Source organism: Bradyrhizobium rifense (assembly GCF_008123425.1).
In the GTDB taxonomy this organism is placed as follows: Bacteria; Pseudomonadota; Alphaproteobacteria; order Rhizobiales; family Xanthobacteraceae; genus Bradyrhizobium; species Bradyrhizobium rifense.
This window is the reverse complement of record NZ_VSSS01000001.1, coordinates 1-166,978: the sequence shown is the minus strand read 5'-3', so window position 1 is coordinate 166,978 and position 166,978 is coordinate 1. Positions and strand designations below refer to the sequence as shown.

Below are 166,978 nucleotides of genomic sequence, written 5' to 3'. Positions count from 1 at the left end.
CCCTAGGGCGTTCGCCGGGACGACACTGAATGTGGGGCCGCAACGCTGCCCCTCACTGGCTCGCCCACACGATCCTCGCGATCCACGCGACATCACCCGCCGCCATCGCCCGCTCTCCTTGCGTCGCATCGAGCGGCTGCAATTCAATCGCCTTCGCTGTACGGCGCTTGAGCGCGGCGAGCGTCACTTCGCCCGCTTTCGTCTTCACCACCACGCGGTCGCCCTTGCGGATCGGGGCGCCAGGCGAGACCAGGATGACATCGCCGTCGCGATAGGCAGGTGCCAACGCATCGCCGGAAATCTCTAGCGCAAAGGCATGGTTGTCCTCGGCGGTCGGCAGCGCGATCTCGCTCCAGCCCTTGCCGGATGGAATGCCGGATTCGTCGAACGCGCCGCTCACACCGGCCTGCGCGAAGCCGAGCAACGGCACGGCGCGGCCGTCGCCGGTATCGTCGCCGATCAGCCTGGCGAAAATGTCGATCGACGACTCCGCGGCCGCCAGTGCCTTTGCGATCGATTCGGTCGAGGGCCAGCGCTCGCGGCCGTCGGAGGTGACGCGTTTGGACTTGTTGAAGGTGGTGGGGTCGAGCCCGGCCCGCTTGGCAAGGCCGGACGACGACAGTCCGGCGCGCGCGGCCAGCCGGTCCAGCGCGGCCCAGATCTGGTCGTGGGTCAGCATCCTCTGCGCTTTGGCCTGTTTGACCATGGAAGGTCCAGCCCGTCGCAACTCAGGAAAACTGTCCTCAAATCAACCGGTTTTCCGTTTTTCGCGCAAGGGGTGGCGAGGAAAGCGTTTTCAAGCGAAGTGGGTACCGGTTCGCGTCAAGAAAACGCGTCGAAACAAGAATTTAGAGCCCCGTTCCGATGAAATCGGAACGGAATAGGCTCTAACTCTTGAGTTCAGGGAAGGCGGCCTTTACGGTCGCGCCGGGTTTTAAGACCCGCAAGAGACGAAAAACCCCAAGAGACTCAAAGGGCTCCGCTAGCGGTGGTCAAGATCTACAAAATCTGTCCGGCCTCGGCCTGGCGCGAGGCGGAACGGCAGGGCGTGTACAGTGGCAGCGCGGATGACGCGCGCGACGGATTCATCCATTTCTCGACCGCCGCCCAGGTTCCCGAGACCCTGCGCAAGCACTATTTCGGCCAGCGCGCGCTGTTCCTGGTCGAGGTCGACGGCGCCGCGCTCGGCCGCGAACTGCGCTGGGAACGCTCGCGCAATGAGGAGCTGTTTCCGCATCTCTATGGCGAGCTCGATCTCGGCGCGGTGCTTTCGGTGATGAACCTCAACATGCGCTCCGATGGCGGCCACGACACCCCGGAGCTTGCCCCGTGATCCGCGCTTTCGATGCATTCTCGCTGCCGGTGTTGCGCTGGCTCGATCCGGAGGACGCGCACCGGCTTGCGATCCAGGGCCTGCGCTTCTTGCCGCCGGTGAAGCCGCGCACCGACGATCCAAAACTCGCGGTGCGCGCGTTCGGGCTCAATTTTCCCAACCCGATCGGCATGGCTGCGGGCTTCGACAAGAGCGCGGAAGTGCCGGATGCGCTGCTGCGGCTCGGCTTCGGCTTCGTCGAGATCGGCTCGGTGACGCCGAAGCCGCAGGCCGGCAATCCGCGGCCGCGGCTGTTTCGGCTCGAGCGCGACGAAGCGGTCATCAACCGCATGGGCTTCAACAATGACGGTGCCGAGGTCGCGCTGCGCCGGCTGGCCGCCCGCGCGCAGCACGGCGGCATCGTCGGCGTCAATGTCGGCGCCAACAAGGATTCGCCGGATCGTGTCGGCGACTACGTCAAGCTGATCGAGACCTTTGCGCCGGTCGCGAGCTATTTCACCGTCAACGTTTCCTCGCCCAACACGCCGGGCCTGCGCAATCTGCAGGAGGGCGCGCTGCTCGACGATCTCCTCGGCCGCGTGATCGAAGCGCGTGAGCGGGTGCGGCAGAAGGCCGGCGACACGCCGGTGCTGCTGAAGATCGCGCCTGATCTGAGCCTCGCCCAGCTCGACGACGTCGTGCAGGTCGCGCGCTCACGCAAGGTCGACGGCATGATCGTGTCGAACACGACGATCGCGCGGCCGAGCACGCTGCGCGAGGAGATGCGGTCGAAGGAGCAGGGCGGCCTGTCCGGCCGGCCGCTGTTTCGCCTGTCGACGCGCATGGTCGCGGAGACCTATGTCCGCGTCGAGGGCGCATTCCCGCTGATCGGTGTCGGTGGCATCGACTCCGGCGGCGCCGCGCTGACGAAAATTCGCGCCGGGGCGAGCCTTGTTCAGCTCTATTCGTCGCTGGTCTACAAGGGTCTCGGCCTCGTCGACGAGATCAAGCGCGATCTGACTTCGACGCTGTTGCGCACGGGCCGGGATTCGCTGTCGGAGATCGTCGGCGCAGATGCGGCGACGCTGACCGCGGAAGACTGGCCGGGGATGTAGCCGAGGCTGCGTAGCCCGGATGGAGCGAAGCGCAATCCGGGATTCTATCCACTCGCACGAAGACCCCGGATTTCGCTTCGCTCCATCCCGGCTACGACTCTTCTAAGATTTCGGGAACGTTGCTCTGTACTGCGCCGGATACCGCGCGCCCTGCAATCCGCCACGCGCGACGTAGAACGCGATTAGCGCGCACCACAGCCCGGCATTGCCGTACGATTGCAGCGCCCACCACACGCCTGCGAAGATCGCGAGCGAGGCCAGCATCAGGTTTCGCATCTCGCGCGCCCAGGTGGCGCCGACATAGATGCCGTCGAAGCCGAAGGCGAACACGCCGGGGACCGGCGCCAGCACGATGAACGGCAGGAATTCGCGCGCGGCGCGGCGGACGTCCTCGCTCGCGGTCATGAAGTTGATCAGGTTCGGCCCGAACAGCGCGAACAGCACCGCGACGACGATGGCGAAGCCGAGGCCCCACAGCAGTACCAGCCGGGTCGAATCCGCAAATCCCCTGGCGTCGCGGGCGCCAAAGGTGCGGCCGCAGAGCTGTTGGGCGGCGTTGGCGAGGCCGTCGAGGAAGAAGGCGCTGACCAGCAGGAAATTGTTGAGCACGGAGTTCGCGGCCAGCGTCACGTCGCCGGCGCGCGCGCCCTTGGCGGTGAAGAACAGGAACACGGTGATCAGCGCCGCGGTGCGGATCATGATGTCGGAGTTGACCGCCAGCAGCCTCATCAGTTTTGTGCGGTCGAACAGCGTCGCGCGGGGAACGGCAAAGCCGCCATGCGCATAGCGCCGGCAGACGATGACGCCGAGCAAGAAACCGATGCCCTCCGACAGCAGCGCGGCGATCGCCGCACCGGCGATGCCGGTGTCGTAGACCAGCACCAGCAAAATCGTCGCCGCCATGTTGATGAGGTTGATGACGACCTGGAGCGCGAGCGCCGGATTGGCGCGGGCCTGTCCCACCAGCCAGCCGAGGATGACGTAGTTGGCGAAGGCGAACGGCGACGACCAGATCCGGATCATGAAATAGGTCTTTGCGGCGCGCGTCACGCCCGCGCTGCCGCCCATCAAATCGAACAGCGCACCGGCCAGCGGCAATTGCAGCGCGATCAGCGCGGCGCCGATCAGGCCGGCGACGATGAAGCCGCGCACCAGGATCACGGTCTGCTCGCGCGTCTCGCCGGCGCCGAGCGCCTGCGCGGTGAAGGCGAGCGTGCTCATGCGCAGGAAGCCGAACAGCCAGAACAGGCAGTCGAAGATGACGGAGGCCATCGCGACGCCGCCGAGCAGCGCGGCATCGTCGAGCCGGCCGATCGCGGTGGTCGAGACCACGCCGATCAGCGGCGTGGTGAGGTTCGCGACCATCGCAGGACCGGCGATGGCGAAGACCTGGCGGGAGCCGACTTTGGGATGAACGGGCGCGTGCATGTCAGTTGCGTGTATCTGACCATTGCGCCGAATGCACCATCGCGGCCGGCATGGCGTGCTTGCGCCGGCCGCGCATTTCCGTGGGCCTTAGCGCCGCGGCGAACCGAACAAGCGCGACAGCAGCCAGATCGGGATCACGATAACAGCGCCGAGCAGGAAGTAGCGCCACAGCCAGTTCACGGCATCGAAGCCGAGATCCCACAGTCGCTGGAACAGCAGACGAATGCTGATGAGAATATTCCAGGGATCGAAGCCGATCGCTGCCAGCACGACGCCGACCAGGATCGAGAGCATGATCAGGCGAAACGCGACCGCCAGCGGCGAGCCGCCGAGAAAGCGGTTCAGCCCATCGCTGCGGCCGGCCGGCAAATCTCTGACGTCGTGGGCCATCTCAAACTCCTTGGGCGGATTCGCCCGGATTATAGGTCACGGCGAGGCACATGGGGAACCCGCATCGGGCCGTCAATCAGCTTACCGCATTTTAATTCGGACAGGGCGGTAAGATGGATTTGGTGGAGTCGGTCGTGCCGCGGGCTCAACCTCTCCCGCTTGCGGGAGAGGTCGCGCCGAAGGCGCGGGTGAGGGCTCTCACCTCAGGGGGAATCCCAATGCGGAGACACCCTCTCCCCGACCCTCTCCCGCAAGCGGGAGAGGGAGCGACTAACGTCGTGGCCGTCATCGAGTCGTCAAGCCTCGACCTCCGCCGCTTCCGCTTTCAGCATTTTTTCCAGCGTTTCCAGCCGGTCGGCCTCCCGCGGCGGCTTGTCCCAGCGGAGCCGGCTGATGCGGGGAAAGCGCATCGCGACGCCGGATTTGTGTCGCGGCGAGCGCTGCAGCCCCTCGAAGGCCACCTCCAGCACCAGCCCCTTGTCGCCCTCGTGCACGACGTGGCGGACGGGGCCGAACTTTTCGGTGGTGTTGCGGCGGACGAAGCGGTCGATCTGCAACAGCTCCTCGTCGGTGAAGCCGAAATAGGCTTTGCCGACCGGCACCAGCTCCTCGCCGTTCTCGGTCCCGGTCCAGACACCGAAGGTGTAGTCGGAATAATAGGACGAGCGCTTGCCGTGGCCGCGCTGGGCATACATCAGCACGGCGTCGATGATGTGCGGATCGCGCTTCCACTTCCACCACTGTCCCTTCGGCCGTCCCGGCAGATAAGGCGCATCGCGTCGCTTCAGCATCACGCCCTCGACGGCGTCGGCATCCTCGCCCGCGCCGGCGCTCGCGGGATCGGCGCGCGCGGCGGTCAGCGCCTCCCAGCTCGCGAAGGGAATGGTGGGCGAGAGATCGACGCGGGGATCGCTAAGTTTCTCGATGAAGGTCTCGAGCCGCTCGCGCCGCTCCGCGAACGGCAGCTCGCGCAGGTCGTTCTCGTCATCGCCAAGCAGATCATAGGCGCGCAAATGAATCGGAAACTCCTTGATCAGCTTTGGCGAGACGGCCTTGCGGTTGAGCCGCTGCTGCAGGACGTTGAAGCTTTGCACGCGGCCCTCGCGCAGGATCAGCAGCTCGCCGTCGATCGCGCCGGGCAGGCTCAGCGACGGCACCAGGTCCGGAAAGCTTCCCGTGATGTCCTCGCCGGTGCGTGAATAAAGCCGCGCTGTGATTTGGCCGCGATCGTCGCGGCCGGCGACAGCCTGCACGCGGATGCCGTCCCATTTCCACTCGGCGACGTAGTCGGCGGCATCGAGGTTTTGGAAATCGCTGTCCTCGATCGCATGCGCCAGCATCACTGGGCGGAACGGCGCGGGATCGCGATTGACCGGCTTCTCGGCGCGGCCTTCCAGCCAGGCGAACAGGTCGAGATAGGGCGGGGAGAGACCCGGCCAGATCAGCTCGACCTCATGCGGGTCCTTGTCGCCAAGCGCTGCAGCCGCGGTCTTCGCCAGCCGCGCGGAGATGCCGATGCGCAACGCGCCGGTGACGAGCTTGAGCAGCGCCCAGCGGCCGGTCTCGTCGAGCTCGTCGAGCCAGCGTTCGAGCTGTTTTGGCAGCTCGGTCTTGCCGAGGGTGCGGAGCGTGGTGACGACCTCGGTGAGGGTCGGGGGCGGCGGGTTGTTGTGGGCGGCCATCGCCGACTTCGGCCACATCAGCGCCACCGTTTCCGAGAGATCGCCGACGTAATCATACGACAACCCGAACAGCACCTCATCCGTGCGCGACGCAATCAAATCGCGGATCAGCGCCGGCTTGGCGTGCTTGAAACTCAGCGCGCCAGTCAGCGCGGCCAGCGCGTAGCCGCGGTCGGGATCGCCGATCTCGCGAAAGTAACCGGTGAGCAGCCGCAGTTTGTTATTGCGGCCGGGCTCGTAGGCGAGGCGGTCCAGGAGTTCGGCGAAGCGGTTCATGCTTCGGCCTCGTTTGGAACCGGCGGCTCGCTCTCCTCCTCCTCGCCATAGCCGACCAGATCGAGCGGCTGTGCGCGCAGGCCTTGCGACTTGCACCAATGCACCAGCGCGTCTTCCTGGCCGTGGGTGACCCAGATCTCGCCGGCGCCGGTAGCAGTGATCGTCGCGGTGAGGCCGTCCCAATCGGCGTGGTCGGAGATCACCAGCGGCAATTCGACGCCACCCTGTCGCGCGCGGGCGCGCACGCGCATCCAGCCCGAGGCGAAGGCGGTGACGGGGTCGGGAAAGCGCCGCGCCCAGATATCAGATGTCGCCGACGGCGGTGCGAGCGTGATGGTGCCGGCCAGCGCCGCCTTCTTCATGCCGGCCGCCGGCCGCAACTCGCCGAGTTCGATGCCGCGGCTCTGGTAGTAGGACGTGATCTTCTCCATCGCGCCGTGCAGATAGATCGGCGCGTCATAGCCGGCGAGGCGCAGCAGCGCGATCACGCGCTGCGCCTTGCCGAGCGAATAGGCCCCGACGAGATGGGCGCGCTCGGGAAACAAAGCGACGGAGGCCAGCAGCTTCTTCACCTCAAGGGCCGCATCGCCATGGCGAAACACCGGCAGGCCAAACGTCGCCTCGGTGATGAAGACGTCGCAGGGCACCAGCTCGAACGGTACGCAGGTCGGGTCGGGCGCGTCCTTGTAGTCGCCGGAGGCGACGATGCAGGTGTCTTTGCAGGTGACGGCGATCTGCGCCGAGCCCAGTACATGGCCGGCCGGGTGAAACTTGACCTTGACGTCGCCGAGCCGGATTTCCTCGCCATAGCTGATGACCTGCGTCGAGCCGGCAAAATTGTCGCCATAGCGCAGCCGCATCATGTCCAGTGTTTCCTGCGTCGCCAGCACCGCGCCATGGCCGGCGCGGGCATGGTCGGAATGGCCGTGGGTGATCACGGCCCGGTCGACCGGGCGGACAGGATCGATATGGAAGCCGCCGGGCTTGCAGCACAGGCCGTCAGTAGTTGGCAGCAGGATGTCTTGCGGGCGCATGCCTGATATATAGGTCGCTCCACCGCATCTTCGAGTCACCACCCGCTTCGCTTCCTGGTTCCCAATGCCGCTCCGCCTGTTTCTGACCTCCGGCGATCTCATGGCCGACCGCCGTTTCGAGTTCGCGCGCGACCTCCAGCTCAAGGGCGATCTGCCCGCCGCCGCCGATCTCATCGAACAGGCGATCGAGCTCGCCCCCAATTTCACCTCGGCCTGGTTCACGCTCGGCGAAATCCGTCAGCAGCTCGGCGAGCGCGACAAGGCCATCGCAGCATTTCGTAAAGCGCGCGAGTCCGATCCCGGCGACCAGCACGGCGCCCATTTGCATCTGATACGCCTCGGGGACGAGCGATTGTCCGAGATGCCAAAGGCCTATGTGCAGGCGCTGTTCGATCAATACGCGCCGCGCTTCGAGCACGTGCTGATCAACGATCTCGGCTATCGCGCGCCCAGCCTGATCTTCAAGGCGGTGGTGGCCGCGCGCGTCGCGGCCAAGAAGCCTGCGTTTTTCAAGCGCACCATCGATCTCGGCTGCGGCACCGGGCTTGCGGCGGCGGCCTTCGCAAAGCAGGTCGATTATTTCATCGGCATCGATCTTTCGCCCGGCATGATCAAGGAGGCGCGCGCCACCGAGCTCTACGCCGAGCTCGAAGTCGCCGACATGATCGAAGGCCTGCGTACGAAGAGCGATGCGAGCGCGAACCTCGTCGTCGCCGCGGATGCGTTCGTCTATCTCTCCGATCTTGCGCCGGTGCTGACGGAGGCCAGGCGCGTGCTTGCGACCGGCGGCGTGCTCGCCTTCACGCTGGAGACGCATGACGGCAGCGGGATCGTTCTCGGCGAAGGCCTGCGCTATGCCCATTCCACGGAATTTGTGCGCAGCGCGATTGCGAAAGCCGGACTCAAGCTGCTGACGCTGGAGCCTGCCTCGCCGCGCATCGAGAACAACGAGCCGGTGCGCGGCCTCGTCGTCGTTGCCGAGAAAACTTGAGTCTAGGCGCTAGCCATACTGCGATTTAGGCGTCATTGCGTCGCAAAGCGACGAACTTCCTACTTGCGAGCCGTGCGGCGAAGCCAGCACAATGCGCGCACCAGGGAGAGAAACAACAATGACCAAAAATCCATCGCGGCGCGATGTCAGCGCCGCCGCGCTCGCCACCGTTGCCGCATCCGTTCTGCCCGCGCCTTTCGTCTGGGCCGCGGAGAAGAAATACGATTCGGGCGCCAGCGACACCGAGATCAAGATCGGACAGACCGTGCCGCATTCCGGTCCCGGCTCGCTCTATGGCGTGCTCGGGCGCATCGGCGAGGCCTATTTCCAGATGCTGAACGAGAAGGGCGGCATCAACGGGCGCAAGATCAAGTTTCTCACCATGGACGACGCCTACAGCGCGCCGAAATGCGTCGAGGCGACGCGGCGGCTCGTCGAGCAGGAAGAGGTGCTCGCGCTCTACGGCTCGCTCGGCACCGCGCCGCAGACCGCCGTGCACAAATACCTGAACTCGAAGGGCGTGCCGCAGCTGCTGCTCAACACCGGCGCATCGAAGTGGAATAACCCGAAAGAGTTCAAATGGACGATGGCGGGCCTGCCGCTCTACCCGACCGAGGCGCGCATCCTGGCGCGACACGTCGTCGCCGTGAAGCCGAACGCCAAGATCGGTATCCTCTACCAGAACGACGATTTCGGCCGCGACTTCCTTGGGCCCTTCAAGAAAGTGCTGGCCGACGCCGGCGGCACCGCATCGGTGATCATGGAGCAGACCTACGATCTCACCGATCCCACCGTCGATTCCCAGCTCATCAATCTCTCGAAATCGGGCGCGGATGTTTTCTACAACATCACCACCGGCAAGGCGACGTCGCAGTCGATCCGCAAAGTGGCCGAGCTCGGCTGGAAGCCGTTGCAGCTGTTGTCGGCCGGCTCGACCGGCCGCTCCATCCTCAATGCCGCGGGCCTGGAGAACGCCGCCGGCATCGTCGCCATCCGCTACAACAAGGAGGTCGGCCTGCCGAAATGGGAGAAGGACCCGGACGTGATGGCGTTCGAGGAGCTGCGCAAGAAGTACACGCCGGCGATCGATCAGGACAACACCATCGCCTTTGCCGGCTACGGCCAGGCCGTGACCATGGGCGAGATCCTGCGCCGTTGCGGTGACGAGCTCACCCGCGCCAATGTGCTGAAGCAGGCCTCCACGCTGAAAGGCTTCCACTCGCCCTATTTCCTCGACGGCGTCACCTACGACTACACGCCCGACGACTACACGCCGATGAAGACGCTGTTCATCTCGATCTTCAGCGGCAAGGATTGGGATATCTCGGACAAGCCGATGTCGGAGTAGGGGCTTCCCACCCCTCGACGAACCCACCGGCACGGCTTACCTGTGATGCCGTGCCGCCCCGCATCCTCAAAATCCCGGCCGAACCGGCCGCGCTGCTGCCCGACCGCTTCCAGGCGTGGTTTTCGGCCCGCGGCTGGTCGCCGCGCGAGCATCAGCTTGCGCTGCTGGAGAAGGCGCGCGAGGACCGTTCGGCTCTGCTGATCGCACCGACCGGCGCCGGCAAGACGCTGGCGGGATTTCTGCCGACGCTGGTGGAGCTGAGTGCCGCACCGACCTCTGCCGCGAAGTCCGTCGTCTCGACCGGCCGCGCTGTGCAACGCAGCGCCGGTCTCCACACGCTCTACATCTCGCCGCTGAAAGCGCTCGCCGTCGATATCGCGCGCAATCTGGAGCGGCCCGTCGCCGAGATGGGTCTGCCGATCAAGATCGAGACCCGCACCGGCGACACGCCGGTGTCACGGCGCCAGCGGCAGCGGCGCTATCCGCCGGACATTCTGCTGACGACGCCGGAGCAGCTCGCGCTGCTGCTCTCCTCCGATGACGCGCCGTTCCTGTTCTCCTCCCTAAAACGTATCGTGCTCGACGAGCTGCATGCGCTGGTGACGTCCAAGCGCGGCGATCTGCTCTCGCTCGGGCTGGCGCGGTTATGGCGATTGGCGCCGCAAATGCGCGCGATCGGCCTGTCGGCGACGGTGGCCGAGCCGGAATCGCTGGCCCGCTTCCTGGTGCCGCAACCGAAGGACAAAGCCTACTCCGCCGACATCGTCATCGCCGGCGGCGCGGCGCCGCCGCAGGTCGAGATGCTCGACACGCGCGAGCGGCTGCCCTGGGCCGGTCACAGCGCGCGCCACGCGCTTCCCGAAATCTACCAGCTGATCAAGGCGAACAAGACCACGCTGGTCTTCGTCAACACCCGCAGCCAGGCCGAGATGCTGTTCCAGAACCTCTGGAGCATGAACGACGACAACCTCGCCATCGCCTTGCATCACGGCTCGCTCGACGTCGCGCAACGCCGCAAGGTCGAGGACGCCATGTCGGCAGGGAAATTGCGCGGCGTGGTCTGCACCTCCTCGCTCGATCTCGGTGTCGACTGGGGCGACGTCGATCTCGTCGTCAATATCGGCGCGCCCAAGGGCTCTTCGCGCCTGATGCAGCGGATCGGCCGCGCCAACCATCGCCTCGACGAAGCCTCGCGCGCGGTGCTGGTGCCGGCCAATCGTTTCGAGGTGCTGGAATGCCGCGTCGCCATCGACGCCATCGCCGAGAATGCGCAGGACACGCCGCCCTTGCGCATCGGCGCGCTCGACGTGCTGGCCCAGCACGTGCTCGGCTGCGCCTGCGGCGAGCCCTTCTTGAGTGACGATCTCTACGACGAGGTGCGGACCGCCGCGCCCTACGCCGATCTCACGCGGCAGGATTTCGACGACGTCGTCGACTTCGTCGCCTCCGGCGGCTACGCGCTGAAGAGCTATGAGCGCTTCGCGCGCATCAAGCAGGACAAGCAGGGCCGCTGGCGCGTCGCCAATCCAAAGGTGCGTCAGAGCTACCGCATGAATGTCGGCACCATCGTCGAGGATGACATGCTGAAGGTGCGGCTGGTGCGCTCGCGCGGCGGCGGTTCCGGCGCGACCGGCGTGATCGCGCGCGGCGGCCGATTGCTCGGCGAGATCGAGGAGGCCTTCATCGAGGGCCTGAGTCCCGGCGACACCTTCGTGTTCAGCGGCGAAGTCGTTCGCTACGAGACCCTGGTCGAGGACCAGGTCTATGTCTCGCGCGCGCATGACAAGGACCCCAAGGTGCCGTCCTATATGGGCGGCAAGTTTCCGCTCTCGACCTATCTCGCCGAGCGCGTCCGCCGTCTGCTCGACGACGGGCGCGCGTGGAAGGGCTTGCCGGATCAGGTGCGCGACTGGCTGTTGCTGCAAAAGGATGTCTCGCGCGTGCCCGCGGTGCGCGAGCTGCTGGTGGAAAGCTTTCCGCGCGCCAACAAGCATTACATCGTCTGCTACCCCTTCGAGGGACGCCTCGCGCACCAGACCCTCGGCATGCTGCTGACACGCCGCCTGGAGCGTGCCCGCGCCCGGCCGCTCGGCTTCGTTGCCAATGAATATGCGGTCGCGATCTGGGGGCTCGGCGACTTGTCCTTGATGATCCGGAACGGCAAGCTCGATCTCAACGCCCTGTTCGACCCTGACATGCTCGGCGACGATCTCGAGGCCTGGCTCGCGGAATCCGCGCTGATGAAGCGCACGTTCCGCAATTGCGCGATCATCTCCGGCCTGATCGCGCGCCGCCACACCGGCGAAGAAAAGAGCCGCCGCCAGGTGCTGTTCTCGACCGACCTCGTCTACGACGTGCTGCGCAAGCACCAGGCCGATCACGTGCTGCTGCGTGCCGCGCGTGCGGACGCCGCCACCGGCCTGCTCGATCTGCGCCGTCTCGGCGGCATGCTCGAGCGCATCCAGGGCCGCATCACGCACCGGGAACTCGACCACGTCTCTCCGCTCGCCGTCCCCGTGATGCTGGAAATCGGCCGCGAGTCAGTTTATGGCGAAGCTGGTGACGAGCTGCTGGCGGAAGCCGCCGACGAGCTGGTCAAAGAGGCGATGGGATAAGAGCAGGTTTTGACGTGACGACTGGCGCGCTGGTTTCAGAGGATGTCGAGGACATGCGCGTTTCCAGGGTCACCATCTCCGATGTGACTTTTACGGCCGATCTATCCGGCGCGCTGTTCTGGGACGAGCAGCGCCTGCTGGTCGTTTCCGATCTTCACCTGGAAAAAGGTTCCAGCTTCGCCACGCGCGGTGTGCTGCTGCCGCCCTACGACACGCTGGCCACGCTCAGCCGGCTCGCTGCTGTCATCTCCCGCCATGATCCAAAAATCGTCATCGCACTCGGCGACAGTTTTCACGATCGCGCCGCGCATGAGCGTCTCTCGGCGGATGATCGCGACGCCGTCGCAGCGCTCCAGACCGGCCGCGACTGGATCTGGATCTCCGGCAATCATGATCCCATGCTGCCGCGCGATCTCGGCGGCACCGTTGCCGATGAAGTCGCGATCGGCCCGATCACGTTCCGCCACGAGCCGACCGGCGCGCATGGCGAGATCGCCGGCCATCTCCATCCCAAGGCACGCGTTTCCGCGCGCGGTCGTTCGATGGAGCGGCGTTGTTTCGCCAGCGACGGCATGCGTGCCGTCATGCCCGCCTTCGGCGCCTATGCCGGCGGCCTCAGCATCCGCAACGCGGCGTTCGCAAAGATCTTTCCGATGAACGGTTTTGTCGCGCATCTCCTCGGCGACCGCCGCGTCCACGCGATCGCGGCGTCAAGGTGTTACTAGGCCGCGCTCTCGTAGGGTGGGCAAAGCGTAGCGTGCCCACCACCTGCAACATTCGGTTAGGGATGGTGGGCACGGCGCTTTGCGCCTTTGCCCACCCTACGATACCTTCCGTGTGGCAACGGCAAACGATCGCAGCGACTACGCCGCCTTCGCCTGCACGTTCTCGCAAAATTCCGCGAGCCGATCCGCAAGCCGCAACGTCGCGGAGCTCGCGTTTGGCGCGGCCATCAGCGCCACCTCGGTGCGGTTGATCGGCGCAAAGCCGTCCTTCGCCGTCAGCACGCGATGGTCGGCCTGGATCGACATCTCCGACAGAATGCTCAAGCCCATGCCGGCGGCGACCGCGGCCTGGATGCCGGCGAGGCTCGATGACGAATAGGACATGTGCCAGGCGCGGCCGGCGCTTTCCAGCGCATGGATCGCGCCGGCGCGGTAGAGGCAGCCGAGCGGAAAGCCGATCAGCGGCACCGACGGTGCGTTGAAATCGACCGGATGATTCTTGCTGGTGACCCAGTGCACCTCCTCCGGCCACACCGCGATCGCGCCCTTCGCGCCGGCCTCGCGCTTGAACAGCGCAAGGTCGAGCTCGCCGCGTTCGAGGTCGCGGGACAGATTCTTGCTCTGGTCGGCGCGCACATCGAGGCGCAGGTTCGGATGCGAGCGTGAGAACGCGCCCAGCAGCTTTGCCAGCCGATACGCGGCAAAATCCTCGGGGATGCCGAGCCGGATCGCGCCTTCGCCTTCGTCGCGCAGCACATCGCGCGCTTCTTCTGCGAGCGACAGTAGCCGCCGTGCATAGGAGAGCAGGCGTTCGCCCGCTTCAGTCGGGCGCACGTCCTTGCCGTCACGGTGCAGCAGCACCTGGCCGACATCCTCCTCCAGCCGCTTGATCTGCTGGCTGACGGTCGATTGCGTGCGATGGACGCGCTCGCTCGCGCGGGTAAAGCCGCCGGCCTCGACCACCGAGACGAAGCTGCGCAAAAGCTCCAGATCGAGCATGGGCGCCTCCATTCGAAAATCCACTGATCGCGAGTTAATCATTTAATTTCCAAATAGCAAGCCGGCTCAATAGATCGAGGGCTCAGGAGAATGCCCCCAATGTCCCTCGCCCCCTCGATGTCCGTCCCCCGCAGCCGCTTCAACATTTTGCCGCTCGCCATCGGCGTGTTTTGTCTGCTCTGGAGCTATGCCTTCGTCGCCGGCAAGATCGGTGTCACCCATTGTCCGCCGCTGATCCTGCTCGCCGCGCGGTTCTCGCTCGCCGGCATTTTGATCCTCGGTGCCACGGTGATCCGCGGCGACTGGTCGTTGTCATGGCGCGATGCGTTGATTTTTGCCGTGCTCGGCATCGCCAACAACGCGCTCTATCTCGGGCTCGGCTACACCGGCCTGCAATCGGTCTCCGCCGGCCTCGGCGGCCTGATCGTCTCGGCCAACCCGGTGTTCACGGCCGCGCTCGCCGCACTTTTGCTCGGCGAGGGCATGACCTGGCGCAAGGCGAGCGGCCTGCTGCTCGGCACCATCGGCGTCACCCTGATCGTCTGGCACCGCCTCTCGGTCGGCACCGACAACCTGCACGGCATCCTCTTTACGCTGGCCTCGCTCGCTTCCATCGTCGTCGGCACCATCCTGTTCAAGCTGCTCGCGCCCAAGGGGTCCCTGTGGATCGGCAATGGCGTGCAAAATCTCGCGGCCGGCATCGTGCTGACGCCGGTCGCGCTGACCTTTGCGGACGTTCACGCGATCGATGTCACCCCAGGCCTGATCGGCGCCTTCGCCTTCCTCGTGCTCGGCGGCTCGATCCTGGCCTACTGGCTCTGGTTTCATCTCCTGAAAGTGTGTGGCGCGACCGCTGCCAGCGCCTATCATTTCCTGATGCCGCCGCTCGGCATGCTGTTCGCGTATCTCGTGCTCGGCGAACACGTCGAAGCGCGTGACCTGCTGGGGATCATTCCGGTGGCGCTCGGCATTTACCTGGTGACGCGCCCCGCAAAGCCCGTCGTGTAAGAGGAGTTCCCCTCATGCCTGTTTCCATCACCCTGATCGGCGGGCCCACCGCGCTGATCGAGATCGACGGCTTTCGCCTGCTCACCGATCCCACCTTCGACGCACCCGGCGCCTATCAGTTGCCGCATGTGAAGCTGGAGAAGACCATCGGTCCCGCGGTGAAGGCCGATGCGATCGGCCCCATCGATGCGGTGCTGCTCAGCCACGACCAGCATTCGGACAATCTCGACAATTCCGGCCGCGACTATCTGCTCAAAGCGCCGCGCGCGCTGACGACGGAGGCGGGCGCAAAACGTCTCGGCGGCCATGTCGAGGGCCTGGCGCCCTGGGCGACCGCGCATCTGAAGGACGACGACGGCAACACGCTGACCATCACCGCGACGCCGGCGCGCCACGGCCCGGCCGGCATCGAGCCGCTGTCGGGCGACGTCATCGGCTTCGTGGTGCAATCGAGCCGGAAGGATACAGGCGCGGTCTATATCAGCGGCGACACCACCTGGTTCGACGGCGTCGCCGAGGTTGCGCGCCGCTTCAAATGCGGCGTGGTGCTGCCGTTCGCGGGTGCCGCGCAAACGCGCGGACCGTTCCATCTCACCATGGACACCAACGACACCATCGAGACCGCGCGCGCCTTCCCCGACGCGATGATCGTGCCGCTGCATACCGAAGGCTGGGCGCATTTCCGCCAGAACAGCGAGGATTTGCGCAAGACGTTTGACGTACTCGGGTTCGGGACACGGTTGCGGTTGCTGGAGCCCGGCGTGCCGACGGTGGTTGAGGCGCCGTAGCTGCTGCAGCCGTCATTGCGAGCGAAGCGAAGCAATCCAGTCTGCCGCCGTGGAGGGATTCTGGATTGCTTCGCTGCGCTCGCAATGACGGAGGGTGTGGTCAATCCTTCCTGAACACAATCGACGCCATCCATCCCGTCATCAGCGCCATCGCCGCCGTGACGAGGCCATAGACCAGCCCGTTCTGCCGCGCGGTGTTGGCCACGAACTGCTCGAACCCGACCTTGACGATCTCGAACGCGGTCTCGGTCTTGCCGATGAAGGCGCCATTCGCGAACAGCTTGATTTCGACCTCATAGGTGCCGATCGGGACCTCGGCCGGCAGCGGGATGCCGGTGCGGAACAGCGTCGGCGTCAGGAACGTCACCGCGCTCGCATCCTCGCGATAGAGCCCGCGCTGGGTGCGCAGGCGGATGAACGCGGAGCGGAACGCATCGTTCGGCACCACGTCGGCGTAGTCGCCGCCGACGCGCTGGGTCAGCAACACATTGTTCAGCCCGATCTGCTGCCGCCGCGCGATCTCGGGCGAGGTGATGCGGTCGAACGGGCGATTGGCGAACAGCGCCAGATAGCTCGGCACCTGCAGAAACTGCCGGTAGTCGGTGTTGATCCAGATGCCGAAGGTGCGCTCCTTGCGCCGCGTCACCATGTCGGCGCGCGGGCCCATCACGGTGACCACGAGGTCGTAGGCCGTGCGGTCGGCGGGCGTGGCGGCGTCCTTCTCCACCGACCCGAACAGCACCAGCTCCTCGCCGGAATAGTTTGGTGTCACCGTGACGCGATGGTTGGAGACCGACACGATCAGCCGCTCGGCCCGCGCGGACCCGCCGAGCAGCAGAAAGAAGAGAGCCGCAGCGAGCGCGCGCATCATCCGCTCACCCCCAGCTCACGGATGGTGAAGAGGTCTTCGGGCCGGATCACCAGCTCGACCGCGAAGCGGACGCCGACCGAAAGAATCAAAAGGCCCAGCAACAGCCGCAGCTGCTCGCCGCGGATCTTCTGGCCGGCGCGGGCGCCGAATTGTGCTCCGGTGACGCCGCCGACCATCAGGATCAGCGCCAGCACGGCGTCGACGAGGTGATTGGTCACCGCGTGCAGCATGGTCGCGAACAGCATGGTGACGAGCGTCAGCACCATCGAGGTCCCGACCACCGTCGAGGTCGGCACCCTCAGGATATAGATCATGATCGGCACCAGGATGAAGCCGCCGCCGATGCCCATGACCGCGCCGATGAAGCCGATCACGATGCCGATGATCACCACGGGGATCACCGAGAGATAGATCTTGGAGCGCTTGAACCGCATTTTCAGCGGCAAGCCGTGAATCCAGTTGTGCGTCCGCCGTGGCGGCACGGCGCCGCGCCGGGTCCGCATCAATGCGCGCAGGCCTTCGGAGAACATCAGGCTGCCGACCGTGGTGAGCAGCACCACGTAAGAAAGCGCGATCATCAGATCGAGCTGGCCGAGCGCGCGGAGCTGCGTGAAGGTCCACACACCCAGCGCCGTTCCGGTCACGCCGCCGCACAACAATACGCTGGCGAGCGCCGGATCGATCGCGCGCCGCCGCCAATAGGTCAGCGCCCCGGAAAACGACGAGGCCGCGATATGGCTCGCGACGGAGGCAACCGCGACCGCCGGCGTGATGCCGATGAAGATCAGCAGCGGCGTCATCAGGAAGCCGCCGCCGATCCCGAACATGCCGGAGACAAAGCCGACGGCCGCGCCCATCGCCAGCACCAGGAACACGTTGACCGGAAGATCGGCGATCGGAAGGTAGAGCTGCATCGGACCCACGCTCCGGCGAGACGGATCGATTTCGCGGAGCGCTCGCAGGAAGGGCATGCCGCGCCCTTCATTAGCGGAATTCGGCGCGGGCCGGGACCGGGAAATTTGCGCGTGGTGAATGAGCGGGGGCTCGGATCACCTCTCCCGGAGGGAGAGGTCGGAACGCACCGAATTCGATCTCATTGCTCTCAATGCGCGGCCGACGCCGACTTCTTCGTCGCCACCGGCTTCGGCGCCGGCTTCGTGCTCGCCTGCGAGCCACCATCCCAGCCGCCGGCGGGCGCCTGGACGTTGACGGCGTCGTCGGGCTGCGGCTCGGCGCTGAAAGTCTGGATCGCGAGCTTGGCAGCGGCGAGCGATTGCGGATCGAGGCGCTTGGCGACGTCGTCGCGCTTGGTCGCCGCGTCCGCGTCGCCCTGTGCGGCCGCGAGGGTGAACCATTTGTAGGACTCGGCGAGGTTCTGTTCGACGCCGATGCCGCGGGCATAGAGGATGCCGAGGTTGAACTGACTGTCGGCGACGCCGCGGTCGGCCGCTTTTCGGAACCACTGCGCTGCGCTCTTGTAGTTGGCGCCGCGTCCGCCGCCGTCGGCGTCGAGCACCGCGAGATTGTGCATCGCCTTGGCGTTGCCGCGCTCGGCGGCCTGCGTGTAGTAGTGGCGGGCGATGTCGGCGTCCTTCTTCACGCCCAGGCCCTTTTCGTAGAGCGTGCCGAGGCGGAAGGTTGCGGGCACCACGCCGGCCTGTGCCGCGCGATCGTACCACTTCGCCGCTTCGTCGTAGTTCGCGGCCACGCCCTTGCCCTCGGCAAAGCGCACGCCGATCTCGTAGGCCGCGGTCGCATCGCCCTTCATCGCGGCGGCGCGCAGGTTCGGGCCGCCGATGCCGTCAGGCAGCTTCTCGCTCGGCGGCACCTGGACGACGCCGATCCGCGCGCGGCCCGGGCCCGACAGTGCGCCGGTGACGTCGCTGGAGGGCGCGGGTGGCGCCACGGCGGGAGCGGGCGGAATTTCGACCGAGGCCGTTCCACTGGGGTTCGTTGCAGCCGGCGCGGCATTGTTTTGGGACTGCTTGCCGATCGGCGTCGGCGAGGTCATCGACGGCGTGACCTGCTCGGGCGCGGCGGGCTTGATCTCGACCGGCGGCGGGGCCTGTGGCGCGGGCTCGCTGGAATTCTCCATCGCCTGCGGTGGCGGCTGCGTGCTGCCGCCTTCGAGCAGGTTCATCGCCATCTTGAAGGTGCCGAGCACGATCACGACCACGCTCGCGCCGACCAGCAGCGAGCGGATCTTCGAGGTGATGGTCGAGGCGCCTTGCTGTGCCTGACCCTGCCCTTGGCCCTTGTCCTTGACGCGGGCCGCGATCGCGGCCTTGACGCCGCGGGCGGGCTTCTCCGGCGGCTGCGCGGCGGCAGCTTGCGCGGCGCGGCGCGCGGCCGCGATGAAGCTCGACGACGACACCGGCTCCTTCGGAGCAGCGGGGATTTCGCTGATCGCGCTCTCGGACGCGGCAATGCGTTCGGACGGCGTGGCGGGGCGGCCGTTCGGACGCGTGCCGGGCTCGAGCGGATGATCCGGCGGCAGTTCGGGCGCGATCGCGGCGCGGGCGGGCGCCGTGTGGGGCTCGAGGATCTCGCTGATCGCGCGCGGCGGAACCGGCGCCATCGGCACCGGCGGGGGTGCGGCGGGCGCGGCAGCATGGAATTCACGCGGCGCGGCGACGAAGGTGGAGTGTGGATGTTGCGCGGCGGCGGGATTCTGCAGCTCGGGCTTCGGATCGTATTTCGGCTGCTGGGGCTGTTGCTGCTCGCGCGCCATCGGCGCCGGCTCAGCCGGTGCCGTCATCTGCAAGGGCGCAGCCATCGGCATCGGCGCGGGGGCCGGCGGCGCGGTACGCACTGCGCGCAGATCGCCCTCGATCATCGAGAGACGATCGACGACATGGCCGAGCGTGTTGTGCACGGCCTCCAGCGAATCCTGTGTGCTGCGGTTGGTTTCGGCATGGCTGTAGCGGATGTCGGACAGCTCGCGCTTGACGAGGTCGACCATTCCGGAATCGGGAGCCGGCGCCGAGCTTCGGCTCTCTGCGAGCGCGGAATAGGTCGCCTGCTGCCGCTCGAGGTGCCGCAGGATGTCGTGCAGCCCGTCCTCGACACGGCTCAAATTGCCGCCGCGCGGATCGGAATTGCTCTCGATCCGCTCCAGCAGATAGGAGACCCTCTGCTCGAGATGCGCGAAGGTCGAGGCCGAATCGTTGCCGACCGACATGCGGTCGAAACGGTCGGACAGCGCGCGGATTGCGGCTTCCAGATGTTCGGTGCTCTCGGCCGGTTGCGGCCGCTCGCGCGTTTCCAGCGCAGCGGTGAGGGCGGCGATGCGCTGCTCCAGCACGGCAAAGCTGTCGCCGCGGTCCGAGGAGCGATTGACCTGGTCGACCTTGGACGACAGCAGCTGCACGTCCTCGGAGAGCCGTGCCAGCGCTTCGTTGGAGGCGACGTTCGAGACGATGCTGCGCAATGCCGAAATCGCGCCTTCGAGCTGGCGCACGGTCGAGGGGTCGTCATTGGCGCGCAGGATCAGATCAAGCTTGGCGCCGAGATTGCGGATCGCCTCGTCATAGCCGGTGAGCTGCTCGGCCGGCGTCAGCGTGCGCAGCACCTGCTTGATGTCGGCGAGCGCGCGCTCGATGCCTGAGAGCACCTGGCCGTCGGTGCCGTTGGAACGGGTTTCGTCGATGCGACGGTGCAGCGAGCGGATCTCGTTCTCGATCGATTCGATCGCGCGGCGCGGCATCGCCTCGGTGATGGCATTGCGGATCTCGGCGAGCTCGGCGCGGAAGCCGTTGATTGCCTGCTCGGTATTGTCGGGACGCTGCAGCGACTCGATCTGGCTCGTGATCTTGAGCAGATGGCGTTCGAGCGACGAGAAATCCGGCCCCGGCTGCGGTGGCGGCGGAGCATAGGCAGGCGCAGGCGGCGCCATCGGTGGAGCATAGGGAGCGGCCGAGGGCGCGATCGACGGCGCGGCGCGCGGCGGCAGCTGACGCGGCGCAAAGCCGTCGAGCTCGCTCTGCCGTGCGGTGATCTCGGCAACCGCGACGTCGAACGACGCGGGGCTCAGGGGAGGTGAGCTGCGATAGACCTGCGCGGCGGCGCGCTCGACCGCATCGGCCTGGCGCTGGCGCGTCTCGACCGGCGCCGGTCGCGGCGGCTGGGGCTGCTGCGCTTGAGGCTGAGGGGGCCGCGAGATTTGCGACAGCCGCGCATCGAGCCGCGAGATCGCGTCGTTGAGCTGGCGGGCGACCCCCTGCTCGCGCGAAACTTCCTGGCGCGGCGCGGCGGGCTTTGAAATTCGTTCGATCTGCTGGGTGATCGCGTCGAGCCGCTGATGGATGTCGGCGACTTCGCGGCTCTCCTGACTCGGTGCCTGGATTGGCATCTGCTGAGCACGCGGATCGGGACGCTGATCCTGACGTGGGTCGTAAGGCCCGCGAAAGTTCGACGGGGCAGTCTCGCCGAGCGTGGAGTTCAGCCAATCGTTGAGTGACATGCCGGCGCGACGCGCAGCAGCTTCGGCCCGCTCCCTGACGGATGGATCGATACCGTCCACACTCCACGATACGCGCGAATTCATGACTCTGTCCGGTTCCGACTCCGGCGCCCCACCCGGCGCCTCCAGTCTCCCCACGCGCGCCGGTTGTTAAGACAATCGGATTTGGCGCAGGTCGTCTGCCTCGAAAACCGACTTTTTCCTGTTACGGTAAATAACGGGTTAAGGAATGCGTCGCCGGTGTCTTAAAGTTGGGCGGCGGGAACCTTGTTGCCGCGGACTCGGTGCACCTCTCCCCCTTGCGGGAGAGGTCGGCGCATAGCGCCGGGTGAGGGTTCTCTCCTCTTGGGGGCTCTTGATTGTGGATACACCCTCTCCCCAACCCTCTCCCGCAAGCGGGAGAGGGAGCGCACCATCGGCGCATCTACCGACAAAAATTTCGCCGCAAGCCCGATCGACCCGTCTCAGGGATAGCGAGCGTCGCGTTCGGCGTTCTGCCTGAGCCGATTGTTGCTGACATGAAATGGTTGCTCGTGGCCGCGCTCGCGGCCGGACTGGCGTCGCCCGCCTTTGCCGCTGATGCCCCGGCGGCAAAGCCCGTGGTCAAGGCGCCTGTGCCTGCGGGCTTCAACTGGACCAGTTGCTATGTCGGCGTCCAGGGCGGCGGCTCCTGGGGCAAGAGCGAGCACGTCGCGCGCGCCGGCGATGCCGTCGGTCCGACCATAACAGGCACCTTCAACCTCACCGGCGGCGTCGCGGGCGGAGCTTTCGGCTGCGATTTCCAGATCGAGAAGACTGTGCTCGGCTTCGAGAACGACGCGTCATGGACCAACCAGCGCGGCTCCGTGCCTGATATGCCGCCCTTCAACGGCGCGGCGACGAGCCGCACGCGAGAAAAGTGGATCGACATGTTCCGCGGCCGCGTCGGCTACGCGCTCGATCGGTTTCTGATCTACGGGACCGCCGGCATCGCCTTTGCCGGCACCGATGTCACCGTCTCCAATCCGGCGGGGCAGGTCACGGACTCCAAGACCCGCGCCGGCCTCGCGGCCGGACTCGGCGGCGAATGGGCGGCGTGGACCGATAGCTGGGGCGCGGTGAGCTTCAAGCTCGAATACATTCACGCCGATTTCGGCAGCAAGCGATATGTCGATCCGGCCGTCCCGATTGGCGCATTCACCGTGATCACGCGCGATGTCAGGCTGACTGACGATATCGTCCGCGCCGGCGTGAATGTGCGCTTCAACTGGGACAGCCCCGTCGTCACAAAAGACTAAAGCGGGTCGCCTAACCCTTGCCTAACCCTTGCCTTCGCGCTTGCCGTCGTCCAGCGGTACCACCGTGCCCTTGCCGCTCATCGCCGACAGCGCATCAAGCGCTTCCTCGCAGAAATCGGCCACCATCTGCTCGTGCCGCGCGCCGAGGCGGAGCAGCAGCAGATTGCCGAGGTCGAGCACGCCTGAGGCCGTCCCTTCGGGAAAACGCTTCTTCAGGATCCGCTCGTAATTCTCGTGCCGGTCGCGGTGATGCTCCAGGCGGTCCATCAGATCGGTGCGGATAGGCTCGATGTCGATGCTGTCCAGCGCATGCAGCCGGATCAGCAGGTCGTCCTTGATCGAGGGAGGGGTGCTCGGTCGCGCGGCCCAGTGCCGCAGCGCTGTTCGTCCTTCCGGAGTGAGGGTATAGATGAGTTTATTGGGCTTGCCGGACTGGACGACCTCACGGCCCTGGATGTAGCCGCGGTCGCGCAGCTTGGAGAGCTCGCGATAGATCTGCTGGTGGTCGGCCTTCCAGAAAAAGCCGATCGAAGAGTCGAACGTCTTGGCGAGCTCGTAACCCGTCATCGGACGTTCCGTCAGGCATGCGAGGATCGCGTCGCCCAGCGCCATGTGACCTGCCTCCCTGTGACCTTAACCAAGCAGCTTGACTTTATGCGTATCGACGCATATGCGTCAATGTGCATATGGGGTGGTCCAAGGTCGGGGCTCCAAACCGACCAGAAAACCCAGCGGAATCAACCTCCTTGCTACTGTGCATGGGGTTGTTTTCGAGTTTTTGCCAAGGCCTTTGATTCAAGACCTTTGATTCAAGGCCTTTGATCCACGGGAGGGACCTGACAATGACCGGCCTCGACTCCTGGTACGCCTTCATGAAGTCCCATGATGCGAAAGCGCTCTGGGACCTGCTCCATCCTGACGCCGTGTTCGAAAGCCCCGTCGTGCATTCCCCGCAGCGCGGGCGCGACATCACCTTCAAATATCTCGCCAGCGCCGAGAAGGTGCTCGGCGGTCCCGGCTTCAGCTATGTCGGCGAGTGGACCAGCGCTGACGGTGCCGTGCTCGAATTCAAGACGATCATCGACGGCATCGAGGTCAACGGCGTCGACATCATCACCTTCGATGCCAAGGGACGAATCACAAATTTCAAGGTGATGGTGCGTCCGCTCAAGGCCATCAACATGCTGCACCGCCTGATGGCGGAGCAGCTCGCCGCCGCTCAATCATAATTCAGCATCATCACTTCAAGGCTTGCCGGGAGACCACCATGCCGATCTACAAAGCCCCCGTCGAAGACGTGAACTTCCTGCTCAACGACGTCTTCCAGATCGACCGCTACGACAATCTCGCCGGCTTCTCCGATGCATCGAGCGACGTGCGCGAAGCAATCCTGGGCGAAGCCGCAAAGCTCTCTGAAGAGGTGCTCCAGCCGCTCAATCGCGTCGGCGATCTCGAAGGCTGCAAGCGCGCCGACGACGGCAGCGTCACCACGCCCAAGGGTTTTAAGGACGCGTTCAAGCAGGTCGTTGAAGGCGGTTGGCTCGGCCTGTCGGCGCCGACCGAGTTCGGCGGCCAGGGCCTGCCGGTGGCGCTGAGCCAGGCGGTCAACGAATTCCAGATCTCCGCCAACATGGCGTTCTCGATGTATGGCGGCCTCACCATGGGCGCGACCGCCGCGCTGATCGTTCATGGCACGCCGGAGCAGAAGCAGACCTACGTGCCGAAGATGGTCGCCGGCGAATGGACCGGCACCATGAACCTGACCGAGCCGCATTGCGGCACCGATCTCGGCATGCTCCGCACCAAGGCGGTGCGCCAGGCGGATGGCAGCTTCAAGATCACGGGCACCAAGATCTTCATCTCGGCCGGCGAGCATGACCTCGCCCCCAACATCATCCACCTCGTGCTCGCCCGCGTCGAGGGCGCACCCGCCGGCATCAAGGGCGTGTCGCTGTTCGTGGTGCCGAAATTCCTGGTGAATGCCGATGGTTCGGTGGGGCAGCGCAATGGCGTCGTCTGTGGCTCGATCGAGCACAAGATGGGCATCCACGGCAATTCGACCTGCGTGATGAACTACGACAGCGCCACCGGCTGGCTGATCGGCGAAGAGAACAAGGGCATGCAGGGCATGTTCGTGATGATGAACGAGGCCCGCCTCGGCGTCGCGGTGCAGGGTCTCGCGCAGTCCGAGGTCGCCTACCAGAACGCGGTCGCCTACGCGCGCGAGCGTATCCAGGGCCGTTCGCTCACCGGCGTGAAGGCGCCGGACAAGCCGGCCGATCCGATCATCGTGCATCCCGATGTCCGCCGCACGCTGCTCTCGATCCGCGCCTTCAACGAGGCCGCACGCGCCTTCGTGATGTGGACCGCGCTGAAGAGCGACGTCGCGCATCGCTCCGAAGATCCCAAGGACCGTCAGGCCGCTGACGATCACATGGGCCTGATGACGCCCGTGCTGAAAGGCTTCCTCACCGACTACGGCTTTGCCAACGCGGTGCAGGCGCAGCAGATGTATGGCGGCCACGGCTACATCGCCGAGCAGGGCATGGAGCAGTTCGTGCGCGATGCCCGCATCGCGATGATCTATGAAGGCGCCAACGGCATCCAGGCGCTCGACCTCGTCGGCCGCAAGCTGCCGCGCGACGGCGGCCGTGCCATCATGGCATTCTTCGGCGAGGTCATGGCCTTCGCCAAGGAGAACGGCAGCGACGAGGGGCTGAAGCCTTTCATCACCCCGCTGTCGGCCTCGCTCGGCCATCTCCAGCAGGCCACGACCTGGCTGATGCAGAACGCGATGGCGAAGCCGGACAATGCCGGTGCCGCCGCAACGGATTACCTGCATCTCTTCGGCTTCGTCGCGCTCGGCTACATGTGGGCGAAGATGGCCAAGGTCACGCAGGCCAAGATTGCCGCCAGCGGGGCGACGCCCTATCTCTCGACCAAGCTCGTGACCGGCCGCTTCTTCATGGAGCGGATGCTGCCGGAGACCGCGGCCAATCTCGCGCGCATCCAGTCCGGTTGCGCCACCATCATGGAACTGCCGGCGGAAGCGTTCTGAGCCTGCTTCCGCGTCATCAAAATTCGAACAACAGATCAGGAGGGCGTCATGCCTGAGGCATTCATCTACGATCACGTCCGCACCCCCCGCGGCCGCGGCAAGGCGGACGGCGCGCTGCACGAAGTCACCGCGCTGGCGCTCGCCACCGTACCGTTGAAGGCGCTGAAGGACCGCAACAATCTGCCGGAAGATTCCGTCGATGACGTCGTGCTCGGCGTGGTCGATCCGGTCGGCGAAGCCGGCTCCGACATCGCGCGCTTCGCGGCGCTGAAGGCGGGTCTCGGCGAGGCCGTCCCCGGCGTTCAGATCAGCCGCTTCTGCGCCTCCGGCCTCGACGCCGTGAATTTTGCCGCAGCCCAGGTGATGAGCGGCCAGCATGAGCTCGTGATCGGCGGCGGCGCCGAATCGATGAGCCGCGTCGGCATCGGCGCCTCCGGCGGTGCCTGGCCGATGGATCCGTCGATGGCGGTGCCGGCTTACTTCATGCCGCAGGGCGTTTCGGCTGACCTGATCGCCACCAAATACGGCTTCTCGCGCGACGACGTCGATGCCTATGCCGTGCAGAGCCAGCAGCGCGCCGGCAAGGCCTGGGATGAAGGCCGCTTCAACAAGTCGGTGGTGCCGGTGAAGGACATCAACGGCCTCACCATCCTCGCCAAGGACGAGCATATGCGTCCCTCGACGACGATGCAGTCGCTGGCGCAGCTGCAGCCGTCGTTCACGATGATGGCGCAGATGGGTGGCTTCGACGGCGTCGCGGTACAGTCGCACCCGGAGATCGAGCGCGTCAACTACGTGCACCACGCCGGCAACTCCTCGGGCATCGTCGATGGCGCCGGTGCGGTGCTGCTCGGCAGCAAGGAGGCGGGCGCGAAGTACGGCCTCAAGCCGCGCGCAAAAATCCGCGCATTTGCCAACGTCGGCTCCGAGCCGGCGATGATGCTGACGGGTCCGGTCGACGTCACCGAAAAGCTGTTCGCACGTTCCGGCATGAAGAAGTCGGATATCGACCTGTTCGAACTCAACGAGGCCTTTGCCTCGGTGGTGTTGCGCTACATCCAGGCCTTCGACATCGACAACGCCAAGATCAACGTCAACGGCGGTGCCATCGCGCTCGGTCATCCGCTCGGCGCCACCGGCGCGATGATCCTGGGCACCGTGCTCGACGAGCTCGAGCGCACCAACAAGTCCACCGCCCTGGTTACGCTGTGCATCGGCGGCGGCATGGGCACCGCGACCATCATCGAGCGCGTCTAAGGGTAGGGGAGCAACCAACATGGCTTACAAGAACTTCAAGGTTGAGACCGATTCCGACGGCATCGCGCTCGTCACCTGGGACATCCCGGATCGTTCGATGAACGTGCTCGACGAGACCTCGACCAGCGAGCTCGATGCGATCGTCAAGGCGACCACGGCTGATGCCGCGGTGAAGGGCGTCGTTATCACCTCCGCGAAGGAGGCGTTCTGCGCCGGCGCCGATTTGTCGATGCTCGAAGGCCTGAACCGGGCTTACGCCAAGGTTTTCAAGGAGCAGGGTGAGACCGCGGCGAACCAGATGCTGTTCGACCAGAGCCGGGGCTTCTCGCAGGTGCTGCGCTCGATCGAGACCTCCGGCAAGCCGTGGGCGGCCGCGATCAATGGCCTCGCGCTCGGCGGCGGATTCGAGATTACGCTGTGCTGCCACTATCGCGTGGCGGCCGAGAATCCCAAGACGCGCCTCGGCCTGCCCGAGGTCAAGGTCGGCCTGTTCCCCGGCGCCGGCGGCACGCAACGCGTGCCGCGCCTGGTACCGCCGCAGGACGCGATGACGATTCTGCTCAAGGGCGACCCGGTCACGCTCGACAAGGCCAAGCAGCTCAATCTGATCCACGCGATCGTGCCGGCTGCCGATCTCGTCAAGGCGGCGAAGGACTGGATCAAGGGCGGCGGCAAGGCTGTCGCGCCCTGGGACGAGAAGGGTTTCAAGCTGCCCGGCGGCCCGGTATTCTCCAAGGCCGGCATGATGATGTTCCCGGCCGGCAACGCGATCTATCGCCGCGAGACCTACGACAACTATCCGGCCGCGCGCGCGATCATGAGCTGCGTCTATGAAGGCTTGCAGCTGCCGATCGACGCGGCACTGCGCGTCGAGTCGCGCTACTTCACCTCGGTGCTGCGCTCGAAGGAAGCGGCTGCGATGATCCGCAGCCTGTTCCTCTCGATGCAGGAGCTCAACAAGGGCGCGCGCCGTCCGCAGGGCGTGCCCGCGACCAAGGTGAAGAAGATCGCCGTGATCGGCGCCGGCTTCATGGGTGCGAGCGTCGGTTACGTCTCGGCCCGTGCCGGTCTCGACGTCGTGCTGATCGATCGCGACCAGGAGAGTGCCGACAAGGGCAAGGCGCATGCGCAAAAGTTGATCGAAGAGCAGATCAAGAAGGGCCGCGCCAAGCCGACCGACGCCGAGGCGCTGCTCGCGCGCATCACGCCGACCGCGGACTATGCCGCGTTGAAGGACGTCGACCTCGTCATCGAGGCCGTGTTCGAGGACCGCAAGGTCAAGGCGGAGACTTTTGCCAAGGCGCAGGAGTATCTCAAGCCCGACGTGATCTTCGCGTCGAATACCTCGACGTTGCCGATCACCTCGCTGGCTGAGGGCTTCAAGGACCAGGGCAAGTTCGTCGGCATCCACTTCTTCTCGCCGGTCGAGAAGATGATGCTGGTCGAGATCATCAAGGGCAAGAACACCGGTGATGTCGCGCTGGCGACCGCGCTCGACTACGTCCGGCAGATCGGCAAGACGCCGATCGTGGTCAACGACAGCCGCGGCTTCTTCGCCAATCGCTGCGTCGGCCGCTACGTCGCCGAAGGCAACGAGATGTTCCTCGAAGGCGTGCCGCCCGCGATGATCGAGAATTGCGCCAAGATGGCCGGCATGCCGGTCGGCCCACTCTCGCTGTCTGACGAAGTCGCGCTCGACCTCGGCCTCAAGATCATGAAGGCGACCGAAGCCGATCTCGGCCCCAACGCCATCAACCCCGATCAGAAGAAGCTGATGGTTGAACTGGTCGAGAAGCAGGGCCGCCTCGGCCGCAAGAACAAGAAGGGCTTCTATGATTATCCTGAGGGCAAGGGTCAGAAGAGCCTGTGGCCGGGCCTGTCCGCGCTGCAGCCGAAGCAGCTCGATCCCGACACGCTCGACATCGAGGAGTTGAAGCAGCGCTTCCTGGTCGTGCAGGCGGTGGAAGCCGCGCGCACAGTCGAGGATCACGTCATCACGGATCCGCGCGAAGCCGATGTCGGCTCGATCCTCGGCTTCGGCTTCGCGCCGTTCACCGGCGGCACGCTGTCCTATATCGACTTTATGGGCACGAAGAAGTTCGTCGAGCTCTGCCACAAGCTCGAGGCGAAATACGGCTCGCGCTTCACGCCGCCGAAGCTTCTCGAAGAGATGGCCGCGAAGGGTGAAACGTTCTACGGCCGCTTCGCGCCAAAGAAGGCAGCTGCTGCCTAATCGATCGCGTTCGCTTGAAACGAGAAGGCCGGATCGTGGATCCGGCCTTTTTGTTTTCCAGCGACATCATCACGGTTACGTCAGATTAGTTCCCAGGTTGTGGAACCGGTCACAAAATCCCGGTAGGAACCGTGCCAGAGTCCCGCTGCCACACTGTCGCGCAATTGTCATAAGCGCGTCAAAGCGGCGCCGTTCTTTTGCTCGGCCTTGGCATCACTCTTGCTAACCAGTCGGGTGATGAACCTGTTGGGACACTTGCCGCTCCATCGGCAAGTTGAAGACGAAATAAGAAAGTGTCCTTGATGAACTCTTTGGTGCTGCGGAAGACCGCGCTCGGTCGCGATGTCTCCGCGAAAATTGCTGTTACGCCTGCGCTCGGCCGCATTCTGCCGGTGCAAAGGCCGGCGCGTCTGCGCCGCAGGGGGCCCGTGCTTTGGGCGGCGTTGGCGTTATTTGTGCTCGCGGCGGATTTTCTGCTCGCCTCTCTCGCCTGGCTCGCCGTCGACTTCGTCATGCGGTGAGACGTCCCGCGCGTAACGCAGATAGGTTGTCGCGAAGTAGGCGAGCTGGGAGGCGGCAAGACAGATGGCAATGACGGTCACGCCCGCCATCATTCCGAAGTCGTAAACGCGAAGAATGATCGCCGCGAAAATTGCGATAAAGGGCGAAAGCACGACCAGCGCCCAGATCCTGAAAGCACAGCCTGTCGCTATTCCCGCCAATGCGCTTGCAGCGATCAGGACGATGGCAATCGTCAAGTTCAACCCCGATGCGAGTCCGAAAATTCTTCAATCAATTACGTCAAGCTCGCCCGCTTTGCGGGTACTGACAAGACAGCACCACTTACATTCCACGAACAGTAGTTCATAAGTCTAATAAGAGGTAATCCGGCGAAGGGGTTTCGCGCCGGTGTCGGCTTACAGCCCAATAGGAAAGGCCGGATCGTTGATCCGGCCTTTGGCTTGCTGAGCATTGCGAGCGTTCACGCGGCCTGCACCAGCCCTTCCTTCTTCAAGGCCTCCTGCACCTTCGGCCGTGCCGCGACGCGGGCCTTGTAGGCGGTGAGGTTTGGCATTGCCGAGAGGTCCAACTTCATCCGGTCGGCCCAGGTCAGCATCGTGAAGAGATAGCCGTCAGCGACCGAGAACTGCTTGCCCATCAGGTAGTCGCGGCCGACGAGCTCGCTGTCGATGTGCTTCAGCTTGCCCATGACGCGGTCCTTGAAGAACGCCTTGGCGTCGTCATTCAGCGCCGGTGCGAACAGCGGGCCAAAGCTCTTGTGCACCTCGGAGGTGAGGAAGTTCAGCCATTCGAGCAGCTTGTAGCGCTCGGAACTGTCGCGCGCAGGAGCCAGCGCCCTGGCCGGGGCCTTGTCGGCGATCATCTGGACAATGACCGGACCTTCGGTCACGATCTCGCCACTGTCGAGGCCCAGCGCGGGGACCTGACCCTTTGGATTCACCTTCAGATAGTCGTCCCCATTCTCGAGCTTCTTGGCCCGGAGATCGACCTTGACCAGCTCATAGGGCAGGTCGGCCTCCAGGAGCGCGATATGGGGGGACAGCGAGCAGGCGCCGGGCGAGTAATACAGTTTCATGGAATTTCCTCCTCTTGACGCTTGGTTGGGGCGAAAGAACGCCTACATGCGCCTGCATGCAATAGTCAAGATTGATGCAGGTGCATCGAGTGGGGTAAGAAGCGGGCGACCAGTTTGAGCGGGACCATGAAACGCAAACCATCGACCGAGGCAACCAGTGCCTGGATCCGCCTGATGCGGGTGCAGAGCCGTGTGCTCGACTGCGTCGAGCAGGACCTGAAGAAGGCCGGGTTCCCGCCACTGGCATGGTACGACGCGCTGCTCGAATTGTCGCGCGCGCCGAGCGGAGAGCTGCGCCCGGTGGAACTCGAGCGGCAGATGCTGATCCCGCAATACTCCACCTCGCGCCTGATCGACCGCCTGGTCGATGAGGGGCTCGCCTCCCGGCGCGAATGCAAGATCGACAAACGCGGCCAGTTCGTCGAGATCACCGAGGCTGGCCGCGAGCTGCAGAAGCGGATGTGGGGCGCCTATTCGGCTGCGATCGAGAAATATGTCGGCTCGAAACTGTCCGATGCCGATGCCGTCAAGCTCAGTGGTCTGCTCGACCGCCTGGGCTGCGCGTGCGGCGAGATGAAACTGCCGCCCGTCGTCAACGTCAACGAAACCTCGCCGTCGCGATGACCGCGCGGCAAACCAGCACGTCCGCGCGCCCCGGTGGGTTCGCGGACCATCCCGTCACCCGCGCGCATTCGATCGAAGCGCTTCTGATTAGAGTTTGATATGGCGCGAGACCAGATCGATATGACGCCGCTGCAATCGCGCGACGAGCTCGTTGCGTGGTTTGAGGAAGGCTGCAAGGACCCGTCCGAGTTCCGCATGGGCACCGAGCACGAGAAGACGCCGTTCACGCTCGAAGGCCACCGTCCAGTGCCCTATGAGGGCGCGCGCGGCATCGGGGCACTGCTCGAAGGCATGAAGCTCCTGCTCGGCTGGGAGCCGATCATGGAGAAGGGCAACATCATCGGTCTCTACGACGTCACCGGCGGCGGCGCGATCTCGCTCGAGCCCGGCGGACAGTTTGAGCTCTCCGGCGCGCCGGTCGAGAACGTGCACCAGACCCAGAGCGAGCTGATGGCGCATCTGGCGCAGGTGCGCGAGATCGCGACCCCGCTCGGCATCGGCTTCCTCGGGCTCGGCATGACGCCGTCCTGGTCGCGCGCCGACATCCCGGTGATGCCCAAGGGCCGCTACAAGATCATGACCAATTACATGCCGAAGGTCGGCCAATACGGCCTCGACATGATGTACCGGACTTGCACCGTGCAGACCAATCTCGATTTCTCGTCCGAAGCCGACATGGTCAAGAAGCTGCGCGTCTCGCTGGCGCTGCAGCCGGTGGCGACCGCTTTGTTCGCCAACTCGCCGTTCACCGAAGGCAAGCCGAACGGCTTCCTGTCCTTCCGCTCCGAGATCTGGCGCGACACCGACAATGCGCGTTCGGGCATGATGCCGTGGGCGTTCGAGGATGGCATGGGTTTCGAGCGCTATGTCGACTACGCGCTCGACGTGCCCATGTATTTCGTCAAGCGCGGCGACGACTATATCGACGTGTCGGGCTCCTCATTCCGCGCCTTCTTCGACGGCCGCAACAACAATCTGCCCGGCGAGCGTCCCACCCTGTCGGACTGGGCCAACCATCTCTCGACGATCTTCCCGGAAGTGCGGCTCAAGCGCTACCTCGAGATGCGCGGCTCCGATGGCGGCCCGTGGGGCCGTCTGCCGGCGCTGTCGGCGTTCTGGGCCGGGCTGCTCTATGACGACGTATCGCTCGACGCCGCCTGGGATCTGGTGAAGCACTGGACCGCGCCCGAGCGTCAGGCGCTCCGCGACGACGTGCCGCGCTTCGGCTTCAAGGCGCGGATCAAGGACCGCTATCTGTTCGAGATCGCCAAGGAATGCCTCGTTCTGGCACATGCGGGCCTGCGTCGCCGCGGCCGCATCGACGCGATCGGCCGCGACGAGACCCGGCATCTGGAGCCGCTCGACCGCATCATCGATTCCGGCCGGACCCCGGCCGAAGAGATGCTCGAGAAGTTCAACGGCGCCTGGAAGGGCTCGGTGGAACCGGCCTACGCGGAATACGCGTTCTAGAGCCATCTCCGTCTTGCTCTAGGCAAATAGGCCAACGACCAGGTTTTAGGCCGTTCATCGCCCATACAGGTTTGCGGCGATCAAATGACCGGCTGAAAAACCTGAGCGCCGTCAATAACTCGAAAGCTGTTCCGATGGGGAAGCGCCGCCTGCCTGGGGCCGTCATGGCCAAGGCCCTGGCCAGCGTCGTGGCTTGCGTCACGCTGCTGTCGCTCGCGTTTGCGAGCGGGCCTGCGCGCGCCCAGACGGCGTTCGACCGGCCCGGCGGGGATTATTTCAACACGCCGGTCACGTCAGGTGATCCCGAGGACTGCGCGTTGCTCTGCGAGCGCGATCGCAAATGCCGGTCGTGGAGCTTCAGCTATCCCGACATCGACGGCGCTGCCGCAGTGTGCTGGCTCAAGAATACCGTGCCGCCGCGGGTGCCGGGTAGTTGCTGTATCTCCGGCGTGCGCGGCGCCGGCGTGATCGAGCCGCGTGTCGAGGGCGTGGAGACCTCGATCGACCGCCCCGGCGGCGATTTGCGTAATTTCGACCTCAAGGAAGGCGAAGGCGAGGACATCTGCAAGGCCGCCTGCACCGCCGACAACAAATGCCGCGCCTTCACCTATGCCCGTCCCGGCTACACCGGCCGGGAAGCGCGCTGCTTCCTGAAAAAGGACATCAAGCCGCCGCGGCGGAAGGCGGGGTTCACGTCGGGTGTGGTGAGGTAGGCAAGGTGCCGTAGCGGTGGGCAAAGGCGCGAAGCGCCGTGCCCACCGTCTTTCGCAATCGCGACGAGAAGTGGTGGGCACGCTACGCTTTGCCCACCCTACGAGAGCTCACTCCGCGGCAATCACCGTAAGCTCCGGCCACAACGCTTTCCATCGCGCCGCCTTCGCGGTGTAATTTGCTGCGGAGAAATTCGGGCCCGGATTGGGCCGCACGATCAATCTCTCGACGTCGTCGAACCCATGCGGCGCGTAGACCTCGTGACCATCGCCCGAGCGCCTCACGCCCACTTGCGTGTTTTGCGTGAGGAAGCGGTCGATGCCGTCAGCCGCGCGCCTCAAGGGCGGATAGGGCAGGCCATGCTTGCCAGGATACCACAGATGCACGCGCGCCTGGTTGCGGGTCTCGATCTTGACGCCGAGGTGCCCGAGTCGCGCATGCACGTCCCGGATCACTGCATCCTCCGCGCCCCACGAGGTATCCGGATCGAAATAGAACACGTCGTAATCGGCGATACCGTGATCGATGGCACGGCCGGTGAGGACATTCCACACCGTCTGCACCAGGCATCCCGAGACCAGCCACGCATCCGGCAGGGCGAGGCGCTGGAGCTCGTCGAGGATTGCGACGTTGACCGGGTTCTTCAGCGCCAGCGCGAGAAAGCGGTCCTCATTCATCGCGTGCGTCACGCGCCCTCGCGCGCATCATAGTCCGCTCGCGCAACCTTCGATGCCAGCGCGCGCCAACGCCGCCGGAGAAACGGTTCGACGATCGCGCGCCTGGCCTTGGACAGGCGGATCAGCACGATCGGATAGTCGGCGTAGTGATCGGTGAAATAGAAGATTTTCGGCTGGCTCGCGACCAGCATCGCGCGCTCGTCGATCGGGACATCCGGCATCACCAGGCTGTCGCCATCCTCTTTCAGGCGCGCCAGCATCTTCTTGCGCACTTTCAGCGCCGGCGTGCCGTAGGAGGTGCCGTCCTCGACCTCCGGCCACGTCAGCGCAAATTTTCTGACGTCGTCGAAGGTCATGAGGATCAGCTCAGTGCACGGCGGTGAAGAACCGCGCGAGGCGGAAGCCGGAGAGCCAGGTCCACACCGGCTGGCCGCGCATGCCGAGATCCCAGGAGCCGAGTACGGCATCGGCGCGGCCGACGAGATTGTCGACCGGCAGCAGGCCGACGCCGCCGGAGCGCAGCGGCACGCGGCTGTCGGCGGAGTTGTCTCGGTTATCGCCGAGCACGAACAGATGTCCGGCCGGCACCGTCACTTCCTGCGTGTTGTCGAGCGGACCGTTGTCGCGCATCTTGAAGATCAGGTGCTTGACGCCGTTCGGCAGCGTCTCGACATAGCGGTAGGCGGGCTCGCTGCCGCCATTGTCGTCCTCGGCGGCACCAACGCCATCCGGCTTCAATTCGGCGGGACGGTCATTGATGAAGAGCTGACCCTGTCGCATCTGGATGCGATCGCCGGGCAGGCCCACCACGCGCTTGACCCAGGCCTGCGAGCGGTCGCCGGGCCAGCGGAACACCACGACATCGCCTGCCTTCGGCGTTTCCGCGAAGACGCGGCCGGTTTCCGGCAAATTGATCTGGATCGGCAGCGACGAGGTGCCGTAGCCATAGGGGAATTTCGAAGCGAGCAGGGCATCGCCGATCAACAGCGTCGGCTCCATCGAGCCCGATGGCACGTAGAACGGTTCGGCCAGCGCGCCCTTGGCGATGAAGACGGCGGCAACGATGCCGGCGAGCTGCACCAGCTGACCGCCCCAACCGCTGCTCTTCCGCTTGGTGCTGACAGTTATTTTCTCAACGCTCATGCGCCCGTTCCACCCACCGTAATGCGTTCCATCAGCAGCGACGGCTGGCCGACGCCGACCGGCACGCCCTGGCCATTCTTGCCGCAGGTGCCGATGCCGGTATCCAGCGCGAGATCGTTGCCGATCATGCGGATGCGATGCAGGTCGGTCGGCCCGTTGCCGATCAGCATGGCGCCCTTCAGCGGCGCGCCGATCTTGCCGTTCTCGATCTTGTAGGCCTCGGTGCACTGGAAGACGTATTTGCCCGAGGTGATGTCGACCTGTCCGCCGCCGAAATTCGCGGCAAACACGCCGTTCTTCACCGACGCGAGAATCTCGGCCGGGTCGCGGTCGCCCGCGAGCATGTAGGTGTTGGTCATGCGTGGCATCGGCACATGGGCATAGCCCTGGCGGCGGCCGTTGCCGGTCGGCTTCATGTTCATCAACCGCGCGTTCTGGCGGTCCTGCATGTAGCCGACCAGGATGCCGTCCTCGATCAGCACGGTGCGATTGGTCGGCGTGCCCTCGTCGTCGATCGACAGCGAGCCGCGGCGCGAGGCAATGGTGCCGTCATCGACCACGGTGACGCCCTTGGCTGCGACCTGCTGGCCCATCAGGCCGGCAAAGGCCGACGTCTTCTTGCGGTTGAAGTCGCCTTCGAGGCCATGACCGACCGCTTCATGCAGCATCACGCCGGGCCAGCCGGCGCCGAGCACGACGTCCATCTCGCCGGCAGGGGCGGGAATCGATTCCAGATTGACCAGCGCCTCGCGCAACGCGCCATCGGCGGCGTCGCGCCAGTTCTTGCTCTCGATGAATTCGGCATAGCCGGCGCGGCCGCCATAACCCTTGCTGCCGCTCTCCTGGCGGTCGCCCTGGCCGGCGACGACGGAGACGTTGACGCGCACCAGCGGACGGATGTCGCGATAGCTCTCGCCGTCGGGCCGCAGGATCTCGACGACCTGCCAGGTCGCACCCAGGCTGACGCTGACCTGCCGCACCCGCGGATCCTTGTCGCGCAGATAAGCGTCGATTTCGGCGAGCAGCTTGACCTTGGTCTCGAAGCCCGGCGCGTCCAGCGGGTTGTCGTCACTATAAAGCCGCACGTTGGTATGCGCCGGCGGGGCGGCAAAGCTGCCGGAATAGCCGCCGCGGACGGCCGCGACTGCGTCGGCTGCGCGAATCAGCGCCGGCAGCGACACGTCCGAGGAATGCGCATAGCCGACCGCATCGTCCTTGACCGCGCGCAGGCCAAACCCTTGCGAGGTGTCATAGGTCGCCTGCTTCAGCCGCCCATTGTCGAACATCAGCGCTTCGGTCTGGCTGTATTCCAGGAACAATTCGCCGTCGTCGGCACCGGCAAGGCCACGCGCGAGCTCGTGGCGAACCTGGTCGCGGTCGAGATTGGCGCGGTCGAGCAGGGAGGCTGTGGCAGGATTGGTCATGCGTCCGTCCATTATCCGATGATGTGAGGCAAGATAATGGTTTCCCGGTTATTCCGCGAGGGGCGGGCCGTCACATTACGGAAACGATAGGTGCGCCTTCCCCTTAAGCCGGCCTTCAAAATTTCAGTCTATTTGGATGCCTCATCCGGACTGACGTCGCGAGAGCCTCGGCATGTGGAATTCCCTGCTGGCATTGCTGGATCAGTATCATGGCCTGATCATCGGCTTCGCCGTTCTCGCGCTGGTCCTGCCCGCAAATCTGCTCATCTATCGGCGCAACTGGACATCCTATCCGACGCGGGAGGCCTATCTCGCAGCCCATCCCGGCTGCGACACCGTGGACGGCATCGTTTGCGCGAAATGCCGCCAGAAGGCGGCGAGCATGGCGGTGCCCCATGCCGGGCGCCTTTATCGCTGCACCTGGTGTGACACGGAGCTTTATCGCGTGGACAGAGCGTGAGGGCAGCCTACGGCAGCTTGTCGTAGCCCTCGCCGAGCCCGTTCAGGCTGAGCGGGAAGCCGATGCCTTCCTCGGGCGTCTCGAAGATGATGAAGGTCGCGGTCTTGGCGCTGCGGAGCTGGCCGAGCAGCTTGTCGTCCATGACGACCTCGGCGACGCAGCCATTCGGCAGGCAGCGGACGAAGCCGGCGCGGCCGACGTCCTGGTTGTCGAGCTTCAGCCCGAGGCCGGAGGGCAGCAGCACGCCCAAGGGGGCGACCACGCGCATCAGGCGGCTCTTCTGGTCGGCGGTCTTGAGCACGATCACGGTGAGGCCGGCGTTGGAGCGGTCTTCCGCCACCACGCTCTGGATCAGGGCGCATTGCTCGGCCTGGGCGCCCGGCGGGGTGTCGCAGCGGATCTGCCAGTCGCCATGGACGGACCGCACCGCGCCCTGCGCATGGGCGAGGTCCGGCAATGCAAGGAGAAGGGCGGCGGCCAGCAGGCAGATCAGCGCCTTGAGGCCATCAGCCGGCCTTGCCATGCATCTCGAAAGCCCCATCGGGGTCGGTCCCTCTGCTCGCCTGGGTCGCTCGCGCTGGTGGACTGATACGGCAATGACGGCGTCTTGAAGGCAATTCCCAAGCAAATCCCGCGCCGCCTTGGCCCGCCGTCGCCGGCACGAATCAGGTTCCTGCGCAACTGTCCGTCAGTGCCTACCGCGGGCAATTCAGCTGTCAAGCGGCGGCCTCCCGGGAAACGGTATTTTTGTCTGATGTTGCTGGGAAATATCTTGCGGGTGATGGCAGGCAGACCGAGCCGAAGACTGCATTGCGATAGATCAAGAATTATGGTTTGAGAGGCTTGATTTCGGCGTTTGAGCGATCTGGCCCCAATTCCTCTTAGAGGTATTCTTGCGCGGCGGTTTGTCGGACGGGCGGGTCGAATAAGCATTTCCCGGAAATAGGGCAATGCACTCGGGGTGATTTCGTAAGGGGAGCGCGAGCGGCATGAGGATGTCGAAGAGTCGGGTGGGCCGGCATTTGCTGGGATTGGCCACCATCGCCTTGGTGGCGGCTGGCGTCACGCTGGCGACGGGCGGCGCGGCATTTGCCGAGCTCGGGCAGCCGGAGCCGTGGGAATGGCACCTGCAGGCCTCCGGGTCTCCGGTGATGGACAACATCGTCTGGTTCCACGACTTCTTGTCCGTCCTGATCATCGTCATCACGCTGTTCGTGCTGGCGCTGCTCGTGGTCGTGGTGGTGAAGTTCAATTCGAAGGCCAATCCGGTGCCGTCGCGGACCACCCACAACACGGTGATCGAGGTGGTGTGGACGCTGGTACCGGTGCTGATCCTGGTCGGCATCGCGGTGCCGTCGTTCCGCCTGCTGTTCCTCGAGCTCGACGTGCCGAAGGCGGATCTGACCATCAAGGCCACCGGCAAGCAGTGGTACTGGTCCTACGCCTATCCTGATAACGGCAAGTTCGAGTTCGACTCGCTGATGGCCCAGGACAAGCAGCCCCGGCTGCTCGGCGTCGACAACGAGTTGGTGGTGCCGGTCAACAAGGTGATTCGCGTTCAGGTCACCGGCGCCGACGTCATTCACGCCTTCGCGCTGCCGGCCTTCGGCGTCAAGATCGACGCCATTCCGGGCCGCCTGAACGAGACCTGGTTCAAGGCCACCAAGACCGGCATGTTCTACGGCCAGTGCTCGGAGCTCTGCGGCAAGGACCACGCCTTCATGCCGATCGCTATTCGCGTGGTGAGCGACCAGGAGTTTGCCTCCTGGGTTGAAACGGCGAAAAAGAAATATGCGAGCGGCGGCACCAGCACTTTCGCCTCCGCGGCCAGCCCGGCGCAGTAAGCGCCGGGTGACGGCTTGAGGGACTGAAAGCGACATAAAGGGCGGGACCTCCAAAGGTCCGAATGGGACGCAAGGCAGGATTTGACAATGGCAACGAGCGCAGCGGCACACGGCGATCACGCGCAAGACCACGGACATGACCACGAGCACGCCCATCCGACCGGATGGCGGCGCTACGTCTATTCGACCAATCACAAGGACATCGGCACGATGTACCTGATCTTCGCGGTCATCGCCGGCATCATCGGTGCCGCGATGTCGATCGCGATCCGTGCCGAGTTGATGTATCCGGGCGTGCAGATATTCCACGAAACGCACACCTATAACGTGTTCGTGACCTCGCACGGCCTGATCATGATCTTCTTCATGGTCATGCCCGCGATGATCGGCGGCTTCGGCAACTGGTTCGTGCCGCTGATGATCGGTGCGCCTGACATGGCGTTCCCGCGCATGAACAACATCTCGTTCTGGCTGCTGCCGGCCTCGTTCGGTCTGCTGCTGATGTCGACCTTTGTCGAGGGTGAGCCGGGCGCGAACGGTGTCGGCGCCGGCTGGACCATGTATGCGCCGCTGTCGAGCTCCGGCCATCCGGGCCCGGCCGTCGACTTCGCGATCCTCTCGCTCCATCTGGCGGGCGCTTCGTCGATCCTCGGTGCCATCAACTTCATCACCACCATCTTCAACATGCGCGCGCCGGGCATGACCCTGCACAAGATGCCGCTGTTCGTGTGGTCGATCCTGGTGACGGTGTTCCTGCTGCTGCTGTCGCTGCCGGTGCTTGCCGGTGCGATCACCATGCTGCTGACTGACCGCAACTTCGGCACCAGCTTCTTCTCGCCTGACGGCGGCGGCGATCCCGTGCTGTTCCAGCATCTGTTCTGGTTCTTCGGCCACCCCGAAGTGTACATCCTGATCCTGCCCGGCTTCGGCATGATCAGCCAGATCGTCTCGACTTTCTCGCGCAAGCCCGTGTTCGGCTATCTCGGCATGGCCTACGCCATGGTCGCGATCGGCGGCATCGGCTTCGTGGTGTGGGCGCATCACATGTACACGGTCGGCATGTCGTCGGCGACGCAGGCCTATTTCGTCGCCGCCACGATGGTGATCGCGGTTCCGACCGGCGTGAAGATCTTCTCCTGGATCGCCACGATGTGGGGCGGCTCGATTGATTTTCGCGCGCCGATGATCTGGGCGGTGGGCTTCATCTTCCTGTTCACGGTCGGTGGCGTCACTGGCGTCGTGCTGGCGAATGCCGGCGTCGACCGCGTGCTCCAGGAGACCTACTACGTCGTCGCCCACTTCCACTACGTGCTGTCGCTCGGCGCGGTGTTCGCGATCTTCGCCGGCTGGTACTACTGGTTCCCGAAGATGTCGGGCTACATGTACAACGAGACGCTGGCCAAGGCGCACTTCTGGTTCACCTTCGTCGGCGTCAACCTGGTGTTCTTCCCGCAGCACTTCCTCGGCCTGTCGGGCATGCCGCGCCGCTATGTCGACTATCCGGATGCGTTCGCCGGCTGGAACCTGATCTCGTCGATCGGCTCCTACATCTCCGGCTTCGGCGTCTTGATCTTCCTCTACTGCGTGCTCGACGCCTTCATGAAGAAGGTCCCTGCGGGTGACAATCCCTGGGGTGCGGGCGCCACCACGCTGGAGTGGACGCTGCCCTCTCCGCCGCCCTTCCACCAGTTCGAAGTGCTGCCCCGCGTGCAGTAATCGTAACTCCCGCGGCGCCCGTAACGGGCGCCGCGGCTCTATAACGAAGCGAGTTGAATTAGTGTCCGTCCTCGACCAGAACGCCATCGATATCAATCCCCGCATCTCCGAGGCGGAGGTCGGCGACTATCTCGCGCTGCTGAAGCCGCGGGTGATGTCGCTCGTGATCTTCACCGCACTGGTCGGGATGGCGATGGCGCCGGGGCACTTCCACTGGGTGCTCGCGATCACCTCACTGCTCTGCATCGCGGTCGGCGCCGGCGCCTCCGGCGCGCTCAACATGGCGCTCGAGGGCGACATCGACGCCAAGATGTCGCGCACGGCGAACCGCCCGATCCCGCGCGGCCGCATCACCCGGCCCGAGGCGATGACGTTCGGCATGACGCTCGCCTTCTTCTCGGTGATGACGCTCGGCATCCTCGTCAACTGGATCGCGGGCGCGCTGCTCGCCTTCACCATCTTCTTTTACGTCGTGATCTACACGATGGGCCTGAAGCGCAGGACCGCGCAGAACATCGTGATCGGCGGCGCCGCCGGCGCGCTGCCGCCGGTGGTGGCCTGGGCTTCCGTCACCGGGACGGTCGACGTCGAGCCGCTGCTGCTGTTTGCCATCATCTTCTTCTGGACGCCGCCGCACTTCTGGGCGCTGGCGCTGTTCCGCTCCGACGACTATGCCCGCGCCGGCATTCCGATGCTGCCCAACGTCGCCGGCCCCGACGCGACCCGTCTCCAGATCCTGCTCTACACCATCGTGCTGATCGCAGTGGCTGCCGCGCCCTGGGCGCTCGGCTATTTCGATGCCATCTACGGCGTCACCTCGCTGGTGCTCGGCGCCGGCATGCTGGTGCTCGCCATCAACGTCTATATCCGCCGCGAACGCAGCCAGTCGCTGCGCGCGACGCGAAAACTGTTTGCCTTCTCGATCCTGTACCTGTTCGCGCTGTTTGCGACCTTGCTGGCCGAGGTCGTGTACCGCGCGGTTGCTCCGATGGTCGGGGGCGCATGAGGCTGGGATGGCTGACAAACCCGAGCCAGATGGAATCGTCCTCACCGAGGCGCAGCAGAAGAGCCGTCGTCAGCGCTCGATCGCGATCGCGCTTGCGCTCGGTGTTCTCGTCATCCTGTTTTTCGCCGTCACCATGGTCAAGGGACCGGCGGTTCTAGTTCGGCCAATGTGAGAGAGATGGATCGAGAGCCGACCATATCGCAGGACGTGACCCCAAAGGCGGTGCGCCGTGGTTTGGGTCGCGACGCGTTGGTCGCTTCGATCTGCGGCGGCGTGGTCGCGCTGATGGTCGGCGCGTCCTATGCGGCGGTGCCGTTCTACAACTGGTTCTGCCGCGCCACCGGCTTCAACGGCACGACCCAGGTCGCGACCTCGGCGCCTGCGACCGGCCCGATCGCACGCAAGATCGCGGTGCGCTTCGATTCCAACGTCGCGCCCGGTCTGCCCTGGAAGTTCGAGCCTGAGCAGACCGAGGTCGAGGTCAATATCGGTCAGGTCACCACGATCTACTACACCGTGACCAACCAGGCCGCGCGCACCACCTCCGGGCAAGCCGCCTACAATGTCGCGCCGCTGACGGTCGGATCCTATTTCCAGAAGATCAACTGCTTCTGCTTCACCGAGCAGACCATGGCGCCCGGCGAGAAGCGCGAGATGCCCGTGGTGTTCTACGTCGATCCGTCGATCGTCGACGACCACGACAATGACGGGCTCGGCACCATCACGCTGTCCTACACGTTCTATCCGGTGAAGGATCCAGTGGTGAAGCCGCTCGCATCCGGGGATGACGACAAACGCAAGGGAAATCTCCAGCCGCCGGGTTGACGCTCAGGGTTGGAATAAGGGGATAAGTGCCGGACAGGCACGGGATTGAGGAGAGAGACCGCAATGGCTACCGCGCAAGGCAAGCATCACGACTACCACTTGGTCGATCCCTCTCCGTGGCCGGTGGTCGGCTCCATCTCGGCCTTCATCATGGCGGTCGGCGCGATCACCTGGATGCACCACATGGTCTCTGCCGCGCCGATCATCTTCGGTATCGGCACCGTCGGCGTGCTCTACACCATGGCGAGCTGGTGGGGCGATGTGATCAAGGAAGCCCAGTACAAGGGCGACCATACCCGGGTCGTACAGATCAGCCATCGCTACGGCATGATCCTGTTCATCGCCTCCGAGGTGATGTTCTTCGTTGCGTGGTTCTGGGCCTATTTTAACGCTGCGCTGTTTCCGGCCGATGCCGTTCACGCCACCCGTGACGCCGTGTTCGGCTGTGGTCTCGGCACCGCCGCCGGCGCCTGCTCGGTGCCGGGCACCTGGCCGCCGCATGGCATCGAGACCTTCGATCCCTGGCATCTGCCGCTGCTGAACACGCTGATCCTGCTCACCTCCGGCACCACAGTCACCTGGGCACATCACGCGCTGCTCGAGAACGACCGCCAGGGCCTGAAGTACGGCCTGATCCTCACCGTCCTCCTGGGCGCGACCTTCACCTGCGTGCAGGCCTATGAGTACAGCCACGCGGCGTTCTCGTTCGGCGGCAACGTCTACGGTGCGACCTTCTTCATGGCGACCGGCTTCCACGGTTTCCACGTGCTGGTCGGCACCATCTTCCTGCTGGTCTGCCTGTTCCGCGCCTATGCCGGCCACTTCACGCCGACGCAGCATCTCGGCTTCGAGTTCGCCGCCTGGTACTGGCACTTCGTCGACGTGGTGTGGCTGTTCCTGTTCCTGTGCATCTATGTCTGGGGACACGGCGCCGAGGCCATGGCTCACGGCGCGCACTGAGCCGCGTCCAATCGATCTGGAGAGGGCGGCCGCAGGGCCGCCCTTTCGCTTTCCATCGGCCGGGGGCCTCGGCTCAAACTGTGATAGGCTTGCGCGTCATGAACGAAACCGCCGGCACGCCTGAGATCCAGCCCACCGTCCTGCAGAGCGCACTGCGCGGGCTCGCCTGCAAATGCCCGCGCTGCGGCGAGGGCAAGCTCTATGCGGGCTTCCTGACGCTCGCACCATCCTGTAACCGTTGCGGCCTCGACTACGCCTTCATCGATGCCGGTGACGGTCCGGCGATCTTCATCATCATGCTGGCCGGCGCGATCGTGGTCGGCTGCGCGCTCGTCGTCGAGGTCAAATATCAGCCGCCGTACTGGCTGCATGCAGTGCTGTGGCTGCCGCTGATCCTAGCAACCACGCTTCTGCCATTACGCTCCATGAAATCGCTGCTGATCGCGCTGCAATTCCACCACAAGGCAGCACCTGGCCGGCTGGTCGACCGCGCGAAATGAACGAAGCCGCACGCAAGCCCCGCGTGGCCGGCTTCACGCTGTTCACGCTTCTGCTGACCGCGGTCTTCGTTGCACTCGGTGTCTGGCAATTGCAGCGCCGTACCGCCAAGCACGAGCTGATCGCCGCACTCACGGAGCGTCTCGCGGCCGCACCCGTCGCGCTGCCGCCGCCAGCGCAATGGGCCGCGCTGACGCCAGCGCGCGACGAATTTCGCCGCGTCAGCTTCACCGCAGCCTATGCGGCTGCGCCGGATGCGATGGTCTATTCGTCCGGCTCAGCCGTGCGCAAGGATGCCTCCGGCCCCGGCACCTGGGCCTTCCTGCCGGCGCGTCTTCCGAGCGGTGAGATCGTGGTGATCGATGCGGGCTTCGTCGAGAACACGATGCAGGAGCGCAGCGTCGAGGATCGCGCGGTGAAGAAGCTCGTCACCGGCGGCCCGGTCGCGCTCACCGGCTATCTGCGCTTTCCGGAAGCACCGGGATGGCTGACGCCGGCCGAGAACCGGGACAAGCGACTGTGGTTCGTGCGCGATCATCTGGCGATCGCTAGCGCGCTTGGCTGGGGCGCGGTCGCGCCGTTCTACGTCGACCTCGAGCAGCCGGCGCCCGAGAACAACATTCCACGTCCGGGGCCGCTGGACGTGAATTTGAAAGACGATCATCTGCAATACGCGATCACCTGGTTCGCGCTTGCAGGCGCGGTGCTGATTGCATTTGCGGTCTGGGTGCGTGGACGACGGCAGAGCGAAACGAATCCGTAAGTTCCCGGAAGGAACCCGGTATCGCCCGGTCTTTATTATTCAGCGCATATTCACGAGGGTGATCTTAAGCCGCCTCTGAATTTTTTCCGCGGCAAACAGGATTGCTGGCGTGCGCGATTTCGATCAGATGGGACTTGTTGTCGATTGGGTAGATGCCTGCCGCAAGGGTGACCTCGCGACGCTGCTCGACCTCTATGCCGACGATGCCGAGCTGCAGTGCACGTGCAACGGCAGGCATCTCTATCGCGGCCGGCGCGAGCTCGAAACCTATTGGGGACCGAAACTCAGCGCCTTCTCCTCGGCGGGCTTCGGCCTGGAGGAAATCCATCCCGCGCAGAACGGCATCGATCTCGAATATTCCGTCGCGGGCGCACTGCGCATCCGCGCCTCGTTTCGCTTCAGCGCGGAAGGCAAGATATACAGCACGCTGTGCGAGCCGGCGCAGCAGCGTCCGCACGATTGCGGCGCGTGCTAACTGGTGATCGCGTCGCGGACTTCGCCAAGCGGCAGGCGGCAGCGCACATAGGTTCGTTCGTCCGCCCGCAGCAGTGACAGCGATCCGCTGAGTGCGCGCACCCGTTCATGCATGCCGGTCAAGCCGCGGCCGAAGACATTGTCGGCGGGAAAGCCGCTGCCATCGTCCGAGATTTCGACCGCGAGGACATCGCCGGCAATCGCCGTCTCCACATGGGCGTTGCGCGCTCCGGCGTGGCGCAGCACGTTGGTCAATGCCTCCTGGGTCACGCGGTAGACGGTCTGGGCCAGCGGCCCTTCGAGCTCGTTGAGATCAGGATCGATCGTCGCAGTAAGGCCGATATGCGGCGCCTGCTTGCGAAAATTCCGCAGCAGCGTCTGCACGCTGGCCTCGAGTCCCAATTCCTCGATGTAGAGCGGCCGCAGCCGGTCGAGGATGCGGCGGTTGGTCTGCTGCAGCGCCTCGACCGATCGCATTACCTCCTGCACGGAGTTGCCGAGATTTCCCGTTTGCGGGGAGGCTTCGCTCAGCGCGATCGTGCCGGCGCGGATGCTGAACAGCAGCGGCCCAAGCTCGTCGTGCAGCTCGCGGGCGAGATCGCGCCGCTCATTGTCCTGCAGCGACACCAGGCGATGCAACAGGTCACGATTGTCCTGGCTCAATTGCACGAGTGTCGTTGCCAGCGCGTTGGCTTCCTCGCAGCTCTGCCGGATTTCCGGCGGGCCGGCGACCGGAATCGGCGTCGCATAATCGCCGCGCCGGATACGGGTGAGGCCCGCGCCGAGATCTTGCAGCGGACGCAGGGCCGAGCCTGCGAACGCGTAGGCAATGACCGCGGTCAGTCCCGCCAGCGCGACGACGAAGCCGGCGAGCGCCAGGAAGCCCGCCCATGTCTCAAACAGCGCAGCCGACAGATCGGGCGAGAACACGATGTCGCCGACGTGTTCCCCGCCGATGGTAACGGGGAATGCGATATGCAGGTCAGGGATGGTGAGGAGATCGATGAACCATCTCGGCGGGCTATGCGGACCCTGCAGAGGCCTCGGCGCAAACGGGGGAGAACCAGCTTCCGCGGAATGGAACTGGATATCCGACGATGCGTCCAGCATCCGGACAAAGTCGTCGAGAGTCCTGCGCGGATTCTCGGACGACCGCAGGACGCTGTTCAGGGCCTCGGCGACCGCCCGGGTCGATCGCTGTGCCGGCTCGTTCTCTTCGGCGAGCTGGCCGGTTGTGAAAACGTGCAGGAGAATGCCGCCCATCAGCAGAGCTGCGATGAACATTACGCCGAGCGGAAGAAACAGCTGGGTTCTGAAGGAGGGGCGGTGCCACATTAGGTCAATTCTAACGCGCATTGGCGGGATTTTCTCTTTCCATTTGTTCCCGCCGGTCTATGAGTCCAGAAAACAAGAGAGCGCGCGATGCAAGATACCGCCAAGCCGGCGACCAGGGTCCTGATCGTCGACGATCATCCCGTGGTGCTGTCCGGTTGCCGCACCCTTTTCGCATCCGACCATTCGATTCGGATCGACGAGGCGACCGACGCGAAATCAGGCCATCGTGCCTATGTCAGCAAGCGGCCCGACGTGACCGTGATCGACATCAGCCTGCCCGATGTTTCCGGCTTCGAGCTGATGCGCCGGATCCGCAAGGACGATCCGGACGCCAAGATCATCATGTTCAGCATGAACGACGATCCGGCCTTTGTGGTGCGCGCGGTGGAGCTGGGTGCGCAGGGCTACGTCTCCAAGGGTGACGATCCCCGGATCCTGCTCAAGGCCGTGCGCAAGGTGGTCGCGGGCGACAATTTCATCTCGCCGCAGCTCGCGGAGGCCGTGACGTTTTCGGGTGCCGCGATCAAGGCCAATCCGGCCTCGCAGATGACGCCCCGGGAGCTGGAAATTCTCCGCCTGCTCGGGCGTGGCAACAAGATCGTCGAGGTCGCCGAGGCGCTCGGCATCTCCTACAAGACCGTCGCCAACACCACGTCCCTGCTCAAGCAGAAGCTGGGGGCCAAAAACCACTCCGACCTGATCCGGATCGCGGTGGAAATCGGGATGAACTGACACCGTCAGGGACCGAACCGGTTGCTCCAGGATGCAGCCGGTTCGGCCGACGGATCGGTATCGCCATGCATCCGGGCAATGGTGGACAACGGCTGACACCTTCCGGCGACACAATGGGCCGGCGAGGCGTTCGTTCCTTGTCCGGTGCATCTATTCGGGAAAAAGGGGCAATAGGACCGGGCGCCGAGCAGCCTGATCGTTGGCCCCGCCGGGGCACATCGGGAAAAACAGGAACATTCGGCGTTGCGCGCCGTTTTTCTTCTTGACGATTTCGTGACGGGCGACGAAAGCTCGCTCAACGACTTTTGGGGCCGATGCCCCGACGCGGAAACCGGGTCTGCACACATCAACGACAGACCTTCCAAGAGAGGGGCTGCGGCATCGCCGCAGCCCTTTTTCGTTGGGCATGGTGCGGCCCCGCAAAACACTCTATGGTGCCGGAAGCCTCTGGCTATCAACTAGGAACATCGTGAAATCAAAGGCTTAAGGCCCGCATTCAGGTCGGGTCGGCCTTTGGAGGGCAGTTTGACTCGTTATATTTCGACCCGGGGCGAGGCCCCTGAGCTTGGCTTCTGCGACGTGATGCTGACCGGGCTTGCCCGCGACGGCGGCCTTTATGTGCCAGTGACTTGGCCGCAGCTTTCGGTCGAGACCATCGCCGGCTTCTTCGGCCGCCCCTATTGGGAGGTCGCGGTCGACGTCATCCGTCCCTTCGTCGGCGGCGAGATTTCCGACGCAGACCTCGGCCGCATGGCGAACGAGGCCTATGCCACCTTCCGTCATCCCGCCGTGGTGCCGCTGCGCCAGATGTCGCCGCATCAATTCGTGCTGGAGCTGTTCCACGGTCCGACGCTCGCCTTCAAGGACGTGGCGATGCAGCTGATCTCGCGGCTGATGGACCATGTGCTGGCCAAGCGCGGCCAGCGCACCACCATTGTGGTCGCGACCTCCGGCGACACCGGCGGCGCCGCGGTCGAGGCTTTCGCGGGTCTGGAGAATGTCGATCTCATCGTGCTGTTTCCGCACGGCCGCATCTCCGAGGTGCAGCGGCGGATGATGACGACGACCGGTGCCGCCAATGTCCATGCGCTCGCCATCGAGGGCAATTTCGACGACTGCCAGGCGCTCGTGAAGGGGATGTTCAACAACCATCGCTTCCGCGATGCGACCTCGCTGTCCGGCGTCAACTCCATCAACTGGGCCCGTATCGTCGCGCAGGTGGTCTACTACTTCACCTCCGCAGTCGCCGCCGGCGCACCGGCGCGCGCGGTGGATTTCATCGTGCCGACCGGAAATTTCGGCGATATTTTTGCAGGCTACGTCGCCAAGCGCATGGGTCTTCCCGTGCGGACCTTGCGTATCGCCGCCAACGTCAATGACATCCTCGCCCGCACGCTCAAGACCGGCATCTACGAGGTGCGCGAGGTGCACGCCACCGCCTCGCCGTCGATGGACATCCAGATCTCCTCGAATTTCGAGCGGCTGCTGTTCGAAGCCGGCAAGCGCGATGCGGCCGGCCTGCGCCGGCTGATGGATTCGCTGAAACAGTCGGGCCGCTTTGTCCTGCCCGACGCCACGCTCGCTGCGATTCGCGAAGAATTCGACGCCGGTCGCGCCGACGAGACCGAGACTGCGGCTGCGATCCGCGCCGCCTGGCGCGAGGCCGGCGAGCTCGTCGATCCCCACACCGCCGTGGCGCTCGCGGTTGCCGATCGCGATACCACCGACACGACCGTTCCCAACATCGTGCTCTCGACCGCACATCCCGCCAAATTCCCCGACGCCGTGGATGCGGCCTGTGGCCAGCGGCCGCAACTGCCGGCCTGGCTCGATGGTCTCATGACCAAATCCGAACATATGAAGGTCATGAAGAACGATCAGAGCGAGGTGGAGCGGTTCGTGCTGTCGGTCAGCCGTGCCGCAAAACAGGGAGTTGCCGGATGAGCGTCGAGATCTCCAAGCTTGCCTCCGGCCTGACCGTCGTCACCGACAACATGCCTCACCTCGAGACCGCCGCGCTCGGCGTCTGGGCCGGCGTCGGCGGCCGCGATGAGAAGCCGAACGAGCATGGCATCTCACACCTGCTCGAGCACATGGCGTTCAAGGGCACGACCGGGCGCTCCTCGCGCGAGATCGTCGAGGAGATCGAGGCGGTCGGCGGCGACCTCAATGCCGGCACCTCGACCGAGACCACGTCCTATTATGCCCGCGTGATGAAGGCCGACGTGCCGCTCGCGCTCGACGTGCTTGCCGACATCCTCGCCAATCCCGCCTTCGAGCCCGAAGAGCTCGAGCGCGAGAAGAACGTCATCGTGCAGGAGATCGGCGCGGCCCAGGACACGCCCGACGACGTCGTGTTCGAGCATCTCAACGAGCTCTGCTATCCCGACCAGCCGATGGGCCGCTCGCTGCTCGGCACTGCCAAGACCCTGCGCGCCTTCAACCGCGACTCGCTGCGCGACTATCTCTCGACGCATTACCGCGGGCCCGACATGGTGGTCGCGGCAGCGGGCGCCGTCGATCACATGCAGGTCGTCGCCGAGGTCGAGAAGCGCTTTGCCAGTTTTGACGCGACGCCGGGGCCGAAGCCGCAGGCAGCTCAGTTCGGCAAGGGCGGCGCCAAGGTCGTGCATCGCGAGCTGGAGCAGGCGCATCTAACGCTGGCGCTGGAAGGCGTGCCGCAGACGGATTTGTCGCTGTTCTCGCTCCAGGTCTTCACCAACATCCTCGGCGGCGGAATGTCGTCGCGGCTGTTCCAGGAAGTCCGAGAGAAGCGCGGCCTCTGCTACTCGATCTACTCGTTCCACGCGCCCTATACCGACACCGGCTTCTTCGGCCTCTACACCGGCACCGATCCCGCCGACGCGCCGGAGATGATGGAAGTCGTGGTCGACATCATGAATGATTCGGTCGAGACCCTGACCGAGGCCGAGATTGCGCGGGCCAAGGCGCAGATGAAGGCGGGCCTGCTGATGGCGCTGGAGAGCTGCTCCTCGCGCGCCGAGCAGCTCGCCCGGCACGTGCTGGCCTATGGCCGGCCGCAGACGGCGCAGGAGCTGGTGGCCCGGATCGACGCCGTCAGCGTCGAATCGACCCGCGATGCGGCGCGTGCACTGCTTTCGCGCAGCCGCCCTGCGGTAGTCGCATTGGGTAGCGGCAGGGGTCTGGACACGGCGGTGTCTTTTGCGGAAGGATTGACGAAGGCGCGCGCCAAGGCGCGGCTGCATTAGGAGCCGCGCAGGGCGACCCGCCCCGGGAAGCATCACCATGGCCCTCTTTCGCCTGCCATCCAGTGGACCTGCTGCTCTCGCCCCCCGCGGCAACGGATTGTTGCTGCGGGCGCCGCAGATGTCGGATTTCCTGCAGTGGGCGCATCTGCGCGAGACCAGCCGCGATTATTTGACGCCGTGGGAGCCGATCTGGCCGTCCGACGACCTGACCCGTTCCGGCTTCCGCCGCCGCCTGCGCCGCTATTCCGAAGACATCGCCGCGGACCGCTCCTATCCCTTTCTGATCTTCCGCGAACTCGACGGCGCCATGGTTGGCGGCATCACGCTCGCCAATGTCCGGCGCGGCATCGTCCAGGCCGGCACCATCGGCTATTGGGTCGGCCAGCCCAACGCCCATCGCGGCTACATGACCGCGGCGCTGCGGGTGCTGCTGCCGACGCTGTTTGGTGAGCTCAACCTGCACCGGGTCGAGGCCGCCTGCATTCCCACCAACGCGCCGTCGATCCGGGTGCTGGAGAAGTGCGGCTTCTCTCGCGAGGGACTGGCGCGCCGCTATCTCTGCATCAACGGGGTCTGGCAGGACCATTTGCTGTTCGGCCTACTGCACGAGGATTTTCGCGGCTGAACGCGCGCCAAAGTCAGCTTTTTCCTGCTTTGTTTTCTCGCCTTGGGATCGCCGATATTGGCGATATAAACCGCATCACACCGGCGATCCGCCGGCTTGTTGTCATGGAGTACAGGCGTTTATGAACGAGCTTCGCTCATTGCGGAAGTCGCTGCGGCGGGGTCCGGTGATCGCGCTGGCGCTGTCGGTGTCATTCGCTTCCATGTCGCCGGTCGCGGCGCAGTCGCTGACCGACCGCTTCAAGGGCCTGTTCGGCGGCAAATCCGACGAGCCGGCCAAGCCAGCGCCTGCGCCGGGCCAGCCGGCGGCCGATGACGACATCGATTGCCCGCAGGTCACGGTGCGCGCCGGAGCGTCCACCTACGGGGTCGGGGCGACAGGCAAGCCGGCCGTCGGCAACGATGTGCGCTTCCAGGCCTCGATCACCAAGATGGCGCGCGAATGCACCCGTAATGGCGCCGAGATCGTCGCGCGTATCGGCATCCAGGGCCGCGTCATCGCAGGCCCCGCCGGCGCGCCCAACTCGGTCGAGGTGCCCTTGCGCGTGGCCGTGGTGCAGGGCGGTGTCGGCGAGAAAGTGATCGCTTCGAAGGCCTACCGGACCACGGTCGAGATGTCCGAAGGCGGCAGCGTGCCCTTCACCTTCGTCGCCGAGGACCTGTCCTATCCGGTGCCTTCAGCCGCAGTCGCCGATACCTACATCTTCTATGTCGGCTTCGACCCGCAGGCGCTGTCGCCCGAGCCGAAGGCGCGGAAGAAGAAGTAAGCGGCTAAAGTTTTCAGCCGTCATGGCTGGGCTTGTCCCGGCCATCCACGTACCTGTTGCGCGGAAGCAAGTCGTGGATGCCCGGGACATAGGCGAGCGGAAGCGACGCCGTCCTTTGGACGGCTATGCCCGGGCATGACGATGAGGAAGCATCTTGCCCAACAAAAAAGCCGGCGCGTGGGCGCCGGCTTTTTGATTGATGGGGCTCTTACGCTCAGTTCAGCTTCTGGCGAACCTCGGTGATGCCCTTGGCGAGCAGATCGTCGGCGACCTGGCCCTTGACCGACTGCGACAGGATCGTGGAGGCGGCCTGGACGGCGGCTTCCGCGGCGGCGGCGCGAACATCGGCCACCGCCTGAGCCTCGGCGAGCGCGATCTTGCTCTCCGCGGTCTTGGTGCGGCGGGCGACGAAGTCTTCCACCTTCGCCTTGGCCTCGGTCGCGATGCGTTCGGCTTCGCTCCTGGCGTTGGCGATGATGTCGGCGGCCTCGCGCTCGGCCGAGGCGGTGCGCGCCTTGTAGTCGGCGAGCACCTTGGCGGCTTCCTGCTTGAGGCGCGTCGCGTCGTCGAGCTCGGCCTTGATGCGGTCGGCGCGATGGTCGAGCGCAGCCATCGCCTTCTGGAAGACCCCAAGATAGCCGAACACGACCATCAGGATCACGAAGGCGATGGCGACCCAGGTTTCAGGATCGAAGAACATATCGACTAACCCTTCAAGGACGCATCAACGGCGGCGTTGACCGACGCTGCATCCGGAACGACGCCCGTGAGCTGCTGCACGATGGTGCCTGCCGCATCGGCTGCGATGCCGCGGACGTTGCTCATGGCGGTCGCACGGGTCGAGGCGATGGTCTTTTCCGCCTCGGCGAGCTTGGCCGCCAATTGCTCTTCCAGCGCCTTGCGCTCGGCTTCCGCCTGCGCATTCGCCTTGTCGCGGGATTCGTTGCCGATCGCCTGTGCCCGCGAACGCGCCGAAGCGAGCTCGCCTTCATAGGCCTTCAGCGCCGCTTCGGACTGATCCTTCAGCGTCTGCGCCTCGGCGAGGTCACCCTCGATCTTGTTCTGACGCGCCTCGATCGCACCGCCGACCTTCGGCAGAGCGAGCTTGGACACGATCACGTAAAGCGCGACGAAGAAGATCGCGAGCCACACCAGCTGTGAAGCATAGGTGCTGCTCTCGAACGGCGGAAAACCGCCACCGTGACCGCCTTCGGCCTCGGTGTGGGCGCCCGCCGCCGGATTTTTCGCCCCGCCATGACTCTCAGCCATGGATTACTCCTGTTGCCGTCCTGCGCGCCGCTTCGGTTGAAGCGGCGCGAAAATTCGTCCTCAGAGCGGAACGAACAGCAGCAGCAGCGCGATCAGCAGGGAGAAAATGCCGAGCGCTTCGGTCACGGCGAAGCCGAAGATCAGGTTACCGAACTGGCCCTGAGCGGCCGAGGGGTTGCGAACGGCTGCGGCGAGGTAGTTGCCGAAGATCACGCCCACGCCGACGCCCGCGCCGCCCATGCCGATGCATGCGATGCCCGCGCCGATAAGTTTTGCTGCTGCCGGATCCATTTTAGACTCCTTGGAAGAAAGATTGGGTTTTGGGTGGAAATTCCCCGGACCGCTCAGTGTCCCGGATGAATGGCGTCGTTGAGGTAGATGCAGGTCAGGATCGCAAACACATAGGCTTGCAGGAACGCGACCAGAATCTCGAGAGCGTACAGCGCGACCGTGAGCGCCAGCGGCAGCACGCCGCCGAACCAGCCCAGCGCGCCGAGCGAGAAGCCGAGCATGGCGACGAAGCCCGCGAACACCTTCAGCGCGATGTGGCCGGCCAGCATGTTGGCGAACAGACGGACGCTGTGGGAGACCGGCCGCAGGAAGAACGACAGGATCTCGATGAACATCACCAGCGGCAGGATGTAGCCGGGGACGCCGTGGGGCACGAAGATCGAGAAGAATTTCAGGCCGTTCTTGGCGACGCCGTAGATCAGCACGGTGAAGAAGACCAAAAGCGCGAGCGCCGCGGTCACGATCAGATGGCTCGAGATCGTGAAGGTATAGGGGATGATGCCGACCAGGTTCGAGACGCAGATGAACATGAACAGCGAGAAGATCAGCGGGAAGAACTTCATGCCTTCCGAGCCGGCCGTCGAGCGGATGGTCGAGGCGACGAACTCGTAGGAGATTTCGGCGACCGACTGGAGGCGGCCGGGAACCAGCTGCGTGCCGCTGGCAAGCATCAGGAGCGAGATGATCGCGACTGCCACCAGCATGTAGAGCGACGAATTGGTGAAGGCGATCGTTTGATTGCCGATATGGCCGATCGTGAAGAGAGGCTCGATGTTGAACTGGTGGATCGGATCGATTTTCATCAGCGCGGCATCTCTTGGTCTGCCGGGCTAGCCGGCGTGTCTCGGTCTGCCGGCCGGGCCGGCCCGCACCGGCGAAGCCGGCGCGAAAATTCCTCTCCTGTTCGGATCGGCCTTAAGAACCACCGCGCCTGTTCTGACCCGCGCCCGCCGTTCTCACCACATTCACCACGCCGGCCACGAAGCCCAGCAGCAGGAACACGATAAATCCGAAAGGCGACGTCGACAGCAAGCGGTCGAAACCCCAGCCAATCCCCGCACCGACAACGACCCCGGCGACCAACTCGGAGGATAACCGGAAACCAAGCGCCATCGCCGAAGCTCTGGCCGCTTTGTCTTCACCGTCACCTGCGGGTTGCTCGGTCTTGATGTGGCGGTCGCGAAGTTCGGACAACCGCTGATCAAGATTTCCGAGCCGTTCGGAAAGCGCAGCTTCCTCGGGCGATCTATGCCGATCTCCATTCTCGCCGCGTCCCGTGTCCTGAGCCATGCCACGAAGACCCGAAACGCTGCGGTTGAATGGAAATCACGCCCGCCACCCTCAAAAGCCGCGCGGACCATACTGACCGCTCATAATCAAGTCAAGCCAAGTCACGATCGCGTCGTGTTCGTTTATGTATCTGATTTAATTGGCGATATTGCCTTGCGCGCCAGCGCTGCACACAGCGTGACGCCGCACCGCAGCAGCTCTCTGCGCGATCCGCCGAAATGGCCGACATTTCGCCGCGGCTTTCGGGATCAAAGGGGGCGCCGCCATCGTTGATATCGCGGACGCGGTTTTTGGCGGCGGATTCGAGGCGCGGGCGGTGCGCCGTCGCCCGCCCGGGTGTAGAATTTTGGGATGTGCCACCTGCGCGACGTGGCGGAGAGCGTGATGAGACCGGCGAAATCATCCACAAGATCATGGTGTGCTGCGGCGATCGTCGCGGTGACGACGCTCAGCGGCGGCCTGGTTGCCGCTCAATCAGCTCCCGACGGCGAAAACGGCCGCTACAGCATGACGCCGATCCCCGAGGGCGTGCTGCGGCTCGACACCCGCACCGGCACGGTCTCGACCTGCACCAGGAATGGCACCGGCTGGGCCTGCTATGCCGTGCCCGACGAGCGCTCGGCGTTCGATGCCGAGATCGGCCGGCTCCAGGCCGAGGTCGAGAAGCTGAAGGGTCAGCTCGCCGCCGGTCCGACTGTCTCCGGCAAGATCGATGAGGCGCTGCCGAAATCCGATTCCCTGAAGAAGGGCGAGCCAAAGGTCGCCGAGGGTGATCGGAAGATCGAGATCCCGCTACCCAGCGACCAGGATCTCGACCGCGCGATGTCATTCCTTGAGAAGGCGTGGCGCCGGCTGATCGACATGGCCAATCGCGTGCAAAAGGACGTGTCGGGGAGGATTTGACGTTGCGAGGTGCCGAGGGTGGGCAAAGGCGCGGAGCGCTGTGCCCGCCACCTTTGCCTCGTTGCGTGAATCGGTGGGCACGCTTCGCTTTGCCCACCCTGCGGCAGCTTCCGGGATGAGAGGATTTCGATGACATCAGCCAGATCGCAGACGCGCTCCACACCGTCGACGGTGCGCGCCACGAGCGTCAGCACCGCGACGCTGACAGTGCAGACTTCAGGCTGCGGCTTCATCGACCTCACGGCCGAGGCCGCGCGATTCATCGCCGACGTTCATGCGCGGGACGGCGCGCTGACGCTTTTCATCCGTCACACCTCGGCGTCCCTGACAATCCAGGAGAATGCCGACCCTTCCGTGCTCGTCGATCTCACGACCGTGCTGTCGCGACTCGCACCAGACGATGAAGATGCAGGCTGGACTCACGACACCGAGGGACCGGACGATATGCCGGCGCACGTCAAGACCATGCTGACGGGGACCTCGCTCCAGGTGCCGGTGCTGGGTGGAGCGCTCGCGCTGGGCACGTGGCAGGCGATCTATTTGATCGAGCATCGTACCCATCCGCATCGGCGCGAGGTCGTGCTGCAATTCGTCGGCGGCTAACAAAGCCCAGAGGCAAACCGGCCGCGGATCGCTCCGCGGCCGGCTTTTTGTCGTCGTCGTGCGACGCGACTACATCTTGGTGATGTCGACGTCCTTCGTCTCGGGGACGAAGAAGAAGCCGACCACGGCCGTGATCAACGCGAAGATCACCGGATACCACAGGCCGGAGTAGATATCGCCGGTCGAAGCGGTGATCGCGAAAGCGGTCGCGGGCAAGAGGCCGCCGAACCAGCCGTTGCCGATGTGATAGGGCAGCGACATCGAGGTGTAGCGGATGCGGGTCGGGAACAGTTCGACCAGCATCGCCGCGATTGGGCCGTACACCATGGTGACGTAGATCACGAGGATAAACAGCAGTCCGATCAGGGCCGACACCTGCGGACGGAAGATGTCGAACGGATTCGACATCTTGACGATGCCCGCGTCACCCGGCTTCGGGTAACCCGCCGCCTGCGTCGCCGCGGTGATTGCGGGGTTCGACGTCTTGGCGTCCGTGTAGGGCACTTCCTTGTCGTTGACGATGATCTTCACCGCGCCTGCCGGTCCCGGAACGGTCGTGTACTTCACCGACGAGAGGGCGAGGAAGGCGCGGGCGGTGTCGCAAGGCGCCGTGAAGACGCGGGTGCCGACTGGGTTGAACAGATCGCCGCAGCTTGCGGGATCCGCCACCACCTGCACCTTGATCGTCTCATAGGCCTTTTCCAGCGCCGGATTGGCGTTGGACGAGATCATCTTGAAGATCGGGAACAGGGTCAGTGCGCCGATCAGGCAGCCCGCCAGGATGATCGGCTTGCGGCCGATCCGGTCGGACAGCGCGCCGAACACCAGGAAGAAGCCGGTGCCGAGCAGCAGCGACCAGGCGATCAGGAGGTTGGCGGTATAGCCGTCGACCTTCAGGATCGATTGCAGGAAAAACAGCGCGTAGAACTGGCCCGTGTACCAGATCACCGCCTGGCCCATGGTCAGGCCGAACAGCGCCAGGATCACGATCTTGGCGTTGCTCCAGGTGGCGAAGGCTTCGGTCAGCGGCGCCTTGGAACCCTTGCCCTCGTCCTTCATGCGCTGGAACACCGGCGATTCGTTCAGGCGCAGACGGATCCAGACCGAGATGCCGAGCAACGCGACCGACACCAGGAACGGAATACGCCAGCCGCCCCAATAGGAGCCGGGTGCGCCGGCGAAGGCAGCCTCGCCCGTCGCGGAACGGGTGAACAGGATCACCAGCAGCGACAGGAACAGACCGAGCGTCGCGGTGGTCTGAATGAAGGAGGTGTAGTAGCCGCGCTTACCCTGCGGCGCATGCTCGGCGACGTAGGTCGCCGCACCGCCATATTCACCGCCGAGCGCGAGGCCCTGCAGCAGGCGCAGGCCGATCAGGATGATCGGAGCCGCGATGCCGATCTGGGCGGCACCCGGCAACAGGCCGACGATGAAGGTCGACAGACCCATGATCAGGATGGTGACGAGGAAGGTGTATTTGCGTCCGACGATGTCGCCGACGCGGCCGAACACGATCGCGCCGAACGGACGGACCAGGAAGCCCGCCGCAAAGGCCAGCAGCGCGAAGATATCGCGCGTGGCCTGGTCGAACATCGGCTTGCCGTCGGCGCCGGCGATGGTGAAGAACTGCGTGCCGATGATGCTGGCCAGCGATCCGTAGAGATAGAAGTCGTACCACTCGAAGACGGTGCCGAGGGACGAGGCGAGGATGACGAACCTCTCATCCTTCGTCATGCCGGTCGACCGTGCCGACGTTGCAGCAATTGTGGACATCGTGAATGCGCTCCCCGAAATTCGTTTCCTCGCGTCCCGGCTGTCCGGGCATGCCGGATCAACCTGGGTCTTACCCCCAAGGTAACATCGGCGTGAAACCGGCCCCAATACGACTTTCGGCCTTGCGCACTGACATGCAACTGACGGTGTGGATGTATAGTGCCGCGCCGCGGCGCACAGCTTGCGGATTAACCCCTTTCCCGCAAAGGAATAATGTGCCCTTGCATGCCAGGGCCGGTCGGGGAAGAATTGACCATTGCGCCGGTCCGGACTACTGGCGCTGACGTGAACGACAGCAAGAGATCGATGAGCGCTCCCTCCACCCATCTCGTCATTGCCGATGACCATCCGCTGTTCCGCGATGCGCTGCGGCAGGCGGTGGCCGGCGTCCTGAGCACGGCCAAGATCGACGAGGCCGGGTCGTTCGAGGATCTGACGAAACTCCTGGAACAGACCTCCGACGTCGACCTGGTCCTGCTCGACCTCTCGATGCCCGGCATCTCCGGCTTTTCCGGCCTGATCTATCTGCGTGCGCAATATCCGGCGATCCCGGTGGTAATCGTCTCGGCCTCCGACGACAGCGCCACGATCCGACGCTCGCTCGATTTCGGCGCCTCCGGCTTCATCCCCAAGCGGTTCGGCGTCGAGACGCTGCGCGACGCCATCCTCAAGGTCATGGACGGCGACGTCTGGGTTCCCGCGGATACCGATCTGTCAGCCGCTGCCGATCCCGACATGACGCGTTTGCGCGATCGCCTGGTGACGCTGACACCGCAGCAGGTGCGGGTGCTGATGATGTTGTCCGAGGGGTTGCTGAACAAGCAGATCGCCTACGAGCTCGGCGTCTCCGAGGCGACCATCAAGGCACATGTCTCGGCCATCCTGCAAAAGCTAGGCGTCGAGAGCCGCACCCAGGCGGTGATCGCGGCGGCCCGAATCGCCGGCGGCCAGTGGAAGCAGGGCACGCCGACGGGGTGAGCTCGCTACAGCTTCTTCAGGAGCGCGGTAGCAGCCCTGATATCAGCTGTCTCGGAACCGTGCGCGAAACCTTCGAGCGCTGATCGAAGCAATGGCTTTGCGTCCTTGCCGCGTTGCTGGTCAGCAAGAAGCTGCGCAAGATCAATCGCAGCCCGCAGCTCCCAGGCTTTCGCGCCCGTGCGGCGGCTCAGCTCCAGCGCTTCCCTGATGTGGCGTTCCGCTTCCTCGATGTTCGGCTGCGGCCGGGACAGCAGGACCTTGCCCTTCATGCGCAGCAGCTCAGGCATGTACAGATGATCGCCACTCCGTTCGACGAGACGGATCGCATCGTCGATCAGCTGCGCGCTCCGCTCGATTTGTCCGAGCGCGAGATGGCCGTGAACCAGTGCGATGTTGAAGGTGGTGGTGAGCAATTCGTAGCCGGACTCGTGGAGCTCCTGCAGGCAGCGTCCGATCGTCGCGACGCCACTCTCGGCGTCGCCGCGCCGGATCGCAAGCTCGCCTTTGACGCCTCGGCCGGCCGCGAGATAAGGCCCCATCGAGCGCGACGCGGCGTGCGCGATGAAGCGGTCGATGTTGTCGTCCGCAGCGGCGAAATCACCGGTCCAGAGATCGATCGAGACCGCCCAGATCAGGGCGATGCAGAGCGTGATCGGATGATCCATCTGCCCGGCCTCAGCGACCGTCTGCTGCGCCAGCTGCCGCGCCTGCGCCGGCCGGCCCTGCAGCCACAGTTCCCGCGCGAGTGAGATGCCGGCCCGGTTGCGATGGTCGAAACCGTAGACCGTGCTGATCCGCCCCGTGCCGGGACCGCGCCAGGCGGCCTCCAGCATCTTCAGCGCGTCCCGATGTTCGCCGCCCAGATGCAGCGAGACGCCGAGCAGCGACTGCGCGAGAGCGAGCGAGGCAGGATCGCCGAGTGCTTCGGCGACGACGAGGCTCTGTTGCGCATAGCCGAGCGCAGCCACGAACTGACCGATCCGCTCGTGGAAGATGTGCATCCGGCCGAGCAATTGCAGCTGGTTCGGTGCATCACCGAGCGTTTCCGCGATTGCAAGGGCCCGGGTCAGTGCGCCGCGCGCGGCTTCGCTGCCGCCGCGCGTGAACATCAGGGTCAATCCGAGCGCGGCTTGCAGATGCATCTCTTCAGTGCTGCCGCGCGAGGGAGGATCGATCGCCGCCAGCGCCCGCTCGGACCATCGCCGGCATTCGGTCAGCAATGACATTGCGAGAAAGATGGGTGCTGCCGCAGCGGCGAGCACAATGCCGATGCCGACGTCGCCGGTGGGGCCAAAGCACCAGTCGAGCGCGGCGCGCACATTGTGGAGCGCCGAGAAATGGATGGCGCGCTCGTCGGCGCTCGGTACCGTCGCCCATTTGGTGCCGGCCTGTTGCAGCCATCGCCCGTAATAGGTGGCGTGGCGGGCGGCGAGTGCCGATCCGTCGTCCTCGATCGCGAGCAGGTAGGCGCGCGTGGTGTCGAGCAGGCGATAGCGCATCATGGCGCCGATCGGTCGCGGCGCGACCATCGATTTGGCGACGAGGCTGTCGATGGCGTCGAACAGAAGCGCGCGATCGACCTTCTCGTCGGGCACGACCTCGAGCGCGGCGTCGATGGTGAAATGGCCGGCGAAAGCCGCAAGCCTGCGCAGCACGAGGCGTTCGATCTCGGACAGCAGTCCGTAGCTCCAGTCCAGCGTGGCCTGCAGCGTCTTCTGCCGCGGCGGCGCGGTGCGCTGCCCCTGCCAGAGCAGATTGAGGCGTTCGTCAAGCAGCGTTGCGGTCTGCTCCAGGCCATAGGCTTCGACCCGGCCGGCGGCGAGTTCGATCGCGAGCGCCATGCCGTCGAGCTTGCGGCAGATGCTCGCGGCGATGGCGGCATTGGAATCGTCGAGCGCGATCTGCGCGCCGCTCGCTTTTGCGCGTTCGAGGAAGAGCTCGAGCGCAGGATAGGTCCCGGCGTCTGCGGCCGTCAGTTCGGAATCCTCCGGCGGAACGCCAAGCGGCGCCAGCCGGTAGACCTGCTCGCCCTCGACGCGTAGCGCCTCGCGGCTCGTGGCGAGGATATGGACCTGCGGCGCGGCCTGAAAAATCTCGGCTGCGAGCGGTGCTGCCGTCGCCATCACATGCTCGCAATTGTCCAGCACCAGCAACATTCGCTTGTCGTGCAGATGCGCGAGCAAGGCCGGCATCGGATCGTCGGTCTGGGCCGGCAGTCCGAGCATCAGCAGCAGCGACGTGATCACGAGATCGGGATCGCTGAGCGCGGCGAGATCAACGAAGTGTGCGGCCTCCGCAAATGTCGCGAGCAGATCATGCGCGATCGCCAAGGCAACGGCCGTCTTGCCGACGCCGCCCGGACCGACGATCGTGACGAAGCGGAATGTGACGAGCGTGTCCGACACCGCGGCGACTGCGGCGGCGCGTCCGACCATCCGCTGCAATCTGTTAGGTAGTTTTACGGGCGGCAATTCCGCGCGCCGCGAACGGCGTGGCTCTGGCTGAACACCGGCTTGCGAGATCGGCGCCACAAAGCAATAGCCGCGGCCCGACAGCGTCGTGATGTAGCGGGCGCCGTCCTTGCCGTCGCCGAGCGCCTTCCGCAGCGCGGCGATATGGAATCGCAGATTGGTTTCCTCGACGCTCATGCCGGGCCAGACCAGGCCCATCAGGTCCCATTTGCTGACGACCTCGTTCGGCCGCGACATCAGCGCGATCAGCGTATCAAAACTCTTGGCGCCCATCGGCAGCACGACGCCGTCGCGCGTCACCAGCCTCTCATGCGGCGTTACGGTGAATGGCCCGAACGACAATGTTGCTGCCGCAGGCCCGGCCGGCTCGGTCATCACGAAATCTTGCTCATTTGCAGAACCGGATAGCCAGCGCGCAGCGATCCGGCAAGGCCGGCTTTGCATCGGCATCAGACCGGGCTTGCAAGCCTCTAACGGGTTCCCTGCCGGCCTCACAATATCTCACAACACTAAACGGGTCTCGCGGCGTGGCCGCTGATAGTCAGTTGCGTGACGGCAAGGAGACTCTCATGAGCCAAACCGAAAAATTGCTCTACACGGCCCGGACCCACACCGCGGGCGGACGCCAGGACGGCATGTCCCGCAGTTCGGACGGCCGCCTCGATGTGCGGCTATCGCCGCCGGGCGGCGCGGGCATCGGCACCAATCCCGAGCAATTGTTCGCGGCCGGCTGGTCGGCATGTTTCGAAGGCGCGATGGAGATCGCAGCGCGCAAGCGGAAAATCGTGCTTCCGAGCAAAAGCGCGATCGATGCGGAGATTGATCTTGTCCTCGACGAGGGCGCCTACGCGCTCAGAGCGCGCCTCGGTGTCAGCCTGCCCGGCCTCGATCGCGACGTCGCGCGCGATCTCATCGATGAGGCGCACCAGACCTGTCCCTATTCCAAAGCCGTTCGCGGCAACATCGACGTCACCGTCGATCTCATTTGAAGACTCCGACAACCATCAACGAGGCAGGAGATCATGACACAGATTATCGACCAGCATCGCCGCCAGTTCCTCGGCGTGGCCGCCGGGACCGTCGCCATCGGTCTCGGCGTGATCGACCTTGCGCGCGCCGAAACCGAGACGCCGCGATCCTCCGCAACCAACGCCTCCTTCGGCACGATCAAGCAGATCAATGCCGGTGTGCTGAACGTCGGCTATGCCGAAGCTGGCCCCGCGATGGGTCCGGTGGCGATCCTGCTCCACGGCTGGCCCTATGACATTCACAGCTTCGTCGATGTCGCCCCGATCCTGGCGCAGGCCGGCTATCGCGTCATCATCCCCTATCTGCGCGGCTACGGTTCGACGCATTTCCTCTCCAGCGAGGCGCTGCGCAATGGCGAGCCGGCCGCGCTGGCCGTCGACATCATCGCGCTGATGGATGCGCTCAACATCAAGAAGGCGGTCGTTGCCGGTTTCGACTGGGGCGCGCGCACCGCCGATATCATCGCGGCGCTGTGGCCGGAGCGCTGCCGCGCGCTGGTCTCGGTTAGCGGCTATCTGATCTCCAGCCAGGCTGCGGGCAACGCGCCGCTGCCGCCGGCGGCCGAGCTGCAATGGTGGTACCAGTTCTATTTCGCCACCGAGCGCGGTCGCGCCGGCTACGAGAAGTACACGCATGATTTCGCAAAGCTGATCTGGAAGCTGGCCTCGCCGCAGTGGAAGTTCGACGACGCCACCTTCGATCGCAGTGCGAAGGCCTTCGAGAACAAGGATCACGTCGCGATCACGATCCACAATTACCGCTGGCGGCACGGGCTCGCCAAGGGCGAGGCGAAGTACGAGGAGATCGAAAAGAAGCTCGCGGCAACGCCGGTCATCGACGTGCCGACGATCACGATGGAGGGCGATGCCAACGGCGCGCCGCATCCTGATCCCAGCGCCTACGCCAAGAGATTCTCCGGCCGCTACGATTATCGCCTGATCACCGGCGGCATCGGTCACAATTTGCCGCAGGAAGCACCGCAAGCCTTTGCCAAGGCCGTCATCGATGCCGACGGAGGCGCCTGAGCGCTCGTTCAAGACCTCGGTCCGGCGCGGGCCGGACCGAGGGCCGCGATCCCAGCTTGAAGAAGTGCGATGCCGTCCATCGAAACTGAAAAGAAAAGTCCTCCTATGCCCGCGGTCATCATGCTGACCGCGCTGCTGCTCGTTGTTCTCCTGACTTGCGTGCCGTATCTGGTCTCGATCGCGCTGGCCGAAGGCCCTGCGACGGCGGCTGCCTCGCCGATTTTCGGCGTGACGATCCCTGCCGGCTACAAGCAGTGGGAGCTGATCGCGCCGGCCGAAGAGGGGGCGCCTCTGAACGAGCTGCGTGCCGTCGTCGGCAACCAGACCGCCATCGATGCCTATCAGGATGGCAAGCTGCCATTCCCCGACGGCACTAGTCTTGTGAAGCGCGCCTGGAAGCGCACGCAGTCTCCCGACTTCGCATCCGCGACCATTCCGGGAGCTGCCACCACGGTGCAGGTCATGGTCAAGGACTCCAAGAAATATGCCGCGACCGGCGGGTGGGGCTTTGGGCGCTTCATCAACGGCAAGCCGGTTGACGAGGCGCAGCACCGCACCTGCTTTGCCTGCCATGAGGCTCATGCTAAGGACCATGACTACGTCTTCACGCGGCTCGCGCCCTGAGACGATCCGGAGGTCTCATCGTGAAGACATGGTTCATCAGCGGCAGCTCGCGCGGGCTTGGGCGTGCCATTACGGAAGCCGCACTCGCGGCGGGAGACCAGGTGGTTGCAACGGCCCGCAGCCTCGGTTCCCTCGAACCCCTGCTCGAACGCTTTGGTGAGAGGCTGCGGCTTGCAACGCTCGACGTAACCGACGAGGCGGCCGCGCAAGCTGCGATCGGCCTTGCCGTCGAAGCGTTCGGTGGCGTCGACGTGGTCGTGAACAACGCGGGCTATGGCGAGCTCGGATCGGTCGAGGACACCAGCCTGGAATCATTCCGTCAACAGATCGACGCCAACCTGATCGGCACCATCATCGTCACCAAAGCCGCGATCCCCGTGCTGCGCCGTCAGCGCCGCGGGCACATCGTGCAGTTCTCCTCGGTCGGCGGACGGATCGGTGCGCCGGCCCGCGCGGCCTATTCGGCCGCGAAATGGGGGATCGAGGGGTTTTCGGAATCTTTGGCGCGCGAGATGGCGCTGATCGGCGTGCACGTGACGATCGTCGAGCCCGGCGGCTTCCGGACCGGCTTCGCGCAGGCCGCGCACGACACGGATGAAGGCCGCGCGGAGTATGACGCCGTCGTCGGTGCTGCCGTCAGGATGCAGCGCGACTACGATGGCCGTCAGCCCGGTGATCCCGCCAAGGCGGCTGCCGCAGTGCTGCAGCTCGTCGGCATGGACCATCCGCCCCTGCGCATCGCGCTCGGCAGCGACGCCGTGAATGCCATTGCGGCGACGGACAAGGTCCGTCTCGAAGAGCTCGAGAAGTGGCGCGCGCTCAGCGTATCGACTGACTACTGACCGGATTTCACTCCGCCGCCACCATCTGCTGCGTCCGCCATTGCCCGAGCAGCGCGCGCAATGATGCCGGCTTCACCGGCTTGTTCAGCACCGCGATCTTCTCGTCGCGCGCAGCCATCTGCACGGCGGGGCTGCGATCGGCGGTAATCAGGATCGCGGGGATGGTGTCGCCGAAGCGGCGGCGGATGTCGCGGATGGCAGCGATGCCGTTGCCGCGGTCGAGGTGATAGTCGACGAGCAGTCCGGTGACGCGCCGGCCGGCGACTTCGATCGCTGATATCGCGCCTTCGGGATCGGCGACCGCGATCACCTCGGCGTCCCAGGCCTTCAACAGCGTCCGCATGCCGTCGAGGATCGCGGCGTCGTTCTCGATGCAGACGATCAGCGCGCCCGCAATCGACGTACGCGCCAGCGGCGTCGCGCTGGTCACCGCCGCGGTCAGCGTCACGGCCTTCGCCGTCGGCACCGTCACGGAGAACAGCGAGCCGCGGCCCGCGTTGGCGTCGATGGCGATGCCGTGGTTGAGCACGCGTGCCAGCCGCTCGACGATCGATAGCCCCAGCCCCAGCCCGCGCGCGATCCGTGCACCCTGCTCGAGGCGATGGAATTCCTTGAAGATCTCACCGCGCTTGGCCAAGGGGATGCCGACGCCGGTGTCGTAGACGCAGATCTTGAGCGAGGGGTCTTGGCGGCGGCAGCCGACCAGCACGCGCCCGCGCGGGGTGTATTTGATCGCGTTCGAGATCAGGTTCTGCAACAGCCGCCGCAGCAGCAGCCGGTCCGATTCGACCGGCAGCGCGCAGGGCACGAAGGTGAGGTCGAGGCCCTTGGCGCGTGCGATCGGTGCGAACTCGATCTCCAGCGAGCGCATCAGATCGGCCATCTTGAAACTCGAAATCGAGGTCGTCATCGCGCCGGCATCGAGCCTGGAGATGTCGAGCAGCGCGCCGAGGATTTCCTCGATGGCCTGCAGCGATTCGTCGATGTTCTCGACCAGCCGCGTCTCCTCGCCACTGTGCTGGCGCTCGACCAGGCTCGTGACATAGAGCCGCGCCGCGTTCAGCGGCTGGAGAATGTCGTGGCTGGCGGCCGCGAGGAAACGCGTCTTGGAGATGCTGGCGTCTTCCGCGCTGCTCTTGGCCAGCGCCAGCTCGGAGTTCAGCCGGGTCAGCTCCTCGGTGCGGTCGCGCACGCGCTTTTCCAGCGTCGCATTGGCGCGCTCCAGCGCTTCGGCCGCCTCGAAGGTCGGTGTGACGTCGGTAAAGGTGATGACGAAGCCGCCGCCGGGCATGCGGTTGGTGAGCACCTCGATCACCATGTGGCGTTCCGGCAGGCGTTCGAGATAGGGCTCGCTGTCGGTGGTGTAGGCCACGAGCCGCTGCTCGATCATCGCCTCGCGGTCGGCCTGGTTTGCGGGATCGCTGACGCCCATGAACTCCAGGATTTCGCGGAGCGGCGTGCCGAACTGGATGAAATGCGGGGGCACGTTGAGCAGATCGCCGAACTGCCGGTTGGAGCAGATCAGCTGCAAATCGGCGTCGAACACCGCGATGCCCTGGCGCACATGGTTGAGCGCGGTCTGGAGGATCTCGCGGTTGAAATGCAGCGCCGCATGGGAATCGTCGAGCAGTTTCAGTGCGGCTTTCGCGGACACGGTCCGCTTGCGCAGCAGCAGCGACATTACGAGGCGGGAGGACGCAGCCCCGATCGACGAGGCGATCAGGTGCTCGGCGTGCTGCAGCAGCTCGAAATCGGCGGGTGCTCCGGACTCCAGTCGCATATTGCGCCGTGCCGAGAATGCCTCGAACGAATGCCGGGCGCGATCGGGCCCGAGATATTGCGCGACCGTGGTCTGGATGTCCTGCACCGTGATGGTGGTGCGCCAGCGGCGGAAATTTGGGGCGATCGGCGCGAGCGTGTTGGGCACGAACAGATCGGCCTGCACCAGCTCGATGGATGAGGGTTGCCGCGCCAGTGACAGCAGCACGTAAGTGAGGATGTTGAGCGAGAGCGACCAGACCACGCCATGCATCAGCGGCGGCAGGTCGGCGCCGAACAGCGCCTGCGGCCGCAGCGCCTCGATGCCGAACGGGCCGTGCTGGAGCAGCAGGATCCCGGCGGTCGAGGAATCGATGAAGCTCGGGATGAACAGCGTGTAGAGCCATACGGCGAAGCCGACCATCATGCCGCCGATGGCGCCGCGCGCGGTGGCGCGCCGCCACAACAGGCCGCCGAAGAAGGCGGGGGCGAGCTGCGCGATCGCGGCAAAGGACAACAGGCCGATTGCCGCGAGCTGGGTGTTGCCGAGCGCGCGATAGTAGAAATAGGCCATCACCATGATGGCGAAGATCGCAAGCCGCCGCGACCGCAGCAGGAAGTCGCCGAAATCGGTGGCGATGGCGCGGCTCTCGGGTCGTCGTTGCAGCACCAGCGGCACCACGAGGTCGTTGGAGACCATGATGGAGAGCGCGACGCATTCGACGATCACCATCGCGGTGGCCGCCGACAGGCCGCCGACGAAGACGGCGACGCTGAGCAGTCCCGCGCCGCCCTCCATCGGCAGCGCCAGCACGTACATGTCGGGGTCGACAGCGCCGAACGGGAAGCTGACGAGGCCGGCGAGCGCGATCGGGATCACGAACACATTGATGGCGACGAGATAGAGCGGGAACAGCCAGCGCGCGCGGCTGACCTCGGCATCCGAGGAATTCTCCACCACGCTGACGTGAAACTGCCGTGGCAGCAGCATGATCGCGCACAGCGACAGCAGCGTCATTGTGAGAAAGTTGCCGATGGAGGGCGAATAGTCGATGGCGCGCACCGCCTCCGGCGTCTTCATCGCGCGCTCGATCAACTCGTGCGGCGAGAACATCCAGAAAGTGACGAAGATGCCTGCGGTGAGGAACGCGACCAGCTTGATGATGGATTCGGTCGCGACCGCCAGCATCAGGCCGTGCTGATGCTCGGTGGCGTCGGTCTGGCGCGTGCCGAACAGCACCGCGAAGGCTGCCATCGCCAGCGTCACCATCAGTGCCATGTCACCGAGGATCGGGATATGGGAGAACGCCTGGTCCTCGCTCAGGATGACTTCGAGCGAGGAGGCGACCGCCTTGAGCTGGAGGGCGATGTAAGGCACCGAGCCGATGATCGCGATCAGCGCCACGGTTGCCGCCACGGCCTGGCTCTTGCCGTAGCGTGCGCCGATGAAGTCGGCGATCGAGGTGATGTTGTGGGCCTTGGCAAGCTGGATCACGCGGCGGAGCACGCCGGCGCCGAGACCGATCATCAGGATCGGGCCGACATAGATCGCGAGGAAGTCGGTCGAGGTGCGGGTGGCGAAGCCGACCGAGCCGAAGAAAGTCCAGGACGTGCAGTAGATCGCCATCGACAGCGGGTAGATCAGCCCCGACGCACGGCCATGTCCGGCCGGCGAGCGGCGGTCGCCATGGCTCGCCACCAGGAACAGGAAGCCGATATAGCCGAAGGCGGCGGCGATCACGCCCCAGTCGTGCAGCATGGCGAGCGCGCTCTCCCACGGCGCGGCAGCCCCGCGCCCGATCTCATTTTCCCTGTAAATCTAGCGCGTTGGCCGGGCGCAAGCGACAGCGAAATGCCGTGTGGGGGCAGGAACTGGCATTGTCGTTAAGTGGCGGGCGAGCTGCCGGCACTTACCCTCCCCCTCGAGGGGAGGGTGGAAGCGACCCTACTCCGCCGCCAGCGACTTTTCGCGCAGCGGCAGGCCGAGGCGGTCCCACACTTGCAGCAGGGCTTCGGCGAGCTGATCGATCAGGCCGTCGTCATGATAGGGCGAAGGCGTGATGCGCAGGCGCTCGGTGCCCTTGGCGACCGTCGGATAGTTGATCGGCTGGATGTAGATGCCCTGATTTTCGAGCAGCAGGTCGGACGCCTGCTTGCACTTCTCGGCATCGCCGATGAACAACGGCACGATGTGGGTGTCGCTCGACATCACCGGCAGGCCGGCGGCATTGAGGATCGCCTTGACGCGGGCGGCGCGGTCCTGGTGGCGCTCGCGCTCCCAGTTCGAGGTCTTCAGATGCTTGATCGCGGCGGTCGCAGCCGAGCAGATTGCTGGCGGCAGCGCGGTGGTGAAGATGAAGCCCGGCGCGTAGGAGCGCACGGCGTCGATGATCTGGCCGTTGGCGGCGATATAGCCGCCGAGGCAGCCGAACGCCTTTGCCAGCGTGCCTTCCAGAATGTCGATGCGATGCATCACGCCGTCACGCTCGGCGATGCCGCCGCCGCGTGGGCCGTACATGCCGACGGCATGGACTTCGTCAACATAAGTCATCGCGCCATACTTCTCGGCGAGATCGCAAATTCTGGCGAGCGGGGCGACGTCGCCGTCCATCGAATAGAGGCTCTCGCAGGCGATCAGCTTCGGCCGGCTCGGGCCTGCGGCCTTCAAGAGCTCTTCGAGATCGGCGAGATCGTTGTGGCGGAACACGACCCGCTCGCAGCCGGATTGGCGGATGCCTTCGATCATCGAATTGTGGTTGAGCTCGTCCGACAGGATCAGGCAGTTCGGAATGAGCTTTGCGATGGTGGCGATGCCGGTCTGATTCGAGACATAGCCCGAGGTGAACAGCAGCGCCGCTTCCTTGCCGTGGAGGTCGGCGAGCTCGGCCTCGAGCTGCACCAGCGGATGATGCGTCCCGGCGATGTTGCGGGTGCCGCCCGCGCCGGTGCCGACACGGGTTGCGGTCTCGACCATGGCGCCGACCACCTTCGGGTGCTGGCCCATGCCGAGATAATCGTTCGAGCACCAGATCACGACGTCGCGCTTGCCCTTGGGCGAGTGCCAGAGCGCATGCGGGAACCGGCCGGCGATGCGCTCAAGATCGGCGAACACGCGGTAGCGTCGCTCGGTGTGGAGACGATCGAGGGCGGAATTGAAGAACTGGCTGTAATCCATCGGCAAAAACCTGCAACGGAACCATGGGGCCGCACTTTTTAGAGCTTTTCCAGCTCTAATGTCTATGCGCTATCCCACATTTGGACAGGCGGGGCATTTGGGCAAAATGCCCTATCGGGCCCCGACATGGCTTGAACCCGATTGACGCGTTCACAGTGATTTGTGCTTCTGCGGAGCGGTGTCCGTGCACCGGCCTGGCCGGTCCTTGCCTTTTTTGCTCGGCTCGGCGCGGGGCGGCCTGACGCCAGTCAAAGCGCCCCAATGGCGGATCGCTCATGTTGCTGTGCGGTAGCGGCGGGCGCCGGTCCCCGCCGGCAAAATATTAGAAGGAACATGTCCATGAAACGCGTGATGATCCTCAACGGTCCGAATTTGAACCTGCTCGGCGTGCGCGAGCCGCACATCTACGGCACCACGACGCTCGCAGAGATCAATGCGAGCTGCGAGCAGGCCGCCGCGAAGCTCGGTCTCACCGTGGCCTGCCACCAGTCCAACCATGAGGGCGTCCTCGTCGACCTGATCCAGGCGGCGCGGCAGGATGCCGATGCCATCATCATCAATCCGGCCGGCTTCTCCTTCACCTCGGTCGCGATCATGGACGCGACCAAGGCATTCGAAGGCCCGGTGCTTGAGGTCCACATCTCCAACATCCACGCCCGTGACGAATATCACCGGCACTCGAAGATCTCGTTCGTGGCGATGGGCGTGATCTGCGGGCTGGGGCCGTTCGGCTACATCGCGGCGCTGCACGCGATCGCGAATATGAATATGAGGTGAGATGTTGCCGCGGCGACGGTCTGCTCCCTCGCCTCGTCCTTACGGGGAGAGGGTTGGGTTGAGGGGCTGTTTCCGCGAAGACGGTGAGAGTTGGACTCGCGGAGAGTCCCCCTCACCCGGATCGCTGAAGCGATCCGACCTCTCCCCGCAAGCGGGGCGAGGTGACATAGCCGCCAGAGTCCCGCTCAACTCGTCCTGAACTGGAGCACGCCGTCCTTGGTCTCGGCGGTCAGCCGACCCTCGACAATCATGTAGTTGACGTGGGCGACGAGCTCGCCGGCGGCAAAGCCCATCTGGTGCTCGTCGAGCACGTGCTTGTTGAACACCACAGGCACCAGCGCGCGCGAGGTCTGCGGCACCTCGCGGCAGGCTTCCGCGATCAGGCGGCAGCGTTCCTCGTGGTGATCGGCGAGCTGCTTGATGCGGGTCTTCAGTCCGTAGAACGGCACGCCGTGGCCGGGCAGCACCAGCAGATCATAGGGCAGGGTGGTGGTGAGGCTCGCGAGCGAGGCCAGATATTCGCCGAGCGAGTTCTGGTCGGGCTCGACGGCCCACACGCTGACGTTCGGCGAGATCTTGCTCAGCACCTGGTCGGCGGACAGAAACAGCTTGTCGTCGGCGCAATACAGCATCACCTGATCGAGCGCATGGCCGCCGCCGGTGATCACCTTGAAGCGGCGCGTGCCGATCACGACCTCGTCGCCATGCGAGATGCGGCGGTAGGACGGCGGCAGCACCGAGACGCGCTTGAGATAATCCTGGCCGCGGCCGAGCAGCTTTTCGGTGAGCGATTCGTCCATGCCGTGGCGGCGGAAGAACAGCCGCTGTGCCTCGCGCCGCTCCTCGGTGCCGCGGTTCTGGTGATAGACCGATTGCAGATATTCGACCTGCGACATCACCAGCGGACAGTTGAACCGCTCGACGATCCACCCGGCGAGGCCGACATGATCGGGGTGCGAGTGGGTGACGATCAGGCGCGTGATGTTGACGCCCTTCAGCGGCCCTTCGAACAGTTTGGTCCAGGCCTCGATCGTCTCCTCATTGCCGAAGCCGGCATCGATCATCGCATAGCCGTCGCCGTCGGCGAGCAGATAGATGTTCACATGGTTGAGGCGGAACGGCAGCTTCAGCCGCGCCCACAACACGCCGGGCCTGATCTCCACGACCTCATCGGGGCCGGCATGCTGTTCCCAGGGATAGCGCAGGGCCTCGGCCGAGGACTGCACGGTGTCGATTTTTGCGTTCATGCTACCGGCTTAAACCCGCCGGGGGCGCCGCGCCAGCCGAAAAAGAACGCGCGGCGCGCCCGCATGGCGGTCATTCGGGGCGGCGTTTTTCCGTGGTGTGGGACACTCGTGCCCCGAACTCGGTTACCTCTCCCGCTTGCGGGGGAGGTCGACGCGCTCGGCAGCGCATTTGCGCGCCAGAGCGCGGCGGGTGGGGGCTCTGTCCGCGCGGGGATATTTTCTGTGCGCCTCAAACGCTCCCGATGCGGAGGCACCCCCACCCCAACCCTCCTCCGCAAGCGGGAGAGGGAGTGGAGTCCCCGCGTGGCCGGCGTCCTTACGCCGCCCGCATGTTGTTGAGGAACGCGTCGATTTCTCCGCGCAGCATGTCGGCCTCGCGACGGAGGGCGTCCGATGCACTCAGCACTTCGGTCGCTGCCGCACCGGCCTCGGCCGAAGCGGTGGAGACGCCGACGATGTTGCTGGAGACTTCGCTGGTGCCGCCGGCCGCATGCTGGATGTTACGGGCGATCTCGCGGGTCGCCGCACCCTGTTCCTCGACCGCAGCTGCGATCGTGGTGGTGACGTTGTCGATCTCGCCGATGATCCGGCCGATGCCCTGGATGGCGCCGACGGCCGAGGTCGTGACCTGCTGCATGCTGGCGATCTGGGTGCGGATCTCCTCCGTCGCCTTCGCGGTCTGGCTGGCGAGGCTCTTCACCTCGGAGGCAACCACCGCGAAGCCGCGGCCGGCTTCGCCCGCGCGCGCCGCCTCGATGGTGGCGTTGAGCGCGAGCAGATTGGTCTGCGACGCAATCGTCTGGATCAGGTCGACCACGACGCTGATGCGGCTTGCGCTGTCGGCAAGGCTCTGCACAGTGGTGTCGGTGGCACCTGCTTCCGCAACCGCCTTCTTGGCGATCGCCGCCGAGGTCACGACCTGCTTGCTGATCTCCTCGATCGAGGACGAGAGCTGCTCGGTGCCCGACGACACGGTCTGCACGTTGACCGAGGTTTCTTCCGCGGCCGAGGCGACCGCGTTCACCAGCGCGTTGGACTGATCGGCTGTCGTCGACATGCTCTGGGCCGTCGACTGCATCGAATTGGCCGATTGCGCGAGATTGTCGAGCGCCGAACGCACCGTGCCCTCGAACTCGGCGATCTTCGCCTCCACCTGCGCGGCACGCTCGGCCTTGACGACACGATCCTTGTCCTGCTCGCGCGCAAGCGCCCGGGCTTCGATCATGCTGTCGCGGAACACCGTCAGCGTTTCCTTCATCGCGCCGATCTCGTCGTTCTGACGGGAGCGGACGATCTCGGTGTCGAGGTCGCCGGCCGAGAGCAGCTGCATGGCGCGCTGAAGCTCACGGATGCGGCGCAGGATGTTGCGGCCGACATAGAGCCAGACGAACAGCGCCGAGCCGATAAGCGTGAGCCCGCCGAGCGCCAGCATTGCGGTGGTGGCGAGCGAAATCTCCTGGCGCGCCTGGAAGGTCGACGCATTGGTCTCCTTCTGCACGCCGTCGACGAGCGCCTGCACGCTGATACCGAGGCCGACATTGAGCTTGCGGGTCTCATCCAGGATGGTCTGGCCGTAATCGATGGAGTCGAGCTCCTTCTGGCGGATCTTGAACACGCCGGTCTTGCCCTCGCCGAACGTCTGCAATTTCTGCATTGCGACCTTCACCGCAGTGGTTGCGGGATTGTCGGGCAGGTCCTCCAGGTTCCACTTGATGCGGTCGCGGACCGCCTTGAATTCGTGTTCGATCGTCTCCAGCGTGTCGCTGGAGTTGGCAGACAACGCGGCCATCATGTCAGCGGCCATCAAATTTCCGTTGGCAAGCACCGTGCTGATCTGACCAACGGAGCGGACAGCCTCCATGGCGTCGTCTGGCGACACGTTCGTCGATGCCATGATTGCGCTCAGCCGTGTCTGGGTATCCAGCATTGCGGGGTTGGCTGCGCCGACGAAGGCGAGCTGCGCCTTGCGCAGCGCCTCGTATTGCTTGTCATGCAGCGCAATCGTGTCGAGGCGCTCCTTCGCCGCGGACACCAGGCTCTTGGTGGCTTCATCGATGCTCTTGACGGTTTCGCCGAGCGCGCTGGCGACCTGCTTGTCGGCGCCGAGCTCGATGATCTCGCCGACCTTGGCCATGGCCTGTTGCTGGATTTCCTGAAGCTTCTTGGTGCGCTCAGCCAGCGCCTCGTCGGAGGGTGAGGCGAGCAGGCCGGGTCCTTGCGCTGCTAGTGTCGCGCTCTGCGAGGCGAGCTGAAGACTGGCGGAGAGGCGCGGGATGTCGCGACCGCTCAGATCCATCATGGTCGAGCCGAGATGCCTGAACACGAAGCCGGCACCGCCTGCGATCACGAGGCCCATGCCCGCGATCACGGCGAACGCCGCGAACAGGCTGCCGCGCAGGCCCCATTTCGGCATTTTGAAACGAGGTTTGAAACGGCCAACGCTGAGACGGATCGCCATCGAAATTCCCCCACACCCGTAATCTTATATTTTCGCCGCGCAGTATCCTTGGCCCGGGTTAAAAAATCGCAAGTTGCACAATTGCTTGGCTAGTTCCGCAGAGCGAAAAAGAAAGGGCCGGCAGTGCTGCCGGCCCTTGATAGCGAAGGGATTTTGTAAGGCGCGATCAGTAGCGCGCGACCACCGGGCTCGCCCAGTTGAAGCGGTAGTTGAGGCCCGCCTTGAAGGTATGGTCGTCGGTGGTGAAGTTGCCGGTGCCGACCAGCGGACCCGCGGTGAAGTGGGCGTCGCCGAAATTGTAGTACTGGTACTCGGCCTTGGCCGACCAGTTCGGTGCGAACATGTATTCGAGGCCGGCGCCGACGGTGTAGCCGTTGCGGTGATCGCCAGTGATGATGAAGCCGGTCGGCACGCCGCCCACCGTCACTTTCTCGTTGTTGTCCGAATAGGCGTAGCCGCCCTTCACGTAGACCAGGCCCGGGCCCCAGGTGTAGCCGACGCGACCGGTGATCGAGCCGAGGCCGCGCTGGTCGTTGGTGTAGGCCACGCCGCCCGGAAACACCGCGCCGACATTGCCGGAGAGCCAGGAATACTGAGCTTCAGCGCCGACCACGAAGTTCGGATTGAACTGCCAGTCCGCACCGGCCTGAAGACCACCGAGGAAACGGCCGTTGCCGTTGTTGCCGGTGGAGAGGCCATTGAAATTGTTGTCGCTCGAGAACGCGCCGCCGAGATGCGCGCCGATATAGAAGCCGGTCCAGTTGTAGATCGGCGCGGCATAGGCCGGCGCCTTGTTGTAATAGGGGCGGGCGCCGAGATCGGCACCGAGGGCCGGCGCAGCTGCGCCCAATGCGAGCAGCGCGACGGTCGCAAACAGAATCTTCTTCATAGTCCTAACTCCAACACTCATGTCCCCAGCAGGCGCGCTGTCCGCGCCGCGTTGGTTTTGCAGATAGCTCGCTTTTGACGAAAATGCTGTCACATGCATGGCACAGCGGCGCCCAACCTAACTTATTGGGCGCTAAATGATTTTCGTGATTAATGCCGGCTTAAGAAGCGGTGAAGGAAGGCTTAATTCGCGTGGCTCGCGGTAACCTCCGCGCGCCTCTCGTTAACCAAGACGACGCAGCACTTCGTCGCGCATCTGCGCGCGGAAGGCCGCGCGCTTCGCGGGCCGGTCCTCCACGCGCACGTCGTGGCGATCGAAGATGTCGAACTTCTCCAGGATCGGATAGCGCTCGCTCGCCATCGCCAGCACGCGCAGCACCTTGGTCGCGGCCAGCGTCGGCCCGCCCACCTCCCAGCGCCGGATCGTGTCGGCGCCGCCCTTCTCCGGCAATGCACACAGTTTCGCCATGTCGGCCGCGGTGAGCTTGCGCGCGATGGCGTCGGAGAGGTCGGCGCGGAGTTGTTTCAGTTCAGGGCCGGTCATGTCACCTCAGTACGCGAAGTCGCCGAGGTGAGTGCATTAGCGCTGATTCGGGTCCATCCGAAGGCAGTGCTGTCCGGACTTCCATCTCATCCGCGGCCCCCCGTCAGTGCGACGCAATCGACCTCGAGGTCGAACGGTCCGGGCCACGATGGAACGTGGAGGAAGATGCGCGCAGGTGAGTCATCCCCGAAGTAGCGGGCGTAGACCTCGTTGAACGCGGCAAAATGCGCGGAATCGGGCGTGCAATAGACATCGCACTTGATCACCTGTGGCAGTGATGATCCTGCCGCTTCCAGGCATCGCTTCATCTGGTCCAGCACGATCTCGGCCTGCCGCTCGAAGGGCATCGGCCTGACCTCGCCCGTATCAGGATCGAATGGCGGCAGGCCTGACAGGTAGACGAGGCCTCCAGCGACGATCGCCGGATAGATCGGGCCTTTGCGGCGACGCTCCAGATAGGTCGATATCGGCTCCACGCGGATTCGCTTCATAGGGCTGCTCCTGGGTTTGTGGAATCCACGGTAGAGCGCGGTCGGCGTCCAATGGTTCGGCCGCCGCCAAACCATTGATGTTGTCGGGCTGTGTCGGCCGCGATACAATTTCACCATGGTCGCAGCGGCAAACATGGTTGAAGTCGCGGCGCTGGTCGGCGACACTGCGCGGGCCACGATGTTGGCGACGCTGATGGGCGGACAGGCGCTGACCGCGAGCGAGCTCGCGTCGCGCGCACGGATCACCAGATCGACGGCGAGTGGACATCTCGGCAAGCTGGTCGGTGCGCGGCTGCTCAGCGTGACGCAGAAGCGCCGCAACCGCTATTACCGTATCGCGTCGCCTCTGGTTGCCCGTATGCTCGAGAGCATCAAGGCGGTCGCCGCCATCGAAGTTCCGCAACGTCACCAGCCACGTTCGATTGACGATGGTCGGCTTCGTTTTGCGCGCACCTGCTACGATCATCTGGCGGGCTATCTCGGCGTCGCCATCGCCGATGCTCTCGTTGCCAATGGATACGTCGTCCTCACGGATGACGGCGGAGAGGTGACAGCTTCCGGGATGCGCTTTCTTTCCGCGTTCGGCGTGGTGTTAGCGCCGAACTCCGGAAGCAGGCGCATCTTCTGCCGACCCTGCCTCGACTGGAGCGAGCGCCGCTTTCACGTTGCTGGTCACGTTGGCGCGGAAATTCACCGGTGCTGCCTGGACCGTGGCTGGTTGAGACGGGATCGCGAAGGGCGGATCGTCCGCATCACGCCGGCCGGGCAGATCGGCCTGCGCAAGACATTCGGCATCGATCTCGGCGACGGAAGCCGTTGCGGCGCCAATGCTCTTTGGTGAATTTGCGTGCTAATCTTGCGCCGCCGGTCCAGCCTCAGCGAGGGGAAATCTCGTGCCCGTGTTCAAGCTGCCCTTGTCGGGGGATGTCGTGCAGTCCATCAACCCGATCACCTCGTTCTTCAGTCCGACCGGCGGCCAGTTCGGCCTCGTCAACATCACGGTCGGCCAATCCTCGGCGCCCGAGGTCGAGAAGGATTTGCTGTCCGATGTTGCGAGCTACGGCAAGCAGATCGGTCAGGTCGCGGATGCGCTGCTCGCAGTCATCGAACATCTGGAGGCGCATCCCGGACATGCGCTTGGACAAGACAAGGCGATCATCGCCTTCAAGGAGCTGATGCATTCCGTTGCGACCGTGAAGGAACGTCACGGCCGCACGGCGTGCCGGCCCAAGCGGCGCTGATTGGGCGGCGCCGTGGCGCTCCGGCATATTTCCGCGCACACGGAGTTATGAACGGAGGCCTATGGGAATTCTTCGATGAATGAACACATGGCTCAACAGGCCCGCAGCGAATGGAGGGATCAGTCATGACGACGACCAGGCTCGTCATTGCCACACTCATCACGACTGGACTGCTTGCCGCGCCGTTCGCGGCTGAAGCGAAGAAGGTCCGATCGAGCAGACACCATTACAGCACGAGCGTGATGGCGCCGAGCTATGGCGGCGCCGGATCGGCGGCGGTGCAGCCGAGGGCGTCTTACGGATCGTCCGGCCAGACGGTCGGGACGGTCACGGCGCCGTCGATCGGAACGTATAATTGGCCCTCGGTCGGCGTCACCAATGCGGTCCCGACCTGGAGCAACACCAATCCGAAGTAAGAGGCTAGTCTCTGCGCGAGGGACGTTGCGGCCTGGTCTTGACGGACGTGGCCTATGGTCCGCCTACCCGCCGAAGTGCAGGCTCACCTGGCGTCGGAACAGCACCCTTACATAGGGTGGGTGGATCCCATCGGACCGCACATAATACATGTAGGGATGATCGGAGACGGTCGCAAAATTGCGGTCGGTCGAGGTCGGGTCGATGAGGCTGACATAGTCGTAGGTCCACTTGCCCGGCCCATCCGTCGCCTGAAGCTCACTGAGCTTCGCCAGCAGGGTCGGCTTCGACCAATGCATGAGATCGCGCGAGGCCTGGATGTAGAACCCGGCCGGTCCCCCGAAGCGGCTATCGGGGGCGTATTGCGTGGAGATGAAATTGCCGGTCTCCGCGTGCAGCACGAGGCTCTCGGCGGCGCCGGCCAGGACCGGCTCGCACACGTGCTCATCGGGCTTCGCAACGTTTTCCCGGTAGGGGTCGGCGAAACGGATGGTGAAATCCTTCCCGTCCCAGGCCCGCCATGATCCGGGACTGAACACATCCGGCGTCCGGACGACGCAAGGACCGTATTTCTGCGCCTTGTAGGGCCAGTCATTGAACAGTGCGTAATAGAACCCGCCGATCTTCATGATGTTCGTGGGCGGGTTGTAGCCGTAGGCGCTGGCGCGATTCCCGACGACGTACCGGTAGGGAATGGCCGCCACGAGATTTTTCGGAGGCGCCGGCACCGCGAAGCTGTAACCGCCGTCGAGCGACTGCGCGAAGGTCACCGTGTTCCACCAGCAATTATTGGGATCCTTCGGCGTCGCGCACATCTTGGGGATTTCATCGGCATCGTATTCGCTATGGACCAGGGCTGCGATGCGGCGCCCGTCCTCGGTGTAGAAGGAATAGAGCCAGTTGTTGTCCTGAAAATGCGAGGGGTCAGGATCCTTGGGCGAGCGATAGACCACACGGCAATCGTGCTTGACCTGATTCAGGTTCGGACCGAGCGCGGCGCGAGCGACATAATGCGTCGCGATCAGGTGGACGATGTTGCGATCGTCGCGAAACGCGCGGGCGGGTGCGTCTGGGATGTCGATTTGTTCGCAGCTATTGCGCGTATCGAACACGGTTTGCCGGGGTCCGGTGACGCTGGCCGACACCACGGGCGGGGCGGGTGGTGCCGGCGGCGCGGTCGCTGCATCGACGCACCGCGCCTCGAACGACACACTGAGCGCCAGCAGGATCGAGAGAGCGTTGGTCCATCGCATCTGAAACCGCCGTCGGATGACGCTGAGATGACACGTTGACGACGACTTGAGGCGCCGCCAAATGCCGCCCATTCAGGTGCTTGAGGATTTGGTGTGAGAAGCCGCGCGATGCAAGGCCGGCTCAGACGCGGAGGCGGCGGATCGATACCTCCTGCGGCGAACGTTGCGCGATCCACCGCCGATATTGTCGCGTTCGGAATGCGGTGGCGGCTTGTTGCAGGATCAATGCCCGTAGCGGCGACACCTTTGGATCCGGTCCTTGGCCTCGGCTCAATCGCCGCAACTGGAATTTGACGACGGCCATGTTCGCGAGCGAAGCCAGAGTCTTGTTCTTCCAGGTGATCGGCGGAAGCTGGGGCGCACCGTTCTTGCCGAGACGCCAGTCGCGCGGCAGATGCGGGTCGATCGCCAGCGCGGTGCCGATACCGACCATGTCGATCCCGCTGTCGAGCACCTCGTCGGCAATTGCGCGACGGCGGATGCCTCCGGTGATCATCAGCGGCATCCTTGCCACCGTCTTGATTTCGCGGGCAAACTCCAGAAAGTAGGCCTCGCGGGCGAGTGTCCTTCCGTCGCGCGACTGCCCCTGCATTGCCGGTGCTTCATAGCTCCCGCCCGAGAGCTCCACGAGGTCCACGTCGAGATGGTTGAGCATGTCCACCACCTGCCGGGCGTCGTCGCTGCTGAAGCCGCCACGCTGGAAGTCGGCGGAGTTGAGCTTGACGGCGACCGCGAAGCCCGCGGATACCTTGGCGCGAACGGCCTTCACGATCTCCAGCAGCAGCCGCGCCCTGTTCTCGAGCGAGCCGCCCCACGCATCCGTTCGTCGATTGGCGAGCGGCGACAGGAATTGGCTGAGCAGATAGCCGTGAGCGGCATGAATCTCCACCCCGGTGAATCCGGCCTGCTCTCCCAGTTGCGCCGTTCGTGCAAACCGCCTGATGACATCAGCGATGACATCCTCGGTCATCGCCTCCGGCACGGCGAAACGGTTGGACATCTTGCCGAGATCCATCGCGACCGCCGAGGGTGCGAACGTCTTCTGCCCAAGATTGGCCTGCATCTGGCGGCCCGGATGGTTGATCTGAAGCCAGACTTGCGTGCCTCCCGCGCGGCCGATCTCGGCCCAGCGCCTGAACCTGTCCAAATGCCTGTCGTCTTCCAGCACGACACCGCCCGGACCCGTCATCGCGCGTCCGTCGACCATCACATTGCCGGTGATGATCAGGCCGGCCTCACCATCGGCCCAGGATTTGTAGAGCCGCATCAATTCTTCCGACGGCGTCTGGTCCGCGTCGGCCATGTTCTCTTCCATCGCTGCCTTGGCGATACGGTTGGGGATGACCGAACCGTTGGGGAGCGTCAGCTTCTCGAACACTTTCATGGAACCCATCTCGTCGAAACCTTGTCTTGATCGTGGTCCGACCCTACCCTTAAAGTTAACTTTAAGGTCAACCCCCCTTCGAGGTCCGGCATGAGGATTGGAGAACTGGCGATCCGCAGCGGCCTGACCGCGTCGCGCATCCGCTTTTACGAAGCGAGCGGCTTGATCAACGCAGTCGAGCGTGGCGCCAACAATTATCGCGACTACACGCCGGACGCCGTCATGCTGCTGGAGATCATCACCAGCGCGCAAAACGCCGGATTCTCGCTCGAAGAGATTCGCCGTCTGATGCCGCTGAGGTTCGATGCCTGCCGCCATGACGAGCTCGTTGGCGCGCTCAGGCGGAAGGTTGCCGAAATCGAGGCGCTGCAAGAGCGTCTGGCAGAAAGCCGGGAGCGCCTGCACGCCATCATCGAGACCATCGAGACCAAGCCGGAAGGGTTGAGCTGCGGCGACAATACGAAGCGGGTGATGACCCGCATTCGCAAACAGGGTGCGCCGGCGCCAAAGACGCGAAGAGCGCCCCGCCCAAGATCGTGCTAGCCGCAACGGTTCAACGTCAGCCTTCCGTGCTGCCTGCCGCAATCCCGAACACGAGGCAGGTCGTCGTTGCATGCGCGATCAGCCGGCCTTTTGCATCGGTAATCCGCGCCTCCGCGGTCGCGACGCGGCGGCCGGCATTGAGCACGCGGCCTTCGGTGCGAATTGTGCCGCTGGCTTCGCTCATGCCGCGTACGAACGAGATCTTGAATTCCAGCGTGGTGTAGCCGGTGCCCGCGGGCAGCGTGCTCTGCACCGCAAGTCCCATTGCGGAATCCAGCAGGATCGCGGCATAGCCGCCATGAACCGAGCCGATCGGATTGTAATGACGCAGGCCCGGCACGCTATGGATCACCACGACGCCGGGTTCGGCCGTGCAGTCGAACGGCTCGACCGTCTGCATGATCGGCGGCTCCGGCAATTGCCGTGCGAAGATGGCGCGGACGAAATCGAGCCCCGGCATCGACGCCATCACCTCAAGGGGCACGACACCGTATTCGGTTGCCTGCTTGCCGGAACTGCCGTCGACCATCGCTAGCCCCCAAAACCTTTTATAAGATGATAAAAATCATATGATGAGGGGCCTGGAAGAGTCAAAAAGCGGCTTCTGGCGCGTTCAATGCGTGCCGGTCGCGAGGCCGGAGAGCAGATAGAGCGCGACCAGCAAAGTCGCGACCGATAGCATCGTCGTGACCGAGACCGTGGCCGCGACAAGCTTCTCCTCGACCTTGTGTTCGTGCGCCAGCACATAGACGGTCTTCGCCGTCGGCACGGCCGCGCAGATGACTGCGGCGACTGTGTAGAGCGGATTGAGGCCGGTGATCAGGCAAAGTCCGTAGACGATCAGCGGCATCACCACCAGCTTCACGGCCGCAAGCGCAAACGATGTCCCGAGGTTCGACCTCAGGCCTTCGACCGACAGGCCGAGGCCGATGGCAAAAAGCGCGCAAGGCGTGAGCGCCGCGGCGATCATGTTCAGATAGGTCGCGACGGCTGCCGGAATCGGCAAGCCCGTGATCGCCCAGACGAGGCCAATGAGCGTCGACAGCACCATCGGATTGAGCAGGATCTGCTTGACCAGCCCTGCTGGTCGCGCAGGCCCGCGTGCATCTGCATCCCTTTCGAGCAGGATGACCGTGATCGGAAACATCACGGCAGCAACGAACACCGTCGCTACGGCGGCCGGCAAGACGGCGGGCTGGCCGTAGATCGCGTGCAGGATGGGCAGCGCCACGAAGCCCGTATTGGTCATCGCCGCCGCCATGCCGTGGATCGTGCTGCTGGCGAGATCGTGCTTTCCGCCGGCGCGAACCGCCAGGAAGACCAGTGCGAAACAGATCAGGGAGCCGCCGCCGAAGGCGAGCAGGAAGCGCCATTCCAGCAGATTGCGTGCGGGCTCCTGCGCGATCGTGACGATCAGCAGCGCCGGCATTGCGACGTTGTAGGCGAAATGCACCAGCGCGTCGGCGAGCGAACGGGAGAGATAGCCCAGCTCGCCGGCGAGCCAACCGGTGACGATGATCGCGAATACGGGAAGAACGAGGCTGGCGACCTCCATCCGGCGTCCCCCTGTGCCAAGCAGCGTCGCCATCCTAGCTTGGCGATGCATGCTCGTCACGGTGTAACCGGACTGTGCCGCCCTCATCAGCCGGCCCGTGGCGTCAGGCGCCCCGGCCGCCCTGCTGGCCGATCACGCAGCGCCACCCCGCCAGCCGCTCGGCCGGATGCTGGTTCATCCATTCGGCAAGCTGCGGCGCGCCCATCATGCAGGACTGCATCGAGACCTCGGCGAAGTCCGACGTGGTGACGATCTGCTCATGGCAATTTCCGGGCGTCGAGAGACTGCAAAGCACCGCGATGATTTTGATCACGCCAGATTTCCCACATCGCTGCCGGCCGCACGGCTGATCGTCGCCGTGTCCTGTCGCTCGCCGGCCGGATCGGCTGGCGGGAAAATGCTGTCGTAAATCGCGCGGGCCTCCTGGATAAGGCGAATGCGCTCGCGCTCGGATTTCGAGACAAACTGAATAACCTGGCCCATGTCGGCCTCCAAATAGATCGTCGATCCACCATCAGATGATGGAAATCATTCCATCCGGATATGGTGTGCCGGCTTCAGCCTTGCAGCTGCGCGAGCGGTCACGAGGGATAAAAAGGCCGTGACCGCTCGGTTTCCAAGGTGGATCGGGATACCGTAGCAATGGGCCGATCTTTGCAGCCTATCTGTTCGCCCGTAGCTTCGCGAAGTATTGAGCGCCCCAATTGATGGTGTTGCGGCACATTTTCGCACGCGTGGCGTTTTAAGGTTGCTCAGTGCACGAGCGGTTCGACGAGCGAACGGCCGAGGCGGCTGAGGGACGTGCCCGAAAGGATTAGCCATGAAAAGAATAAGAAGCGCCATTGCCGCCTTCATCGCACTCGGATTGATGGCAGCGCCATCCGTTGTGAGCGCACAAACGTCGGGGACAGGTGCACAAAGTAGCACGAGCATTCACCCCGGAGTGCCGGCACAGCAAGGCACATATGGAAGTTCCGGACAGACTGTCGGGACGGTTACCGCGCCGTCGATCGGATCATCTAACCAGCCCTCGGTCGGTGTGACAAACTCGGTCCCCACCTGGAATAACACCAACCCGCCGGTCAAGTAGCGACCGCGATGCACTGGCCTCACGCCGCCGGCGCACGCTCCTTCTGCCCCGGCACAGCCGCGAGCAACTCCCGCGTATAGGGATGTTCCGGCGCGGCGAACAGCTGCGCGGTCGGCTTCAGCTCGACAATGGCGCCGCGCTGCATCACTGCGATGCGGTCGCAGATTTGGGCGGCCACGCGCAGGTCGTGGGTGATGAACAGCATCGAAAGGCCGAGCCGCGCCTTGAGGTCTTCGAGCAGCCGCAAGACCTGCGCCTGCACGGAGACGTCGAGCGCGGAGACAGCTTCGTCGGCGACGATGATTTCGGGCTCGGGCGCGAGCGCGCGCGCAATGCCGATACGCTGGCGCTGGCCGCCGGAGAATTCATGCGGATAGCGCTCGAGCGCGCCGGCATCGAGGCCGACCATCCTGAGGAGATCGCGAGCGCGGTCGAATGCGACCTTCGGATCGGTGCCGGCCGCGATCGGGCCATCGGCGATGATGTGACCGACCTTGCGGCGCGGATTGAGCGAGGCGAACGGATCCTGAAAGATCATCTGGATGCGATGGCGCTCGGCGCGGAGCGCCTTGCCCGAGAGTTGCGTCAGATCGGTGTCGCCGATCCGCACCGTGCCGCGATCGGCCGCGATCAGCCGCATCACCAGCCGCGCCACCGACGATTTTCCGGAGCCGGATTCGCCGACGAGGCCGAGCGTCTCGCCCTTGAGGATGTTGAAGTTCACTGCGCGCGCGGCATCGACGCGACGATCTTCGCGAAACCAGCCGCCCGAGGTCACGTAGGTCTTGTCGAGCCCGATCACCTCGACAGCTCTGGTTTGATCGTCGAGGGGGCCGCGCGCCGGCGGGTGCATCGACGGCACGGCGGCGAGCAGTGCCTTGGTGTAATCGTGCTGCGGTTCGTTGAAGACGGTCGCGGCGGGCCCTTCCTCCACGACCTTGCCGTGCCTGAGCACCACGACCTGATCGGCGATGTCGGCGACGACACCAAAATCATGGGTGATGAACATCACCGCCATGTTGCGGTTGCGCTGGAGGTTGCGGATCAGCTTCAGGATCTGCGCCTGCGTGGTGACGTCGAGCGCGGTGGTTGGCTCGTCCGCGACCAGCACGGCCGGTTCGAGCGCGAGCGCCATTGCGATCATGGCGCGCTGGCGCTGGCCGCCGGAGAGCTGGTGCGGATAGGCGCGCACGATGCGTTCGGGGTCGGGCAGGCCGACCTCGCGCGCCAGCGACAGCGCCTTCGCGCGACGCTCCCTGGGCGTGAGCAGGCCATGGGCCTCGAACATCTCCGCCATCTGGTCGCCGATCCGCATCAACGGATTGAGCGCGGTCATCGGCTCCTGGAAGATCATCGCGAGACGACGGCCGCGCAAATCGCGCCAGCCGTCATCATCGAGCTTGAGCAGGTCGCGCCCCTCGAACTGAATCTCGCCGGAGGTGACGCTCACCGTATCCGGCAGCAGCCCCATCAGCGCATGCGCGCACATCGACTTGCCGGAGCCGGATTCGCCGACGACGCAGACGATCTTGCCGGGCCGCAAATCGAGCGATACGCCATCGACGGCAAAGGGGCGCTCGGCGCCCTGGGGCAGCGCGATCCGCAAATTCTTGATGGAGACGGCGGGCGGGGCGGTCATCATCAGCGTCCTTCCCGCGAGAGGCGCGGATTGAGCGCGTCGTTGAGGCCTTCGCCGATCAGGTTCAGTCCCAACACGGAGATCAGGATGGCGACGCCGGGAAACACCGTGATCCACCAGGCCTGGCGGATCACGGTGCGGCCGGCGCCGACCATGTAGCCCCAGGAGATCAGATTGGGATCGCCCAGCCCAAGGAAAGACAGCGAGGATTCCAAGAGGATTGCAGTCGCCACCATCAGCGAGGCCAGCACGATCACCGGCGACAGCGCGTTGGGCAGAATCTCGCGCAGGATGATCCAGGTGTTGCTCTGTCCGGTCACCACGGCGGCCTGGACATATTCGCGCGTGCGCAGCGACAGCACCTCGCCGCGGACGAGGCGCGCGACCGGCGGCCAGCTCACCACTGCGATCGAGGCCACGATCGAATAGATCGACGGCTGCAGGATCGCGACCAGCACGATCGCGAGCGCAAAGCTCGGAATGGTCTGGAAGAACTCGGTGAAGCGCATCAGCGCGTCGTCGACCTTGCCGCCGAAATAGCCGGCCATGGCGCCGATGGGAACGCCGACGACCAGTGCGACCAGCGTCGAGACGAGGCCGACCAGCAGCGAGACGCGTGCACCGAAGATCATGCCGGCGAACACATCGCGGCCGAGTGCGTCGGTGCCGAGCGGCACGGTCGAGAGCGTGAACGGCGGCAGGAACGGCCGCTGCACCATGCGCCAGGGCGAGTTCGGAAACAGCAGCGGCCCGAAAACTGCGATCCCGATCGCGAGCAGGAGGATGACCAGCCCGATGACGCCGCTCGGGCTCCTCAGCATCGATTTCCAGAACTGTTTCATGCGGCGAATTCGATGCGTGGGTCGACCAGGCGATAGACGAGGTCGGTGATGAGGTTGAAGATCAGCACCATGACCGAGCAGGTCACGAAGACGCCGAGCAGCAGATTGTAGTCGCGCTGCAGCAGCGCGTCGTACATGAGACGCCCGATGCCGGGCCAGGCGAACACGGTCTCGGTGATGACGGCGCCGCCGATCAGCGTGCCGGCATGGACGCCGGCGAGTGTGACGACCGGGAGGAGCGCGTTGCGCAGCACATGGCGGCGCTGGATCACGCCGTCGGAAAGGCCCTTGGCGCGCGCGGTCTTGACGAAGTCGAGCCGCTTCACTTCCAGCATCGAGGCCCGCGTCATGCGGGTGTAGGTCGCCATGAAGAACAGGCCGAGCGTCATCGCCGGCATGATCAGGTGCTTTGCGACGTCGACCACATGGGCAAGGCCGGTGAGGTTGGCGCCGACCGTCTCGTAGCCGAAGCTCGGCAGCCAATCGACCGTGACCGAGAACAGCAGAATTCCCATCAGTGCCACCCAGAAGATCGGCATGGCGTAGAAGATCAACGCGAAGATGGTGATGGCGGTGTCGAGGAAGGTCCCGGCGAAGCGGGCGGCGAAGGTGCCGAAGAGAACCCCGAGCGCGAGCGAGATCGCGAACGCGGTCAGCGTCAACAACAGCGTTGCCGGCAACCGCTCCAGGATCAGCTTCGACACCGGCGCCTGCTGACGGAAGGAGAAGCCGAGGTCGAGGGTCGCGATGCCCTTGACGTAGATGAACAGCTGCTCGGGCAGCGGCTTGTCGAGGCCGAATTTTTCCCGGAGCTGCTGGACGAAGACCTGGTCGCTAGCTCCGGCCTCGCCCGCCATCACGACAGCGGGGTCGCCGGGCGCGAGCCGGATCAGGAAGAAATTGAGGACGACGATCGCGAGCAGGACGATCACGCCCTTCACGACACGCTGAGCGACGAAGGAGAGCATTGCTAGAACGACGCTTGTTTGACTTGAGTGCCACCGCGGTGACGGTGTGCTCCCTCTCCCGCTTGCGGGGGAGGGTTGGGGTGGGGGTGCTTCCGCAGAGGGATTAACAAGTGGAGAGAACCCTCACCCGCTACGCTCTTCGAGCGCAGCGACCTCTCCCGCAAGCGGGAGAGGCGAAGAGAGCTCGCAGCGCGTACGCTCACTTGTCGAGCCATGCGTCCTTGAAGCCGTCATTGACGCCGATCCCGGTGGTGATCAGGTTCTTGACCTTGCAGCGCATGATGGTCGGGAATTGCAGCTCGAGCATCCAGGCCACCGGTACGTCCTCGACCAGGATCTTCTGCGCCTTCTCGTAGATCTCCCTGCGCTTGGAATCGGGCGTTGCGACCGCGCCGTCGGCGAACAGCTTGTCGATCTCGGGGTTGGAATAGCCCTCGACGTTGTTGAACACCTGGCCCTTGGCAATCGCGCTGGAGACGTAGTTGCGCCCCACCCCGAGGGCGGGATCGCCGTATTGGTAGAGATAGGTGAAGGCGATGTCGTAATCCCAGTCGCCGATCTTCTGGTTGCCGCCGGCAACGTCGGTCGAGATCGTTTCGATGTTCATGCCGACGTCGATGAGGTTCTGCTTCACGGCTTCACCCCAGCGCTGCCAGGTCTCGCCATAGGCGAGCGGCAGGATGCGGATCTTCTCGCCCTTGTAGCCGGCTTCCTTCAGCAGCGCCTTGGCCTTGGCCGGGTCGTATGGATATTTCGGCACGTCATCGCTGTAGTATTTGATGGTCGAGGCGGACGGGCCGGTCGCGACCTTGCCGAGCCCGTTCCAGATCACGTCCTTGGCGAAGTCGCGGTCGATCGCGTACATGATCGCCTGCCGCACCCGCTTGTCGGCAAGCGGGCCCTGGCGGTTGTTCAGCCACAGCCAGGCCAGCGGCGAGAAGAACTCCCAGCCGGCGCCGGTGACGCAGGTGTCCTTCAGCTTGGACAGCCGCGGCACGTCAAAGTTCTCGACCGAGCCGCCGGGCAGCACGTCGACCTTGCCGGTCTCGTAGGCCACCGAGCGCGCGGCGGCGTCGGGGATGACCTGCCAGTAGACCTCATCGAGATAGGGCTTGCCCTTCTCGTGGTAGTTCGGGTTCTTGACCATGCGGATGAACGAGCCCTTCTGCCATTCCTTGAACATGAAGGGGCCGGTGCCGACCGGCGCGTTGTTATAGGGATTGGTCTTCCAGTCGGTGCCCTCATAGAGATGTTTCGGCACCATCGGCATCGAGCCGACCTCGAAGATGCCGAGGAACGGGCCGAACGGCTGCTTCAGCGTGAACACGACGGTGTAGTCGTCGGGCGCCTCGACCTTGTCGACCTGCACGAGGTTGGCGCGGGCGCGCGCATGGGTCTGCTTCAGCATCTCGATCGAGAACAGCACGTCGGCTGCGGTGAAGGGCTTGCCGTCATGCCAGGTCACGCCCTTCTTGAGCTTGAAAGTGTAGGTCTTGGCGTCATCGCTGACGGTCCAGCTCTCGGCGAGTTCCGGCTGCGGCTCGAGCTTGGGGCTATAGCGCAGCAGGCCTTCGAAAATGTTGCCCGACACCATCTGGACCGGGCCGTTCTGGACCATCGCAAGCATTAGGCCGGGCGGCTCGGGCTGGATCACCGCATTGATCACACCTCCCGTCTTCGGCTCTTGCGCCAGTGCCGAGGCCGTGAGGCCGCAAGCCAGGAGGAGACCAAGCAACACTCGTTTCGACATGTCGTATCTTTCTCAAGCGAGACCGGCCGCAAACGCTTCGCGACGTCCTCGCGCGCGAAGCCACGGCCGGCCCATCCCAGTCCCCATCCACCTTCGAGGCTCACATAGTCTCATTCCGCGCCGCAAGATGAAACTCTCGACAGTGTTCGCACAAAAAATGTACAGCGCGTCCTGTTTTCACTTGATTCATTGTCTTGTCACGGAGACAAGTCGGCCCATGGACAACGCCACACGCTCCGAACGATCCCGCAATGCTGCGCTCGAAGCAGCGATCAGGATCATTGCGCGCGACGGGCCCGGCCGGCTGACGCTCGATGCGATCGCGCGCGAGAGTGGTCTCAGCAAGGGCGGCGTGATGCACCAGTTCCGCACCAAGGAAGCGGTGCTGAAGGCGCTGCTGGAGCGGCAGATGGAGCATTTCGAGGAATTCTCGACCCGCTACATGGCGAAGGTGAGCGCAACCTCGGCAAATCCCAATTTGGCGACCCAGCTCGCCACCGTGCGGGAGGCGGCGACGTCGCCGAATTCCGCCGCGCTCGCGCTCGTTGCGGCCATGGTCGAGAACCCCAGCCTGATGATGTTGCCGCGCGAGCGGGAGATGAAGCGGGTGGCGGCCATCAAGGCGGAGTCCGCCGATCCTGACCTCGCGCTGCTGCGCTGGGCCGCGGCGCGCGGATTGCTGTTGAGCTCGCTGTTCGGCATGTCGCCGCTCAGCAAGGACGAGCATGATCGCCTGTTCGCGCGTCTGCTCGACGACGGGCAGTGGGCAGGCGTCGAACAGCCGGCGAAGGAGCTGCCGACCAAGACGCGCGTCGCCAAATCCGGTGCGGCGCCCACGGCAAAGGCCGCAACCCCGCGCAAACGCGCCTGATTCATCGTTAACAAATTCCGACCGACCGCTGCCCAAAGTCGCGCCTGCGGCCAAATGTGCCATGACGCCATTTCAGTACTTTACAAACCAACTGGTCGGTTTTATAAACGGAAACACTGAAGCGGCCCAAGGCTTCTGAATTGGCCCCGGACGATGCCTTGGGTTGGTAATGGTGAAGGCCGCAGCCGCGTTTGGTCCCACACGCGGTTGCGGCTGCCATCGCCCTCCGAAAAGCCAGAGGAGTTTTGGAATGGATTGCTCGATCGCCCTGCGCGGTCTGGGAGCGCTGATGCTTGGCGCGGCCGTGACCGGCTGCGCCTCTGTCGCGCCCGTGCCCTATTCGGAGATGGCGTCCTCGGCCTACATGGCGCCGGACAAGTCAGACGCATCCGGCCGCGTGCCTTACCGCTATTCCACGCCGGTCGACTGGCGCGCTTATAATAAAGTGATCCTCGAACCCGTCGTGGTCTATCGCGGCAAGGATCATCAGTTCGCCGACATGTCCGACCAGGACAAGGCGACGCTCGCCGCCTACATGCAGACCCGTTTTGCCGAGCGACTGCGTGGCCGCTTCATGCTGGTGCGCGAGCGCGCCCCGAACACACTGCGGATCCGGCTGACGCTGACCGGCGCCGTCGCCAACACGCCGGTACTCGGCACGCTCTCCCGCTTCGACATGGCCGGCGCGGTCTACAACGGCGTGCAGGCCGCGCGCGACGGCGAGGGCATGATGACCGGATTGGTCATCTATGGCGTCGAGATCTTTGACGCTGGGACCTCACGCCTGATCAGCGCCTACGTCACCAAGCAATACCCGGGCGCCTACGACATCAAGGCGAGCGTCGGCGCGCTCGCGGCCGCCAATGCCGGCGTCGACAAGGGCGCCGATGCGCTGATGGCGCAATTGAACTGACGCCGCAACCCAATCAACGAAAGGTGTCGCTGATGAACATCCTCCTTCGCTTCGTGCTGCGCGTCGCCATCACCATCGCGATGATGATTCTTGGCGGTCGCGTCGGCGCGGTCACGCCTAATGATCCCAGCGGCACCTGGCTCGTCGAGGATGGCCGTGCCCGCATCCGGCTCGAGCGATGCGGCCCGTCCCGCGACCGCATCTGCGGCTTCATCGTCTGGATGAAGGAGCCGGCCGACAAGCGCGGCCAGCCTCTTCGCGACAAGGAAAATCCCGACCCCGACAAGCGCGCCCGCGCGCTGCTCGGTCACCAGCTGATCATGGGCCTGCAGGCGACGCCTGAGGGCCGGTTCGCCGGCGACATCTACAACGCCGAGGACGGCAAATTCTATTCGGTCTCGATCTGGCGCGAATCCGCCGACCGGCTCAAGCTCAAGGGTTGCCTGATCAAGCTGTTGTGCCAGACCCAGACCTGGCAGCAGACCCTCGACGCCCAGCCCGGCCAGCTGATCGGCCTCACCGGCGATCTCAACGGCCCCCGTGCCGACAAGGAATGGGCGCAAGTGCCGCCGCCGAAGCCGATGCAGGTGAAGTCGGAAGCCAAGGCGAAGTAGCCGATTGCCTCTCCGACCGTTGGCAATGATGATGTTGAGGCGGTTGCACACTGCCCGCGTACGAAATTTGACCGGTTGTCAGCCAAAAGCTATTCTTCTGCCCGCTGGGTCGTCCAATCCGAATTTGCAACCGCAAATTCCTCGTTCCGGGGCGCACCTATGGAATGGTCAGCCAAGCCGTCTCGTGTCGACCAGCCCTTCGGGAGCTGGGCTGACGATCTCGCTGCGGCCTTTGTCCGGCTCGAGCCGCGTAAAATCGCTGACCGTCCTTTCGAAGGTTCGATCACACGTACCGACGCCGCGTCGGTCCAGATTTCACTCGTGAAAGCCACGGGTCACAGCGTTCTCCGGCTGCGGCCCCATATTGCACAGTGTACGGACGATCTCTGCTTCATCAATCTCCAGCTCGAGGGCCTGGGCCGCACGACGCAGCGGGGACACGAGCAGGTCTGTGCGCCCGGCGACCTCGCGGTCGCCGATACGACCGAGCCGTTCGAGATTGCCAACGGTCGCGATTTCCGTCTCTTTTGCTTTGCCGTGCCGCGGCGGGGCCTGCCAAAAAGCTTTGCGGATTGTCCGCGGCTCGCACTGTCGAGGACGGAAAACGGCCGGGCATTGTCGCGCACGCTCGCCGGCTATGCCGAGCTTTGCCTGGCCTCACCCGCAGTTGCGGCAAGCAGCGGCACGCATCTGGTCGAGCTGATCGCGCATGCGCCGGAGATGCTTAGTGAAATGCCGGTCACGCGTGTGAATGCGCCCGTGCTGCTGTCGATGATGCTCGACCATATCGACCGTCACAGCGACGATCCTGGTCTCGATGCCGAATCGCTTGCCCGGAGGTTCCGCTGTTCGGAGCGCTATGTGCATCGGCTGTTCGTCGCGACCGGCCGGTCCGTCGGTGAGCATGTCAGCGACCGGCGGATCCTTGTCTGCGCCCGCGATCTGCTCGACGCGCAGCAACGTCACAAGACCATCTCCACGATCGCGTATGAGGCTGGCTTTTCCGATATCTCGCACTTCAACCGCCTCTTCAAGCGCAGCCACGGCCTCGCCCCGCGCGAATTTCGCAAGACGAAGGGGAAGGGCGAGTAGTTCACCTCCAGCCAAGAATTCGGTCGCTGCCGACCAAGATTTTCCTCCCTCGCTCGCCTCACCCTGGTGACCTGCCGGAGCGAGGGAGAAGTTCGATGGCGATTGATTTTACGCTTTCACCTGCGCAGCGCGCGTTGCAGCTTCAATCTCGAAAATTCGCCGCGGAGGTCTTGGCCGACGCCGGCAAGGCCGAGTTGCTCGCGACACCGGAAGAGCGCTTCCTCGCGACGAAGCCGACCTACGAGGCGATGGTCGCTGCCGGTTATCTGCGCAAATGCATTCCGGCGCCGGCGGGCGGCGATAATGCCGGACTTGTCGATATGGCGATCCTGGCGGAAGAATTCTACGTGGTGAATCCGAGCGTGACGCTGACCATGCTCGGCACGGTGCTCGGTCTGCTGCCGATTCTGCTTGGGGGGAAGCCGGAGCAATGCACCCGCCTGCTTGCACCGTTCCTGAAGACGAGCGGCGCACCGCTTGCGGGCTTCTGCTCCTCGGAGCCCGGCGGCAGTGCCAATGCCGCCGCACCGCCGCCGGGCGAGGGCGTGCGCACCACCGCCAAACGCGAGCTCGGCAATTGGATCATCAACGGCCGCAAGAAATGGGTGTCGTCCGCCACCGGGTGGGATCGCAATGGCGCCGAGGTGTTGTGCGTGGTGTGCCGGACCAATCCTGCCGCGCCACCGGAGCAGGGTGTTTCCATCATTGCGGTCGAAGGCCCGGCACCCGGCATCGTGTTCGAACGCGCCATCGATACGATTGGCCACCGCGCTCATTTGGTGCCGGAATTCGGCTTGCGTGCCGTCACCGCGCCGCACGGCAATCTGCTCGGGCAGGAGGGGGGCGGCTTGATGCTGGCGGCTGCCGCTCTCACCGGCACGGCGGCGCTGGTCGGTATCTTCGGCGTTGCCCTGATGCGGGCCGCCTTCGACTTCGCGCTGCATTTTGCCCGCACCGAAAAACGCGGTGGGGTACAGGCGATCATCGAGCATCAGGCGGTTGGCTATGCACTCGCCGACGCCAAGACCACGATCGAAGCCGCGCGCTACCTGAGCTGGCGGGCCTGCCATGCGCTCGATACGCAATCGCCCGGTGCCGACGAGCTCGCGGTCCAGGCCAAGATCTTCGGCTCCGAGGCCGCGGTGCGGGTCATCACCGACCTGATGCGCGTGGTCGGCATTGACAGCTATGACCACGCGGCACCGTTCGGCCGCCTGCTGCAGGACGCATTGGCGTTGCCGATCTTCGATGGTGGCAATATGGGTGTCCGCCGGCGTCAGCTCCACGCGATGCTGATGCGGCCCGACTACGATCCGCTGACCGTGTGTGGCGGAGCTTGAGCCGACGCGTCGCATCTGCATCCGCGATTTGCGCATCCGGTCGCCGCGGGCCGCGGCGCCAGGGAGATGGCGCCGCGCCGCGAGCCATGCCAGACTGGCCTCCGATCGATAAACGACCGGATCGGTACACCTTATGACTGACCAGCCTTTTCCGGGCCCGGATCTGCGCCCGCTGCATTTGCAACTGGGCGCGCAGACCATTGGCGGCTTTGAAAGCGCAGGCACGGGACGCCCGATCCTGCTGATCCACGGCAATTCCTCCTCATCCCGGATCTGGCAGAAGCAGTTGCAGGGGCCGCTCGGCGCCAAATACCGCGTGATCGCGATCGACCTGCCCGGCCACGGCGCCTCGTCGCCGCCGCCCCATCCGGAAAGGGATTATTCCGGCCATGGTTATGCCGCGGCGATCGCTGCCGCTGCCGGCGCGCTCGATCTCACGAGCGCAATCGTCGTCGGCTGGAGCCTCGGCGGCCATGCGGTGCTGAACGCGGCTGCGTCGCTGCCGATGGCGGCCGGGCTGATGATCTTCGGGACGCCGCCGGTCGGCAGCGGGCCTGCGGGCTTTGCCGGCTTCAAGAACCTGTCGCCCACCGCGTTCACGGCCGCGCCGACCGAGGCTGAGATCGAGGAGTGGATGCACACGGCCTTTGCGCCGGGCTACACGCCGATCCCCGGTTTCGTGCTGGAGGATTTCCGCAGGACCGACGGCAATGCGCGTGCCCGTCTCGGCGCCGTTGCGCAAAGTGGCGGTCTCGCCGATGAAACCGAGATCGTGTGCAATCTGAAGATTCCCCTGGCGATCGTACAAGGCGCGGAAGAGCAGATCGTCGATCTCGGCTGGCTGCAGCGCCTCGCCGCGCCGACCTTGTGGCGCGGCGCGGTTCAGGTCGTCGACGGCGCCGGCCACTCGACGCAATGGGAAAAACCCGAGGCCTTCAACGGGCTGCTCGACGCGTTTGCGTCGGGTGTGTGACCGTCTTCACCTCAGTCCCGCGCGCCGAAATCCTTCCAGATAGTGCTGGCGATCCGCATCGTTCGCCCATGGTAGCTGCGTCGCGATCCAATCCAGCGAGATATTGGGCTGGGTGCGGCGGAGCTCTCCCAGCGCCATATCCGCAAGTGCGCCGTCACCGGTCATGCCGGCGGAGACGGCGAGCACGCGATAGGCGCCGGTGAGATCGCCGCGATGGCGGATCGCCTCGCGCGCCAGCGCGATGGCCTCGTCATATTGCCGCTCGGTGAACCGCGCATAGCCGGCGATGCCGTAATAGATCGCCAGCGACGGATCGCGCGGCGAGAGCCTGATCGCCTTTTGCGCCGCCTCGAACGAATCGCCGGGTCGCCCGGCATAGGACAGCGCCAGCGCGTAATAGCCCTGCGCCAGCGAGAAGTTCGGATTGAGCGCGAGCGCCTGCTCGAACTCGGACAGCGCGTCCGCAAGCCGGCTCGTCGAGAAGCAGACACTGCCGAGCGCGGCGTGGGCCCAGGCATTCTCATGGTCGCAGCGCATTGCGGCCAGCGCGGCGTTCTCCGCGATCGGTGCCGTCGTTGCAAGCTCCGCCCAGCCCAGATGCACGCCGAACATGTGGCTTGCCGCCAGCACCGCCAGCGCCTGGCCGTAATCCGGATCGATCGCGATCGCGCGCTCGAGCAGTTTCTGCGCCGCGGCGTGGTCCTGCGGCGTGATTCGCCAGTAATGCGACAGCGCCTGCATCAACAGGTCCCAGGCATCCAGGCTCGATGGGGGCTTGCGATGCGTGCGGAAATTCTCTGCGGCGTGGATCTGCGGCTCGATCGCCGCGACGATCCGCTCGGTGATCTCGTCCTGCACGGCGAAGACGTCGACCAGCTCGCGGTCGTAGCGCTCGGCCCAGAGATGGCCGCCGGTGGTGGCGTCGTTGAGCTGTGCGGTGATGCGCACGCGGTTGGCCACCTTGCGCACGCTGCCCTCGACGATGTAGCGGACGCCCAGCTCCTCGGCGATCTGCTTGAGGTGGACCGCGCGCCCCTTGTAGGTAAAGGACGAGTTGCGGGCGATCACGATGAACCAGCGCTGCTTCGACAGCGCGGTGAGGATGTCCTCGCTGATCCCGTCGCCGAAATATTCCTGGGCGGGATCGCCGCTCATGTTCTCGAAGGCGAGCACCGCGATGCCCGGACGGTCGGTCGCGACGCGCGGGGAACCCGGTGTGACCTCGGCCGGAACGGGCTTTTCTGCCACTTCCTCCCGGACGTCCCCGACGAAACGAAAGCCCTTGCGCGGGATCGTCTTGATCAGCCGCTGCGTCGCACCATCGTCGCCGAGTGCCTTGCGCGCAGCGTTGATCCGGCTGTTCAGCGCGGAATCCGAGACGATGCGGTCGCTCCAGATCTCGCTGATCAGATCGTCCTTGCTGACCACGCGGGCGCGTTCCGCCACGAGGTAGAGCAGCAGATCGAACACCTGCGGCTGCAGCGGCACGGCTGCGCCGCTGCAGGTGAGCTCCCGCAGGTCGCCGTCGAGCACGTTGTTTTCAAAGAGGAATCGCACGTTTCTGTCGTCTCAAGCAAAAATCAAAGTCGTCTCAGGCGAAAATCAACCGTCCGCGAAAGTCTTCCGCCGTCCGGTCCGGCATGGTGCAGAGACCAAACAGTGCCGATGCCTCGGCACAACGGAGCTTTCTATGACCCAACTCGATCATCAGGTGCATTCCATTAGCCCGGAGGTTGCGGGCTCACGCATTTTCAAGTTCATCGCCTTTCTTTACGGAATTGCGGCGTATCTCGTTTTTTTCGTTACGATTGTCTACGCAATCGGCTTTGTGATGGGGCTGGTGGTGCCGAAGACCATCGACAGCGGGCCCGACACGCCGACGGCCGAAGCGGTCATCATCAATCTGCTGCTGATGACGCTGTTCGCCGTTCAACACAGCGTGATGGCGCGCCAGCGCTTCAAGGCGTGGTGGACGCAATTCGTCCCCAAGCCGGTCGAGCGCTCGACCTACGTGCTGTTCGCGAGCCTGTCATTGCTCCTCCTGTTCTGGCAGTGGCGTCCGTTGCCGTCGGTCATATGGGACGTCGCCAATCCGGATCTTGCCGTGACGCTGGTCACGCTGTCGTTCGCGGGCTGGGTACTGGTGTTCACCTCGACCTTCATCATCAATCATTTCGAATTGTTCGGATTGCATCAGGTGACCAACCATCTCGTCGGCAAAGAGGCCGCGCCGCCGCGGTTCAAGACGCCGCTGCTCTACAAATTCGTCCGTCATCCGATCTATCTCGGCTTCATCATCGCCTTCTGGGCGGCACCGACCATGTCCGCAGGCCATCTGCTGTTTGCGGCCGTGACCACCGCCTACATCTTCGTCGGCATCGCGCTGGAGGAGCACGACCTCGTCGATCTCTTTGGCGACGAATACCGGCAGTACAAACAACGGGTGTCGATGCTTATTCCCTGGCGCCGGTCAGTCTAGCCGCCGCGCGCTCCGTCGCGCGTCCGCCGATCGGAGGACGCGCGACGGGACTTTATTTGTAACTCAAGGATTTCAATCCCAATTTCCATCTCAGGAGACGACCAAGATGAAACATGTCGGACACTGCTTCTGCGGCGCGGTCACGATCGAGGTCACGGGCGAGCCAGCGGCGATGGGCTATTGTCACTGCCGTTCCTGCCGCTCGTGGTCGGGCGGACCGGTGAACGCTTTCAGCCTGTGGAGGCCGGAAGCCGTGCGCATTACCGAGGGCGCGCAGAACGTCGAGACCTTCGTCAAGACGCCGCTCAGCCAGCGCAAATATTGCGGGAAGTGCGGCGGTCATCTCATGACCAATCACCCGCCGCTCGATCTGATCGACGTCTTCACCGCCACCATCCCGACGCTCGCGTTCACGCCCGGCGTCCACGTCAACTATTCCGAAACGGTGCTGCCGATGCGCGACGGCCTGCCCAAGCTGAAGGACTTTCCCGCCGAGTTCGGCGGCAGCGGCGAGATGATGCAGGACTAAAATATAGGCTTCCCTCTCCCCCGCTCGCGGGGAGAGGGATATCTTCGTTACCTCATCCCCGCGCGCCGAAATCCTTCGAGATAATGCGCGCGGTCCTCTTCGCGCAGCATCGGCAGCTCGCGCGTGAGCCAGGCAAGCGAGATACCGGGCTGGGTGCGTCGCAATCCTTCCAGCGCGGAGGCGGCAAGTGCGGGATCGCCGGACATGCCGGCCGCCGCCGTGAGCACGCGATGCGCGCCGACGAAATCGGCTCGCTGCCGCATCGATTCCCGCGCCATATGCATGGCGTCCTCGTAATTGCGGCCGATGAACTGGGCATAGCCCGCAACACCGCAATAGATCGCCGCGAGCGGATCGCGCGGGCTGAGCCGCAGCGCGCGGCGTGCAGCCGCATCGCCGTCCTGCCATCGTCCGGCGTAGCACAGCGTGACGCCGTAGAAGGCATGCGCCATCGCGAAATTCGGATTGAGCTGCAAAGCCAGCTCGAACTCCGCCAGCGCGTCGTCGAAACGGCGGCGGAACAGATACGTATAGGCGAGACCGTGATGGGCCCAGGCATCGTCGCGATCGGCTTCCACCGCGGCCAGTGCTGCGCGTTCGGCAACCGGGACAGTCGCGGCCATATCGGCCCAGCCCATATGCGCACCAAAAATGTGGCTGGTGGCGAGCAGCCCCAGCGCCTTGCCATAGGCGGGGTCGATCGCGATCGCCTGCTCGAGCAGCGCCTGCGCCGCTGCATTGTCCTCGCGCGTGATGTGCCAGTAGTGCGACAGCGCGCGCATCACGAAGTCCCAGGCATCGAGACTGCCCGGCGGCTTCTGCTGGGCGCGAAAATTTTCGGCGGCGTAGAGCTGAGGCTCGATCGCGGCGACGATGGCTTCGGTGATCTCGTCCTGTACGGCAAAGATGTCGGCAAGCTCGCGGTCGTAGCGCTCGGCCCAGAGATGGCCGCCGGTCGAGACGTCGTTGAGCTGGGCGGAGATGCGCACGCGATCGCCGCTTCGCCGCACGCTGCCCTCGAGCACGTAGCGCACGCCGAGCTCGCGCGCGATCTCGTGGAGATGCACGGCGCGGCCCTTGTAGACGAAGGAGGAGTTGCGCGCGACCACGAAGAACCAGCGCAGCTTCGACAGAGCGGTGATGATGTCTTCGCTGATGCCGTCGGAGAAATAGTCCTGCTCGCGGTCGCCGCTCATGTTGGTGAAGGGCAGCACGGCGATCGCTGGGCGATCGGGCAGCGCAGGCGAGGCGTGCGACGTTGTGACGCTGCGGCGCGGCTCCACCGGTGCGGCGGCGGATTTGGTCTCGACATCGCCGACGAAGCGAAAGCCCTTTCGCGCGATAGTGCGGATCAAGGTCTGGTTCGCGCCGCTGTCGCCGATCGCCTTGCGCGCCGCATTGATCCGGCTGGTCAAGGTCGATTCGGAGACGCTGCGGCCGTGCCAGATCTTGTCGATCAGCTCGTCCTTGCTGACGACCCGGTCGCGGTTTTCCATGAGATGGACGACGAGGTCGAAGACCTGCGGTTCCACGGACACGGGAACCTGCTCGCGGCTCAGCTCGCGCCGGTCGGTGTCGAGAAGGTGGTCCTGGAACAGAAACTGCACGTCGAAAACTCAGACCTCACAACGACTTCAGGCAATGATGAAATCAAAATGGATTTCGCCTTGAACTCTGTAAGTCCGCCGGGAGGTCAGCCCGGTTCACTGCAATCGCCGGATGGCTGCCATGCCATTTGCGCGGAGGAATACAACCTGAATTAGAACGTGACCAGTTTTGGTAGATTGTCGCGGCATCCGGACGATAACCGAATGCCGCGGTTGAGCATCACGGGCAGGGATGGCGCCGGCCGTCGTTGCCGAGATACATGCCCGTATTCGGATTGTAGGATTTGTAGCGCTGCATGCAGTATTGCACGTCGCCCTCGGGCGGCGGTCCATATCCGGCGGGCGGCGGCGGATAGCCCGGCCCGTCATAATAAGGTGAGCCGTAGTAATAGGGCGCCGCGACCGCGCCGCCGATGATCGCGCCGGCTGCAAGCCCGCCGACGAACGCGCCGCCGCCCCAGCCCCAGCCGCGCCGTCCGTACCAGCGCACTTGTTCGACCTGATTGGGCGCAGCCTGCGTCATCGCAAGCGGCTGTCCGATCGGCGCCGCCGATGCCGCGGTCAATGTCGCAGCCGACAGGCTCGCCAGCAGACAAGCTCCAGCAACGAAGCGAAACGATTTCAACATTGTGCTCTCCTCGTCATGCGGCGGCTCACGCGCCGCGCGAAATTGATAGTGCAAGTGGAGAAGCGCGCTGAATTAAAATTTCGACAGGAATTTATCGCCGTCATCCTGAGGTGCCGAAGCGCAGCGGAGGCCTCGAAGGATAGACGGCCCGGCTGCATCTCGGCCGTTCATCCTTCGAGGCTCTGCGCACGCTGCTTCGCATCGTACGCCTCGCACCTCAGGATGACGGGACCGAGATCCTGCGGCGCGGTGGCGAAGCCATCGCACACACACACACATCGAATGTGTGACGAACGGTGAATGTCCATTGCCGAACACCGCCGCCCGCGTAAGCTGCCTCCCACACATAACAACAGCCGCAAAGAAACGCCCATGCCCGCCTTTCCCGCCTCGACCACCGTGCTCGACTCCATGCTGTTTCGCGATGCCTTCGGCACGCCTGCGATGCGCGAGGTGTTTTCCGACGTCGCGCTGGTTGCGCGGTATGCCGAGGTCGAGGTGGCGCTGGCAAAGGCGGAGGCGCGCTGCGGCGTGATCCCACAAGCTGCCGCCGACCAGATCGCGGCGCGGACCGATGTCACAGCGCTCGACTTCGATCTGCTGCGGCAGGAGACCGACATCGTCGGCTATCCGATCCTGCCGCTGGTGCATCAGATGGTGAAGCAATGCGGCGAGGCCGGCCGCTACGTGCACTGGGGCGCGACCACGCAGGACATCATGGACACCGCCGTGGTGCTGCAATTGCGCGCGGGGCTCGCAATCATCGAACGCGATATCGCCGAGCTGCGAAAAATCCTCGCCGATCTCTCCAAGCGTCATCGCGACACGCCGATGGCCGGCCGCACCCACCTCCAGCAGGCGCTGCCGGTGACCTTCGGCTACAAGACCGCGATCTGGCTCGCGATGTTCGACCGCCACGCCGAGCGTCTCGAGCAATTGAAGCCGCGGGTTCTCGTCGGCCAGTTTGCCGGCGCCGCCGGCACGCTGGCCTCGCTCGGCGACAAGGGGTTCGAGGTGCAGGAGGCGCTCTGCGCCGAGCTCAAGCTCGGCGTTCCCGCCTCGACCTGGCACGTCGCGCGCGACGGCTTTGCGGAAGCCGTGAATTTTCTCGCGCTCGTCACTGGCTCGCTCGGCAAGATCGCGCTCGACATCATGATCATGGCCTCGACCGAATTCGCCGAGGTCTACGAGCCCTTCGTCAAGGGCCGCGGCGCCTCCTCGACCATGCCGCAGAAGCGCAACCCGATCTCCTCGGAGCTGATGCTTGCCGCGTCCAAGGCGGTGCGCCAGCACGCGGGCCTGATGCTCGATGCCATGGTGCAGGATTTCGAGCGCGCCACCGGTCCGTGGCACGCCGAATGGATGGCGATCCCCGAGAGTTTCGTGCTGACCGCAGGCGCGCTGCATCAGGCGAAGTTCGCGCTCGCCGGCCTCATCGTGGACGAGGCAAAGATGAACGACAACCTCGCCCTTAGTCGGGGTCTGATTGTGGCCGAAGCGGTCATGATGGGACTGGCGCCGCAGATCGGCCGGCAGGATGCGCACGACGTGGTCTACGACGCCTGCCGGCTCGCCAACGAGAAGGGCATCAGCCTTGCCGATGCGCTGTCGGCCGATCCGCGCGTCGCGGCCCAGATCGATCGCACAACCATCGAGGCCCTCACTTCACCGAAAAATTACCTCGGCCTTGCGCCTGCCATGGTCGACCGGGTGCTGAAATCGGCAACGCGTTGAAAACCAAACTGCGTGAAACTCCGTATCTTCGCTGTCTCCAAGACGCTCGCACACTTGTGTCTCGTGATGTTAGACTTAGATTGAACGAGAGATTCCGACAGAGGACCGGGCATGACCGATCAACGCAATTCCGCCACTTCCATCGATCCAGTGAAACTCGACCGGCTGGCTGAGGTGGCGGTGAAGGTGGGACTGGGTTTGCGGCCGGGACAGGACCTTCTCTTGACGGCGCCGGCGATCGCACTGCCGCTGGTGCGCCGGATCGCTGCGCACGCCTACAAGGCCGGCGCCGGGATCGTGACGCCGATCCTCTCGGATGAAGAGATGACGTTGGCGCGCTATCGCCACGGCCATGACAACAGCTTTGATCGCGCCGCCAACTGGCTCTACGAGGGCATGGCGAAGGCGTTCTCGAACAACACCGCGCGCCTAGCCATCGTCGGCGACAATCCGATGCTGCTGTCGGGCGAAGATGCGTCCAAGGTCGCGCGCGCCAGCAAGGCCAATTCCGTGGCCTATCAGCCGGCGCTGGAAAAGATCGTCAATTTCGACACCAACTGGAACATCATTGCTTATCCGAGTCCGTCCTGGGCGAAGCAGGTGTTTCCGAACGACTCCGAAGAGGTCGCGGTCGGCAAGCTTGCGGACGCGATCTTCGCGGCGTCACGCGTCGATCGCGAAGACGCCACGGCCAATTGGGCAAGCCACAATGCGGTGCTGCGCGAGCGCACCAACTGGCTCAACGGCCAGCGTTTCCGCGCGCTGCAATATTCAGGTCCGGGCACCGACCTCACCATCGGGCTTGCCGACGGTCATGAATGGGAAGGCGGCGCCTCGCTGGCCAAGAACGGCATCAGCTGCAACGCCAACATCCCGACCGAAGAGGTATTCACCACGCCGCATTGCCGGCGGGTCTATGGCCATGTCGTGAGCTCGAAGCCGCTGTCCTACCAGGGCACGCTGATCGACAACATCGCGGTGCGCTTCGAGGACGGCAGGATCGTCGACGCCAAGGCCTCGCGCGGCGAGGAGGTGCTGAACAAGGTGCTCGACACCGACGAGGGCGCGCGCCGGCTCGGCGAGGTGGCGCTGGTGCCGCATTCCTCGCCGATCTCGCAGAGCGGGCTGTTGTTCTACAACACGCTGTTCGACGAGAACGCGGCGTCCCACATCGCGCTCGGCCAGTGCTACTCGAAATGCTTCATCAACGGCGCGCAGCTCACGCCGCAGCAGATCGCAGCCCAAGGCGGCAACCAGAGCCTGATCCATATCGACTGGATGATCGGCTCGGCCGAGACCGACATCGACGGCATTCTGGCCGACGGCAGCAAGGTGCCGGTGTTCCGCAAGGGCGAGTGGGCGAAGTAGGGTTCTTCACCTCTCCCCGTCGGGGAGAGGTAAGCTCCCGGCGACAATCTTTCCTGAACTCATGCTTTAGCGCGTCGCCTTACGCCGCCGCGTCGCGCAGCATCGGGTTGTTGTCGATGTTGAAGCGGTTGAACAGTGTCGTGAACGGGCTGCCGTCGGTGGCTCGCACGATAGCGTCGGAAGCCGCGACCGCCTCGTAGAGCGCGCCGACCGGATCGTCCGCCTCAGGCAGGTCGAGGCGCATGCGGATCTCCTCTCTCGCCTCGTTGATGTCGTCCTCGTCGTCGCGCGTCGCCTCCAGCGCATCCGCTGCGCGCCGCATCTCCTGGAGATCGCCGCCGGCGGAGAATTTGAGGATATCGAGCCAATAGGGGCGGGCGACGACGAGCTGGATGAACGCCTCGAAGCTCCCGGCGATAACGCCCGCGCGTCCCTCCGATGAGACGTAGAGCACATGTTGCGACGGCAGCAGCACGAAGGCACCGCCTGAGCCGTCACTGCCGATCTGCATGGGGCTTTCGACGCCGTCGATCGTGAACCAGGGCTCCTCGTCCGGCGCGAACGAGACATCGAGGCTGCCGAGCCAGGCGACGACCTCGCCTTGGGCTGTCAGAAGCTCTGGGGTCAGGGGCATCGATGGGGCTCCTTCTAGGTCGTTCCGCGCACTTTGTCGCACCCCGGAAAAGATCGGTTCATGTGCGCGAATTTGCAGGGAAATCCCGACGTTAACCGCTTCGCATCTGCAACTTGCGGCTGATTGTCGGTGCCAGCGTAAGGAAGAATTAAAAACCGGCTACTAGCGTTCCCAACATCTTTCGAAACAATCCGGGATTAAGCCCGGTTAATCATATTACCTTCTGGGGAAGCAGATGTCGCGGGCATTGATTGAAATCGGTAGTTGCAACGTGGATCTGGAGCTGCGGCCGATCGAGCCGGCCTGGATCATCGAGGGCAATCCGGTCTCGCGTTCGCACATCCTCTCGACCAGCTCGGACGGCACTTCGTCGACCATCATCTGGTCCTGCACCGAAGGCCGCTTCAACTGGTACTATGATTTCGACGAGACGATCATGATCCTGGAAGGATCGATCGTGCTCGAAAGCGACGGCATGGCGCCGAAGCGCTACGGCGTCGGCGACGTCATTTTCTTCCGCGATGGCGCGCATGCCAAATGGCATGTCGAAGGCCACGTCAAGAAGATCGCCTTCTGCCGCAAGACCAATCCGGCCGTCATCGGCTTCATGATCCGCGTCGTCAACAAGGTGAAGCGGATGTTCCTCTCGCCCGGCGAGCGCCGTCCCGCGACCCTGATGGGTGCCGGTTAATCCTTTTCACGGACGCTTCCCAGCGGCCACGACGGAAGAGGGGGCGGGACCAACATCCCGGCCCCTCTTTCGCGTCATGACGGCAGTTCGAGCCGGTAGACATCGGTCGCGGTCTGCGAGAACAGCGCCGTCTTCTCCGTCTCGCTCAGGGGTGACGCGATGCGCTTGAAGGCGTTGAAGATCACCTGGTAGCTGCACTGACCCTTGTCCGGCGGGAAATTGCTTTCGAACATCGCGCGCCTCACGCCGAACGCCTCGATGCAGGTTTCGATATAAGGCTTCCACGCCGCGGCGAGCTCTTCGGATGACGGCGGTTTGGGACGCAGATGGAAGTCGTAGCCGAGCAGGCACATCGCGAGCCCGCCGAGCTTCACGACCACGTTCTCGCATTTCGCGATTTCCTGGATCGAGGCGCGCCACTGCTGAAACACCTCCTTGCGCCGCCCGGCGAAGCGGCCAACGCCGGCCGGGCCGCCGCAATGATCGAGCACGATCCTGGTATCGGGAAAGGCGCGCGCCAGCTCGGTCAGCTCGCCGATCTGCGGATGAAACAGCCAGGCATCGAAGCTGAGGTTCAGGGGTGCAAGGCAGGCAAAGCCCTTGCGGAAGGCCGGATCCTGCAACAATCCCTTCGGCCGGTTCGCGTACATGCCGGCGACAACGGGGTCCTCGTCCCAGGCGGAGGAATGCCGGATGCCGCGGAAGCGGCTGTTGCCGGCGGCGATCTCCGCCTCCAGCACCGGCTTGGCGGCGTCGCCGAGCAGCAGGTTCACATGGCTGACAATGCCGGCGCAGATCGCGGCCTTGCCGTAACCACCGCTCGCGCTCATGGCCGCGACGCCATTGGCGAACTCGACCTCGCCGACGGGCCGGAAAGCCTCGGGTCCATGCGCACGATACATCGAGCGGCAATCGACATAGACCGTGGCAATGATGTTGTGGCCGGAGGCGATGTCATCAGCCATCTCCTCGATCAGATAGCGATGGCCGCGATTCCAGAGATGATGATGCGGATCGACGATCGGCCGCGCGGGATCGATGATCTCTTCCTGATATTGCGCGAGCCAGTCCTCGCGTGGCTCGACGAATAGCCCGCTGGTGTTGGCGGGCAGACCGCTTGCAACCATCGACATTCGCTCCCTCTGTTTTTGTAGTGGGAGCCTAGCATCTCATCGCGTCATGCAGCAGCGCGCCTTGTGCAACCGCGCCCTCCGTCGCGAGCACGGCGGCGTTATCGTCAGCCCTTGCGCCGTGCCGCCCTCACATCCACCACCAGCCGCCAATCGGTGGCCGTGGCGGTTTTGATTTCGCCGAGCCAGTGAAAGGAATCGTCCGTGATTTCAACGAAACTCCAGCGCGTGAGTTCGCCAGCTTCGGTCGTGCCCTCCTGCACGATGTCCTCGCCGCGCGGCCGGCCGATCTGCTGACGAAAAACCGAGCGAGCCGGATCGAACCAGGAAATCCGCCACGCGGACATGGAGGGATCGTAGACCCGGAACGTCGTGCCGTACCAATTGCCGGCGATCGGGAAGGCCGGCGCGCCCGCGGGGCGGGGAATGATCCAGACATCCTGGACGGCACGACCCTCCAGCACCCAGCCGAAATGGATTTCGCCGGGCGCAGTGTGTTTCGTTCCGTCGGCGCCTCGGGCCGTGATCTCGGCGTCCCAGTCGCCGACGAAGCGGCCGTAGAGCTGAAGCGCCGCCGCGTGCTCGGGGTTGGGTCCGTCTGCGCGCAACAATCTCGCAAAGTCGGTCATGTCGATCTCCTGTCGCCGGGAGATCAGCACGACCGGACGACAGCCGACTTGGAGAAAATTGCGCGTCAGACCCCGTCGAGAATGATCACGGTCGGCGTCGTCGGCAGCGTATCCCGCGACATCCGCAAGGAACGCTCGGTGCGGCGGTCGATCTCGAACTGCTGGCCAATCCTGCGCATGAATTCATCGAGCGGGGTGGCGAAGCGGTGCATCGGCAGCACCACGGAGGCGCGCAGGCGCTTGGTGATCTCCGAGACGCCGTCGAGCGACATGGTGTAGGTGCCGTCGATCGGCACCATCACGATGTCGAGCCGCCCGATCTGTGCGAAATGGCTGTCGTCGAGCTTGTGATGGAGATGACCGAGATGGCCGATGCAAAGGCCCGCGACCTCGAAGATGAAGATCGAATTGCCATCGCGGATCATGTCCGTGCCGGAATCGTCGCCGAAGTAGCGGCGGATGTCGGTCGTGACGTTGCGGATCAGTGTGTCACCGATGCGTTCCGAAATGATTGCCGGCTTGCCGTCGTCGCCCCAGCCATGCAGCACGTGGGGAATCCGCTTATCGGGATTGAGAGAGTAGTGGGTGCTGTGGGCCCGGTTCATGGTGACGACATCGGGCAGCCGGCCGACCTGATAGGCGCCGCTATAATCAGTCGCGATGCGCAGACCGCCCGGCGTGTCGATGAAATAAGTGGAGTGGCCGGCATAGGTGATCTCGACCTCGGCCGCGGCGGCCGCCTGCCGGAAAGCGACTGGCATGGCGCGGGGCGCAGCATTCGCCATGGCCAGGCATTCGCTGCGTTGAGGTGGTTGCTGGGCGAGGCCAGGTGAGAGACATGCGCTCAACAGCGCAAATGCCGCCGAAATGAATCGCCACATGTCCAGTCCCCAATGACGTCAGGGGAAAGTCTAGCGTGCAATGCAGCGCGTGGCCAACAGGACGCGATCAACAGCGCGTCAGTGTCGCAGCTTCAATCCCTGCGCGGGCTGAACCTCCAGGTCATCGCGACCAGGCCCGCGGTGATAAGGCCGCTGACGATGCCGGCGGTGGGCAGTGTGAGCAGCAGCGCGGCGGTGGCGGCCCAGCCGATCGAGGAGAAGGCTTCGGCGAAGGTCGCGAGCCGCGACGAGGTCTGGCGACGGCGGAATTGGCTGCGCCGGGCCTGGACGCGGAACCAGAGCTGGATCGCGGTGGCGGAGGCCGCACTGACGGTGATCATGGCGGCCGTGACCGCGGCCTGGAATGGCGAGGCGAAAACCAGCGCGGCCACCAACGGGCTGAAGATGACGGCGATCGCGATCAGCACCACCTCGATCTTGGCACGGATGACGCTCGTGGGCGTCAACGGCGCGGTCGCAACCAGATCGGGGGCGTCCTCGCCCGAGATCGTCAGCCAGGCGAGCCCGCCTGCGAGCTGACCCGCCGCCATCACGATGACGGGCGAGATCAGCGTCAGTGCCGCGGAACTGTCACCAAAGCTGCGCCAGAGCAGCAGCGCCGGGGGTACCAGATAGAGCAGCTGCATCAAGGTTTGCGAGATCAGCCAGGGATCGCGACAGAGCAGCACGAATTCCTTGCGCCGCAACGCCTGCTGCCGCGATCCACCTCGGAACGGACGCTCCTTCGCGCGCTTGCGGCTGGATATGCCGTAGGCGGCAGCGTCGATCGCGGTGTCGGCGAAGCGGCGCGAGAAGATCGCCATGACGCATCCGAGCAGCACCAGCCCGAGTGCGAGGAGCAGCAGTAGCGCCTCGCTGTCGCCCATGGTCGCCCTTGCCGGCCACCACCAGATGCTGTCGATGTCGGGCGCGTGGGCGGCGAGGGTGCCCGATGTCAGGATAGTGAAGCGCGACAGCGTGCCGTAGGAGATGATCGCCGCAACCTGGAGCGCGATCACAAAACCCGCGCCGATGATCGCAGCCAGGATCTGGGCCACGAAGCGCGTGCGCGCCGGGCCGATCAGGCGAAACAACGCGATGGTGATGGCGATCGCGATCGCCGCGGCTGACAGGCCCATCGCGATGACGACGCCGAAGGCGGCAAGCCACCGCGCTCCGCCGCCGATCACCAGCACGTCGATGAAGGGCGTCGAGAACAGCAGCGCCATGGTCGTCACGGTAAGCGCAATCGCGGCGATGCGCACCGAGAACAGGTTGGCCAGTGTTGCCGGCGAGGACATGATGAGATCGAGATCGGCGCGGGCGTAAAATACCCGCGTCACGGATTCGATCGCTTGCGACAGCATCAAGGTCCAGGCGAGAAAGATCGTCGCCGAGATCACGATCAGCGAGGATTTGTCGAGCGGCAGTTGCAGATTGGCGAAGCGGCCGATCACGGCCCAGGCCGGCACATGCAGCAATGCGGCGAAGAACAGCAGGCCGATCACGGCGGCGCGGGCGCGCCTGCGCCGGCCGCCCGTCATCATGGCGAACCATTCGCGCCAGGCGAGCCGAAGCTCGTGACGGGCAAACCACGAAAGGGCGGTCGCCGAGCTCATGCCGCTTCCTGGAGCGTCACCAGCGCGATGAAGAGATCCTCCAAGCTGGTGTCGGCATGGCCGTTTTGCTGGCGCAGCTTGGTCAGCGTGCCCTCGGCGACCAGGCGGCCCGCGGCGATCACGCCGATGCGGTCGGCCATGCGCTCTGCCACCTCCAGAATATGTGTGGTCATGATGATGGTGCAGCCGGCCTGAACGCGCTCGTTCAACAGGCCCTTCACATGGCGGGCGGAGACGGCGTCGAGGCCGGTCAGCGGCTCGTCGAGGATGATCAGGCGGGGATCGTGCACCAGCGCACCGGCAAGCGCCACCTTCTGGCGCATGCCCTTGGAGAACCCTTCGCAGCGCTCGTGCCGGTGCGGTTCGAGCCCGAGCGAGCTCAGGAGTTCCTCGGCGACCGGTTTTGAAACGGACGGCGCGATGCCCCAGAGGCCGGCGACGAATTCGAGGTACTCAAGCGGCGTCAGCTTGTCATAGATCATGGGTTCGTCGGACACCCACGCCATCACCTGCTTGGCCGCGACCGGATTCTTGAGCGCATCGATGCCGAAGATCGACACGCCGCCGTCGTCGGGCCGCAACAGGCCTGCGACCATGCGTAAAGTGGTGGTCTTGCCGGCACCGTTGGGGCCGACCAGCGCATAGAATTCACCGGCATGGATGGTGAGATCGAGACTATCGACCGCCAAACGGTCAAAACGCTTCGTTAACCCCAAAACTTCGAGCGCCGAGCTGTCCGGCTTCATGACGGCCACACCATCCGGTTTTGCATCGGTCGCGACCATGACCCGAAGATGTTTCGGCACGGTGAATCGCGCTGCCGCAAATTCCAGCATCCGTCTTGGACTAAAGGCAAGATACCTAACAAGTCACCGTTTGTTGACAGGGCTCGGGCGTTCAGGCTGAATTGGCGTCGGGACAAATGACAGCTCACGCGGCGAAACGACTGCGTAGCGGCTGGACACAAGATGCGGCAAGGCGGTCGTCAAGAACCGCGGGTTGCATCGGGAGGACGCGGCGATGCTGGATTTCGTTCAGCAGCTGGTCAGCGGTGTTGCGCTCGGCTGCGTCTACGGCCTGATCGCGCTCGGCTTCGTGCTCGTCTACAAGGCCACCGAGGTCGTCAATTTCGCCCAGGGCGATCTGATGATGCTGGGCGGCTTCTTCGCCTTCACCTTCATCGGCATGATGGGCCTGAACTACTGGATCGGCTTTGCCGGTGCGGTGGCCGCCATGGCGCTGTTCGGCATGCTGGCGGAGCGGATCGTGGTGCGGCCGATCCTCGGCTATCCGCAATTCTCCATCATCATGGCCACCATCGGCCTCGGCTATTTCCTGCGCTCGGTCGCCGGCATGATCTGGGGCACCGACGATTTCAAGATCGAGACGCCGTTCAGCCAGGGCGTGCTGCGCATCGGCTCGCTGGTGCTCGCCCATGACAAGCTCTCGGTGATCGCGGCCACCGTTATCCTGTGTGCGCTGCTCTGGCTGTTCTTCAACAAGACCACGCTCGGCACCGCGATGCGCGCCAGCTCCGAGAACATGCTGGCGGCGTACTACATGGGCATCCCGGTCAAGCGCGTGGTGTCGATCGTCTGGGCGATCAGCGCGGCGGTCGCGACCTGCGCCGGCGTGCTGCTGGCGCCGATCACCTTCATTCACTCCAATGTCGGCCTCGTGCTTGGCCTTAAGGCGTTTCCGGCCGCCGTGCTCGGCGGCTTCGGCTCGATCCCCGGCGCGGTGGTCGGCGGCGTGCTGATCGGCGTCATCGAGAGCATGGCCGGGTTCTATCTGGCGGAGGGCTGGAAGGACGTCGCGCCCTACCTCGTGCTGCTGGCCGTGCTGCTGCTGAAGCCCGAAGGCCTGTTCGGCCTTCACGCCCGCAAGAAGGTCTGAACGCATGCGCTTCCTGTTCAAGACCGACTATGAGGACGACATCAGGCTGTTTCCGCATTCCGGCTATGTCGCCTCCTACGGCCTCTTGCTCGCCGTGCTGCTGATCGCGCCCTACGTGCTCTCCAGCTACCTGATGAGCCAGCTCGTCTTCGTCTGCATCTATGCCACCGTCGGCGTCGCGCTGATGATCCTGACCGGCTTTACCGGGCAGGCCTCGCTCGGCCACGCCGCGTTCCTCGCGATCGGTGCCTACACGGCCGCCTACCTGCAGAAGTATAATGTACCGTTCCCGGTCTATTTCCTCGCGGCCGGCGTCCTGACCGGTTGCATCGGCGCGCTGGTCGGCTTTCCGGCGCTGCGGCTGCAAGGTATCTATCTCGTCATCGCCACCATCTCCTTTGCCTTCATCGTCGAGGAGATTCTGGCGCGCTGGGAAAGCGTCACCAACGGCAATGAGGGCTTGCGGGTCAAAGCGGTGTCGCTGCTCGGTGTCACCGTCTCGCGCGACAGCCCGACCTTCTATTTCCTCTGCCTTGCGGTGCTGGTGCTGACCATCGTCGGCACGCTCAACCTGCTGCGGTCGCCGACAGGGCGCGCCTTCGTCGCGATCCGCGACAGCGAGACAGCAGCGCGCAGCATGGGCGTCAATGTCGCGCTCTATAAGGTGAAGTCCTTTGCGATCTCGGCGGCGATCACCGGCTTTGCCGGCGTGCTGTTCGCGCACAAGCTCTCCTTCATCTCGCCAGAGATGTTCACGCTGCAGCTCTCGATCGAGTTCATCATGGTGATCCTGATCGGCGGCACCTTCAGCCTGCATGGCGCTGTGCTGGGCGCGATCTTCATCGTGATGATCGATCCGTTCCTGACCTATCTGAAGGACGACATGCCCGGCATCATCGCCGGCATCGCCGCGACGTTCGGCGCGGGCACGGCGACCGCGGCAAACATCCAGTCCAAGGTCGCGGCCTTTGCCTCGCTGAACGGGCTGAAGGGCGCGATTTATGGCATCATCATCATGCTGTTCGTGTTGTTCGAGCCGCTCGGCATCTACGGCCGCTGGCTGAAGATCAAGCTCTTCTTCCAGCTATTCCCGCTCTACAAGCGCGCGACCTTCAAGCGGCAGAAGATCTACGTGAAGTCGGAGCGGAACCGATGAGCTATTTCCGCGCCGAGAACCTGTCGCTGCATTTCGGGGGCCTCAAGGCCGTCGATGCGGTGTCGTTTGCGGTCGAGAAGGGCGAGATCCTCTCGATCATCGGGCCGAACGGTGCGGGCAAGAGCTCGATCTTCAACCTGATCTCGCGGATCTACCGGCCGACCTCGGGCCGCATCTTTTTCGAGGACCAGGACATCACGGAAGAGCCGCCTTACGATATCGCCAGGCTGGGCATCGCCCGGACCTTCCAGAACATCGAGCTGTTCGAGAATGCGACGGTGCTGTCCAACCTCCTGGTCGGGCGCCACCGGCATTCCAGCACGCAGCTCTGGCAGGAATTGCTGTTCCTGCCGAGCGTGCGCGCGGGCGAGAAGGTGCACCGCCGCCGGGTCGAGCAAGTCATCGAGTTCCTCGATCTCGAACCGTACCGTGATAAATTGATCTCGGGCCTGCCTTACGGCGTGCGCAAGGTCATCGAGCTCGCACGCGCGCTCTGCTCGGAACCAAAACTGATCCTGCTCGACGAGCCGTCCTCCGGCCTCAATGTCGAGGAGACCGACGACATGTCGTTCTGGATCCGCGACCTGAAGAACGAGCTCGGCGTGACCGTGCTGATGGTCGAGCACGACATGACGTTGGTCAACCGCGTCTCGGACCGCGTCATCGCGCTGAACTACGGCCGCGTGCTGGTGATGGGCTCGCCCACGGAGGTGCAGCAGCACCCCGACGTCGTCGCCGCGTATCTGGGAGCGTGATGCATGGATGCGACACTGGCGCCCGATATCATCCTGAAACTCTCCAACATCGAGAGCTATTACGGGCCGATCATGGCGATCCGCGGCATCTCGCTGGAGGTGCCGCGCGGCCGCATCGTCACGCTGCTCGGGGCCAACGGCGCTGGCAAGACCACGGTGCTGAAGACGATCTCGGGCATTCTCGATCCGCAAAAGGGCTCGATCGAGTTCATGGGCAAGCCGATCCAGCGCATGGAAGCCGATCGCATCGTGCGGCTCGGCCTCAGCCATGTGCCGGAGGGGCGCGAGGTGTTCCCGTTCCTCTCGGTGCGCGAGAATTTGATGATGGGCGCCTATCCGCGCAGCGATCGCGACGGTGTCGCGGAGGATCTGGAGCGGGTCTACGGCTATTTCCCGCGGCTGAAGGAGCGCATCAATCAGCCGGCCGGCCAGCTCTCCGGCGGTGAGCAGCAGATGCTCGCGATCGGCCGCGCGCTGATGAACCGGCCGACGTTGCTGCTGCTAGACGAACCATCGCTTGGCCTGTCGCCGATCCTGGTGAAGGAGATTTTCACCATCATCCGCCGCGTCAACGAGGAGCAGGGCATGTCGATCCTGTTGGTTGAGCAGAACGCGCGCGTGGCGCTGGAGACCGCGCATTACGGCTACGTGCTGGAGATCGGCCGCGTCGTGATGAACGACAGCTGCGACCGCTTGATGCATTCCCAGGACATCCAGGAGTTCTACCTTGGCGCCAAGGAAGCCGGCGCACGCGGCGAGCGGCGCTGGAAAAAGAAGAAGACCTGGCGGTGAAAAACTTGGCGATGAAGAGTTTGCGTTAAAGCGGCAACGAGGAGACGCGCATGGCCCGACCGGCGGTGCTGACGGTCGCTGATACGATCGCGAGGAGCTTTTTGCGCGCAGCAGAGGTGCGCGGCGACAAGCCTGCGATCCGCGAGAAGACATTCGGCATCTGGCAGCCGACGAGCTGGCGCGAATGGCTGCAGATATCGAAGGAGATCGCCTACGCCCTCCATGCGATCGGCTTCAGGCCGGGCGACGTCGCCTCGATCATCGCCAACGCCGTGCCCGAATGGATCTACGCCGACATGGGTATCCTGTGCGCCGGGGGCGTCTCCTCCGGCATCTATCCGACCGATGCGGCGGCCCAGGTCGAGTATCTCGTCAATGATTCCGCGACGCGGGTGATCTTCGCCGAGAACGAGGAGCAGCTCGACAAGATCCTGGCCTGCCGCGCGCGCTGTCCCAGCCTGCAACGGATCGTCGTGTTCGACATGGAGGGCCTCAGCGGCTTCGCCGACGACATGGTGATGTCACTCGACGCGTTTCGTGCGCTCGGCCGCAACCACATGGTCGGCCGCGAGGCGCTGTGGCAGGAGATGATCAACGGCCCTCAGGCGGAAGATCTTGCGGTGCTGGTCTACACATCCGGCACCACCGGCCCGCCCAAGGGCGCCATGCATGCCAACCGCAGCGTCACGCACCAGATGCGGCACGCCAACGACTTCATTCCGGCGCGGGAGGACGAGGACCGGCTGATCTTCCTGCCGCTCTGCCACGTCGCCGAGCGCATCGGCGGGTACTACATCTCGGTCGCGCTCGGCTCGGTGATGAACTTTGCCGAGAGTCCCGAGACCGTGCCGGACAACTTACGCGAGGTGCAGCCGACCGTGTTCCTCGCGGTGCCGCGCATCTGGGAAAAATTCTATTCCGCCATCACTATCGCGCTGAAGGATGCGACGCCGCTCCAGCAATGGGTCTATCGCCGCGCCATCGCGATCGGCTACCGCATGGTCGATTGCCGGATCGAGGGCAAGACGCCGTCGCTGGCGCTGCGTGTCGCCAACCGCGTCGCTTACCAGCTCGCCTTTCGCAACATCCGCCGCATGATCGGGCTCGATCGCTGCCGCATCGCCTTCACGGGTGCTGCGCCAATCGCGCCGGATCTGATCCGCTGGTATCTCGCGCTCGGCATCGACATCCACGAGGTCTATGGCCAGACCGAGAACTGTGGCGTCGCGACCATGATGCCGGGGGACCGGATCAAGCTCGGCTCGGTCGGCACGGCCGTGCCGTGGGGCGAGGTCGCGTTGTCGCCCGACGGCGAGATCCTGATCAAGGGCGACTTCCTGTTCATGGGCTATCTGAACCAGCCCGAGAAGACGGCGGAGACCATCGATGCCCGCGGCTGGCTGCGCACCGGCGACGTCGGCACCATCGACAATGAGGGGTTCGTCCGCATCTCCGACCGGATGAAGGACATCATCATCACCTCCGGCGGCAAGAACATCACGCCATCGGAGATCGAGAACCAGCTCAAATTCTCGCCTTACATTTCCGATGCCGTCGTGATCGGCGACAAGCGGCCCTATCTCACCTGCCTCGTGATGATCGACCAGGAGAATGTCGAGAAATTCGCCCAGGACCACGACATCCCCTTCACCAATTACGCCAGCCTGTGCCGGGCTAGCGAAATCCAGGACCTGATCTGGCACGAGATCGAAGGCGTCAACGCGAACTTCGCGCGCGTCGAGACCATCAAGAGGTTCTACCTGATCGAACGCCAGCTCACCCCGGAGGACGAGGAGCTGACGCCGACCATGAAGCTGAAGCGCAATTTCGTGAACAAGCGCTACGCCGTCGAGATCGACGCGATGTATCTCGCGCGCGCGGTCGCCTGAGTCTCGCTTGGAAAACAGCGAAGGAGCGATGGCCACGCCCTTCGTGCAACATAGGCCTAAGGAGGAGACGTCAATGTCGAAATCGTTGAGAGCGTTCGGCCTTGCTGTGGGTGCGGTGGCGCTCACCTGTCTGCCGGCCGCGGCGCAAACCAAGGTCACAAATGAGGGCATCTCGGCGGGCGAGATCGTCATCGGCACCCACCAGGATCTGTCGGGTCCGATCAAGGTCTGGGGTGTACCCGTCTCCAACGGCATGAAGATGGCCGTCGAGGAGATCAATGCGGCCGGCGGCATCCAGGGCCGCAAGATCAGGATGATCCTCGAGGACAACGGCTACGATCCGAAGAAGGGCGTGCTGGCCTCGCAGAAGATGGTCGAGCGCGACAAGATCTTCGTCATGATCGGCTCGATGGGGTCGGCGCCGACGCTGGCCGCGCAGGACATCCTGTTCGACGCCGGCGTGCTGCAGCTGTTTCCGCTGACGGCGGCCGAGTTCACCTTCAAGTTCGACCCGGCCAAGCCGCAGGAGCGGCTCAAGTTCAACAATCTGCTGCCTTACGTCGAGAGCACCCGCGCCGCGCTGAAATACATGGTGGAGTGGAAAGGTTTTCAGAAACCCTGCATCATGCATCAGGACGACGAGTACGGAAAGAACGTGCTCGACGGCTTCAACCAGCAGCTTGCCGCGATGAAGCTGCAGCCCGCCTCGATCACGAGCTACAAGCGCGGCGCGTCCGATTTCAGCGCCCAGGTCGCCAAGATGAAGTCCGACGGCTGCGATCTCGTCGTGCTCGGCACCGTGATCCGCGAGACCATCGGCGCGATGGGTGAGGCCAAGAAGCTCGGCTGGGACGTCACTTTCCTCGGCGCCACGCCGACCAACGTGCTGGAGGTGCCGACGCTGGGCAAGGAGGCGGTCGAGGGCCTCTATGCGGCCTCGGGTTTCGAGATCCCGTATGAGGACACCGCCAAGGGCAAGGTCCACGACTGGCTGATCAACTACAAGAAGATGTTCGGCACCGACGCCAATACGCAGGCGATCATCGGCTACAATGCGGTGACGACGTTCGCCTTCTATGCGGACAAGGCGGGCAAGGATTTGACCGGGCAGAAGATGCTTGATTCACTCGAGTCCGGCGAAAAATTCCTCGACATCTTCAACTCGCCGCCGACCAAATTCTCCAAGACCGACCACCTCGCCAACACCATTACCCAGGTGCAGCAGGTCAAGGGCGGCCGCTGGGTGCTGGTGAAAGACAATCTGATGTTTTGATTTTTCGCCTTCACCCTCCCCTGGAGGGGCCTGGAGGGGGAGGGTCGATCGCGCGGAGCGCGAGCGGGGTGGGGTGATCTCTCAACACAGGCAGCGCTTGATGTGGAGAGACTGTCACCCCACCCCGTCTCACGCTTCGCGGCGCTCAATGTGAGCCGACCCACGAGCGGGCTGCGCTCGTCTCGGACCCCTCCAGGGGAGGGTAAGAGACCTACGACCCCCCGCCCGCGGTGCCCGAGCTCACCGGCGCCAGCTCGTCTTCGCGGCAGCGCCAGCCGTCGGCGGCTTTCACGAAAGCAAAGGTCCGCTGGATTCGCAGGCGGCGCGTGACGTTGAAGGCCGCTGCGGAGCGCTCCTTGTTGGCGGCTCCCGGTTGCGGGCGGCCGGTGCTGAGGTCCCAGCAGGTACCGGTGCAGGTGGTGGCGACCTTGCTGCAGGCAGTGAACGGCGCCAGCACCACCATCTCGATCTCGCCGGTGACCTGCGCCTCCTGATCGGTCACCTGGCTGTCGAGCGCGTAGACGCGGTTGATGCGGAGGAAATTGCCGCACGAATTGGCGGCGTGGATGCGCGCGGCGCAGAAATCGACGGCGTCGGTGTCGGGCTCCCTGGCTGCGACCTGGCGGCCGAACACCTTCTTCGGATCGCCCTTGGCGGCGGCGATCTCGTCGGTCTTGCGCTTGAGATAATCGGCGAGACAATCTTCCGCGGCCTCGAGCTCCGCAAGCGGCACGTTCTCCTTGCCGACCAGATTGCACTTGCGATCGCGCTCGCGGGTCCAGCGGCCGTATTCGGCGAAGGCAAAACGTGCCGCGGTCGGGTCCAGCCTGCCGATCAGGCCAAGCACCTCGCTGTTGAGCTCGGTCTCGGTCAGCGCCAGCGACGGGTCCGCACAGATCAGCGCGCCGGCCGCGGTGTTGGCCGCAAGACAGTCGAAATCCGGATCGCGCACGATCGTGGCGCGATCCTCGGTCACCTTGAGAAGGCAGGCCTTCACCCGGTCGAAATCCTCAGTACGGATCGCGGTCTGACCGACGATGCCGCAACCGAGATTGCGCTGGCGGATCCAGATCGCGTTCTCTTCGATGCCAGGCAGGCGATCGGGCAGGCGGGCGAGCCGCGCCTCGATGGCGGTGTTGAGCTTCTCGGCGGCGGCGGACAGCTCGGCGTCACCGCAGAATAATTGATTGCCGGGGTCGCGGATCTGCTGGCAGTTGTTCCTGGCGAACAGCGGCAGCCTGTCGGCAACGGAGCGATCGGATGTGCCGGATTGCGCGAAGCCTGATGCCGCCGGCCAAGCCAGCAGCGCAAGCACAGTCAGCACGATCAACCGCATTCCAATTGTCCCCAGCATGGTCGTGACCATGCTAGCGTCCCGGACCGTGCGGCGAAATGGATTTGTGGCGGGTGGTTACACCCGGATCACCGCGCTTCGGCCTCGGCCGACACCATCGACACCCGCTGGCTCTCGCCCCGTACGGGTTCGCCGACATATTTCAGCACGGCGGATTGATAGAGCACGTAGAGCGGCTGGTAGTTGCGCGCGTCGTCATCCTCGACCATGGCCATGCGGCGGTTGTCCAGCATCAGCCAGTGGCCGTCGAGCTTTGCCGAGGCAACCGCATGGCCTTCGCCGTTACGGGTGTCGCGCACCACGACGAGGCGAAGGTCCTCCGCGGCGACACCTGCAAGCCGCAGCGCAGCGAGCTTGGCGATGGCGTAATCCTCGCAATCGCCGGCGCCACGCTCGAAGGTCTCGAGCGGCGAGCTCCAGATGTCCTCGGCACCGTCATTTTCGGCGCGGATGGCGAGGTTGATGGCGCGGTTGGTCTCGCCGAGCAGCGCGCGACCGTCGCGGGTGCGGGCCTGGTCGACGATGGCGAGCAGTTTCAGCGCTGCGGGCGAGGCGCAATTGTCACGGTCGCCATCGCACAGCGCGAGCTGCACCATGTCGTCATCGAGCTTCTCTTTCAGCGCGAACCATTTCTGGCGCAGGCCACCGGTGGAAATGGCGAAGGCGAACACGCCGAACGGCTCGGCCGATTTGCGCACGAGCATGCCTGCGCCGGGCGACAGCAATGTGCCGGCACGAAGGTCGGCGGCCGATCCAAACAGGATCAATCCGCACACGACAAGGATAGCGCGCCAGGCGCGCGAGCGAGCAGCGGTCTCCATCTGACATCCCCTTATCCGGCTTCGCCAGGTCCCCCTCGACCTTGACGTGCCGGGTTTGTTGCTTTCGCGGAGATAGTGCGAGGTGGGCCGTTTTGTTCTGCTTAACGCGCTTGGGCGGGGCGCCGAAACCGTGGGGCAGGCTGAACCGGGCTTGGCCAAATTGCGTAAAATTTTACGATTCGCCGGCTAAGAGGTGCCGCGATGCCGCGAAATAGATCAAATTACAGGCAGAAGTTGTTGGCGGGCCGAATCTTCGCCTATGGCTAACGACCCGCTATTTCACGGGTTCTGTTAGTTGGATCACAGATTTAACTCCGTATTTGCCGCAGGATGTCGCGGGGGACTACGAAGAAAAGATGACACAAGTATCTGCCGTCAAACCCCTACGGCTGATTACTTTGGATGACTGGAAATGTGCGCAATAAGCCTGATTCGACTGCAAAATATTCAAAAAAATACTTCAGATAATCTGTGGATGTCGCCGTAGGCATAGTCGTGGGCGACCAAGTGATGCGAAATCACACAAGCAATAGATGGTTTCGCTAAGGACTTGGTAATGCTATGCAAGCTTAGGCGGTGGATACTTACTTAGATTTTAACCCTTTTTACGGTGCCCGGTTGAACTACGCTGGCAAATTTGACGCCGCGCTCTCCCTTGATGGCCAATCGAATGGCCATCATCTCGATTCATTTTCTGCCAAAGCGCATGGCCACGTGCCCGAAGGCGCGGTCGTCATTGCCGACCCCAACCTGATCTTCAACGGCGAGTTCAAGCGCACGGGTGTCGATCTCGTGCTGTCGCACGACGGCCATGAGTTCGTCGTTCACGATTATTTCAGGGGCGACAAGCGCGCCGCGATCGCCTCGCCGGACGGCGCCCATCTTACCGGCGACATCGTCAGTGCGCTCACGGGTTACGTCCAGGTCGCGCAGGCCGCGCCCGGTGCCTCCGCGGCGCAGGTCATCGGCCACGTCATCAAGCTGACCGGCAGCGCGACCGCGATCCGCAACGGCGTCTCGGTGATCCTGAACAACGGCGACAACGTCGAGAAGGGCGACGTGGTTTCGACCGGTTCGGATTCGACGCTCGGTGTCACCTTCATCGACGGCACCGTGTTCGGCCTGTCCTCCAACGCGCGGATGGTGCTGAACGAGATGGTCTACGACCCCAACGGGTCGAACAATTCCTCGCTGCTCAGCCTGGTCGCGGGCACCATCACCTTCGTCGCCGGCGAGACCGCCAAGCACGGCGACATGAAGATCGATACGCCGGTAGCCACCATGGGCATCCGCGGCACGGCGGTGCTGACCGAGATCAATTTCGTCGTTCCTTCCGGTGGCGGCGATCCGCAGCCGCAGGCGAACTTCCAGGTGCTCGTCGAGCCGAACGGTACCACCGGCTCCTACATCCTGTTCGACAAGCTGACCCTGCTGCCGATCGCGACGGTCAACCAGGCCGGCCAGATGATCCAGATCAGCGGCGGCAACGTCTCGATCACCAACGGGCTTCTGTCGCCGGACGTGCAGAAGCTGATCACGGACGTCTTCACGCTGAAGTTCACCGACAACAACACCAACACCAAGCTGACCACGAACTTCACCGACACGATCACGCAGAGCGGCAACCTCGCCTTTGCCAAGACGGACACCGGCGCCACAGCGACCGCGACCTTCACCAACACCGTCAGCAATGGTAACGGCTCTGGGCAAGGTGGGGCGGACAAGGGGGGCGACCGCATTCCCGGCAAGCCATTGGTGGCGAGCCTCGATCAAGGCGGTAATCCGAAGACGGCGTTCTCCCTCACCGAGCGCGCCGGCCACACGGACGATACCGCGGATCTGGATACGGTCGGCGGCTTCTTTACCTTCCTCGATCTCAATATCGGCGATCGGCCGACGGGGCAGATCACTTTCACGTCCTTCACCTACCAGAATGCCGGCCAGCAGGATGTCACCGCGGGGCTGTCGGACCTTCAGAAGGCCGATATCGCGGCGACCGAGATCGTCATCACGGCCGTTCCGGATTCCGGCAACGCCAATAACGGCTCGGTGCATTGGACTTACAGCATTCCAGACCACGCCTTCGATTTTCTCGCAGCCGGCGAAACGTTGACGCTGACCTACACGATCCGTGTCGACAACAACTTCACCGTCAACAATGAATTCGCCACCCAAACCTTCACCATTACCATCACCGGCACCAACGACCAGCCGGTGATCACATCGAGCGTCCCGACCATCACCTTTGCCGGCGGCACCAGCGTCCCGGGCGGCCCGCTCGCCACCAAGGTGCCGACGTCGGGCACGCTGACCTTCACCGATGTCGACCTCACCGACACCCACACCGTGTCGGTATCCAAATTCAGCGCGGTCCTGCCCGGCGGCACCGTGCCCCAGAGCATCTACAACTTCTTTGCCAATGATCTCTCGGTCTCGATCGCGTCTGGTCATGACAGCACCGGGTCCGGCACCGGAACGATCAATTGGTCGCTCGGAGATATCCCCGTCTACCTCGCCGACTTCATCCCGAAGGGCCAGGTGCTGACGCTGACCTACACCGTGACGGTCACGGATTCGCAAGGCGCGACCTCGGACCAGACCGTTACGGTCACGATCACCGGCACCGATGCGCCTGCCGTGGTGTGGATCGCGACGAACAAGCCGGGGGCTCCTTCGGGCGGCTTCTGGAAGGACGGCGCGAATTGGGAAACCGGCAACGTGCCGACGATCAGTGACGACGTCATCGTCATCACCGATCAGCTGCATGGGCTGACGCCGTCCTATCCCGTCACGATCGACGCAGCCGCATACGCCCATTCGCTGACGATGAACGACTTCGACACCAACGCCGGCCACAAGGCCCCGGAGGTGATCAACAAGAGTTCGTTGACGATCGCCACGACGCTCACGCTCGGTGCCGATTCAAAGCTCACCAATCTGGCGGCAGGCAGCATCTCGGTCGGCGGCAAGGCGGAATTTTCCGGCACGAGCGTCCTCACGAATGCCGGGTACCTGACGCTCGACGGTGGCGGCGATTTCGCCAGCGGGACGTCGATCACCAACTCCGGTACGATCGAGCTGTTCGGCGGCACGCTGACGACGCTGACCGAGATCCACAATGCGGGCGGCACCCTCAAGGTGGATGGCGGCGCCAAGCTGATCGTCAACGCCACAACGGTCGACGGCGGCACCGTTACCATTCTCGGCACGCTGGAGCTCGACGGCACCAGCCTGATCGAGAACGGCGCGCTGAACAATTCGGGCACAGTCAACGTCATGGGCGCGACAGAGTTCGCGCACGAGACCGTCGTCAATTCATCTCTGAGCACGATCGAGGTGTGGGCGAACGCCGCCCTGACGATCGATCAGAACTCCAGCGTGACCAACAGGGGCGCCGTCAAGGTCGATGGCAGCGGCAAGCTGATCGTCAATGGCGCCACGCTCGATGGTGGTGCGCCCACCAGCGTTTCCGGCTTGACGGTGCTCGGCGCTGAGGCACCGCAGGGCGGCGACACGACGGATGGCGGCGACACGCTCGTGATTACCGGCGTGACGGGTGTCGGCACGATCACGAACAACGGCGAGCTCGACCTCACCGGCAACGCCGTACTCAGCAACGGCATCCTGAAGAACAACAGCACCCTCAATGTCACCGGTACCGGCAACGCGCTGACCGGCGAGAACGTCACCAATGCCGGCACCATTGAGGTGCTCACAGGTGCGCTCGCCATCGGTCCGGGTTCTACGGTCGATAATTCCAGCGGCAACGTCATTGTCGATGCCGCGTTGACCCTGAGCGGCGCCACGATCAGCGGCGGCGCCATCAAGGGCGCCGGCAGCATCGACGTCACCGGCGCAAGCACAATCAACGGCGGCGCGACCCTGAGCACGAGCGCGGTTACGGCCGATGCCAAGCTGACGCTGGACGGCATTACCGTGTCCGGCTCGGTCATCACCGACAATGCCAGCATCGAGCTCGACAACACCGTCAAGCTTCAGGGCGGCGCCAGGATCCAGGGCGCCTCCGCTTCTGCCAAGGGGCCAATCACCAACACCGGTACGCTGGAGATCGCGGGCGCTGCGACGCTGCTCAACGACATCGTCACCAACAACGGCACGGTGCAGGTCGACGATGGCAAGACGCTGACGCTATCCGGCACCGAGATCACCGGCGGCACCATCAACAATTACAGCGGCGCGTCGGGCGGCGCGATCGCCGTCAGCGGCGACAGCGCGATCGACGGTCATGCGACCCTGAACAAGGGCGGTGTCACGGTCGCGAGTGATGTCACGCTGACGCTCGACGATGCCACCGTTGCGGGCACCGCGATCACCAGTCACGGCACAGTCAAGGTCGACGGCAGCAAGAAGCTGACCTTGAACGGCGCGAGCCTGACGGGCGGCACGCTGACCGTCTCCGGCACGCTGGATTCGACCGGCACGACGACGATCACCGACGCCAATATCTCGAACAATTATCTGCTGGAATCGACGCTCGGCGGCCTGCTTGCGCTGGTCGCGACGACGTCCACCACCGCGATCACGAATGGCGGCACCCTCCGGGCGAATGGCGCCGAGCTCGACATCAACGGCGAAGCCGTTACCAACACCGGGACGCTGGCTGCCATCAACGACGGCACGCTGAAGCTGATCTCGAATATTGTGACCAACACCGATGGCACGGTGTCGGCCGAATCCGGCTCGACGCTCGATCTTCAGGACGCGACGATCGATGGCGGCACCGTGACGATCGCGGGCACGCTGGAATCGACCGGCACGAGCACCATCGACAACGCCGACATCACCGTTGCCAACACCGGTGCGATCTCCGTCACCAGCGGCATGCTGACGATAGATCCCACGACGATCCACGCCATCACCAATCACGGGTTGATGCAGGTGGTGACCGGCGGTACGCTGAAGCTGACGACTGCCACCAGCGCCAACACCGGCGGCACGGTCTCGGTTGACGGCACGTCAAAGCTCTATCTGACAGATGTCTCGATCAATGGCGGCAGCCTCACCAATGCCGGCAATCTCTACAGCGTCGGCCTCAACACAGTCACAGGTGGCGTCACCAACACCGGTACGGTCGAAATCCAGAGCGGCACGCTGAACCTGTCTGGCGGCCTGAAGGGCGTCGGCACGCTGATCATCGACGACAAGGCGACGCTGGAGCTCGGCGGCGCGGATGCGCAGACCGTCACCTTCGCTGGCGGGACCAATACGCTTCAGCTCGACAAGGTGGCCGGTCAGAGCTTCACCGGCACGATTGCGGGCACGTCGTCGAAGGACGGCACGTTCACGATCACCGGCGCGGCCAATATCTCGACCTCGAGCGGCGACGCGCTCGACTTTACGGCGTCGGGCGGGACTAGCGGCGGCAACGTCGTGCTGACGCCGACCGGCACGCTGAGCGGCGCGAACAATGGCGTTGTCGTCACCCAGAACGGCATCGGCAATATCTCGCTGACGACGGTTGGCGACGTCACCGGCACGGCCGGCGACGGCATCGTCCTGCACGACGGTGCGACCGGTGCAGGCAATATTACTACGACGATCGGCGGCGCCGTTTCCGGCGCGGTCGGTCTCGATGTCATCTCCCATGGCGGCGGCGCCGTCACCGTCACCAATAACGGTCACATCACCGGCACGACGTCGTTCGGCATTCATGTCGATCAGGACGATTCCGGCGCGGCCGGCTCGACGCACATCGTCAACAGCGGCACGGTGGTCGGCGCCGATGGCGTCGCCGCGATCTCCATCCAGGAGAACACGACCGGATCCGCAACGATCGACAATTCCGGCACCATCGGGCCTGATGCCGCCAGCGTAACCTCGACAACCTACGCAATCGCCGAGAGCGGCGGCCACGTCACCATCAACAACAGCGGCCACCTCAACGGCAACATCTCGGTCGCCACCGCCACGTTCAACAACGAGGCGGGCGGCACCTGGACCGTTTCAGGCACCAGCGTGTTCGGCAATGCGTCGTCGATCGTCAATCATGGCGACATCAATCTGCACGGCGCTTCGATTTCCGGGGCCGGCCTCACCATTGAGAATGACAGCACCATCAATAGCTGGGGTACGGCGTCGATCTCGGGTGCCGTCACCAATACCGGCGCCATCGAGGTTCATACTGGTGACCTGACGCTGTTCGGCTCGCTGTCCGGTACGGGATCGGTCACCGTCGATGCCGGCGCGACGCTCGAGGTCGAGGGCACGGTCTCGCAAACGATCGCGCTCGCCGGCGACGGCGCCCACCTTCAGATTGATACATCGACGTTCGGCGGATCAATCGCGGCGTTGTCCAAGACCGACACGATCGACCTGTCGACCATCAGGTACGGGCTCGGCACCAGCGCGGTTTACGTTGCCAACGCCGATGCCTCGACTGGCGGTGTGCTGACCGTCACCGACGCCGACGGCAACCACATCAGCCTGAACCTGACCGGCGCTGACTACAGCAACGCGCATTTCGCCGGCAGCAATGACGGCACCGGCCACACGCTGATCACGCTCCATGCCACCGACGACGCGCCGGCCTTCACCGACGGCGGAGTGCTGGCCGCGAGCGTCTCAGAGCGGGCGGCCGCGACCAGCGACTTCTCCACGATCGATACTTCAATCCCCGCGACCGGCTCGATCGCGTTCACCGATATCGATCTGACCGACCGTCCGACGGTGACGCATATTGATCAGGCGGTGACCTCGCTCGCCGCCAACGGCACCACCGACCTCACCGCGTCGCTGACGACCGCCGAGATCGACGCGTTGAAGGCCGCGTTTGCGTATCAGCTGGACGGCAAGAACAACGGCGCCGTCGCCTGGCACTATTCGATCGCCGACGGTGCGCTGGATTTCCTCGGCCAGGACCAGACAGCGAAGGTTGTGTCGACCATCACGCTGACGGACGAGTACGGCAAGAGCGATACCGCCGACGTGACCGTCACGATCACCGGCAAGAACGACGCGCCGACATTGACTGCGGTGACCACAGGGCCGCTCGTGGATACGGCGATCGCCGACGCCTTCTCGAATATCACGGGAACGCTTGTTGGAGCCGATGCCGACCATGGCGAGACGGCGACGCTGAGCTATGCCGTGCTCGATTCGCACAACAACGCGGTATCGGCTCTCGCCGGCCACTACGGCACGCTGACGGTCAACTCCAACGGCACCTACGACTACATGCCCGATGCGACCGCGATCAACGCGCTGTCGGCCGGCTCCTACACCGACACGTTCACGGTGCAGACCAAGGACGCGCATGGCGCGACCGGCATGGCGACATTCACGGTGAATGTGACCGGCGCCAACGACACGCCGGTGTTGTCCGATGGCAGCCTCGGGAAATTCACCGACACGGCCGCCACCGACAGCTTCTCCAATTTCACCGGCCAACTGGCCGGGACCGATGCCGACACCGGCGATACGCTGAGCTACGCGTTGCTGAACGCAGATCACAACGCGGTGGCGACGGTTACGAGCCAATACGGCGCGCTGACGGTCAACAACGACGGCAGTTACACCTACGTGCCCGACGCGGCGTCGATCAACGCGCTGCCGGAAGGGTCCCACTATTCGGACAGTTTCACGGTCCAGGTCTCGGACGCGCACGGCGCCGTCACCACGGCGACATATACCGTGGATCTGACCGGCGCCAACGACGCGCCGACGCTCTACGGTCTCAACATCGGCGCGCTCACGGACACGGCTGCGACCGATGCCTTCTCAAATCTCACGGGGCAGCTGATCGGCAAGGATGTCGACAGCGGCGACACGCTGACCTATTCGGTCCTTAATGCGGACCACCATGCAACGACGACAGTTGCGGGGCATTATGGTTCGCTCACCGTCAATTCCGACGGCAGCTACAGCTACGTTCCGAATGCGACCGCAATCAACGCGCTGCAAGAAGGCTCCTACGTCGATACGTTCACGGTCCAGACCACGGATGCGCATGGCGCGACCGGCACGGCGACGCTCGCGGTGGATGTGACCGGCGCGAACGACGCGCCAGTGATCAACGTCGACCAGATCAGTGTCACGCAGAACAACGATGAGCTGGTGACCGTGCACGGCCTGTCGGTCACCGATGCCGATGCTGCCGCCGGTGAAACGTTCAAGATCGCTGCCGCCACCGAGGATCCGGATAGCAACGTGAGCCCGTCATCGGCGACCGGTTCTTTGGCCGCTATCAATTCGACATTGCAGGCGGTCACATACCGAGAAGGCAGCGGAGAGCCTTCCACGGACAAGGTCACGCTCTCCGTGACCGACGGCCACGGCGCGACCGATACGGTCAACCTGATTTTCAATCTCGCCGAGAGCGCGGACGATCACGTGAGTCTTGCCGGTACGACCGGCAAGGACGTGTTCTTCGGGACCAGCTATCAGGACCAGTTCGTGTTCGCGGCCAATTCGAACCACGACACGATCCTGAATTTCACGCCCAATCAGGACCACATCAATCTAACCGCTGTCGTGGCGACCGATATCGACGCTGCATGGATCGCGCAGCACGCGGCGGCCTCGCCGGCCAGCTCCGCGGATACCCTGATCACGATCGATGCCGCCGACACGATCCTCCTGAAGGGCGTCAACACCGCCAGTCTCCACGCGAGCGACTTCATCGTTCATTCCGGATAATCGCCCGGACGACGCCGATCGCCTGCGCGTGCGTTCGGCGCTGCCATTGGCCGGCAATGCGTGATATTCAATCGACATGAAACGTCTCAAAATCCTGCGGCGGTGGTTCACGCGAAAGTTCGGCCTCGCGCGGCTGGTGTGCCTTGCGCTGCTGGTCGTCTTTGCCGGCTTGCGCGTCTGGGATCCGCCGCCTGTCCAGGAATTGCGGCTGCGCACCTTCGACCTGTTCCAGCTGGTCGATCCCCGTCACAAGACGGTGCGGCCGGTCACCATCGTGGACATCGACGACAGGAGCCTCGCCAGGTTCGGCCAATGGCCGTGGTCGCGGACGCGGATCGCGGACATGATCATCAACCTCACCAACAACGGTGCGGTGGCGATCGGCTTCGACGTGGTGTTCTCGGAAGCGGACCGGCTCAATCCGGATCTGGTCGCCAACCAGATGCGCTATCTCGACGACGCCACGCGGACGAAGCTGCGTGAGCTGCCGAGCAACGACCAGATCCTCTCGGAAGCGATCAAGCGCTCGCACGTGGTGCTGGGCGAGACCGGACTGCCTGAGGCTGAGTCAGAGTTGGACAAGACGCTCCCCTTCACCGGCGTCGCGACGGTCGGCGAGGAGAATGCCGAAAAATTCTTGTTTGAATTCCCCGGCCTGTTGCGCAACGTGCCAGTGATCGAGAAGGTTGCGGCCGGCCGCGGCCTGTTCTCCATCAAGACCGAGCGCGACGGCTTTATCCGCCGCGTGCCGATGATCATGCGCGCCCAGGGCAACATCATGCCCTCCCTCAGCCTCGAGATCCTGCGGGTCGTCACGGGCACGCCGACGCTGCTGGTTCGCACCGACAAGACCGGCATCCGCGCCATCCGCCTCAAGGGCGTCGAGATTCCGACCGACAAGAACGGCCAGCTCTGGGTGCATTACGCCCGCCGCGATCCCTCGATCTATGTTTCGGCCGCGGACGTGCTCGATAACACCGTGCCGCCGAGCAGGATCGCCGGCAAGCTGGTGCTGATCGGCACCTCCGCCGCCGGGCTGAACGACATCAAGACCACGCCGGTGTCCTCGACCATGCCGGGCGTCGAGATCCACGCCCAGGTGCTCGAAAGCGTGCTGAGCGGCGCGGTGATCTCTCAGCCGAACTACGCGCTCGGCGTCGAGCTGATCGCGGCGCTGATCATCGGCGTGCTGGTCATCATCTTCACGCCGAACCTCGGGCCGGTGCGGCTGGTGCTCGCGGGCGCGATGTTTGCCGCGGTCCTGACCGGCACGTCCTGGTTATTCTATTGGAAATCTCGCTACCTCATCGACTTCACCTATCCGCTGCTGTCGACCACCGCGATCTACCTGACGTTCATCTTCTCGAGCTTCGTGCGCGAGCAGCGGCAGCGCGTGCAGATCCGCGGCATCTTCGCGCAATATATGTCGCCGGTGTTGGTCGAGCAGCTCGCGCAATCGCCGGAGAAAGTCGTGCTCGGCGGCGAGGAGCGCGAGCTGACGATCATGTTCTCCGACGTGCGCGGCTTCACCTCCATCTCGGAAAGCTACAAGCACGATCCGCAAGGCCTGATCACGCTGATGAACCGCTTCCTGACGCCGCTCACCGACGTGATCATCGAAGAGAAGGGCTACGTCGACAAATACATGGGCGACGCCATCATGGCGTTCTGGAATGCGCCGCTCGACGATGCCGAGCACCAGGTCAATGCCTGCGAGGCCGCGATCCAGATGCTCGAGAAGATCGACGTGGTCAACAAGGAGCGCGAGCAGGAGGCCGCCGATGGCGGTCACGTCTACATCCCGCTCAACGTGGGCATCGGTCTCAACACCGGCATCGGCGTGGTCGGCAACATGGGCTCCGATCTGAAGAAGAACTATTCGGTGCTCGGCGACAGCGTGAACCTGGCATCACGCCTGGAAGGCCAGACCAAGGAATACGGCTTTCCGATCATCGTCGGCTCCCGCACGGCGCTCGCGGCCAAGGACAAGTTCGCGATCCTCGAGCTCGACTTCATCATGGTCAAGGGCAAGAGCGAGCCGGAGGTGATCTATGCCATCGCCGGCCGCGAGGACGTGATGCAGTCGGCCGCGTTCCAGCGCCTGCGCAACATCACCATCGAGATGCTTGGCTGCTATCGCAACCGCGACTGGCAGGGCGCGCAGGACGCCATCGATCGCGGCCGCCGCAGCGAGGATGCCGACACGCTGGAAAAGCTGTTCAAGCTGTACGAAGCGCGGATCAAGGAGTTTCGCGTCAATCCGCCGGAGGAAGGGTGGACGGGAGCGTATGCGCTGCTGACGAAGTAGCAACCAGCATCACCGCTCTCGTAGGGTGGGCAAAGGCGCGTAGCGCCGTGCCCACCATTGTTTTCACCGCGGCCAAAGGTGGTGGGCACGCTTGCGCTTTGCCCACCCTACGGCAGCTGTGCTTGCCGCCGCCTTACTCCACCCCGATCGTCGTCAGATCCTGGAACCAGTGCTGCGCCTGCACGAACTGCTTCACCTTCGGCGACAGCGCGTGCGGGTTGGTGTCGTGGACGACCCAGACCAGCACGGCATCGTCGACGATCAGGGCATGCGCCTGCGCGATCAGATCGTCCTGCTTGGCCGTATCAAACGTCTGCTTGGCCTCGTTGATCAGCGCGTCGACCTTCGGGTTCTTGTAGCCGCCCCAGTTGACGCCGACCGGCGCGATCTGGTCGGAGGCGAAGAACCGGACGATGGCGTACAAGGGATCCGAGGTGACATAGGCGATGTTGTTGGCGGTAATGCCGGCGTTCATTTCGTCGGCCGCGCCCTTGCGCCAATGCGTATAGAGCGTTTCGAGCTCGACCACCTTGAAGTCGATGTCGATGCCGATCTCCTTAAAACTCTGCTGCAAAAATTCATTCATCGGCAGCGACAGCATCTGGCCGGTGCCGCCTTGCGCGATGATGAACGTGGCCTTCAGCGGCTTGGCCTTGGAGTAGCCGGCCTCCTCTACCAGCTTCCTGGCTGCAGCGAGATCATATTTGATGTCGAAGGTCGGCTTGCCGAACCACGGGCTCGATGGATCGACCTGGCCCTTGGCGGGTTTTGCCAGGCCATTCATCAGCCCGACGACTTCGTCACGGTTGATCGCGAGGTTCAGCGCCTTGCGCAGGCGAATATCGGTCCAGGGCGAGCCCGGCAGCACGCTCAGATGATAATTCCAGACATGCGGTGTGACGTTGTCGACGATCTTCATGCCGGCCGCTTTCAGCTGCGGCACGGCATCGGGCGCCGGCGTCTCGATCAGATCGACCTGGCCGGCGAGCAGCGCATTGGTGCGCGTCAGCGCCTCCGGCATGGGCACCAGTACGATCTTGTCGACCTTCGGAATGCGCTTTGCATTCCAATAGTCCGGATTCTTGCTGAGCTCGGCGAGCTCGCGCGGCACCAGTTTTGTCAATTTGAACGGGCCGGTGCCCGAAGGCTGGCTTGCGAATTTGTCCCAGTCCTTGCCGAGCTTGTCATATTGCGCCGGGCTCGACACCAGGAACCACAGCATCTGATAGGGGAAGAAGGAGTCCACGGTCTTGGTCGTGATCTCCACGGTGAAGTCGTCGATCTTCGCGTAGCTCGCCACCGAAGGCAGGCGGGTCTTCACCTGCGCGCTCTGCCGCTTGTCGAATTGCGGCGCCTTGTCGTTGAGTACCTTGTCGAGATTCCAGATCACCGCGTCAGCGTTGAATTCGCTGCCGTCGTGAAACTTCACGCCCTTGCGCAGAGCGAAGCGCCATTTGGTCTTGTCGGTGTCGTCGACCTTCCATTCGGTCGCGAGCCCCGGCACCAGCTTGCCCGGGCGATCGGCGACGTCCATTTCCCACGCGACCAGCGGATCGTAGATCGTGTAGGCCGTGAACTGATAGGCGCCCGCACCGCGGTCGGGCTGGCCGGTCGTCAGCGGAATATCCGCCATCGAGATGCCGTAGCGCACCACCGTTTCGGCGCGTGCCGGGATTGCGAACGACGCCAACGCAAGCACGGCGAGACAGGTCGATAATCGGATACGCATGGCCCAAAGCTCCCAGGAAGATTTCAGGGCCAAACTTGCAATCTTGATGCCAGAATAGGCAGCGGGGTGCCTTCGCGGCGATCTGATCACAAGGACTTGTCGTCGCAGGGGCAATTCGCAGAATAAGTTTCCCCATTGGCATACGCATTGCATACGTTTGCATCAAAATTAATCATCGAAAGCCGGAAAAGGACTAAGGTAATGCTTATCAAGACAACCGCGCGTGCAGCATTGATCGCTGCACTGGCCCTGACGACCGCGGCGACGTGGCCGCGCGCGGCCGGCGCCGAAACCGTGCTGCGCATCGGCATGACGGCTGCCGATATTCCGCGCACGCTCGGTCAGCCCGATCAGGGTTTTGAAGGCAACCGCTTCACCGGCGTCACCATGTATGACGCACTCACCAGTTGGGATCTGTCGTCGGCCGACAAGGCCAGCGTGGTGATCCCCGGGCTCGCGACCGAGTGGAAAGTCGACGATGCCGACAAGACCAAATGGACTTTCAAGCTGCGCCCCGGCGTCACCTTCCATGACGGCACGCCATTCAATGCCGACGCGGTGGTCTGGAACGTCGACAAGGTCCTGAAGCAGGACGCGCCGCAGTTCGATCCGAGCCAGGTCGGTGCCACCGCTACGCGCATGCCGACGCTCGTATCTGCCAAGAAGATCGACGACATGACGGTCGAGCTCACCACCAAGGAGCCCGACAGTTTCCTGCCGATCAACCTCACCAATCTGTTCATGGCGAGCCCGGCGAAGTGGCAGCACTTCTACGACAAGGCGGAAGGCGCCGACGCCAAGGCGAAGTCGCAGGCTGCGTGGACTGCCTTTGCCAAGGACGCCGCGGGCACCGGCCCGTGGAAGATGGCGAGCTTCACGCCGCGAGAGCGGCTCGAGCTCGTCAAGAACGCGAATTACTGGGACAAGGCCCGCGTGCCCAAGATCGACAAGATGGTGCTCTTGCCGATGCCGGAAGCCAATGCGCGAACTGCGGCGCTGCTGTCCGGACAGGTCGACTGGGTCGAGGCGCCCGCGCCCGACGCGCTGCCCGAGCTCAAGCAGCGTGGCTTCAAGCTCTATGCCAACGAGCAGCCGCACGTGTGGCCGTGGCAGTTCTCGCGCGTCGAAGGCTCGCCCTGGAACGACATCCGCGTCCGCAAGGCCGCCAACCTCTGCATCGATCGCGAAGGTCTCAAGGACGGACTGCTTGCAGGGCTCATGGTGCCGGCGACCGGCACCTTTGAGCCCGGCCATCCCTGGCGCGGCAAGCCGACCTTCGAGATCAAGTATGACAAGCCGGCTGCGCAGAAGCTGATGCAGGAGGCGGGTTTTGGTCCGAACAAGAAGCTGGCGGTGAAGATCCAGACCTCGACCTCCGGCTCGGGCCAGATGCAGCCGCTGCCGATGAACGAATATCTCCAGCAGGCACTCGCCGAATGCTATTTCGACGTGCAGCTCGACGTCATCGAGTGGAATACGCTGTTCTCCAACTGGCGGCGCGGCGTGAAGGATCCCAGCGCCAACGGCTCGAACGCGACCAACGTCACCTACGCGGCGATGGACCCGTTCTTCGCGCTGGTGCGCTTCCTGCAGTCGAGCATGGCGCCGCCGGTCTCGAACAATTGGGGCTTTATCAACAATCCCAAGTTCGACGAGCTGGTGAAGACGGCGCGGCAGACCTTTGATCCCGCCGCGCGTGACGCCGCGCTCGCTGAGCTGCACGCGGCCTCCGTCGACGACGCAGCCTTCCTCTACGTCGCCCACGACGTCGGCCCACGCGCCATGAGCCCGAAGGTGACAGGCGTGATCCAGCCGAAGAGCTGGTTCATCGACTTCTCGCCGATCTCGATGACGCCGTAGTTCGCCCCACACGCACAGTGCACCCTCTCCCCTTGTGGGAGAGGGGGGCTTCGCGAGAGCGAAGCCGGGTGAGGGGTCTCTCTCCGCAAGTGACCCTCTTGCTTGTTCGATAACTCTGTATCCGCGGAAAGATACCCCTCATCCGGCGCTTCGCGCCACCTTCTCCCGCAAAGGGAGAAGGAAGAAAGAACCAAACGTGCTCGCCTATATCGCCAGACGCATCGTCTATGTCATCCCGATCGTCATCAGCGTGGCGCTGGTGTGCTTTCTGCTCGTGCACATCACGCCGGGCGATCCGCTGGTCGCGGTGCTGCCGGCCGATGCCTCGCAGGAGCTGGCAGCACAGCTCCGCGCCGCTTATGGTTTTGACCGGCCGCTGCCGGTGCAGTTCGGCCTCTGGCTGCTGCGTGCACTGCATGGCGATCTCGGCAATTCCATTGCGACGGGGCGCCCCGTGCTCGCCGAAGTCATGCGCGCGGTCGGCAACACCGTCACGCTCGCGGTTGCGGCCGCCATCATCGGCTTCACCATGGGCATCCTGCTCGGCCTGATCGCCGGCTATTTCCGCGAGACCTGGATCGACAAACTCGCGACCTCCTTTGCGATCGCCGGCGTCTCGGTGCCGCATTACTGGCTCGGCATGGTTCTCGTCATCATCTTCTCGGTCGAGCTGAACTGGCTGCCGGCGGTCGGTGCCGGGCCGAACGGCTCCAGCTCCTGGGCCTGGGACTGGGCGCACCTGAAATACCTCGTGCTGCCGGCGATCACGACGTCGGTGATTCCGATGGGCATCGTCACCCGCACCGTGCGCGCGCTCACCGGTGACATCCTCAGCCAGGATTTCGTCGAGGCATTGCGCGCCAAGGGCCTGCACGAAACCGGCGTGTTCCGCCACGTCATCAAGAATGCTGCACCCACCGCGCTGGCGGTGATGGGGCTTCAGCTCGGTTACATGCTGGGCGGCTCGATCCTGATCGAGACGGTGTTCTCCTGGCCGGGCTCGGGCTTCCTGCTCAACTCCGCAATCTTCCAGCGCGACCTGCCGCTGCTGCAGGGCACGATCCTGGTGCTGGCACTGTTCTTCGTCTTCCTCAATCTGCTGGTCGACATCGCGCAAGCCGCGATCGATCCGCGCATCAAGCGGGGCTAGTGGGATGAGCCTCGTTGCAACCACGCAAAAGGTGCGCTCCCTCCCCCGCCTGCGGGGGAGGGTTGGGGAGAGGGTGTCTCCTCAATCGAGAACCCCCCAGAGGAGAGAACCCTCACCCGCGCCCTCGGCGCGACCTCTCCCGCAAGCGGGAGAGGTGCACCGTCTCCTCGGGTTGCATCGATCGAACCAACACCCATCGGGAGCCCCTCGATGACCGAGCTTCCGCTGTCCGCGACGAGCGACGCCGCGCTGCAGGCCGCGCCTGCCACCAAGGCGCGCGGCTATTGGGCGACCGTCGGCCGGCGCATCCTGCGCGACAAGGTCAGCATGGCTTGCGCCATTGTGCTGTTGTTGATCTTCGTCTCCGCCATTCTCGCGCCATGGCTGGGTCTTGAAGATCCCTACAAGGGATCGATGATCCGCCGCCTCCGCCACATCGGCACGGTCGGCTATCCGCTTGGCACCGACGAACTCGGTCGCGACATGCTGGCGCGGCTGATCTATGGCGGGCGGCTGTCGCTGGTGATCGGCATCTTGCCGGTCATCCTCGCCTTCTGCATCGGGACCTCGCTCGGCCTCGTCGCCGGTTATGTCGGCGGCAAGCTCAACACTGCGATCATGCGCACGATCGACGTGTTCTACGCGTTCCCGTCCGTGCTGCTGGCGATCGCGATCTCTGGTGCGCTCGGGGCCGGCATCCTCAACTCCATCGTGTCGCTGACCGTCGTGTTCGTGCCGCAGATCACCCGTGTCGCCGAAAGCGTCACCACCGGCGTGCGCAACATGGATTTCGTCGAAGCCGCGCGCGCTTCGGGCGCGGGGCCGTTCACCATCATGCGCGTGCACATCCTCGGCAACGTGCTGGGTTCGATCTTCGTCTATGCCACGAGCCTGATCTCGGTCTCGATGATCCTGGCGGCCGGTCTCTCCTTCCTCGGCCTCGGCACCAAACCACCGGAGCCGGAATGGGGCCTGATGCTCAACACGCTCCGCACCGCGATCTACGTCAATCCCTGGGTCGCAGCTCTCCCGGGCGCGATGATCTTTGCGGTCTCGATCTGCTTCAATCTGCTTTCGGACGGCCTGCGCAGCGCCATGGACATCAGGAACTGAAGATGATGATGGAAATGCAGACTGGCGCGGCGTTGGCGGTGCCACACCTCTCCCCGATGGGGAGAGGTGAAGGACGGCGGCCATGAGCGAGACCAACATCTCCGTCGCCATGCTGGAGCCGGTCGAGGACGTTGGCGGCGTCGCGCAGCCGCTGCTGCAGGTCAACGGGCTGACAAAGCATTTCCCGGTCCGCGGCGGGCTGTTCGCGGCGAAGCGCACCGTGCGCGCCGTCGACAATGTCTCCTTCACCGTCGCGAAGGGCGAGACCGTCGGCATCGTCGGTGAGTCCGGCTGCGGCAAGTCCACCACCGCGCGCCTGCTGATGCATCTGATGCCGCGCGACACCGGTGACATCATCTATGACGGCATGTCCGTCGGGCAGTCGCTGAGCTTGCGCGAGCTACGCCGCGGCATGCAGATGGTGTTCCAGGATTCCTACGCCTCGCTCAATCCGCGCCTGACCATCGAGGAATCAATCGCCTTCGGCCCCAAGGTCCACGGCATGGCCGACGGCGCGGCTCGGGCGCTCGCACGCGAGCTGCTCGGCAAGGTCGGCCTGGTCCCCGCAAATTTCGCCAACCGCTATCCGCACGAGATCTCTGGCGGCCAGCGCCAGCGCGTCAACATCGCGCGTGCGCTCGCTCTGTCGCCGCGGCTGGTGATCCTGGATGAAGCTGTCTCCGCACTCGACAAATCCGTCGAGGCGCAGGTGCTCAACCTGCTGGCCGATCTCAAGCGCGAATTCGGCCTGACCTATCTCTTCATCAGTCACGACCTCAACGTCGTCCGCTACATCTCGGACCGCGTGCTGGTGATGTATCTCGGCGAGGTCGTCGAGCTCGGCCCGGTCGATCAGGTCTGGGACAGCCCCGCGCATCCCTATACGCGCGCGCTGCTGGCGGCGATGCCGTCCTCCGATCCTGATAGCCGCACCGAAAAGCCGCCGATCACGGGCGATCCGCCTAATCCGATCGATCCGCCCTCGGGCTGCCGCTTCCACACGCGCTGCGCGTTTGCGGAGCCGCTCTGCGCAAATGCTGCACCAAAGCTCACTGCGGTGGATAGAATGGGCCACGAGGCCGCGTGCTACATGGCGATACCGGGTTCAGGCCATAGCCGCGCGCCCCGAGAGGAGATCGCATGACGAGACCAACGACAAAAGAAATCCAGGCGACGGCGCAAGTCGCCGGCGTCCCCGTGAATGACGAGATCGCGACGCGCATCTCCAATTCCATCGGGCCTGCCTTCGAAGGTTTTGCTGCCATCGCAGGCACGCTGCCGTTCGACCTCGAGCCCGCGCTCTATCCGCTCGCGCAGGCGCAGAAGGTGTCGAAATGAGCACCGAACCTGCCTTGATGACGCTTACCGAGGTCGCGCGTGCGATCGCGATGAAGCAATTGTCCTCGCGTGAGGTGACGCGCGCGCTGCTGCATCGTATCGCGCAGTGGCAGCCGCATCTCAACGCCTTCATGTCGATCGAGTCCGAAGCTGCGCTGAAGGCGGCCGATGCCGCCGACGCCGAGCTCGCCAAAGGCGAGGTCCGCGGTCCCTTGCACGGCGTCCCGCTCGCGCACAAGGACATGTATTACGACGCCGGCCACGTCGCGACCTGCGGCTCGCTGATCCGCCGCGATTTTGTGCCGACGGTGACCTCCACCGCCTTGCAGCGGTTGAAGGATGCCGGCCAGGTTCGCCTCGGCACGCTGCATCTCGCCGAATTTGCCTACGGCCCGACCGGCCACAACGCCCATTACGGCCCGGTGCGCAATCCCTGGAACGTCGCGCATATCACCGGCGGCTCGTCCTCGGGCTCCGGCTCGTCGGTCGCGGCGCGGCTGACCTATGCGGCGCTGGGCTCCGACACCGGCGGCTCGATCCGCATGCCCGCACATTTCTGCGGCGTCACCGGCCTGAAGACCACTGTCGGTCGTGTCAGCCGCGCCGGCGCAATGCCGCTGTCGCAATCGCTCGATACGGTCGGTCCGCTCGCGCGCACCGCGGAAGATTGCGCGCTGCTGCTGGCGCTGATGGCCGGTCCGGACCCCGAGGATTCGACCACCAGTCATGAGCCGCTGTCGGACTATGTCGCGGCGACCAAGGGCTCGCTGAAGGGCCTCAAGATCGGCGTACCTGCGTCCTTCTATGTCGACGATCTCGATAGCGATGTCGCGCGCGTGCTGGACGAGACCATCGCGGTGCTCAAGCGCGAGGGCGCCGACATCCACACAGTCGAGCTTCCGGACCAGCGGCAATTGCAAGCGGCAAGCCAGCTCGTGCTCGCCGCGGAGGCTGCCGCCTTCCACAAGCGCTGGATGATCGAGCGGCCGCAAGACTATGGCTCGCAGACGCTGATGCGGCTTCGGAACGGCCTCGCCGTTCCCGCCATCACCTATCTCGAGGCGATGCGCTGGCGTGGCCCGGCACTCGCCGCGCACAATGCGGCCGCCGCAGGCGTTGACGCGATCATCGCACCGGCATCGCCCATCCCGGCGCCGACGATCGAGGAAAGCGATGTCGGCGGCGGGCCGAACGCACCGGCGCTGTTGCAGCGGCTGACGCTGTTCACCCGTCCGGTGAATTTCCTGGGCTTGCCGTCACTCACCGTTCCATCAGGCTTCACCAAAAGCGGCCTGCCGATCGGTATGCAGCTGATCGGCCGCTCCTTCGATGAAGCGACCTTGCTGACCATCGGCGCCGCTTTCCAGCGCGTCACCGACTATCAGGAACGGGTACCCAAACTGCCGTCATGACAAAACTCGTCGATATCTCAGGCCTCAACATTCGCTTCACCGGCGAGCGCACGGTCTATGCCGTGAACGATCTCAATCTCTCGCTCGGTGATGGTGAGGTGCTGGGCCTGCTCGGCGAGTCCGGTTCGGGCAAGAGCGTGACCCTGCGTGCGCTGATGCGGCTGCTGCCGAAGAAGCGCACGCAGATTTCCGGCAAGGTCAACGTGATGGGCCGTGACGTGCTCGCGATGAACGACGAGGAGCTATCGTCGTTCCGCGGTCAGACCGTCTCGATGATTTTTCAGGAGCCGGCGCTCGCGCTCGACCCTGTCTACACCATCGGCGCGCAGATCGCCGAAAGCGTCGCGCGCCACGAAGGCAAGAGTTTTGCCGAGGGCCGCGCGCGGGCGCTGGAGATGCTCGAGGTCGTGCGCATTCCCTCCGCCAAACGGCGCCTGGATGCCTATCCGCACGAAATGTCCGGCGGCATGCGCCAGCGCGCGATGATTGCGCTCGCGCTCGCCTGCCGGCCCAAAATCCTGCTCGCGGACGAGCCGACCACGGCGCTCGATGCCACCGTGCAGATCCAGATCCTGCTGCTGCTGCGGGAGCTGCAGCGCGAGTTCGGCATGTCCGTCATCTTCGTCACCCACGACATTGGTGTGGCGATCGAAATCTGCGACCGCGTCGCGGTGATGTATGCCGGCCAGATCGTGGAGCAGGGCAGCCTGCGCGACATCGTCCGCTCCCCGGTCCATCCCTATGCCAAGGGCCTGCTCGCCTCCACCATCCACGGCGCCAAGCGCGGCGCCCGCCTCGAGACCATTCCCGGCACACCGCCATCGCTGTCCGAGAGGCCCCACACCTGCTCCTTCGCCCCCCGCTGCAAGCTCGCCGAGCCGCGCTGCGTCGAGCAGCTGCCGCCGAACGTCGAGGTCGGCCCGGGCAGGGTGGCCAGGTGCGTGCTGGCGGAGGCGGTGACGGCGCGCTCCTGAATTCAAAAATCCTCTGCGCCAACACCCGGTTGTCACAATCCACCTGGCGCATCCCGGCGGGGGAATTTCTACTGTGCATGGGGTTGTTTTCGCGATTTTTGTTTGAAGGGCCCCTCCGGGAACACCATTCAGACCCCATTCATCCCGGTTCCCGTTCCATGCGGGCCGTTCACGGAGAGGGATCTGACTTATGTATATTTCCAATGAAGGCCTGCTCGTCATCCTGTTCGTCGGCCTGGTGGCCGGCTGGCTTGCCGGCAAGGTCGTGCGAGGGAGCGGGTTCGGAATCATCGGCGACATCGTGATCGGCATCGCCGGCGCCTTTGTCGCGAGTTTCCTGTTCCCGAAGCTCGGCATCCATATCGGCACCGGGCTGATCTCGGAGATCATCTATTCCGCCATCGGCGCCATCATTCTGCTGCTGGTGGTGCGGTTGGTACGCGGCGGCGGCCGGTTCTAGCGCCCACAGCTTCAGCGAAGCGGAACTTTGCGCCTCTCCCCGTGACTTGGGGAGAGGCGCTTGTCTTTGCTCTAAAAAGCCGCAAAGACTGTGAAATACCGGATTTGCGGATCGTGCTGTCCGCGGTAGATGTGGCGAGGGCCCGGATTAATTCGATTGCATTGTACACGGGCGAGAACCCGATATTAATCCGGGGCGCGTACGCCTCGATTTGTCTTTATAATCAGGGCTTTGGAAATCAGGGGTTTTGCCCCTCACCCGAAAGAGATCAGACTGATGGCAGCCGTTCCCGGCCTCCGCCGTTCAGAGCTCGGTGACGCGCTGCGTGCCTGCCGCACAGCGTTCGTCGGCGTCGGCTTCATGAGCTGCATGATCAACCTGCTCTATCTGACCGGGTCGATCTTCATGCTGGAGGTCTACGACCGGGTGCTGCCGAGCCGCAGCATCCCGACCCTGGTCGGCCTGATCGTCCTCGCCGGCGGCCTCTATATGGCGCAGGGCGTGCTCGACATGATCCGCAGCCGCATCCTGGGACGGGTCGGCACCGCGCTCGATGAAGCCCTGAACAAGCGCGTGTTCGACACCATCGTGCGCCTGCCGCTCCTGGTCGGCAACCGCAACGAGGGGCTGCAGCCGCTGCGCGACCTCGACAATGTCCGCTCCTTCCTCGGCGGCATGGGCCCGAGCGCGTTCTTCGACCTGCCCTGGCTCCCGCTCTATCTCGCCATCTGTTTTGCCTTCCACGTCATGATCGGCGTGACCGCGCTGGTCGGCGCCGTCATCCTGGTCGGGCTGACGCTGGTCACCGAATTCCTGTCCCGCCAGCCGGCGAAGGAGGCGATGGGCCTTGCCGCCCAGCGCAACGATCTCGCCCAGTCCAGCCGTCGCAACGCCGAAGTGCTGGTGTCGATGGGCATGGCCGGCCGGCTGAACGCGCGCTGGAGCGAGGCCAACGAAAAATACCTCGCCGGCAATCAGCGTGCGAGCGACGTCGCCGGCGGCCTCGGCGCGATCGCAAAAGTGCTGCGCATGATGCTGCAATCGGCGGTGCTCGCGGTCGGCGCCTATCTCGTCATCCACCAGGAGGCGACCGCCGGCATCATCATCGCGGGCTCGATCCTCTCGGCCCGCGCGCTGGCTCCGGTCGATCTCGCGATCGCGCATTGGAAATCTTTCGTCACGGCACGCCAGAGCTGGCACCGCCTCAGCCGCCTGCTGGAACAGATGCCGGCGCAGGCGACGCCGACCCAGTTGCAGGCCCCCTCCAGCCGGCTCTCGGTCGAAGGCGTCGCCATGGTGGCCCCGGGCGACCAGCGCCTCATCGTGCAGGACGTCAATTTTGTGCTCGAAGCCGGCAACGGCCTCGGCGTGATCGGGCCGAGCGGCTCCGGCAAATCCTCGCTGATCCGCGCGCTGGTCGGCGTCTGGTATCCGGTCCGCGGCAAGGTCCGGCTCGACGGCGCGGCGCTCGACCAATGGTCGTCCGACCTGCTCGGCCGTCACATCGGCTATCTGCCGCAGGACGTCGAGCTGTTCGGCGGCACCATCGCGCAGAACATCAGCCGTTTTGATCCGGAGGCGACGTCCGACGCCATCATCTCCGCGGCCAAGGAAGCCGGCGTGCACGAGATGATCATCAAGATGCGCGAGGGCTACAACACGCAAGTCGGCGAGCAGGGCACGTCGTTGTCTGCAGGCCAGGCGCAGCGTGTGGCGCTGGCGCGCGCGCTCTACGGCAATCCGTTCCTGATCGTGCTGGACGAGCCCAATTCCAATCTCGACACCGAAGGCGACGAAGCGCTGACCCGCGCAATCCGCAGCGCGCGCGAGCGCGGCGCCATCGTCATCGTGGTGGCGCACCGGCCGATCGGCGTCGAGGCGGTCGACCAGATCCTGGTGCTACGCGACGGCCGCATGCAGGCCTTCGGTCCGAAGGAGCAGGTGCTCGCCCAGGTGCTCCAGCCCCGCGTCGCGCCGCCGGCGCCGATCAAGATCGTCAGCGAAGGCGGAGTGGCCAAACCATGAGCACGATGACGGTTGGCGGGCCAAAGCCCGCCGCGAACAGGACGGTGCGGGAGTCGATCCGCTTTCACCTGATCCTCGGGATCTCGATCGTGTTGGTGCTGGCCATCGGCCTCGGCGGTTGGGCCGCCACGGTGCAGATCTCCGGGGCGCTGATCGCGCCCGGCCAGATCGTGGTCGAATCCAACGTCAAGAAGGTGCAGCATCCGACCGGCGGCGTGGTCGGCGAGGTGCGTGCCCACGACGGCGACGTGGTCAAGGCCGGCGACATCGTGGTGCGGCTCGACGACACCGTCACCAAGGCCAATCTCGCCATCGTCACCAAGAATCTCGACGCCGCGCAGGCGCGTGCGGCACGGCTTCAGGCCGAGCAGCGCGGTCTCGACAAGATTGAATTCCCGCCATCGCTGCTCGATCGCGGCGACGATCCCGACGTCAAGGCACTGCTCTCTGCCGAAACCAAGCTGTTCGACGTCCGCGTCAACGGCCGGGCCGGCCAGAAGGCGCAGCTGCGCGAGCGCATCCAGCAGCTCAACGAGGAGATCGAAGGTCTTTCCGCGCAGGAAAAAGCCAAGGACAAGGAGATCTCGCTGGTGCAGCAGGAGCTCGTCGGCGTTCGCGATCTCTATGACAAGCACCTGGTGCAGATCTCGCGCCTGACCACGCTGGAGCGCGACTCTGCCCGCCTCAACGGCGAGCGCGCGCAGTACATCGCCTCGCGGGCGCAAGCCAAGGGCAAGATCACCGAGACCGAGCTTCAGATCATCCAGGTCGACAAGGACATGGTGAGCGAGGTCTCCAAGGATTTGCGCGAGACCAACGACAAGAGCGGCGAGCTGATCGAGCGCAAGGTCGCGGCCGAAGACCAGCTCCGTCGCGTCGACATTCGCGCGCCGCAGGACGGCATGGTGCTGCAATCGACGGTGCACACCGTCGGCGGCGTCGTCACCGCCGGCGATGCGCTCATGCTGATCGTGCCGCAGGCCGACGACCTCCAGGTCGAGGCCAAGGTCAATCCGGTCGATATCGACAAGCTCCAGATCGGCCAGAAGACCCTGCTGCGCCTCTCCGCCTTCAACCAGCGCACCACGCCCGAGCTCAACGGTGTCGTCAGCCGCGTCTCGCCTGACGTCACCACCGATCAGCGCACCGGCCAGAGCTACTACACCATCCGTGTCTCGCTGTCCGCCGAGGAAGTCGCCAAGCTCGGCGATTCCAAACTGATCCCCGGCATGCCTGCGGAAGCCTTCGTCCAGACCGGCGACCGCACCATGCTGTCGTACCTGTTGAAGCCGCTGCACGACCAGTTCATGCGGGCGTTCCGCGAGAAGTGACGCGCGCCGCAGATTCGATCTCGTAGGGTGGGCAAAGGCGCAAAGCGCCGTGCCCACCATTTCTTTCATGACGACGAAGATGGTGGGCACGCTTCGCTTTGCCCACCCTACGGCATCTCGTTCTTTGCTATAGTTCGACTCAAGCCCTCAACAACCCGGCGTCGAACCATGCAAACCCCGCCCTCCATCGCTACCAAATCCTTCACCGATGCTGGCCTCGCCGTCGCCCGTCTCGAAGAAATCTACGAGCGCAACACCAAATTCCTGCGCGACCGGTTCGAGGCCTATGTCTCGGGCGAGGCGATCACGATGCGGGTGCGGGCCTATTATCCCTTCGTCCGCCTCACCACCGCGACCCATGCGCGGCTGGATTCGCGTCTCGCCTATGGTTTCGTCGCCAGGCCCGGCGTGCACGAAACCAGCGTGACGCGGCCGGATCTGTTCCGCGCCTATTTCACCGAGCAGATCGGTCTCCTGATCCAGAACCACGGTGTTCCCGTCGAGATCGGCGAGTCCGCCGAGCCGATCCCGGTCCACTTCGCCTATCGCCGCGACATCAACATCGAAGCCGCCATCAGCACCAGCGAGAATTCGCCCGTTACGCGATCGCTGCGCGATGCCTTCGACGTGCCTGATCTCGCCACCATGGACGATGCGATCGTCGACGGCACCTTCGAGCTCCAGCCGGGTGCGCCCGAGCCGCTGTCGCTGTTTCGCGCGGCCCGTGTCGATTACTCGCTGCGCCGGCTCTATCACTACACCGGCACCGATCCCGAACATTTCCAGAACTTTGTCATCTTCACCAACTACCAGTTCTATGTCGATGCCTTCGCGCAGATGTGTCAGCAGCGGCTTCAGTCCGGCGAGGTCGGGCTCGAGGCCTTTGTTGCGCCGGGCAACGTCATCACGCGGGCTGGCGGGGCGACGACCGGAGACGCGCCCACGCGCATTCCGCAGATGCCGGCCTTCCATCTGGTCATGCCCGGCTACCGCGGCATCACCCTGATCAACATCGGGACCGGTCCGTCCAACGCGCGCAACGTCACCGATCACGTCGCGGTGCTGCGGCCGCATGCCTGGCTGATGCTCGGGCATTGCGCCGGCTTGCGCAACACGCAGCGGCTCGGCGACTACGTGCTCGCGCATGGCTATGTGCGCGAGGACCACGTGCTCGATCGCGAGCTGCCGCTGTGGGTGCCGATCCCGGCGCTGGCCGAGATGCAGGTCGCGCTGGAGCAGGCGGTCGAGGACGTCACCGGCCTGGAAGGCTTCGAGCTCAAGCGCCTGATGCGCACAGGCACGGTCGCCAGCGTCGACAACCGCAACTGGGAGATATCGGGGCCCGAGGTCATTCGCCGCATGTCGCAATCGCGCGCAGTGGCGCTCGACATGGAATCCGCCGCGATCGCCGCCAACGGCTACCGCTTCCGCGTGCCCTATGGAACTCTGCTCTGCGTCTCCGACAAGCCGCTGCATGGCGAGATCAAGCTCGCCGGCATGGCCAGCGAATTCTACCGCCGCCGCGTCGGCCAGCATCTCGAGATTGGCCTCAAGGCGCTGGAACGGCTCAAGCAGCAGGAATCGGAGCGGTTGCATTCGCGCAAGCTGCGCAGCTTTGCCGAAGTCGCGTTCCAGTAGAGCACTTGGCTTTCCTGGAAGGACAGCAGAACTGTCTTACGAGCGTTGACGTCTCCGTTAGCACTGCGTCACGGAATATCGAAGCCAACGCAGGGTTATCAATTCGTCCGGGGCCGCTTGGATCGAGACAGGAGACAGAAATGATTGAAACGATGATCAGGTTCGTTGCGCTGGGAACGTTTGCGGCAGTACTGGCGTCCCCGGCGTATGCCGCAGGAGGTGGTGGCGGAGGCGGTGGCGGAGGTGGCGGCATGGATCCTTTTGGGAGCACCTATTCAGCTCCGAGCACGGCCCAACCGACCTACCCGAAGCGCTCGGGAACGAAGGCCACGCAAAAGAACAAGAAGCCCAACAACCAGTCCAGCATCGACGATCCCGAATTCGCGGCCGGCTACCGCGTGGCGTATGACACCATCTACGAGCGCAACGACTACGCGGCCGCGATCGCGCAATTGAAGTCGCTTGGCCATGACGACCATCCGAACGTCGCCAACCTCATCGGCTACTCCTACCGCAAGCTTGGCGACTACGAGCAGTCGCAAGTCTGGTACGAGCGCGCGCTGAAGGCGGATCCGAACCATGTCCTGACATGGCAGTATTACGGGCTGTGGCAGCTCGAGCGGGGTAACCGCGAGCAGGCGCTCTATCATCTCAGCCGGATTGCAGCCATCTGCGGGACGGATTGCGCGGAGTACAAATCGCTGGCCGCGGCACTCGACAAGCCGACCGGAACGGCGCTCGCCTACTAGGAGGGCCGCGGTTCGTCTTGCGGCCGAGGTGACAAGCCGCCGGATTTTTTGCATTGTCCCGTTCGGGGGGAGGCGAACGGGACAATGGGATGCCGCTGGCGCGCGACAAGATCATCGGCCACGACCTCGAACGTCTGGCTTTCCGCTTCACCATGATGAATGACGGGGACGTCGTGCATTGCCAGATCAGCGATGCCGCGATGGATGAGCTTGCGGGCATGCAGGGTACCGAGAGCAGCGCGCGGCAGGCGCAATTCATGTCGTTGCGCGAGACGATCGAGCGGCTGGCCTCAGACCTCTACGACGAGGCACCGCGATTCAAGGGCTATGTGGTGCGGATTTTTACGCGGCATTTGGGAAGGTAGTAGATCGGCTGCCGCGGACACAAATCTCTCACCGTCACCCTGAGGTGGCCGCTTCTTTAGCGGCCTCGAGGGGCGACGGCCCGGCTGCATCTCGGCCGTTCATCCTTCGAGGCTCCCCACGTGGCGCTGCTGCGCCACGAGTCTCGCACCTCAGGATGACGGTACTAAAAGCGTGATCGCTGCCGGTAACGCAGCTCACCCCTCCAGCTTCTTCAGCAACAACTTCAGCGCCGTCGCCGCGAACACCTGCATGTTGGCGAACCGGTCGTTACTGCCCGTCTCCAGCGTCATCACCTCAGCCGCGGGTCCCGCAACGGCCATGCAGCTATGGCCGGCGGCGTCGCCGTAGCGGTTGCCGGTCGGACCGGCTGCGCCGGTCTCGGACAGGCCCCAGTCGGAGCTGAAGCGGCCGCGCATCTGTTCGGCCAGCAGTTTCGCGTAGGGCTCCGAGGAGGAACGAAAGCCCTTCATTCCCTCGTCCGAAATATCCATCAGCACACGCCTGGCGTCGCGGGTGTAGACCACCGCGCCGCCGAGGAAATAGGCGGAGGCTCCGGGCACCGCGAGCAGGCTTGCCGCGATCAGGCCGCCGGTCGAGGATTCCGCGACCGCAATGGTTTGCTTGCGCGCGATCAGTTTGCCTGCGACCTGTTCCGCAATGCCGACGAGCTCTTTCATCTCTATGACCCCTCATTCCTTCGCAACTGAGCTCAGCCTTCCTAGCATATGACAGAAGCCTTGGCCGAGTTGCGGGCGGAGGGCAGGCCTGCTTGAATGGCGGACAAGGCGAAGCGGCCAAGCGCCGCCTGCGACAAGACACGACGAGGAAACGTGAGAAGAGAGACGTCATGGCGTCCCTGATCGCCGGCGGGGTGGATTGCGACGTGCACCCGGCCGTGCCGCATCTGACCAGCCTGCTGCCGTACCTGAACGACTATTGGCGCGATCAGGTGACGACGCGCGGCATGGTCGACCTCGCCTCGCAATCCTACCCGAAGAACTCGCCGATCGTGGCGCGGCCCGATTGGCGCCCCGAGACTGGCAAGCCGGGCGAGAGCCTGGAGGATATGCAGCGGCACGTGCTCGATCCCTTCCAGCTCACGCATGCCATCTGCAACCCGCTTTACGGCGTGCAGATGGTGTTTTCGGAAGATTTGCAGGCCGCCTTCTGTCGCGCGCTGAACCAATGGCTCGCGAAGGAATGGCTCGATCGCGATTCCCGGCTGCGCGGCTCGATCGTGATCCCGACACAAAGCGTCGAGAAGGCCGTCGCCGAGATCGAGCGCTGTGCCCAGGACAAGCGCTTCGTGCAGGTGCTGATGCTGGTGATGGGCGACACGCCGCTCGGCAAGCGCGCGCTGTGGCCGATCTACGAGGCGGCGGAACGACACGACCTCCCGGTCGGGATCCACGCCGGTTCCGCCTATCACAATCCGCCGACCGCGGTGGGTTGGGGTTCCTATCACATCGAGGATTATGTCGGTCAGGCCCAGGCGTTCCAGACCCAGCTCACCAGTCTGATTGTCGAGGGCGTGTTCGCAAAATATCCGCGGTTGAAGATGGTGATGCTGGAATCCGGCGTCTCCTGGATCTCGCCTTTTCTCTGGCGTCTGCACAAATTCTGGCGCGGGGTGCGGATGGAGACGCCCTGGGTCGATCGCGCGCCGCTCGAGATTGTGCGAAGCAACATTCGCTTCTCGTTACAGCCATTTGATGCGCCGCCGGAGGCCGAGACATTAATTCGCCTGTTTGATCATATGCAGTCCGACGAATTGGTCCTATTCTCCACCGACTATCCGCACTGGCAGTTCGACGGCCAGGACGCGCTGCCCGAGGGCCTCACCCCCGATCTCGTGCGCAAGATCATGATCGACAATCCGCATGCAACCTATCCCCGCCTGATCTAGCCCGCTGCCAAAGGAGGCAAGGCGATGAATATCCAGTTCCGCGAGAACTCTGAAGCCGCTTCTCTCTTGACGACCAAGACCGCGATTGCGGACTGCGACATCCATCCGGCGCGCGCGACCCGGACCGAGCTTTATCCCTATCTCGCCAAACGCTGGCAGCATCATCTCGAGATCTACGGCGTCCATGCCTATCAGGGCATGATGGAAGGCCCGCCCTATCCAAAGGCGCAGCCCAATGCCTCGCGCCGCGATGCCTATCCGCCGGAGGGCGGTCCGCAGGGCTCCTCGCTCTCCTTCATGCAGAAGCAGCTGCTCGATCCCAATAATGTGCAGTTAGGGGTGCTCAATCCGCTCAACACCGGGCAGGGCATTCGCAATCACGAACTCTCGGCGGCGCTGTGCTCGGCCATCAACGACTGGCAGATCGACAAATGGACCAGCAAGGACAAGCGGCTGAAGGCCTCGATCGTCGTCGGTAATGAGGATGGCCTGTCGGCCGCCGCGGAAATCCGCGAACGCGCCGGCGACAAGAATTTTGTCCAGGTGCTGCTGCTCAGCCGCAATGTCGAGCCGCTCGGCCAGCGCCGCTACTGGCCGATCTATCAGGCCGCGGAAGAGGCGGGGCTGCCCATCGGCGTTCACGCCTTCGGCTTCGGCGGCAATCCGATCACGCCGTCAGGCTGGCCGTCCTATTACATCGAGGAGATGGTGGGACACTCGCAGTGCCAGCAATCGGCGTTGGCGAGCCTTGTTCTGGAAGGCGTGTTCGAACGCTTCCCGAAACTGAAGATGGTGATGATCGAGGCCGGCTTCGGCTGGGCGCCATCGCTGGCGTGGCGGCTCGACAAGGTCTGGCAGCGGCTCAGGAGCGAGGTGCCGCATGTTAAACGGCCGCCGTCGGAATATATCCGCGAGCAGGTGTGGTGGACCACCCAGCCGATGGAGGATCCGGAGCGGCGCGAGGATCTGTTCGACGTCATCAACTGGATCGGCTGGGACCGCCTCCTGTTCGCGACCGACTATCCGCATTGGGATTATGACGAGCCGTCACGCGTGCTGCCGGCCGGCGTCAGCGAAACCAATCGCGAGGCGTTTTATCTCGGCAATGCCAAGAAGCTGTACGGAATGGCCGCATGATCCGGAAAAGTGTGAAGCGGTTTTCCGATCGGATCATGCGGAAGACATAAGCATGGCGCGTCATGTGATCGCGCCGGTGGATGAACTTCCGCCGGGCACGCGAAAATTTCTGGAGATCGATGGCCGGCCGATCGCGGTCTTCAACATCAAGGGCGAGTATTTCGGTCTGATGAACCGCTGCCCGCATCAGGGCGCAGCGCTGTGCGAGGGTCCGCTGATCGGGCTCGCGCAGTCCAGCGACCCCGGCGAGATCGAATACACCAAGCTCGGCGAGATCATTCGCTGTCCCTGGCACGGCTGGGAGTTCGACATCCGCACCGGCCAATCCTATTGCGACCCCCGCCGCTTCCGCGTGAAGGCTTATCCGGCGCATGTCGAGCCGGGCGCGGCCGTGGTGAAGGGACCGTATGTCGCTGAAACTGTCACGGTGAAGGTTGAGAGCAATTACGTGGTGGTGGAGCTGTAAAGCCAAAGCCCGGCCGGCACGGGAGCTGCGCTCCCTCGCCCCGTTCTTACGGGGAGAGGGCGGGGTGAGGGGCTCTCTCCGCGGATGAGATGGCTGACGGACCTGTACCCCCTCACCCAGAATTCAAGCTGCGCTCGAATTCCGACCTCTCCCCGCAAGCGGGGAGAGGTGAAGAGAGCGGCGCGTTACGCGTGCCTCATCAATGTCCCGCCACCGGCTCCGCCGCAGGCTCATACGCCGCGACCGCCTGGCCGCCGCCACGATAGACGATCGACGCTGCGATGATGCCGAGGAAGGCGGCGAGCATCAGCCAGAGACCGGGCGAGGCTTTGTCGCCGGTGTGCTCGATCAGCAAGGTCGAGGCGAACGGCGTGAAGGTGCCGAACAGCGCGGCTGCGAGCGCGAAGGCGAGCGAGAAGCAGGTCGTGCGCACATGGGCCGGCACGATCTCGACGAGCGCACCGAGCATGGTGCCGCTGTACATGCCGAAATAGAACGAGAACATCATCTCGACCGCGAGCAGCTTGCCGAAGGTCGGCGCTGCCACCAGCCAGGACAGCGCAGGATAGGCGGTGACGAACGCCAGACCAGCGATGGCGAGCAGCACCGGCTTGCGGCCGATGCGGTCGGACAGCGCGCCGCCGACCGGATTCCAGATGAAGTTGGTGACAGCGACGAGCAGCGTGACCAGCAGCGCATCCTGCGTCGACAGTTTCAGCACGGTCTTGCCGAAGGTCGGGGTGTAGACGGTGACGAAATAGAACGTTGTGGTGGTCAGGATCGCGATCATCATGCCGAGGATGACGATGCGCCAGTTGGCGAGCGCGGAGGCGAACACCTCGTTCGCGGTCGGATGCTTCTTCATCGCGAGGAAGGCCGGCGTCTCCTCGAGAGTCCGCCGCAGCATGAAGATCAGGGGAATGATCAGGCAGCCGACGAAGAAGGGAATGCGCCAGCCCCAGGCAGCGACGGTATCGGCCGGCATCACCTCGGACAGGAGGAAGCCGAGGATCGACGCCACGAAGATCGCGACCTGCTGGCTCGACGACTGGAACGAGGTGTAGAAGCCGCGATTGCCGGGCGTGGAGATTTCCGCGAGATAAACCGAGACACCGCCGAGCTCGACGCCGGCGGAGAAGCCCTGCAGCAGGCGGCCGAGCAGCACGATGATCGGCGCTGCGATGCCGATGCTCGCGTAGGTCGGGCAGAATGCGATGACCACAGTGCCGGCGGCCATGATAGCCAGCGTGACGATCAGGCCCTGGCGGCGGCCGATGCGGTCGATGTACGCGCCGAGCACGATCGCGCCGACGGGGCGCATCAGCGCGCCGAGCCAGAACACACCAAAGGTGTTGAGCAGCGATGCGGTCTCGTTGGTGGAGGGGAAGAACGCCTTGCCGATGGCGGCGGCATAAAATCCGAACAGGAAGAAGTCGAACTGCTCGAGGAAATTGCCGCTGGTGGCGCGCAGGATCGCGCCGATGCGCGACTTGATCTCGGGCGGATTGGTTGATGCTGTTGGTCCAGCCATGACGTTTCTCCCCTTTTTGACGCGGCCGGACCGGAACTCATCTTCACGGCAAGGCGACAGATTGTTGCTGTGACAATCTGTCTAACCCCTCTCGCGCGGGGCCTTGCGAGTCAACCCATTTTGCTTTGGAAGTTGATGATTTTTCAGGCTTTATTCTGCGTTGCAGCGATCATCCATTGGCGGAACGCGGCAAGCTTCGGCGCCTCGCGGCGGCCCTCCGGCGAGACCAGATAGAAGCCTGCGTCGGCCGGCAGCGCGATCTTGAAGGGAACCACGAGCCGGCCCTTGGCGATGTCGTCGCTGACATAGGAGGTCCGCCCCATCGCCACGCCGATGCCGTCGATCGCGGCCTGGATGGTCATGAAGATCATGTCGAAGGTGATGCCGGGCTGCTTGGCGATGTCGGCCGGCAGGCCCGCCGCCGTCAGCCACAGCCGCCAGTCGTCGCTGTTGGCGTTGGATGTGTGCAGCAGCGGATAGCCCTTCAAATCCTCCGGCTGGCGCAGCGGCTTGTCGCCGCGCAGCAGCGAGGGGCTGCACACCGGGAACAGCTCGTCCGCCATCAGCCAGTCGGCGCGCAGGCCCGGCCATTGGCCGCGGCCATAGCGGATCGCGGCGTCGACATCGTCGCGCTGGAAGTCGACCAGGCTGGTCGAGGTGGTGATGCGGACGTCGATGCCGGGATGTGCCTCCTGGAAATCGGTCAGCCGCGGCAGCAGCCATTTCGCGGCGAGTGAGGCCAGGGTCGAGACCGTCAGCACCCTGTCGTCGTCCTTGCGCAAGAGCCGGTCGGTCGCAAGCCGGAGGTCGTTGAAGGCGGCGCGGACGCCGGGGAGGTAGTCGCGCGCCTCCGGCGTCAGCGCCAGCGCGCGGTTCTGCCGGATGAACAGGCGGATGCCGAGCTCCTCCTCGAGCCGGCGGATCTGATGGCTGATCGCGGTCTGCGTCACGTTCAGCTCGCTCGCCGCCAGCGTGAAGCTGAGATGGCGCGCGGCGGCCTCAAACGCCCGCAATCCGTTCAGGGAAGGCAATCTGGCAGTCATTTGGCAGCAGGATGCATGAGCTTATTTCATGCGAAGAGGTACAAATTGTCGTTTGTCGAAGTCCGCGTGCAGGAGGATATTGGGTTCAAATTTAGCTCGAGGAGCTGAAAATGTCTACTTGCACCGACAATGCGATGACAAATCATCATGCGTCCGGCCTGCTCTACCAGATCGGCGAGACCCTCCATGTCTGGCACGAGCGCTACCGGACCCGTCGCGAGTTGACCAACTGGACCGCCCGCGATCTTCACGACGTCGGCCTGTCCTGGACCGACGTTGCGTACGAGGCCGACAAACCCTTCTGGCGGGCCTGATTGGCCGCCAGGCCGGCGCCGCCTGATCACAGGGGCGCCGGCGGTCCCTCTTTCTCCTGAGGCTCGTGTCATGAGCACGCTCCGCCTGGAAGATCTGAAGCAATATTCGGACGTGCTGCGCACCCGGCAGGGCGACGCAATCAACGTGCGCTTCATCGAGCCGCGCGACACCGAGGAGCTTCAGCACTATTTCCGCTCGCTCTCGACCCGGTCCCGCTACAACCGTTTTTTTGGCGCGCTCAGCGAACTGCCGAAGGGCCTGCTGAGCGAATTCCTCGATGTCGGAGCGCGCGAGCGCTTTACCGTCGTCGCGACCAAGATGGTCGGCGGCTTCGAGACCATCGTTGCCGAGGCGCGTTACGCTTTCCACGTCGAGACCTCGACGCTTGAGTTCGGCCTCTCGGTCGACGACCGCTGGCAGGGCCATGGCATCGCGACCGCGCTCCTGAAGAATCTCGAATGCCGCGCTGCCGCGCTTGGCGCCGAGCACATCTTCGGCGACACGTTGCGCTCCAACCAGACCATGATTTCGCTGGCGCGCAAATCCGGCTTCGCCTTTGTCAATCATCCTGACGACTGGAAGCTGGTGCGCTTCGACAAGGAGATCCACGTCGCGCCAAAGGACATTCCCTGCGCCAGCTGGCGTCTTGCAGCACTTTCCAGTCAGGCCGATCGCCCCTCAGCCTCGGCCTGACACAACTCCAAGCCCGGCTCTGATGATTCAGAGCCGGGCATTTTTTTGCCTTCACGCAGCATCCTCGTTGGTAAAGTCGGTCGAAGTCGCGACCGACCGCCACCCTGCCAATTCCCGCGCGACGAACGCGTTCTTTGCCTCGATCCGCTCCACCGTGTCGCTGCCGAGCGGCAGCCGCAGCGGCGGGTTCTTCGCCTCAGCCAGCTTCAGGAAGGCCTGGGCCAGCTTGCGCGGATCACCGCGCTGGCCGTGATTGAATTCGGCTGCATGCGCGCGAGTCTTGCCGACGCTCTCGTGATAGTCGTCGATCGTCTGCGCCGTGCGCGACAGCGAGGTCTCGTCGAGAAAATCAGTGCGGAAGAAGCCCGGCTCGACCACGGTGACCTTGATGCCGAGCGGTGCCACTTCGCCGGCCAGCGCTTCGCTGATTCCCTCGACCGCGAACTTGGTCGCACCATAGACGCCCCAGCCGGGATAGCCGGTGTAGCCGCCGACCGACGAGATGTTGATGACGTGGCCCGAGCGCTGGCGGCGCATATGCGGCAGCACCGCGCGGGTGACGCCGAGCAGGCCGAACACATTGGTGCCGAACAATTTTTGCGTTTCCGCGCCGCTCGCTTCCTCGATGGCGCCCAACAGGCCGTAGCCGGCATTGTTGACGAGGATGTCGATGCGGCCGAATTTCTTGACCGCCTGGCCCGCGGCCTCGTGCGCTTCAGCCTCGCTGGTGACGTCGAGCCGGGTCGCCAGCAGCCGTTCGTGGCTGCCGAGCCGTGCCGTGACGGTCGACGAATCGCGCGCGGTCGCGACCACCGCATCGCCGGCCTTCAACGCTGCCTCGGCGATCAACGCGCCAAATCCGCGGGATGCCCCTGTGATGAACCAAACACGCATGATGTTGCCCTTTCCAATTTGGCCTGGCGATGTGCCGAAGCCGATGGGCAAGGTGTAGCGGCTCGCCATAGCTGAGATAATCCGCTATATATTTGGTAGGCTCCTGAGAAAAATTCATCAATGCGGATCGACCCGTCCGACCTCGCGACCTTCCTGGCGATTGCCCGCCACCGCAGTTTTCGCGCGGCGGCAACCGAGCTTGGTGTCACGCCGTCGGCGCTGTCCCACGGCCTGCGCAATATCGAGGAGCGGCTGGGCCTGCGGCTCGTGAACCGCACCACCCGCAGCGTCGCGCTCACCGAGGCCGGCGAGCGACTGTTCGCGCGCATCACGCCGGCCTTTCGCGACATCGACGACGCGCTTGAGGACCTCAACAATTTCCGCGGCAAGCCCGCCGGCACGTTGCGCTTCACCGCCGCGCGCCAGTCGGCGCAGTTGGTGCTGCTGCCGATCGTGACGCGTTTCCTGAAAGCGTTCCCTGACGTCAGCGTCGAGGTCGTCATCAACGACGCCCTGATCGACATGGTCGCGGCCGGCTTCGACGCCGGCGTACGCTTTGGCGAAACCATTGCCGCCGACATGATCGCCGTGCCGATCGGCCCGCGGCATCGCTTTGCCGTGGTCGGCGCGCCCGCCTTCTTCAAGGCGCATAAGCCGCCAGCCACGCCGCGCGACCTGAAAGGCCTGCCCTGCATCCGCTACCGCTTCACCTCCGGCGCGCTCTATCATTGGGAGTTTGAACGCGGCGGCATCGAACTCGCCATCGATGTCACCGGACCGCTGACGATGAACGATCAGGACCTGATGGTCGATGCGGCGCTGGATGGAGTTGGTCTCGCGTATGTGTTCGAGCAGCAGGTGGACGCGCTGCTCGCAAAACGCAGGCTCGTGCGAGTGCTCGCCGACTGGTGCCCGAACCTATCCCGGCTTCTTCCTCTACTACCCAAGCCGCCGCCAATTGCCGTCGGCGCTACGCGCGTTCGTGGATTTTACGAGGGGCGGCGAAGCATCCGGTCACGCCACGTCGCGGCGATGACAGGGCAGGGATCGCTTCCGTCCCCTCATTCGAGCTTGGCCGGCACCGAGGCAGGCCGGGTCGCATCCAATAGAAACATCACCAGCTGATCCAGGTCCGTCGTCCCGTCGCTGAACACTTCCATGGCCATGTCGGGACCGTGGCCGACCATCGACTGACCAGCCTCGGTGCGGTTGACGCCGTGCGGCGTTCGTTGGCCGACCCGGCCAGCGAGGACATAAAACGATTCAGAGCCGGGATGGGAATGCACCGGCGTCCTGGAGCCGGGCGGTCCGCCGGCGTGATTGATTTGCAGCAGATATTCGGGCGCAGGGAAGACTGGTACCGGCCCAATTTCGGCGACTTTGCTGCCGCCAGGCGATGGACCGCCCTTCGAGCCGAGCGTGAACAGCCAGACCTTGCCAGAGACCTCGGCAGCCAATGACGTCGGGCTTGTGCTCGCAGCCTTTTGCGCGAGATCGAGCGTGGGGAAATTCTCGATCCGCCAATAAAGCTCTCCCGGTGGGAGGCCACTCAACTTCTTCTGCGCGACCTGAGTGACGACGAATTTTCCCGGCTCGGCCGCGACCGGCGGCACCATCGCTATCGCAAACAGCAAGACCATCGAAGCGATGAGATAGCAAGTGCCTGATCTTCGAGGGCTCATGGTGTCACTCCTCGATTGCTCTTGGAGACAACGGCTACATTCGAGCGCCTATTTCCCCGTAAACACCGCTTTCCGCTTCTCGATGAAGGCCTGCACGGCCTCCTTGTGATCAGCGGTGGTGGTCAGGCGGATCAGGCGTTCGGCCTCGTGGTCGCGGGCGGTTTCGAAATCGAACAGCAGGGCTTCGTCGAGATTGTCCTTCATGTAGCGCAGCGCCAGGCGCGGGCCCTCGGCGAGCGATTTCGCCAGTGTGAAAGCCTCGGCCTGAAGCTTGTCATCGGGCACAACGCGGTTGACGAGGCCGATGGCCTCTGCCCGCGCGGCGTCAACGCGATCGCCGGTGAACATCAATTCGCGCGCTCGCGAGGTGCCGACTAGCCTCGTCAACAGCCAGGCGATGCCGTAGTCGCCGCTCAGCGCGACGCGCGCATATCCGGTGGTGACGAACGCCGATTGTGCGGCGATGCGGATGTCGCAGGCCATGGCGATGGCGAGCCCGGCGCCGGCCGCGGCGCCGGGCAGTGCCGCGATCGTCGGCTTGCGCACCGCCACCAGAGCGCCAGTAAGCTGCCGCTGCCGCTCCTGAAGATCAGTGACCTTGTCGTCGAAGGACATTTCGAGCTTCTTCGGGTCGCGGTGCGCGCCCATCCCCTTGACGTTGCCGCCGGCGCAGAAGGCTTCACCGGCGCCTGTGAGCAGCAGCGCGCCGACATTCGGATCCTCGCCGCAGGTTCGGATCATCGTGCGCAGCGCCGGCGTTAGCGTGTCCGACAGCGAATTGCGCGCCTCCGGCCGGTTCAGCGTGATGACCGCGACGCGGTCGCGGATGACGCAGAGCAGTTCATTGGTGCCGGTGTCAATGGTGGTTTCGGTGGTCATTGTCGCTCCCTACTCTTGTAGGGTGGGCAAAGCGAAGCGTGCCCACCATTTGTTGTTCTCGTTATTGGTGGTGGGCACGGCGCGTTGCGCCTTTGCCCACCCTGCGGCAGTTCGTTCAAAACTTCTCCACCCACGGCCGCAGCTCAAGCTCCCAGCTCCAGGCGCTGCGCGGCTGCTGCAACACGTTCCAATAGCTCTCCGCGATCGCGTCGGGATCGAGCATCGAATCCGGCTTGTCGGTCGGTTCGGCGCGGGCAGCGCTCTTGATTCCACCGTCGATGACGAAATGCGCGACATGAATGCCTTGCGGCGATAATTCGCGCGCCATGCTCTGTGCCAGCCCGCGCAGCGCGAACTTGCCCATCGCGAACGGGGCGGATTGCGCGTAGCCCTTGACGCTGGCTGACGCGCCGGTGAACAGGATCGCGCCGTGCTTGTTCGGCAGCATGCGCTTTGCGGCCTGCTGCGCCACCAGGAAGCCGCCATAGGCGCTGACCGCGATCGCATTCGCGACGTCGGCCGGGACGAGATCGACGAACGGGCCACGCGCGCGGCCGCTGGCATTGTAGACGACGAGATCCGGCGTGCCGATCTCGCGCTCGACCAGGCCGAACAGGCGTTCGACCTCCTCAGGCTCGGTGGCGTTGCAGGCATAGGCCTTGGCGCCGGTCTGGCTGCAGAGCGCGCCCAATTTCTCGATCTTGCGTGCGGCCAGCGCGACGCGAATGCCTTGCGCGGACAGCAACCGTGCCAGCGAGGCGCTCAGGCCTTCGCCGGCGCCGACGATGAGGGCGATCTTGTATTTCGGATGTTCCATGGCGTGATCTCTCGGGGACGGGACGCCGCTGATCTATGCACGGCCGGCGCGGACAACCAGCCAGAATCCAGGGCCAGCCGATCACAATTCCGCAGAGCGAATTGCTCCTTCACGGCGATCATGCCTCCCTGACAATTTGCGGCTTTATCGCCCGTCGCGATGGGAGCATGATCGACATCATCCCAAGCGGCAAGCGCTAAGAATTGGTCGCCGGGCGGAAACGAAGAGGACGATCATGCACAAGCCGGCCACAGCGCAGCCGAAACATGTCGCGGCGGAGCAGTCGGGCCTGCTGGCGCCCGATACCACTGGCATGAACTTCTACCGCGCCGATCAGGCGCTGACGGATCTCTTGCGCATCCATCTGCCGGAGACGCTATTCCGCCACATCGAGCCGCATCTCGACCGCCTCGGCGAATTGGCCGGCGGTCATCTCGACGACTGCGCACGCCTCGCCGACCGGCACACGCCGGTGCTGCACCAGCGCGACAAGTTCGGCCGTGATGTGCAGTGGATCGAATATCACCCGGCCTATCGCGAGCTGGAGAACGCCGCGTTCGGCGAGTTCGGCATCCACGCGCTCTCGATCCGCAAGGGCATCATGGGCTGGCCGGACAAATACCCGGTCGTGGCAAAACACGCCTTCACCTTCCTGTTCAACCAGACTGAATTCGGCATGGGCTGCCCGATCAATGTCACCGACGGCTGCGCAAAGTTGCTTTCGAATTTCGGCAGCGACGCGCTGAAGGCGAAATATCTCGACGGCCTGACCTCGACCGACATGAGCAAGCTGACGCAGGGCGGCCAGTTCATGACCGAGAAGGAAGGCGGCTCCGACGTCGGTACGCTCACCACGCGCGCGGTGCAGGAGGGCGACCATTGGCGCCTCCACGGCGAAAAATGGTTCTGCTCGAATGCGGACGCCAAGGTTGTGATGCTACTCGCGCGTCCAGAGGGCGCCGGCCCCGGCACGCGCGGCGTCGGCCTGTTCCTGATGCCGCGCTTCCTCGACGACGGCTCGCAGAACCACTACCGGATCGTGCGCCTCAAGGACAAGCTCGGCACCCGCTCGATGGCCTCGGGCGAGATCAAGCTCGAAGGCGCGATTGCGTACGCCGTCGGCAGGCTCGACCGCGGCTTCGTGCAGATGGCCGAGATGGTGAACTCGTCGCGGCTCTCCAACGGCGTCAAATCGACTGCGCTGATGCGCCGCGCGTATCATGACGCGATGACCGTCGCGAAAAACCGAGTCGTGTTCGGCAACCGCATCATCGACCTGCCGCTCGGGCGACGGCAGATGCTGAAAATCATGCTGCCGGTCGAGCAGGCGCTATCGATGAGCTTCCTCACCGCCGATGCGCTCGACCGTGCCGAGGCTGGCAGCCAGGATGCGGCGGCGCTGTTGCGCATCCTGACGCCGACCCTGAAATTCCGCGCCACGCGCGATGCGCGAAAAGTCTGTGGCGATGCGCTCGAGATGCGCGGCGGCATTGGCTACATCGAGGAGTTTGCCACGCCGCGGCTGCTGCGCGATGCCCATCTCGGCTCGGTCTGGGAGGGCACCGGCAACATCGTCGCCATCGATGCGCTCAGGCGTGCCGTTGGCCGCCACGGCGCGGAATCCGCGTTATCGGCCGATCTGCATGCCCGCCTCGATGACAGCGCCTCGGTACCGCAGGCCTGGTGCGATCATCTGCGCGGCCTCGTCGATCGCGCAGTCGGTTTTGCGCGCGAGGTCGCCGGGAAGTCCGAGAATGAAGCCGATGCGCGGCGCGCCACGACCCTGCTCTATCATGTCACCAGTGCCGTCGCGCTCGCCTGGGAGGCGCACCGTATCCACGACATGCGCGGCGATGCGCGCCGGCTGCTGCTGTCGCGGCTGGTGATCGACCATCGCGTTGCGCCGAGCGATCCGTTCCGGCTGACGGAAAATGCCACGCAGGCGAAGATCGCAGCACTGTTGCTCGGCGATCGCGATGCCGGCATGAGCGAGGTTGGCGAACTGGTTCTGGCAGCGTAGGCTGCGCGCCACGATCAAACAAAAAACGCGATAGGGAGTGCTCGATGAAGGCCGCCGTCCTCTATGAAGTCAACCAGCCGCTGGTCATCGAGGATGTCAGCCTGCCGAAGCCCGGCCCGCGCGAGGTCCTGATCCGCACGACCGTAGCCGGCCTCTGCCACTCCGATCTGCACTTCATGGAAGGCCTCTACCCGCATCCGCTCCCCGCCGTGCTTGGGCACGAATCCGCCGGTGTCGTCGAGCAGGTTGGCTCCGACGTTACGTATGTGAAGCCCGGCGACCACGTCGTTACGTGCCTGTCCGTGTTCTGCGGCACCTGCGACAATTGCACCACGGGCCGCACCGTGCTCTGCACCGACACTACGGTGAAACTGCTGCCGGGCGTGTCCAACCGGATGCAGTGGAACAAGCCGGAGAAGCTGCACCAATTTCTCAACCTCTCGTCCTTCGCCGAGCAGATGCTGGTGCACGAGAACGCCATCGTCAAAATCCGCAAGGAGATGCCACTCGATCTCGCGGCGCTGATCGGCTGCGGCGTCATCACCGGCTACGGCGCGGTGGTGAACACGGCGAAGGTGACGGCGGGCGAGACCGTGGCGGTGATCGGCTGCGGCGGCGTCGGCATGGCCGCGATCAATGGTGCACAGATCGCCGGGGCCGGCCGCATCATCGCCATCGACACCAATCCGGCAAAGCTCCAGCTCGCGACGAAGCTGGGCGCCACCGACATCATCAACCCCGCCGATGGCGATGTGGTGAAGCAGGTCCGCGACCTCACCAATGGCGGCGTGCACCATTCCTTCGAGGTCCTGGGCCGCAAGGAGACCGCGGAGCAGGCGTTTGCCATGCTCGCCTCCGGCGGCACCGCCACCATCGTCGGCATGATCCCGTTCGGCCAGAAGATCGAGCTGCACGGCTTTGACTTCCTGCGCGAGCGCCGCATCCAGGGCTCGTCGATGGGCTCCAACCACTTTCGCGTGGACATGCCGCGCCTGGTCGATTTCTACCTGCGCGGCCGGCTGCATCTGGAGGATTGGATCTCGGCCAAGCTGAAGCTGTCGGAGATCAACGAGGGTTTTGCCAACATGAAAGCCGGCAAAACGCTACGCAGCGTGATTGTGTTTGATAGTTGAGCCAGGCTATTTTGCACTGTCATTGCGAGGAGCACTTGCGACGAAGCAATCCAGACTGTCGCCGTGGAAGAATTCTGGATTGCTTCGCTGCGCTCGCAATGACGGAGAGCATCAATCATCGAACATCTTCGGCGGCACGAACCCGCCGAACTCACGCTCGATCAGCTCGGCGAGCTTCAGCGGCGTGCGATCCTCCAGCCACGGGCCGGCGATCTGGACGCCGATCGGCAAGCCATCCGGCGCAAAGCCGGTCGGGATCGCCGTGGAGGGCAGGCCGGGGAGCGTCGCGATGCCGGGCCAGGCGAGCTGATCGGGATAGACGTGCGCCTTGCCGTCGATCGTGATCCGGCGCTTCTCCTGCTCCGGCGAATGGTCGTGCGGATAGGCCGCCGTCGGCATCACCGGGCAGATCACCGCGTCGAACGTTTTGAACAGCTCGCGCCATTGCGCGCGCAGCCGGGTGCGGCCGCCGTTCGCCATCTGCCAGTCGCGATGGCTGAGCGCGATGCCGCGCAGCCGCTCCGCGGCTAGGCTGTTGTCGCCCTCGGGTAGCGCGGCTGCCGCCGCCTTGGCGCCGGCATAGATGTCGGGCGCGAAGGTCGAGCCGAGGAACGACATCAGCATGCGCATATAGAGCCGCGACGAGGCCGCGAAATCCGGCAGCAGCGGGCTGCTTCGTTCGATCTTGACGCCGACCTTCGCCAGATTGTCGGCAAGCGTGTTGATGGTGCCGCGCACGGCGGTGTCGGTCGGCAGCACCGGATCGGTGTCGATCACCAGCACGCGGAAATCCCTGAACGCGGTGTGCCGTGCCGCCGGCAATTCGAGCCGATAGGCAAAGCCGGCATCGATCGGATCAGGCCCTGCCATCACGTCGAGCACCAGCGAAAGGTCGGCGGCGCTGCGTGCCATCGGGCCGATCACCGAGAGGTCGCGGTCGAACGGCAATGGCGGCAGCGGCGGCGGCGTATGGCCGCGCATCGCGACCAGGTTGAAGGTCGGCTTGTGCGCGTAAACGCCGCAATGGAAGGCCGGCACGCGCAACGAGCCGCCGATGTCGGAGCCGATCGAGAGCGGGCCATAGCCTGCGGCGAGCGCCGCCGACGAGCCGCCGGAGGAGCCGCCCGGTGTGCGGCCGAGATCGTAGGGATTGTTGGTGGTGCCGTAGATGTCGTTGTAGCTCTGCCAGTCGCCGAGCCCGAGCGGCACGTTGGTCTTGCCGACCACGACAGTGCCTGCGTCCTTCACGCGCGTCACCGGCAGCGAATCTTCCTTGGCAACAAAGTCCTTCTGCGTGGGAATGCCCCAGGTCGTCGGCAGGCCGGCGATGTTGTAGGATTCCTTCACGGTCATCGGCAGGCCGAGCAACGGCTTGCGTTCGCCGCGGGCCAATGCTGCATCCGCGTCTCGCGCTGCACTCAGCGCGCGCTCAAAATCCCGGACGCAGATCGCGTTGACCTTGCCGTCGTGACGTTCGATGCGGTCGATCGCATCCTGCGTGAGCTCGACAGCGGAGACCTTCTTCGCCGCCAACGCGGCCGACAGCTCGACCGCGCTCTTGTAACTCCATTCCGATTTCGCCACGACATGCTCCTGCGCTTCACTGGAGGGATGATGCGCAGTTTGGCCGAATGCCGCAACCGCCGTTTGATCGCGATTGATATGTCCAGAATGCTACCCGGGCAGCATTCGCTGCATGACGCGGTCCCGATAGACGAAGACATGCGCGAGCACGGCCGCGATGTGAATGCCGATCGTGATGAGCAGCGCCCATTCCATTGCTTGGTGGAGGCCGTCGATGGTGCGGCCGGCGGCTTCGTTGTCGGAGCCGAGCATCGGCAGGTGCACGAGGTAGAAGTACGAAACCGACCATCCGCGGTAGGACGCGAACAGCCACCCCGAGATCGTGGTCCCGAGCACCAGCACATACAGCAGCCAGTGCACCGCCTCGGAGCTCAGGCGCTGCCAGGCCGGGAGCGAGCTCTCCGGCGCGATCGGATGGGTCAGCCGCCAGACCAGACGCAGCGCAGTCAGCACAAGGATCGTGATCCCGAACGAGATGTGAAACGTCATCCCGGCGCCCGGCGCCATGCTGCGGTGAAGGTCCGGCATCAGCCAGCCGATCGGGTATTGCACGGCAAGCAGAGCCACAATGACCCAGTGAAAGATCTTGGCGGGCGTACCGTATTGCAGTCGTGTGGTCATGGTGTGGCCGCCCTTGAGATCGCGTTTGATCAGGGTTGGAAGCTTCGCGTGGCGGCGTGGGTGAACGGATTGACCGGCCCGCTGCTCATCCGCGTGTTGCCGTCCGATTTCTGCCCCGGCACCGGAAAAGCGTAGCCGATGATGGTCTTGACCACGAACCGGTCAGACGCCGGCGTCAACCCGTAGCCGACGCCGAAGTTCACATCGAACACGCCGGCTTTGAAGTCGGTGACGGCGAAGAGCGTGTGCTGCTGGTCGGGGAGCTTGTCGAAACTCCCGATCTTGCCGAAATCGGCATAATATTCGAAGCCGGCGAACACATCGTTGCCGAAGTTGCGGGCCAGCCGGGCGGCAGGCGCGAAATCGGCCTCGCCCTTGCTGCCGAAGCCGATATCGACGATCGGGTTCACGATGAACTCATATTGCGAATTGCGCACGCCGATGATCGGGCGGATCTCCAGTCCCCATCGGGTCTGCGCGAATTTGGGCATTTCGTAGCTCAACTCGAAATTCACGCCGTAGAATAAATCCCGGTGCTCCGCGTGTGGCGAGACGAACAGCGTGCGCAGCTTGAAGGCGTCGGACAGGAATTGCCGGTCCTGCACGGCGAACGGCAGATAGAGCCCGAGCTCCCACCAATCGGTCATGCCATAGGCGAATTCCGGCGTGCCGTTGAGGCTATGGTTGGAAGGGAAGCCGCCGGGGAACGGCGGGTCCTTCTGTCCGAGCGCGACATAATTGAGGTGCTGCTGGATCGTGAACTGGCCGACACCGGCGATACCGGCGTTGTAGACTTGGATTTCGTCTGTGGCGCGCGCGGCATTCGGCGCAAGCAGGTTCATTGCGCCGGCCAGGCTTGCGACCGCAGTGTATGAATGTTGCCGCTTCATCGCCGCCGCCTAGGCCGCCCCGATCAATATGCCCACCGCCAGCACGATGGCGCCGCCGAGCACGATCTGGAACACGGCCTGGAGGAACGGCGTGTCCATGTAGCGCGCGCGAATGAAGGCGATCGCCCACAATTCGAAGAATACGACGATGCCGGCGATCGCGGTCGCGATCCAGAATGCGTTGGCCCATGTGTCCGGCACCAGATAGGGCATGGTGTGGCCGAGCCCGCCGAGCGTCGTCATCGCGCCGCAGGTGATGCCGCGCAGCCAGGGCGAGCCCCGGCCGGTCAGCGAGCCGTCGTCGGACAGTGCTTCCGCAAAGCCCATGCTGATGCCGGCGCCGATCGAGGCGGCAAGACCCACCAGAAAGGTCTGCCAGTTCTGGTGTGTGGCGAAGGCCGCCGCGAACAGCGGCGCCAAGGTCGAGACCGAGCCGTCCATCAAGCCGGCGAGACCCGGCTGCACATATTGCAGCACGAACATCCGCCGCCGCGTGCGGTCTTCTTCCGCGCGCACGTCGGGCTTCAAAATCTCGTCGGTGAGCGCGGCCGCGCGGTTCTCGTGATGCTTCTCCTCTTCAGCAAGGTCGCCGAGCAGGCGGCGCACGCCGACATCCTCGGCCTGCTCGGCGGCGCGCGCGTAGAAGCGCTCGGCCTCGAGCTCCATGGTCTCGACTTCCTTGCGGATCGTGTCGAGCGGCAGGTTTTTCGTCAGCCAGATCGGGCGCCGGCGCAGAAAGCCCTTGACGTCCTCGCGGCGGATCGGCGGCAGATGCTGGCCGAAACGCTCTTCATAGAGCTGCAACAGGCGATGGCGGTGGCCGCGTTCTTCCTCGGCCATCTCCTCGAAGATCTTCGCCGTATCAGGATAACGTTCCCGGAGATCCTCGGCGAAGCTCATATAGATGCGGCTGTCCTCCTCCTCGGAGGAGATCGCGACCGCAAGCACCTCGCGCTCGGTCAGCTCGGAAAAATTCTTCACGGATTGCGCCTGCCACTAGTTTAGAATAATTCTAAGTTCCTATAGGCTGCAATTCATTCAGGGTCAATTCACGCGAGCCGCGCCAACCGTAGCAACCTGGGTACTGCCGCCGCGGCGCTTGAAATGCATGGAACCGTGTCCCGAAGTACAGGTTCGAATTCTACAGTGTGGGTGGGTGAATGATGGACAAGGTCAAGTTTCGTCTGAACGATCCGCGGCTGGCGCCACGGCGCACCAGGCTCGAAATCCCCGGATGGGCCGGCAAGCGCGAACCGCGTGCGGACGGTTCGCGTGAGCAGGTCTGGCATTGCGTGCCCTTTTCCGAGGGCGCGCAGTACGGCATCGAACTGTTCTATCCCTATGATTTCGAGCTCCACGTCACGACCAGGGACGGTCACTTGATCCTCGAGGCCGATTGGGGAGAGCCGCCGGAGGGGGGCGCGGAATGGCCGCCGTTTCGCAAATTTGGCGATGCCTTCTACACCTATCAGATACTGCTCGATCTCAAGGTTGAAAAAGGCATGGCGATCCGCACGGAGCCGCATCCGCGGTTCTATACCGATCGAACTGACACCGTGCCAATCGCCGTCCCTGCGCTGATCCGCAATTGGTGGCCGATGCTGTTCTTTTGCGTCTTCAAGGCGCCGGCCGAGGGCCGAACCCACATCTTCCGACCCAACGAGCCTTTCGCGCAAATCATCGTCATTCCAGAGGAAGCGAACTTCGAACTCGAGCCGATGGACGAGGAGGAGGCGGCGGAGCGCGAGCTTCAGGCTCGCCGGATCTACAACAGTCGGCCCAAGCTGGCGGCCGGCACCGAATGGACGTCGTCATCGGATACGGTGTTCGACGGCACTTACCGGCACCTGCACCGCGCAGCGAAGGAGAAAGCTCGCAACGGATAGGGCGGTTAGCCGCTCCCGGACTTGCCGTCCCGCTCAAGCATGAGCTCCGCGTCCGTCATGTGCGGCGATCGGGATGGGTGATTTTGCCCGTCTTTCCCGATTACTGGCACGCGAAAGCAAACAGGACCCGAAGGTCCTGTTCATACCATTCCCTGGCCTCGTCGACCTCAGTAGTCGCGGCGATAGAAGCTGTGATGGTGGTGGTGGTGATGGTGATGATGGTGGTGATAATACCGCCGATATCGCGGCACCACCACGACCGGCGCGTCGTAATAGCGACGATAGAAGCTGTGGTGATGGTGATGATGGTGGTGATGGTAAAACTGAGCGACCTGAACATTTTCACCTGCTTTTGGCGGGGCCGCTTCATCGATGGCTTGCAGCAGGGCGCCGGCGTTCGCAATCGGCTCCAGCAGGTCGGCGTATGAATTCGCCTGCAAGACGTCCGTCGGAGCAGGCGCGGCTCCGGCGGGACCGAGCGTCCCGAGCGCGGCCACCGCTCCCAATAGTCCAGCGATCTTCTTGTCCATCGTCGTTCTCCATGGTCGCCGGACCCAGCTCCGGTATCCCGCAACGTCAGATATTGCCGAACGTTCCCTGAACCGGGGATTAATGCCTTGTGACCGGACGGCGGCGTCGCTTCGGAGGGCTATGCTGCGGCGGCGCGCTCGAGGAAATCGAGCAGCAGCCGGCTGACCTCGGCGGGCTGCTCCTGCTGCACCCAATGGCCGGCGCCATCGACGAGATGGCAGCCGAGCATCCTGGTGCAGCCGCGCCCCTGCATCGCCTCGAACACGCCGGGGCGTTGATAAGTGCCCCAGTCCTGCTTGCCCGAGATGAAGCACGACGGCACGTCGATGCTGCGGCCCGCAAACAGCTGCATCTCGCTGTTGAGCATGCCCGTCGTGCCGTAGCGATACCATTGCAGACCGCCCTGGAATCCGGTGCGGCCATATTCGGCGCTGTAATAGGCGAGGTCGCTGTCCGGCAGCCATCCATTGGCGGCGATCGCGGCCGGCGAGGGCATCTCCTTCGCGACCGTCTCGGCCATGGTCTCACCGAGGTCCATCACGTAATAGGTCGGCATCTTTGCGAGCTCGCCTGCAGACCACGATTTCAGCGGATAGGGCTTGTTGTCGATCCAGTCCGCGCTCTTGTGATGATAATAGGCGCGCAGGAAATCATGCACGCCCTGCGGCGCGTGCTGCAGGTCGGCGTTCGCGGCGCGCGTCGCATAGTACCATTGATAATGGATGCGCGGGCGCGGCAGCGCGGCGAGTTCGCGATGCACGGGATCTTCGACCGCAGGCTTGGCGGGACCATCGATCGTGTCGAAGGGTAATGGCGGTGCTCCGCCGAACGGCGCGCTCATCAACGTCACCGAACGAAACACATCAGGCCGGATCAGCGCGCACCACGCCGCGACCGGGCTGCCGAAATCGTGCCCGGCCAGATCGACGTGGCTGTAGCCGAATGCCGACACCAGCCCGAGCGCATCGCGCACGAGGTTGAGCAGCGAGAACGGGGCGAGATCGCCGTCGTAATCCGCGGTCCAGCCGGTGGTGCGGCCATAGCCGCGCTGATCGGGGGCGAGCACGTGATAGCCGGCAGCCGCGAGCGCCGGCATCACCTTGCGCCAGGAGAACGCGAGCTCGGGAAACCCGTGCAGCAGCAGGATGCAGGGACGGCCCTTGGTCTCGAAACCCGCCTCCAGCACATGCATGCGCAGGCCGTTGATGCCGTCGACATAACGCGAGCGGATGCCGGCGGGCAGCGGGATGTCGGGGAGTGTTGTCATTGCTTTCTCCACACGGGCGGAATCGTAGGGTGGGTTAGTCTTA

Annotated in this window: 151 protein-coding genes and 1 pseudogene; 85 read left to right on the top strand and 67 right to left on the bottom strand. The window is 64.4% G+C overall.

The window, feature by feature from the left end; all coding sequences use genetic code 11:
• Nucleotides 1–52 precede the first annotated feature (52 nt).
• The gene (locus tag FXB40_RS00770) at nt 53–706 is read right to left on the bottom strand and encodes a S24 family peptidase (RefSeq protein WP_148770195.1); all 654 of its coding nucleotides are present in this window, start codon (nt 704–706) and stop codon (nt 53–55) included.
• Between the two features lie 282 nt (nt 707–988).
• Here FXB40_RS00770 and FXB40_RS00765 point away from each other — a divergent pair, with 282 nt between their 5' ends.
• Entirely contained in the window at nt 989–1,333 is a 345-nt protein-coding gene (locus tag FXB40_RS00765; protein WP_148770193.1) for a DUF952 domain-containing protein, read from the top strand.
• A complete protein-coding gene (locus tag FXB40_RS00760; protein ID WP_148770191.1) occupies nt 1,330–2,427 on the top strand; it encodes a quinone-dependent dihydroorotate dehydrogenase in 1,098 nt (365 codons plus the stop codon). The genes FXB40_RS00765 and FXB40_RS00760 overlap by 4 nt, the downstream gene beginning before the upstream one ends.
• Before the next feature lie 102 nt (nt 2,428–2,529).
• Here the strand turns inward: FXB40_RS00760 and FXB40_RS00755 are convergent, their stop codons facing one another.
• The 4 genes from FXB40_RS00755 to FXB40_RS00740 all read right to left on the bottom strand — a co-directional run bounded on the left by FXB40_RS00755 (nt 2,530) and on the right by FXB40_RS00740 (nt 7,237).
• Nucleotides 2,530–3,855, bottom strand: coding sequence for an MATE family efflux transporter (locus tag FXB40_RS00755; protein WP_148770189.1), 1,326 nt, complete (start codon nt 3,853–3,855; stop codon nt 2,530–2,532).
• 87 nt (nt 3,856–3,942) lie between these two features.
• Nucleotides 3,943–4,245: a DUF6460 domain-containing protein gene (locus tag FXB40_RS00750; protein ID WP_148770186.1), complete on the bottom strand. Its 303-nt coding sequence runs from the start codon at nt 4,243–4,245 to the stop codon at nt 3,943–3,945.
• A 296-nt stretch (nt 4,246–4,541) separates the two neighbouring features.
• A complete protein-coding gene (locus FXB40_RS00745) occupies nt 4,542–6,203 on the bottom strand; it encodes an ATP-dependent DNA ligase (protein WP_148770184.1) in 1,662 nt (553 codons plus the stop codon).
• Complete coding sequence (locus FXB40_RS00740) at nt 6,200–7,237, bottom strand: ligase-associated DNA damage response exonuclease (protein WP_148770182.1); 1,038 nt, start codon at nt 7,235–7,237, stop codon at nt 6,200–6,202. The genes FXB40_RS00745 and FXB40_RS00740 overlap by 4 nt, the downstream gene beginning before the upstream one ends.
• Nucleotides 7,238–7,301: 64 nt before the next feature.
• Here FXB40_RS00740 and FXB40_RS00735 point away from each other — a divergent pair, with 64 nt between their 5' ends.
• From FXB40_RS00735 to pdeM, 4 genes are all read left to right on the top strand, one after another.
• Complete coding sequence (locus FXB40_RS00735; protein ID WP_148770180.1) at nt 7,302–8,228, top strand: class I SAM-dependent DNA methyltransferase; 927 nt, start codon at nt 7,302–7,304, stop codon at nt 8,226–8,228.
• A 118-nt stretch (nt 8,229–8,346) separates the two neighbouring features.
• A complete protein-coding gene (locus tag FXB40_RS00730; protein ID WP_148770178.1) occupies nt 8,347–9,576 on the top strand; it encodes an ABC transporter substrate-binding protein in 1,230 nt (409 codons plus the stop codon).
• A gap of 50 nt (nt 9,577–9,626) precedes the next feature.
• A complete protein-coding gene (locus tag FXB40_RS00725) occupies nt 9,627–12,191 on the top strand; it encodes a ligase-associated DNA damage response DEXH box helicase (protein WP_148770176.1) in 2,565 nt (854 codons plus the stop codon).
• 53 nt (nt 12,192–12,244) lie between these two features.
• Nucleotides 12,245–12,916 carry a ligase-associated DNA damage response endonuclease PdeM gene (pdeM, locus tag FXB40_RS00720; protein ID WP_187436577.1) on the top strand — a complete coding sequence of 224 codons (672 nt, stop codon included), beginning with the start codon at nt 12,245–12,247 and terminating at the stop codon, nt 12,914–12,916.
• Between the two features lie 138 nt (nt 12,917–13,054).
• Here pdeM and FXB40_RS00715 read toward each other — a convergent pair whose 3' ends face one another.
• Entirely contained in the window at nt 13,055–13,915 is an 861-nt protein-coding gene (locus tag FXB40_RS00715; protein WP_187436576.1) for a LysR family transcriptional regulator, read from the bottom strand.
• Nucleotides 13,916–14,014: 99 nt separating this feature from the next.
• On the opposite strand from FXB40_RS00715, the gene FXB40_RS00710 reads away from it, so the two are divergent.
• Both FXB40_RS00710 and FXB40_RS00705 read left to right on the top strand, forming a co-directional pair.
• A complete protein-coding gene (locus tag FXB40_RS00710) occupies nt 14,015–14,923 on the top strand; it encodes a DMT family transporter (protein ID WP_148770170.1) in 909 nt (302 codons plus the stop codon).
• Between the two features lie 14 nt (nt 14,924–14,937).
• Entirely contained in the window at nt 14,938–15,711 is a 774-nt protein-coding gene (locus FXB40_RS00705) for an MBL fold metallo-hydrolase (RefSeq protein ID WP_148770168.1), read from the top strand.
• Nucleotides 15,712–15,811: 100 nt separating this feature from the next.
• On the opposite strand, the gene FXB40_RS00700 is transcribed toward FXB40_RS00705, so the two are convergent.
• From FXB40_RS00700 to FXB40_RS00690, 3 genes are all read right to left on the bottom strand, one after another.
• Nucleotides 15,812–16,582 (bottom strand): TIGR02186 family protein, encoded by a 771-nt coding sequence (locus FXB40_RS00700; protein WP_148770166.1) that lies wholly within the window; start codon nt 16,580–16,582, stop codon nt 15,812–15,814.
• A complete protein-coding gene (locus tag FXB40_RS00695) occupies nt 16,579–17,496 on the bottom strand; it encodes a sulfite exporter TauE/SafE family protein (RefSeq protein WP_148770164.1) in 918 nt (305 codons plus the stop codon). Before FXB40_RS00695 ends, FXB40_RS00700 begins: the two co-directional genes overlap by 4 nt.
• A 188-nt stretch (nt 17,497–17,684) precedes the next feature.
• A complete protein-coding gene (locus tag FXB40_RS00690) occupies nt 17,685–21,128 on the bottom strand; it encodes a tetratricopeptide repeat protein (RefSeq protein ID WP_187436575.1) in 3,444 nt (1,147 codons plus the stop codon).
• Between the two features lie 434 nt (nt 21,129–21,562).
• Between FXB40_RS00690 and FXB40_RS00680 the strand changes: the two genes are divergently transcribed.
• On the top strand, nt 21,563–22,321 hold the full coding sequence (locus FXB40_RS00680; protein WP_148770158.1) for an outer membrane protein: 759 nt from the start codon (nt 21,563–21,565) through the stop codon (nt 22,319–22,321).
• 21 nt (nt 22,322–22,342) lie between these two features.
• Here the strand turns inward: FXB40_RS00680 and FXB40_RS00675 are convergent, their stop codons facing one another.
• Complete coding sequence (locus FXB40_RS00675; RefSeq protein WP_148770156.1) at nt 22,343–22,933, bottom strand: PadR family transcriptional regulator; 591 nt, start codon at nt 22,931–22,933, stop codon at nt 22,343–22,345.
• A 230-nt stretch (nt 22,934–23,163) separates the two neighbouring features.
• Between FXB40_RS00675 and FXB40_RS00670 the strand changes: the two genes are divergently transcribed.
• From FXB40_RS00670 to FXB40_RS00655, 4 genes are read left to right on the top strand one after another with little or no spacing between them, the layout of a single operon-like run.
• Nucleotides 23,164–23,550: a nuclear transport factor 2 family protein gene (locus FXB40_RS00670; protein WP_148770154.1), complete on the top strand. Its 387-nt coding sequence runs from the start codon at nt 23,164–23,166 to the stop codon at nt 23,548–23,550.
• A gap of 38 nt (nt 23,551–23,588) precedes the next feature.
• Nucleotides 23,589–25,379, top strand: a complete 1,791-nt coding sequence (locus FXB40_RS00665) for an acyl-CoA dehydrogenase C-terminal domain-containing protein (RefSeq protein ID WP_148770152.1) — start codon at nt 23,589–23,591, stop codon at nt 25,377–25,379.
• 48 nt (nt 25,380–25,427) lie between these two features.
• The gene (locus tag FXB40_RS00660; RefSeq protein WP_148770150.1) at nt 25,428–26,636 is read left to right on the top strand and encodes an acetyl-CoA C-acetyltransferase; all 1,209 of its coding nucleotides are present in this window, start codon (nt 25,428–25,430) and stop codon (nt 26,634–26,636) included.
• A 19-nt stretch (nt 26,637–26,655) separates the two neighbouring features.
• Nucleotides 26,656–28,869 (top strand): FAD-dependent oxidoreductase, encoded by a 2,214-nt coding sequence (locus FXB40_RS00655; protein ID WP_148770148.1) that lies wholly within the window; start codon nt 26,656–26,658, stop codon nt 28,867–28,869.
• Between the two features lie 449 nt (nt 28,870–29,318).
• On the opposite strand, the gene FXB40_RS00645 is transcribed toward FXB40_RS00655, so the two are convergent.
• Both FXB40_RS00645 and gstA read right to left on the bottom strand, forming a co-directional pair.
• Nucleotides 29,319–29,627, bottom strand: coding sequence for a hypothetical protein (locus FXB40_RS00645; protein ID WP_187436574.1), 309 nt, complete (start codon nt 29,625–29,627; stop codon nt 29,319–29,321).
• A gap of 224 nt (nt 29,628–29,851) precedes the next feature.
• The gene (gene gstA / locus FXB40_RS00640) at nt 29,852–30,466 is read right to left on the bottom strand and encodes a glutathione transferase GstA (RefSeq protein ID WP_148770146.1); all 615 of its coding nucleotides are present in this window, start codon (nt 30,464–30,466) and stop codon (nt 29,852–29,854) included.
• Nucleotides 30,467–30,592: 126 nt separating this feature from the next.
• Here gstA and FXB40_RS00635 point away from each other — a divergent pair, with 126 nt between their 5' ends.
• The 3 genes from FXB40_RS00635 (at nt 30,593) to FXB40_RS00625 (ending at nt 33,273) form a co-directional block, all read left to right on the top strand.
• A complete protein-coding gene (locus tag FXB40_RS00635) occupies nt 30,593–31,090 on the top strand; it encodes a MarR family winged helix-turn-helix transcriptional regulator (RefSeq protein ID WP_148770144.1) in 498 nt (165 codons plus the stop codon).
• Nucleotides 31,091–31,189: 99 nt separating this feature from the next.
• A complete protein-coding gene (locus tag FXB40_RS00630; RefSeq protein ID WP_148770142.1) occupies nt 31,190–32,560 on the top strand; it encodes a glutamate--cysteine ligase in 1,371 nt (456 codons plus the stop codon).
• A 134-nt stretch (nt 32,561–32,694) separates the two neighbouring features.
• Entirely contained in the window at nt 32,695–33,273 is a 579-nt protein-coding gene (locus tag FXB40_RS00625; protein WP_148770140.1) for a PAN domain-containing protein, read from the top strand.
• Between the two features lie 108 nt (nt 33,274–33,381).
• Here FXB40_RS00625 and FXB40_RS00620 read toward each other — a convergent pair whose 3' ends face one another.
• From FXB40_RS00620 to tldD, 4 genes are read right to left on the bottom strand one after another with little or no spacing between them, the layout of a single operon-like run.
• Nucleotides 33,382–33,948, bottom strand: coding sequence for a nucleotidyltransferase family protein (locus FXB40_RS00620; protein WP_148770208.1), 567 nt, complete (start codon nt 33,946–33,948; stop codon nt 33,382–33,384).
• An 8-nt stretch (nt 33,949–33,956) separates the two neighbouring features.
• Complete coding sequence (locus FXB40_RS00615) at nt 33,957–34,304, bottom strand: MmcQ/YjbR family DNA-binding protein (RefSeq protein WP_148770138.1); 348 nt, start codon at nt 34,302–34,304, stop codon at nt 33,957–33,959.
• A gap of 10 nt (nt 34,305–34,314) precedes the next feature.
• Nucleotides 34,315–35,091 (bottom strand): signal peptidase I, encoded by a 777-nt coding sequence (gene lepB / locus FXB40_RS00610; RefSeq protein WP_148770136.1) that lies wholly within the window; start codon nt 35,089–35,091, stop codon nt 34,315–34,317.
• Entirely contained in the window at nt 35,088–36,515 is a 1,428-nt protein-coding gene (gene tldD, locus FXB40_RS00605; protein ID WP_148770134.1) for a metalloprotease TldD, read from the bottom strand. Before tldD ends, lepB begins: the two co-directional genes overlap by 4 nt.
• A gap of 172 nt (nt 36,516–36,687) precedes the next feature.
• On the opposite strand from tldD, the gene FXB40_RS00600 reads away from it, so the two are divergent.
• Nucleotides 36,688–36,975: a hypothetical protein gene (locus FXB40_RS00600; protein ID WP_148770132.1), complete on the top strand. Its 288-nt coding sequence runs from the start codon at nt 36,688–36,690 to the stop codon at nt 36,973–36,975.
• A 7-nt stretch (nt 36,976–36,982) separates the two neighbouring features.
• Here FXB40_RS00600 and FXB40_RS00595 read toward each other — a convergent pair whose 3' ends face one another.
• Entirely contained in the window at nt 36,983–37,516 is a 534-nt protein-coding gene (locus FXB40_RS00595) for an invasion associated locus B family protein (protein WP_187436573.1), read from the bottom strand.
• Nucleotides 37,517–37,964: 448 nt separating this feature from the next.
• On the opposite strand from FXB40_RS00595, the gene coxB reads away from it, so the two are divergent.
• From coxB to FXB40_RS00550, 9 genes are all read left to right on the top strand, one after another.
• On the top strand, nt 37,965–38,819 hold the full coding sequence (gene coxB, locus FXB40_RS00590; protein WP_148770128.1) for a cytochrome c oxidase subunit II: 855 nt from the start codon (nt 37,965–37,967) through the stop codon (nt 38,817–38,819).
• Nucleotides 38,820–38,906: 87 nt separating this feature from the next.
• Complete coding sequence (gene ctaD / locus FXB40_RS00585; RefSeq protein ID WP_148770126.1) at nt 38,907–40,535, top strand: cytochrome c oxidase subunit I; 1,629 nt, start codon at nt 38,907–38,909, stop codon at nt 40,533–40,535.
• A gap of 61 nt (nt 40,536–40,596) precedes the next feature.
• On the top strand, nt 40,597–41,541 hold the full coding sequence (locus FXB40_RS00580; RefSeq protein WP_148770124.1) for a heme o synthase: 945 nt from the start codon (nt 40,597–40,599) through the stop codon (nt 41,539–41,541).
• Between the two features lie 7 nt (nt 41,542–41,548).
• Nucleotides 41,549–41,713, top strand: a complete 165-nt coding sequence (locus FXB40_RS00575; protein WP_148770122.1) for a CoxF protein — start codon at nt 41,549–41,551, stop codon at nt 41,711–41,713.
• A gap of 5 nt (nt 41,714–41,718) precedes the next feature.
• Nucleotides 41,719–42,366 (top strand): cytochrome c oxidase assembly protein, encoded by a 648-nt coding sequence (locus FXB40_RS00570; protein WP_148770120.1) that lies wholly within the window; start codon nt 41,719–41,721, stop codon nt 42,364–42,366.
• Between the two features lie 63 nt (nt 42,367–42,429).
• On the top strand, nt 42,430–43,326 hold the full coding sequence (locus FXB40_RS00565; protein WP_148770118.1) for a cytochrome c oxidase subunit 3: 897 nt from the start codon (nt 42,430–42,432) through the stop codon (nt 43,324–43,326).
• 98 nt (nt 43,327–43,424) lie between these two features.
• Nucleotides 43,425–43,826, top strand: a complete 402-nt coding sequence (locus FXB40_RS00560) for a DUF983 domain-containing protein (RefSeq protein WP_148770116.1) — start codon at nt 43,425–43,427, stop codon at nt 43,824–43,826.
• Nucleotides 43,823–44,587: an SURF1 family protein gene (locus FXB40_RS00555; RefSeq protein ID WP_148770114.1), complete on the top strand. Its 765-nt coding sequence runs from the start codon at nt 43,823–43,825 to the stop codon at nt 44,585–44,587. Before FXB40_RS00560 ends, FXB40_RS00555 begins: the two co-directional genes overlap by 4 nt.
• A gap of 109 nt (nt 44,588–44,696) precedes the next feature.
• Nucleotides 44,697–45,062 carry a nuclear transport factor 2 family protein gene (locus FXB40_RS00550; protein WP_148770112.1) on the top strand — a complete coding sequence of 122 codons (366 nt, stop codon included), beginning with the start codon at nt 44,697–44,699 and terminating at the stop codon, nt 45,060–45,062.
• Here the strand turns inward: FXB40_RS00550 and FXB40_RS00545 are convergent.
• Nucleotides 45,059–46,396 (bottom strand): histidine kinase, encoded by a 1,338-nt coding sequence (locus FXB40_RS00545; RefSeq protein ID WP_148770110.1) that lies wholly within the window; start codon nt 46,394–46,396, stop codon nt 45,059–45,061. The two genes, FXB40_RS00550 and FXB40_RS00545, sit on opposite strands and share 4 nt — an antisense overlap.
• Before the next feature lie 87 nt (nt 46,397–46,483).
• On the opposite strand from FXB40_RS00545, the gene FXB40_RS00540 reads away from it, so the two are divergent.
• From FXB40_RS00540 to FXB40_RS00520, 5 genes are all read left to right on the top strand, one after another.
• On the top strand, nt 46,484–47,128 hold the full coding sequence (locus tag FXB40_RS00540) for a response regulator transcription factor (RefSeq protein WP_148770108.1): 645 nt from the start codon (nt 46,484–46,486) through the stop codon (nt 47,126–47,128).
• 525 nt (nt 47,129–47,653) lie between these two features.
• The gene (gene thrC / locus FXB40_RS00535; RefSeq protein ID WP_187436572.1) at nt 47,654–49,072 is read left to right on the top strand and encodes a threonine synthase; all 1,419 of its coding nucleotides are present in this window, start codon (nt 47,654–47,656) and stop codon (nt 49,070–49,072) included.
• Complete coding sequence (locus FXB40_RS00530) at nt 49,069–50,358, top strand: M16 family metallopeptidase (RefSeq protein WP_148770104.1); 1,290 nt, start codon at nt 49,069–49,071, stop codon at nt 50,356–50,358. The genes thrC and FXB40_RS00530 overlap by 4 nt, the downstream gene beginning before the upstream one ends.
• A 37-nt stretch (nt 50,359–50,395) precedes the next feature.
• Complete coding sequence (locus FXB40_RS00525) at nt 50,396–50,983, top strand: GNAT family N-acetyltransferase (protein WP_148770102.1); 588 nt, start codon at nt 50,396–50,398, stop codon at nt 50,981–50,983.
• 121 nt (nt 50,984–51,104) lie between these two features.
• Nucleotides 51,105–51,749, top strand: a complete 645-nt coding sequence (locus FXB40_RS00520; protein WP_148770100.1) for a hypothetical protein — start codon at nt 51,105–51,107, stop codon at nt 51,747–51,749.
• A 214-nt stretch (nt 51,750–51,963) separates the two neighbouring features.
• Here the strand turns inward: FXB40_RS00520 and FXB40_RS00515 are convergent, their stop codons facing one another.
• The 5 genes from FXB40_RS00515 to FXB40_RS00495 all read right to left on the bottom strand — a co-directional run bounded on the left by FXB40_RS00515 (nt 51,964) and on the right by FXB40_RS00495 (nt 54,599).
• Nucleotides 51,964–52,449: a F0F1 ATP synthase subunit B family protein gene (locus tag FXB40_RS00515; RefSeq protein ID WP_148770098.1), complete on the bottom strand. Its 486-nt coding sequence runs from the start codon at nt 52,447–52,449 to the stop codon at nt 51,964–51,966.
• A 5-nt stretch (nt 52,450–52,454) separates the two neighbouring features.
• The gene (locus FXB40_RS00510; RefSeq protein WP_148770096.1) at nt 52,455–53,018 is read right to left on the bottom strand and encodes a F0F1 ATP synthase subunit B; all 564 of its coding nucleotides are present in this window, start codon (nt 53,016–53,018) and stop codon (nt 52,455–52,457) included.
• Between the two features lie 60 nt (nt 53,019–53,078).
• Nucleotides 53,079–53,309, bottom strand: a complete 231-nt coding sequence (locus FXB40_RS00505) for a F0F1 ATP synthase subunit C (protein ID WP_007599451.1) — start codon at nt 53,307–53,309, stop codon at nt 53,079–53,081.
• Nucleotides 53,310–53,362: 53 nt separating this feature from the next.
• Nucleotides 53,363–54,112 (bottom strand): F0F1 ATP synthase subunit A, encoded by a 750-nt coding sequence (locus FXB40_RS00500; RefSeq protein ID WP_148770094.1) that lies wholly within the window; start codon nt 54,110–54,112, stop codon nt 53,363–53,365.
• A 112-nt stretch (nt 54,113–54,224) separates the two neighbouring features.
• Nucleotides 54,225–54,599 (bottom strand): AtpZ/AtpI family protein, encoded by a 375-nt coding sequence (locus tag FXB40_RS00495; protein WP_148770092.1) that lies wholly within the window; start codon nt 54,597–54,599, stop codon nt 54,225–54,227.
• Between the two features lie 384 nt (nt 54,600–54,983).
• On the opposite strand from FXB40_RS00495, the gene FXB40_RS00485 reads away from it, so the two are divergent.
• On the top strand, nt 54,984–55,502 hold the full coding sequence (locus FXB40_RS00485; RefSeq protein WP_187436571.1) for a hypothetical protein: 519 nt from the start codon (nt 54,984–54,986) through the stop codon (nt 55,500–55,502).
• Nucleotides 55,503–55,631: 129 nt separating this feature from the next.
• Nucleotides 55,632–56,105, top strand: a complete 474-nt coding sequence (locus FXB40_RS00480; protein WP_148770088.1) for a secondary thiamine-phosphate synthase enzyme YjbQ — start codon at nt 55,632–55,634, stop codon at nt 56,103–56,105.
• Between the two features lie 69 nt (nt 56,106–56,174).
• Here the strand turns inward: FXB40_RS00480 and FXB40_RS00475 are convergent, their stop codons facing one another.
• Nucleotides 56,175–57,878: an MFS transporter gene (locus tag FXB40_RS00475; RefSeq protein ID WP_148770086.1), complete on the bottom strand. Its 1,704-nt coding sequence runs from the start codon at nt 57,876–57,878 to the stop codon at nt 56,175–56,177.
• Nucleotides 57,879–58,184: 306 nt separating this feature from the next.
• Here FXB40_RS00475 and FXB40_RS00470 point away from each other — a divergent pair, with 306 nt between their 5' ends.
• Nucleotides 58,185–58,856, top strand: coding sequence for a response regulator (locus tag FXB40_RS00470; protein WP_148770084.1), 672 nt, complete (start codon nt 58,185–58,187; stop codon nt 58,854–58,856).
• Between the two features lie 5 nt (nt 58,857–58,861).
• Here the strand turns inward: FXB40_RS00470 and FXB40_RS00465 are convergent, their stop codons facing one another.
• The gene (locus FXB40_RS00465; RefSeq protein WP_148770082.1) at nt 58,862–61,702 is read right to left on the bottom strand and encodes an ATP-binding protein; all 2,841 of its coding nucleotides are present in this window, start codon (nt 61,700–61,702) and stop codon (nt 58,862–58,864) included.
• A gap of 194 nt (nt 61,703–61,896) precedes the next feature.
• Here FXB40_RS00465 and FXB40_RS00460 point away from each other — a divergent pair, with 194 nt between their 5' ends.
• The 4 genes from FXB40_RS00460 (at nt 61,897) to FXB40_RS00445 (ending at nt 64,847) form a co-directional block, all read left to right on the top strand.
• Entirely contained in the window at nt 61,897–62,316 is a 420-nt protein-coding gene (locus tag FXB40_RS00460) for an organic hydroperoxide resistance protein (protein ID WP_148770080.1), read from the top strand.
• 33 nt (nt 62,317–62,349) lie between these two features.
• Nucleotides 62,350–63,381, top strand: a complete 1,032-nt coding sequence (locus FXB40_RS00455) for an alpha/beta fold hydrolase (protein ID WP_148770078.1) — start codon at nt 62,350–62,352, stop codon at nt 63,379–63,381.
• A gap of 69 nt (nt 63,382–63,450) precedes the next feature.
• Complete coding sequence (locus tag FXB40_RS00450; protein ID WP_148770076.1) at nt 63,451–64,005, top strand: cytochrome P460 family protein; 555 nt, start codon at nt 63,451–63,453, stop codon at nt 64,003–64,005.
• Between the two features lie 17 nt (nt 64,006–64,022).
• Nucleotides 64,023–64,847, top strand: coding sequence for an SDR family NAD(P)-dependent oxidoreductase (locus FXB40_RS00445; protein WP_148770074.1), 825 nt, complete (start codon nt 64,023–64,025; stop codon nt 64,845–64,847).
• A 7-nt stretch (nt 64,848–64,854) separates the two neighbouring features.
• Here the strand turns inward: FXB40_RS00445 and FXB40_RS00440 are convergent, their stop codons facing one another.
• Nucleotides 64,855–68,364: a PAS domain-containing hybrid sensor histidine kinase/response regulator gene (locus FXB40_RS00440; RefSeq protein ID WP_148770072.1), complete on the bottom strand. Its 3,510-nt coding sequence runs from the start codon at nt 68,362–68,364 to the stop codon at nt 64,855–64,857.
• Nucleotides 68,365–68,550: 186 nt separating this feature from the next.
• Nucleotides 68,551–69,780: a 5-aminolevulinate synthase gene (gene hemA / locus FXB40_RS00435; RefSeq protein ID WP_148770070.1), complete on the bottom strand. Its 1,230-nt coding sequence runs from the start codon at nt 69,778–69,780 to the stop codon at nt 68,551–68,553.
• 339 nt (nt 69,781–70,119) lie between these two features.
• Between hemA and aroQ the strand changes: the two genes are divergently transcribed.
• Nucleotides 70,120–70,557, top strand: coding sequence for a type II 3-dehydroquinate dehydratase (gene aroQ / locus FXB40_RS00430; protein WP_148770068.1), 438 nt, complete (start codon nt 70,120–70,122; stop codon nt 70,555–70,557).
• Nucleotides 70,558–70,742: 185 nt separating this feature from the next.
• Here the strand turns inward: aroQ and FXB40_RS00425 are convergent, their stop codons facing one another.
• From FXB40_RS00425 to FXB40_RS00405, 5 genes are all read right to left on the bottom strand, one after another.
• The gene (locus tag FXB40_RS00425; protein ID WP_148770065.1) at nt 70,743–71,804 is read right to left on the bottom strand and encodes an MBL fold metallo-hydrolase; all 1,062 of its coding nucleotides are present in this window, start codon (nt 71,802–71,804) and stop codon (nt 70,743–70,745) included.
• A gap of 316 nt (nt 71,805–72,120) precedes the next feature.
• Nucleotides 72,121–74,262, bottom strand: a complete 2,142-nt coding sequence (locus FXB40_RS00420; RefSeq protein ID WP_148770063.1) for a methyl-accepting chemotaxis protein — start codon at nt 74,260–74,262, stop codon at nt 72,121–72,123.
• 166 nt (nt 74,263–74,428) lie between these two features.
• Nucleotides 74,429–75,151: an outer membrane protein gene (locus tag FXB40_RS00415; protein ID WP_148770061.1), complete on the bottom strand. Its 723-nt coding sequence runs from the start codon at nt 75,149–75,151 to the stop codon at nt 74,429–74,431.
• A 222-nt stretch (nt 75,152–75,373) separates the two neighbouring features.
• On the bottom strand, nt 75,374–75,694 hold the full coding sequence (locus FXB40_RS00410; protein ID WP_148770059.1) for a hypothetical protein: 321 nt from the start codon (nt 75,692–75,694) through the stop codon (nt 75,374–75,376).
• 86 nt (nt 75,695–75,780) lie between these two features.
• On the bottom strand, nt 75,781–76,185 hold the full coding sequence (locus tag FXB40_RS00405; RefSeq protein ID WP_148770057.1) for a RidA family protein: 405 nt from the start codon (nt 76,183–76,185) through the stop codon (nt 75,781–75,783).
• Between the two features lie 115 nt (nt 76,186–76,300).
• Here FXB40_RS00405 and FXB40_RS00400 point away from each other — a divergent pair, with 115 nt between their 5' ends.
• The 3 genes from FXB40_RS00400 (at nt 76,301) to FXB40_RS00390 (ending at nt 77,842) form a co-directional block, all read left to right on the top strand.
• Nucleotides 76,301–77,026 (top strand): ArsR/SmtB family transcription factor, encoded by a 726-nt coding sequence (locus FXB40_RS00400; protein ID WP_148770055.1) that lies wholly within the window; start codon nt 76,301–76,303, stop codon nt 77,024–77,026.
• Between the two features lie 52 nt (nt 77,027–77,078).
• The gene (locus FXB40_RS00395; RefSeq protein WP_148770053.1) at nt 77,079–77,426 is read left to right on the top strand and encodes a hypothetical protein; all 348 of its coding nucleotides are present in this window, start codon (nt 77,079–77,081) and stop codon (nt 77,424–77,426) included.
• 125 nt (nt 77,427–77,551) lie between these two features.
• A complete protein-coding gene (locus tag FXB40_RS00390; RefSeq protein ID WP_187436570.1) occupies nt 77,552–77,842 on the top strand; it encodes a hypothetical protein in 291 nt (96 codons plus the stop codon).
• A gap of 63 nt (nt 77,843–77,905) precedes the next feature.
• Here FXB40_RS00390 and FXB40_RS00385 read toward each other — a convergent pair whose 3' ends face one another.
• Together FXB40_RS00385 and FXB40_RS00380 are read right to left on the bottom strand one after the other, a co-directional pair.
• On the bottom strand, nt 77,906–79,093 hold the full coding sequence (locus FXB40_RS00385; RefSeq protein WP_148770049.1) for a hypothetical protein: 1,188 nt from the start codon (nt 79,091–79,093) through the stop codon (nt 77,906–77,908).
• 121 nt (nt 79,094–79,214) lie between these two features.
• On the bottom strand, nt 79,215–80,477 hold the full coding sequence (locus tag FXB40_RS00380; protein ID WP_148770047.1) for an NADH:flavin oxidoreductase/NADH oxidase family protein: 1,263 nt from the start codon (nt 80,475–80,477) through the stop codon (nt 79,215–79,217).
• 90 nt (nt 80,478–80,567) lie between these two features.
• Between FXB40_RS00380 and FXB40_RS00375 the strand changes: the two genes are divergently transcribed.
• Nucleotides 80,568–81,020: a MerR family transcriptional regulator gene (locus FXB40_RS00375; protein WP_148770045.1), complete on the top strand. Its 453-nt coding sequence runs from the start codon at nt 80,568–80,570 to the stop codon at nt 81,018–81,020.
• A gap of 16 nt (nt 81,021–81,036) precedes the next feature.
• Here the strand turns inward: FXB40_RS00375 and FXB40_RS00370 are convergent, their stop codons facing one another.
• The 4 genes from FXB40_RS00370 to FXB40_RS47525 form a co-directional block, all read right to left on the bottom strand.
• Nucleotides 81,037–81,549 (bottom strand): PaaI family thioesterase, encoded by a 513-nt coding sequence (locus FXB40_RS00370; RefSeq protein WP_148770043.1) that lies wholly within the window; start codon nt 81,547–81,549, stop codon nt 81,037–81,039.
• A gap of 84 nt (nt 81,550–81,633) precedes the next feature.
• Entirely contained in the window at nt 81,634–82,575 is a 942-nt protein-coding gene (locus tag FXB40_RS00365) for an AEC family transporter (protein WP_148770040.1), read from the bottom strand.
• Between the two features lie 103 nt (nt 82,576–82,678).
• Nucleotides 82,679–82,888 carry a hypothetical protein gene (locus FXB40_RS00360; RefSeq protein ID WP_148770038.1) on the bottom strand — a complete coding sequence of 70 codons (210 nt, stop codon included), beginning with the start codon at nt 82,886–82,888 and terminating at the stop codon, nt 82,679–82,681.
• Nucleotides 82,885–83,058, bottom strand: a complete 174-nt coding sequence (locus FXB40_RS47525; RefSeq protein ID WP_187436569.1) for a hypothetical protein — start codon at nt 83,056–83,058, stop codon at nt 82,885–82,887. The genes FXB40_RS00360 and FXB40_RS47525 overlap by 4 nt, the downstream gene beginning before the upstream one ends.
• A 337-nt stretch (nt 83,059–83,395) precedes the next feature.
• On the opposite strand from FXB40_RS47525, the gene FXB40_RS50270 reads away from it, so the two are divergent.
• Nucleotides 83,396–83,665, top strand: a complete 270-nt coding sequence (locus tag FXB40_RS50270) for a hypothetical protein (protein ID WP_148770036.1) — start codon at nt 83,396–83,398, stop codon at nt 83,663–83,665.
• Between the two features lie 19 nt (nt 83,666–83,684).
• Here the strand turns inward: FXB40_RS50270 and FXB40_RS00350 are convergent, their stop codons facing one another.
• From FXB40_RS00350 to FXB40_RS00335, 4 genes are all read right to left on the bottom strand, one after another.
• Nucleotides 83,685–85,304 (bottom strand): ABC transporter ATP-binding protein, encoded by a 1,620-nt coding sequence (locus tag FXB40_RS00350; protein ID WP_187436579.1) that lies wholly within the window; start codon nt 85,302–85,304, stop codon nt 83,685–83,687.
• A gap of 2 nt (nt 85,305–85,306) precedes the next feature.
• Nucleotides 85,307–86,146: an ABC transporter permease gene (locus tag FXB40_RS00345; RefSeq protein ID WP_148770032.1), complete on the bottom strand. Its 840-nt coding sequence runs from the start codon at nt 86,144–86,146 to the stop codon at nt 85,307–85,309.
• Nucleotides 86,143–87,114: an ABC transporter permease gene (locus FXB40_RS00340; RefSeq protein ID WP_148770030.1), complete on the bottom strand. Its 972-nt coding sequence runs from the start codon at nt 87,112–87,114 to the stop codon at nt 86,143–86,145. Before FXB40_RS00340 ends, FXB40_RS00345 begins: the two co-directional genes overlap by 4 nt.
• Before the next feature lie 199 nt (nt 87,115–87,313).
• Nucleotides 87,314–88,864 (bottom strand): ABC transporter substrate-binding protein, encoded by a 1,551-nt coding sequence (locus FXB40_RS00335; RefSeq protein ID WP_148770028.1) that lies wholly within the window; start codon nt 88,862–88,864, stop codon nt 87,314–87,316.
• A 217-nt stretch (nt 88,865–89,081) separates the two neighbouring features.
• Between FXB40_RS00335 and FXB40_RS00330 the strand changes: the two genes are divergently transcribed.
• The 6 genes from FXB40_RS00330 to FXB40_RS00305 all read left to right on the top strand — a co-directional run bounded on the left by FXB40_RS00330 (nt 89,082) and on the right by FXB40_RS00305 (nt 94,667).
• The gene (locus tag FXB40_RS00330) at nt 89,082–89,735 is read left to right on the top strand and encodes a TetR/AcrR family transcriptional regulator (protein ID WP_148770026.1); all 654 of its coding nucleotides are present in this window, start codon (nt 89,082–89,084) and stop codon (nt 89,733–89,735) included.
• A gap of 250 nt (nt 89,736–89,985) precedes the next feature.
• On the top strand, nt 89,986–90,648 hold the full coding sequence (locus FXB40_RS00325; RefSeq protein ID WP_148770024.1) for a DUF3313 domain-containing protein: 663 nt from the start codon (nt 89,986–89,988) through the stop codon (nt 90,646–90,648).
• Nucleotides 90,649–90,680: 32 nt separating this feature from the next.
• Nucleotides 90,681–91,262: a DUF2147 domain-containing protein gene (locus tag FXB40_RS00320; protein WP_148770022.1), complete on the top strand. Its 582-nt coding sequence runs from the start codon at nt 90,681–90,683 to the stop codon at nt 91,260–91,262.
• A gap of 159 nt (nt 91,263–91,421) precedes the next feature.
• Complete coding sequence (locus FXB40_RS00315; RefSeq protein ID WP_148770020.1) at nt 91,422–92,354, top strand: helix-turn-helix domain-containing protein; 933 nt, start codon at nt 91,422–91,424, stop codon at nt 92,352–92,354.
• A gap of 95 nt (nt 92,355–92,449) precedes the next feature.
• The gene (locus FXB40_RS00310) at nt 92,450–93,694 is read left to right on the top strand and encodes an acyl-CoA dehydrogenase family protein (protein ID WP_148770018.1); all 1,245 of its coding nucleotides are present in this window, start codon (nt 92,450–92,452) and stop codon (nt 93,692–93,694) included.
• A 133-nt stretch (nt 93,695–93,827) separates the two neighbouring features.
• Complete coding sequence (locus tag FXB40_RS00305; RefSeq protein WP_148770016.1) at nt 93,828–94,667, top strand: alpha/beta fold hydrolase; 840 nt, start codon at nt 93,828–93,830, stop codon at nt 94,665–94,667.
• 6 nt (nt 94,668–94,673) lie between these two features.
• On the opposite strand, the gene FXB40_RS00300 is transcribed toward FXB40_RS00305, so the two are convergent.
• Nucleotides 94,674–96,224 carry a winged helix-turn-helix domain-containing tetratricopeptide repeat protein gene (locus tag FXB40_RS00300; protein ID WP_148770014.1) on the bottom strand — a complete coding sequence of 517 codons (1,551 nt, stop codon included), beginning with the start codon at nt 96,222–96,224 and terminating at the stop codon, nt 94,674–94,676.
• Nucleotides 96,225–96,357: 133 nt separating this feature from the next.
• Here FXB40_RS00300 and mddA point away from each other — a divergent pair, with 133 nt between their 5' ends.
• Together mddA and FXB40_RS00290 are read left to right on the top strand one after the other, a co-directional pair.
• Nucleotides 96,358–97,146, top strand: coding sequence for a methanethiol S-methyltransferase (gene mddA / locus FXB40_RS00295; protein WP_187436568.1), 789 nt, complete (start codon nt 96,358–96,360; stop codon nt 97,144–97,146).
• A gap of 106 nt (nt 97,147–97,252) precedes the next feature.
• Nucleotides 97,253–97,675: a GFA family protein gene (locus FXB40_RS00290; RefSeq protein ID WP_148770012.1), complete on the top strand. Its 423-nt coding sequence runs from the start codon at nt 97,253–97,255 to the stop codon at nt 97,673–97,675.
• A 47-nt stretch (nt 97,676–97,722) separates the two neighbouring features.
• On the opposite strand, the gene FXB40_RS00285 is transcribed toward FXB40_RS00290, so the two are convergent.
• Both FXB40_RS00285 and FXB40_RS00280 read right to left on the bottom strand, forming a co-directional pair.
• Nucleotides 97,723–99,282, bottom strand: a complete 1,560-nt coding sequence (locus FXB40_RS00285; RefSeq protein ID WP_148770010.1) for a winged helix-turn-helix domain-containing protein — start codon at nt 99,280–99,282, stop codon at nt 97,723–97,725.
• A gap of 220 nt (nt 99,283–99,502) precedes the next feature.
• A complete protein-coding gene (locus FXB40_RS00280) occupies nt 99,503–99,910 on the bottom strand; it encodes a BA14K family protein (RefSeq protein ID WP_148770008.1) in 408 nt (135 codons plus the stop codon).
• A 372-nt stretch (nt 99,911–100,282) separates the two neighbouring features.
• Here FXB40_RS00280 and pcaB point away from each other — a divergent pair, with 372 nt between their 5' ends.
• Nucleotides 100,283–101,644 (top strand): 3-carboxy-cis,cis-muconate cycloisomerase, encoded by a 1,362-nt coding sequence (gene pcaB / locus FXB40_RS00275; RefSeq protein ID WP_148770006.1) that lies wholly within the window; start codon nt 100,283–100,285, stop codon nt 101,642–101,644.
• A gap of 111 nt (nt 101,645–101,755) precedes the next feature.
• Nucleotides 101,756–103,012 (top strand): aminopeptidase, encoded by a 1,257-nt coding sequence (locus tag FXB40_RS00270; protein ID WP_148770004.1) that lies wholly within the window; start codon nt 101,756–101,758, stop codon nt 103,010–103,012.
• Between the two features lie 79 nt (nt 103,013–103,091).
• Here the strand turns inward: FXB40_RS00270 and FXB40_RS00265 are convergent, their stop codons facing one another.
• Nucleotides 103,092–103,646, bottom strand: coding sequence for a hypothetical protein (locus FXB40_RS00265; RefSeq protein ID WP_187436567.1), 555 nt, complete (start codon nt 103,644–103,646; stop codon nt 103,092–103,094).
• A 235-nt stretch (nt 103,647–103,881) separates the two neighbouring features.
• On the opposite strand from FXB40_RS00265, the gene FXB40_RS00260 reads away from it, so the two are divergent.
• Nucleotides 103,882–104,337 carry a cupin domain-containing protein gene (locus FXB40_RS00260; protein ID WP_187436566.1) on the top strand — a complete coding sequence of 152 codons (456 nt, stop codon included), beginning with the start codon at nt 103,882–103,884 and terminating at the stop codon, nt 104,335–104,337.
• Between the two features lie 74 nt (nt 104,338–104,411).
• Here FXB40_RS00260 and FXB40_RS00255 read toward each other — a convergent pair whose 3' ends face one another.
• The 5 genes from FXB40_RS00255 to FXB40_RS00235 form a co-directional block, all read right to left on the bottom strand.
• The gene (locus FXB40_RS00255; RefSeq protein ID WP_148770204.1) at nt 104,412–105,464 is read right to left on the bottom strand and encodes an amidohydrolase family protein; all 1,053 of its coding nucleotides are present in this window, start codon (nt 105,462–105,464) and stop codon (nt 104,412–104,414) included.
• Between the two features lie 110 nt (nt 105,465–105,574).
• Nucleotides 105,575–106,096 carry a hypothetical protein gene (locus tag FXB40_RS00250; protein WP_187436565.1) on the bottom strand — a complete coding sequence of 174 codons (522 nt, stop codon included), beginning with the start codon at nt 106,094–106,096 and terminating at the stop codon, nt 105,575–105,577.
• Nucleotides 106,097–106,161: 65 nt separating this feature from the next.
• The gene (locus tag FXB40_RS00245; protein ID WP_148769996.1) at nt 106,162–106,977 is read right to left on the bottom strand and encodes an MBL fold metallo-hydrolase; all 816 of its coding nucleotides are present in this window, start codon (nt 106,975–106,977) and stop codon (nt 106,162–106,164) included.
• A gap of 92 nt (nt 106,978–107,069) precedes the next feature.
• Nucleotides 107,070–108,596, bottom strand: a complete 1,527-nt coding sequence (locus tag FXB40_RS00240; RefSeq protein ID WP_148769994.1) for a permease — start codon at nt 108,594–108,596, stop codon at nt 107,070–107,072.
• Complete coding sequence (locus tag FXB40_RS00235) at nt 108,593–109,342, bottom strand: ABC transporter ATP-binding protein (protein WP_187436578.1); 750 nt, start codon at nt 109,340–109,342, stop codon at nt 108,593–108,595. Before FXB40_RS00235 ends, FXB40_RS00240 begins: the two co-directional genes overlap by 4 nt.
• Before the next feature lie 274 nt (nt 109,343–109,616).
• Here FXB40_RS00235 and FXB40_RS00230 point away from each other — a divergent pair, with 274 nt between their 5' ends.
• The 6 genes from FXB40_RS00230 to FXB40_RS00205 all read left to right on the top strand — a co-directional run bounded on the left by FXB40_RS00230 (nt 109,617) and on the right by FXB40_RS00205 (nt 116,357).
• Nucleotides 109,617–110,492: a branched-chain amino acid ABC transporter permease gene (locus tag FXB40_RS00230; RefSeq protein WP_148769990.1), complete on the top strand. Its 876-nt coding sequence runs from the start codon at nt 109,617–109,619 to the stop codon at nt 110,490–110,492.
• A 4-nt stretch (nt 110,493–110,496) separates the two neighbouring features.
• Complete coding sequence (locus FXB40_RS00225; RefSeq protein WP_148769988.1) at nt 110,497–111,648, top strand: branched-chain amino acid ABC transporter permease; 1,152 nt, start codon at nt 110,497–110,499, stop codon at nt 111,646–111,648.
• Nucleotides 111,645–112,403: an ABC transporter ATP-binding protein gene (locus FXB40_RS00220; protein ID WP_148769986.1), complete on the top strand. Its 759-nt coding sequence runs from the start codon at nt 111,645–111,647 to the stop codon at nt 112,401–112,403. Before FXB40_RS00225 ends, FXB40_RS00220 begins: the two co-directional genes overlap by 4 nt.
• 3 nt (nt 112,404–112,406) lie before the next feature.
• Nucleotides 112,407–113,195 (top strand): ABC transporter ATP-binding protein, encoded by a 789-nt coding sequence (locus FXB40_RS00215; protein WP_148769984.1) that lies wholly within the window; start codon nt 112,407–112,409, stop codon nt 113,193–113,195.
• A gap of 50 nt (nt 113,196–113,245) precedes the next feature.
• The gene (locus tag FXB40_RS00210) at nt 113,246–115,084 is read left to right on the top strand and encodes an AMP-dependent synthetase/ligase (RefSeq protein WP_148769983.1); all 1,839 of its coding nucleotides are present in this window, start codon (nt 113,246–113,248) and stop codon (nt 115,082–115,084) included.
• Nucleotides 115,085–115,157: 73 nt separating this feature from the next.
• The gene (locus tag FXB40_RS00205; protein ID WP_148769981.1) at nt 115,158–116,357 is read left to right on the top strand and encodes an ABC transporter substrate-binding protein; all 1,200 of its coding nucleotides are present in this window, start codon (nt 115,158–115,160) and stop codon (nt 116,355–116,357) included.
• Nucleotides 116,358–116,568: 211 nt separating this feature from the next.
• Here the strand turns inward: FXB40_RS00205 and FXB40_RS00200 are convergent, their stop codons facing one another.
• Entirely contained in the window at nt 116,569–117,693 is a 1,125-nt protein-coding gene (locus tag FXB40_RS00200) for a lysozyme inhibitor LprI family protein (protein ID WP_148770203.1), read from the bottom strand.
• A gap of 86 nt (nt 117,694–117,779) precedes the next feature.
• Nucleotides 117,780–118,532 (bottom strand): transglutaminase-like cysteine peptidase, encoded by a 753-nt coding sequence (locus tag FXB40_RS00195; protein WP_148769979.1) that lies wholly within the window; start codon nt 118,530–118,532, stop codon nt 117,780–117,782.
• Nucleotides 118,533–119,150: 618 nt separating this feature from the next.
• On the opposite strand from FXB40_RS00195, the gene FXB40_RS00190 reads away from it, so the two are divergent.
• Together FXB40_RS00190 and FXB40_RS00185 are read left to right on the top strand one after the other, a co-directional pair.
• On the top strand, nt 119,151–127,187 hold the full coding sequence (locus tag FXB40_RS00190; RefSeq protein WP_148769977.1) for a VCBS domain-containing protein: 8,037 nt from the start codon (nt 119,151–119,153) through the stop codon (nt 127,185–127,187).
• A gap of 76 nt (nt 127,188–127,263) precedes the next feature.
• On the top strand, nt 127,264–129,495 hold the full coding sequence (locus tag FXB40_RS00185; protein WP_148769975.1) for a CHASE2 domain-containing protein: 2,232 nt from the start codon (nt 127,264–127,266) through the stop codon (nt 129,493–129,495).
• 133 nt (nt 129,496–129,628) lie between these two features.
• Here FXB40_RS00185 and FXB40_RS00180 read toward each other — a convergent pair whose 3' ends face one another.
• Nucleotides 129,629–131,224 carry an ABC transporter substrate-binding protein gene (locus FXB40_RS00180; protein WP_148769974.1) on the bottom strand — a complete coding sequence of 532 codons (1,596 nt, stop codon included), beginning with the start codon at nt 131,222–131,224 and terminating at the stop codon, nt 129,629–129,631.
• Nucleotides 131,225–131,425: 201 nt separating this feature from the next.
• Between FXB40_RS00180 and FXB40_RS00175 the strand changes: the two genes are divergently transcribed.
• The 13 genes from FXB40_RS00175 to FXB40_RS00115 all read left to right on the top strand — a co-directional run bounded on the left by FXB40_RS00175 (nt 131,426) and on the right by FXB40_RS00115 (nt 145,639).
• A complete protein-coding gene (locus FXB40_RS00175; protein WP_148769972.1) occupies nt 131,426–133,084 on the top strand; it encodes an ABC transporter substrate-binding protein in 1,659 nt (552 codons plus the stop codon).
• A gap of 196 nt (nt 133,085–133,280) precedes the next feature.
• Nucleotides 133,281–134,234, top strand: coding sequence for an ABC transporter permease (locus tag FXB40_RS00170; RefSeq protein WP_148769970.1), 954 nt, complete (start codon nt 133,281–133,283; stop codon nt 134,232–134,234).
• Nucleotides 134,235–134,444: 210 nt separating this feature from the next.
• Nucleotides 134,445–135,347 carry an ABC transporter permease gene (locus FXB40_RS00165; protein WP_148769968.1) on the top strand — a complete coding sequence of 301 codons (903 nt, stop codon included), beginning with the start codon at nt 134,445–134,447 and terminating at the stop codon, nt 135,345–135,347.
• Nucleotides 135,348–135,429: 82 nt separating this feature from the next.
• Nucleotides 135,430–136,491, top strand: coding sequence for an ABC transporter ATP-binding protein (locus FXB40_RS00160; protein WP_187436563.1), 1,062 nt, complete (start codon nt 135,430–135,432; stop codon nt 136,489–136,491).
• Nucleotides 136,488–136,685, top strand: coding sequence for a hypothetical protein (locus FXB40_RS00155; protein ID WP_148769966.1), 198 nt, complete (start codon nt 136,488–136,490; stop codon nt 136,683–136,685). The genes FXB40_RS00160 and FXB40_RS00155 overlap by 4 nt, the downstream gene beginning before the upstream one ends.
• Nucleotides 136,682–138,097: an amidase gene (locus FXB40_RS00150; protein ID WP_148769964.1), complete on the top strand. Its 1,416-nt coding sequence runs from the start codon at nt 136,682–136,684 to the stop codon at nt 138,095–138,097. Before FXB40_RS00155 ends, FXB40_RS00150 begins: the two co-directional genes overlap by 4 nt.
• Nucleotides 138,094–139,071: an ABC transporter ATP-binding protein gene (locus FXB40_RS00145; protein WP_148769962.1), complete on the top strand. Its 978-nt coding sequence runs from the start codon at nt 138,094–138,096 to the stop codon at nt 139,069–139,071. The genes FXB40_RS00150 and FXB40_RS00145 overlap by 4 nt, the downstream gene beginning before the upstream one ends.
• Before the next feature lie 190 nt (nt 139,072–139,261).
• Nucleotides 139,262–139,531: a GlsB/YeaQ/YmgE family stress response membrane protein gene (locus tag FXB40_RS00140; protein ID WP_148769960.1), complete on the top strand. Its 270-nt coding sequence runs from the start codon at nt 139,262–139,264 to the stop codon at nt 139,529–139,531.
• A gap of 276 nt (nt 139,532–139,807) precedes the next feature.
• Nucleotides 139,808–141,556: a type I secretion system permease/ATPase gene (locus tag FXB40_RS00135; RefSeq protein WP_148769958.1), complete on the top strand. Its 1,749-nt coding sequence runs from the start codon at nt 139,808–139,810 to the stop codon at nt 141,554–141,556.
• Nucleotides 141,553–142,887, top strand: a complete 1,335-nt coding sequence (locus tag FXB40_RS00130; protein ID WP_148769956.1) for an HlyD family type I secretion periplasmic adaptor subunit — start codon at nt 141,553–141,555, stop codon at nt 142,885–142,887. The genes FXB40_RS00135 and FXB40_RS00130 overlap by 4 nt, the downstream gene beginning before the upstream one ends.
• 168 nt (nt 142,888–143,055) lie before the next feature.
• Nucleotides 143,056–144,525 (top strand): AMP nucleosidase, encoded by a 1,470-nt coding sequence (locus tag FXB40_RS00125; protein ID WP_187436562.1) that lies wholly within the window; start codon nt 143,056–143,058, stop codon nt 144,523–144,525.
• A gap of 140 nt (nt 144,526–144,665) precedes the next feature.
• Nucleotides 144,666–145,274: a tetratricopeptide repeat protein gene (locus tag FXB40_RS00120; RefSeq protein ID WP_148769954.1), complete on the top strand. Its 609-nt coding sequence runs from the start codon at nt 144,666–144,668 to the stop codon at nt 145,272–145,274.
• An 89-nt stretch (nt 145,275–145,363) separates the two neighbouring features.
• On the top strand, nt 145,364–145,639 hold the full coding sequence (locus FXB40_RS00115; RefSeq protein ID WP_148769952.1) for a DUF1488 family protein: 276 nt from the start codon (nt 145,364–145,366) through the stop codon (nt 145,637–145,639).
• A 195-nt stretch (nt 145,640–145,834) separates the two neighbouring features.
• Here FXB40_RS00115 and FXB40_RS00110 read toward each other — a convergent pair whose 3' ends face one another.
• Complete coding sequence (locus tag FXB40_RS00110) at nt 145,835–146,317, bottom strand: CinA family protein (protein WP_148769950.1); 483 nt, start codon at nt 146,315–146,317, stop codon at nt 145,835–145,837.
• A 170-nt stretch (nt 146,318–146,487) separates the two neighbouring features.
• Between FXB40_RS00110 and FXB40_RS00105 the strand changes: the two genes are divergently transcribed.
• From FXB40_RS00105 to FXB40_RS00095, 3 genes are read left to right on the top strand one after another with little or no spacing between them, the layout of a single operon-like run.
• The gene (locus FXB40_RS00105) at nt 146,488–147,546 is read left to right on the top strand and encodes an amidohydrolase family protein (RefSeq protein WP_148769948.1); all 1,059 of its coding nucleotides are present in this window, start codon (nt 146,488–146,490) and stop codon (nt 147,544–147,546) included.
• A gap of 24 nt (nt 147,547–147,570) precedes the next feature.
• Nucleotides 147,571–148,683 (top strand): amidohydrolase family protein, encoded by a 1,113-nt coding sequence (locus FXB40_RS00100; protein WP_148769946.1) that lies wholly within the window; start codon nt 147,571–147,573, stop codon nt 148,681–148,683.
• Nucleotides 148,684–148,735: 52 nt separating this feature from the next.
• Nucleotides 148,736–149,149, top strand: coding sequence for a Rieske (2Fe-2S) protein (locus tag FXB40_RS00095; protein WP_148769944.1), 414 nt, complete (start codon nt 148,736–148,738; stop codon nt 149,147–149,149).
• A 199-nt stretch (nt 149,150–149,348) separates the two neighbouring features.
• On the opposite strand, the gene tcuC is transcribed toward FXB40_RS00095, so the two are convergent.
• Both tcuC and FXB40_RS00085 read right to left on the bottom strand, forming a co-directional pair.
• Nucleotides 149,349–150,680 carry an MFS transporter gene (tcuC, locus tag FXB40_RS00090; RefSeq protein ID WP_148769942.1) on the bottom strand — a complete coding sequence of 444 codons (1,332 nt, stop codon included), beginning with the start codon at nt 150,678–150,680 and terminating at the stop codon, nt 149,349–149,351.
• Nucleotides 150,681–150,823: 143 nt separating this feature from the next.
• Nucleotides 150,824–151,723 (bottom strand): transcriptional regulator GcvA, encoded by a 900-nt coding sequence (locus FXB40_RS00085; protein WP_148769940.1) that lies wholly within the window; start codon nt 151,721–151,723, stop codon nt 150,824–150,826.
• A 110-nt stretch (nt 151,724–151,833) separates the two neighbouring features.
• Here FXB40_RS00085 and FXB40_RS00080 point away from each other — a divergent pair, with 110 nt between their 5' ends.
• Nucleotides 151,834–152,037: a DUF1127 domain-containing protein gene (locus FXB40_RS00080; protein WP_148769938.1), complete on the top strand. Its 204-nt coding sequence runs from the start codon at nt 151,834–151,836 to the stop codon at nt 152,035–152,037.
• Nucleotides 152,038–152,107: 70 nt separating this feature from the next.
• Complete coding sequence (locus FXB40_RS00075; protein WP_148769936.1) at nt 152,108–152,731, top strand: GNAT family N-acetyltransferase; 624 nt, start codon at nt 152,108–152,110, stop codon at nt 152,729–152,731.
• Nucleotides 152,732–152,782: 51 nt separating this feature from the next.
• Here the strand turns inward: FXB40_RS00075 and FXB40_RS00070 are convergent, their stop codons facing one another.
• The gene (locus FXB40_RS00070) at nt 152,783–153,625 is read right to left on the bottom strand and encodes an oxidoreductase (protein WP_148769934.1); all 843 of its coding nucleotides are present in this window, start codon (nt 153,623–153,625) and stop codon (nt 152,783–152,785) included.
• Nucleotides 153,626–153,745: 120 nt separating this feature from the next.
• Here FXB40_RS00070 and FXB40_RS00065 point away from each other — a divergent pair.
• Nucleotides 153,746–154,661 (top strand): annotated as a pseudogene (locus tag FXB40_RS00065) (LysR family transcriptional regulator).
• Nucleotides 154,662–154,686: 25 nt separating this feature from the next.
• On the opposite strand, the gene FXB40_RS00060 reads toward FXB40_RS00065, so the two are convergent.
• The 3 genes from FXB40_RS00060 to FXB40_RS00050 form a co-directional block, all read right to left on the bottom strand.
• The gene (locus tag FXB40_RS00060) at nt 154,687–155,307 is read right to left on the bottom strand and encodes a cupin domain-containing protein (RefSeq protein ID WP_148769932.1); all 621 of its coding nucleotides are present in this window, start codon (nt 155,305–155,307) and stop codon (nt 154,687–154,689) included.
• A gap of 48 nt (nt 155,308–155,355) precedes the next feature.
• Nucleotides 155,356–156,186 carry an enoyl-CoA hydratase gene (locus tag FXB40_RS00055; RefSeq protein WP_148769930.1) on the bottom strand — a complete coding sequence of 277 codons (831 nt, stop codon included), beginning with the start codon at nt 156,184–156,186 and terminating at the stop codon, nt 155,356–155,358.
• Between the two features lie 115 nt (nt 156,187–156,301).
• The gene (locus FXB40_RS00050) at nt 156,302–157,003 is read right to left on the bottom strand and encodes an SDR family NAD(P)-dependent oxidoreductase (RefSeq protein ID WP_148769928.1); all 702 of its coding nucleotides are present in this window, start codon (nt 157,001–157,003) and stop codon (nt 156,302–156,304) included.
• 235 nt (nt 157,004–157,238) lie between these two features.
• Here FXB40_RS00050 and FXB40_RS00045 point away from each other — a divergent pair, with 235 nt between their 5' ends.
• Both FXB40_RS00045 and FXB40_RS00040 read left to right on the top strand, forming a co-directional pair.
• Entirely contained in the window at nt 157,239–159,023 is a 1,785-nt protein-coding gene (locus FXB40_RS00045; protein ID WP_148769926.1) for an acyl-CoA dehydrogenase family protein, read from the top strand.
• Between the two features lie 44 nt (nt 159,024–159,067).
• A complete protein-coding gene (locus FXB40_RS00040) occupies nt 159,068–160,156 on the top strand; it encodes a Zn-dependent alcohol dehydrogenase (protein WP_148769924.1) in 1,089 nt (362 codons plus the stop codon).
• A 111-nt stretch (nt 160,157–160,267) separates the two neighbouring features.
• Here FXB40_RS00040 and FXB40_RS00035 read toward each other — a convergent pair whose 3' ends face one another.
• The 4 genes from FXB40_RS00035 to mbfA form a co-directional block, all read right to left on the bottom strand.
• Entirely contained in the window at nt 160,268–161,740 is a 1,473-nt protein-coding gene (locus tag FXB40_RS00035) for an amidase (protein WP_148769922.1), read from the bottom strand.
• A 90-nt stretch (nt 161,741–161,830) separates the two neighbouring features.
• The gene (locus FXB40_RS00030; protein WP_148769920.1) at nt 161,831–162,361 is read right to left on the bottom strand and encodes a cytochrome b; all 531 of its coding nucleotides are present in this window, start codon (nt 162,359–162,361) and stop codon (nt 161,831–161,833) included.
• 29 nt (nt 162,362–162,390) lie between these two features.
• Entirely contained in the window at nt 162,391–163,251 is an 861-nt protein-coding gene (locus tag FXB40_RS00025) for a hypothetical protein (RefSeq protein ID WP_246207226.1), read from the bottom strand.
• A 9-nt stretch (nt 163,252–163,260) separates the two neighbouring features.
• Entirely contained in the window at nt 163,261–164,232 is a 972-nt protein-coding gene (mbfA, locus tag FXB40_RS00020; protein ID WP_148769918.1) for an iron exporter MbfA, read from the bottom strand.
• A gap of 182 nt (nt 164,233–164,414) precedes the next feature.
• Between mbfA and FXB40_RS00015 the strand changes: the two genes are divergently transcribed.
• A complete protein-coding gene (locus FXB40_RS00015; protein ID WP_148770197.1) occupies nt 164,415–165,137 on the top strand; it encodes a hypothetical protein in 723 nt (240 codons plus the stop codon).
• A gap of 167 nt (nt 165,138–165,304) precedes the next feature.
• Here FXB40_RS00015 and FXB40_RS00010 read toward each other — a convergent pair whose 3' ends face one another.
• Entirely contained in the window at nt 165,305–165,667 is a 363-nt protein-coding gene (locus tag FXB40_RS00010; RefSeq protein ID WP_148769916.1) for a hypothetical protein, read from the bottom strand.
• A gap of 119 nt (nt 165,668–165,786) precedes the next feature.
• Entirely contained in the window at nt 165,787–166,935 is a 1,149-nt protein-coding gene (locus FXB40_RS00005; RefSeq protein ID WP_148769914.1) for an alpha/beta hydrolase, read from the bottom strand.
• Nucleotides 166,936–166,978: the final 43 nt, after the last annotated feature.

Excerpts from the sequence above, each read along its gene's own strand:
- FXB40_RS00140 (WP_148769960.1), top strand. The coding sequence starts at position 139,262 with ATGTATATTTCCAATGAAGGCCTGCTCGTCATCCTGTTCGTCGGCCTG.
- FXB40_RS00070 (WP_148769934.1), bottom strand. The coding sequence starts at position 153,625 with ATGCGTGTTTGGTTCATCACAGGGGCATCCCGCGGATTTGGCGCGTTG.
- FXB40_RS47525 (WP_187436569.1), bottom strand. The coding sequence starts at position 83,058 with ATGGGCCAGGTTATTCAGTTTGTCTCGAAATCCGAGCGCGAGCGCATT.
- FXB40_RS00180 (WP_148769974.1), bottom strand. The coding sequence starts at position 131,224 with ATGCGTATCCGATTATCGACCTGTCTCGCCGTGCTTGCGTTGGCGTCG.
- FXB40_RS00145 (WP_148769962.1), top strand. The coding sequence starts at position 138,094 with ATGACAAAACTCGTCGATATCTCAGGCCTCAACATTCGCTTCACCGGC.
- FXB40_RS00540 (WP_148770108.1), top strand. The coding sequence starts at position 46,484 with ATGCAAGATACCGCCAAGCCGGCGACCAGGGTCCTGATCGTCGACGAT.
- aroQ (WP_148770068.1), top strand. The coding sequence starts at position 70,120 with ATGAAACGCGTGATGATCCTCAACGGTCCGAATTTGAACCTGCTCGGC.
- FXB40_RS00595 (WP_187436573.1), bottom strand. The coding sequence starts at position 37,516 with ATGGGGCTTTCGAGATGCATGGCAAGGCCGGCTGATGGCCTCAAGGCG.
- FXB40_RS00380 (WP_148770047.1), bottom strand. The coding sequence starts at position 80,477 with ATGAAAGTGTTCGAGAAGCTGACGCTCCCCAACGGTTCGGTCATCCCC.
- FXB40_RS00210 (WP_148769983.1), top strand. The coding sequence starts at position 113,246 with ATGGCCCGACCGGCGGTGCTGACGGTCGCTGATACGATCGCGAGGAGC.
- FXB40_RS00085 (WP_148769940.1), bottom strand. The coding sequence starts at position 151,723 with ATGACTGCCAGATTGCCTTCCCTGAACGGATTGCGGGCGTTTGAGGCC.
- FXB40_RS00195 (WP_148769979.1), bottom strand. The coding sequence starts at position 118,532 with ATGGAGACCGCTGCTCGCTCGCGCGCCTGGCGCGCTATCCTTGTCGTG.
- FXB40_RS00735 (WP_148770180.1), top strand. The coding sequence starts at position 7,302 with ATGCCGCTCCGCCTGTTTCTGACCTCCGGCGATCTCATGGCCGACCGC.
- FXB40_RS00250 (WP_187436565.1), bottom strand. The coding sequence starts at position 106,096 with ATGACCGACTTTGCGAGATTGTTGCGCGCAGACGGACCCAACCCCGAG.
- FXB40_RS00320 (WP_148770022.1), top strand. The coding sequence starts at position 90,681 with ATGAACATCCTCCTTCGCTTCGTGCTGCGCGTCGCCATCACCATCGCG.
- FXB40_RS00135 (WP_148769958.1), top strand. The coding sequence starts at position 139,808 with ATGGCAGCCGTTCCCGGCCTCCGCCGTTCAGAGCTCGGTGACGCGCTG.
- FXB40_RS00280 (WP_148770008.1), bottom strand. The coding sequence starts at position 99,910 with ATGTTGAAATCGTTTCGCTTCGTTGCTGGAGCTTGTCTGCTGGCGAGC.
- FXB40_RS00670 (WP_148770154.1), top strand. The coding sequence starts at position 23,164 with ATGACCGGCCTCGACTCCTGGTACGCCTTCATGAAGTCCCATGATGCG.
- FXB40_RS00525 (WP_148770102.1), top strand. The coding sequence starts at position 50,396 with ATGGCCCTCTTTCGCCTGCCATCCAGTGGACCTGCTGCTCTCGCCCCC.
- FXB40_RS00150 (WP_148769964.1), top strand. The coding sequence starts at position 136,682 with ATGAGCACCGAACCTGCCTTGATGACGCTTACCGAGGTCGCGCGTGCG.
- FXB40_RS00045 (WP_148769926.1), top strand. The coding sequence starts at position 157,239 with ATGCACAAGCCGGCCACAGCGCAGCCGAAACATGTCGCGGCGGAGCAG.
- FXB40_RS00710 (WP_148770170.1), top strand. The coding sequence starts at position 14,015 with ATGTCCCTCGCCCCCTCGATGTCCGTCCCCCGCAGCCGCTTCAACATT.
- FXB40_RS00405 (WP_148770057.1), bottom strand. The coding sequence starts at position 76,185 with ATGAAGCGAATCCGCGTGGAGCCGATATCGACCTATCTGGAGCGTCGC.
- FXB40_RS00240 (WP_148769994.1), bottom strand. The coding sequence starts at position 108,596 with ATGAGCTCGGCGACCGCCCTTTCGTGGTTTGCCCGTCACGAGCTTCGG.
- FXB40_RS00750 (WP_148770186.1), bottom strand. The coding sequence starts at position 4,245 with ATGGCCCACGACGTCAGAGATTTGCCGGCCGGCCGCAGCGATGGGCTG.
- FXB40_RS00330 (WP_148770026.1), top strand. The coding sequence starts at position 89,082 with ATGGACAACGCCACACGCTCCGAACGATCCCGCAATGCTGCGCTCGAA.
- FXB40_RS00420 (WP_148770063.1), bottom strand. The coding sequence starts at position 74,262 with ATGGCGATCCGTCTCAGCGTTGGCCGTTTCAAACCTCGTTTCAAAATG.
- FXB40_RS00290 (WP_148770012.1), top strand. The coding sequence starts at position 97,253 with ATGAAACATGTCGGACACTGCTTCTGCGGCGCGGTCACGATCGAGGTC.
- FXB40_RS00255 (WP_148770204.1), bottom strand. The coding sequence starts at position 105,464 with ATGGTTGCAAGCGGTCTGCCCGCCAACACCAGCGGGCTATTCGTCGAG.
- FXB40_RS00740 (WP_148770182.1), bottom strand. The coding sequence starts at position 7,237 with ATGCGCCCGCAAGACATCCTGCTGCCAACTACTGACGGCCTGTGCTGC.
- FXB40_RS00500 (WP_148770094.1), bottom strand. The coding sequence starts at position 54,112 with ATGAAAATCGATCCGATCCACCAGTTCAACATCGAGCCTCTCTTCACG.
- FXB40_RS00505 (WP_007599451.1), bottom strand. The coding sequence starts at position 53,309 with ATGGATCCGGCAGCAGCAAAACTTATCGGCGCGGGCATCGCATGCATC.
- FXB40_RS00060 (WP_148769932.1), bottom strand. The coding sequence starts at position 155,307 with ATGAGCCCTCGAAGATCAGGCACTTGCTATCTCATCGCTTCGATGGTC.
- FXB40_RS00155 (WP_148769966.1), top strand. The coding sequence starts at position 136,488 with ATGACGAGACCAACGACAAAAGAAATCCAGGCGACGGCGCAAGTCGCC.
- FXB40_RS00230 (WP_148769990.1), top strand. The coding sequence starts at position 109,617 with ATGCTGGATTTCGTTCAGCAGCTGGTCAGCGGTGTTGCGCTCGGCTGC.
- FXB40_RS00660 (WP_148770150.1), top strand. The coding sequence starts at position 25,428 with ATGCCTGAGGCATTCATCTACGATCACGTCCGCACCCCCCGCGGCCGC.
- FXB40_RS00575 (WP_148770122.1), top strand. The coding sequence starts at position 41,549 with ATGGCTGACAAACCCGAGCCAGATGGAATCGTCCTCACCGAGGCGCAG.
- FXB40_RS00205 (WP_148769981.1), top strand. The coding sequence starts at position 115,158 with ATGTCGAAATCGTTGAGAGCGTTCGGCCTTGCTGTGGGTGCGGTGGCG.
- FXB40_RS00225 (WP_148769988.1), top strand. The coding sequence starts at position 110,497 with ATGCGCTTCCTGTTCAAGACCGACTATGAGGACGACATCAGGCTGTTT.
- FXB40_RS00390 (WP_187436570.1), top strand. The coding sequence starts at position 77,552 with ATGACGACGACCAGGCTCGTCATTGCCACACTCATCACGACTGGACTG.
- FXB40_RS00365 (WP_148770040.1), bottom strand. The coding sequence starts at position 82,575 with ATGGAGGTCGCCAGCCTCGTTCTTCCCGTATTCGCGATCATCGTCACC.
- FXB40_RS50270 (WP_148770036.1), top strand. The coding sequence starts at position 83,396 with ATGAAAAGAATAAGAAGCGCCATTGCCGCCTTCATCGCACTCGGATTG.
- FXB40_RS00620 (WP_148770208.1), bottom strand. The coding sequence starts at position 33,948 with ATGAATGAGGACCGCTTTCTCGCGCTGGCGCTGAAGAACCCGGTCAAC.
- FXB40_RS00470 (WP_148770084.1), top strand. The coding sequence starts at position 58,185 with ATGAGCGCTCCCTCCACCCATCTCGTCATTGCCGATGACCATCCGCTG.
- FXB40_RS00200 (WP_148770203.1), bottom strand. The coding sequence starts at position 117,693 with ATGCGGTTGATCGTGCTGACTGTGCTTGCGCTGCTGGCTTGGCCGGCG.
- FXB40_RS00055 (WP_148769930.1), bottom strand. The coding sequence starts at position 156,186 with ATGACCACCGAAACCACCATTGACACCGGCACCAATGAACTGCTCTGC.
- pcaB (WP_148770006.1), top strand. The coding sequence starts at position 100,283 with ATGCCCGCCTTTCCCGCCTCGACCACCGTGCTCGACTCCATGCTGTTT.
- FXB40_RS00310 (WP_148770018.1), top strand. The coding sequence starts at position 92,450 with ATGGCGATTGATTTTACGCTTTCACCTGCGCAGCGCGCGTTGCAGCTT.
- FXB40_RS00120 (WP_148769954.1), top strand. The coding sequence starts at position 144,666 with ATGATTGAAACGATGATCAGGTTCGTTGCGCTGGGAACGTTTGCGGCA.
- FXB40_RS00335 (WP_148770028.1), bottom strand. The coding sequence starts at position 88,864 with ATGTCGAAACGAGTGTTGCTTGGTCTCCTCCTGGCTTGCGGCCTCACG.
- ctaD (WP_148770126.1), top strand. The coding sequence starts at position 38,907 with ATGGCAACGAGCGCAGCGGCACACGGCGATCACGCGCAAGACCACGGA.
- FXB40_RS00665 (WP_148770152.1), top strand. The coding sequence starts at position 23,589 with ATGCCGATCTACAAAGCCCCCGTCGAAGACGTGAACTTCCTGCTCAAC.
- FXB40_RS00415 (WP_148770061.1), bottom strand. The coding sequence starts at position 75,151 with ATGAAGAAGATTCTGTTTGCGACCGTCGCGCTGCTCGCATTGGGCGCA.
- FXB40_RS00305 (WP_148770016.1), top strand. The coding sequence starts at position 93,828 with ATGACTGACCAGCCTTTTCCGGGCCCGGATCTGCGCCCGCTGCATTTG.
- FXB40_RS00270 (WP_148770004.1), top strand. The coding sequence starts at position 101,756 with ATGACCGATCAACGCAATTCCGCCACTTCCATCGATCCAGTGAAACTC.
- FXB40_RS00465 (WP_148770082.1), bottom strand. The coding sequence starts at position 61,702 with ATGACCGAGCCGGCCGGGCCTGCGGCAGCAACATTGTCGTTCGGGCCA.
- mddA (WP_187436568.1), top strand. The coding sequence starts at position 96,358 with ATGACCCAACTCGATCATCAGGTGCATTCCATTAGCCCGGAGGTTGCG.
- FXB40_RS00700 (WP_148770166.1), bottom strand. The coding sequence starts at position 16,582 with ATGATGCGCGCGCTCGCTGCGGCTCTCTTCTTTCTGCTGCTCGGCGGG.
- FXB40_RS00345 (WP_148770032.1), bottom strand. The coding sequence starts at position 86,146 with ATGAAACAGTTCTGGAAATCGATGCTGAGGAGCCCGAGCGGCGTCATC.
- FXB40_RS00460 (WP_148770080.1), top strand. The coding sequence starts at position 61,897 with ATGAGCCAAACCGAAAAATTGCTCTACACGGCCCGGACCCACACCGCG.
- FXB40_RS00075 (WP_148769936.1), top strand. The coding sequence starts at position 152,108 with ATGAGCACGCTCCGCCTGGAAGATCTGAAGCAATATTCGGACGTGCTG.
- FXB40_RS00095 (WP_148769944.1), top strand. The coding sequence starts at position 148,736 with ATGGCGCGTCATGTGATCGCGCCGGTGGATGAACTTCCGCCGGGCACG.
- FXB40_RS00680 (WP_148770158.1), top strand. The coding sequence starts at position 21,563 with ATGAAATGGTTGCTCGTGGCCGCGCTCGCGGCCGGACTGGCGTCGCCC.
- FXB40_RS00410 (WP_148770059.1), bottom strand. The coding sequence starts at position 75,694 with ATGACCGGCCCTGAACTGAAACAACTCCGCGCCGACCTCTCCGACGCC.
- FXB40_RS00625 (WP_148770140.1), top strand. The coding sequence starts at position 32,695 with ATGGGGAAGCGCCGCCTGCCTGGGGCCGTCATGGCCAAGGCCCTGGCC.
- FXB40_RS00560 (WP_148770116.1), top strand. The coding sequence starts at position 43,425 with ATGAACGAAACCGCCGGCACGCCTGAGATCCAGCCCACCGTCCTGCAG.
- FXB40_RS00235 (WP_187436578.1), bottom strand. The coding sequence starts at position 109,342 with ATGAAGCCGGACAGCTCGGCGCTCGAAGTTTTGGGGTTAACGAAGCGT.
- tcuC (WP_148769942.1), bottom strand. The coding sequence starts at position 150,680 with ATGGCTGGACCAACAGCATCAACCAATCCGCCCGAGATCAAGTCGCGC.
- FXB40_RS00510 (WP_148770096.1), bottom strand. The coding sequence starts at position 53,018 with ATGGCTGAGAGTCATGGCGGGGCGAAAAATCCGGCGGCGGGCGCCCAC.
- FXB40_RS00100 (WP_148769946.1), top strand. The coding sequence starts at position 147,571 with ATGAATATCCAGTTCCGCGAGAACTCTGAAGCCGCTTCTCTCTTGACG.
- pdeM (WP_187436577.1), top strand. The coding sequence starts at position 12,245 with ATGCGCGTTTCCAGGGTCACCATCTCCGATGTGACTTTTACGGCCGAT.
- FXB40_RS00475 (WP_148770086.1), bottom strand. The coding sequence starts at position 57,878 with ATGTCCACAATTGCTGCAACGTCGGCACGGTCGACCGGCATGACGAAG.
- FXB40_RS00185 (WP_148769975.1), top strand. The coding sequence starts at position 127,264 with ATGAAACGTCTCAAAATCCTGCGGCGGTGGTTCACGCGAAAGTTCGGC.
- FXB40_RS00515 (WP_148770098.1), bottom strand. The coding sequence starts at position 52,449 with ATGTTCTTCGATCCTGAAACCTGGGTCGCCATCGCCTTCGTGATCCTG.
- FXB40_RS00385 (WP_148770049.1), bottom strand. The coding sequence starts at position 79,093 with ATGCGATGGACCAACGCTCTCTCGATCCTGCTGGCGCTCAGTGTGTCG.
- FXB40_RS00520 (WP_148770100.1), top strand. The coding sequence starts at position 51,105 with ATGAACGAGCTTCGCTCATTGCGGAAGTCGCTGCGGCGGGGTCCGGTG.
- FXB40_RS00755 (WP_148770189.1), bottom strand. The coding sequence starts at position 3,855 with ATGCACGCGCCCGTTCATCCCAAAGTCGGCTCCCGCCAGGTCTTCGCC.
- hemA (WP_148770070.1), bottom strand. The coding sequence starts at position 69,780 with ATGGATTACAGCCAGTTCTTCAATTCCGCCCTCGATCGTCTCCACACC.
- FXB40_RS00545 (WP_148770110.1), bottom strand. The coding sequence starts at position 46,396 with ATGTGGCACCGCCCCTCCTTCAGAACCCAGCTGTTTCTTCCGCTCGGC.
- FXB40_RS00635 (WP_148770144.1), top strand. The coding sequence starts at position 30,593 with ATGAAACGCAAACCATCGACCGAGGCAACCAGTGCCTGGATCCGCCTG.
- FXB40_RS00130 (WP_148769956.1), top strand. The coding sequence starts at position 141,553 with ATGAGCACGATGACGGTTGGCGGGCCAAAGCCCGCCGCGAACAGGACG.
- FXB40_RS00025 (WP_246207226.1), bottom strand. The coding sequence starts at position 163,251 with ATGAAGCGGCAACATTCATACACTGCGGTCGCAAGCCTGGCCGGCGCA.
- FXB40_RS00370 (WP_148770043.1), bottom strand. The coding sequence starts at position 81,549 with ATGGTCGACGGCAGTTCCGGCAAGCAGGCAACCGAATACGGTGTCGTG.
- FXB40_RS00450 (WP_148770076.1), top strand. The coding sequence starts at position 63,451 with ATGCCGTCCATCGAAACTGAAAAGAAAAGTCCTCCTATGCCCGCGGTC.
- FXB40_RS00175 (WP_148769972.1), top strand. The coding sequence starts at position 131,426 with ATGCTTATCAAGACAACCGCGCGTGCAGCATTGATCGCTGCACTGGCC.
- FXB40_RS00080 (WP_148769938.1), top strand. The coding sequence starts at position 151,834 with ATGTCTACTTGCACCGACAATGCGATGACAAATCATCATGCGTCCGGC.
- FXB40_RS00770 (WP_148770195.1), bottom strand. The coding sequence starts at position 706 with ATGGTCAAACAGGCCAAAGCGCAGAGGATGCTGACCCACGACCAGATC.
- FXB40_RS00265 (WP_187436567.1), bottom strand. The coding sequence starts at position 103,646 with ATGCCCCTGACCCCAGAGCTTCTGACAGCCCAAGGCGAGGTCGTCGCC.
- FXB40_RS00565 (WP_148770118.1), top strand. The coding sequence starts at position 42,430 with ATGGCTACCGCGCAAGGCAAGCATCACGACTACCACTTGGTCGATCCC.
- lepB (WP_148770136.1), bottom strand. The coding sequence starts at position 35,091 with ATGAGCGTTGAGAAAATAACTGTCAGCACCAAGCGGAAGAGCAGCGGT.
- FXB40_RS00125 (WP_187436562.1), top strand. The coding sequence starts at position 143,056 with ATGCAAACCCCGCCCTCCATCGCTACCAAATCCTTCACCGATGCTGGC.
- FXB40_RS00630 (WP_148770142.1), top strand. The coding sequence starts at position 31,190 with ATGGCGCGAGACCAGATCGATATGACGCCGCTGCAATCGCGCGACGAG.
- FXB40_RS00030 (WP_148769920.1), bottom strand. The coding sequence starts at position 162,361 with ATGACCACACGACTGCAATACGGTACGCCCGCCAAGATCTTTCACTGG.
- FXB40_RS00245 (WP_148769996.1), bottom strand. The coding sequence starts at position 106,977 with ATGTGGCGATTCATTTCGGCGGCATTTGCGCTGTTGAGCGCATGTCTC.
- FXB40_RS00530 (WP_148770104.1), top strand. The coding sequence starts at position 49,069 with ATGAGCGTCGAGATCTCCAAGCTTGCCTCCGGCCTGACCGTCGTCACC.
- FXB40_RS00715 (WP_187436576.1), bottom strand. The coding sequence starts at position 13,915 with ATGCTCGATCTGGAGCTTTTGCGCAGCTTCGTCTCGGTGGTCGAGGCC.
- FXB40_RS00040 (WP_148769924.1), top strand. The coding sequence starts at position 159,068 with ATGAAGGCCGCCGTCCTCTATGAAGTCAACCAGCCGCTGGTCATCGAG.
- FXB40_RS00570 (WP_148770120.1), top strand. The coding sequence starts at position 41,719 with ATGGATCGAGAGCCGACCATATCGCAGGACGTGACCCCAAAGGCGGTG.
- FXB40_RS00105 (WP_148769948.1), top strand. The coding sequence starts at position 146,488 with ATGGCGTCCCTGATCGCCGGCGGGGTGGATTGCGACGTGCACCCGGCC.
- FXB40_RS00655 (WP_148770148.1), top strand. The coding sequence starts at position 26,656 with ATGGCTTACAAGAACTTCAAGGTTGAGACCGATTCCGACGGCATCGCG.
- FXB40_RS00695 (WP_148770164.1), bottom strand. The coding sequence starts at position 17,496 with ATGCAGCTCTACCTTCCGATCGCCGATCTTCCGGTCAACGTGTTCCTG.
- FXB40_RS00220 (WP_148769986.1), top strand. The coding sequence starts at position 111,645 with ATGAGCTATTTCCGCGCCGAGAACCTGTCGCTGCATTTCGGGGGCCTC.
- FXB40_RS00425 (WP_148770065.1), bottom strand. The coding sequence starts at position 71,804 with ATGAACGCAAAAATCGACACCGTGCAGTCCTCGGCCGAGGCCCTGCGC.
- FXB40_RS00400 (WP_148770055.1), top strand. The coding sequence starts at position 76,301 with ATGGTCGCAGCGGCAAACATGGTTGAAGTCGCGGCGCTGGTCGGCGAC.
- FXB40_RS00600 (WP_148770132.1), top strand. The coding sequence starts at position 36,688 with ATGTGGAATTCCCTGCTGGCATTGCTGGATCAGTATCATGGCCTGATC.
- FXB40_RS00110 (WP_148769950.1), bottom strand. The coding sequence starts at position 146,317 with ATGAAAGAGCTCGTCGGCATTGCGGAACAGGTCGCAGGCAAACTGATC.
- FXB40_RS00015 (WP_148770197.1), top strand. The coding sequence starts at position 164,415 with ATGGACAAGGTCAAGTTTCGTCTGAACGATCCGCGGCTGGCGCCACGG.
- FXB40_RS00455 (WP_148770078.1), top strand. The coding sequence starts at position 62,350 with ATGACACAGATTATCGACCAGCATCGCCGCCAGTTCCTCGGCGTGGCC.
- FXB40_RS00050 (WP_148769928.1), bottom strand. The coding sequence starts at position 157,003 with ATGGAACATCCGAAATACAAGATCGCCCTCATCGTCGGCGCCGGCGAA.
- FXB40_RS00325 (WP_148770024.1), top strand. The coding sequence starts at position 89,986 with ATGGATTGCTCGATCGCCCTGCGCGGTCTGGGAGCGCTGATGCTTGGC.
- FXB40_RS00690 (WP_187436575.1), bottom strand. The coding sequence starts at position 21,128 with ATGAATTCGCGCGTATCGTGGAGTGTGGACGGTATCGATCCATCCGTC.
- FXB40_RS00375 (WP_148770045.1), top strand. The coding sequence starts at position 80,568 with ATGAGGATTGGAGAACTGGCGATCCGCAGCGGCCTGACCGCGTCGCGC.
- FXB40_RS00495 (WP_148770092.1), bottom strand. The coding sequence starts at position 54,599 with ATGGCTCAGGACACGGGACGCGGCGAGAATGGAGATCGGCATAGATCG.
- FXB40_RS00010 (WP_148769916.1), bottom strand. The coding sequence starts at position 165,667 with ATGGACAAGAAGATCGCTGGACTATTGGGAGCGGTGGCCGCGCTCGGG.
- FXB40_RS00315 (WP_148770020.1), top strand. The coding sequence starts at position 91,422 with ATGGAATGGTCAGCCAAGCCGTCTCGTGTCGACCAGCCCTTCGGGAGC.
- FXB40_RS00745 (WP_148770184.1), bottom strand. The coding sequence starts at position 6,203 with ATGAACCGCTTCGCCGAACTCCTGGACCGCCTCGCCTACGAGCCCGGC.
- gstA (WP_148770146.1), bottom strand. The coding sequence starts at position 30,466 with ATGAAACTGTATTACTCGCCCGGCGCCTGCTCGCTGTCCCCCCATATC.
- FXB40_RS00675 (WP_148770156.1), bottom strand. The coding sequence starts at position 22,933 with ATGGCGCTGGGCGACGCGATCCTCGCATGCCTGACGGAACGTCCGATG.
- FXB40_RS00115 (WP_148769952.1), top strand. The coding sequence starts at position 145,364 with ATGCCGCTGGCGCGCGACAAGATCATCGGCCACGACCTCGAACGTCTG.
- FXB40_RS00160 (WP_187436563.1), top strand. The coding sequence starts at position 135,430 with ATGAGCGAGACCAACATCTCCGTCGCCATGCTGGAGCCGGTCGAGGAC.
- FXB40_RS00730 (WP_148770178.1), top strand. The coding sequence starts at position 8,347 with ATGACCAAAAATCCATCGCGGCGCGATGTCAGCGCCGCCGCGCTCGCC.
- FXB40_RS00350 (WP_187436579.1), bottom strand. The coding sequence starts at position 85,304 with ATGACCGCCCCGCCCGCCGTCTCCATCAAGAATTTGCGGATCGCGCTG.
- FXB40_RS00215 (WP_148769984.1), top strand. The coding sequence starts at position 112,407 with ATGGATGCGACACTGGCGCCCGATATCATCCTGAAACTCTCCAACATC.
- FXB40_RS00705 (WP_148770168.1), top strand. The coding sequence starts at position 14,938 with ATGCCTGTTTCCATCACCCTGATCGGCGGGCCCACCGCGCTGATCGAG.
- FXB40_RS00005 (WP_148769914.1), bottom strand. The coding sequence starts at position 166,935 with ATGACAACACTCCCCGACATCCCGCTGCCCGCCGGCATCCGCTCGCGT.
- FXB40_RS00165 (WP_148769968.1), top strand. The coding sequence starts at position 134,445 with ATGACCGAGCTTCCGCTGTCCGCGACGAGCGACGCCGCGCTGCAGGCC.
- tldD (WP_148770134.1), bottom strand. The coding sequence starts at position 36,515 with ATGACCAATCCTGCCACAGCCTCCCTGCTCGACCGCGCCAATCTCGAC.
- FXB40_RS00260 (WP_187436566.1), top strand. The coding sequence starts at position 103,882 with ATGTCGCGGGCATTGATTGAAATCGGTAGTTGCAACGTGGATCTGGAG.
- FXB40_RS00440 (WP_148770072.1), bottom strand. The coding sequence starts at position 68,364 with ATGCTGCACGACTGGGGCGTGATCGCCGCCGCCTTCGGCTATATCGGC.
- FXB40_RS00485 (WP_187436571.1), top strand. The coding sequence starts at position 54,984 with ATGAGACCGGCGAAATCATCCACAAGATCATGGTGTGCTGCGGCGATC.
- FXB40_RS00615 (WP_148770138.1), bottom strand. The coding sequence starts at position 34,304 with ATGACCTTCGACGACGTCAGAAAATTTGCGCTGACGTGGCCGGAGGTC.
- FXB40_RS00340 (WP_148770030.1), bottom strand. The coding sequence starts at position 87,114 with ATGCTCTCCTTCGTCGCTCAGCGTGTCGTGAAGGGCGTGATCGTCCTG.
- FXB40_RS00555 (WP_148770114.1), top strand. The coding sequence starts at position 43,823 with ATGAACGAAGCCGCACGCAAGCCCCGCGTGGCCGGCTTCACGCTGTTC.
- FXB40_RS00480 (WP_148770088.1), top strand. The coding sequence starts at position 55,632 with ATGACATCAGCCAGATCGCAGACGCGCTCCACACCGTCGACGGTGCGC.
- coxB (WP_148770128.1), top strand. The coding sequence starts at position 37,965 with ATGAGGATGTCGAAGAGTCGGGTGGGCCGGCATTTGCTGGGATTGGCC.